Origin of the sequence: Plantibacter flavus (genome assembly GCF_002024505.1) — a bacterium.
GTDB lineage: Bacteria > Actinomycetota > Actinomycetes > Actinomycetales > Microbacteriaceae > Plantibacter > Plantibacter flavus_A.
In genome coordinates, this window is sequence record NZ_CP019402.1 from 282,629 (window position 1) to 504,240 (window position 221,612).

At 69.7% G+C, this 221,612-nt stretch carries 218 protein-coding genes (2 of these 218 running past the window's edge); 112 read left to right on the forward strand and 106 right to left on the reverse strand.

The features are described 5' to 3' along the window. Positions 1-950, forward strand: partial view of a threonine/serine exporter family protein gene (locus BWO91_RS01270; RefSeq protein WP_079000677.1) — the 3' portion only. It extends 325 nt beyond the left edge of the window; only the last 950 of its 1,275 coding nucleotides appear in the window; the start codon falls outside the window, past its left edge; its stop codon occupies positions 948-950. A gap of 51 nt (positions 951-1,001) precedes the next feature. Here the strand turns inward: BWO91_RS01270 and BWO91_RS20490 are convergent, their stop codons facing one another. After that, a complete protein-coding gene (locus BWO91_RS20490) occupies positions 1,002-2,090 on the reverse strand; it encodes a GrpB family protein (RefSeq protein ID WP_079000678.1) in 1,089 nt (362 codons plus the stop codon). A 59-nt stretch (positions 2,091-2,149) separates the two neighbouring features. On the opposite strand from BWO91_RS20490, the gene BWO91_RS01280 reads away from it, so the two are divergent. Continuing rightward, positions 2,150-2,734, forward strand: a complete 585-nt coding sequence (locus tag BWO91_RS01280; protein ID WP_079000679.1) for an NADPH-dependent FMN reductase — start codon at positions 2,150-2,152, stop codon at positions 2,732-2,734. 25 nt (positions 2,735-2,759) lie between these two features. Here the strand turns inward: BWO91_RS01280 and BWO91_RS01285 are convergent, their stop codons facing one another. Further along, positions 2,760-3,929 (reverse strand): zinc-binding alcohol dehydrogenase family protein, encoded by a 1,170-nt coding sequence (locus BWO91_RS01285; protein WP_240555630.1) that lies wholly within the window; start codon positions 3,927-3,929, stop codon positions 2,760-2,762. 46 nt (positions 3,930-3,975) lie between these two features. On the opposite strand from BWO91_RS01285, the gene BWO91_RS01290 reads away from it, so the two are divergent. Then, positions 3,976-4,542, forward strand: coding sequence for a TetR family transcriptional regulator (locus BWO91_RS01290; protein ID WP_167620418.1), 567 nt, complete (start codon positions 3,976-3,978; stop codon positions 4,540-4,542). Between the two features lie 123 nt (positions 4,543-4,665). Here BWO91_RS01290 and BWO91_RS19890 read toward each other — a convergent pair whose 3' ends face one another. Both BWO91_RS19890 and BWO91_RS01300 read right to left on the reverse strand, forming a co-directional pair. Beyond that, positions 4,666-4,935 (reverse strand): hypothetical protein, encoded by a 270-nt coding sequence (locus tag BWO91_RS19890; protein WP_079000684.1) that lies wholly within the window; start codon positions 4,933-4,935, stop codon positions 4,666-4,668. 70 nt (positions 4,936-5,005) lie between these two features. Further along, on the reverse strand, positions 5,006-6,052 hold the full coding sequence (locus tag BWO91_RS01300; RefSeq protein WP_079000686.1) for a LacI family DNA-binding transcriptional regulator: 1,047 nt from the start codon (positions 6,050-6,052) through the stop codon (positions 5,006-5,008). Positions 6,053-6,211: 159 nt separating this feature from the next. On the opposite strand from BWO91_RS01300, the gene BWO91_RS01305 reads away from it, so the two are divergent. The 5 genes from BWO91_RS01305 (at position 6,212) to BWO91_RS01325 (ending at position 12,124) form a co-directional block, all read left to right on the forward strand. Beyond that, the gene (locus BWO91_RS01305) at positions 6,212-7,507 is read left to right on the forward strand and encodes an ABC transporter substrate-binding protein (RefSeq protein WP_079000688.1); all 1,296 of its coding nucleotides are present in this window, start codon (positions 6,212-6,214) and stop codon (positions 7,505-7,507) included. 76 nt (positions 7,508-7,583) lie between these two features. Further along, positions 7,584-8,501 (forward strand): carbohydrate ABC transporter permease, encoded by a 918-nt coding sequence (locus BWO91_RS01310; RefSeq protein WP_064295793.1) that lies wholly within the window; start codon positions 7,584-7,586, stop codon positions 8,499-8,501. Between the two features lie 2 nt (positions 8,502-8,503). Next, on the forward strand, positions 8,504-9,427 hold the full coding sequence (locus BWO91_RS01315) for a carbohydrate ABC transporter permease (protein ID WP_346425816.1): 924 nt from the start codon (positions 8,504-8,506) through the stop codon (positions 9,425-9,427). Positions 9,428-9,429: 2 nt separating this feature from the next. Then, positions 9,430-11,406, forward strand: a complete 1,977-nt coding sequence (locus BWO91_RS01320; protein WP_079000690.1) for a glycoside hydrolase family 127 protein — start codon at positions 9,430-9,432, stop codon at positions 11,404-11,406. Positions 11,407-11,458: 52 nt separating this feature from the next. Continuing rightward, the gene (locus BWO91_RS01325) at positions 11,459-12,124 is read left to right on the forward strand and encodes a DUF805 domain-containing protein (protein ID WP_079000692.1); all 666 of its coding nucleotides are present in this window, start codon (positions 11,459-11,461) and stop codon (positions 12,122-12,124) included. An 18-nt stretch (positions 12,125-12,142) separates the two neighbouring features. Here BWO91_RS01325 and BWO91_RS19515 read toward each other — a convergent pair whose 3' ends face one another. Further along, positions 12,143-12,286 (reverse strand): hypothetical protein, encoded by a 144-nt coding sequence (locus BWO91_RS19515; RefSeq protein ID WP_153303341.1) that lies wholly within the window; start codon positions 12,284-12,286, stop codon positions 12,143-12,145. A gap of 22 nt (positions 12,287-12,308) precedes the next feature. Beyond that, the gene (locus BWO91_RS01330; RefSeq protein WP_079000694.1) at positions 12,309-12,752 is read right to left on the reverse strand and encodes a YciI family protein; all 444 of its coding nucleotides are present in this window, start codon (positions 12,750-12,752) and stop codon (positions 12,309-12,311) included. Between the two features lie 214 nt (positions 12,753-12,966). Between BWO91_RS01330 and BWO91_RS01335 the strand changes: the two genes are divergently transcribed. Next, entirely contained in the window at positions 12,967-13,170 is a 204-nt protein-coding gene (locus BWO91_RS01335) for a three-helix bundle dimerization domain-containing protein (protein WP_064295795.1), read from the forward strand. A 20-nt stretch (positions 13,171-13,190) separates the two neighbouring features. Here the strand turns inward: BWO91_RS01335 and BWO91_RS19520 are convergent, their stop codons facing one another. Continuing rightward, positions 13,191-13,379, reverse strand: coding sequence for a hypothetical protein (locus BWO91_RS19520; protein ID WP_153303342.1), 189 nt, complete (start codon positions 13,377-13,379; stop codon positions 13,191-13,193). Positions 13,380-13,566: 187 nt separating this feature from the next. Here BWO91_RS19520 and BWO91_RS01340 point away from each other — a divergent pair, with 187 nt between their 5' ends. Next, positions 13,567-14,367, forward strand: coding sequence for a sugar phosphate isomerase/epimerase family protein (locus BWO91_RS01340; RefSeq protein WP_079000696.1), 801 nt, complete (start codon positions 13,567-13,569; stop codon positions 14,365-14,367). 170 nt (positions 14,368-14,537) lie between these two features. Here the strand turns inward: BWO91_RS01340 and BWO91_RS01345 are convergent, their stop codons facing one another. The 3 genes from BWO91_RS01345 to BWO91_RS01355 form a co-directional block, all read right to left on the reverse strand. Further along, a complete protein-coding gene (locus BWO91_RS01345; RefSeq protein ID WP_153303343.1) occupies positions 14,538-14,885 on the reverse strand; it encodes an HNH endonuclease signature motif containing protein in 348 nt (115 codons plus the stop codon). After that, positions 14,882-15,826 carry a DUF222 domain-containing protein gene (locus BWO91_RS01350; protein WP_079000700.1) on the reverse strand — a complete coding sequence of 315 codons (945 nt, stop codon included), beginning with the start codon at positions 15,824-15,826 and terminating at the stop codon, positions 14,882-14,884. Before BWO91_RS01350 ends, BWO91_RS01345 begins: the two co-directional genes overlap by 4 nt. A 229-nt stretch (positions 15,827-16,055) precedes the next feature. Next, positions 16,056-18,092 carry a beta-galactosidase gene (locus BWO91_RS01355; protein ID WP_079000702.1) on the reverse strand — a complete coding sequence of 679 codons (2,037 nt, stop codon included), beginning with the start codon at positions 18,090-18,092 and terminating at the stop codon, positions 16,056-16,058. 228 nt (positions 18,093-18,320) lie between these two features. On the opposite strand from BWO91_RS01355, the gene BWO91_RS01360 reads away from it, so the two are divergent. The 5 genes from BWO91_RS01360 (at position 18,321) to BWO91_RS01380 (ending at position 24,184) form a co-directional block, all read left to right on the forward strand. Further along, entirely contained in the window at positions 18,321-19,622 is a 1,302-nt protein-coding gene (locus BWO91_RS01360) for an ABC transporter substrate-binding protein (protein WP_079000703.1), read from the forward strand. 60 nt (positions 19,623-19,682) lie between these two features. Then, positions 19,683-20,669, forward strand: a complete 987-nt coding sequence (locus tag BWO91_RS01365; protein ID WP_079000704.1) for a carbohydrate ABC transporter permease — start codon at positions 19,683-19,685, stop codon at positions 20,667-20,669. Positions 20,670-20,673: 4 nt separating this feature from the next. Next, positions 20,674-21,576: a carbohydrate ABC transporter permease gene (locus tag BWO91_RS01370; RefSeq protein ID WP_079000706.1), complete on the forward strand. Its 903-nt coding sequence runs from the start codon at positions 20,674-20,676 to the stop codon at positions 21,574-21,576. Between the two features lie 73 nt (positions 21,577-21,649). Next, on the forward strand, positions 21,650-22,663 hold the full coding sequence (locus BWO91_RS01375; protein ID WP_071261407.1) for a LacI family DNA-binding transcriptional regulator: 1,014 nt from the start codon (positions 21,650-21,652) through the stop codon (positions 22,661-22,663). Positions 22,664-22,747: 84 nt separating this feature from the next. Then, positions 22,748-24,184, forward strand: a complete 1,437-nt coding sequence (locus tag BWO91_RS01380; protein ID WP_079000708.1) for a glucose-6-phosphate dehydrogenase — start codon at positions 22,748-22,750, stop codon at positions 24,182-24,184. Between the two features lie 84 nt (positions 24,185-24,268). On the opposite strand, the gene BWO91_RS01385 is transcribed toward BWO91_RS01380, so the two are convergent. Together BWO91_RS01385 and BWO91_RS01390 are read right to left on the reverse strand one after the other, a co-directional pair. Then, positions 24,269-25,450, reverse strand: a complete 1,182-nt coding sequence (locus BWO91_RS01385) for an alcohol dehydrogenase catalytic domain-containing protein (protein WP_071261406.1) — start codon at positions 25,448-25,450, stop codon at positions 24,269-24,271. A gap of 90 nt (positions 25,451-25,540) precedes the next feature. Beyond that, positions 25,541-26,464 (reverse strand): LysR family transcriptional regulator, encoded by a 924-nt coding sequence (locus BWO91_RS01390; RefSeq protein WP_079000710.1) that lies wholly within the window; start codon positions 26,462-26,464, stop codon positions 25,541-25,543. A gap of 72 nt (positions 26,465-26,536) precedes the next feature. On the opposite strand from BWO91_RS01390, the gene BWO91_RS01395 reads away from it, so the two are divergent. Continuing rightward, positions 26,537-27,475 carry a DMT family transporter gene (locus BWO91_RS01395; protein WP_079000712.1) on the forward strand — a complete coding sequence of 313 codons (939 nt, stop codon included), beginning with the start codon at positions 26,537-26,539 and terminating at the stop codon, positions 27,473-27,475. 6 nt (positions 27,476-27,481) lie between these two features. Here the strand turns inward: BWO91_RS01395 and BWO91_RS01400 are convergent, their stop codons facing one another. From BWO91_RS01400 to BWO91_RS01415, 4 genes are read right to left on the reverse strand one after another with little or no spacing between them, the layout of a single operon-like run. Beyond that, positions 27,482-27,865, reverse strand: a complete 384-nt coding sequence (locus BWO91_RS01400) for a hypothetical protein (protein WP_079000714.1) — start codon at positions 27,863-27,865, stop codon at positions 27,482-27,484. Further along, positions 27,865-28,482 carry an Asp23/Gls24 family envelope stress response protein gene (locus tag BWO91_RS01405; protein WP_079000716.1) on the reverse strand — a complete coding sequence of 206 codons (618 nt, stop codon included), beginning with the start codon at positions 28,480-28,482 and terminating at the stop codon, positions 27,865-27,867. Before BWO91_RS01405 ends, BWO91_RS01400 begins: the two co-directional genes overlap by 1 nt. Further along, on the reverse strand, positions 28,479-29,030 hold the full coding sequence (locus tag BWO91_RS01410) for an RNA polymerase sigma factor (RefSeq protein WP_079000718.1): 552 nt from the start codon (positions 29,028-29,030) through the stop codon (positions 28,479-28,481). The genes BWO91_RS01405 and BWO91_RS01410 overlap by 4 nt, the downstream gene beginning before the upstream one ends. A gap of 7 nt (positions 29,031-29,037) precedes the next feature. Beyond that, positions 29,038-29,340, reverse strand: coding sequence for a hypothetical protein (locus BWO91_RS01415; RefSeq protein WP_079000719.1), 303 nt, complete (start codon positions 29,338-29,340; stop codon positions 29,038-29,040). A 131-nt stretch (positions 29,341-29,471) separates the two neighbouring features. Here BWO91_RS01415 and BWO91_RS01420 point away from each other — a divergent pair, with 131 nt between their 5' ends. Beyond that, positions 29,472-29,993 (forward strand): MarR family winged helix-turn-helix transcriptional regulator, encoded by a 522-nt coding sequence (locus tag BWO91_RS01420; RefSeq protein WP_064295985.1) that lies wholly within the window; start codon positions 29,472-29,474, stop codon positions 29,991-29,993. A gap of 284 nt (positions 29,994-30,277) precedes the next feature. On the opposite strand, the gene BWO91_RS01425 is transcribed toward BWO91_RS01420, so the two are convergent. Together BWO91_RS01425 and BWO91_RS01430 are read right to left on the reverse strand one after the other, a co-directional pair. Further along, entirely contained in the window at positions 30,278-30,595 is a 318-nt protein-coding gene (locus BWO91_RS01425; RefSeq protein ID WP_079000721.1) for a hypothetical protein, read from the reverse strand. Positions 30,596-30,696: 101 nt separating this feature from the next. Next, positions 30,697-31,011: an ArsR/SmtB family transcription factor gene (locus BWO91_RS01430; protein WP_079000723.1), complete on the reverse strand. Its 315-nt coding sequence runs from the start codon at positions 31,009-31,011 to the stop codon at positions 30,697-30,699. Positions 31,012-31,094: 83 nt separating this feature from the next. On the opposite strand from BWO91_RS01430, the gene BWO91_RS01435 reads away from it, so the two are divergent. Further along, the gene (locus BWO91_RS01435; RefSeq protein WP_205847560.1) at positions 31,095-32,330 is read left to right on the forward strand and encodes an MFS transporter; all 1,236 of its coding nucleotides are present in this window, start codon (positions 31,095-31,097) and stop codon (positions 32,328-32,330) included. A 5-nt stretch (positions 32,331-32,335) separates the two neighbouring features. Here the strand turns inward: BWO91_RS01435 and BWO91_RS01440 are convergent, their stop codons facing one another. Beyond that, positions 32,336-32,827 (reverse strand): Lrp/AsnC family transcriptional regulator, encoded by a 492-nt coding sequence (locus BWO91_RS01440; RefSeq protein WP_079000726.1) that lies wholly within the window; start codon positions 32,825-32,827, stop codon positions 32,336-32,338. A gap of 91 nt (positions 32,828-32,918) precedes the next feature. On the opposite strand from BWO91_RS01440, the gene BWO91_RS01445 reads away from it, so the two are divergent. Then, positions 32,919-33,587 (forward strand): YitT family protein, encoded by a 669-nt coding sequence (locus BWO91_RS01445; RefSeq protein WP_079000727.1) that lies wholly within the window; start codon positions 32,919-32,921, stop codon positions 33,585-33,587. 32 nt (positions 33,588-33,619) lie between these two features. Here BWO91_RS01445 and BWO91_RS01450 read toward each other — a convergent pair whose 3' ends face one another. Then, positions 33,620-34,846 carry a pyridoxal phosphate-dependent aminotransferase gene (locus BWO91_RS01450; RefSeq protein ID WP_064295812.1) on the reverse strand — a complete coding sequence of 409 codons (1,227 nt, stop codon included), beginning with the start codon at positions 34,844-34,846 and terminating at the stop codon, positions 33,620-33,622. Between the two features lie 252 nt (positions 34,847-35,098). Between BWO91_RS01450 and BWO91_RS01455 the strand changes: the two genes are divergently transcribed. The 3 genes from BWO91_RS01455 to BWO91_RS01465 are packed head-to-tail and all read left to right on the forward strand — an operon-like array spanning position 35,099 to position 39,722. Further along, complete coding sequence (locus BWO91_RS01455) at positions 35,099-36,085, forward strand: 3-oxoacyl-ACP synthase III (protein ID WP_064295813.1); 987 nt, start codon at positions 35,099-35,101, stop codon at positions 36,083-36,085. Then, entirely contained in the window at positions 36,079-38,757 is a 2,679-nt protein-coding gene (locus BWO91_RS01460) for an alpha/beta fold hydrolase (RefSeq protein ID WP_346425817.1), read from the forward strand. Before BWO91_RS01455 ends, BWO91_RS01460 begins: the two co-directional genes overlap by 7 nt. Continuing rightward, entirely contained in the window at positions 38,754-39,722 is a 969-nt protein-coding gene (locus BWO91_RS01465) for an NAD-dependent epimerase/dehydratase family protein (RefSeq protein ID WP_079000731.1), read from the forward strand. The genes BWO91_RS01460 and BWO91_RS01465 overlap by 4 nt, the downstream gene beginning before the upstream one ends. A 36-nt stretch (positions 39,723-39,758) precedes the next feature. Here the strand turns inward: BWO91_RS01465 and BWO91_RS01470 are convergent, their stop codons facing one another. Beyond that, complete coding sequence (locus BWO91_RS01470; protein WP_079000733.1) at positions 39,759-40,991, reverse strand: FAD-dependent monooxygenase; 1,233 nt, start codon at positions 40,989-40,991, stop codon at positions 39,759-39,761. 92 nt (positions 40,992-41,083) lie between these two features. Here BWO91_RS01470 and BWO91_RS01475 point away from each other — a divergent pair, with 92 nt between their 5' ends. The 4 genes from BWO91_RS01475 (at position 41,084) to BWO91_RS20135 (ending at position 43,658) form a co-directional block, all read left to right on the forward strand. Next, positions 41,084-41,599, forward strand: a complete 516-nt coding sequence (locus BWO91_RS01475) for a MarR family winged helix-turn-helix transcriptional regulator (RefSeq protein ID WP_079000735.1) — start codon at positions 41,084-41,086, stop codon at positions 41,597-41,599. A 357-nt stretch (positions 41,600-41,956) separates the two neighbouring features. Beyond that, on the forward strand, positions 41,957-43,234 hold the full coding sequence (locus BWO91_RS01480; protein WP_079000737.1) for an alpha/beta fold hydrolase: 1,278 nt from the start codon (positions 41,957-41,959) through the stop codon (positions 43,232-43,234). Positions 43,235-43,260: 26 nt separating this feature from the next. Then, positions 43,261-43,389: a hypothetical protein gene (locus BWO91_RS20385; protein ID WP_276207405.1), complete on the forward strand. Its 129-nt coding sequence runs from the start codon at positions 43,261-43,263 to the stop codon at positions 43,387-43,389. After that, positions 43,389-43,658, forward strand: a complete 270-nt coding sequence (locus BWO91_RS20135; protein ID WP_346425826.1) for a GNAT family N-acetyltransferase — start codon at positions 43,389-43,391, stop codon at positions 43,656-43,658. The genes BWO91_RS20385 and BWO91_RS20135 overlap by 1 nt, the downstream gene beginning before the upstream one ends. 401 nt (positions 43,659-44,059) lie before the next feature. Here BWO91_RS20135 and BWO91_RS01490 read toward each other — a convergent pair whose 3' ends face one another. Beyond that, a complete protein-coding gene (locus BWO91_RS01490; RefSeq protein ID WP_153303344.1) occupies positions 44,060-44,641 on the reverse strand; it encodes a helix-turn-helix domain-containing protein in 582 nt (193 codons plus the stop codon). Between the two features lie 108 nt (positions 44,642-44,749). On the opposite strand from BWO91_RS01490, the gene BWO91_RS01495 reads away from it, so the two are divergent. Then, positions 44,750-45,880, forward strand: a complete 1,131-nt coding sequence (locus BWO91_RS01495) for an epoxide hydrolase family protein (protein WP_079000741.1) — start codon at positions 44,750-44,752, stop codon at positions 45,878-45,880. An 8-nt stretch (positions 45,881-45,888) separates the two neighbouring features. On the opposite strand, the gene BWO91_RS01500 is transcribed toward BWO91_RS01495, so the two are convergent. Further along, complete coding sequence (locus BWO91_RS01500; RefSeq protein WP_079000743.1) at positions 45,889-46,335, reverse strand: MarR family winged helix-turn-helix transcriptional regulator; 447 nt, start codon at positions 46,333-46,335, stop codon at positions 45,889-45,891. Between the two features lie 64 nt (positions 46,336-46,399). Here BWO91_RS01500 and BWO91_RS01505 point away from each other — a divergent pair, with 64 nt between their 5' ends. The 5 genes from BWO91_RS01505 to BWO91_RS01525 all read left to right on the forward strand — a co-directional run bounded on the left by BWO91_RS01505 (position 46,400) and on the right by BWO91_RS01525 (position 51,329). Then, positions 46,400-46,768: a VOC family protein gene (locus BWO91_RS01505; RefSeq protein WP_079003789.1), complete on the forward strand. Its 369-nt coding sequence runs from the start codon at positions 46,400-46,402 to the stop codon at positions 46,766-46,768. Between the two features lie 161 nt (positions 46,769-46,929). Beyond that, complete coding sequence (locus BWO91_RS01510; protein WP_079000745.1) at positions 46,930-47,976, forward strand: NAD(P)-dependent alcohol dehydrogenase; 1,047 nt, start codon at positions 46,930-46,932, stop codon at positions 47,974-47,976. A gap of 191 nt (positions 47,977-48,167) precedes the next feature. Beyond that, entirely contained in the window at positions 48,168-49,529 is a 1,362-nt protein-coding gene (gene glnT, locus BWO91_RS01515) for a type III glutamate--ammonia ligase (RefSeq protein ID WP_079000747.1), read from the forward strand. Between the two features lie 5 nt (positions 49,530-49,534). Beyond that, the gene (locus BWO91_RS01520) at positions 49,535-50,533 is read left to right on the forward strand and encodes an alpha/beta fold hydrolase (protein WP_167620419.1); all 999 of its coding nucleotides are present in this window, start codon (positions 49,535-49,537) and stop codon (positions 50,531-50,533) included. A 58-nt stretch (positions 50,534-50,591) separates the two neighbouring features. Next, complete coding sequence (locus BWO91_RS01525; protein WP_071261395.1) at positions 50,592-51,329, forward strand: TetR/AcrR family transcriptional regulator; 738 nt, start codon at positions 50,592-50,594, stop codon at positions 51,327-51,329. 4 nt (positions 51,330-51,333) lie between these two features. On the opposite strand, the gene BWO91_RS01530 is transcribed toward BWO91_RS01525, so the two are convergent. Next, the gene (locus BWO91_RS01530; RefSeq protein ID WP_079000749.1) at positions 51,334-51,684 is read right to left on the reverse strand and encodes a hypothetical protein; all 351 of its coding nucleotides are present in this window, start codon (positions 51,682-51,684) and stop codon (positions 51,334-51,336) included. A 2-nt stretch (positions 51,685-51,686) separates the two neighbouring features. Then, positions 51,687-52,151 (reverse strand): type II toxin-antitoxin system Phd/YefM family antitoxin, encoded by a 465-nt coding sequence (locus BWO91_RS01535; protein ID WP_064295825.1) that lies wholly within the window; start codon positions 52,149-52,151, stop codon positions 51,687-51,689. A 163-nt stretch (positions 52,152-52,314) separates the two neighbouring features. Here BWO91_RS01535 and BWO91_RS01540 point away from each other — a divergent pair, with 163 nt between their 5' ends. The 6 genes from BWO91_RS01540 (at position 52,315) to BWO91_RS01565 (ending at position 58,063) form a co-directional block, all read left to right on the forward strand. After that, complete coding sequence (locus BWO91_RS01540) at positions 52,315-53,634, forward strand: ammonium transporter (protein WP_079000762.1); 1,320 nt, start codon at positions 52,315-52,317, stop codon at positions 53,632-53,634. A gap of 113 nt (positions 53,635-53,747) precedes the next feature. Next, on the forward strand, positions 53,748-54,428 hold the full coding sequence (locus BWO91_RS01545) for a DedA family protein (RefSeq protein WP_079000764.1): 681 nt from the start codon (positions 53,748-53,750) through the stop codon (positions 54,426-54,428). Between the two features lie 5 nt (positions 54,429-54,433). Continuing rightward, positions 54,434-55,672 (forward strand): sensor histidine kinase, encoded by a 1,239-nt coding sequence (locus tag BWO91_RS01550; protein WP_240555633.1) that lies wholly within the window; start codon positions 54,434-54,436, stop codon positions 55,670-55,672. Continuing rightward, positions 55,669-56,337, forward strand: a complete 669-nt coding sequence (locus BWO91_RS01555; protein WP_064295829.1) for a response regulator — start codon at positions 55,669-55,671, stop codon at positions 56,335-56,337. The genes BWO91_RS01550 and BWO91_RS01555 overlap by 4 nt, the downstream gene beginning before the upstream one ends. Positions 56,338-56,455: 118 nt before the next feature. Then, a complete protein-coding gene (locus BWO91_RS01560; RefSeq protein WP_079000768.1) occupies positions 56,456-57,832 on the forward strand; it encodes an acyltransferase family protein in 1,377 nt (458 codons plus the stop codon). 9 nt (positions 57,833-57,841) lie between these two features. Then, positions 57,842-58,063 carry a hypothetical protein gene (locus tag BWO91_RS01565; protein ID WP_079000769.1) on the forward strand — a complete coding sequence of 74 codons (222 nt, stop codon included), beginning with the start codon at positions 57,842-57,844 and terminating at the stop codon, positions 58,061-58,063. Between the two features lie 16 nt (positions 58,064-58,079). Here the strand turns inward: BWO91_RS01565 and BWO91_RS01570 are convergent, their stop codons facing one another. Then, complete coding sequence (locus tag BWO91_RS01570; protein WP_079000770.1) at positions 58,080-58,652, reverse strand: TetR family transcriptional regulator; 573 nt, start codon at positions 58,650-58,652, stop codon at positions 58,080-58,082. A 46-nt stretch (positions 58,653-58,698) separates the two neighbouring features. Between BWO91_RS01570 and BWO91_RS01575 the strand changes: the two genes are divergently transcribed. Beyond that, positions 58,699-59,745, forward strand: coding sequence for an NAD(P)-dependent alcohol dehydrogenase (locus tag BWO91_RS01575; RefSeq protein WP_079000772.1), 1,047 nt, complete (start codon positions 58,699-58,701; stop codon positions 59,743-59,745). Between the two features lie 3 nt (positions 59,746-59,748). Here BWO91_RS01575 and BWO91_RS01580 read toward each other — a convergent pair whose 3' ends face one another. The 4 genes from BWO91_RS01580 to BWO91_RS01595 all read right to left on the reverse strand — a co-directional run bounded on the left by BWO91_RS01580 (position 59,749) and on the right by BWO91_RS01595 (position 64,293). After that, a complete protein-coding gene (locus BWO91_RS01580) occupies positions 59,749-61,644 on the reverse strand; it encodes an FAD-binding monooxygenase (protein WP_079000774.1) in 1,896 nt (631 codons plus the stop codon). A gap of 133 nt (positions 61,645-61,777) precedes the next feature. Further along, positions 61,778-62,311 carry a hypothetical protein gene (locus BWO91_RS01585; protein WP_079000776.1) on the reverse strand — a complete coding sequence of 178 codons (534 nt, stop codon included), beginning with the start codon at positions 62,309-62,311 and terminating at the stop codon, positions 61,778-61,780. A 1-nt stretch (position 62,312) separates the two neighbouring features. Next, a complete protein-coding gene (locus BWO91_RS01590; RefSeq protein ID WP_079000778.1) occupies positions 62,313-63,236 on the reverse strand; it encodes a pentapeptide repeat-containing protein in 924 nt (307 codons plus the stop codon). Between the two features lie 172 nt (positions 63,237-63,408). After that, a complete protein-coding gene (locus tag BWO91_RS01595) occupies positions 63,409-64,293 on the reverse strand; it encodes a hypothetical protein (protein ID WP_079000780.1) in 885 nt (294 codons plus the stop codon). 108 nt (positions 64,294-64,401) lie between these two features. On the opposite strand from BWO91_RS01595, the gene BWO91_RS01600 reads away from it, so the two are divergent. Continuing rightward, the gene (locus BWO91_RS01600; protein ID WP_205847561.1) at positions 64,402-65,034 is read left to right on the forward strand and encodes a Type 1 glutamine amidotransferase-like domain-containing protein; all 633 of its coding nucleotides are present in this window, start codon (positions 64,402-64,404) and stop codon (positions 65,032-65,034) included. A gap of 13 nt (positions 65,035-65,047) precedes the next feature. After that, entirely contained in the window at positions 65,048-65,206 is a 159-nt protein-coding gene (locus tag BWO91_RS19525) for a hypothetical protein (protein ID WP_153303345.1), read from the forward strand. A gap of 13 nt (positions 65,207-65,219) precedes the next feature. Here BWO91_RS19525 and BWO91_RS01605 read toward each other — a convergent pair whose 3' ends face one another. Continuing rightward, positions 65,220-66,032, reverse strand: a complete 813-nt coding sequence (locus BWO91_RS01605) for an isocitrate lyase/PEP mutase family protein (RefSeq protein WP_079000781.1) — start codon at positions 66,030-66,032, stop codon at positions 65,220-65,222. A gap of 121 nt (positions 66,033-66,153) precedes the next feature. On the opposite strand from BWO91_RS01605, the gene BWO91_RS01610 reads away from it, so the two are divergent. After that, positions 66,154-66,546 carry a hypothetical protein gene (locus BWO91_RS01610; protein ID WP_079000783.1) on the forward strand — a complete coding sequence of 131 codons (393 nt, stop codon included), beginning with the start codon at positions 66,154-66,156 and terminating at the stop codon, positions 66,544-66,546. Between the two features lie 43 nt (positions 66,547-66,589). Next, entirely contained in the window at positions 66,590-67,006 is a 417-nt protein-coding gene (locus tag BWO91_RS01615) for a hypothetical protein (protein ID WP_079000785.1), read from the forward strand. A 21-nt stretch (positions 67,007-67,027) separates the two neighbouring features. On the opposite strand, the gene BWO91_RS01620 is transcribed toward BWO91_RS01615, so the two are convergent. After that, complete coding sequence (locus BWO91_RS01620; protein ID WP_079000787.1) at positions 67,028-67,873, reverse strand: helix-turn-helix transcriptional regulator; 846 nt, start codon at positions 67,871-67,873, stop codon at positions 67,028-67,030. Between the two features lie 100 nt (positions 67,874-67,973). On the opposite strand from BWO91_RS01620, the gene BWO91_RS01625 reads away from it, so the two are divergent. Next, entirely contained in the window at positions 67,974-68,729 is a 756-nt protein-coding gene (locus BWO91_RS01625) for an SDR family oxidoreductase (RefSeq protein WP_079000789.1), read from the forward strand. Positions 68,730-68,789: 60 nt separating this feature from the next. On the opposite strand, the gene BWO91_RS01630 is transcribed toward BWO91_RS01625, so the two are convergent. Continuing rightward, on the reverse strand, positions 68,790-71,228 hold the full coding sequence (locus tag BWO91_RS01630; RefSeq protein ID WP_079000791.1) for a glycoside hydrolase family 2 TIM barrel-domain containing protein: 2,439 nt from the start codon (positions 71,226-71,228) through the stop codon (positions 68,790-68,792). A 167-nt stretch (positions 71,229-71,395) separates the two neighbouring features. On the opposite strand from BWO91_RS01630, the gene BWO91_RS01635 reads away from it, so the two are divergent. After that, positions 71,396-72,454, forward strand: a complete 1,059-nt coding sequence (locus BWO91_RS01635) for a LacI family DNA-binding transcriptional regulator (RefSeq protein ID WP_079000793.1) — start codon at positions 71,396-71,398, stop codon at positions 72,452-72,454. Between the two features lie 51 nt (positions 72,455-72,505). On the opposite strand, the gene BWO91_RS01640 is transcribed toward BWO91_RS01635, so the two are convergent. Further along, entirely contained in the window at positions 72,506-73,405 is a 900-nt protein-coding gene (locus BWO91_RS01640) for an NAD-dependent epimerase/dehydratase family protein (RefSeq protein ID WP_079000795.1), read from the reverse strand. Between the two features lie 65 nt (positions 73,406-73,470). Here BWO91_RS01640 and BWO91_RS01645 point away from each other — a divergent pair, with 65 nt between their 5' ends. Further along, on the forward strand, positions 73,471-73,782 hold the full coding sequence (locus BWO91_RS01645) for a metalloregulator ArsR/SmtB family transcription factor (protein ID WP_064295846.1): 312 nt from the start codon (positions 73,471-73,473) through the stop codon (positions 73,780-73,782). Positions 73,783-73,855: 73 nt separating this feature from the next. Here the strand turns inward: BWO91_RS01645 and BWO91_RS01650 are convergent, their stop codons facing one another. Next, positions 73,856-74,791 carry an alpha/beta hydrolase fold domain-containing protein gene (locus BWO91_RS01650; RefSeq protein ID WP_240555635.1) on the reverse strand — a complete coding sequence of 312 codons (936 nt, stop codon included), beginning with the start codon at positions 74,789-74,791 and terminating at the stop codon, positions 73,856-73,858. Between the two features lie 177 nt (positions 74,792-74,968). Here BWO91_RS01650 and BWO91_RS01655 point away from each other — a divergent pair, with 177 nt between their 5' ends. Beyond that, on the forward strand, positions 74,969-75,463 hold the full coding sequence (locus BWO91_RS01655) for a GNAT family N-acetyltransferase (protein ID WP_079000799.1): 495 nt from the start codon (positions 74,969-74,971) through the stop codon (positions 75,461-75,463). 32 nt (positions 75,464-75,495) lie between these two features. Here the strand turns inward: BWO91_RS01655 and BWO91_RS01660 are convergent, their stop codons facing one another. After that, a complete protein-coding gene (locus BWO91_RS01660; protein WP_079000801.1) occupies positions 75,496-76,389 on the reverse strand; it encodes a DUF808 domain-containing protein in 894 nt (297 codons plus the stop codon). Positions 76,390-76,521: 132 nt separating this feature from the next. Here BWO91_RS01660 and BWO91_RS01665 point away from each other — a divergent pair, with 132 nt between their 5' ends. The 4 genes from BWO91_RS01665 (at position 76,522) to BWO91_RS01680 (ending at position 79,733) form a co-directional block, all read left to right on the forward strand. After that, entirely contained in the window at positions 76,522-76,923 is a 402-nt protein-coding gene (locus tag BWO91_RS01665; RefSeq protein WP_079000803.1) for a (R)-mandelonitrile lyase, read from the forward strand. 132 nt (positions 76,924-77,055) lie between these two features. Continuing rightward, positions 77,056-78,228, forward strand: coding sequence for a hypothetical protein (locus tag BWO91_RS20390; protein WP_079000804.1), 1,173 nt, complete (start codon positions 77,056-77,058; stop codon positions 78,226-78,228). A gap of 209 nt (positions 78,229-78,437) precedes the next feature. Further along, positions 78,438-79,382 (forward strand): alpha/beta fold hydrolase, encoded by a 945-nt coding sequence (locus tag BWO91_RS01675; RefSeq protein WP_079000806.1) that lies wholly within the window; start codon positions 78,438-78,440, stop codon positions 79,380-79,382. Between the two features lie 90 nt (positions 79,383-79,472). Further along, positions 79,473-79,733: a hypothetical protein gene (locus BWO91_RS01680; protein ID WP_064295852.1), complete on the forward strand. Its 261-nt coding sequence runs from the start codon at positions 79,473-79,475 to the stop codon at positions 79,731-79,733. Positions 79,734-79,773: 40 nt separating this feature from the next. Here the strand turns inward: BWO91_RS01680 and BWO91_RS01685 are convergent, their stop codons facing one another. Both BWO91_RS01685 and fdhD read right to left on the reverse strand, forming a co-directional pair. Beyond that, positions 79,774-82,065 carry an FdhF/YdeP family oxidoreductase gene (locus tag BWO91_RS01685; protein WP_079000808.1) on the reverse strand — a complete coding sequence of 764 codons (2,292 nt, stop codon included), beginning with the start codon at positions 82,063-82,065 and terminating at the stop codon, positions 79,774-79,776. Further along, complete coding sequence (fdhD, locus tag BWO91_RS01690; RefSeq protein ID WP_071261361.1) at positions 82,062-82,940, reverse strand: formate dehydrogenase accessory sulfurtransferase FdhD; 879 nt, start codon at positions 82,938-82,940, stop codon at positions 82,062-82,064. Before fdhD ends, BWO91_RS01685 begins: the two co-directional genes overlap by 4 nt. A gap of 93 nt (positions 82,941-83,033) precedes the next feature. Here fdhD and mobA point away from each other — a divergent pair, with 93 nt between their 5' ends. The 3 genes from mobA to BWO91_RS01705 are packed head-to-tail and all read left to right on the forward strand — an operon-like array spanning position 83,034 to position 85,215. Then, positions 83,034-83,711 carry a molybdenum cofactor guanylyltransferase gene (gene mobA / locus BWO91_RS01695; RefSeq protein ID WP_079000810.1) on the forward strand — a complete coding sequence of 226 codons (678 nt, stop codon included), beginning with the start codon at positions 83,034-83,036 and terminating at the stop codon, positions 83,709-83,711. Beyond that, positions 83,708-83,980, forward strand: coding sequence for a DUF6457 domain-containing protein (locus tag BWO91_RS01700; protein WP_071261359.1), 273 nt, complete (start codon positions 83,708-83,710; stop codon positions 83,978-83,980). The genes mobA and BWO91_RS01700 overlap by 4 nt, the downstream gene beginning before the upstream one ends. Continuing rightward, the gene (locus BWO91_RS01705; protein ID WP_079000812.1) at positions 83,977-85,215 is read left to right on the forward strand and encodes a molybdopterin molybdotransferase MoeA; all 1,239 of its coding nucleotides are present in this window, start codon (positions 83,977-83,979) and stop codon (positions 85,213-85,215) included. The genes BWO91_RS01700 and BWO91_RS01705 overlap by 4 nt, the downstream gene beginning before the upstream one ends. A gap of 12 nt (positions 85,216-85,227) precedes the next feature. On the opposite strand, the gene BWO91_RS01710 is transcribed toward BWO91_RS01705, so the two are convergent. The 11 genes from BWO91_RS01710 to BWO91_RS01755 form a co-directional block, all read right to left on the reverse strand. Further along, a complete protein-coding gene (locus BWO91_RS01710; protein ID WP_079000813.1) occupies positions 85,228-86,040 on the reverse strand; it encodes a hypothetical protein in 813 nt (270 codons plus the stop codon). Then, entirely contained in the window at positions 86,037-87,191 is a 1,155-nt protein-coding gene (locus tag BWO91_RS19530) for a cysteine protease StiP family protein (RefSeq protein ID WP_167620420.1), read from the reverse strand. The genes BWO91_RS01710 and BWO91_RS19530 overlap by 4 nt, the downstream gene beginning before the upstream one ends. Continuing rightward, a complete protein-coding gene (locus BWO91_RS19535) occupies positions 87,188-88,582 on the reverse strand; it encodes a phosphoribosyltransferase domain-containing protein (protein ID WP_167620421.1) in 1,395 nt (464 codons plus the stop codon). Before BWO91_RS19535 ends, BWO91_RS19530 begins: the two co-directional genes overlap by 4 nt. An 85-nt stretch (positions 88,583-88,667) precedes the next feature. Then, positions 88,668-89,861, reverse strand: a complete 1,194-nt coding sequence (locus BWO91_RS01720; RefSeq protein ID WP_071261351.1) for an HpcH/HpaI aldolase/citrate lyase family protein — start codon at positions 89,859-89,861, stop codon at positions 88,668-88,670. Between the two features lie 2 nt (positions 89,862-89,863). After that, positions 89,864-90,700, reverse strand: coding sequence for a hypothetical protein (locus BWO91_RS01725; RefSeq protein WP_079000815.1), 837 nt, complete (start codon positions 90,698-90,700; stop codon positions 89,864-89,866). A 3-nt stretch (positions 90,701-90,703) separates the two neighbouring features. After that, positions 90,704-91,255, reverse strand: a complete 552-nt coding sequence (locus BWO91_RS01730) for a TerD family protein (RefSeq protein ID WP_064295863.1) — start codon at positions 91,253-91,255, stop codon at positions 90,704-90,706. Continuing rightward, complete coding sequence (locus BWO91_RS01735) at positions 91,255-91,770, reverse strand: hypothetical protein (RefSeq protein WP_064295864.1); 516 nt, start codon at positions 91,768-91,770, stop codon at positions 91,255-91,257. Before BWO91_RS01735 ends, BWO91_RS01730 begins: the two co-directional genes overlap by 1 nt. A gap of 54 nt (positions 91,771-91,824) precedes the next feature. Continuing rightward, the gene (locus BWO91_RS01740) at positions 91,825-93,036 is read right to left on the reverse strand and encodes a toxic anion resistance protein (protein WP_079000817.1); all 1,212 of its coding nucleotides are present in this window, start codon (positions 93,034-93,036) and stop codon (positions 91,825-91,827) included. 52 nt (positions 93,037-93,088) lie between these two features. Beyond that, positions 93,089-93,667: a TerD family protein gene (locus BWO91_RS01745; RefSeq protein WP_064295866.1), complete on the reverse strand. Its 579-nt coding sequence runs from the start codon at positions 93,665-93,667 to the stop codon at positions 93,089-93,091. A 58-nt stretch (positions 93,668-93,725) separates the two neighbouring features. Then, positions 93,726-94,319 carry a TerD family protein gene (locus BWO91_RS01750; RefSeq protein WP_064295867.1) on the reverse strand — a complete coding sequence of 198 codons (594 nt, stop codon included), beginning with the start codon at positions 94,317-94,319 and terminating at the stop codon, positions 93,726-93,728. A gap of 128 nt (positions 94,320-94,447) precedes the next feature. Next, positions 94,448-95,674, reverse strand: coding sequence for a TerC family protein (locus BWO91_RS01755; RefSeq protein ID WP_064295868.1), 1,227 nt, complete (start codon positions 95,672-95,674; stop codon positions 94,448-94,450). 122 nt (positions 95,675-95,796) lie between these two features. Here BWO91_RS01755 and BWO91_RS20395 point away from each other — a divergent pair, with 122 nt between their 5' ends. After that, a complete protein-coding gene (locus tag BWO91_RS20395) occupies positions 95,797-96,288 on the forward strand; it encodes a MarR family winged helix-turn-helix transcriptional regulator (protein WP_064295869.1) in 492 nt (163 codons plus the stop codon). Positions 96,289-96,298: 10 nt separating this feature from the next. Here the strand turns inward: BWO91_RS20395 and BWO91_RS01765 are convergent, their stop codons facing one another. Further along, positions 96,299-96,793: a GtrA family protein gene (locus BWO91_RS01765; protein ID WP_240555638.1), complete on the reverse strand. Its 495-nt coding sequence runs from the start codon at positions 96,791-96,793 to the stop codon at positions 96,299-96,301. 7 nt (positions 96,794-96,800) lie between these two features. After that, positions 96,801-98,321 (reverse strand): glycosyltransferase family 39 protein, encoded by a 1,521-nt coding sequence (locus tag BWO91_RS20155; protein ID WP_079000821.1) that lies wholly within the window; start codon positions 98,319-98,321, stop codon positions 96,801-96,803. A gap of 207 nt (positions 98,322-98,528) precedes the next feature. Here BWO91_RS20155 and BWO91_RS01775 point away from each other — a divergent pair, with 207 nt between their 5' ends. Continuing rightward, on the forward strand, positions 98,529-99,182 hold the full coding sequence (locus tag BWO91_RS01775) for a hypothetical protein (protein ID WP_079000823.1): 654 nt from the start codon (positions 98,529-98,531) through the stop codon (positions 99,180-99,182). 115 nt (positions 99,183-99,297) lie between these two features. Here the strand turns inward: BWO91_RS01775 and BWO91_RS01780 are convergent, their stop codons facing one another. The 3 genes from BWO91_RS01780 to BWO91_RS01790 form a co-directional block, all read right to left on the reverse strand. Continuing rightward, positions 99,298-100,569 (reverse strand): HNH endonuclease signature motif containing protein, encoded by a 1,272-nt coding sequence (locus BWO91_RS01780; RefSeq protein WP_079000825.1) that lies wholly within the window; start codon positions 100,567-100,569, stop codon positions 99,298-99,300. A 175-nt stretch (positions 100,570-100,744) separates the two neighbouring features. Continuing rightward, a complete protein-coding gene (locus BWO91_RS01785) occupies positions 100,745-100,918 on the reverse strand; it encodes a CsbD family protein (RefSeq protein ID WP_064295874.1) in 174 nt (57 codons plus the stop codon). Positions 100,919-101,119: 201 nt separating this feature from the next. Then, a complete protein-coding gene (locus tag BWO91_RS01790; protein WP_079000827.1) occupies positions 101,120-101,848 on the reverse strand; it encodes a VIT1/CCC1 transporter family protein in 729 nt (242 codons plus the stop codon). Positions 101,849-102,009: 161 nt separating this feature from the next. Between BWO91_RS01790 and nhaA the strand changes: the two genes are divergently transcribed. Continuing rightward, positions 102,010-103,326 (forward strand): Na+/H+ antiporter NhaA, encoded by a 1,317-nt coding sequence (gene nhaA, locus BWO91_RS01795; RefSeq protein WP_079000829.1) that lies wholly within the window; start codon positions 102,010-102,012, stop codon positions 103,324-103,326. Here the strand turns inward: nhaA and BWO91_RS01800 are convergent. The 6 genes from BWO91_RS01800 to BWO91_RS01825 are packed head-to-tail and all read right to left on the reverse strand — an operon-like array spanning position 103,280 to position 107,826. Further along, complete coding sequence (locus tag BWO91_RS01800; protein ID WP_079000831.1) at positions 103,280-103,612, reverse strand: CHY zinc finger protein; 333 nt, start codon at positions 103,610-103,612, stop codon at positions 103,280-103,282. The two genes, nhaA and BWO91_RS01800, sit on opposite strands and share 47 nt — an antisense overlap. Continuing rightward, positions 103,609-104,205 carry an energy-coupling factor transporter transmembrane component T family protein gene (locus tag BWO91_RS01805; protein WP_079000832.1) on the reverse strand — a complete coding sequence of 199 codons (597 nt, stop codon included), beginning with the start codon at positions 104,203-104,205 and terminating at the stop codon, positions 103,609-103,611. Before BWO91_RS01805 ends, BWO91_RS01800 begins: the two co-directional genes overlap by 4 nt. A 4-nt stretch (positions 104,206-104,209) precedes the next feature. Next, positions 104,210-104,920 (reverse strand): energy-coupling factor ABC transporter ATP-binding protein, encoded by a 711-nt coding sequence (locus BWO91_RS01810; protein ID WP_079000834.1) that lies wholly within the window; start codon positions 104,918-104,920, stop codon positions 104,210-104,212. Beyond that, positions 104,917-106,074, reverse strand: a complete 1,158-nt coding sequence (locus tag BWO91_RS01815; RefSeq protein WP_079000836.1) for a thiolase family protein — start codon at positions 106,072-106,074, stop codon at positions 104,917-104,919. Before BWO91_RS01815 ends, BWO91_RS01810 begins: the two co-directional genes overlap by 4 nt. Then, positions 106,067-107,224, reverse strand: a complete 1,158-nt coding sequence (locus tag BWO91_RS01820; RefSeq protein WP_079000838.1) for a class I adenylate-forming enzyme family protein — start codon at positions 107,222-107,224, stop codon at positions 106,067-106,069. Before BWO91_RS01820 ends, BWO91_RS01815 begins: the two co-directional genes overlap by 8 nt. Beyond that, positions 107,221-107,826, reverse strand: coding sequence for a biotin transporter BioY (locus BWO91_RS01825; protein WP_079000840.1), 606 nt, complete (start codon positions 107,824-107,826; stop codon positions 107,221-107,223). The genes BWO91_RS01820 and BWO91_RS01825 overlap by 4 nt, the downstream gene beginning before the upstream one ends. Before the next feature lie 96 nt (positions 107,827-107,922). On the opposite strand from BWO91_RS01825, the gene BWO91_RS01830 reads away from it, so the two are divergent. Beyond that, entirely contained in the window at positions 107,923-108,534 is a 612-nt protein-coding gene (locus tag BWO91_RS01830) for a TetR/AcrR family transcriptional regulator C-terminal domain-containing protein (RefSeq protein ID WP_079003792.1), read from the forward strand. Positions 108,535-108,641: 107 nt separating this feature from the next. Beyond that, positions 108,642-109,142: a MarR family winged helix-turn-helix transcriptional regulator gene (locus BWO91_RS01835; protein WP_071261330.1), complete on the forward strand. Its 501-nt coding sequence runs from the start codon at positions 108,642-108,644 to the stop codon at positions 109,140-109,142. A gap of 45 nt (positions 109,143-109,187) precedes the next feature. Here the strand turns inward: BWO91_RS01835 and BWO91_RS01840 are convergent, their stop codons facing one another. Continuing rightward, complete coding sequence (locus BWO91_RS01840) at positions 109,188-110,036, reverse strand: DNA/RNA non-specific endonuclease (RefSeq protein ID WP_079003793.1); 849 nt, start codon at positions 110,034-110,036, stop codon at positions 109,188-109,190. A 123-nt stretch (positions 110,037-110,159) separates the two neighbouring features. Here BWO91_RS01840 and BWO91_RS01845 point away from each other — a divergent pair, with 123 nt between their 5' ends. Then, positions 110,160-110,402, forward strand: a complete 243-nt coding sequence (locus BWO91_RS01845) for a hypothetical protein (RefSeq protein WP_079000842.1) — start codon at positions 110,160-110,162, stop codon at positions 110,400-110,402. 6 nt (positions 110,403-110,408) lie between these two features. On the opposite strand, the gene BWO91_RS01850 is transcribed toward BWO91_RS01845, so the two are convergent. From BWO91_RS01850 to BWO91_RS01860, 3 genes are all read right to left on the reverse strand, one after another. Then, entirely contained in the window at positions 110,409-111,413 is a 1,005-nt protein-coding gene (locus tag BWO91_RS01850) for a zinc-dependent alcohol dehydrogenase (protein WP_079000844.1), read from the reverse strand. A gap of 61 nt (positions 111,414-111,474) precedes the next feature. Next, positions 111,475-112,947 carry a serine hydrolase domain-containing protein gene (locus BWO91_RS01855; RefSeq protein ID WP_079000846.1) on the reverse strand — a complete coding sequence of 491 codons (1,473 nt, stop codon included), beginning with the start codon at positions 112,945-112,947 and terminating at the stop codon, positions 111,475-111,477. A gap of 43 nt (positions 112,948-112,990) precedes the next feature. Further along, positions 112,991-113,275, reverse strand: a complete 285-nt coding sequence (locus BWO91_RS01860) for a MerR family transcriptional regulator (RefSeq protein WP_079000848.1) — start codon at positions 113,273-113,275, stop codon at positions 112,991-112,993. Between the two features lie 160 nt (positions 113,276-113,435). On the opposite strand from BWO91_RS01860, the gene BWO91_RS01865 reads away from it, so the two are divergent. Together BWO91_RS01865 and BWO91_RS01870 are read left to right on the forward strand one after the other, a co-directional pair. Beyond that, entirely contained in the window at positions 113,436-113,861 is a 426-nt protein-coding gene (locus BWO91_RS01865; RefSeq protein WP_071261327.1) for an Hsp20/alpha crystallin family protein, read from the forward strand. A 98-nt stretch (positions 113,862-113,959) separates the two neighbouring features. Further along, positions 113,960-114,286, forward strand: a complete 327-nt coding sequence (locus tag BWO91_RS01870; protein ID WP_079000850.1) for a hypothetical protein — start codon at positions 113,960-113,962, stop codon at positions 114,284-114,286. A 12-nt stretch (positions 114,287-114,298) separates the two neighbouring features. Here the strand turns inward: BWO91_RS01870 and BWO91_RS01875 are convergent, their stop codons facing one another. The 4 genes from BWO91_RS01875 to BWO91_RS01890 all read right to left on the reverse strand — a co-directional run bounded on the left by BWO91_RS01875 (position 114,299) and on the right by BWO91_RS01890 (position 117,114). Beyond that, positions 114,299-115,174: a hypothetical protein gene (locus BWO91_RS01875; RefSeq protein WP_153303348.1), complete on the reverse strand. Its 876-nt coding sequence runs from the start codon at positions 115,172-115,174 to the stop codon at positions 114,299-114,301. Between the two features lie 107 nt (positions 115,175-115,281). After that, positions 115,282-116,037, reverse strand: a complete 756-nt coding sequence (locus BWO91_RS01880; protein WP_079000854.1) for an enhanced serine sensitivity protein SseB C-terminal domain-containing protein — start codon at positions 116,035-116,037, stop codon at positions 115,282-115,284. A 40-nt stretch (positions 116,038-116,077) separates the two neighbouring features. Continuing rightward, on the reverse strand, positions 116,078-116,770 hold the full coding sequence (locus BWO91_RS01885; RefSeq protein ID WP_079000856.1) for a cation diffusion facilitator family transporter: 693 nt from the start codon (positions 116,768-116,770) through the stop codon (positions 116,078-116,080). Beyond that, the gene (locus BWO91_RS01890) at positions 116,767-117,114 is read right to left on the reverse strand and encodes an ArsR/SmtB family transcription factor (protein WP_079000858.1); all 348 of its coding nucleotides are present in this window, start codon (positions 117,112-117,114) and stop codon (positions 116,767-116,769) included. Before BWO91_RS01890 ends, BWO91_RS01885 begins: the two co-directional genes overlap by 4 nt. 200 nt (positions 117,115-117,314) lie before the next feature. Between BWO91_RS01890 and BWO91_RS01895 the strand changes: the two genes are divergently transcribed. Next, positions 117,315-117,878, forward strand: coding sequence for a manganese efflux pump MntP (locus tag BWO91_RS01895; RefSeq protein ID WP_079000860.1), 564 nt, complete (start codon positions 117,315-117,317; stop codon positions 117,876-117,878). A gap of 7 nt (positions 117,879-117,885) precedes the next feature. On the opposite strand, the gene BWO91_RS01900 is transcribed toward BWO91_RS01895, so the two are convergent. From BWO91_RS01900 to BWO91_RS01910, 3 genes are all read right to left on the reverse strand, one after another. Beyond that, positions 117,886-119,328, reverse strand: coding sequence for a sugar porter family MFS transporter (locus BWO91_RS01900; RefSeq protein ID WP_079000861.1), 1,443 nt, complete (start codon positions 119,326-119,328; stop codon positions 117,886-117,888). Between the two features lie 64 nt (positions 119,329-119,392). Next, positions 119,393-120,070 carry a response regulator gene (locus BWO91_RS01905; protein ID WP_079000862.1) on the reverse strand — a complete coding sequence of 226 codons (678 nt, stop codon included), beginning with the start codon at positions 120,068-120,070 and terminating at the stop codon, positions 119,393-119,395. Continuing rightward, the gene (locus BWO91_RS01910) at positions 120,067-121,302 is read right to left on the reverse strand and encodes a sensor histidine kinase (RefSeq protein ID WP_079000864.1); all 1,236 of its coding nucleotides are present in this window, start codon (positions 121,300-121,302) and stop codon (positions 120,067-120,069) included. The genes BWO91_RS01905 and BWO91_RS01910 overlap by 4 nt, the downstream gene beginning before the upstream one ends. Before the next feature lie 165 nt (positions 121,303-121,467). Between BWO91_RS01910 and BWO91_RS01915 the strand changes: the two genes are divergently transcribed. From BWO91_RS01915 to BWO91_RS01935, 5 genes are all read left to right on the forward strand, one after another. Beyond that, on the forward strand, positions 121,468-122,175 hold the full coding sequence (locus BWO91_RS01915; protein ID WP_079000866.1) for an ABC transporter ATP-binding protein: 708 nt from the start codon (positions 121,468-121,470) through the stop codon (positions 122,173-122,175). Further along, positions 122,172-123,482 (forward strand): ABC transporter permease, encoded by a 1,311-nt coding sequence (locus tag BWO91_RS01920; RefSeq protein ID WP_079000868.1) that lies wholly within the window; start codon positions 122,172-122,174, stop codon positions 123,480-123,482. The genes BWO91_RS01915 and BWO91_RS01920 overlap by 4 nt, the downstream gene beginning before the upstream one ends. Positions 123,483-123,763: 281 nt before the next feature. After that, entirely contained in the window at positions 123,764-124,360 is a 597-nt protein-coding gene (locus BWO91_RS01925) for a hypothetical protein (RefSeq protein ID WP_153303350.1), read from the forward strand. A gap of 428 nt (positions 124,361-124,788) precedes the next feature. Further along, positions 124,789-126,060: an HNH endonuclease signature motif containing protein gene (locus BWO91_RS01930; RefSeq protein WP_079000872.1), complete on the forward strand. Its 1,272-nt coding sequence runs from the start codon at positions 124,789-124,791 to the stop codon at positions 126,058-126,060. Between the two features lie 316 nt (positions 126,061-126,376). Further along, positions 126,377-126,832, forward strand: a complete 456-nt coding sequence (locus tag BWO91_RS01935; protein ID WP_240555640.1) for a BLUF domain-containing protein — start codon at positions 126,377-126,379, stop codon at positions 126,830-126,832. Positions 126,833-126,851: 19 nt separating this feature from the next. On the opposite strand, the gene BWO91_RS01940 is transcribed toward BWO91_RS01935, so the two are convergent. Beyond that, entirely contained in the window at positions 126,852-127,565 is a 714-nt protein-coding gene (locus BWO91_RS01940; protein ID WP_079000876.1) for an HAD family hydrolase, read from the reverse strand. Positions 127,566-127,646: 81 nt separating this feature from the next. Next, on the reverse strand, positions 127,647-128,198 hold the full coding sequence (locus BWO91_RS01945; protein WP_079000878.1) for a hypothetical protein: 552 nt from the start codon (positions 128,196-128,198) through the stop codon (positions 127,647-127,649). Between the two features lie 99 nt (positions 128,199-128,297). On the opposite strand from BWO91_RS01945, the gene BWO91_RS01950 reads away from it, so the two are divergent. The 5 genes from BWO91_RS01950 (at position 128,298) to BWO91_RS01970 (ending at position 133,155) form a co-directional block, all read left to right on the forward strand. Then, complete coding sequence (locus BWO91_RS01950) at positions 128,298-129,047, forward strand: ABC transporter ATP-binding protein (RefSeq protein ID WP_079000880.1); 750 nt, start codon at positions 128,298-128,300, stop codon at positions 129,045-129,047. Continuing rightward, positions 129,047-129,871, forward strand: a complete 825-nt coding sequence (locus BWO91_RS01955; RefSeq protein WP_079000882.1) for a hypothetical protein — start codon at positions 129,047-129,049, stop codon at positions 129,869-129,871. Before BWO91_RS01950 ends, BWO91_RS01955 begins: the two co-directional genes overlap by 1 nt. Positions 129,872-129,890: 19 nt before the next feature. After that, a complete protein-coding gene (locus BWO91_RS01960) occupies positions 129,891-131,138 on the forward strand; it encodes a serine hydrolase domain-containing protein (RefSeq protein WP_079000884.1) in 1,248 nt (415 codons plus the stop codon). A 71-nt stretch (positions 131,139-131,209) separates the two neighbouring features. Next, positions 131,210-132,496, forward strand: coding sequence for a sensor histidine kinase (locus BWO91_RS01965; RefSeq protein WP_167620422.1), 1,287 nt, complete (start codon positions 131,210-131,212; stop codon positions 132,494-132,496). Beyond that, entirely contained in the window at positions 132,493-133,155 is a 663-nt protein-coding gene (locus BWO91_RS01970) for a response regulator (RefSeq protein WP_079000888.1), read from the forward strand. Before BWO91_RS01965 ends, BWO91_RS01970 begins: the two co-directional genes overlap by 4 nt. Positions 133,156-133,369: 214 nt before the next feature. Here the strand turns inward: BWO91_RS01970 and BWO91_RS01975 are convergent, their stop codons facing one another. Beyond that, positions 133,370-135,157 (reverse strand): hypothetical protein, encoded by a 1,788-nt coding sequence (locus BWO91_RS01975; RefSeq protein WP_079000890.1) that lies wholly within the window; start codon positions 135,155-135,157, stop codon positions 133,370-133,372. Between the two features lie 197 nt (positions 135,158-135,354). After that, positions 135,355-136,347 carry a LacI family DNA-binding transcriptional regulator gene (locus tag BWO91_RS01980; protein WP_079000892.1) on the reverse strand — a complete coding sequence of 331 codons (993 nt, stop codon included), beginning with the start codon at positions 136,345-136,347 and terminating at the stop codon, positions 135,355-135,357. 138 nt (positions 136,348-136,485) lie between these two features. Here BWO91_RS01980 and BWO91_RS01985 point away from each other — a divergent pair, with 138 nt between their 5' ends. The 6 genes from BWO91_RS01985 to BWO91_RS19540 all read left to right on the forward strand — a co-directional run bounded on the left by BWO91_RS01985 (position 136,486) and on the right by BWO91_RS19540 (position 142,415). Continuing rightward, positions 136,486-137,796, forward strand: coding sequence for an ABC transporter substrate-binding protein (locus tag BWO91_RS01985; RefSeq protein ID WP_167620423.1), 1,311 nt, complete (start codon positions 136,486-136,488; stop codon positions 137,794-137,796). 79 nt (positions 137,797-137,875) lie between these two features. Beyond that, the gene (locus tag BWO91_RS01990; RefSeq protein WP_079000894.1) at positions 137,876-138,727 is read left to right on the forward strand and encodes a carbohydrate ABC transporter permease; all 852 of its coding nucleotides are present in this window, start codon (positions 137,876-137,878) and stop codon (positions 138,725-138,727) included. Between the two features lie 2 nt (positions 138,728-138,729). Then, a complete protein-coding gene (locus BWO91_RS01995; RefSeq protein ID WP_079000896.1) occupies positions 138,730-139,518 on the forward strand; it encodes a carbohydrate ABC transporter permease in 789 nt (262 codons plus the stop codon). A 21-nt stretch (positions 139,519-139,539) separates the two neighbouring features. Then, entirely contained in the window at positions 139,540-140,703 is a 1,164-nt protein-coding gene (locus tag BWO91_RS02000; protein ID WP_079000898.1) for a glycoside hydrolase family 99-like domain-containing protein, read from the forward strand. Next, positions 140,700-142,298 (forward strand): DUF4038 domain-containing protein, encoded by a 1,599-nt coding sequence (locus BWO91_RS02005; protein WP_167620424.1) that lies wholly within the window; start codon positions 140,700-140,702, stop codon positions 142,296-142,298. Before BWO91_RS02000 ends, BWO91_RS02005 begins: the two co-directional genes overlap by 4 nt. 18 nt (positions 142,299-142,316) lie before the next feature. Continuing rightward, the gene (locus BWO91_RS19540) at positions 142,317-142,415 is read left to right on the forward strand and encodes an amino acid--tRNA ligase-related protein (protein ID WP_153303351.1); all 99 of its coding nucleotides are present in this window, start codon (positions 142,317-142,319) and stop codon (positions 142,413-142,415) included. Positions 142,416-142,604: 189 nt separating this feature from the next. On the opposite strand, the gene BWO91_RS02010 is transcribed toward BWO91_RS19540, so the two are convergent. The 5 genes from BWO91_RS02010 to BWO91_RS02030 all read right to left on the reverse strand — a co-directional run bounded on the left by BWO91_RS02010 (position 142,605) and on the right by BWO91_RS02030 (position 145,981). Continuing rightward, on the reverse strand, positions 142,605-143,099 hold the full coding sequence (locus BWO91_RS02010; RefSeq protein WP_079000902.1) for an RNA polymerase sigma factor: 495 nt from the start codon (positions 143,097-143,099) through the stop codon (positions 142,605-142,607). Next, positions 143,096-143,755 carry a hypothetical protein gene (locus tag BWO91_RS02015; protein WP_079000904.1) on the reverse strand — a complete coding sequence of 220 codons (660 nt, stop codon included), beginning with the start codon at positions 143,753-143,755 and terminating at the stop codon, positions 143,096-143,098. The genes BWO91_RS02010 and BWO91_RS02015 overlap by 4 nt, the downstream gene beginning before the upstream one ends. Before the next feature lie 156 nt (positions 143,756-143,911). Then, positions 143,912-144,487: a leucine-rich repeat domain-containing protein gene (locus tag BWO91_RS02020; protein WP_079000906.1), complete on the reverse strand. Its 576-nt coding sequence runs from the start codon at positions 144,485-144,487 to the stop codon at positions 143,912-143,914. Between the two features lie 54 nt (positions 144,488-144,541). Beyond that, entirely contained in the window at positions 144,542-144,982 is a 441-nt protein-coding gene (locus BWO91_RS02025) for an META domain-containing protein (RefSeq protein WP_079003794.1), read from the reverse strand. A 90-nt stretch (positions 144,983-145,072) separates the two neighbouring features. After that, positions 145,073-145,981, reverse strand: coding sequence for a PhzF family phenazine biosynthesis protein (locus tag BWO91_RS02030; protein ID WP_079000908.1), 909 nt, complete (start codon positions 145,979-145,981; stop codon positions 145,073-145,075). Positions 145,982-146,138: 157 nt separating this feature from the next. Here BWO91_RS02030 and BWO91_RS02035 point away from each other — a divergent pair, with 157 nt between their 5' ends. Then, positions 146,139-147,146 carry a glycosyl hydrolase gene (locus tag BWO91_RS02035; protein WP_205847562.1) on the forward strand — a complete coding sequence of 336 codons (1,008 nt, stop codon included), beginning with the start codon at positions 146,139-146,141 and terminating at the stop codon, positions 147,144-147,146. Here BWO91_RS02035 and BWO91_RS20160 read toward each other — a convergent pair. The 6 genes from BWO91_RS20160 to BWO91_RS02060 form a co-directional block, all read right to left on the reverse strand. Then, the gene (locus BWO91_RS20160) at positions 147,143-148,510 is read right to left on the reverse strand and encodes an alpha-galactosidase (protein WP_240555642.1); all 1,368 of its coding nucleotides are present in this window, start codon (positions 148,508-148,510) and stop codon (positions 147,143-147,145) included. The genes BWO91_RS02035 and BWO91_RS20160 overlap by 4 nt on opposite strands. 12 nt (positions 148,511-148,522) lie before the next feature. After that, positions 148,523-149,314 (reverse strand): glycoside hydrolase family 36 N-terminal domain-containing protein, encoded by a 792-nt coding sequence (locus BWO91_RS20165; protein WP_240555644.1) that lies wholly within the window; start codon positions 149,312-149,314, stop codon positions 148,523-148,525. Positions 149,315-149,339: 25 nt separating this feature from the next. Then, positions 149,340-151,319, reverse strand: coding sequence for a DUF2264 domain-containing protein (locus BWO91_RS02045; RefSeq protein ID WP_079000912.1), 1,980 nt, complete (start codon positions 151,317-151,319; stop codon positions 149,340-149,342). Continuing rightward, positions 151,316-153,247: a heparinase II/III domain-containing protein gene (locus BWO91_RS02050; protein ID WP_079000914.1), complete on the reverse strand. Its 1,932-nt coding sequence runs from the start codon at positions 153,245-153,247 to the stop codon at positions 151,316-151,318. Before BWO91_RS02050 ends, BWO91_RS02045 begins: the two co-directional genes overlap by 4 nt. A gap of 77 nt (positions 153,248-153,324) precedes the next feature. Further along, entirely contained in the window at positions 153,325-154,353 is a 1,029-nt protein-coding gene (locus tag BWO91_RS02055; protein WP_079000916.1) for a hydroxyacid dehydrogenase, read from the reverse strand. Between the two features lie 104 nt (positions 154,354-154,457). Then, positions 154,458-155,549 (reverse strand): substrate-binding domain-containing protein, encoded by a 1,092-nt coding sequence (locus BWO91_RS02060; protein ID WP_071261284.1) that lies wholly within the window; start codon positions 155,547-155,549, stop codon positions 154,458-154,460. 141 nt (positions 155,550-155,690) lie between these two features. Between BWO91_RS02060 and BWO91_RS02065 the strand changes: the two genes are divergently transcribed. The 3 genes from BWO91_RS02065 (at position 155,691) to BWO91_RS02075 (ending at position 159,312) form a co-directional block, all read left to right on the forward strand. Further along, positions 155,691-156,686 carry an ABC transporter permease gene (locus BWO91_RS02065; protein WP_231884373.1) on the forward strand — a complete coding sequence of 332 codons (996 nt, stop codon included), beginning with the start codon at positions 155,691-155,693 and terminating at the stop codon, positions 156,684-156,686. Beyond that, on the forward strand, positions 156,683-157,570 hold the full coding sequence (locus BWO91_RS02070) for a carbohydrate ABC transporter permease (protein ID WP_079000918.1): 888 nt from the start codon (positions 156,683-156,685) through the stop codon (positions 157,568-157,570). The genes BWO91_RS02065 and BWO91_RS02070 overlap by 4 nt, the downstream gene beginning before the upstream one ends. A gap of 83 nt (positions 157,571-157,653) precedes the next feature. Beyond that, positions 157,654-159,312, forward strand: coding sequence for an extracellular solute-binding protein (locus BWO91_RS02075; RefSeq protein ID WP_079000920.1), 1,659 nt, complete (start codon positions 157,654-157,656; stop codon positions 159,310-159,312). A 40-nt stretch (positions 159,313-159,352) separates the two neighbouring features. On the opposite strand, the gene BWO91_RS02080 is transcribed toward BWO91_RS02075, so the two are convergent. From BWO91_RS02080 to BWO91_RS02115, 8 genes are read right to left on the reverse strand one after another with little or no spacing between them, the layout of a single operon-like run. After that, entirely contained in the window at positions 159,353-160,369 is a 1,017-nt protein-coding gene (locus tag BWO91_RS02080) for a LacI family DNA-binding transcriptional regulator (RefSeq protein ID WP_064295998.1), read from the reverse strand. 35 nt (positions 160,370-160,404) lie between these two features. Continuing rightward, positions 160,405-161,211, reverse strand: coding sequence for a hypothetical protein (locus tag BWO91_RS02085; RefSeq protein WP_205847563.1), 807 nt, complete (start codon positions 161,209-161,211; stop codon positions 160,405-160,407). Positions 161,212-161,234: 23 nt separating this feature from the next. Next, a complete protein-coding gene (locus BWO91_RS02090) occupies positions 161,235-162,536 on the reverse strand; it encodes a DUF4038 domain-containing protein (protein WP_079000926.1) in 1,302 nt (433 codons plus the stop codon). 54 nt (positions 162,537-162,590) lie between these two features. Next, a complete protein-coding gene (locus BWO91_RS02095; protein ID WP_079000927.1) occupies positions 162,591-163,853 on the reverse strand; it encodes an enolase C-terminal domain-like protein in 1,263 nt (420 codons plus the stop codon). Continuing rightward, positions 163,850-164,740, reverse strand: coding sequence for an NAD-dependent epimerase/dehydratase family protein (locus BWO91_RS02100; protein WP_071261276.1), 891 nt, complete (start codon positions 164,738-164,740; stop codon positions 163,850-163,852). The genes BWO91_RS02095 and BWO91_RS02100 overlap by 4 nt, the downstream gene beginning before the upstream one ends. Further along, positions 164,737-165,675: a carbohydrate ABC transporter permease gene (locus tag BWO91_RS02105; RefSeq protein ID WP_079000928.1), complete on the reverse strand. Its 939-nt coding sequence runs from the start codon at positions 165,673-165,675 to the stop codon at positions 164,737-164,739. The genes BWO91_RS02100 and BWO91_RS02105 overlap by 4 nt, the downstream gene beginning before the upstream one ends. Next, positions 165,672-166,616 (reverse strand): carbohydrate ABC transporter permease, encoded by a 945-nt coding sequence (locus BWO91_RS02110; RefSeq protein WP_079000930.1) that lies wholly within the window; start codon positions 166,614-166,616, stop codon positions 165,672-165,674. Before BWO91_RS02110 ends, BWO91_RS02105 begins: the two co-directional genes overlap by 4 nt. 49 nt (positions 166,617-166,665) lie before the next feature. Beyond that, a complete protein-coding gene (locus BWO91_RS02115; RefSeq protein ID WP_079000932.1) occupies positions 166,666-168,024 on the reverse strand; it encodes an extracellular solute-binding protein in 1,359 nt (452 codons plus the stop codon). Positions 168,025-168,241: 217 nt separating this feature from the next. On the opposite strand from BWO91_RS02115, the gene BWO91_RS02120 reads away from it, so the two are divergent. Together BWO91_RS02120 and BWO91_RS02125 are read left to right on the forward strand one after the other, a co-directional pair. After that, a complete protein-coding gene (locus tag BWO91_RS02120; protein WP_153303352.1) occupies positions 168,242-171,679 on the forward strand; it encodes a sugar-binding protein in 3,438 nt (1,145 codons plus the stop codon). Further along, positions 171,676-174,480, forward strand: a complete 2,805-nt coding sequence (locus BWO91_RS02125) for an alpha-L-rhamnosidase (RefSeq protein ID WP_153303353.1) — start codon at positions 171,676-171,678, stop codon at positions 174,478-174,480. The genes BWO91_RS02120 and BWO91_RS02125 overlap by 4 nt, the downstream gene beginning before the upstream one ends. Positions 174,481-174,700: 220 nt before the next feature. Here BWO91_RS02125 and BWO91_RS02130 read toward each other — a convergent pair whose 3' ends face one another. The 3 genes from BWO91_RS02130 to BWO91_RS02140 form a co-directional block, all read right to left on the reverse strand. Beyond that, the gene (locus BWO91_RS02130; RefSeq protein WP_079000938.1) at positions 174,701-177,565 is read right to left on the reverse strand and encodes a hypothetical protein; all 2,865 of its coding nucleotides are present in this window, start codon (positions 177,563-177,565) and stop codon (positions 174,701-174,703) included. Positions 177,566-177,615: 50 nt separating this feature from the next. Continuing rightward, a complete protein-coding gene (locus BWO91_RS02135) occupies positions 177,616-178,275 on the reverse strand; it encodes a HEAT repeat domain-containing protein (RefSeq protein ID WP_079000940.1) in 660 nt (219 codons plus the stop codon). A gap of 85 nt (positions 178,276-178,360) precedes the next feature. Further along, positions 178,361-180,898, reverse strand: coding sequence for a glycoside hydrolase family 2 protein (locus BWO91_RS02140; RefSeq protein ID WP_079000942.1), 2,538 nt, complete (start codon positions 180,896-180,898; stop codon positions 178,361-178,363). 169 nt (positions 180,899-181,067) lie between these two features. On the opposite strand from BWO91_RS02140, the gene BWO91_RS02145 reads away from it, so the two are divergent. The 6 genes from BWO91_RS02145 to manD are packed head-to-tail and all read left to right on the forward strand — an operon-like array spanning position 181,068 to position 188,431. After that, on the forward strand, positions 181,068-182,333 hold the full coding sequence (locus BWO91_RS02145; protein WP_167620425.1) for an ABC transporter substrate-binding protein: 1,266 nt from the start codon (positions 181,068-181,070) through the stop codon (positions 182,331-182,333). 8 nt (positions 182,334-182,341) lie between these two features. Next, complete coding sequence (locus tag BWO91_RS02150; RefSeq protein WP_197479073.1) at positions 182,342-183,235, forward strand: carbohydrate ABC transporter permease; 894 nt, start codon at positions 182,342-182,344, stop codon at positions 183,233-183,235. Between the two features lie 28 nt (positions 183,236-183,263). Then, a complete protein-coding gene (locus BWO91_RS02155; protein WP_240555646.1) occupies positions 183,264-184,145 on the forward strand; it encodes a carbohydrate ABC transporter permease in 882 nt (293 codons plus the stop codon). After that, positions 184,142-185,206, forward strand: a complete 1,065-nt coding sequence (locus tag BWO91_RS02160; protein ID WP_064295943.1) for a LacI family DNA-binding transcriptional regulator — start codon at positions 184,142-184,144, stop codon at positions 185,204-185,206. The genes BWO91_RS02155 and BWO91_RS02160 overlap by 4 nt, the downstream gene beginning before the upstream one ends. 37 nt (positions 185,207-185,243) lie before the next feature. Continuing rightward, positions 185,244-187,196: a cellulase family glycosylhydrolase gene (locus BWO91_RS02165; RefSeq protein WP_079000948.1), complete on the forward strand. Its 1,953-nt coding sequence runs from the start codon at positions 185,244-185,246 to the stop codon at positions 187,194-187,196. Next, positions 187,193-188,431: a D-mannonate dehydratase ManD gene (gene manD, locus BWO91_RS02170; protein ID WP_079000950.1), complete on the forward strand. Its 1,239-nt coding sequence runs from the start codon at positions 187,193-187,195 to the stop codon at positions 188,429-188,431. The genes BWO91_RS02165 and manD overlap by 4 nt, the downstream gene beginning before the upstream one ends. Positions 188,432-188,447: 16 nt before the next feature. On the opposite strand, the gene BWO91_RS02175 is transcribed toward manD, so the two are convergent. Next, positions 188,448-189,173 carry a FadR/GntR family transcriptional regulator gene (locus BWO91_RS02175; RefSeq protein WP_064295946.1) on the reverse strand — a complete coding sequence of 242 codons (726 nt, stop codon included), beginning with the start codon at positions 189,171-189,173 and terminating at the stop codon, positions 188,448-188,450. 208 nt (positions 189,174-189,381) lie between these two features. Here BWO91_RS02175 and BWO91_RS02180 point away from each other — a divergent pair, with 208 nt between their 5' ends. The 4 genes from BWO91_RS02180 to BWO91_RS02195 are packed head-to-tail and all read left to right on the forward strand — an operon-like array spanning position 189,382 to position 194,601. Then, a complete protein-coding gene (locus BWO91_RS02180; RefSeq protein WP_167620426.1) occupies positions 189,382-190,893 on the forward strand; it encodes a carboxylesterase/lipase family protein in 1,512 nt (503 codons plus the stop codon). Positions 190,894-190,944: 51 nt separating this feature from the next. Beyond that, positions 190,945-192,645: an extracellular solute-binding protein gene (locus BWO91_RS02185; protein ID WP_079000953.1), complete on the forward strand. Its 1,701-nt coding sequence runs from the start codon at positions 190,945-190,947 to the stop codon at positions 192,643-192,645. Positions 192,646-192,649: 4 nt separating this feature from the next. Next, positions 192,650-193,627 carry an ABC transporter permease gene (locus tag BWO91_RS02190; protein WP_064295949.1) on the forward strand — a complete coding sequence of 326 codons (978 nt, stop codon included), beginning with the start codon at positions 192,650-192,652 and terminating at the stop codon, positions 193,625-193,627. Positions 193,628-193,632: 5 nt separating this feature from the next. Beyond that, positions 193,633-194,601 carry a carbohydrate ABC transporter permease gene (locus BWO91_RS02195; protein WP_079003796.1) on the forward strand — a complete coding sequence of 323 codons (969 nt, stop codon included), beginning with the start codon at positions 193,633-193,635 and terminating at the stop codon, positions 194,599-194,601. 87 nt (positions 194,602-194,688) lie between these two features. Here BWO91_RS02195 and BWO91_RS02200 read toward each other — a convergent pair whose 3' ends face one another. Continuing rightward, a complete protein-coding gene (locus tag BWO91_RS02200) occupies positions 194,689-195,921 on the reverse strand; it encodes a multidrug effflux MFS transporter (protein WP_079000954.1) in 1,233 nt (410 codons plus the stop codon). 40 nt (positions 195,922-195,961) lie between these two features. Next, the gene (locus BWO91_RS02205; RefSeq protein WP_079000955.1) at positions 195,962-197,155 is read right to left on the reverse strand and encodes an ROK family transcriptional regulator; all 1,194 of its coding nucleotides are present in this window, start codon (positions 197,153-197,155) and stop codon (positions 195,962-195,964) included. A gap of 93 nt (positions 197,156-197,248) precedes the next feature. On the opposite strand from BWO91_RS02205, the gene BWO91_RS02210 reads away from it, so the two are divergent. The 5 genes from BWO91_RS02210 (at position 197,249) to BWO91_RS02230 (ending at position 202,167) form a co-directional block, all read left to right on the forward strand. Further along, entirely contained in the window at positions 197,249-197,929 is a 681-nt protein-coding gene (locus BWO91_RS02210) for a ThuA domain-containing protein (protein WP_079000956.1), read from the forward strand. A 98-nt stretch (positions 197,930-198,027) separates the two neighbouring features. After that, positions 198,028-199,335, forward strand: a complete 1,308-nt coding sequence (locus BWO91_RS02215; protein WP_064295953.1) for an extracellular solute-binding protein — start codon at positions 198,028-198,030, stop codon at positions 199,333-199,335. Positions 199,336-199,349: 14 nt separating this feature from the next. Then, positions 199,350-200,306: a carbohydrate ABC transporter permease gene (locus tag BWO91_RS02220; RefSeq protein ID WP_205847564.1), complete on the forward strand. Its 957-nt coding sequence runs from the start codon at positions 199,350-199,352 to the stop codon at positions 200,304-200,306. Beyond that, the gene (locus BWO91_RS02225; RefSeq protein ID WP_079000958.1) at positions 200,303-201,193 is read left to right on the forward strand and encodes a carbohydrate ABC transporter permease; all 891 of its coding nucleotides are present in this window, start codon (positions 200,303-200,305) and stop codon (positions 201,191-201,193) included. The genes BWO91_RS02220 and BWO91_RS02225 overlap by 4 nt, the downstream gene beginning before the upstream one ends. A gap of 2 nt (positions 201,194-201,195) precedes the next feature. Beyond that, positions 201,196-202,167: an aldo/keto reductase gene (locus BWO91_RS02230; RefSeq protein WP_167620427.1), complete on the forward strand. Its 972-nt coding sequence runs from the start codon at positions 201,196-201,198 to the stop codon at positions 202,165-202,167. Positions 202,168-202,209: 42 nt separating this feature from the next. Here BWO91_RS02230 and BWO91_RS02235 read toward each other — a convergent pair whose 3' ends face one another. Continuing rightward, positions 202,210-203,478 carry an ROK family transcriptional regulator gene (locus BWO91_RS02235; RefSeq protein WP_240555648.1) on the reverse strand — a complete coding sequence of 423 codons (1,269 nt, stop codon included), beginning with the start codon at positions 203,476-203,478 and terminating at the stop codon, positions 202,210-202,212. Between the two features lie 29 nt (positions 203,479-203,507). Here BWO91_RS02235 and BWO91_RS02240 point away from each other — a divergent pair, with 29 nt between their 5' ends. The 9 genes from BWO91_RS02240 to BWO91_RS02280 all read left to right on the forward strand — a co-directional run bounded on the left by BWO91_RS02240 (position 203,508) and on the right by BWO91_RS02280 (position 215,585). After that, positions 203,508-204,377, forward strand: a complete 870-nt coding sequence (locus BWO91_RS02240) for a LacI family DNA-binding transcriptional regulator (RefSeq protein ID WP_079000961.1) — start codon at positions 203,508-203,510, stop codon at positions 204,375-204,377. A gap of 155 nt (positions 204,378-204,532) precedes the next feature. Beyond that, positions 204,533-205,831, forward strand: coding sequence for an ABC transporter substrate-binding protein (locus BWO91_RS02245; RefSeq protein ID WP_071261557.1), 1,299 nt, complete (start codon positions 204,533-204,535; stop codon positions 205,829-205,831). A 100-nt stretch (positions 205,832-205,931) separates the two neighbouring features. Next, positions 205,932-206,891, forward strand: coding sequence for a carbohydrate ABC transporter permease (locus BWO91_RS02250; protein ID WP_079000963.1), 960 nt, complete (start codon positions 205,932-205,934; stop codon positions 206,889-206,891). Continuing rightward, on the forward strand, positions 206,888-207,808 hold the full coding sequence (locus BWO91_RS02255) for a carbohydrate ABC transporter permease (RefSeq protein ID WP_064295958.1): 921 nt from the start codon (positions 206,888-206,890) through the stop codon (positions 207,806-207,808). Before BWO91_RS02250 ends, BWO91_RS02255 begins: the two co-directional genes overlap by 4 nt. Further along, positions 207,805-210,291 carry a glycoside hydrolase family 2 protein gene (locus BWO91_RS02260; RefSeq protein WP_240555650.1) on the forward strand — a complete coding sequence of 829 codons (2,487 nt, stop codon included), beginning with the start codon at positions 207,805-207,807 and terminating at the stop codon, positions 210,289-210,291. Before BWO91_RS02255 ends, BWO91_RS02260 begins: the two co-directional genes overlap by 4 nt. Before the next feature lie 11 nt (positions 210,292-210,302). Next, the gene (locus tag BWO91_RS02265) at positions 210,303-211,301 is read left to right on the forward strand and encodes an ROK family protein (RefSeq protein WP_079003799.1); all 999 of its coding nucleotides are present in this window, start codon (positions 210,303-210,305) and stop codon (positions 211,299-211,301) included. After that, entirely contained in the window at positions 211,298-214,066 is a 2,769-nt protein-coding gene (locus BWO91_RS02270; protein ID WP_079000965.1) for a CIA30 family protein, read from the forward strand. Before BWO91_RS02265 ends, BWO91_RS02270 begins: the two co-directional genes overlap by 4 nt. Then, on the forward strand, positions 214,063-215,241 hold the full coding sequence (manA, locus tag BWO91_RS02275; protein WP_205847565.1) for a mannose-6-phosphate isomerase, class I: 1,179 nt from the start codon (positions 214,063-214,065) through the stop codon (positions 215,239-215,241). Before BWO91_RS02270 ends, manA begins: the two co-directional genes overlap by 4 nt. A gap of 17 nt (positions 215,242-215,258) precedes the next feature. Further along, complete coding sequence (locus BWO91_RS02280; RefSeq protein ID WP_079000967.1) at positions 215,259-215,585, forward strand: NIPSNAP family protein; 327 nt, start codon at positions 215,259-215,261, stop codon at positions 215,583-215,585. 35 nt (positions 215,586-215,620) lie between these two features. Here the strand turns inward: BWO91_RS02280 and BWO91_RS02285 are convergent, their stop codons facing one another. Continuing rightward, positions 215,621-216,703, reverse strand: coding sequence for a sensor histidine kinase (locus tag BWO91_RS02285; protein WP_079000968.1), 1,083 nt, complete (start codon positions 216,701-216,703; stop codon positions 215,621-215,623). Continuing rightward, positions 216,700-217,356, reverse strand: coding sequence for a response regulator (locus BWO91_RS02290; protein WP_079000969.1), 657 nt, complete (start codon positions 217,354-217,356; stop codon positions 216,700-216,702). The genes BWO91_RS02285 and BWO91_RS02290 overlap by 4 nt, the downstream gene beginning before the upstream one ends. A 227-nt stretch (positions 217,357-217,583) precedes the next feature. Between BWO91_RS02290 and BWO91_RS19545 the strand changes: the two genes are divergently transcribed. The 3 genes from BWO91_RS19545 to BWO91_RS02300 are packed head-to-tail and all read left to right on the forward strand — an operon-like array spanning position 217,584 to position 220,173. Beyond that, complete coding sequence (locus tag BWO91_RS19545) at positions 217,584-217,736, forward strand: hypothetical protein (protein WP_153303354.1); 153 nt, start codon at positions 217,584-217,586, stop codon at positions 217,734-217,736. Then, positions 217,736-218,950, forward strand: coding sequence for a dTDP-4-amino-4,6-dideoxygalactose transaminase (gene rffA, locus BWO91_RS02295; RefSeq protein WP_079000971.1), 1,215 nt, complete (start codon positions 217,736-217,738; stop codon positions 218,948-218,950). The genes BWO91_RS19545 and rffA overlap by 1 nt, the downstream gene beginning before the upstream one ends. Next, positions 218,941-220,173 carry a hypothetical protein gene (locus tag BWO91_RS02300; protein ID WP_079000973.1) on the forward strand — a complete coding sequence of 411 codons (1,233 nt, stop codon included), beginning with the start codon at positions 218,941-218,943 and terminating at the stop codon, positions 220,171-220,173. The genes rffA and BWO91_RS02300 overlap by 10 nt, the downstream gene beginning before the upstream one ends. Positions 220,174-220,188: 15 nt before the next feature. Here BWO91_RS02300 and BWO91_RS02305 read toward each other — a convergent pair whose 3' ends face one another. From BWO91_RS02305 to BWO91_RS02315, 3 genes are all read right to left on the reverse strand, one after another. Further along, positions 220,189-220,695 (reverse strand): hypothetical protein, encoded by a 507-nt coding sequence (locus BWO91_RS02305; protein WP_079000975.1) that lies wholly within the window; start codon positions 220,693-220,695, stop codon positions 220,189-220,191. A gap of 178 nt (positions 220,696-220,873) precedes the next feature. Further along, complete coding sequence (locus BWO91_RS02310; protein ID WP_079000977.1) at positions 220,874-221,389, reverse strand: hypothetical protein; 516 nt, start codon at positions 221,387-221,389, stop codon at positions 220,874-220,876. 10 nt (positions 221,390-221,399) lie between these two features. Beyond that, positions 221,400-221,612: the 3' portion of a hypothetical protein gene (locus tag BWO91_RS02315; RefSeq protein WP_064295970.1), read on the reverse strand. The gene runs 84 nt beyond the window's last position; the window shows 213 of its 297 coding nt (coding positions 85-297); its start codon lies beyond the right edge, outside the window; it ends in the stop codon at positions 221,400-221,402.

A 221,612-nucleotide genomic window follows, 5' to 3' on the forward strand; every position in this document is an offset into this window, starting at 1 on the left:
TCCAGTCGATTCGGGAGACGCCGCGCCCGCATGCGTCGATGCACTGGGTGGTCGGGAACCTGCTGCTCGCGGGAGGGCTCGCGCTGCTGTTCCGCTGCCCATGGTGGGCGATCGTCGCATCGATGCTCGTCGGCGCCTTCGTCGGCCTGGTCATCACCCTGCTGGCGCGGTGGCGGGGAGCCGTCGCGATCGCCCCGTTCGTGACGGCGTTCGTGTCGACGACGCTCGTCGGGACGCTCGCATCGGCGATGGATCTCGGCCCCGTGCCGCTGTTCGCCGTCTGCGCGCCGATCGCGATCCTCGTACCCGGTGCGCTCATCACCAACGCCCTGCTGGAGTTGACGGCGACGGACATCGTGACGGGCTCGGCGCGCCTGATGTACGGGCTCATCGTGCTGGCATTCATGGCGGCCGGGATCTCGGCCGGGGCGCTGCTCACCGGCCTGTCGATCGACCCCGAATCGACGGCGCTCGTCGGTCAGGTCGTCCGTGGGAGCTCGGACCTGGTCGGGTGGGAGTCGGTCCCGCCGCTGTGGTTCACGTGGATCGGCGTCGTGATGCTCGCGGCCGGGATCGGGATCGCGTTCGGCTCGGGCCGCTCCCTGACGCTGCTGACCATCTGCGTGATGGCGCTGACCTACGCGGGCATCGTCCTGTTCGCCCCGCTCGTGGGGAACGCGGTCGCGACGGGGCTGACCGCCGGGCTCGTGTTCGTCGTCGCTCGCATCGTCGAGCGGTACTCGGCGGCGGTGCCGTCCAACGTCACGTTCCAGCCGGCCCTCCTCATGCTCGTGCCGGGCACCGTGGGACTCGTGTCGCTCGCGACGCTCGAGGGCTCAGCGGTCACGGCGGCGCTGACGGTCTTCATCAGCCTCTGCGTCGGCGTCAAGACGGCGGCGGTCCTGACGGGGGTCGTCATCCCGCCGGTGCGTGCGACCGCCCGTCCCTGAGTCGCCCGGAATGGTCCGAAACGGTGCCGAATTCGTGCAGATTCGGGCGAGTCAGCGGCTCCGCGCTGCCCTCGCCCGCGCCTTGATCGCGAGGATGACCTCGGTCTTCGCATCGGCGTAGTCGTTCATGTCGTCCCAGGGCCTCCCGAGCAGCTCCCGCTTGGTGCGCTCGTACAGCGCGCGGTCGTCGGCGTCGGACCGCAGATGGTCGCGGAGGAGGAGGTACTCGTCGATCTCCGGCGCGCCCTGCTCGTAGAGGTGCACGTGGACGTCGCGCTCCGGCGTCCGCACCATCCGATGGCGGGGCTCACGGACGCGCAGCACGTAGCCGGCGGCCAGCAGGGGGTCGAGGTAGTCCTCCTCGGCCGCGATGTCCTCCACGGCGACCACGATGTCCACGATCGGCTTCGCCGCGAGTCCGGGCACCGAGGTCGAGCCGATGTGCTCGATCACGACGGCACTGGTCCCGCCCGCGCTCGTTCCAAGGGCCTCGATGATCCGCTGCTGGTGCTCACGGTACCGTTCGGGCCACCCCGGGTCGGCGTCGTGCAGCTCGACCCGGACCGGCTCGGGGCCTCCGACCAGCTCGAGCGTCGTGACATCCGGGCGGCGGGGGCGTCGGCGCAAGCCGCTCTGGATGGCACGGATGTTGTCGCCGAGCACCCCCGAGGCCAGCAGCCCGGTGCCGAGTGGACCCGAGGAGTCCGTGCCGAGTGCCGGCAGGAGGCGGAGCGCCGACCGGACCGGGGCACTCACGTGGTCGAGCTGCCAGGCGATCTCGGCGGCGCCGGCTCCGGCCTGATGCAGCTCGGCGGCCTTCACCGCGTAGGCGGCGGCGCCGAGCGCGTGGGCTCCCATGTGCGCGACACCCGCGGCCTGCCCGGCCGACCACGCGGCGGCCTTGGCGGCGGGTGAGGACACCGCCTGCGAGGCCCGGTTGGCGACGAAGCGTCGGCGGATCTCCCCGGCGGTGTCGAGGTCGCCGGCTGCGAACGCGCGGGCGCGGGCGATCGCGTCACGTGGGCGATCGTCGTCCGGTGCCTCCGCTTCGAACAGCGGCAGGACCCGCTCGGCGCAATCGGCGGCCCACGAGGCGACGAGACGGCGGTCGGCTTCACTGAGTGACTGCGGCGAGAGCATGTTCCACCCTCGCACACCCGCCACGTTCGCCGTGTGGGCTGCCGGGCTAGCGTAGAGGGATGGCCTCCTTGAACCTGCCTGTGATCTCCTGCAGCCTCGATCCGGCGAGTCGGAGCCGGACCCTCGCTTCGGCGAGCAGCGAGCTCCTGCGCGAGCAAGGTCATGACTCGTCCGTCATCGATCTGGCCGAGATGGAACTGCCGCCGTTCGACAACGACCGGGTCTTCGAGAGCCCTGCGTTCCGTCGGCTGCATGCGTTGATCACGGCTGCCGACGGCGTCGTCCTCGCCTTCCCGGTCTACAACTGGGCACCGGCCGCGACGGTGAAATCGCTCATCGAGGCGACCGGCGCGACCGGCGAGGACGGCAGGGTCGCCGCCTGGTTCGACAAGGTCGTGACCTTCGTCTGCGCCGCCGGCCTGCCGCACAGCTACATGGCGACAGCCACGCTCGGGCAGTCGCTCATGCTGGACTTCAAGTGCGTCATCAACCCCTACACGGCCTACCTGTCGGAGCGGGACTGGGAGGCGGCCGGCGTGCTGACAACGGATCGTGCCGAGCGGCTCGCCAAGACGATGACCGTGCACGCGGAGCTGTCGGGGCTCCTCGCCGAGCGGAGCTACCGCTCGGTCTGGGAGGTGTGAGGGCCGAGCGGCACGGTCCCGCGTCTCACAACCGCACGACGAGCTTGCGGGCTGAGACGCCGCCGTGGAGGCGGTCGAGGGCCGGCTGGATCGCCTCGAGGCCTTCGCCGACCACCTCGGGAGCGGGCGCGCAGAGGTGTCGTCCGGCGGCGAGCGCACCAGGCAGGTAGTCCTCCCACAGCATCGGCCCGACCTCGTTGGTCATGAGCGAGCTGCCCCACACGTACCGTGCCGAGATCCCCGCCCGACGGGCACGCACCTGGAGGGCGACGTTGGCCGCCACGAGTCGGGTCATGGTGCGGATGAACGTCAGACTCGGGCCGGCCCGACGAGGCAGGGACCCGAACGACACCGACGGGCTCGCGAGCGCGACGCGGCGTGCCCCGGTGGCGGTGGCGACGGCGAGGGCTGGTTCTGCGGAGCCGGTCCCGACGGCGAGGACCCCGACGACCGAGGAGCCATGGAGGGCGCTGACGAGATCCGCCACGACGGTCGGGCTGCGGTAGTCGAACACGAGGTCGGCACCGAGCTCGCGCATCCGGTCGTGGTTGTGCGGCGAGGCCGTGGTCGCGACCCGGTGGCCGGAGGCGACCGCGAGCTGGATGGCGTTGCTCCCCACGCTCGTCGCGCCGCCCCAGACGACGACGGTGGTCCCGGTGGGGGTGGGGTGCTCCGAGGGGTGGGGGAGCGCGAGGTGGTCTCGTTGGAAGAGGGCGGTCGCGGCCGTGGAGATCCCGAGCGGCAGGACGACGGCCTCCTCGTCTCGGAGACCGTCCGGGATCGGGGCGGCGAGGTCCGCCCGCACGACGGTGAACTGCTGGAACCCGCCCTCGGCGTCATGGCGCCGACCGCGCTCCATGCCGACCGCGTACGCCACGACGCGGTCGCCGACCGCGAAGCGACGGACATTCGACCCGACGGCGACGACCTCGCCCGCGACGTCCTCACCGAGCACGGCGGGTACCGGCAGCCACCGGTACATGAGGTTCCCGGTCTGCTGCTTGACGTCGTCGAGCGGGTTCACCGCGACCGCACGGTTCCGGATGAGGAGTTCGCCCGGGCCGGGTTCGTGCATCGCAGCGGGACCGACGACGAGGTCTGCGCGGGGTGCTGGCAGCCAGGCTGCGGTGTTCGTCGGCATGAGATCTCCAAGGGTGTTGCGGATTGGCGTGGCGATGATGACACGGTGTGCCATCACTCTACACCTGACGACACGACGTGTCATCGGCTATCCTGATCGCATGGCACGCTGGGCACCCGACGCCGCTCTCCGACTCGAGAGCGCTGCGATGGCGCGGTTCGCCGAGCGGGGCTTCACGGCGACGACCGTCCCGGAGATCGCCGAAGCCGCCGGGCTCACCACCCGCACGTTCTTCCGTCACTTCGCCGACAAGCGCGACGTGCTCTTCCTCCGCGAGCGCGAGCTCCCGACCGTGGTCGGACGGCTGGTCGCTGCGGCGCCACCAGGACTCGACGCGCTCGCGCTCGTGATGTCCGGCCTCGAGACCGTGGCTGCCGGCGAGCTGCAGCGCTGGCGGGACGACATCGCCGCCCGCCGCGCCGTCGTCCGGTCGGAACCGCAGCTGCGCGAGCGGGAACGGCTGAAGTCGGCGGTCCTCACCGACGCGATGCGCGACGCCCTCGTGGAGAGTGGTGTCACGTCAGCCGACGCGGCGCTCGCCGCGTCCATCGGTTCGGCACTCTTCGACGCCTCCCTCGAGCAGTGGCTCGCCGGACCCGACGACGTGCTCCTCGTCGACGTGCTCCGCGCGATGCGCGTCCGCCTCGGTGACCTCGCGGGTAGCTAGGGCCGGTCCCGGCTCCGCGTCTGCTTCTCCGGGAGCCTGACCTGCCACGGGATGGACGCCACCGCGCTGCAGACCGCGATCGCAGCGACCCGAGCAGAGAGGCTGCCGCGGGTGAACGGGTCCTCAGTCGCCGCCGCCCCCACCGCCCCCGTCTCCTCCGCCGCCGGAGTCGCCACCACCGCCGCCGTCCCAACCGCCGGAGTCGGAGCCGCCGTGGTGGCCACCGCCGTGGTGACCGTCGCCGCCGACGATGAACGGCATGCCGGAGTCCGACGGCGTACCACCGCGATGCTTCGACCCGCCGGCACGTCGTCCGGCCTGCACGGTGATCGTGACGACGATGACCGCGACGACGGCGAGGACCGCGATCATGACGACGGTTGAGGTGTCCATGGCTCGACCGTAGCGATGTCCGACGGCTGTCGCATCACCCGCGCGGCGAGTATCGGGGTCAGGCCGGACCTCAGCGCCTCGGGATCGTGGAACCGCGGAGGACGAGGCGGCCCGGCAGGTACTCGACACCCTGCGCGACGTCCGTGCCCTCGATCGCCTCGAAGATGCGGGTGGCGGCGAGTCGGCCGAGCTGTTGCAGGTTCGCGTCGATCGACGACAGCTCCGGCCGCGAGTTGGTGGCCAGGATCTCCCAGTTGTCGAAACTGACGACGGCTACGTCGTTCGGGACGTCCCGCCCGAGGTCGCGGACGGTGTCGAGCACGCCGCGGGCGATCTGGTCGGATCCGGCCACGATGCCGTCGATCTCGGGGTGCTGGGCGAGGAGCATGGCCGCCGCATCCCGACCCCAGTGCTCGGTCCACTCCGAGAACATCGGGGTGCCGACGAGGTCCAGACCCGCCGCGGCGAGGGCGTTCTGCACGCCCGTCACGCGGTCCCTGGCCGCCGCGTACTGCGGTTCACCCGTGATCATCGCGATGCGGGAACGCCCGCACGCGATCAGGTGCTCGACGGCGAGGCGCCCGCCGTCGCGGTTGTCGGGGGTGATCGACACGTCGGTCGGGTCGTCGGACGGCGCGTAGGCGTAGACGACCGGGACGGGCAGTTTGTGGCCGAGTGAGGGGCGTGGGTCCGTCGTGCGACCCACGACGATGATGCCGTCGACGCGCCGGGTGAGGAGGGCGTTCAGATGGTGCTGCTCGCGGATGGCGTCCCCGCGGGCGTCGCACAGGAACACGTTCACCTGCCCGGCGCCGAACGCGTCCTCGGCGCCCATGAGGATGGGGATGACGAAGCGGCCCTCGAGGTCGCTCGTCAGGAGGCCGACGGTGCCGGTGCGCCCGTTGATCAGGCTCCGGGCGAGTTCGTTGGGGGTGAAGGCGACCTCCTTCGCGGCGTCGAGCACCCGCTGCCGGGTCTTCGGGGCGACCTCGCTCCGTCCGTTGATGGCCTTTGAAGCGGTGGCCATCGAGACGCCTGCGATCCGGGCGACGTCGCCCAAGGTCGCCGCTCGGCCGGGGGTACCGGTTGCCGAAGCACCGACATCACTGTCTGGCATTGCTCCCCCTCTTCGTTTCCGAAACGTTACCGGACTTCGCTCTTGACGCTACACCGATCCCAGGCTAGCTTTACCGAAAGGCGTTTCGACAGTTTCGAAAACCTCCCATGTACCGCCGGGCCCGACCGGTCCGCTCAACGATGAGTCAGAGGAGTCACCATGCGCAGCACGCACACCAGACGGATGCAGCGGGTCGGAGGGGTGTTGGCCGCCAGCGCCCTCCTCGTCGGCCTCGCCGCCTGTTCCTCCGGGGGCGGTGGCAGTTCCCCACTCGCCAGCGCCGGGCCCGAGGGCGTCGACGACGGCTCCGAGCTCACGCTCTGGACCCGCGCCCCACTCGAGAAGCAGGCGAAGCTCCTCGTCGAGGCCTACAACGCCTCGCACGAGAACCAGGTGAAGCTCACCGTGGTCCCGAACGACGACTACGTCGCGAAGGTCGGTGCGGCGGCCGGCTCCGACAGCCTCCCCGACCTGTTCGCCGCCGACATCGTGTACGTCCCGAACTGGGTCGAACAGGGCCTCTTCCAGGACCTCACCGCGAACATCGACGGGCTCGACTTCAAGGACGAGATCAACCAGGGCCACCTCGCCGCCGGCACCGCGGACGGCAAGGAGCACGTCCTGCCGTTCGTCCTCGACCTCTCGATGCTGTTCTGGAACAAGGAGCTCTACAAGGAAGCCGGGCTCGACCCCGAGCAGGGCCCGACCACACTGGCCGAGTTCGCCGAGGACGCGAAGGCCGTCCAAGCTCTGAACAAGCCCGACACCTACGGCACCGCGACCGGCCTCAACTGCGGCGGTTGCCTCGTCTTCACCTGGTTCCCCAGTGTGTGGGCCGACGGCGAGCAGGTCATGAACGAGGAGGGCACCGAGTCCCTCCTCGCCGAGGACGGCGCCAAGGAGGTCTACAGCACGTGGGCCGACCTCTGGAAGTCGGGCGCCGTGCTCCCGTCCTCGAAGGACGAGGCCGGACCCACCTGGACCGCCGGCTTCACCGAGGGCAAGGTCGGCGTCATGCCGTACCCGGCGACGCTGCTCTCATCCACCCCGTTCGACGTGGGCGTGTCCGGCATCCCGGGCCCGAAGGGCGGCGACTCGACCTTCGTCGGCGGTGACGGGATCGGCGTCTCGAAGGACAGCAAGAAGGCCGCACAGTCGTGGAACTTCCTCAGCTGGCTGATGTCCGAGGACGCGCAGGTCGGTGTCCTCGCGAAGGACAACGACGTCGTCTCCCGCTCCGACCTCGCCGAGAACGAGTACTCGAGCAAGGACCCGCGCCTCGTCACGATCAACGAGGTCGCCTCGAAGGGCGACACCCCGTACTCGCTGAACTTCCAGGAGGCCTTCAACTCGCCGACCAGCCCGTGGCTGACGCTCGTGCGGAACGCGGTCCTCGAGGGCTCCGACACGGTCGACGCCGACAACGACGCGATCACGGACGTGCTCTCGCAGTAGTCCGATCCGCCGGTGCGCCGCCGCATCCATCACCGCGACGGCGCACCGGCATCCACTCGTCTTGAAAGGTCCACCCATGAGTACCACCCTCGCCAGACGAGGCCCGACGGACTCGGTCGGTGCCAGGAAGCGTCGCGCCGTGCACGCCCGCACCGGCTGGTTGTTCGCGCTCCCCACCGCCGTGTTCGTCATCCTCCTGTTCCTCGTCCCGCTCGGTCTCGTGTTCCAGATGGCCGCCTCCGACTGGCCGCTCCTCGGTGGCAACCAGGGGTGGAACCTCCCCGAGAACTTCCCCAAGGCGATCGACAACCGGTTCTTCCTCGACTCGGTGGTCTTCACACTCAAGTACACGGCCATCGCGACGGTCCTGCTCATCGGCCTCGGCCTCGGCCTCGCGCTCCTCGTGCAGGAGTCCAGCCGGTGGAAGGGCTTCCTCCGCACCGCGTTCCTCATCCCGAGCGCCCTCGGCCTCGCCTCGGCGTCGCTCCTCTTCTACGTGCTGTATTCGCCGATCGCGGGGCCCTTCGCCGACCTCACGAAGGCCATGGGCTTCACCTTCCTCGGGACCCCGGACGCGGCGCTCTGGTCGACGGTGTTCCTCATCGTCTGGCGCTTCGCCGGGTTCTACATGCTGCTCATGCTCGTGGGCCTGCAAGGCATCCCGGAGGAGGTCTACGAGGCGGCGCGCATCGACGGCGCGTCACGCTGGCAGACCTTCCGCGACATCACCGTCCCGCTGCTGAAGCCGACGCTCGCACTCACGACGGTGATGTGCGTCACCGGTTCGCTGCTCGCGTTCGAGCAGTTCTACATCCTCACCAAGGGCGGGCCCGACAACAGCACGATCACCATCGTCCAGCTCATCTACAACGTGGCGTTCCAGGGCCCGAACAACCTCGGCGTCGCCGGCGCGCTGTCGGTCATCGTGCTCGCCGCGCTCATCGTCATCAACATCGTGCAGATCCGCGCGTTCAGCAAGAAGGTCGAGGACTGAGCATGACCATCACCCGAAAGGAACCGGCCACCGTCACCTCGACGATGCCCGACGTCCGTGGTCACGGGCGCACGCGCGGCCGCGGACGCGACGGGAAGCCGACGAACGTCTTCGGTATCGCCATCCGGATGCCGTTCTGGATCTTCACCGCGGCGCTCGCCGTGATCTTCCTCTACCCGCTCGTCTGGACGGCCATCCGTTCGGTGTCGCCGCTCGCCGGTACGAACCAGACCGAGGGGTGGGGGCTCGGCAACTACATCACCCTCGCCGGGTACCAGGACGGCATCCTGCAGTACATCGGCAACTCGGTGTTCGTCTCGTTGCTGACCGTGATCCTCACGCTCGTCATCTCGCTGTTCGGCGGGTACGCGTTCGCGAGGTTCCAGTTCCGAGGCAAGAACGCCCTGTTCCTCGCCACCATCGCGATCCTGATGGTCCCGTACGCGACGCTGCTCATCCCGCTCTACGTGCTGCTCAACCTGGTCGGGCTCTCCAACTCGCTCGTCGGCGTGGCGCTCGTGCTCACCATGTTCCAGCTGCCGTTCTCGACCTTCATGATGCGGATCGCGTTCGAGTCGATCCCGAAGGAGCTCGACGAGGCCGCGATGGTCGACGGCTGCACGTCCTGGAGCGTGCTGTGGAAGGTCCTCGTGCCGGCCGTGAAGCCAGGGCTGATCACGGTCGGCCTGTTCGCGTTCCTCGCGGCGTGGAACGACTTCATGGCGCCACTCATCCTCATCAACGACTCGGCGAAGATGACCCTGCCGCTCGCGGTCTCGAACCTGCGCGGCCAGGTCCAGGGCGTCGTCGACTACGGCGCGACCGAAGCCGGCGTCGTGGTCCTCGCGCTGCCGTGCATCCTCCTCTTCCTCATCCTCCAACGTCACTACGTGCGCGGCTTCATGTCCGGCGCCTTCAAGGGGTAACCATGAGCACCACCACCAGCACCACGCCCACGACGCCAACGACGTCGGTGACCGTCGCAGCCCCGGTCGTCCCCACCACCGGCGCGCTCACGCCGCTCGGCCTCGACGAGGTGCGCATCACCGACGGCTTCTGGGCCGACCGCCAGCAGGTCAACGGCACGGCGACGCTGCCGCACGTCGAGCACTGGCTCGAGCGGGAGGGGTGGCTCCGCAACTTCGACCTCGCCGCCGCCGGGACCCTTCCGGAGGGGCGCCGCGGACGCGAGTTCGCCGACTCCGAGGTCTACAAGTACCTCGAGGCCGTCGCGTGGGAGCTCGGACGGCTCGGCGGTGATGAAGCGCTCGAGTCGCGGTTCCGCGCGATCGTCGACCGGGTCGCCGCCGCGCAGGAGGCCGACGGGTACGTGAACACCCGCTTCGGTCGCCCGGGTCAGGGTGAGCGCTGGTCGGATCTCGAGTGGGGGCACGAGCTGTACTGCCTCGGCCACCTCTTCCAGGCGGCCGTCGCCCGGGAGCGGACGAGCCCGGGCTCCGACGACGGGCTCCTCGGGATCGCGACGCGGGCTGCGGACCTCATCTGCGAGGTCTTCGGCACCGACGGCATCCAGTCCGTGTGCGGGCACGCCGAGGTCGAGGTGGGGCTCGCAGAGCTGTCACGGGTGACGGGCGAGCCGCGCTACCTCGAACTCGCGTCGCTGTTCGTCGAGCGTCGCGGCACCGGCGTGCTCCAGGACATCGAGTGGGGCCGCGCGTACTTCCAGGACGACGTGCCGATCCGCGAGGCGGAGGCGTTGCGGGGCCATGCGGTCCGCGCGAACTACCTCGCGGCCGGTGCCACCGACATCGCGGTCGAGCACGGCGACGACGGCCTGCTCGACGCGCTCCGCGGCCAGTGGGGCCGGACGATCGCGCGCCGCACCTACCTGACCGGCGGCCAAGGATCGCACCACCAGGACGAGGCGTTCGGCGAGGACTTCGAGCTGCCGTCCGACCGCGCGTACTCCGAGACCTGTGCGGGCATCGCATCGATCATGTTCAGTTGGCGGCTGCTGCTCGAAGACCGCGACGTCCGCTACGCCGACCACATCGAGCGCGTCCTGTACAACGTCGTCGCGACCTCGCCGTCGGCCGCCGGCACCGCGTTCTTCTACGCCAACACCCTGCACCAGCGCACGCCGGGGGAGTCGAGTCCGGACGACGAGGTTTCGCCGCGGGCGTCGTCCTCCGAGCGTGCGCCGTGGTTCGACGTGTCGTGCTGTCCACCGAATGTGGCTCGGACGCTCGCGAGCCTGGCGGCGTTCGTCGCCACGAGCGACGACCACGGCGTGCAGATCCACCAGTTCGCGTCGGCGACGATCGACACGGTCATCGACGGCGAGCACGGAGGGCGCTTCCGTGCGGAACTCGCGACGGACTATCCGCGATCCGGCGTCGTCACCGTGCGCATCGTGGAGGCGCCGAGCGGACCGGTGACCGTCTCGCTGCGCGTGCCGTCGTGGGCTGATGACGCGGTGGTGACCGTCCGACCCTTCGACGGTGCCTCCGTGGATCGTGCCGTCACCCCTGGTTACGCCGACGTCGAGCGGTCCTTCGTCCCCGGTGACGTCGTGGAGCTGACGTTCAGCGTCCGTCCGAGGGTCACCCTGCCGGATCCTCGCGTGGACGCCATCCGTGGCAGCGTCGCGATCGAGCGCGGACCCGAGGTCTACTGCGTCGAGTCGGTGGACCTCCCGGGCGGTGACGAGACGATCGCCCGCATCGAGGTGGGGGAGGGTGTCGTCCCCGTCGAGGACGCGGACGGTCGGCTGTCGATCGAGCTGCGCACCCGGAGTCTCGCCGACACCGCCTGGCCGTACGGCGACGCCTTCGTCGCGACGGGAGCCGACGAGACGTTCACCGCGAGCATCGCGCCGTACCATTCCTGGGCCGAGCGCGGGCCGTCCACGATGCGTGTCTGGATCCCGATCGCCCGGGCGTGAGGGCGAAGCGCGTCATACTGGTGTCTCGTCGACCAGCGATCCGGAAGCAGCCATGACGTATCCTCCGAACCCTCAGGTCCCTTCTGGCCAGCCGCCGTATGGCCAGGCACCCTACGGCCAGGCGCCGTACGGCCAGGCGCCGTACGGCCAGGCGCCGTACGGCCAGCCGCAGTGGGTCGCGCCCCCGCCCCGGGGCGCCAGCTCGCCGGACGACCTGACGCTGCCGCTCTACGGGGCGACGTTCCGTCAGGCGACCAAGCGGTTCTTCAAGCAGTACGCGAACTTCTCGGGTCGTGCATCGCTCAGTGAGTACTGGTGGAGTTCGCTGCTGACGACGCTCCTGATGCTCGTCCCGACGCTGCTGATCACCGTCGGCGCGATCATGACCGCTGTCTCCGCGGCAGCGGCCGCTGCAGAGGAGCGAGACCTGTCGGGGAGCGGATACGACTTCGCGGACCCTGGGCCCATGGGGTTCGGCGTGCGCGTCCTGCTCATCGCCGGCGTCGTGCTGCTGCTCGTCGCCTGGGTGGCGCTCATCGTGCCGAGTCTGGCGATCGCCTGGCGGCGCCTGCACGATGCAGGGTTCCCCGGCCCCTACTACTTCCTCACCCTCGTGCCGTCGGTCGGGAGCATCATCGTCCTCGTCCTCATGCTGCTGCCGTCGAAGCCCGAGGGGCAGCGCTTCGATCGTCCGGCGCAGGTGCCGTCCGCGCACTGACGCCGCAGCAGACGAGCCTCACTGCGGTAGTGCGGCGACCTTCCGCAGCAGGACCTCACGCTCGCGGTCGTTCGCTGCGAGGTGCGCGGCGGTCAGGAGGTCCGAGCGCGCCTCCTCGTCGTCGTCCTCCGCGCCGGTGCCGGTCCTGCCGGCGCCGGTCATGTCCGTCTCGCGCCGGTCGTGCTCAGGCCGGGTCGACCGCCGGCTTCGCCGCACCTTCCTGCGCCCGCCACTCCTTCTCCTTCTGGAGGTACTCGTTGTCTGCGTGGTCGGCGAAGTCCGTCTCGTCGGTCACGCGGCGCACCTCGATCTTGTTACCGGGGCCGAGCGGAGCGCGGCTCGCCCATTCGATGGCCTCCTCGCGCGTGGCGACGTCGATGGTCCAGAACCCGTTGAAGAGCTCGTGGAGTTCGCCGTAGGGGCCGTCGGTGACGATCGGCGCCTCGGTCGTGAACTCGACGACGGCACCCTGCGCGGCATCGGTGAGTCCGTCGCCGCCGACCATCACGCCGGCGTTGATCATCGACTCGTTGTAGGCGCCCATCGCGTTGATGACCGCTTCGAAGTCCATGTCCTCGGGTTTCTCGACGGACCCGCTGTTGCGCATGATGAGCATGTATCTCGACATCGTCTTCTCCAGTCGTCAGGGGCGCCGATCGCCCGCCTCACTCTGACGTCGAACGGCGAACACGGAGATCGACATCACGGTCAGAATATCCTCGGCGGGTACCCGACGGGGAGGGTGAACGGAGCGCGGCGGTCAGGTGTCCGGCCGGAGAACAGCGGCGGACGGACGTCGAAGTTCACAGCCCAGGCAACAACTGTGGGTCGATACTGGGTCCATGGCAACTGAGATCGACCACGAAGAGATCATCCGTCAGCTCACCGCGAAGTTGAGCGAGAAGTACTCGGGGGTCGATTCCGCTCGGATCGGTGAGCTCGTGCGCGAAGAGGTCAGCGCGCTCGCCGAGCGTCCGGTCCAGGATTACGTGACCGTCCTCGCCGAGCGTGCGGTCAAGAAGTCGCTCAAGCGCTCCGAGAAGTAGCGGTCCCGGCTCGAGTCGGACTACGGCCGGTCGGGTCTGCTCGTCAGCGCCTCGATCGCGACCACGATGACGATGCAGACGACGAGCAGGGTGAACACGTTCGGGTTCAGGGTCAGCGCGTAGAGGACGACGGCGATCAGAACGAGGACACCCATGATGACGATCGCGCGGCGTGGTGATCTCCGCCTCGTCCGGTCCAGGTCTGCCATGGTGCCCCCTCGCTGATGGTCGGTCGAATCTCCAGACGATGAGTGCCCGGCCACTCGCGCGTCCAGTCTCAGTCGGTAGACTCACCTCGGGTACTTTTGTCGACGAGTCGACAGAAGCGGTTCCGTGCCGTGTAGACAGGTGGGGAAGCGCCCGTCGGTGCCCGCCCGAAGCTACGAAGGAGTACCCATGAGCGCACCGTCCGTGCAGCTGTACACCGTCCGCGACGCCATCGCCGAGGACCTGCAGGGCGCCGTCGCCCGCATCGCCGAGATCGGTTTCACGAAGGTCGAACCCTATGCGTTCGTCGAGCGCGCGGCCGAGTTCGAGGCCGCCTTCGCCGCCGCCGGTGTCACGGCCCCGTCCGGCCACGCGCCCGTCATCGACGCCGCCGACCCGGCGGTCGCGTTCGACGCGGCGTCGCGGCTCGGGATCGGGACGGTCATCGACCCGTTCATCCCCACCGACCGCTGGCAGACCGCCGACGACGCCGCACGTCTCGCCGAGCGCGTCAACGAGCTCGCCGTCCAGGCGGCGGCGTCCGGCCTGAAGTTCGGTTACCACAACCACAACTGGGAGTTCTCGACCCACGTCGACGGGCGCCCGATCTTCGAGCTCTTCGTCGAGCAGCTGTCGCCCGAGGTCGTTCTCGAGATCGACACCTTCTGGTCGACGGTCGGCGGAGCGGACACCCCGGCGTTCCTCCGTTCGCTCGGGGACCGCGTGCAGTTCCTGCACATCAAGGACGGCATCATCTCCGGTGACATCGCCACCGCGCTGCCGAGCAGCGAGAGCGCGCTCGTCGTGCCTGACGCGCTCGCCCAGGCGTTCGCGAACCAGCAGCCCGCGGGTCAGGGCCAGGTCGACATCCCGGCGATCCTCGCCGCCGCACCGCACGCGACGCGTGTCGTGGAGTTCGACGGCTACAGCAAGGAGATCTTCGGCGGCGTCGCCGAGTCCTACGCCTGGCTCGCCGAGAACGACAAGTAGGCGCGCGGCACCTCGACAGGCTCGGTGACCGGGGGCCCGTTCCCTGAGCTGCGCCGCACTGAGCCTGTCGAGGTGTCGAAGGGCCCGCGGGGATGCGTGTTCTAGGCGTGGACGAGTGTTCGGGGCACTTCGACAAGCTCAGTGACCGGGGTCGGTTCGGCGGCCGGCACTCAGAACGGCGGAACTGATTCCGGTTCCGTGCGGTGTCGCTTGCCGTCGGGTGTGGTCCACTCGAGGACGCCATCGGGTCGATGGTCGAGCGACCACCCGGGCAGATGCTTCAGTCGGTGGTGATGCCGGCAGACGCACGCCAGATTGCCGACACTCGTGGTGCCGCCGTCGGCCCAGGCGACGGAGTGATCGAGATCGCACGCCCGAGACCGTCTCCCGCAACCCGGTGCGCGACAGGTGACGTCGCGCAGGCGGACCGCTCGCTGCAGATCTGCCGGCACGCGGTACTGCTGCCGCCCGACCGAGACCACCGCACTCGTCTCCGGGTGCGTGAGCACCCTCGTCATCGAGGGGCGTTGACCGCGAGCCGCGCCGCGGTCTCGGGGTCGATCGGGCCGTAGCCGTCGAGGGTCGCCGGGGCCTCGCTCAGCCCCAGGAGGCTGAGCACGGGCACGGTGAGGTTCACCGTGGGCTGGATGTCGTCGAGCACCTCCACCGGCCGGGCGATCGGTGAGCGCCGGCCCTCGGGGTCGGTCTGGTCGGCCGAGGTGGTGCCGCTGATGCAGAGCGAGCCGAGCGCGTCGGCGCGCAGCTGTTGACAGGTGCGGTCGTCGTCCGTCAGGTGGGCGGCACCGACGAGCGCGTCGAGGCGTTCTCCGATCGCGACGGCGACGGGCGCCGTGGTGAACAGATGAACCCACGCCATGCCGTCTGCTGCAGGCTCGATCTCCACCCGACGGTCGGCCTCCGACCTGGCCGCCCGCACGGTGATGGACTCCGGGTGCAGGCGCTCGCGGAGGGTGCGGGCCTGGTGTTGCAGTCGTGCGACGGTGGACTGCTCCGCGATGGAGAGGACCGTTTCGAGGAACGCGGCTCGCCCGTGCACCGGGATGTCTTGGAGTTGGTCGGTGATGGTCCGCGCGTGCCGGCTCGAGATGCGACCGTCCTCCAGCGCACGGAGGACGGCCGGGGCATCGGCGACGAGCCGCTCGGCATCGCCGGTGGCTCGATGCAGGGTCTGCTCGGAGGCACGCGTCGCCATGGCGAGCGTTGCACAGGTGGAACGACGGATGAGCGCCTTCCGCTGTGCGGGCGTCTCGTCGTGCGACACGAGGCTGTCCGCCATGGCGTCGGCCAGGGCTGCCGACCTCGCGAGGAGACGAGCCTCCCGGGCGTCGAGTGCTGCACGCTCGCGCGCGATGCCGGCGAACTCGTCGGACAATTGCGCGAGGCGCTCTTCGAAGACGTCCACCGCGCGCAGCGGGAGCGTGGTGGAGGTCTCGGTCATGACTCCAGTCCACCACGGACCACTGACATTCGAGATGGTCAGTGACGAGGGCCCGACGGATTCGACGAGCGGTCTGGATGTGGAGCGGGGTCGCACTTCGACAGGCTCAGTGACCGGTTGTGTGGCTCAGTGAGCGGGACCCCGGTCCCTGAGCTTGTCGACGGGCGCGATTGGTGACCGGGAATCCGGTCCCCGAGCCTGTCGACGGGCGCCCGAGCCCGCTCCTCGCTCAGCCGCCGAGCGGGGTCCGGATCACGCGGAACGCACCCGCCGGGATGACCACCGCACCCGAGACCACCGGCTCGCCCGTCAGGAGCTCGACCGCACCGGTCGTCGTGAGCTGCGCATCCTCGTCGCCATGGTTGATCGCGATCGTGAACGAAGCCTCCTCGCCCCAGCGGGTCACGATCTCCAGCCCGAGCGGCGGTACCGGCGGCGCGTCGACGGCTGCCTGCTCCAAGGCTTCGGACAGCAGCTCCGACAGTCCGGCCTCATCGAGCTTCGTGGAGACGTACCAGGCGGTGCCGGCGCCGAACCGGTTGCGGGTCACCGCGGGCTGACCGGCGGCTGGGCCGGTGATGTAGCCCGACACGACCTCGGCTCCCTCGAGCACGATGTCGTCGCTCCAGCTCGAGCCGGTCCGTCCGTCGTCCAGCTGGACGGTCTCGCCCTCGTGCAACGGCAGGAACTCCGGGACCGAGAGGCCCAGCACGCGACGGAACGCTCCCGGCGCGCCACCCTCCCAGACGGCGTCGTGCTCGTCGACGACGCCCGAGAAGTACGACACGACGAAGGCGCCGCCGCCCTCGACGTACGCGGTGAGGTTCTCGGAGGTCTCGCGGTCCGCCAGGTACAACGACGGGGCGAGGACGAGGCGGTAGCCGCTCAGGTCGTCGTGCGGGTGCACGAAGTCGACGGTGACGCCAGCCCGCCAGAGGGCGGCGTAATAGGCCTCGACGCGCTCGCGATGGTCGAGCTCGACCGACGGGCGCCACTCGAGGTCCTGGGCCCAGAACGACTGCACGTCCCAGAGGATCGCGACCTCGCTGCGCACCCGGGAGCCCACCAGCTCGTCCAGTTTGCCGAGGTCGTGACCGAGCGCCATGACCTCACGCCAGATGCGACTCTCCGTGCCGGCATGGGGGAGCATCGCCGAGTGGAACTTCTCCGCGCCGTATCGCGAGGCGCGGAACTGGAAGTAGAGGATCGCGTCGGCCCCGCGGGCCAGGTGGCTGGCGCTGTTGCGGGCGAGTTCGCCTGCGCGTTTCGCGATGTTGCGCGGCTGCCAGTTCACCGCCGAGGTGGAGTGCTCCATGAGGATCCACGGGTCGCCGCCGGCGAGCGAGCGGGTGAGGTCCGAGTCGAGCGCGAGCAGGATGTGGTTGTCCTCCCGCTCCGCGACGAGGTAGTAGTCGTTGGCGACGATGTCGACCTCGCGGCTCCAGGCCCAGTAGTCGATCGAGCGGCAGTTCGTGGCCATGAAGTTCGTCGTCACCGGGGTCTCCGGTGCGTACCGCCTGATGATGTCGCGCTCGGCGACGTAGCACTCGAGCAGGATGTCCGAGGTGTAGCGGGCGAAGTCGAGTCGCTGCGTCTGGTTGACGACGGAGGCCGAGACGCGCGGTGCGTCGATCTCGTCCCACTCGCCGTAGTCCTGGCCCCAGAAGCGGGTGCCCCAGGCGGCGTTGAGTGCCTCGAGCGAGCCGTAACGCCGCTGCAACCACGTCCGGAAGGCGAGCACCGAGCCGTCGGAGTAGTCCTCGCTGATCGGTGCGCCGTACTCGTTGTGCACGTGCCAGAGGACGACAGCCGGGTGCGATCCGTAGCGGGCGGCGAGCTGCTCGGTGATCGCGGCTGCAGCGCGACGGTAGGCGGGGGAGCTGGGGCTCGCGATGCCGCGTGAGCCGTGGCCGAGCCGCAGTCCCTCGCGGGTGACCGGGTGAGCCTCGGGGTGGCGCTTCCAGAACCAGGCCGGTGGCACCGTCGTCGGCGTCGCGAGGTCGACCGAGATGCCGGCCTCGTGCAGCAGACCGATGATGTCGTCGAGGAAGCTGAAGTCGTATTCGCCCTCGCGCGGTTCGAGGACCGCCCAGGAGAAGATCCCGACGCTCACGAGGTCGACACCGGCCGCCTGCATGAGGGCGATGTCCTCGAGCCAGGTCTCCCGCGGCCATTGCTCGGGGTTGTAGTCGCCGCCGTAGCGGAGGCCGGTGGTGCCGGGGATCCAGGTGGCCCGTGCGGTGAGCGGGTCGAGCTCGATGGTCATGCTGCGTCTCCTGTGACTCAGTGGGCCGAGAGCGGATCCATTCGATCGCCTGGCTGTGTGCGCTCCCAGTTCTATCACAGACTCGGACAACAGGTTTCGCAGGATTTTCGATGTTGACAACGTGAAACGGTTGTGAATAACTGTAACCGCTCACAGGTACAACGGCGTTCTCCATCGAAACGTCGCTGCCCCGCACCAGAGCGCCCCAGCTTTCGACAAGGAGGACGAATGCGCAGCACGCTTCGCCACATCGGCATCGCCACGGTCGCCACGACGGCTCTACTGCTCTCCGGATGCTCGGCATCCTCGGGCGGCACGGAGTCCGGCCCCGTCAAACTCACCTACTGGGCCTGGGCGCCCAACCTCGAGCAGGTCGTGGAGCTGTGGAACGAGGACCACCCCGACATCCAGGTGGTCGTGCAGAAGCAGGACGGCGGCGACCCCGCCATCACCAAGCTGCTCACGGCCATCAAGGCCGGCAGTGGCGCTCCCGACCTCATCCAGGCCGAGTACCAGAAGATCCCGACGCTCGTGGCGTCCGACGCGCTCGCCGACATCTCGAAGCAGGGCGCAGCCGATCTCAAGGACGACTTCTCCGACGGCGTGTGGAACTCGGTCACGCTCGGTGGCGATGCGGTCTACGCCGTCCCGCAGGACTCCGGCCCCATGATGGCCTACTACCGCACCGACATCCTCGACAGCCTCGGCCTCAGCGTGCCGACGACGTGGGACGAGTACGCACAGGTCGCCCGGGCCGTCCACCAGGCCGACCCGACGAAGTACCTCGGCACCTTCTCCGCGAACGACGCCGGCTGGTTCGCCGGACTCGCGCAGCAGGCGGGTGCTTCGTGGTGGTCGATCGACGGCGACAGCTGGGGAGTCGACATCGACGCCGGCCCGACCGAGCAGGTCGCCTCGTACTGGGGCGGACTCGTCGAGGAGGGTGCGATCGACAACAGACCGATGTACACGCCCGAGTGGAACGCCGGGCTGAACGACGGTTCGCAGGTCGGTTGGATCTCCTCCGTCTGGGCACCCGGCGTCCTCGGCGGCAACGCCCCCGACACGGCCGGCAAGTGGACCGCGGCCGAGCTGCCGCAGTGGGACGCCTCGAAGCCCTCCAACGGCAACTGGGGTGGGTCGTCCACCGCGGTGACGACTCAGTCGAAGCACGCCGAAGCCGCGGTCGAATTCGCCACCTGGTTGAACACCGACCCGAAGGCCGTCGCCGCGCTCGCCGACGTGTCCGGGGTCTACCCGGCCGCGACGAAGGTCGCCGCCGACGCCCTGAAGACGTCGCCCGAGTTCTTCAGCCAGCAGAGCGACTTCTACGACATCGCGTCGAAGGCCTCCGAGACCGTCGCGCCGTTCACCTACGGCCCGAACGTCAACGTCGCCTTCAGCGCGTACAACGACGAGTTCGCGAAGGCGGCCGAGGCGAAGACCGCACAGGCGTTCTCCGACGCCGTCGCCGCGATGCAGTCCATCACCATCGACGACCTGAAGAAGAGCGGCTTCTCGGTCAAGTAGTCCCACGGGGCCGGCTCATCGAGCCGGCCCCGCTCCCCGCCCTCGACCCAAGGAATCGGCATGGCTGCACCATCCGCGCTGGACACGATCCGGCCCACCCAGGATCCACCGACGGGCTCGCGCCCGCCGGCCCGATCGCGCAAGAACCTGAAGAGTCGGGTCCTCATCCCGTACGCGATGCTCGCCCCCGGCATCATCCTGTTCCTGGTGTTCATGGCGGCGCCCATCGTCTACACGCTGTTCCTGAGCTTCCAGAAGAAGCAGGTCACGGGGCTCGGCCTCGGCTCCGGGGCGCGCACGACCGCCTTCGCGGGCTTCGAGAACTACCTCGGCGCATTCAACGACCCGGAGTTCGCGGCGAGTGTCGGACGCGTGCTGCTGTACGGCCTCATCCTCATCCCGTGCATGCTCGGACTCGCCCTGCTCTTCGCCCTGCTGCTCGACTCCCGTCGCACCCGGGCGGTCTCGTTCTCGCGCATCTCGATCTTCCTGCCGTACGCGGTGCCCGCGGTGATCAGCTCGCTGCTCTGGGGCTTCCTCTACCTCCCGGCTGTGAGCCCCTTCTACGCGATCTTCGACAGCCTCGGCTGGGACGCCCCGGAGATCCTGTCCTCGGGGACCATCATCTTCGGCATCGCGAACATCGCCCTCTGGGGTGGCGTCGGCTTCAACATGATCGTCATCTACACCTCGCTGAAGGCCGTGCCGAGTGAGATCTACGAGGCCGCCCGCATCGACGGCGCGAGCGAGATCCAGATCGCACTGCGGATCAAGATCCCGATCGTCGCCCCAGCGCTCGTCATGACGGCCCTGTTCTCGATGGTCGCCACCCTGCAGGTGTTCGCCGAGCCGACGACGTTGCGGCCGCTCACGAACAGCCTCTCCACGAGCTGGTCGCCGCTCATGCTCGTCTACCGCGACGCGTTCACCCGTGACGACATCTACTCGGCCGCCGCGACCTCGATCATCATCGCCGTCGCCACCTTCATCGTCTCCTTCCTCTTCCTCCGGGTCGTGCAGAAGCGAGCCTTCGGTCAGGAGGACTGACACCATGACCACGCTTCGACTCGACCGACCCGCCGGTGCGCGACGCCGCGAACGCGCCGGCAGCACGACCATGCGCTCCGACCGTCCCAGCGGCATCTCGACGGGCATCCTCATCCTCGGCGCGATCTACTGCCTCTTCCCCGTCTTCTGGGTGCTCATGGCCTCCACGAAGAGCAGCGGCGAACTGTTCTCCACCTTCACGCTCGTGCCGAGCACCCATCTGTTCGACAACATCGTCGAGCTGACCCAGTACCGCGACGGACTCTTCTGGCGCTGGATGGTGAACACCGCGCTCTACGCGGGCATCGGTGCGATCGCCTCCACCTGGGTCTCCGCGATCTCGGGCTACGTGCTCGCCAAGTTCGACTTCCCTGGCAAGCGCACCGTCTTCAGCATCCTGCTCATGGGCGTGCTCGTGCCGGGCGTCATCCTCGCGATCCCGCAGTACTTCCTGCTGGCGAACGTCGGGCTGACGAACACCTTCTGGGGTGTGCTCCTGCCGCAGATCATCAGCCCGTACGGCATCTACCTCGCCCGCATCTACGCGGCCGCAGCGGTGCCGACCGACGTCATCGAGGCGGCCCGGACGGAGGGCGCGGGCGAGTTCCGCATCTTCGGACGCATCGCGATGCCGATGATGCTGCCCGGACTCGTGACGATCTTCCTGTTCCAGTTCGTCGCCATCTGGAACAACTTCATGCTGCCGTACATCATGCTCGGCGACGACTCGCTGTTCCCGATCACCGTCGGCCTCAACGGGCTGCTCAACCAGGGCGCCTCCGCCCCCGCGCTGTACACCCTCGTGATCACGGGTGCCCTGCTCGCCATCGTGCCGCTCATCCTGATCTTCCTCATCCTGCAGCGCTTCTGGCGGGTGGACCTCGCGGCCGGTGCCGTGAAGGCATGAGCCGCCGTGGCCCGCACGGTGGCAGCAGAAGGTGCCGCCGTCGTGCGCGAAGCCTCAGCACTAGGCTGACGGGATGACCACCGTCCCGTCCCGTCGGCGCCCGACGATCGACGACGTCGCGGAGGCCGCGGGTGTCTCCCGCGGCACGGTGTCGCGGGTGCTGAACGGCGGGCGTTGGGTCAGCCAGGACGCGAAGGCGGCGGTGGACGCGGCGATCCGGAAGACCGGCTACCGCGTGAACCCGCACGCGCGGAGCCTCGCGACGAACCGCACCGGATCGGTCGCGTTCCTCCTCACCGAGGACCACCAGCTGCTCTTCGAGGACCCGAACTTCTCGATGCTGCTGACGGGGGCCGCGCAGGCGCTCGCCGAACGGCAGCTGTCGCTCGTGCTCATCATGGCGGGCAGCGCTGCCGAGCAGGAGCGCGCGCTCGCCTACATCGAGGCGGGTCACGTCGACGGCGTGCTGCTCGTCTCGGCGCACAGCGGACAGCGGCTCATCAGCGACATCGTGGACTCGAAGGTCCCGGCCATCGCGTGCGGCATCCCGCTCGGGTTCCAGAAGCGCCTCGGGTACGTGGCCGCGGACGACCTCGAGGGCGCCCGCGAGATGGTGGCGCACCTGCGTGGGCTCGGCCGGACGCGGATCGCGACGATCGCCGGACCCGAGGACACCCCGGGCGGTGTCACGCGGCTCGAGGGCTACCGGCTCGAACTCGGCGAGGCGTACGACGACCGGCTCGTCCGGCACGGCGACTACGGCCGCGCGAGTGGTGAAGCGGCGATGCGCGAGCTGCTCGAGGCCGACCCGACGATCGACGCCGTCTTCGTGGCCAACGACCGCATGGCCGCCGGCGCCATCGACGCTCTGCGAACCGCCGGCCGACGCGTGCCGGAGGACGTCGCCGTCGGCGGCTTCGACGACTCGAGCATCGCGGTCGGCACCGATCCCGCCCTCACGACGATGCGTCAGCCGTTCGAGCGGATCAGCGCCGAGATGGTGCGCCTGCTCCTCCAGGTCATCGAGGGCGAGCGGCCCGCGGCGATCACGCTCCCGACGGAACTCGTGGTCCGCGACTCGGCCTGAGCGGATCTGTCCGGGAGCTTGTCGAGGGGCGCCCGCCTGCGCAACCCCGAGCGTCTCGCGGCTCCGTCCATGAGGATTGAGTGCATGAGCGACCAGTCCGACACCACCACCCAGCCCGATCCCGACACCGTACCCGGCATCCCGGACGCGGAGTCGCTGGAACCGACGAAGCGCACCATCGCGATCCTGGGTGCCAACGGCGACCTGGCCAAGCGGCTCCTGATCCCCGGCCTCGGCGAGGTCGTCGACGCCGCACGCGACATCTCGCTACAGATCATCGGTGCCGCCCGCACGCCGCAGCCGAACGAGGAGTGGCGTGCGACCGTCCGCGCCAGCCTCGAGGACGCCGGGATCGGGGCCCGGACCGTCGACGCGCTGGTGTCGACGACGGAGTTCATCCCGACCGACGCCTCCGACCCCGACGAACTGCGTGCACTGCTCGACGCCTGCACCGGCTCACCGATCCTCTACATCGCGCTCCCGCCGTCCGCCGGGCGCAAGGTCGCCGAGGCGCTCGCGCAGATCGACCTGCCCGACGACCTCCTCATCGCCATCGAGAAGCCCTTCGGCGACGACCTCGCCGACGCCCAGGCGCTCAACGCGGCGCTCGCCGACGTCGTGCCGGAGGAGCGTCTGTGGCGCATCGACCACTTCCTCGGCAACGCGACCGTCCTCGGGATGCTCGGCCTCCGCTTCGGCAACCGACTCCTCGAGGCGGGCTGGAACGCGGAACAGATCGAGAAGGTGGAGATCCTCTACGACGAGGAGCTGGGGCTCGAGGGTCGTGCGGCGTTCTACGACCAGACCGGCGCGCTCCGCGACATGCTGCAGAGCCACCTGCTGATGGTCCTCGCGCTCACCGCGATGGAGCGGCCGGACGCGGTGACGCCGACCGACGTCCACGACCGCATCGCCGAGGTCCTCGGCGCCGTCCGGTTGTGGAAGGACGACCCGTCGACCGCCCGTCGCGCCCGGTACACCGAGGGTCGGGTCGGCGACCGGCTCTTCCCCTCCTATGTGGACGAGCCCGACGTCGACGCCTCCCGTGAGACGGAGACGCTCGCACAGCTCCTGCTCCAGGTCGACACCCCGCGCTGGCAGGGGGTGCCGTTCGTCCTGCGCTCCGGCAAGGGGATCGGCGACCCGCGCCGCGAGGTCGCCGTCCACTTCCGCCGCTCGGCCGCGCCGACGGGGCTCGACGCTCCCGACGGACACGCCGACACCGTCCTCCGGATGTCACTCAAGGGCGGTGCGGTGCACCTCGACCTCATCGTGACCGGGGCCGATGACGTCGACGGCCTGCGCCGGGTCGAGCTCGAGGCGGACCCTGGTGCCGCGACCCTGAGTGCCTACGCGCAGGTGCTCGCCGGCCTCCTGCAGGAGAACACGCTGCTGTCGGTGCGCGGCGACATCGCCGAGCAGTGCTGGCGCATCGTCACCCCGGTCGTCACCGCCTGGGCCGCCGGCGAGACGCCGCTCGAGGAGTACGAGGCGGGGAGCGCCGGTCCGACGGACTGGTGACCGGGCTCTGACGCACTGCTGACCGCCTGACATGAGACGACCCGCGCCGAATGATCGGCGCGGGTCGTTTCGTACAGTGGGCGGTTACGCCGACGGCTTCAGGACGACCTTGATGCAGCCGTCCTCCTTCTTCTGGAAGGTCTCGTACATCGCCGGAGCCTCGGCGAGCGGCACGCGGTGGGTCGCGAGGTCGAGCACGCCGAGCGGGTCGGTGCTGTCCTCGACGAGGGGGAGCAGCGTCGGGATCCAGCGGGCGACGTTGCACTGACCCATCCGGAGCGACACCTGCTTGTCGAACATCGACTTCATCGGCATGATGTCGGCCTCACCGGCGTAGACGCCGCTCAGGGACACGACGCCGCCACGGCGGACGAGCTCGAGCGCGGTGTGCAGGGCGGCGAGCCGGTCGATGCCGGCGTGCTCCATGGCCGGTCGCGCGAGCGCGTCGGGCAGCACGCCGACGGCCGTCTGTGCCGCAGCCGCGATCGGTGACCCATGGGCCTCCATGCCGACGGCGTCGACGACCCCGTCCGGGCCGCGTCCACCGGTGGCGTCGCGGAGCTCCGCGACCAGGTCGTCCGAGAGGTCGAGGGCACGGATGCCGTGGCGCTCGGCGAGGGCACGGCGCTCCGGCACCGGGTCCACGGCGAAGACCTCGAGACCGCGGTGCTTGGCGATGCGAGCCGCGAGCTGGCCGACCGGGCCCAGGCCGAGCACGGTGATCGAGCCGCCGTCCGGCACCCCGGCGTATTCGACGCCCTGCCAGGCGGTCGGGAGGATGTCACTCAGGTAGAGGTAGGACTCGTCGGGCAGGTCGCGACCGACGACGATGCAGTTCGCGTCTGCGAGCCGGACCTGCAGGAACTCGGCCTGTCCGCCCGGCACCTGGCCGTAGAGCTTCGTGTAGCCGTACAGGGAGGCGCCGCTGCCGTGCTCCTTCACCTGGGTCGTCTCGCACTGCGACTGCAGCCCGTTGCGACACATGAAGCACTCGCCGCACGCGATGGTGAAGGGGATGACGACCCGGTCGCCGACCGCGACGCGGGTGACCTCGGAGCCGACGGCCTCGACGACACCCATCGTCTCGTGGCCGAGGACGTCACCGCGGTCGAGGAACGGGCCGAACAGTTCGTAGAGGTGGAGGTCGGAGCCGCAGATGGCTGCCGAGGTGACACGGATGATCGCATCGGTGGGGGCGGTGATCGCGGGGTCCGGGACGGTCTCGACCGACACCGACCGGCGACCCTGGTACGTGAGTGCGCGCATGGATGCTCCTTCGTCGTTGTCCGTCCACCCTGCGCCTCCCTGGCGTCGGGCGACTGGGGGTGGACGTCTCGTCGGAGGGCTGATACGAGCTCAGCGTGCCGCGTCGGCGGCCACGCGCTGGAGACTGGCGAGCACCGACCGGACCGCGGACCGCGCCATCGCCTCCGGTCTGGCCAGGACGTCGACGTGCCGGACGAGGACCGCGCCGGCGACCGGTCGGAGGATCATGCCGTCGACGGCCAACGGCGCCGCCGTGGTGCGCGGCATGACGGCGATCGCAGCTCCGGTGCGGACGACCTGGGCGGCGACCGAGAACTCGTTGATGCGGTGGTCGATCCGCGGCGCCCGTCCGCTCAGTGCGCCCAGCTGGTGGAGGACGCCGGCGAGCGGGAACCCTTCGTGCGTCGAGATCCAGCGTTCGTCCCGCAGATCCTCCGGCCGTACCTCCGATTGTGCGGCCAGCGGATGCGTCTCGTGCATCGCGATGTCCAGGGGCTCGACGAGCAGCGGCGTCACGACGAGGCGGTCGAGCGGCCACGCCGGCTCGTGCGGGAGGCGGTGGGCGATGACGAGGTCGTAGTCGGCGGTGAGACCGGCGAAGCGGTCCTGCGCGACGTCGGCGTCGGCGAGGAGGAGCCGCGGAACCGGGCCGGTCGCATCGACTCCGGGGACGGGACCGCCCGCGAGCAGCGGTCCGAAGAACGCCAGCCCAGCGCTGTGGAACGCGGAGACGCTCACGGGGCGCTGCTCGTGCTGGAGGAAGGAGTCCACGGCGTCCCTCGCCTCGGCGAGTGCCTCCTCCACGCGCGCGGCGGCGATGGCGAGGGCTTCGCCGGCCTCGGTGAGGACGAGGCGACGCCCGTGCTTCTCGGTGAGGGGCACCGGCATGGTGGCCTGCAGCGCGGCGAGCTGTTGCGACACGGCCGAGGCGCTGACGTGCATGGCCGCGGCGACCGCAGCGACGCTCCCGCGGTCGCCGAGTTCGCGGAGGAGCCGGAGGCGGGCAGGATCCATAAGTGATTCCTTCATCGTCGATCCAGACACTGGCCGTTGTTCTATCGTGTCCGTCTCCTGGAGAGTAGCGGCATGGCCCGCCGCGCACCCTCCGAACGCATCGTCGACGTGTTGCTCGTCGGGGTCGCAGCGGTCTGGGGCGCCAGCTTCCTCGCGGCGAAGGACCTCGCGGCCGTCACCGGTGTGCCGGCCGCGGTCGCCCTGCGCTTCCTGGTGGCGGTGATCGCCATCGGGCTCATCTGCCTCGTGCGGAGGGAGCGCCTCCCGCGCGGACGGGGCCTGCTGATCGCGGCGGCACTCGGCTGCTCGCAGGCCGCGATCATCGGCCTCGAGACGTGGGGCGTGCACCTGACCTCGGCGACGAACGCCGGGCTGCTCATCAGCCTCGCGCTCGTCATGACGCCGGTGCTCGACGGTGTCGCCTCGCGGTCCTGGCTCCCGAGGTCCTACTTCGTCGCCGCGGTCGCGGCCGTGGTCGGTGTCGCGCTGCTCGTGTCGGACGGCGGCCTCCGCGCACCCACCGCGGGCGACGCGCTCGTGATCGCCGCCGCCGTCGTCCGCGCGGTGCACGTGACGTCGAGCGCGCACCTGACCCGAGGCCGCACCGACAGCACGCTCGGCGTGGTCTTCGTCCAGATGCTCGTGTGCGCCGGCGCGTTCAGCCTCATCGCCGGTGACGGGCTCGCCGTGGCCGTCACCCGGCTCGACGTGCGCGCATGGCTGGACGTGCTGTTCCTCGGTCTCCTGTGTTCGGTGTTCGCCTTCGTCGTGCAGCTGTGGGCGGTGCGGCGGACCTCGGCGTCGCGCGCCAGCATCCTCATGGGGACGGAACCCGTCTGGGCGCTCCTCGTCGGCGTGCTCATCGCGGGGGAGGTGATCGGCCCGCTGGGTGCGCTCGGTGCGGCGCTGATCATCGTGGCGAGCTATGTCGGCCAGGCGATCGAACGCCGCCACCGCGCGCGGACGACCGGCAACGCGCCGACCGTGCAGCAGGAGCCGGCGCCCGTCTGACGGGGTCTACAGCGTTGTCGCCGCGCCGGTGAGCGGCGTTCCCGGCGGTGCTGCGTCCTCGATCCGGCACACGCGGACGTCGATCTCATGGATCGCCGTCCCCTCCATCGACGTCGCGAGCACTCCGCGGATCGCATCGCCGACGAGACGGAGGGTCGCCGGGACCGGAGCCCCATCGGTCACGCCGATCGTCGCGCCGATCGTCAGCGCGCCGTCGGCTCCACGACCGACGGCCACCTTCGCGGATGTCTCGTCGTCAGGGCCGATCGCATCGGCGACGGTCCGCAGGACCACACGGATCGGCGACCCGGTCGCGTAGACCGTCGTGACCCCCGGTGTCGATGCGACGACCGCGGTGAGCTGCTGCGAGAGTGCGGCATCGGTGTCCATCAGGAGTCCTCCGGCCGGGCGACGCGCTGCGTGTGGATGTCGATGATCGTGACGTCGACGGCGACCACGTTGAGTTCGGTGTGCGTGGAGAGTTCCGCGACGACGCGATCCCGGATGAGCTGCGACAGTCGCTCGAGGTTGTTGCCGAACGCGGCCGAGGCGGTGATCGACACCGTGATGGGCGCGTCCAGGGTCGTCACATCGCCGTCGAGGCGGACCCGACCGACGATGACCCCGCCGACGCTGTCGCCCACCCCACGGATCAGGGTGCGGACGGAGCCTTCCGTGATGCGCAGGTGCACCTCGGGGTCCGGATGCCTGAGCGGGATGTCCCGACCGGCGTGCGCCTCGAGCGAGATGTTCTGGAGCACCGCGTGCATCCAGGAGCGGTCCTGCTCGGAGTGCGTCGCGGCCTCCGACTTGAGCAGCGCCCAGGTCTGGGTGCGCAGCCGGAGGAGGGCGTCGAGGGCGAGTTGGCAGCCGGGGGAGGCTTCGATGTCGGGGTCGAGGGGCTCGCGGCCGCTGTCGAGGTAGTCGGAGAGCTCGTCGATGGTGTGCCCGTCGAGGTCGGCACCTGCCAGACCGTCGAGCATGGACTCGTGGTCGTCGTCGTTCATCGCCAGACCTCCATCTCCCGCAGGACGGTCTGTCTGGCCCGCGCGAGCTGCCCGCGCACCGTCGACGCCGGGACCCCGAGCGACTCGGCGATCTCGACGTACGACAGCCCGCCCGTCTCCTTCAGCATCCAGCACTCACGCTGCATGGCGGGGAGTCGGTCCAGGACCGAAGCGAGTGCGCTCATCTGCATGCGCACCTCGACGACCCGTTCCGGGGATTGATGGGACGGGGCGGGTGCATTCCAATCCTCGATCTCGCTGTGTTCGCGGCGGCGCCTGATGCGGTCGATCGCCCGGTTCGAGACCATGCGCATCAGCCAGGACTTCACCGCGTTCGGGTCGTTCAGTCGGTCCAGCTGACCCCAAGCCTGGATGAGGACGTCCTGTACGACGTCCTCCGCCTCCGACTGGTTGCCCAGCACGCGGACGGCGTAGGCGCGCATGAGGGAACCGTGCCGGAAGACGAGGACTTCGAAGGCGGTGGCGTCTCCGTCGGCCGCGCGCTCGGCGAGGATGCCGTCCGAGAGGACCTCGAGCGAGCGCTTCACGGTGTGGCTAGAGGACGGCGAACGCGGTGAAGGCGACGGCGGTCGCGGACACGATCGCGGACGCGGCGACCGTGGCGACGTACGGAAACTGGAGCGTCCTCGCCGGGCCGTTCTCCACCGCCTCCTTGGCACGGAGCAGGGAGACGAAGACCCCGAGGTCCTTACCAGTGCTCGAGGCGGCGACGAAGCGGCCGTCCCGGAACTCGACCATGCCGGCGTACTCGCCGTCGATCGAGGCGACCCAGAGGGTCGCGTCCGGCTCAGCCCAGGCGACCGTGGTCGTCGTGCCTCGCTCCAACACCGTGCTCATGACTTCTCCTTGCTCAACCGTCGTGTTGTTAGAGAATCTAGCGATTCATGCGTCTGCATGTACCCCACTTGACATTGCGATTCAGACTCCGCTAGACAAACTCGTTACGAGAACCACTACTGTTGAACTTCATGACCGCCCAAGCCGTTGAAGCGCAGCATTACTGGTACGAGCAGGACGAGCACGAGCGCGGCCGCCACATCCTCGAAGCCATGCGGCTGTACCGCGCGGCGGAGGCCGCCATGCGTCGTCGCACGCGCGACGAGATGCACATGGGCGAGAACGATCTGCTGGCCCTGCGCTTCATGTTGCGGGCCAAGCAGGAGCACCGGTTGGTCAGTCCGACCGATCTGGGTGCCTACCTCGGCATCAAGACCTCGTCGGTCACGGTCATGCTCGACCGCCTGGAAGCGGCGGGTCACGTCGTCCGGCAGCCGAGTGAGACCGACCGCCGTCGCGTCACGGTCTCGACCACTGACTTCGCCGACGCCGAGGTCCGCAAGACGCTCAGTCACATGCACCACCGCATGATGGAGGCCACCACCGGGATCGACCCCGAGATGGCGGCCGGCATCGTCGACTTCCTCGACCGCATGCGCGAGGCCGTCGACTCGATCGATCGCACCGAGCCCGAGGGGCAGCCGCAGCACTGAACGGTGGCGCCGAGCCGTCGATGAGCCGGCAGGCCACTCGGCCGGCTCCACCTGGCCTCATGTGAAACAGCGAGGCGGGCCGCACGGTCTGATCCGTGTGACCCGCCTCCGAATGTCTTCGACGATTTCGACCGCGCGCTGCGGGCCCTCCAGGCACCGCTCGAGCCGACTCTCAGAAGTCCCCGACCTTCGATGATCCGATGGTAATCGAGCACGTGTCGGACGGCCGATGCTTGAACGGTCGGATCGCTTGTGCTACTCGGGACCGCACCGGTGGCTGTGCCTCAGTTGTCGGCGGAAAGCTCCGGGTAGTCGGTCTCCGGCATGAGTTCGAGCCCCGCCGGCGTGTAGGTGCGGTCGAGCATGGCCTGCAACCAGGCGCGGTTGAGCAAGACCGGGCGGGAGCCGGTGAACCGGAAGACGATGGGGACGCCGGTCTCGATCCAGATCGCGTAGCGGCCCGAGCCGTGTGCGGGGTCGATCGTCCACGAGAGGAGGAACGCCTCACCCTTGCGGAGCTTCGAGACGACGACCATCTGCACGTGGGCGAGGGTCCGGTCCTCGAGCTCGAGTGCTTCGTTCCCGTACCGCAGCGTTCCCATGTTCCCCAGCCCCCTGTCGTCGTGTGCGCGGTGGATCACCGCGCCGACAATTCTGGCAGCTCCCGTCCATGGGCTGCGAACCCGAGGGGTGGGGGTGCCGGTCAGTCGGCGTCGAGGACGGCGTCGAGGAGGCCCGGGAACCGGGTGTCGAGGTCGTCACGCCGCAGGGTGAGTGTGCGGTGGCGACCGTTCGGCTCGTTCCGGATGACGCCGGCCTCGCGGAGCACCTTCATGAGGTGGGACTTCGTCGACTTCGGGATCGCGGGGTCGAGGGCCGTGCAGTTCGCGGCGTCCATCGGGCCGTCTCGCAGTTGCCGGACCATCTCGAGCCGGTCGGGATCGCTGAGCGCGAAGAGCACGGCCGGCAGCTCGATCGCCTCGCGGTCGGGGTGCGTGAGATCGGCGGGTGCGGGCATGGTTCGATAATAGTTGAACAATCGGTGGAAAGCGCGTATCGTCCAATCGTTCGATATTTTTGGAACCAAAGGATGCCCGCCCCGTGCAGACGACGACCCCGTCACCCTCGACCCGACCCATGCCCACCGCGGCCGCCGCCGTGCCGGCGACTCCGCGTCGCCGCTTCGGCTTCGTCCTCGCGGGACTCGGCAGCACGCTCATGCTCGCCGGCGCCAGCGCTCCATCACCGTTCTACCCGGAGCTCCAGGAGCGCCTCGGCATCGGACCGATCGGCGTCACCATCGCCTTCTCGGCCTACGCGCTCGCCCTGCTCGTCGCGCTCCTCACGATCGGCTCGATCTCGGACCACCTCGGACGCCGCCCGGTGATCGCCGCCGGGTTCGTCGTGCTCGCCGCGAGCATGCTGCTGCTGTGGCACGTCGACTCCGGCGCGCTGCTGTACCTCGCCCGCGTGCTCCAAGGTCTTGCCAGCGGGGCGCTGCTCTCCACGCTGTCGGCGACCATCATCGACCTGGCCCCGCCCGAGCGGCCACGGGCGGCGACCCTGCTGAACGCCATCGCACCGATGATCGGTCTCGCCTCCGGCACGATCCTCGCGGGTGTCCTGCTGCAGACGGTCGCCGATCCGTCGAGCTGGACGTTCCTGCCGCTGGCGGTCGCCTACCTGCTCATCGCGGTGTCCATCTGGATCGTGCCGGAGACCTCCGCCCGCGCTCCCGGATGGGCCCGTGCCATCCGACCTCGCGCAGCCGTCCCCGTCGACGCTCGACGGTTGTTCGTCGTGAGCATCCCGATCGTCCTCGGCGGGTGGGCGACCGGCGGCCTGTTCCTCTCCCTCGGGCCGAGCATCATGCACACGGAGCTCGGCGTGGACGGCCAGCTCGGCGGGGCACTGCTCATCGGGCTGCTGCCGGCCGCGGGGGCCGTCGCCGCCGCGGTGCTGCACCGTCGCCGACCCGTCGTCGCGGCCGTCTACGGCGCCTCCGCACTGTCCGCCGGGACCGTGCTCCTGCTCGTCGCCCTGATCCTCGGGTCGCTCCCGATCGCGGTGGTCGCCGTCGTGATCGCCGGAACCGGGTTCGGCACGGCGTTCATGGGCACGATCGCCTCGCTCGTCCCGCTCGCGCCGGCGGACGAACGCGCTGAGCTGTTCGCCGCGCTGTACATCGTCGCCTACCTGTCCTTCGGGGTCCCGGCCGTCATCGCGGGTCTCCTCGCCTCGGCGATCGGGCTCCACGCCACGGTCCTCGGCTACGGCACGGTCGTCGCGATCGCCGCGGGCACGGCCGCCGTGGTGCGTGCCCGTTCAGCCCGCTGAGGGCTTCAGTGCGCTGACGACCCCTCGGCGAGGCGATCGAGGAGGGTCGACGCTCGGTAGGGGATGACCTCGATGAGCGAGACCTTCGTGTTCGTCCGGACCACGCCCGGAGCCGCGAGCAGCACACCGGCGATGCGGTGCAGGTCCTCCGTGTCGTGCGCGACGACCTTCGCGAAGAGGTCGGCATCGCCAGTGGTCGCGTGCACTTCGACGATCTCCGGGATCGACTCGAGGGCCGCGTAGGCCTCCGTCGCGAGGTCCTGCCGGATGGAGATCTCGATGAACGCGGTGAGCGGGTAGCCCAGCGCCGACAGTCGCACCCGGCGACTCGGAGCGCCAAGTGCGCCGCTCGTCTCGAGTCGGCGCAGGCGGGCGTGGACGGTGTTCCTCGCGACGCCGAGGGTGCGTGAGAGGGCGAGCGCCGTCATGGACGGGTCGTCGTCGAGCGCGGTCAGGATGCGCGCGTCGAGGTGGTCGATGGTCGCGGGATGAGGCATGTTGCTCACTCTCGGGCTGGGAATCGAGCACGATGACCACTGCACTCTACTCGTGTTGCGCAACACGATGAGCTGACGCATCGTTGTCGGAATGAGCACCCAGCAGCCGAGCACCGCGACGTCGAGCGCGCAGCAGGCTCCCTCCACACCTGCCCCGGCGCCCTCTCCGGTCCGACACGGGGTGGTCGAGGACATCCTCGGGCTGCTCGTCGGCGTCACCGTGGTGTCGTTCGGGCTGTTCATCCTGAAGGCGGGATCGGCCGTGACCGGCGGGACGGCCGGCCTGTCGCTCCTCGTCAGCTACCTCGCACCCGTGCCGTTCCCGGTGCTCTTCATCGCGATCAACCTGCCGTTCTTCCTGCTCGCGATCCGCGGCAAGGGCTGGGTGTTCACGCTGCGGAGCGGCGGTGCAATCGTGCTCGTGTCCGTCCTGTCCGGGGTGCACCCGCTGTTCCTGCCGGTCGGGCACATCGACCCGTTCTACGCGGCCGTGGTCGGCAACGTGCTCTGCGGCGTCGGCATCCTCATCCTGTTCCGACACCGAGCCAGTCTCGGTGGGTTCAACATCGTCGCGCTGATCCTCCAGGACCGGTTCGGCATCCGCGCGGGCTACGTGCTCATGGCCGTCGACACCGTGGTGGTGCTCGTGTCACTCGTGGCCGTGCCGCCGCTCAACGTGCTCGTCTCGGCGCTGGGCGCCGTCCTGCTGAACCTCATCCTCGCGCTCAACCATCGGCCGGGCCGGTACCTGGGGGTGTAGCAGGCCGGACGCCGAGTGCGTGCCCGCTGCGCCTACTGCTTGTAGGACGACAGGAAGTTGCCGAGCCGCTCGATCGCGTCGGTGAGGACGCGCTCCTCCGGCAGGGTGACGACCCGCAGGTGGTCGGGGTCCGGCCAGTTGAAGCCCGTGCCCTGGACGAGCAGGATGTGCTCCGCCACGAGCAGATCGTGGACGAGCAGCTCGTCGTCGTGGATCTCGTGGACCTCCGGGTCGAGGCGCGGGAAGGCGTAGAGCGCACCCATCGGCTTCGTGCAGGAGACGCCCGGGATCGAGTTGAGGCCGGCCCAGGTGGCGTCGCGCTGCTCGAGCAGACGGCCGCTGGGTGCGATGAGGGCGTCGATCGACTGCACGCCGGAGAGCGCCGCCTGCACCGCGTGCTGCGCGGGCACGTTCGGGCACAGGCGCGTGGACGCCAGGAGGGTGATGCCCTCGAGGAAGCCGCGCGCATGGTCACGCGGCCCCGTGATGACGAGCCAGCCGGACCGGTAGCCGGCGACCCGGTAGGTCTTCGACAGGCCGTTGAACGTGAGGCAGAGGAGGTCGGGGGCGACGGTCGCCATCGGGATGTGGACCGCGTCGTCGTACAGGATGCGGTCGTAGATCTCGTCGGCGAGTAGGAGGAGCCCGTGTTCACGCGCGACGCCGGCGATCTGCTCCAGCACCTCGCGGGAGTACACCGCACCCGTGGGGTTGTTCGGGTTGATGACGACGATCGCTTTGGTGTTCGGCGTGATCTTGGAGCGGATGTCCTCGATGTCCGGTGCCCAGTCCGCCTCTTCGTCGCAGCGGTAGTGCACCGGGGTGCCACCCGCGAGGCTCGTCATCGCGGTCCACAGCGGGTAGTCGGGCGCGGGGATGAGGACCTCGTCGCCGTCGTCGAGCAGGGCCTGCATCGTCATCGTGATGAGCTCGGAGACGCCGTTGCCGAGGAACACCCACTCCGGGTCGACGCGGGGGAACCCCTCCATCTCCTCGTAGCGGTAGGAGACGGCCTGGCGCGCGGAGAGGATGCCGCGGCTGTCGCTGTACCCGTGCGAGTGGGGGAGCGCGGCGATCATGTCGCGGACGATCTGGTGCGGTGCCTCGAAGTCGAAGATGGCGGGGTTGCCGGTGTTGAGCTTGAGGATGCGGTGCCCGTCGGCCTCGAGACGCACGGCCTCGACGAGGGCCTTCCCCCGGATCTCATAGAGGACGCTTTTCAGCTTGGAGGACTGGTCGAGGGTGCGGCGGGTGGTCATCCCCACAGGCTACTGCGGCGACCTGCGCGCGTGGCAGTGCCGATTGCAGGATCGCGGCTCCTGGCTGCACCGGCGCTTCGGCGAGCCCGAGTCACGCTGTCGGGCTGGGTACCCGCTGTCAACAACGGGGACACGATTCGTCCACGTTCAGGGTAGAGGAGTACCGTCAGACGCTGGCGGTCAAGACTGCCTGGTCAGAGGCACGGAGGAATCGTGACCGGAAACGCAACTACCCGATTCGACAATGTGGCCATGTTGTCGGTGGCGAGCACGCTGCCGTCCGCAGTGGTGACCTCGGTCGAGATCGAAGAAGGTCTCGCGGGTGCGATGAAACGCGCCCGCCTCCCGAAGGGCATCCTGCGACGCGTCGCTGGTGTGGTCGAGCGACGCCACTGGGGACCCGGCGAGAACTCGGACGACGCCACGGTGTCGGCCGGTCGCCGAGCGCTCGCCGAGGCTGGCATCTCGCCCTCCCAGATCGGGCTCATGATCAACACCTCGGTGACGAGGCAGCACCTCGAGCCCTCCGTCGCCGTCCGCATCCACGACGGCCTCGGCCTGCCGAGCTCGGCCATCAACTTCGACATCGCCAACGCCTGTCTCGGCTTCGTGACCGGCATGACCATGGCGGCCGCGATGATCGAGTCCGGCCAGATCGAGTACGCACTCATCGTCAACGGCGAGGACGCGAGCGAGGTGCACGCCAACACCATCGAGCGCCTCAGTGGCAGCACCATCGACCGCGACGACTTCATGAGCGAGTTCGCCTCCCTCACCCTCGGCTCCGGGGCGGCCGCCGCCGTCATCGGGCCGGCCGACCGCCACCCCGAGGGGCACCGCATCCTCGGCGGCGTCACCCGCGCGGCGACGGAGTTCAACCACCTCTGCGTCGGCAGCGTCGACGGCATGTTCACCGATGCCCGAGCACTCCTCAAGGGCGGGCTCGACCTCGTCGTCTCCGCGTGGAAGGAAGCCGCCGGCGACTCGTGGCGGTGGTCGAAGATGGACCGCTACATCACCCACCAGGTGTCGTCCATCCACACGGACTCCATGGTGAAGGCCGCCTCGCTCGACCGCAGTCGCGTACCGGTCACCTATCCCTACCTCGGCAACGTCGGACCGGCCTCCATCCCGATCACCCTCGCCGACCAGCAGTCGACCCTGAACAAGGGCGACCGCGTCCTCCTCATGGGCGTCGGCTCGGGGTTGAACACCGGCCTCATGGAACTCGCGTGGTAGCGGGTACGGTCGCCGCGAACGTCGGCCTGCGGACCATGGGTGTGCGCGCCGCCGGTCTGCCCGGCCTCCCCGCGCGGTACTCGCGCCGCATCGACGTCCCCGGTCGGCTGGCGGACGACGGCGTGACGAGGAACTGGCACTACCTCGACACCGCCGAGGCGCTCAGCGAAGCCGGTGTCGAGCCGGTCGGCACCGTCCTCGCCGTCCACGGCAACCCGACCTGGTCGTACCTCTGGCGCTCGCTCATCACCCGGTCCGTCGAGCAGGCCGACGCCGGCGGTACCGCCTGGCGCGTCGTCGCCGTCGACCAGCTCGAGATGGGCTGGTCCGAGCGGACCGAAATCACCCGCACCCTCGAACAGCGGATCGCCGACCTCGCAGCCTTCTCCGACGCACTCGGCCTCACCGGTCCCGTCGTCACCCTCGGTCACGACTGGGGCGGCGTCATCTCCCTCGGCTGGGCCACCGAGCATCCTGAGCTCCTCGTCGGGTCGATGCTGCTCAACACGGCCGTGCACCACCCGGAGGGCACCCCGATCCCCGCGCCACTGCGGCTCGCCGGCGCTCGCGGCATGCTCGGTGCAGGTTCGGTGCAGACGACCGCCTTCCTCGACACGACGCTGTCGCTCGCGTCCCCGCCGCTCGATCGCGACGTCCGCGACGCGTACCGCAGCCCCTACTCCGCTCCGGCGCGACGCCGCGGCATCGGCGCGTTCGTCGCCGACATCCCGGCGACTCCGGAGCATGTCAGCTTCCCGCGCCTCGAGCGCCTCGCCGACGACGTCGCCCAGCTCCGCGTCCCTGCGCTCATGCTGTGGGGTCCGCGAGACCCGATCTTCAGCGACCGCTACCTCGACGACCTCGCCGACCGCCTCCCGCACGCCGAGGTCCACCGCTTCGCCGGCGCGGGTCACCTCGTCATCGAGGACGCCCCGGTCGCCGAGTCGTTGCTCACGTGGCTCGACGACAGCCTGCCGCAGGGCGTGCCGGTCGAAGCGACGCCTGTGGAGTCCGCTGCCGCTGCGACCGAGCAGCCCGACTTCGAACCGCTCTGGCGGCGGTTGGACGAGCGACGCACCGACGACAGCGATGCGATCGTCGAACAGCGCGGTTCGGGTGCGGCCCGTCGCGTCAGCTGGAAGCAGCTCGACGACCGCGTGACGCGATTGGCCGCCGGCTTGCACCGCATCGGCGTCCGGCGCGGCGACCGCGTGTCCCTGCTCGTCACGCCCGGCGCGACGCTCACCGCCGTGATCTACGCCTGCCTGCGCATCGGCGCGGTCGTGGTCGTCGCCGACGCCGGTCTCGGCGTCAAGGGCCTCCACCGTGCGGTCCGAGGCGCGTGGCCCGCCTACGTCATCGGCGAGACCAAGGGCCTCGCCGCCGCTCGTGCGCTCGGCTGGCCGGGTGTGAAGATCTCCGCGGCCCGCCTCCCCGGCGCGACCGCGACGGCTCTCGGCGTCTCGCACAGCCTCAAGGACCTGCTCGACGCCCGTGCAACGCCTGAGCTGCCCGGCGAACCCGGCCCGACCGACCTCGCGGCGATCCTCTACACCTCGGGATCGACCGGTCCGGCGAAGGGCGTGAAGTACACCCACGCTCAGCTGTCGTCGTTGCGCGACGTCCTCTCGGAGCACTTCTCGATCACCGCCGACTCGGGGCTCGTCACCGGGTTCGCGCCGTTCGCACTGCTCGGCCCGGCGCTCGGAGCCCGTTCCTCGACGCCGGAGATGGACATCTCGGCGCCCCGGACACTCACCGCTCGAGCGGTCGCTGCGGCCGTGGCCGAGACGGACGCCGACATCGTCTTCCTCTCGCCGGCCGCCATCCTGAACGTGGTCGCGACCGCCGATGCGCTCGACGCAGGGGACCGACAGGCGCTCCAGGGTGTCAGGACCGTGCTCTCGACGGGCGCACCCGTCAGCCGCCAGCTCCTCACGGCACTCGTGGGTGTCCTGCCCAATGCGTCCGCACACGCGGTGTACGGCATGACCGAGTGTCTGCTCGTCTCGGACATCACCCTCGACACGCTGCCCGACGAGGACACCGAGCACACGGGGGTGTGCGTCGGGACGCCCATCGGCGGAGTCGACGTGCGCATCAGCCCGCTCGACGAGGCCGGACGCGCCACCGGTGCGCCGACGCAGGACGCGGACCGCCTCGGCGAGGTCATCATCTCGGCCGAGCACCTCAAGTCGCAGTACGACCGGCTCTGGCTGACCGACCGGGCCGCCGTCCGCGACGTCGCCGAGGACGGACGCTGGCACCGCACCGGCGACGTCGGGCATCTCGACGCCGATGGCCGCCTCTGGATCGAGGGCCGTCTGCCGCACGTGATCGCGACCCAGGACGGACCGATCGCTCCGGTCGGACCTGAGCAGGCGATCGAGACGGTGCCGCTCGTCCGCCGCGCCGCCGTCGTGGGCGTCGGTCCCGAGGGTCTCCGCCAGTGCGTCGCGATCGTCGAGACCACCACGGGTACGAAGCGGGTCCAGCTCGCCGAGGCCCAGCTCGCAGGGCAGGTGCGCGACGCCTCACCGCAGCCGCTCGTCGCCGTCTTCGTGGTCCCCGAGCTGCCGACCGACATCCGCCACAACTCCAAGATCGACCGCACCCGCCTGTCGGTGTGGGCGGAAGGCATCCTGGCCGGTGAACGGCTGAGCACCCCGTGACCGTCCTCGTCACCGGTGCGAGCGGCATGCTCGGCCGCGAGGTCGCCCTCGAGCTGCTCCGTGGCGGACATCGCGTCCGGGTGTTGCAGCGTGGACCGTCGGCGCTCACCGGCGTCGAAGAGGTGCGCGGATCCATCACCGACGCAGCCGTCGTCGAGTCGGCGATGGACGGTGTCGACGCGGTCGTGCATCTGGCCGCGAAGGTCTCGTTGGCGGGTGACCCGGCGGAGTTCGAACGCGTCAACGTCGCCGGGGCCGAGGTCGTCCTCGACGCGGCCGAGACCGCAGGCGTCTCGCGGTTCGTCCACATCTCCTCGCCGTCCGTCGCGCACGGTGGCTCGGCGCTCGTGGGTGTGGGTGCGGAACCGGCCGATCCGGGCGCGGCTCGCGGTGAGTACGCGCGCACGAAGGCGCAGGGCGAGCTGCTCGCCCTCGCGCGGGACCGCCGCGGCTTCGCGGTCGTCGTCGTGCGGCCGCACCTCGTCTGGGGTCCGGGCGATCCACAGCTCGTCGAGCGCATCGTGGATCGCGCGCGCCGCGGCCGCCTGCCCCTGCTCGACGACGGCACCGCCCTCATCGACAGCACGTACGTCGCGAACGCGGCGTCGGCCATCGCCGCGGCACTCGAACACGCGGAGACGGCACACGGTCGGGCGTTCGTGGTGACGAACGGGGAGCCGCGTCCGGTCGGCGAGCTGCTCGCGGGCATCTGCCGTGCTGCCGGCGTGAAGCCGCCCGCCTTCAGTGTCCCCGCCGGCGTCGCGCGAGCTGCCGGTGGGCTCGTCGAGCGCCTGTGGAGCATCCGCCCCGGTGCCGATGAGCCGCCGATGACGCGCTTCCTCGCGGAGCAGCTGTCGACCGCGCACTGGTTCGACCAGCGACAGACCCGCGCGGCTTTGCGCTGGACGCCGGCGGTCTCGATCGATGAGGGTCTCGAGCGCCTGGCGGCCCACTACCGCGGCTGACCCCGTCTCGTCATCGGGGGCCCGCGTTCCGGCCGCTCATCGTTCGGCGATCGCCGGCAACGCCCGGTCGCTGTCGGCGATGCGCGTGAGCTTGGCCGTGAGTGGCCTCAGCAAGGCGGACGTCAGGACACGGTCGGCGACACGCCGCACTGTCAGTCCCAGACGGGTCTGCGGGTAGGCGAAGTTGACGATGCCTTTGGGGATGTTCTGGATCTGGTCGACCAAGGGGCGCATCCACTCGTCGAACGCGGCGAGTGCCGTGTTCAGGTCGCGGCGATCGAGCGGGTCAGTCGGCCCGCCGACCTTCGACAGCGACGCCGCGAGGACGTATCCGCTCGTCACCGCCAGGGAGGCGCCACCACCGCCCATCGGAGTGACGCACCAGGCGGCGTCTCCGATGACGCAGACGCGACCTCGGTGCCAGCTGGGCATCCGGATCTGCGTCAGCTCGTCGACGTAGACGTCCTCGGACGAGGCGAACCCGTCCAGGACGCGTTCGGACTGCCAGCCTGCGTCCGCGTATCGCTCGCGGAGACGCGCCTGCACGGCGCCCCGCTCGAGGCCGGCCAGATCGTCTCGGCCGGCGTACGCGAGGATCGCGCGAGTCGTGCCGTACGGGTCGGGTCGCAGGTGCACCTGACGGCCGCCGATCGCGTTGTACCAGCGCCATCGGTCGTCGTCGGAAGGGGTGCGCGGGATCGTGCCGAATGCCATCGTCACGCCGAGGTCCCGGGCGTCCACTTCCCCCGGCTTGGAGAAGAGACGGTCGCGAGTGCGCGATCGGACCCCTTCGGCGATGACGAGCAGGTCTGCGTCCAGCACTCGTCCCGTGGTGGTGGTCGCCGTGAGCCGGCCTAGCACCGTGTCCGCGTCGACACCGTCCAGATGCTCGATGGACTCGCCGAAGCAGAACTCCACTCCGGTCGGCAAGGAGTCGAGGATGGTGCGCGCAAGGTCGCCGCGCAGCACCTCGAGTTCGGCTGTCGCGCCGTCGACCCCGTCGGAGGGCAGCTCTGCGGTGACTTTCCCGTTCCGGTCGACGAGCACTGCTCCCGTCTCGGTGGTGTTGGCGGCCTTCACCGCGTCCATGAGGCCCATACGGTCCAGGACGTCCCGAGCGACACCGCGGACATCCACGTTCTGCCCGCCGTCGCGGAAGGAGGGCGCGCGCTCGACGACGGTCACGGCCCAGCCGGTCCGGTGGAGCCACCAGGCGGCCGAGAGCCCCGCGATGCTGGCCCCCGAGATGATTGCATGCGGTACGGTCATCGCTGATCTCTCTGTCGTGTGTGACCGATCGCTGTTCGACCGGTCGACGTGATTGCTTTACAGTCAAGATACTACACAGTAAAGGTAAATGTATGGATGACATCGACCCCGTGGACGGGGCGTGGGCCGACCGCGAGGTGGCCATGATGCAGGGGTTGCGGGATTGGGCCGTCGCCTTCGACGAGCTCAATCGCCATCTGTCGACGTGGATGCATCTGCCTGTGTCGGATGCGAACGCGCTCGGACGGATCGTCTGGGCGGAGCAGGCTGGGGAGCCGATGTCACCGGCGGTGTTGTCGCGCCACCTCGGCCTCACGTCGGGGGCCACTTCCGTGCTGATCGACAGGCTGGAGGCCGCCGGGCATGTGACCCGTCATCGTGACACGGTCGATCGGCGCCGGGTCGGTCTGCGTCCGACGGAGGGGGCGCGTCGCGCGAGCGATCGGTTCCTCGCGTTCTCCGGCGCGGAGATCGCGCGCACCCTGCACGAGACCGCGCCTGAGGAGGCGAGAGTCGTCATCGCCTTCCTGACGCGCATGACCTCGGCTGCGACGGCCGCGAACGGCCGCTTGGCGGAGCGCTCGAAAGCTGCCGCTGCATCTGCTTGACCGCAGACCCAGCCCCGCCGCCGCGGTCCAGGCACCCGAGTGCCGGCTCAAGCGGCGGCGGGGTCTGGGCCACACCCGGGCGAGGGAGCCCGGTAGTGACGATGTTACGCGCTTCACCCCGCTCTCCCGACGGAATGCGCGGCTTGTTCGGAAGATGGCTATGAGAGCTCCGATGCATGGTCCCAGCCCCGCCGCGGCGATCCAGACATTCGGGTGCCGGCTCAAGCGGCGGCGGGGTCTGGGCCACGACCGGGGAGGGAAGACCCGGTGTGGACGATGGTACGCGCCAGGCCGGGCGGTGTCATCAGTCCACTTTCGGTGTAGCGGCCAAGCGATCCGCGGTCTACCGTGTCGATCATGGCGGCGCGACGTGACTCCGGGATCGGCACTGCGTACGACGGCGCACCGGCTGAGCACGTGCCCACCTCCCGTCGTCGGGTGGTCGGACGGATCATCGGCGTCGCCGCGTTGGTGGCGTTCATCGTGGCGGCACCTGCCGTCGCGCGGCTGCTCGACTTCGGCGTCCGCGTGGGGGAGGGGGCGGCGGTCGAGTCCTCGGTGGAGGGCTTCTACGGGTCGGCTACGCCCACACCGGCGTCGACCTCCGCGACGCCGGGGACGATCGTGCGGAGTGAGCCCGTCGTCGGCGCGCCGGACGGTGCCACGGCGCTGCGGGTCGTCTACCACTCGACCGATGTCGACGGCGCCGACATCCTCGTCTCCGGCCTGATCGTCGCACCGAGCGGACCGTCGGCGGCCGGGAGCCGAACGGTCGTGTCCTGGGCGCACCCGACGACCGGCACCGCACCGCACTGTGCGCCGTCGAGCGGTATCGCGCCGTTCGCGCTCATCGAGGGGCTCACCGACCTCCTCGCGGACGGCAACGTCGTCGTCGCCACCGACTACGCGGGTATGGGGATCCCCGGCCCGGCGTCGTTCCTCATCGGCGCGACCGAGGCGGCGAACGTCCTCGACATCGCCCGTGCCGCGCAGCACGTCGAGGGCATCGACGCGAGCGACCGCGTCGTGCTGTGGGGGCACTCGCAGGGTGGACACGCCGCCCTGTTCGCGGCGCAGCGTGCCGCCACCTATGCGCCGGACCTCGACGTGCGGGGCGTCGCGGTCGCGGCTCCGGCGAGCGACCTGGCGGCGCTCCTCGAGGACGACATCCGCGACGTCTCCGGTGTCACGATCGGGGCTTACGCCTTCAACGCCTACGCCGAGGCCTATGCAGACCGACTCCCTGCGGAGCCGCTCAGCACCATCCTCTCTCCGGCCGGAGTGGCGGCCGTGCCCGCTATGGCGAAGCTGTGTCTCCACGGCGAGAACCAGCAGCTGCACGACATCGCCGACCCGATGATCGGCTCGTTCCTGACCGAGGACCCGGCGACGGCCCCCGTGTGGAGTGACCTCCTGCGGGAGAACACGCCCACCGAGCGGATCACCGTGCCGCTGTTCGTCGCGCAGGGATCGAAGGACACGCTCATCCGGCCCGCCGTGACCGCCGCCTACGTCGCTGCGCAGGAACAGGCCGGCGCCTCGGTGACCTCACGCGTCTACCCCGACGCCGATCACGCCACTGTCGCCCTCACGGCCCTCGCCGACCTCCGGGTCTGGATGCGCACACTGGGTTGAAGCGCAGCGGCTGCCAGACTGGACGCATGGTCGACACGTTCTTGCGTCTGTGGGACGCCGACGACGCGCAGTCCCTCCAAGTCGCCTCCGTCGAGAACGTCGACCTGGCTCCGCAATTCGGCGGCACGCCACCGGGTGGCTGTCCTACTGGCTGATCACGAGCGCGCGCGGCGGCGGTCTCGCGACGCGAGCGGTCAGGACGGTCGCCGATCACGCATTCCGCGAGGGGCTGTTCCGCTTGGAACTGGGTCATCGGGTGAACAACCCTGCGTCCTGTGGGGTCGCGACGCGGGCCGGCTTCCTCCCTGAGGGCATCGAACGGCAGAAGCTCGCGTACGGCGCCGATCGTTTCGATGTCGAGCTGCACGCCCGCCTGGCGACGGACCCGGTGCCTGACGGCGATCTGCTTCTTCCGATTCGTTAGGAGGTCCGGTCTGGCGGCGTCGATCTGCCTGCCGCACGTGTTGCCGCGGTCATGAGCTTCATCGAGACGAGCACCTTCGGATCTGCAAGAGCGACGACGAAGCCTTCAGCGTGTGCTCTGACGACTCCTCGGCCGTCGGGGATGAACGGCCTCGCATTCGAGTTCAACCATGTCGGCGAAAGCGAATAACGCTCCGCCAGCCTCGCTGCTTCTTCCCGTACTTCAGTGTCCGGCCAGAAGACCGCGTCGACATCGGTCGTCACACGTATGTCGTGATCGTCCGGGTACTGCAAAGCCAGTGCCGCCCCTCCGACCACGTACATACGTCCGCTCGGTCAAAGCGCCCTCGAGCTCCCGCATCAGCTGGCGGATGAAACCTGGATCCAACTGCCGTTCATGGCTCACGCGCGGCTCAGGCTCTGTTCGTCGATGAAGATGTTGAGGCGCCGCAAGTGCTCCGGCGAGCGGGTGCGCGCACGCTCCCGCAGGCTGTCGAACTGGGAGACGAACCATGGCTCGGGCAGCGGCGTCGGCTCGGGCCATCGTGAAGTGAGCGCATCAGGCAGTGCTCGGCCGTAATGGGCTCTGAACAGGGTGTCCCATCCGGTGTCCGGGAGTTCCTGTGGAGGCCTGCCGAACAGCGGGTCAGCCGCAAGGCCTGGCTCGACCGTGACCTTCTGCACCGCTTGCGTCAGCAGACGGAGGGCAAACGTGCGATCTCCCTCGATGAGTGCGTCGCTCATGGCCTTCGCGACGCCGGCGGGCGAGAACCGAGCGGCGGGTGATGACGAGTCGACCGCATCGATGACGATGTCCTTGCCCAGGGCGCGCAGTGCCCGCTCGAGCGACGCGAGCTTGATCGTCGCGTCCTCCTCAGACCTCAGGAGCTGTGAGATCGCCCCAGGGGTGACGTGCAGGCGCCGAGCCAGTTCGGCCCCGCTCGTCCCCGCAGCGCTCATCGTGTCCCGAATCAGCGTACTCACCGACTCCCCTATCGTTAGCTACAGCTAAATCCTATCAGGGCATGCTGATCAATCGCCTGCGCTGCGAATGGTTCCTCCCTGTCGGACCTCTGCTCTAGCGTCGAGCGCATGCGTTCGTTCCGGATCCAGGTGCCCGATGCCGACCTCGAGGACCTGCGGCGGCGACTCGACACGGTTCGCCTCCCCGCCGCGATCGGTGATGCGGCCGAGGAGAGCGCCCTCTCGCTCGACCGGTTGCGGGCACTCGTCGCCCACTGGCGGGACGGCTTCGACTGGCGGCGCGTAGAACGCGAGCTCCAGGAGGTGCCGCAGTTCGAGGTGGAGGTCGACGGGCAGCGGCTGCATGTCGCGCGGCTACCGGCACCGGGCGGCGTCACGGTGACGGTCACGGTGATCGCGTTCCACGGTTGGCCGTACTCCTTCGTCGAGATGCTGCCGCTGGCGAGGGAACTCGCAGGACGCACGGTCGACCTCGGGGGCGGCCGGACACTCGGCTTCGAGGTCGTCGTCCCCTCCCTGCCCGGGTACGGGTTCTCGGCGCCGCTCTTGGACCGGCCGTTCACCGGTCCGGTGGTCGCCGAACTGATGCACGCGCTCATGACCGAGGTCTTGGGGCACGTGAGCTACCTCACCTACGGCGAGGACGTCGGTTCGACGACGAGCGACTGGCTCGCGGCGCTGTATCCCGAATCGGTGATCGGCCAGTTCGCGACCCACGCCGCCTTCCCGGCGGCGTCCCGAGCCCGCGACCTCACCGCCGAGGAGCAGGGCTGGCTCGATCGACACGACCAGGAGTGGGCTCGTGGTCTCGCCTACGCCCGGGTGCAGGCCACCAGGCCCGAGATCCTCGCGACGGCCCTGAATGACTCACCGGTGGGCCTCGCCGCATGGATCGCGGAGAAGCTGCTCGCGTGGGCGGGCGACGGCACCTGGTGGACCGACGACGAGCTGCTGACCACGGTCTCGCTGTACTGGTTCACGCAGAGCATCGGATCCTCGTTCCGGCCGTATCGCGACCACCCGAAGCAGCCCGAACTCCCGCTGATCGAGGTGCCCGTGGCCGTCGCCGTGCAGACGGGCGAACGCGGACTCCCGCGCTCCTACGCGGCGCGGGCGTACAGCGACATCCGGAGCTGGACGGAACTGGATCGCGGGGCGCACTTCACGGCCTGGCAGGTGCCGGTCGCTGTGGCGGACCGGATCCAGGCCTTCGTCGAGACGCTTCCCGTCACCGACTGATCGGCTCCTCAGTCCTCGTCGTCGCGAAGTGATCGGATCATGGTGCGCAGGACGACGAGCGCCTCCCGCTGCTGATCGGGGGTCATGCCACTCAGCATCCGGACTTCGACCGATCGCACGGCGGCGGACGCCTGCGCGAGCTGCTCGCGGCCGAGCGGGGTGAGTCGCGTCGGTAGCGCCTTGCCGACGGGGGCCTGTTCGGGGCGGCTGACGAAGCCGTCGCGCTCGAGGGCCTGCAAGAGGACGTTCATCGACTGGCGGGTCACGAAGGCCCCGCGGGCGAGCTCGGAGTTCGACAGCCCAGGTCGCTGGGCGAGGAGTTCGAGGCAGGAGTAGTGCGTGATCGTCATGCCGAGTGGCCGCAAGACCGCCTCCATCGCCGAGCGGAGCGCGCTCGCCGCCTCCTTCAGGAGGTAGCCGAGCGACGTGTCCAGTTCGATCCGATCTTGACCCATGTCAGTATTCTGACATAGAGTGATGCGTGTCAGATAACTGACACAATACGATTGGATGCACATCATGCCCGTTACCGGACCGGACTTCATCTCCCTCCAAGTCGCCGACCTCGACGCCTCGCAGGCCTTCTACGAGCAGTACCTCGGCCTCGTCCGCTCGCAGGCCGGCCCGCCGCACGCGGTCGTCTTCGAGACGACGCCGACCGCCTTCGCCCTGCGCGACATCGTCCCCGGAACCGATCTCGCCTCCGCGCCCCAGCCTGGGATCGGCGCGGCGATCTGGCTGCACGCCACGGACGTCCAGGAGATCCACGACGCCCTCGTCGCCGACGGGCACACGATCGTCTCGGCGCCGATCGACGGCCCGTTCGGTCGCACCTTCACCTTCGCCGACCCGGACGGCTACCAGCTGACCCTCCATGACCGCGCCTGAGCTCGCTCGGGGGCCTGCCGTCGGCTCGTCATTCGGCGCTGTCAACGGGGTGCCGGCCGACGGATCGAGGCGCATACTGGAACGGTCAGACTTATCTGACACACGTCGCTTAGTGAGCGACTGCGGCGTGCGGTTCCGACGCTCGAGGAGGATGTCTCACCATGAAGGCACTGCGGTACACGAAGATCGGCTCGGCCCCCGAGGTCGTCGAGATCGAGAAGCCGACACCGGGGCCGGGTGAGATCCTGCTGAAGGTCACCGCCGCCGGTGTCTGCCACTCCGACGACTACGTCATGAGCCTCCCCGAGGAGGACTACCTCGCGCAGCAGTACCCGCTGCCGCTCACGCTCGGACACGAGGGTGCCGGTGTCATCGAGTCGTTCGGTGAGGGTGTCGAGACGGGCCTGCAGATCGGTGACGCGGTCGCCGTCTACGGGCCGTGGGGCTGCGGCCACTGCCTGAACTGTTCGCAGGGCAAGGAGAACTACTGCACGAACGCCGTCGCCGAGGGGATCCGTCCTCCCGGGCTCGGCAGCCAGGGCTCGATGGCCGAGTACATGATCGTCGACGACGTGCGTCACCTGGTGCCGATCGGCGACCTCGACCCCGTGAAGAACGTGTCGCTCACCGACGCGGGCCTCACGCCGTACCACGCGATCAAGCGCAGCCTGCCGAAGCTCGGTGCCGGCACTTTCGCCGTCGTCATCGGATCCGGTGGCCTCGGTCACGTCGGCATCCAGATGCTCAAGGCGCTCTCCGGTGCGACGGTCATCGTCCTCGACGTGAGCGACGAGAAGCTCGAGCTGGCCAAGCACGTCGGTGCCGACGTCACGCTCATCAGCGACGAATCGGCTGCAGGCAAGATCCGCGAGCTGACCGGCGGCATCGGGGTCGACGCCGTGTTCGACTTCGTCGGCGCAGGCCCGACCATCGCCACGGCCACCGCGGTCGCCGCCATGGAGGCCGACGTGACGATCGTGGGCATCGGCGGCGGTTCGGCGACCGTCGGCTTCGGGTCGATCGCCTACGACGCCGCCGTGCGCGTGCCGTACTGGGGTTCGCGGAGCGAGCTCATCGAAGTCTTCGAGCTCGCGAAGGCGGGCAAGGTCGACGTCGAGGTGCAGCCGTACTCGCTCGCCGACGCCCCGAAGGCCTACGAGGACCTGCACGCGGGAACGATCCGCGGGCGTGCGGTCATCGTCCCGTAATCACGACGCTCGGAACCGGCGTCCGTCGCACTCGCGGCGGGCGCCGGTTCTGTGTTCCAGTGCACCTCGGCACAGCGTTCACACCCTCGAAACACTTTCGACACTGCATCGAAACTCCATCCGCGCATACTTTCAATACAGTATCGAAATGAGTCGCTGCGAGGGTGGCGACGCAACCGGAGGAGCATCCCATGACCGTCGTCGAGACCGTTACCACCGTGGAGTCCGTCCGCGCCCGCCTGCAGGAGGCCGGCGTCAAGTACGCGATGGCGAGCTTCGTGGACATGCACGGCAGCATCAAGACCAAGTTCGTCCCGCTGTCCCACCTCGAGCGCATGGCCGGGGGATCGGAGCTCTTCACGGGGGCCGCGCTCGACGGCCTCCCGCAGGCGATCAGTGACGAGGAGCTCTCCGCCCGTCCCGACCTCGACAGCGCCGTGCAGTTGCCGTGGCGGAAGGACGTCGCCTTCTTCGCGAGCGACCTCTACACGAAGGGCGAGCCGTTCGAGGCGGCGTCGCGCAACATCCTCAAGCGCCAGCTCGATGCGGCTGCCGAGATGGGCTACACCTTCAACCTCGGGATCGAGACCGAGTTCTTCGTCCTCAAGGACACCCCGGAGGGTGTGACCGAGGTCAGCGACCGCGACGACCTCGCGAAGCCCTGCTACACGGCGACCGCGGCGCTCGACAACCTCGATTGGCTCACCGAGCTGGTCGAGGCGATGACCGAGATGGGCTGGGGCGTGTACTCGTTCGACCACGAGGACGCCCCGGGGCAGTTCGAGATCGACTTCAACTACTCCGACGCCCTCACCATGGCCGACCGCGCCGTCTTCTTCCGGCTCATGGCCAACGAGATCGTCCGCAAGCACGGTTACTTCGCGACCTTCATGCCGAAGCCCTTCGCCGACCGAAGCGGGTCGGGTGCGCACTTCAACATGTCGCTCGCCGACATCGAGACCGGCGAGAACCTGTTCGAGACCGACGACGACCCACGTGGTTGCGGCATCTCGGAGCTCGGCTACAAGTTCATCGCCGGTGTCCTCAAGCACGCGCCCGCGCTCTCGGCGGTCATCGCGCCGACGGTCAACAGTTACAAGCGGCTCGTGCGTCAGGGGAGCATGTCGGGTTCCACCTGGGCTCCGGTCTTCGTGAGCTACGGCAACAACAACCGGACGAACATGCTGCGCGTGCCGCTCCAGGGCGGGCGCGTGGAGTGCCGGGCTGCGGACATCAGCTGTAACCCGTACCTCGGGGCGGCGCTCATCCTCGCCGCAGGCCTCGAAGGTATCCGCGAGGACCTCGACCCGGGAGCCCCGCACACCGAGAACATGTACGACTACACCGAGGCGCAGGTCGCGCAGCTCGGCATCGGCATGCTGCCACGGAGCCTCGGTGAGGCGGTCGACGAGTTCGCCACCGACTCGCTGTCGCGTGCCGTCTTCGGCGAGGCCATGTACGACGCGTTCATCGACTACAAGCGCCAGGAGTGGAACGAGTACCAGGCACACGTCTCGGACTGGGAGACCGCCCGCTACCTGAAGTTCTTCTGATCACGATGCACCAAGTCCTCGACCTCGGGAGGTTCGCGCTGGAGTCCGGCGCGGACCTCCCGGAGGCGCGGCTCGCGTACACGACGCAGGGCGCGCTGAACGCCGACGGTGACAACGCCGTCCTGCTCCCGAGCTACTACACCGGGACGCACGAGAGCTACGAGCCGTGGATCGGGCCGGGCCGCGCGCTCGACCCGGCCCGCTGGTTCATCGTCTCGGTGAACCTGTTCGGCAACGGCGTCTCGACGTCGCCGTCGAACGCGGCTGAGGAGGTGCGCGGTGCCGCGTTCCCCGAGGTCTCGATCGGTGACGACGTCCGTGCGCAACGGCAGCTCGCCGACCACCTCGGTGTCCGCCGCTGGCGGTTGATCGCCGGCTGGTCGATGAGCGCGCTGCAGGCCTACGAGTGGGCGGTGCGGTATCCGGAGTTCGTCGACGCGTTCCTCCCGGTCGCCGGTGCCGCGCGGTGTTCGCCCCACAACGCCGTCTTCCTGGCGGGCGTCGAGGCGGCGCTCCGGGCGGATCCGGCCTTCGACGGCGGCCGCTACACGACACCGCCACGGGCCGGACTCCGCGCATTCGGGACGGTCTATGCGGGGTGGGCCTACTCGCAGGCGTTCTTCCGGGATGGCACCTACCGCGAGCTCGGGTACACCGACGTCGCAGACCTCCTCGAGGACTGGGCGGCCGACCACGAGCGGTGGGACGCGAACGACCTGCTCGCGATGCTGCGCACCTGGCAGCGGGCGGATCCCGGGCAGGGGGTCGAGGGCGGGTTGGCTGCGGCGCTCGGGCGAGTGCGCGCGCGGAGCATCGTCATGCCGTCGTCGACCGACCTCTACTTCACCGTCGAGGACAACGTCCTGGAGTCGGCGATGATGCGTCGGAGCGAGGTGCGGGTGATCGAGTCCGACCTCGGACACGTGGCTGGGCGGCCTGGCGTGCGTGCCGCCGAGACGGCCGTGATCGAGGCGGCCATGCGGGAGCTGCTGGCCGAGGGCTGAGGCGCTGTGCCCGCCCGTAGGATTGGCGGAGGTGTCCGCGAGCAGGGAGTGGTGATCGATGGCCGGCCGCACAGGAGCATCGCCCGGTCGTCCCCGCGCCAGCGGGGTCGCCGCCGAGGATCCTCGTGAGGAGATCATCCAGGTCGCGACCAGACTGTTCGCGGAGCGCGGGTACGAGCGCACGAGCATGACGATGCTGGCCGAGGCGTGCGGGATGAAGCAGTCCTCGCTCTACTACTGGTTCGCGAACAAGCGCGAGGTGCTGCGGGCGACCGCCGCCTCGAACCGCCAGTCGGTCGGCGCCGCGGAGGCCCTCGGTCCGATCGAGGCCGACGTCCCCGCGAAGCTCTACCGCGTCCTCTACGAGGACGGTGTCGCGATCTGCGAGGCGCCCTTCGACTACAACGAGATCGAGCGGCTCGCGGCGGAGCATCCCGACGACCTCGCGTCGTTCTGGGACGACTACCGCACGCTGTTCACGTTCATCGCCGGACTCATCCGAGACGGCGTCGAGCAGGGTACCCTCGTGCTCGGAGGAAGCGAGACGCCGGAGTGGGCTGCGGCCGCCGCGCTCCACGCCAACGAGGGCATGCAGAAGGCCTTCCGCTATGGCTCCGGCGACATCGCCGCCCAGTACCCGCCGGTCGAGGCCGCCGAGGGTGCGAGCGAGGCGGACCGCATCAGGGCCTTCGCGCGGCGCACCGCCTCCGCCACCCTCCACAGCCTGTTGGTCGACCGCGCAGCGCTCGCCGACGTCGAGCGGGCTGCGCTCCACCTCGACCTCGCCGGGGAGTGAGCTGCTACTTCGTCTCGTTCGGGTGGCTCGTGTGCACCTGCTCCAGATAGACGGTGCATCCGTCGACGTAGTACCAGATACGCGCCGTCCCCTTCGCGGTCGGCTTGTGCTGCCAGCGTTCGTGCGTCTGCCCAGCTCGGGTGATGACGCCGAGATCGCCCATGAGTCGGTAATTCGTGAGCGTGGTGTCCAACGGTGTCGAGGTGAGGAAGTCCCAGGTGTCGGCCATGGAGTTCCGAATGGTGGCGACGAGGTCTTGCCACCCGCGGCTGGCCTCGGCGGTCGCGAAGCGTATCTCGTACTGGATCTTCTTCGGCGGGCGCGGAACCAGCGCTCCTCTCTTGGATGCCGCCACGGTCAGGGGCGCTCCACCGGCCCGACCTCGTCAGTCTCGAGCCACACGAGATCGACCGCGCCGAGGCCCGCAGCCAAGGCCGTGGCCGTCTCCTTCCAGGAGGTCAGCCGGGTGATCGCCAGGTGCGGCTGATCGGTCGCGATCGACGCGCGGGCTGCGTCGACCAGGTCTTGCGCGCACGTAGCCCGGTCCGCGTTCGAGAGCGCGAGCATCCAGGGGAACGCCCGGGACATCCGCTCAGCGAGTGTGCCGGTGTCGTCGAGGGTCACGGTGATGAGCTGTGCAGCGAAGTCCAGGAGGTGCGCGCGGGCTTCGGCCTCACGCTGTGACATGAGGACCAGTGGCTCGCCGTCACGTCGGGTCACCGTGACTGGGTGATCGTCGGCCTCGGCGAAGACCTCGGCCGAGTGCTTGCTCAGATCGGAAGAACGGCGGCTGAGTGTCGGGAGGTAGGTCGAAGCGCTCATCCACTCATGGTATTCGGAATGTGTTCGGAAGTCTATGGAGACGCGACGTAACGAACACGAAACGGATTCGATACTGCATTGAAACCGACCGTCACGACAATTGGATGACCTATTGAAAATGCGGTCGTCCGTTTTGGATCCCGCGCGAACCCTGGAGGTCCGGATGGACACGGCTGCAATCGCGGGCAACACGGCATGGCTCCTGACGGCGGTGGTGGCCGTGGCGCTCATGCTGCCCGGCCTGGCGATGTTCTATGGCGGCATGGTCAGTCGTCGCATCACCATGAACATGATGATGATGATCTTCGCGTCGTTCTGTCTCGTCGGGATCCTCTGGGTCGCGTTCGGCTACTCGATGGTCTTCGGCGACAGCCTCGGCGGCCTCGGGCTCGTCGGCGACCCCACCGAGTACCCGGGCCTCGGTCAGTTGCTCGTCGCCCCTGAGGGGAGCGCGCTGCCGCCGCTGGCGCTCGCCGCACTCCACCTGATGTTCGCCGGTCTCACGATCGGCATCGTCGCCGGAGCGGCCGCCGGGCGGATGAAGTTCAGCGCGTGGATGGTCTTCGCCGGTGTCTGGTCGACGCTCGTCTACTTCCCGGTCGCGCACTGGGTCTTCGCCTTCGACTCCGCTGACGGCAGCGTGCAGGGCGGGTGGCTGGCCAACACGATCGGCTCGATCGACTACGCCGGCAGCACCGCGATCCACGTCAACTCCGGGGTCGCCGCGCTCGCCCTCGCCATCGTCCTGGGCAAGCGGAACGGCTTCCCGTCGCAGCCCAAGGCGCACAGCCTCCCGCTCACGCTCCTCGGCGCCGGCCTGCTCTTCGTCGGCTGGATCGGCTTCGACGGCAGCGCCCTCGGTGCCGCCGACAACAACGCCGCCGTCGCCGTGTTCAACACCGTCGCCGCGACCTGCGCGGGCGTCATCGTCTGGCTCGTCGTCGAGAAGCTGCGCGACGGTCACCCCACCACCCTCGGTGCCTGCTCGGGCGCGATCGCCGCACTCGTCGCCATCACGCCCTCCTGCGGTGCGGTCACCCCGCTCGGCTCCCTCGCGATCGGTGCCGCCGCGGCGGTCGTCTGCTACTTCGCGGTCAGTCTCAAGGTCCGCCTCGGCTTCGACGACGCCCTCGACGTCACCGCGCTGCACTTCGTCGGCGGTGTCGTCGGCGGCCTCCTCATCGGTGTCCTCGCCGTGCCGCTCGCGCCGAGCGGTGGAGAGGGGCTCCTCGCGGGCGGTGGCTTCCTGCTCCTGGGCAAGCAGGCGCTCGCGATCGTCGCCGTCTTCGTCTACACCTTCTCCATCACCTGGGTGCTCGCGAAGGTGCTCGACAAGACGATGGGCATCCGTGTCCCGGCCGAGACGGAGGCGCAGGGCCTCGACGTCGTCCTCCACGCCGAGAACGCCTACGAGATCAGCACGCACGAAGCGCTCGCCCCGCGTGGGCACGCCGAACCGACGGTCCCGGCCGTCGTCGACTAGGACCGGCACCGAGGGGGAACGGCACTGACGGCGCCGCAGAACACCACCGGGGTAGGGGGTCCGCGATACCCCAGGGTGATGCTGCGGCGCCGTCCGCTTCGTAGCGTCGGAGCATGGACGTCATCAACGAGCTCATCCTCAACGCAGTGACCTCACCGTGGCTGTACGTGGTGATGTTCGCGACCGCCGTCATCGACGGGTTCTTCCCGCCGATCCCGAGCGAGACGGTGCTCGTCGCCGCGGCGGCCGTCGCGGTCTCGACCGGCGGATCGAACCTCCTGCTCCTCTGCGCCGTCGCGGCCGTGGGCGCGGCGATCGGCGACAACATCGCCTACCTCATCGGCCGCGGGGTCGGCACGACGCGCTTCGCGTGGATGCGGCGTGCCCGGATCGCGGCGGCTTTCGATCGGGCAGGGCGGACGCTCGGGCGTCGAGGCGCCCCGCTGATCCTCGGCGCGCGGTACATCCCGGTCGGCCGCGTCGTCGTCAACATGTCCGCCGGTGCCCTCCGATACCCGTGGCGACGGTTCCTGCCGCTCAGTGTCATCGGGGGAGTGACCTGGGCCGCCTACAGCGCGATCATCGGCGTCGTCGCCGGCAAGCTCTTCGAGGACCAGCCGTTCCTCAGTTCCGTGCTCGGTGTGGGCGTCGCGCTCGTCCTCGGTCTGGTCGTCGACCGGGTCGCAGCCGTCCGTCGTCGTCGCCGCGAGCGGTCCGAGGCGGCCAGCGACGGGACGCCAGCGCGGTCGGACACCGAGGAACACCCGCCGGCCCTGGCGCTGATGGGACAATGACCCTCATGGATCGGACGGCGCGCGGCACCTCCCGCCGCACCGTCGGACGCTTCGTCCTCGCGGGCGTCGGCGTCGTCCTGCTGAGCGTCCTCGTTCCGATCCAGAGCCTCCTCTACGGCACCGTGCTCCCGGCGTCGTTCCTCCTCGGAGCCGCGGTCTGCGGCGCGCCGCTCCTGTCCGTCGTGCTCCCGCGCGTCGCGATCGTGCTGTTCTCCGCTGCTGCCTTCGTGCTCCCGCTGGTCGCTTCGCCCGACCACGACCCGGTCTGGCCCTGGCCGTGGTCGGTGCCCGCGCTCATCGCCTTCGCCGTGTTCGTCGGCGTCGTCACCTTCCTCCACGGCTGGCTGCTGGGACTCATCCCGTTGCTCGTCGGCATCGCGGGCTCGCTCGTCGCGGCACTCCTCGTCCCGTCCGCCGCCGACGCGACCGCCATGGCCGCGGACCTCATCGTCGCGTCCTCCGTCGCGGGGGTGGCGTACCTCGTGGCTCTGCTCATCTCCGGGCGGGTGCGGTTGGGTGAGGAGCTGACTCGTGAGCGCGAGACCTCCGCCGCCGAGCAGTCCCGGCGCGTGCTCGTCGAGGAGCGCACCCGCATCGCCCGCGAGCTCCACGACGTGGTCGCGCACAGCATGTCCGTGATCCAGGTGCAGGCCTCGACGGCGAAGTACCGCGTGCCCGGCCTCGCCGAGGACGCCGCAGCGGAGTTCGACGACATCGCCGCCACCGCTCGGGGCTCGCTCGTCGAGATGCGGCGTCTGCTCGGCGTCCTGCGCACCGAGGACCAGGTCGCGGAACTCGCTCCGCAACAGGGCTTGGACGACCTCCCGGCGCTCGCCGACGGGCTGCGTCGCGTCGGCGCCGACATCACCCTCTCGATGGACCGCGGCGACGAGGGCGCCCTGCCCGCCCCGCCGACCGTGCAGATCGCGGCGTTCCGCATCGTGCAGGAGGCGATGAGCAACGCCGTCCGACACGCACCGGGCGCGCCCATCGTCGTCGACGTCCGGGTCGACGCGACCGCAGTGCAGCTGCGCATCCACAACGGCCCTGCGCAGAGCCCCGGGGAGCACGGCGCCGGACACGGCCTCCGCGGCATGCTCGAACGCGCCGCCCTCCTCGACGGCACTCTCGACGCCGGCCCCGACGGTGTCGGCGGTTGGCTCGTGACGGCCGTGCTACCCACCGGGGAACCGACCTCGATGCCATCCCGCCCCCGACCCAGCTCGACGAAGGAACGCCAGTGACCATCGACGTCCTCATCGCCGACGACCAGGCCATGGTCCGAGCCGGGTTCGCCGCGCTCCTCGACGCCCACGACGGGATCCGGGTGACAGGGCAGGCCGCGAACGGTGCCGAAGCGGTCACGCTGTCGGCGCGACTCGACCCCGACGTCATCCTCATGGATGTCCGCATGCCCGAGCTCGACGGCATCGAGGCGGCGAAGCGCATCCTCGGCCCGGGCTACCCGGCGGCGAAGGTGCCTCGCATCATCATGCTCACCACCTTCGACATCGACGACTACGTCTACGATGCGCTGCAGGCCGGGGCGAGCGGCTTCCTCCTCAAGGACGCGCTGCCCGAGGACCTCGTGCACGCCGTCCGGGTGGTGGCGGCCGGCGACGCACTGCTGGCACCCAGCGTCACCCGGCGGATGATCGCCCAGTTCGCCGCGCAGAAGCCCCGTGCCTCGCATGGTGCCGCGCGGCTGGCGGAGCTCACCGAGCGCGAGCGCGAGGTGCTCGTCCTCATCGGCCAGGGGCGGTCGAACAGCGAGATCGCCGCGACCCTGTTCATCGCGGAGCAGACCGTGAAGACCCACGTCGGCAAAGTGCTCGCCAAGGTCGGCGCGCGCGACCGCGTGCAGGCCGTGATCTTCGCCTACGACACCGGACTCGTCGCCCCGTCCTGACCCGGACGCCGCGCGTCGACACCTCACCCCTGGGTACGGGGCGCGACGACACCGCCGGGTGATGTGCCCTCGGGTACCGCGTTCGTAACCTCCTCGGACACCACCGAGGAGGACCGACATGGCCATCACCCACGCAGTACGGATCGACGCCGGAACGGATCGCGCCAGACCGGTCCGCACCGGGCTCGATCGCACCCGGGGCGAACGCGACCGCGGCATCGACCTCGTGCGTGCCTGCTGCATCGTCGGGGTCGTCGTCCTGCACGCGATGATGGTCGGCGTGACGGTGACCGCCACCGGTCCCGTGTTCGAGAACGCGAGTGACGGCACCGCCTGGATCGCCCCGATCAGTTGGGCTCTGCAGGTCATGCCGCTCTTCTTCGTCATCGGCGGATTCGCCGGCCTGCTCGCGTACCGACGCCGCCGGTCACACGGTGCGCCGGCCACGGCGTTCGTCGCCACGCGACTCCATCGCCTGCTGCTCCCCGCGGTCGTCACCATCGGCTGCGTGGGAGTAGCCCTCGCGATGCTGACCCTGGCCGGTGTCCCCGCCGACCTCGTCGCCATGGCCGGCTTCCGGTTCGGCCAGCCACTCTGGTTCCTCGGCGTCTTCCTGCTCTGCCAGGCACTGCTGCCTGCGCTCGCCGCCGCTCACGAGCGCGCACCGCTCCGGTCGATCGCGTCGCTCACCTCTGCGGCCGTGCTGGTCGACGTCCTGCGTGCGGCCACTGGTGTCGACGCCCTCGGATTCATCAACCTCGTCCTCGTCTGGACCGCGCTCCAACAACTCGGGTTCTTCCTGGCGGACGGCTCGATCGGTGCGCTCAGCCGACGTGTCCGGTCGCTCGCCGGTGTCGGGGCGGTCGTCGTCCTCGTCGTCACCTGGTGGACCGGCGTCTACTCCAGTGACCTCATCGCGAACATCAACCCGCCCACCGCGGCGCTCCTTCTCGTCGGCGTCGCCCACACGGCACTGCTGTCGCTCGTCCGCGAGCGACTCACTCGGCTGAGCGCGCATCGCCGGGTCGCGTTCGTCACCGACTTCGTCACCCGTCGCGCCATGACGATCTACCTCTGGCACATGCCGGTGCTCCTCACCATGGCCGGTGCGTCCGCCGTGTTCGCGCTGACGACCGGCGTCGCCCTCCCCGCGCCGGACAGCCTCGGGTGGTGGCTCGGGCGACCCCTCTGGCTGGGGGCGGCACTGACACTGACCGCGCTGGTCGCGACGGTGTTCGCCCGCATTGAGGCGGTACCGACGCCGATGGCGACGCACTCGCGCGGCCGGATCACGGTCGCCGTCCTCCTCGGGCTGGCTGCTGTGGTGCTCCTCCTCGTGGCCGGCACCTCGGTGACCAGCGCGACGCTCGCCGTACTGTCGATCCTCGCCGCGCTGCGCGTATCGCGGTCGTCCTCGCGATCGGAGCGACCGACGATCCGTCTGCTGCGCTCCGATGCGACAGGTGCAGAGGTCGTCGGAGCGTCCGGCGCATAGGGTGGGCCCATGGAGTTCTGGACCGTGGCGCTCGTCATCGGTGTCGCATTCGTGGTGCTGTCCGTGCTCGCGCTCGTGCTGAACCATCTTCGGCAGCGACGTGACGCCCGTCGCCGACAGGAACAGTACGGCGACGCGGCTGCGCGGCACGCCGGCGGACGTCGGTCGCAGCGCGATCGCGTCTCGAAGCCGGGCGCGACGAACCACCAGCAGACGCCCGACAGCTGGTGACGGCGGCGGCGTCGCCTCACTGACCGCAGAGGCCGGCGCGGATCGTCGCAGCCAGCGCCGAGCGCCGACGGTCGTGGACATCGGGTGCGTCTGTGGACGTGGCGACGACCGTCATGGACGCCTGCGCCCATGTCGCCGCGGTCGAGATGAGCAGCGCCCAGACGTCGGCGGCGTCGAGGTCGGCGCGGATCGATCCCGCTCGCTGCTCGGCCTCGATGTCCCGGAGGTGGCGGAGGTCGTGGTCCTCGAGGCCGCTGTAGAGGTATCCGGTGCTCTCGCGCTCGAGCCGCTTCCACATGACGAGGCGGGCGAGCGCGGGATCGGCGAGGTAGTCGTCGTACAGTCGCGCCGCGTACTCCGGGAGCTCGGCCGCCGTGAACGGCACGCGATCGCCGTTGGCGATGACGTGCGCGTCGAAGACGGCGTCGAACAGTCGGTCCTTGGCGCCGTAATAGGCGTAGATCATCGGCTTGCTCATGCCTGAGCGCTGGGCGATTCGATCCACCCGTGCACCGGCGATGCCGTGGGTGGCGAACTCCTCGGTCGCGGCGTCGAGGATGCGTTGACGAGTCTGTTCTGCGGTGTTCATCGATCGAGTGTACCGGTGCTACCAACTAGTAGGTAGTATCGACCGCATGCGCACAACCGCCCTCATGTCCACCGCCTCCCCTCGATCGCTCCAGCAGACCGTCATCGAACGCCGGGAACTCCGATCGGACGACGTCGATGTCCGTGTCACGCACTGCGGCGTCTGTCACAGCGACCTCCACGCGCTGGCTTCCGCGGGCCCGGAGGCGGGACTCGTGCCCGGTCACGAGTTCGTCGGTGAGGTCGTCGCGGTCGGTTCGGACGTGACGTCCTTCGCGCCCGGTGACGCCGTCGCCGTCGGCAACATCGTGGACTCCTGCGGAACCTGCACGATGTGTCTGCGCGACCAGGAGAACTTCTGCGTGGAGTTCCCGACGCTCACGTACGCCGGCCGTGACCGCGTCGACGGCAGTACGACGCTCGGCGGGTACTCCGGGCGCTACGTCGTGCGCGACAGCTTCGTCTACCACCGCCCGACCTCCCTCGACCCGGCCGGCGTCGCACCCCTGATGTGCGCCGGCATCACCGTCTGGGAGCCACTCCGCACCAACGACGTCGGGGAGGGGACGCGACTCGGCGTCGTCGGCCTCGGCGGTCTCGGACACCTCGCCGTCCGGCTCGGTTATGCGCTCGGTGCCGAAGTCACCGTCTTCACCACCTCCGAGGGCAAGGCGACCGACGCGCTGCGGCTCGGGGTGTCCCGAGTGGTGGTCTCGACCGATGCCGACGCCATGGCTGCGGCAGCTGGCAGCCTCGACCTCGTCATCGACACGGTCTCGGTGGAGCACGATCTCGCGCCGTACCTCCATGTCCTCGACCTCGACGGGACGCTCTGCTCGCTCGGCTACCTCGGCCCGATCGACATCGAGACCATGGACCTGCTCCTCGGCCGGAAGCGTCTGACGTCGGCCGGGAGCGGTGGTCGCCGGTGGACGCAGGACCTCCTCGACTTCTGCGGCACCCACGGCGTGACGGCGGACGTCGAGGTGGTCCCGGCAGCCGACGTGGACGTCGCGCTCGATCGCCTGGCCCGCAACGACGTCCGGTACCGTTTCGTGCTGGACCTCGCCGACATCGACGCCGCGCTCGCCTGACGATCAGGAGTGCGTCGTCTGCCGTCCCATCACGCCGTCGAAGAACGCCGCGAGCTCCGCGGTGGCCGTGAGCGGGAGCACATGGGCGACGTACTGGTCCGGCCGCACGACGACGACGGCACCCGCTCGGTCGACGCCACGCTCGGCGAAGATGTCGACGTCGGGATGGCGGGCGTAGACCTTCTCGTAGTCGACGAGGCCGAAGGGGCCGACGCGCGGTAGGAACACCGGCGGAACGGTGCCGAGGTCGATGTCGGTGTGGCGCTGTTGGTAGACAATCTTCACGTCGAACCAGTCGTCGGCCCGCACGCCGTCGGGCACCGCGCGGAGCGGTGACTCCGGTGCGTCCTGCAGCCAGGCGGCGAGCTCCGCCGATCGGCCCGACGCTGGCGAGGCGGCATCCGCGAAGACGTAGATCCGCCAGCGTCCGTCGGCCGTCGCGTGGTGTCCGAGATGGACGTGGTTCGCGTCCGCGACACGTGAGGTGAGGGCGGACTTGAACCGCTTGCCGATCGGGAAGCCGCCCGCGAGGTGCTGGTGGGTCGCCTCGCCGACGATCGCCGACGGGCTGTACTCCGTCATGAAGCCGGCCGGGAACTCCGCCGTCCGCACGTAGAAGTCGGCGAGCTCGGAGGGGTCCTCGAACTCCTCCGGCCGCTTGGCCATGAGGCTCGACCACTCGCGGTCGAAGTCGATGAGCTCCCGGGCCACGACCTGACGCTCGGCCGAATACGTCGCCAGCAGGCTCTCCGGGCTCCGACCCTCGAGCACGTGGCCGAGCTTCCACGCCAGGTTGAAGCCGTCCTGCATCGACACGTTCATCCCCTGCCCGGCCTTCGCGCTGTGGGTGTGGCAGGCGTCGCCGGTGATGAAGACACGCGGTGTGCGCGAGCCGAGTTCGTCGATCGGGACGTCGTCGAAGCGGTCCGTCAGGCGATGGCCGACCTCGTAGACGCTGTGCCAGGCGACGTGTTTCACGTCGAGCCGGTAGGGGCTCAGGATGGTGTTCGCGTGGTCGATGATTTGCTCGATCGAGGTCGACCGCACGGCTTCGCTTCCGCCGGACGGCACCTCGCCGAGATCGACGTACATGCGGAACAGGTGCCCGCCTTCGCGGGGGATGAGCAGGATGCTGCCGCCGGAACCCGACTGGATGGCGCACTTCGTCCGGATGTCGGGGAAATCGGTGACGGCGAGGGCGTCCATGACGCCCCACGCGTGGTTCGCCTGGTCACCGGCCAAGGTGCACCCGATCGCCTGGCGGACGGCACTCCGGGCGCCGTCGGCTCCGATGACGTACTTCGTGCGGACGGTCCTGGTCGCGCCGGAGGACTCGTCGCTCGTGTCCAGCAGCGTGACCGCGACGGGGTACTCCGCATCGTCGTCGATCTCGAGTCCCTGGAACGCCCACCCGTAGTCGGGGCGCATCCGGGTCGGGGCGTTCGCCATGTACTCGGCGAAGTAGTCGAGCACGCGGGCCTGGTTCACGATGAGGTGCGGGTACTCGCTGACGCCGGTGGTGTCGTCGAGTGGTCGGGCGCCGCGGACGATCCGACCCGGGTCCTCGGCGTCGGGCTGCCAGAACGCCATCTCGGTGATGCGATAGGCCTCGGCGGTGATGCGCTCGGCGAAGCCGAAGGCGTCGAAGGTCTCGACGCTGCGCGCCTGGATGCCGTCCGCCTGGCCGATGGCGAGGCGTCCCGGTCGGCGCTCGACGATACGCGTGATGATGGAGGGGAATCGGGACAGTTGCGCGGCCGCGATCATGCCCGCCGGCCCGCTGCCCACGATGAGGACGTCGACCTCGTCCGGGAGCTCGTCGGGTCGATCGACCCCGACGCCCGCTGCAGGCAGGACCCGCGGATCACCGGAGACATAGCCGTGGTGGTGGAACTGCATCGATTCCTCACTTCATCGTCAAGAATTCGATAATGGAACAGGCTGTTCGCTTATCGCACGGCAGACACTACCCTGCACCGGCGCACGGTGGAAGACCGTTCGCCGGTGCAGGTGCAGCTCGAGTCGCGGGAGCTCAGTCCTTCGTCGTCCAGGTGCCGAGGTCCTTGACCTCGATGACCGTGGGCAGGGCGTCCTCGTCGCCGAGGAAGGCTTGGCAGGCGACGAGCGGGGCGTCGGGGGACACCCCCGCCGTGGCATTACCGTCCGGGGTGCAGTCGAACTGGCCCACGACCTGGATCGGCTGGTAGGTGCCCGTGCCCCTGAGCTTCCACTCGTCCGTCGTCGGCACCGGGAGGGCGGATCGGTCGGCGTCCTTGATGTCGCCGTCCGTCAGCGTGACCGAATAGGTGACGAAGTACGGAGTCTTCCCCTCGTCCGACGGGCTCGACTGGACACCCATGTCGGCGAGGTCGCTGAGCTTCCCCTCCCGGACGTCGTCGATGGCGAACGACATCTCGACGCCGGTCCCGACCTCGACCGCCACGCCCGTGCCGAGCGCCAGGGCGTCGTCGGGTGCCTGCTGCGGACTCGAGCAGCCCGTCAGGGCGATCCCGACGGTTGCGGAGACGAGTGCGGCGAGTGCGAGGGTGCGGTTCTTCCGGATCATGTCATCGACGGTATCGGGGATGGGTGCTCGAGGCCCACGGGGACAACTCCCCATCCGTCGGGAAGGCGGGCAAGGGGCCAGTCCAGTGACCCGGTCGGTCGAGGGTGGTGGGGAGCAGAGCCACTTCGTCACCTCGGGCCGCGTTGAGCTGCATCTGGGTGAGGAACAGGGCGTCCGAGAGGTCGGCCCCGTCGAGTCGTGCACCGCGGAGATCGGCACCGAGCAGGTCCACGCCCGCCAGGTCCGCTCCGCGGAGGTCTGCGCCGATCAGGACCGCACCGCGCAGGTCGGCTCCGCACAGTCGACGAGCGCGCAGGTCGCGGCCGGCGAGGTCCGCCGAGGAGCGGAGGTCGTCGTCCGGTGCGGTGTCGGCCAGGTACCCTCCCCGCGCCTCCTCGCTGACGTCGATCAGCAGGTGCCGGACCTCGGCGCGGAGGGAATCGACGTCGCAGGCGAGCACCTCGGAGGTGCCACCGTCGAGCGTCCGCTGGATCCCGGTACGGAGCCGGCTGATGTGCGCCATCAGGTCTGACGCGGTCGTCCGCTCGGCGGCTCCGACGAGGTACCAGCGCATCTCCTGCAGCTGGCGCACCACGGAGAACGTGGCGAACATCTCGGCGCTCGTGTCGGGGCGTTCCCGCCAGCTCGTGCCGCCGAAGAGCTCCTGCGAGACGAGTTGGCCCGCGCCGAAGCAGTCGAAGACGGTGCACCCGCGGAATCCTCTCGGACGCAGGGATTCGTGGATGGTGCAGGAGAAGTCGTCCGCCAGATTGAGGCAGGGCGTTTCCGCTGGTTTGTCGATCGGGAAGTCGGTCGATCGTTGGAACCCGAAGGCGGTGCAGCAGAGCGCGAAGCAGTCAGCGCAGTTCGCGCGAAGCGCCGAGCGGCCGTCGGAGGGGGTGGAGGAAGCGTCGATGGACGTCATGCGTGGGTGTTCTTTCCGGAGTGGTTTCGAGTGGAGGCCGGGGTGCAGGGGAACTCCGCAGGGAGCTCCCGTTCCGGGCGCACGAAATCACCGCCCCTCGTGGGAGGAGCGAACGGGTGTCGCTGAAAGGCCTCTGGGTCACAGAGCGGAAGAACGGTTCACTGTGTTCAGGCTACCCCGCCCGGTTGTGCACGTGCCAGGCTGCGACGCAGTCCTGCATCGGCAGGCCGACGGCGAGGTAGACGGTGCGATCGTGCGCGGACCGGGCGATCCGCTCACCCCGGAGCACCAGGCTGATCGGCGTGGTCGGTCGCTGCAGGATCGGCTCGACGAGCGCTGGGTCGTCGGCGTAGCGGGTCGCACCCGCCAGGGTCTCCTCGGGAAGCTCGCGTTTGCCGGGTTCGTCCATGCCGAGCACCGTGATGTGCTCGCAAGCCGCGAGCGCCGCGGCTTCGGCGACCGGCCGGCGTCCCCAGGTCGCGGTCATCGCCGAGGTAGCCGTCGTCAACGCCTGCTCGACCGTCGCCGTGACCGTCGAGCCCTCGCCCAGCTCGGCCCGCAGTGACTCGGCTCGGGCGGCATCCGGGTCGTGGATCCGGAATCCGACCGAGGGGCGTCGACGCTGCAGGGCTCGCGCGAAGGTCGCCCCTTGGACGCCGGCTCCGATGATCGCCACCGGTCCCGGTGTCGCGGCTGCGGTCAGGTGGTCGTGGACGTACGCGGCACTGAGCGCGGTTCGTTGTGCCGTGAGCCAGCCGCTGTCCATGATCGACAACAGGGCGCCGTCGGGCAGGCGGTGGAGCAGGATGGTCCCGTGCACGGCCTCGCGTGCGGTCGGGTTCTTCGCATGGACCTTCACCGTGTAGGCCGGGATGCCCTCGTGGCGACCGGGCACGAGGACCATGGCCGTGAGGTTGTCGTTGATCGGGACGCGGATGCGTTGCGGCGCACCCTCGCCCGTGTACGAGCGGAGTGCTGCACCGAGTTCCTCGGTGAGCTGCTCGACGTCCACGGCGGCGCGGACCTGTTCCCGGTCCAGGACCTGCGGTGATGTCATACGTCCACTCCAGCACAGCCACGGGAGCCGGTCCAATCCCGCGCATTCGCGGTGATGGTGGTACAGGCCCGGAGCGGCCGTGTCGGCGGTATCTTCTAGCGTGTCTCCGTGAAGATCCTCCTGCTGTCCCGCCAACCGGGCGCCATGGCGCCGTTCCTCGCCGAGTCGACCGATGCGGCGGGTCGTCGGCTGCGACTCGGGTACGTCGACGACGCACAGGTGGCGTTCGCCGAGGCTCCCTTCGTCCGCGCCGAGCGCGAGTCGGTGGAGGCCCTCGGCCACGAGGTCGTCCGGGTCACCGTCCGCGAGACCGCGCCTGCCGACCTCGACCGCACGCTGGCGGACCTGGACGCGGTCTACGTCGCGAGTGGAAGCACCTTCGCCCTGCTCGAGGCGTTGCGGAGCTCCGGGAACGACACGGTGATCACGAGGCACGTGCGGGCGGGCCTGCCGTACATCGGTTCCAGCGCCGGATCGATCATCGCCGGACCGGACGCCACCCCAGCCTCGCTCCTGGACGACCCTGCCGACGGCCCGACACTCACCGGCCTCGCCGGGCTCGCGCTGATCGACCGAACGGTGATCCCGCACGCCGACGGCCAGTTGCCGCCGTACCCGCCGGAGCTCATCAGCCGGACGCTGGAGCAGTACGCCGACGACTACCCGCTGGTCCCGCTCCGCGACGATCAGGCCCTGCTGATCGACGGCGCGACGGCGACGGTGATCCCGTCGAGTCCGTGAGGCCGGCGAGCACGTGCTGCGACGCCCCGCGTATCTGACTGACGCCGAGTTCGAGCCGTTGCACGACCTGCTCGCGTCGCCGCCGGAGGTCGACGTCGTCCTGGACGTCTCCGGCTTCACGATCGACCGACAGCTCGAGGCGATCCGTGGCGTGTGGTCGGTGTCCCGCTGATCCCGCCGGGGGTTCAGTCCCGGATGAGCTGGTTCAGTGCGGCCCAGCCGAGCGTGGGCGGTGATGCGGGAGCCGCATCGGGCGTCTCGAGCATCGCCGTCGCCCACTGCTGCGCGAGGCTGTAGGCGGCTTCCGCGATCGACGAACCCGCGCTGATACGACTCGCTCCGGCTCTCGCGAGCTCGCTGATCGACAGTGTGCCCGGGCCGAAGGCGACGTTGAGCGGCAGGGTCGTCGCATCGGCGAGCCGCTCGATCGTGTCGGCTCGGAGGGCGCCGAGCACGAAGATCCCGCTCGCGCCGGCCCGTGCATACGAGGCGGCTCGCGTGACCGTCTCGTCGAACCAGCGGTCGCTTCCGATGTCGCCGAGTCGATGCGTGTCGATGCGGGCGTTGATGAAGAGCGGGACCCCCGCGTCGTCAGCGGCGGACCGCGCTGCCGCGATCCGTCGTTCCTGTTCCTCGATCGGGCGCAGCGAGTCCTCGAGGTTCACCCCGGAGACGCCCGCGTCGATGCAGGAGGCGATCGTGCTGGCGACCTCGTCCGGTGTCTCCCCGTAGCCGCCCTCGATGTCCGCGGTGAGCGGGACGGACACAGACGATGCGATCCGTCGCACGGTGTCGAGTGCGACGTCGCGGGTCAGCTCGTTCCCGTCGCGGTGCCCGAGTGACCAGGCGACCCCGGCACTCGTCGTCGCGATGGCGCGGGCGCCGGACGCCAGGACGGCGCGGGCGGAGGCGACGTCCCAGGCGTTCGGCAGGATCAGCGGGTCTCCGGGGACGTGCATCGCCTGCAGGGCGAGCGCGCGTTCGAGCGGTGTGGTCATCAGGCAAGTCCAGCACATCTCGCCTGGCCGTTCGACTGCGGCCGCCTGACAGACCGCGCCTCCCCGTCTGGTGCCGTTTCCCGCCGGCGACGCGGTGATATGCGTCGCGGTACCGTAGGGCATGTCCCGGATCTTCGTGGTGTTCGGCTACGTGTACGCGGCGATCGCCGTCGTCACGGCGGTACTGATCGCGGCAGCGACCTGGTTTCTGGTGAAGGTGGACGCGTACCCAGGCGACAGCGGGCTGTGTCAGAACGCTCCGGCAGGTGCTCTGGTCGCGGAGAACCCGGCGCCGGCGTTGGAACTCTCCTGGTTTCCGTTCGGGTATCAGTGTGTGTACCCGATGGTCGGAGGCGGCACGGTCGCGACGCCTCCGACGGACTGGTCGGCGACCCAGGGAATGGCTGTGGCGATCGCCTTCCTGGTGACGGGGCTGGTCGCAGCGATCGTTGCCGGGTCGATTCAGCGCCGGGGCGTTCGACCCGTTGGCATGGCACCCTGCCCGTATGGTTGACCCGTCCGCAGGTGCGCGGTCCGTCGTCCCCTAGGAGGTAGCCGTGCGTGTCTTCGGAGTCTTTGCCCTCGTGCTCGCCGCCGTCGGCCTCGTGGTCGCCTCGCTGGTCGTGATCGGCAACCCGGATCTGGCCGCTCCCGGTCCGCAACTCCTGCCGTACCAGGCGTACGACTCCTGGCGCTTCGTCCTCGGCCTCCTGCTCTGGGGTGCGGGTGTCTGGCTTGCGGTCGGCATCCTCGCGGTGTCGCGTCAGCCCGGTCTCGCCTGGCTCGTCCTGCTGGCGTTCATCCCACTGCTCGTGGTCGACCTGATCGGCGGCGGCCTGATGCCGAGCTTCGTCCTGGCGCTCCTCGCGGTCGTCGTCCTCGGGCTCGTCGTCCCGGTGATCGTCGGGGTCGTCGGCGTCGCGATCGGCGGGGCTGTCCGGCGTCGGAAGCTGCGGACAGCACCGACGGCCTGAACCGCTCGGCCGGCGCCTCCGCTACCGCGCACCCTCGAAGGTCTGGGTGCCGAGGACGGCGAGGAGCTTGAGCTTGCCTGCGGCCTCGGTATGCGGCGCGGCTGTGAGGACGAGCAGCGCCTGCGACTGGTCCTCGGTGAACAGGGCCTGACAGTCCAGCTCGATGGGGCCGATCTCTGGGTGGATGAGCACCTTGTGGTCCTCGAAGCGCCGCCCGACCTCGTGCGTCGCCCACAGTCGCCGGAACTCCTCACTGTGCCCGGAGAGTGCCTCGACGATCTCGCCCGCCGGTGACTGCGCCCCCAGGGAGCCGTAGGCCGCACGCAGCGACGCGACCTGCGCTCGGCTCTGCCTGTCCCGGTCCTCGGCGGGGTATCGCTCGCGCTCCTCGTGGTGCAGGAACCAGCGGTAGATCGCGCTGCGTTCCAGACCCCGGTACCGGCTCGCATCACCGAACAGCGCCCGGGCAGGATCGTTCTGGACGAGCGTCTCGCCGAGCGCCGACAGGATGAGCGCGGGTGCGTCGGTGAGTCGGTCGAGGACGCGCAGGAGTGCCGGCGCGACGTAGTCGGTCGCTGCGAGACGGGTCGGAGCGTTGTGCCCGGCGATCCGGTACAGGTAGTCGCGTTCCTCGGCACTCAGCCGGAGGGCGCGGGCGAGTGAACCCAGCATCTGGGTGCTCGGCTGTGGACCCCGCTGCTGCTCGAGCCGCGCGTAGTAGTCGGTCGACATCGCTGCGAGCTGCGCGACCTCCTCGCGTCGGAGCCCCGCCGTCCGTCGCCGGGATCCGCTGCTCAGACCGACGTCCGCGGGCTGCAACGTCGATCGGTGTCGGAGGAGGAAGTCGGCGAGCGCTTGGCGATCCATCCCGCCAGTATCCGCCTCCGCGGCCAGGCGATCCAGGGATCGCGGATCCATGGATGGCCGGACCCTGGTGCGGCCGTCGTCGCCGACGGAGACTCGATGCATGCAGATCACCGGAAACACCGTCTTCATCCCCGGCGCGACGAGCGGCATCGGCCTCGCTCTCGCACGACGCCTCCACGCAGCCGGCAACACCGTCATCATCGGCGGGCGACGCACCGAACTCCTCGAGTCGATCGCAGCCGACGAGCCCGGCCTCCACGCCGTGCGGATCGACACGGCCGACCCCGCGAGCATCGAAGCCGCGGCGACGCAGGTCATCGCGGAGCACCCGGAGCTGAACGTGCTCATCACGATGGCCGGCGTCATGCGCGGGGAGGACTGGACCGGTTCCGACTTCGTCGCGACCGCTGAGGAGATCATCACGACGAACGTCCTCGGGCCCATCCGGCTCATCGGTGCGTTCATCGAGCAGCTCCGCAGTCGACCGGACGCGACGATCATGACCGTCTCGTCAGGGCTCGCCTTCACCCCGTTGCGGGTGACGCCGTCCTACAACGCGAGCAAGGCGGCCATCCACATGCTGAGCGAGTCCATCCGCCTCCAGCTGGCGGACACGGGCGTCCGCGTCGTCGAGCTCGTCCCGCCGGCCGTCCGCACCTCGCTCATGCCCGGCCAGGAGGAGAGTGACTTCGCGATGCCCCGCGATGCGTTCGCCGACGAGGTCATGGGCCTCATCGAGTCGCAGCCCGACGCCACGGAGATCCAGGTCGAGAACGTCAAGTTCCTCCGCTACGCCGAGGTGCGCGGCGAGTACGACCAGACGGTCGCGATGCTCAACCGCCTCGACCCGCACTAGGCGGACTCAGTCGCCCGGATCTGCACGAAATCAGGCCGAGATCGTGCAGATCCGGGCGACTCAGTAAGCCGCCGCCTCCAGATCCAGGACGACGTCGTCGAGGTCGGCACCGCTCACCGTCACGGTGATGGCGCCGGCCCGGCTCGGCCGGACGATCGCCAGCGCCCGTCCGTCGAACGTGGTGCGCGTGGTCGCGTCGAAGCGCTCGGTCGTCTTCGGGGCACCGGTTCCGAAGCCCGCGAGCCGACCCGCGCCCGTGACGCTGACCGAGACCTCGCGGTCGGCGCCGGTCACCAGGACGCCGGCCGCGTCACGCAGCTCGATCGCGATGAAGGCGAGATCGGTGTCGTCGGCGCGGAGTGTCGTCCGGTCTGCGGTCGCCACGAGTCTGGTCGGGCCGGTGGCGGAGACGAGCGCAGTGCGGCCGACCTCCGCGCCCGAGCGGAACGCGACCGCCTCGAGCATGCCCGGCCGGTAGACGGTCTCGAACTCGGCGAGCTTCGGCCGGCGTCCACCCACCGGGCCTCGCGCCACCTCGACACCGTCGAGCAGCAGGGCCACCTCGTCGGCGTCGGCGGCGACCTCGACCGTCACCGGCGCGCCCTCGAAACCGGGCCACGTCCACGAGTCGACCGAGTCGCTCCACGCCCACGGGGACTGCATCGTGATCGTCTGCCCGTGCCGTTCCGGTCGGAGCACCGCGATGGCCGGCTCGGACCGCAGACCGAAGACGATCTCCCGGTAGTACGACACCGGCCGCCGCCAGCCGGTGATGTCGAAGTCGCCGCACCATGCGGTGAGGTAGGGGAACTCGCGCTCGAGTGCGCCGTTCGCCTCGGGGTCCTCGGCGTAGGAGGTCGCACCGATACCGACCTCGCCGAGGTAGTCCCAGCCGGTCCAGGTGAAGTCGCCGATCACGTTCGGGTTCGCCTCGACGAGCGGCCAGAGGTCGCCGATCTGGGTCGGGAAGGTCTCCGAGCCGACGATCACGCGATGCGGGAACCGCTCGGCATCGCTCGCGTAGCGGCCGTCCGCGTAGTTGAGGCCGAGGACGTCGAGGGCTGCACTGGACTCCTCGGTGCGCGTCGTGACGGCGTCGGAGGAACCGATGAGGCTCATCATGTTCGCGCCCGCTTCGCCCATCAGCTCGTTCAATCCCTGGTCCGACGCCATGATGCCGTCCAGATCGTCGAGCACGGCCAGGGTCGCGTTCACGCCGTTCGTCACGAGTCGTGTCGGATCCAACGAGCGCACGTGCTCGGCGAGTTCCCGCGCCTGGATCGCGCCGTGCGGGGTGCCGACCTCGACGATCTCGTTGCCGATCGAGTACATGATCACGCTCGGATGGTTCATGTCCTTCGCCACCATCGACTCCAGGTCGGCCCGCCACCACTGCGCGAAGTCGAGGGAGTAGTCGTGGTCCGTCTTGCCCCGGCCCCACATGTCGAAGGCCTCGTCCATGACGAGCATGCCGATGCGGTCGCAGGCGTCGAGCATGGCTGGTGACGCCGGATTGTGGGCCGCCCGGATTGCGTTGAAGCCGGCGTCCTTGAGGAGCTGGACACGCCGTTCCTCGGCGCGCGCGATCGACGCTGCACCGAGCGGACCGTTGTCGCTGTGGATACAGGCGCCGCGGAGGAGCACCGGCTCGCCGTTGATGCGGAGACCTTTCCGCGGGTCGACCGTGACCGTGCGGATGCCGTGGACCGTGCGGACGACGGCCGCCTCGTCGGCGGGCCGGTCGTCGACCTCGAGCGATGTCCGCGCCGAGTACAGCGCCGGTGAGTCGACGCTCCACAGGGCCGGGTCCGGCACGTACAGCCGCTGGCGGATGAGCGCGCTACCGCCTGGCGCGACGGTGACCGGCGTGCGCTCGCCCTCGACCACGCTTCCGTCGGGGCCGGCCAGTTCCGTCGCGAGGACGCGCGCACTCCTGGTGAGACCCCGGTTGACGACGGTCGTCGCCACCTCGAGCACCGCCTGGTCGTCCTCGATCCGGACCGTCGTGATGCGGACGCCGTCGGGCTCGACGTGCGTGGGTTCGTCGACATGGAGGAGGACCGGGCGGTGGAGGCCGGCGCCCGCGTACCAGCGGGAGTCCTGTCCTGCGCGGGTCTCGATGCGCAGCGTGTTCGTCTCGCCGAAGCGGAGAAACGGGGTGAGCTCGACGAAGAAGCGCGCGAAGCCGTCGGCACGATTGCCGGCGAACTCGTCGTTGAGATACACCATCGCGTGTCGGAACGCGCCCTGGACCTCGAGCCGGACGATGCGACCGGACCACTCGGCGGGGACCTCGAAGGTCTTGACCTGGCTGAAGGCGCCGGCGGGGAAGTAGGCGGCCCCTCCCTTGGCGGGTACTTCCGGCGAGCGCTCGGCGTCGCGCAGGGCGTCGTGCGGGAGGGTCACGGTCAGCGAGTCGTCCGCACCGCCCTGGACGGCGGCGAACGGGCCTCGGGGTGCGCGGACGATCCAGTCGGCGGTGAACGGGATGGTGGTCATGACGTGCTCCAGTGCAGATCGGGGTGACGAAAGTCTTTCGGCGTCGCGCGCCGTGATTTCGACGGTAAGTGAGGCCGAGTGACATCGTCAACGCGTCGACTCGAAACAGTTTCGCTAGGCTGGGCGCGACCGACGGCTGCCCGCTGCGGGACGAGGGAGGGGACTCCATGGCACGAACGCCGATGACGGGTCCGACGCTGGCATCGATCGCGGAGCACGCCGGAGTCTCGATCGCGACCGTCTCGAAGGTGATCAACGGTCGGTCGGGCATGTCCGAGGCGACCCGTGCCCGGGTCGAGGTGGCCGTGCGCGAGCTCGGGTACCGCCCGACACCCCGGTCGATCCCCGGTGCTCCACGAAGCATCCACGTCGTGTTCGACACCCTGCACAGCGTCTACTCCCTCCGTGTCCTCGACGGCATGGTCGCCGCGGCACAGCGGTCGGACATCGACCTCGTGACGCGGGTGCTGTCGCCCGGTTCCGGATTCGGTTCCACGGATGCGACCGGAGACGAGGTGGCGCTCGACCGCGGCTTCGTCGACGGCGTCGCGGCGCGAGGTGCGATCGGCATGATCGTCGTCACGACCCCCATCGCCGCCGACGTCGTCGACGCGTGCCTCGACGCGGGCATCGCGCTCGTCGCGGTCGACTCGCCTGATCCGCTCGACCGCTCGGTCGCGAGTATCGGCTCGAGCCACGCCGCCGGCGGGCAGCAGGCGGTCGAGCACCTGCTCGATCTCGGCCACCGGCGGATCGCCTTCGTCGGAGGGAACCCGGCGAATCCGGGCCTGAGGGCGCGCGCCGTCGGGTACCGCGAAGCACTTCGCGGGGCCGGCATCCCGCTCGATCCGGACCTCGTCTCCGAGGAGGGGATGGGGACCGCCGGGGACGCCGTCGCGCGCATGCTGGCCAGCTCGGATCCGCCGACCGCCGTGTTCGCGTCCAACGACGCCGACGCCTTCGCGGTCGTGCGCACCGTCTTGCGGGCCGGACTTCGGGTGCCGGAGGACGTGAGCGTGGTCGGTTACGACGACACCTACTCGGCGATGCTGACCGTTCCGCTCCTGACGACCGTCCACACCTCGATGCGCGACATCGGCCGGGCGGCGGTCGACACCGCCCTCCGCCTGCATGCCGGCGAGCGGCCGTTCTCCCATCACCTCGAGCTCGCGACGACGCTCATCGCGCGGGAGTCGACGGGGCCGGTCCCGCCCTCGACGCCCTGAGTTGCCCGAATCTGTGCGTTTCGGCCCGAATTTCGAGCAGTTTCGGGCGACTCAGCGGGACGAGCGCGACAGGCGGAGGTCGTGGAGCGTGAAGCGGCCGACGGGGAGCGCGGCACGGATCCGGGACTCGTCGAAGCGGCGTGAGGGACGGAGGTCCGCAGGGAGTTCCGGTGCCGGTGGAGCCGCCTCGCTCACCCCTTCGGCCAGCATCTGCGCCTGCGCCTTCGCCACGAGCGGCGTCTTCATGAGGCGTTCCGCCGCGCGTGCGAGCAAGCGGATCGTCCAGACGGGGACCGGGACGTACAGCGGGCGGCGTCCGGCCACGTGCGCGATCCGGCGCACGGCCGCACCCAGCTCGAGTTCCTCGGCGCCCATGACCGCGACGGTCGGCTCCGGCACCCGGCCCTCGAGCGCTGCGACGAGGACGTCGACGGCGTCCGCGACCGGCACCGGACGCACGCGGCGTTCGCGGTAGCCGACGGTCGCGAACACCGGGAAGGTGCGGACGGCCTTGGTGACGTGATCGACCATGTGGTCGCCTGCGCCGTAGATCATGCCGAACTTGAGGACGGTGTGCGCGATACCCGAGCCCCGCACGATCTCCTCGGCAGCCCACTTCGTCTCGTGGTACCCGGAGCCGCAGTCGGGGCGCGCGCGGAGGAAGCTCACCAGGACGATCCGACCGACGCCGACGCGACGGGCCGCGTCCACGACCGCCCGGGTGCCGTCGACATGCACGCGCTGGAAGGTCTGATCACCGAGCTCGCGGTTGATCCCGGCGCAGTGCGCGACCGCGTCGCAGTCGGCGAACGCGGCGGTCAACGCCTCGACGTCGTCGATCTCCACGCCGGTGCGTCGGGAGACGACGACGATCTCGTGTCCGTCGTGCCGCAGCCGCTCGACGAGGTGCCGTCCGACGAACCCGGTCCCACCGGTAATGGCCACTCGCATGCTGTCTCCTTCGCTTGTTAGCAATATAGCGAAACTGTATATCGCAATTGTGCTAGATTGCAAACATGGCAGATACGGCGTCGGACATCTTCGCCGCGCTCGCTCACCCGACGCGACGGCAGATCCTGCAGGACCTCAAAGACGGTGAGCTCGCCGCGGGGGAGATCGCCGCACGCTTCGACGCCACCGGTCCGACCATCTCCAGGCACCTGAGCGTCCTGCGCCAGGCCGGCCTCGTCTCGGAGCGCCGCGACGCGAACCGCATCCTCTACTCACTCGTCGGTGAGCGCCTCGCTCTCTCGGTTGGCGACTTCCTGTCCACCGTGTGCCCGGAGCAGATGGTCCTGCGTGAGGTCCGAAAGCGCCGGACCGCGTAGCCTGGTCTCGATCCGGCCCTGAGTCGCCCGAACGTGTTCGATTCCGCCGCGATCTCGAGCCGTTTCGGGCGACTCAGCGCAGCCCGCGCGTGACGCTGTGGACGATCGTCTGCGTGGCGGCCTGTCCGGCACGGGTCGGCAGCAGTGCCCAGACGTGGAACTGTCCGGCGCCCTCGTGGTAGTCGACCATGACGCCGGCCGCTTCGGCTCGTTCGACGAGCACCTCGGCATCGGGGTTGAGGACGTCGCGGGTCCCGCTCAAGACCGTGAGCGGCCCGAGCCCGGCGAGGTCGCCGAAGAGCGGACTCACGGTCGGATCGGTGATGTCCAGATCGCCGCGCCAGTGCTCCGCGAACACGCGTCCGCCGGGCGTCGCCAGCCAGGGGTCACTCGGCTGCACGAGGGGGATCCGCGGGTTGCTCCAGGTGAGGTCGAGCGCCGGTGACAACAGGGTGGTCATCGGTAGGACGACGCCCTCGTCCCGGAGTCGGAGCGCAGCCGACAGTGCGATCTGACCGCCGGCCGAGTCGCCCGCGAGGACGGTCGGCCCGTGCCGCTCGATGCTGCGCCGGACCAGCTCGACGACGCCGGTCTGTGCCTCGGCCGCCGTGCCGTAGGGCACGAGCGGGTAGATCGGAAGTGTGACCACGGCGCCGGTCTCCGCGGCGATGGTGGCGGCCAGCGTCCAGTGCTGCGGTGCTATCTCGCCGACCCAGCCGCCGCCGTGCGCGTACACGACCCCGCCGATCGTCGGTCGCCGCGTGGGGGACACGGTGTACACCGGCCAGTCTCCGACACGTTCGACGTCGACCCGGACATCGCTTCGGAGGGTGCCGGGTGGACCGTAGGACACCGGCCTGAGGGTGCGCTCCCGGATCCGGCGGCGCGCTCCGGCCTCGCTGACGAAGGCCCGGTTCGCCCGGATGAGTCGGAGGGCGGGGCCGACGACGACGCCTGGGATGGTGAGCACGGTGCCTCCGCGGTTGACGGGTTCTCTGGGGATCGCCACGCTAGCAGCGCAGGCTGGGCAGGAGTCCCCATCGCCGCTCTGCTCTGTCGCTGCGGGGCCGGATCCTTGGCGGGGCCGGATCGCCCTTGGCGGGGCCGGTGCGGATTTCGCGTGGGACACTGGCAGACGGCGTCGACGTGCCGATCGCGCCGCAGCAGCCCGTCCCGAAGGAACCGCATGCCCGAGCTGAACCCCGTCGTCATCGAGCGAGTCGCCTGGGACGACGAGCGGGCCGTGCGGCTCCGCGCCGCGATGGACGAGGAGATGGACGCCCGGTACGCGTCGGCCTGGGAGGACTGGGACCCGGCGGCCGCCGAGCGAGCGCTGACCGCGTTCACCGTCGATCCTGCCGACATCAGCGCGACCTTCCTGGCCCTCATCGACGGCGAGCCGGTCGGCCACGCCGCCCTGCGCCGACTGCACGGCGAATGGGAGCTCAAGCGCGTCGTCACCCTCCCGGCTCACCGCGGCCGGGGTGTCTCGAAGCGCCTGATCACCGCCGTCGAGGACACCGCCCGTGCCGAGGGGGCGTCCCGACTCATCCTGCAGACCGGCGACCGCCAGCCCGAGGCCGTGCGGCTCTACGAGTGGCTCGGCTACGAACCCATCCCGATCTACTCGCCGTACGAGGTCATCCCGATGTCGCTCTGCTACGCCCGCCCGCTCCGCTGACGCTCAGCAGCTCAGCAGCTCGGCTGTCGCCGCTAGTGAGCTGCCTTCGCGGGCTGGTTCCGTGACCGCAGGCGCGAGATCCCGGTCACGATCGCGACGACGATCAGGCCGAGGACGACACCGAACACAGCGGACATCGCGGTGTCGGCGACCCAGACGACGACCGGTCCGGCGGCCTCGATCGCGTGGGTGACGACGTGCAGGAGGTCGTACGGTCCGTGCCAGAACGTCTCGGCGAGGTTCGCGATCACGAGGTGGCCGCCGACCCAGAGCATCGCGACCGTGCCGACGATGCTGATGACGCGGAAGACCGCGGGCATCGACGCGACGATCCGTGCACCGGTGCGGCGGACGCCGCGTGACGGGTTCTTCATGAGCCGGAGTCCGATGTCGTCGATCTTCACGAGCAGGGCGACCGCGCCGTAGACGACCGCCGTCATGACGAGGCCGATGACGAGGAGGGCGCCCAGCGTCATCCAGATGCCGAGCCCCGAGTCGAGGCTGGCGAGGGAGATGAGCATGATCTCCGTGCTGAGGATGAGGTCGGTGCGGACGGCCCCGGAGACGAGCTTCTTCTCGTCGCGGACGTCCTCCTCCGCCTCGGCGTGGTGCATGCCGAACCACTCCATGACCTTCTCCGCACCCTCGAAGCAGAGGTAGGTGCCTCCGACGATGAGGAGGAACGGCAGCACCCAGGGGGCGAACGCCGTGAGCAGCAGGGCGATCGGGATGATGATGACGAACTTGTTGATGAGGCTGCCGCGGGCGATCCGCCACACGACCGGCAGCTCCCGAGCGGGGGTGAGCCCCTGCACGTACTGCGGGGTGACGGCCGCATCGTCGATGACGACGCCGGCGGTCTTCGCACTCGCCTTGAGGGCTGCGCTGAGGATGTCATCGACAACGGCGAGCAGGCCGACCGACATGTGCTTCTCCTTGGCTCGGGGTCACACCGCTGCGGGCTCTGCGGGGACGGAGTCCACAGTACTGTCGTGATCGCCGAAGGGTGTACTGCTGGACACTCCCTCGCCGACGTGCACGGCCGTAGCGTCGTCCGTATGCAGATCCAACCGAAACCCGCGACGATCAAGAACCCCGCCGAGCAGTTCACCGGCGATGTCTACCTCGACCTGCTGGCCGCGCCGCAGCAGGACGGCCAGCACATGGTGGTCGCGAAGGTGCGGTTCCTCCCCGGCGCCCGCACCGCATGGCACTCCCATGCCAACGGGCAGACCCTCCACGTCACCGAGGGAGTCGCCCTCATGGGCACGCGCGACGGTGCCGTTCTCGTCGTCCGGCCGGGCCAGACGGTCTACACCCCACCCGGCGAGGAGCACTGGCACGGAGCCACGCCCGACGACTACATGGAGCACCTCGCGATGTTCGAACAGGCGGACGACCCGGCAATGAGCACGACCTGGCTCGAGCACGTCGCCGAAGCCGACTACCACCGCCCCTGACCGACTGCCCGACCGCGGCCCCGCTTCTCCGTTGTGGAGAAGCGGGCGTCCTCCCCGGAGGTAGGGAGGCCTCCCTTCCATGCGGATGCCACCCCGGTACTGTTGGCACTCACGACAGATTGGGGATTTCGAATGGTCGAGACCACACCGCGCCGCTCACGGTCGGCCGTGCTCGCGCTGACCTTGACGATCGGAACGCTCGTCGCAGCGGCGATCATCGGCGGATACTTCATCATCGTCGGCGATCAGGCCGACATCGCCGGGCGGGTCTGGCTCACGCTGCTGCTGCTCGCGGCCTTCGTCGGTGCCGTGTCACTCGACGCCGCAGCAGGGCACGGGCCCAACAAGTGGTATCTCGCGGCGTCGACGTTGGTGAACATCTTCCTCGTCACCGTCGGCCTCCTGAAGCTGTGGAACGGGTGGCTCCAGCCGCCGAACACCTCCGACGGGTTCGTCTGGTCCACGCAGATCATGCTGTTCCTCGGCATCCTCATCATCGTGCGTCTGGCGCTCATCATCATTCAGGTGTACTTCCTCCACTTCGTCACCCGCGCCACGTCCACCGTGGTCAGGGCCACCGGCATCGTGACGATCGCGCTGATCATCGCCACGGTCCTCGTGCTCGTGCTGCCCATGGCGTTCCCCGAGGGCACTTGGGCGGATTGGTGGTGGCGCATCGCCGCGGCCACAACGCTCGCTGCGGCGATCTCCGCCGTGATCCCCGTCATCGTCCGGGCGTTCTCGCCGAAGCCGGAGGGCGAGCGGGTGACCTACGGGCAGCGGCCGTACCGCCCGGAGGTGTACCAGCAGGCCGCACCCGGCTACCCGGTTCAGAGCTATCCGGGGCAGCAGGGATACCAGGGCCAGCAGTTCTACCCGGGACAGCAGCCGCAGCAGTCGTATCAGGCCCAGCCGTACCCGCAGCCGCCGCGCCAGGGGCAGCAGCAGCCGTACGGCGGCCAGCCGAACCCCGGCCAGTACGGGCAGGGGCACCCCGGGCAGGGCTACCAGGGGCAGCCGTACCAGGGGCAGCCCGCACCGCAGCAGCCCACCCCGCCGCAGCCGGGCCAGCAGTGGCCCACGCCGTCCTGGCAGGGCTCCGCGCCCGGCCAGCCTGCTCCGGCACAGCCCGCGCCGCAACAGTGGGGCCCTCCGCAGCCGCAGGTTCCGTCGTCGCCGGTTCCGCCCGCGCCTCCGCAGCAGGACCAGGAGCGTCCGCAGGAGTCCCGCCCTCCGCAGGAGCCGAAGCAGCCGGCGGAGTCACAGCAGCCGGCGCAGCCGCAGAGCCCGCCGCCCGCCGAGTAGGCGAACCGACCACGAGCCGGCTGGCAGCCGACCGCTTCCAGCCGGCTCCGTCGTCGGTCGCATTCGGAGTCGGGTTCTGCTTGCGCACAACTGCGTAGCCACACCTGGCACGTCTTCGCCCAGCGGCGGATGTGGTGATGCGCTCGCCCCATGAGTATGGAATCGGCGCGGTGCGACCGCCCGCCGCTGGCTCCACACGATGGGTGACGATGCGCAAGCTCCTGAAGGTTCCACTGATCTCGATCGCCACGATCGCCGGCCTCGTCGCGGCGGGCCTCGCGACGACGAGCATCGTGAACGCCGTGGCGAGTTCGTCGGAAGCGGGCGAACTGCAGCCCTACGGGCAGACGGTCGACGTCGACGGCAAGGACATGAACGTCGTCATCAGTGGTTCCGGCGCCGAGACGATCGTCCTGCTGCCCGGGCAGGGCACCGCGGCTCCCGGCCTCGACTTCGAGCCGCTCGTCGACGAGCTCCGCGACCAGTACCGGGTGGTGGTCGTCGAGCCGTTCGGCTACGGCCTCAGTGATCAGACGGACGTGCCCCGGACCTCGGCCAACATCGCCGGCGAGGTGCACGCCGCCCTGCAGCACCTCGGCATCGACCGCTACGTCCTCGCAGGACACTCGATCGCCGGTGTCTACGCCCTCGAGTATCTGGAGCGGTTCCGCGCCGAGGTGACGGCGTTCATCGGGATCGATACGAGCGTCCCGACCCAGCCCGGAAGCGACGAGCCGACGCCGACGGACGGGGTCGAGGCGCTGCAGGCACTCGGCATCCTCCGCCTCCTCACCGCCATCGCGCCCGACCCGTACGAGGGCCTCCCGTACGACGCCGACACGAAGCGCCAACTCGCGATCCTGACGAACCGCAATGCGATGTCGCCGACGCTGCTCGACGAGATCGCCCACACGCCCGGCAACTTCCAGGCGGCCCGATCCCAAGCGTTCCCGGCCGACCTGCCGATCCTCATGTTCGTCGTCGGCGACGACCCGGAACTCTCCGACTGGGTGCCCCTCCACGAGGAGCAGCTCGCCGGAGTCGAGCGGGGTGAGCTCGTCCGACTCGACGGCGGCCACTACCTGCACCACACCGAGGCGACGGTGATGGGCGAGGACATCGAGCGGTTCCTCGCCGACACGCCGGGAGACTGAATCCCCGGCCGATCCGGGCTGGCGTGTCGTCGGATGTCGGGTTAGGCTCACTCTCTATCGAACGTATGTTCGAACGACGGGAGGCCACGCATGTTGATCACGAGCACCGAGATCGCGGTCTGGACGACGCCGGCAGGCGTGCCGGAGCGACTGTTCTGGGATGGAGCCCGGTACCTCGTCACCGACACCCCGACCCCGCTCGAGCCGAACGTCTCGTTCGTCACCCATCCGCCCGCGGCGACCCCCGCCTGGCGGTTCCAGGCGACCGCTGCAGACGGCCGGTCCTTCGTCTTCGACATCCGACTCGATGCCGCGCGCGGACGCTGGCAACTCCTCCGAGCGTACGAATGAACCGCTCAGACCGTCGCCCGGGTCGACGTCGCTCCGGCTGTCAGGCCGCCGGCTGCAACCGCACCACGATCGCCTTCGAGACCGGGGTGTTGCTGCGGTCGGCCGTCGAGTCGAGCGGGACGAGGACGTTCGCCTCGGGGAAGTACGCCGCGGCGCATCCGCGAGCGGTCGGGTAGGAGACGACGCGGAAGCCGCGGAGCTCCCGATCCGGCTGCCCGGCCCACTCGCTGAAGACGTCCACCGTCTGCCCGTCCTCCAGGCCGAGGTCGCGGAGGTCGTCCGGGTTGACGAAGACGACGTTCCGGCCCTTCTTGATGCCGCGGTACCGATCGTTCAGGCTGTAGATCGTCGTGTTGAACTGGTCGTGTGAACGCAGGGTCTGCAGGAGCAGCCGACCGGGCGGGCAGTGGATCGGTTCGAGCTCGTTGACCGTCAGCAGGGCGCGACCCTCGGGGTTCGTGAACGTGCGGGAGTCCCGCGGCCCGTTCGGCAGGACGAAGCCGTCCTCGCGGCGGATCTGCTCGTTGTACCCCTCGCAGCCCGGCACGACCCGTCCGATGTGATCGCGGATCGTGTCGTAGTCGTCCTCGAACGCCTGCCAGGCGATGCCCGAGTCCTCGCCGAGCGTCGCTCGCGCGAGGCGCGTGATGATCGCGACCTCGGAGAGCAGACCGGGCGCTGCCGGCGGGATGCGGCCGTGCGAGGCATGGACAGCGCACACCGAGTCCTCCACGCTGACCATCTGCGGCCCGCTCGCCTGCAGGTCGATCTCGGTGCGCCCGAGGGTCGGCAGGATGATCGCCGCCTCGCCCGTGACCGCGTGCGAGCGGTTGAGCTTCGTGGAGATCTGCACGGACAGCTGCGTTCCACGGATCGCGGCCTCGGCGGCGGCGGTGTCGGAGATCGCCGCGACGAAGTTGCCGCCGAGCGAGATCCAGGTGCGGACCTCGCCCCGCTGCATCGCTCGGATCGCGTTCACCGCGTCGACCCCGTGCTCCCGCGGCATCGGGACCGCGAACTCACGCTCCATGGCGGCGAGGAAGGACTCGGGCATCTGCTCCCAGATACCCATCGTCCGGTCGCCCTGCACGTTGCTGTGCCCGCGGATCGGCGACGCACCGGCGCCGGGCTTGCCGATGTTCCCGCGGAGGAGGAGCAGGTTGATGATCTCCTTGATCCCGTTGACCGCCGCCTTGTGCTGGGTCAGACCCATGGCCCAGGTGACGATCGTCGCGTTCGACGCGATGTAGCGCTCGGCGAGTTCGTCGATCTGCTCGCTCGTGAGGCCGGTCGCCTCGAGCACCGCAGCCTCGTCGAGGTCGGCCAGGTGGGCCGTCAGCTCCTCGAGTCCGAGGCAGTGCTCGGCGAGGAACGCGTGGTCGAGGATCGTCCCCGGAGCCGCCGCCTCGGCCTCCAGGACCCGCTTCGAGACCGCCTGCAGCAGCGCCATGTCGCCGCCGAGCCGGATCTGCAGGAACTGGTCGGAGATGACCGTGCCGCGCCCGACCATGCCGCGGACCGTCTGCGGGTTCTTGTACCGCTCGAGCGCCGCCTCTGGCAGCGGGTTCACCGAGACGATCGTCGCGCCCGCCTGCTTCGCGTCCTCGAGCGCCGTGAGCATGCGGGGATGGTTCGTGCCCGGGTTCTGGCCCATCACGATGATGAGGTCGGCCTGCTCGAAGTCCTCGTACCGGATGGTCGACTTCCCGACACCGATGACCTCGCCGAGCGCCGTGCCGGTGGACTCGTGGCACATGTTCGAACAGTCGGGGAGGTTGTTGGTCCCGAAGGCGCGAACGAAGAGCTGATAGACGAACGCCGCCTCGTTCGACGCCCGGCCGCTCGTGTAGAACACGGCTTCGTCGGGGGACTCCTGACCGCGCAGCTGCTCGCCGACGATGGCGAACGCCTCGTCCCAACTCACCGGCCGGTAGTGGTCCGAACCGGCCGGCTTGTAGACGGGCTCCGACAGTCGCCCCTGCATGCCGAGCCAGTACTCCGATTTGTCGGCGAGATCGGTGAGCGAGTGTTCGGCCCAGAAGGCGCTCGGGATGACGACCGGCGTCGCCTCCCAGATGACGGCCTTTGCGCCGTTCTCGCAGAACTCGAGCTTCTTGCGGTCGTCCGGGTCGGGCCAGGCGCAGCTCATGCAGTCGAAGCCGCCGCGCTGGTTGATCGAGGTGAACAGCTCCGCGGTCCGCTTCGGCCCGAGTTGCCGGAGGGCGGGCTCCATCGAGTGCAGGATGCCGGGCAGGCCGACGGCGACGTGCTTCGGTTGGCTGACCTCGATGTCGGCGTCCGTGACGTCCTCGACGGGCGGTTCGGCGCTCATGCGTTCGCTCCGGTCTGGAGTGCTGCTGGTGCCGAGCCTTCGGCCGGGTCGGCGAGTCGACGTGCTCCGCTGTAGACGACCATCGAGTCGCCACGGAGGAAGCCGACGAGCGTCATCCCGAGTTCGGTGGCCAGTTCGGCGGCGAGCGACGACGGAGCGGAGACTGCTGCGAGCATCGGGATGCCGGCCATCGAGGCCTTCTGCGTGAGCTCGAAACTCGCGCGACCCGACACCATCAGGACCATGGAGCGGAGCGGGAGCAACCCCTCCTTCGCCGCCCATCCGACGACCTTGTCGACGGCGTTGTGTCGGCCGACGTCCTCGCGGAGGACGAGCATCTCGCCGGTCCGGGCGTCGAACAGGCCTGCGGCGTGCAGACCGCCGGTGCGCTCGAAGACCGCCTGCTGTGCCCGGAGGCGGTCGGGGAAGGTCACCAGGAGCGCCGGATCGAGGCGAAAGTCGTCGTCCGCGACGGAGTACCGCGAACTCGTCCGGACGGCGTCGATGCTCGCCTTGCCGCAGAGGCCGCACGAGCTGGTGGTGAAGAAGTTCCGTTCCAGGCTCGGATCCGGAGCGGGAACGCCGGGCGAGAGGGCGACGTCGAGCACGTTGTACGTGTTGACACCTTCGTCCGTCGCGCCGGCGCAGTACCGCGCGGTCCGGACGTCGTCACCCCGACCGATGACGCCCTCAGAGACGAGGAAGCCGATCGCGAGGTCGACGTCGTGGCCGGGCGTCCGCATCGTGATGGCGAGCGAACGACCACCGACGCGGATCTCGAGCGGCTCCTCGACGGCGAGGACGTCCTCGCGGGTGCGTGCGGGCTGTCCCACCGTGATGCGGGTGACGCGTCTGCGCGCCGTGATGCGAGTCATGGCTCATGGCTATCACCACCATCGGACGAGGGCAAGGTGCCTCACCGGATCCGCAGCCGCCTCGGGGGCTGGATCGCGGCTTAGGCTGGTGCCATGTCCGTCGATGCGATCATCCTCGCGGGAGGGCGGTCCTCCCGCCTCGGCGGCGTCGCGAAGGCGTCGTTGCTCCGCGACGGGCGGACGCTCCTCCAGCTCGCGATCGATGCTGCGCGGGCGGCCGGCGGCCGTGTCGTCGTGGTCGGCCCCGAGCTCGAGACGACCGCTCCGGTCCGCTTCGTCCGCGAGCGCCCCGCCTTCGGCGGCCCCGCTGCGGCCATCGCGGCGGGCCTGGACGCCCTGCGTGACGGCGTCGCGACCGAGGGCCCCGCACAGGTCGCCGTCCTCGCCTGCGACATGCCGGATGCCGCGCCGGCGCTCGCCGTGGTGCTCGAGGCAGCCGCCGCCACGGCCGGGACCGATGCCGACGGCTGGGTCGCGGTCGACGACTCCGGTCGTGAGCAGTCGCTGCTCGCCGTCTACCACCGGGAGGCCCTGGAACGCCGGGTCGCCGAACTCCGGGCGTCACAACCCGGCGGTGGCCTCGCGGGTGTCTCCGTCCGCCAGCTGCTCGCCGGACTCGTCCTCCGCCAGGTGTCCGTTCCCGACGGCGGCTCGGCCGACGTCGACACCTGGGCCGACGCCGCCGAACTCGGGGTCGACACCGCCGGCGAGTCGCCGGTGCCGGACATGTCCACCACTCCGACCGCCGACCCTGAGGAGCGTCTCCCATGACCGATGACCTGCACGCCGTCCTCGCGGACTGGACCGAACGAGTGTCCGCCGAGCTGGAGCTCGGCGACGTCGGGGTCGACATCGACGCGGTCCTCGGACTCGCGGGCACGGCCGCGCACGCCGTGCGGCGTCCCGCCGCCCCGCTCACCACCTACCTCGTCGGTATCGCGGTCGGGAAGGCGCTCGCGAGCGGTGCGGATCCGGTCGCCGCCGCCGAGGCTGCGACCGCGGCCGTCGAACGGCTGGTCGCCTCGGACACGACCGCATGACGAGGGCCTCCTGGTGGGACGCTCGCAGCATCGCGCATGCGACGGGTGCGGCGCATCGGTCCGACGTCGTCGACACCCTGACGCTCGCCGAGGCCCTCGGACACGTGCTCGCGGCGCCGCTCGTCTCGCCCATCGCGATCCCGCACTATGCCTCCTCGGCGATGGACGGCTGGGTGGTGGCCGGGAGCGGCCCGTGGACCCTGCTGACCGGTGAGGACGCCGAGCGCGCGCGGTCGGTCGGACTCGGCGACGGTGTCGCGGTCGACGTCCTGACCGGTGGGCTGATCCCGTCGGGCGCCGATGCGGTCCTCCAACTGGAGCACGGCGTGATCGGGCATGGCTCGGGATCAGCGCGCCTTCACCCCGCACCGTCCGCCCCGAGCGGGGAACCGCGGCCGGGGCGGCACATCCGACCCGCCGGAACCGAGTCACCCGCGGGGTCGACCGTCCTCGACGCCGGCACGCGTCTCAGTCCCGTCCACCTCGCTGTCGCCGTCGGCGCCGGCTTCGACCGCGTGCCCGTCGTGCCGACACCGCGGGTCCGCCTGGTCCTCACGGGTGACGAGGTCGTCACGAGCGGTGTTCCCGGCCCGGGGTTCGTCCGCGACAGTTTCGGCCCATCGCTCCCGGGAGTGATCGCCTCGCTCGGAGGCGTCGTCACATCCAGCGTCCGTGTCGGCGATGACGCGCCCACCACGGCCGACGCCCTCGGGCTGACGAGTGCGGTCACCGCTTCCGCCCGCCACCAGCGGGACCTCGTCGTGACCACGGGTGGTACCGGCGACTCCCGAGCCGATCACGTCCGAGCGTTGCTCCGTGACGCGGGTGCCGAGTTCCTCGTGGACGGCGTCGACGTCCGCCCGGGTGGCCCTGCGCTGCTCGCGCGGCTGCCGGACGGTCGCCTGTTCGTCGGCCTGCCCGGCAACCCGCTCGCCGCCCTGCTCAGCGTCCTCACGCTCGTGCACCCGGTGCTCGCCGGCCTCCAGGGACTCGAGCTCCCGGCCCTGCGACCGGCGGTGCTCGCCTCGCCCGTCGACGGGGCCCGCTCAGGGACGGTGCTGCGCCCCTACCGCTCGGTGCACGATCCCGATTCGGCGACGCCGCATGCGGAGCCGACGCCATGGCAGGGAGCAGCCATGCTCCGCGGGCTCGCCGACGCCGATGGCGTGCTCGTGTGCCCGGGCTCCGGCGCGGCCGCGGGCGGCCTGGTACCGAGTCTCGACCTGCCCTGGTGATCGGGCCTCGGGTCAGCGGCCCCGGACGGCCGCAGCCGTCATCAGCTGCAGCAGTTCCTCGCCGGCGAGGATGCCGCGCCGCTCGGTGACCGTCAGCGTGTCGATCGTGAAGCCCTCGTCGTCGAGCTCGCCGTGCGCCGGCCGGAACGCGAGGTCGGCGGTCTCCAGCATCGACTGGTCGAGGAGCGAGTCACCGGCCGCGAGGACGAGTGGTCCGTCGAGGCGGCGGGCGACCTCACTGACCGCATCGTGCTTCGTGAGCGTCCGCGGCACGCAGTAGAGCTTCCGTCCCTGCAGGGACACGGTCCACCCGAGCCGTTCGCACTCCTGCTCGACCTGCTCGAGCCAGCCCGCCGGGATCGCGTCGCGCTCGACGATCGAGTAGAAGAACAGCGCGTCGGCGACGTTCGTCTTGAGGATCCAGGTCGGCGAAGCCAGCTCCTCGAAGCGCGCGAGCGCCACGTCGAGCGGAGCGGTGTGGTCGGTGAGGTGCGCTCGCACTCGGTCGCGCCAATCGGCGTCCGGGACGCCGTCGACGAGGATCTCGCCGCCGTTGCTCGTGATCGCGTAGGCGGGCGCGCCGCCCGGCAGCTGCACCCGCTGATACTGCGCCACCGTCCGCGTCGTGACCGGCATGAACACGGCCTGCGAGCGCAGCTCGATCAGCAGGCGCTCCGACTCGCGCGTCATGAACGAGATCGGCACGCCGTTCCAGAGCTCCGAGACGATGATCGACGGCGCCTCGGGGTCCGGCGTCTCGAGCCAGAACGCCTTCGGCGAGTAGATGAGGGTGCGATCCAGGTCGCAGGCGACGAGGGCGCTCACTGGGCGTCTCCCGCCGCGGCGTCGCTCAACGGGTTGATGAGGCCGACACAGCTGTAGGGCAACCCGGGCACGACCTCGACCGGCACACCGCGCTGCTCGGCGAGCAGGAGCACGTGCGCGACGTCGTCGAGGGCGTCCGGCGACACGAGCACCTTCCACGGAACTCGGCGGAGCAGGACGCGGGTGGTCTCGCCGACACCCGGCTTCACGAGGTTCACGGTCGGGATGTCGTACTGTTCCCGGATCCGTTCGACGGCCTCCCAGCCGATCCAGCTCGGTTCACGGTCGGCCGTCGAGGCCTCCTCAACACCCGCGGCGACGTCGTCGACCACCTCGGCGAAGCGGCCCGAGACCGCGTCGAGGAAGGCGCCGGAGACATCGTGACTGCTCAGCTCGCGGTAGAACTTGGCACCGTGGAACTGGTCGTCGGAGAGCAGCTCGCGGTTGTACACCGTGCGGGACACGAGGCCGGAGACGGTGGAGTTGAGGCACGCCGAGGGGATGAGGTAGTCGTCGCGGGTGCCGTACACGGGCACGCAGTGGCCGGGGTCGGCGAGGACAGCCAGCTCGTCGGAGAAGCGGATGCCGTCGGTCTCGGCGAAGAGTTCCAGCGCCGCCGTCAGCTCGCGCGCGATGGCGCCCTTGCCGGTCCAGCCGTCGACGAACGCGATCTGCTCCGGGTCGTGATGCGCCGCGAGGTAGCGCAGCGCGGTCCCGTCGACGCCGACCCCGCGCACGATGCTCATCGTGTAGTGCGGCACGTCGATCCCTCGGACCTCCATCGCCCAGCGACGCATGAGGATCCCGATGGGCGTTCCGGCGCGGGCGAGGGAGACCAGCACGGGTCGGTTCGCACGGGAGGCCAGGACCAGGTCGGTGACGACGCCGACGGCCACCGCGAGGCGACGGCTCGACCGCGCGAGAGCGTCGCGATAGAGCTCCTCGTACTCGGGGGAGGGCAGGTACTCGATGGGCAGCGACTCGGCGTAATGTGCGCGACCGCTCTGGATCGCGGCCTCACGTTCGGAGGCGTCGGCCTCGAGGCGGGTGTCGCCGAGGTCGGTCAGCAGCCAGCGCACCTCCGAGGCGTCGTAGGACCCGAAGTCCGGTCCGGTGAGCGGCTCGGGGAGGGCGGCGGCGTCGATGGTCACGGTGCGGGGTTCCATTCGGCTGGGGTCGGGACGGATTCGGTGAGGAGGACGACGATGACGCGGTCGGTGACGGTCCGGAGCGCGTCGACGACGCCATCGGGCCGGAGCAGGAGCTCTCGGTCGGCCCCCGGTTCCGGGAACAGGACCACCGCCGCGAACCGTGAACCGCCGCGGGAGAGGTTGTAGGCGAAGCGGGGCCCGAGGCCGTCGATGGTGCGGTCATGACTGGTGAAGGACACCGCGCTCGCGATGGCGTAGTCGTCACGGTCGATCACGGCGATGGGGGACCGAGTGGTGGTGGAGAAGCGCGTCGCTCCGCGGGTGCGGTCGAGGTGGGCGGCGACGGCCAGCGGTACCGCGATGAACTCCTCGGAGCCGAGCACCACCACCTCGCCGTCCGGCAGCTCCGGAAGGACCCGGTCGGCGATCGCGGCCGTCATCGCGTCGTCCAGGCGTCCAGGCGCACCGAAGCGTGCGCTCCGCACGGGCGACAGGTCGGATGCGTCCACGACGACGACGTCGCCGGCCGTGGTCGATCCGGCGGACGACGCGGCGGGTGCGGCGTCGATGACCGCTCGCGCGCGGGCGAGGACGTCCTCCGGAAGGTCGACGGCACCCACGCCGAGCGCCACGACGGTGATCCGGGTGCCGAGCCGGTCGGCGAGGTCGTCGAAGCGCTGTCGGTCCGCATCCGAACGGAGGTCGATGAGTCCCGCGACCACCCAGTGCGCCTGCGGTGTGGTGGCGTGCAGCGCGGTGATCGTGTTGCGGACGGTGCGGCCGGTGCTCAACTCGTCGTCGACGAGCACCGTGGTCCCGCCGGCCGTGGCCCACGCGGGGTCGCTCGGATACAGGCGATGGTCGCTCGCGTGCGAGTGCTCTTCCTCGAACGGCGTGAAGGGCACGTCCGCCTCGTGCCTCGTGGAGTGGAGGTAGGGCGAGCCGAGCGCGTCGGCGACGATGTGGCCGAGCCCGGTCGCCGTCTCGGCATAACCGACGGTGACGAGCTCCGGGCCGGCCGCTGGGGCTGCATCGCGGAGCTCGGCGAGGTGCTCACGGACGGCGGTGAGGGCGGCGAGACCGTCAGCATCCGGCCGTTCCCGTCGGGCCAGGAGGTGCGCCACGGTGTCGAACGGAGCCGTCTCCGGATCGCTGCCGTCGAGCGCGCTCCGCACCAGCAGTCCGAGCAGTTCTCCGGCGGCGAGTGCCAGGCCGGGCACGGTCGGCACGTGTTTGGCGAGGACCGTCGACACGAGCAGCTGAGCGCGTTTGGGGTTGTCGCGGAGCGCCAGACCGACGAGGTCCTCCACCGGGATCAGGCTCCGGGACGCGTCCGAGCGCAGGCCGATGCCGACGGCGTCGCGCACGAAACCGCCTGTCCATGCGCCCATCGATACCGTCACCGCATGCTCGTCTCGAGGAGGTCGACGAAGGTCGTGTTCTCTGCCACGGCCCAGTAGCGGCCCGTCCATACCGTCACCGCATGCTCGTCTCGAGGAGGTCGACGAAGGTCGTCTCCTCCGCAGCCACCCCGAAGGCCTCCGCGCGGAGCAGGGTCTTGCGCGCCCACGCCTGGTGCGGCTTCATCTCGTTCATCTTGTTCCGGTACGGAGAGGCGTTGGCGCCGCCGCCCACGTCGCCGACGACCGAGAGGGCGTCGACGTACTCCTCGTGGCTCACGACCGACATCGCGTGGACGACCGGCACATGGCTCGGGTGGATGACCGTCTTGCCGAGCAAACCGTTCGCCTGGTCGAGCGCGATCTCGCGGATGAGGCCGTCGAGTCCTTTGAGGAGGAGCTTCTGACGCAGCTGCGCCTCGTTCGCGTCCTGGAACGGCGTCATGCGCAGCTGCGGGCGCATGAGCCGCTCCGCGTTGTGGAAGTGCTCCCAGACCGTGCCGGTGATGACGAAGTCGTCGCCCGGTCGACCGAAGACGTTGACGACGTCGGCGATGACCGAGGAGACGAGTTTCACGTCGTACACGGTGAGGTCGCGGGAGCGCCGGAGCGAGAAGGCGCTCGAGAGGTCGGTGGCGCCGATCCGGACCGCCAGGACGTCCTCGCGGTGGGCCTTGGTGACGTCGACGATCCCGGAGAGGGTGTCGTCGCGGGTCTCGCGGTGGATCATCCGCGGCGACTCGAGGATCGGCATGACCCGGAGCCGACGCGCGCCGTTCGACCCGTCCTGCCCGTAGTCGCGCTGCACGCGACCGAGTGCTTCGAAGAAGCGGTCCGCCACCCCGTCGCTGTTCTCGTACTTGGGGATGACGAAGCCGCTCAGGAGGTCGAGTCCCGGACCGAGGAGCCCGGCGACCCGCTCGAGCTGCTCGGGCGTGCGGACGCGGATGAAGAGCAGCGGCAGCACCGGGCGCTTGGACCCTGAGCTCTTGGCGGCGAGCTGCTGCATGGCCTCCGCGACGTTCGTCTCGGCGAACTCGACCGCGTCGTCGGGGACCGAGTCCTCGAGGCACAGCACCATGCTCAGGCAGCCGTGCTTCGCCTGCTTCACGACGTCCTTCGCGAGCGTCGGGCGCGTGCCCGGGCTGTAGAGGGTGGCGCCGAGTGCCGCCGCCACGTGTTCCGGTGGGGAGTCGATGCTGATGGGGCTCGGGAGCTTGTGGAACAACCGCGACGCGCGCTTGTCGTCGACGTAACTGAAGTGGCGCATGGTCATCGTCTCCGGGGTTCGCGGGCGACGACGTACGGCGTCGGCTCGAAGCCGAACTGCTGCAAGAGCGTCTGGAGGGGGATCTCGGCGGGAAGGGGTTCGAGGCGGAGTTCGAGTCTCGACCCGATGCGCAGCAGCGAGACGACCGGCGGTGCGGCGGTGTCGTCAGCGGCGGCGAAGCTTTCGCCGTCGAAGAGCTGCACCGTCAGTGGGTGACCGGCTGTGCCGACGAACAACGCCCGCCGGATGAGGTGCACGTGCCGGAGCGCGAGGATCGCGTCGCCGCCGTCGAAGCCGAGCAGCGGCCGGTTGCCGGGCGTCGTCACCGGCGTGCCGTCGATGCCGTCGGCGGTCGCGACCCCCGTCACGAGTTCGACGGTCTCCCACACGATCGCCGTCGCTCCGCCGACGATGAGGCTGCCGATCGCCGACTGACGAGGGTCGAGCCGGACCAGCGGGGTCTCGTCGTCGAGGACGCGGATCTCCTCGGCCGTCGGGGCGGGGAAGGGCTGTGGGGTCGTCGGAGCTGCGGCGGGCGTGGTGGCCGGGCGTGCCGACGGCGCAGCGGGAGCGGTCGACGAGGATCCGCCGAGCGAGAGTCCCGTCGACGGTGCAGACGCTGCCGATGCCACCGGGGCAGGGGGTGCGGCGGCGGACGTGGACGGCCCACCGAGCGTGAGTCCGGTCGACGGTGCTGCCGATGCGGCCGGCGCTGCAGGAGGAGGTGCCGCCGGGGCGCTCGCCACGGGTTCCTCCTGCGCGACCGGCGCGGGCCTCGGCTTCACCCGACGACGGAGGTAGTCGATGTCCCGTCGCACCGGGGAGGTGTTGAGCGGCACGGCTCAGAGGTCGATTCTGAAGTCGCGTGCCACGCCCGCGAGACCGCCGGCGTACCCCTGTCCGAGGGCGCGGAACTTCCAGTCCGAGCGGTGCCGGTACAGCTCCGCCAGGAGCAGCGCCTGGCTGCTGCGGACCTCGGCGATCGGCACGTCGAAGCGCACGAGCTCCCGACCGTCGGGCGTTGCGACGCGGACGAACGCCGAGCGCACGGGCGAGAAGTCGCCGGGGCCGCGGACGTCGGGGTCGATGTAGAGCAGGAAGGCGATCTTCGACACGGCGTCCGGCACGCGCGACAGCTCGACGTCGATCTCCTCATCGTCGGCCTCGGACGAGAAGGTGACCGCGCCGTCCTGGCTCTCGACCTGGTTGAAGAACACGAGGTGGTCGTCGGACAGCGCCTTGCCGTCGTCGCCGCACATGATCGCCAGCGGCACGGGTTCGCTCTGCGGCCCACGGCTCGCGATGACGTCCCAGCCGAACCCGATGAGCACCGCGTCGAGACCGGGGTTCTCTGCGGTGAGCGCGGCGTTCGCGCCCGCGATCAGTGACGCCATCAGTGCGCACCCAGCACGAGACCGGCGTCGGGCTCCTGGAACTTGTCGGAGAGGAACCGACCGTGCGTCGAGAGTTCGGCGATCGCGCCGATGCGGATCTGGTTGAGGAGGTCGCGGATGGTCTCCTCGATGAGCTCCAGCTGACGGGCGAAGACGATCGTGCTGCGGGAGTCGTCGGTGCGGTCCGCGGCCGGCAGCGCGAGGAAGGAACGCAGCGGGCTCGGGAGGTAGTCCGTCACCATCGCGGCGAGGAGCACGCGCTGTTCGGTCGACGCACCCTGGTCGGCGATCGTCGCGACGACGAGGCGCAACTGGTCGTCGATCTGTCGGAGCTGCGAGGTGATCAGCGTGGGGAGGTCGCGCCCCACGGAGCGCACCGAGTCGCGGAGTTCGTCGAGGTGGCGAGCGGTCTGCTCGTCCTCCGTCTCACCGACGGGCGCCGGCGTGGCGTCGACGACGCCGAGCGGCTCGGCCCCGCCGGTCCGCAGTGCGTTCAGCAGTCGTCCGAATGCCATCCCTCGTCCCCTTCGTCCTCAGCGACCCGTGCGCCCGGTCACCCGAGCGTGAGGCTACCGCAGTTCGCGCTGCTCGGCCTGACGGCTGCGCTCGAGGTACGGCTTCGCCTTCTCGAGGCCCGACTCGAGCGCGTTGACGGTGCCCTCCATGTTCTTGGCGGCTTCGGCGCGGAAGGTGTCGATCGCGTCCATGGTCTGGAAGACGTTGTCGAACGCGCGCTGCAGGGTCTCGACGCTGACGCCCGAGGTGGACGCCTGCTGGTGGATGCGCGTCGTCTGGTCCTTCAGCATCTCGCTGGTCTGCAGGATCATGTTGTTCGTCGTGGTGTTGATCGCGTCGATCTGGTCGAGCACCATCTTCTGGTTCGCGAGGGCCTGCGCGACGACGACGGCGGTCCGAAGAGCGGCGATCGTCGTGGTGCGCGCGCGGTCGACACCCTTGATGAGCTCGAGGTTGTTCTTGCGGATGAGGTCCATCGCCAGGTAGCCCTGCACCGAGACGGCGAGCTGCGTGAGGATGTCCTGATGGCGCTGACGGACGGGGAAGAGGACGTCGGCCTCGAGCTTCTGCGCCTCTTCGATGCGCCCGGCGGAGCGGGCTTCGTCGATCTTGGCGACGCACGCGGCGTCGAGCGCCTTGGCGAAGACGGCGTACTCGCTGAGCGCCTGCATGGTCTCCCAGAGCTGGACCTTCTCGCCCGCGAGCGAGGCGTTGTCCTTCAGGAGTTCGTCCTGTCCGGCCATGAGCGACTTGATGATCTTGTCGAGCTGGGTCTGCGCGGACTCGTACTTCTGGAAGTACTTGGCGAGCTTGTTGCCGCCTGGGATGAACCCGAGGATCTTGCGGCCGACGCCGAGGTCCGCCTGGTTGGGCGTGAGGTCCTCGACGGTGCTGCGGAGGTCGCCGAGCGTGGTCGCGACCTTGATCTGCGCGCTGTCACCCGAACGCTTCGCCCCGGCGACCGAGGTCGACGAGCGGTCGAGCATGCGCGAGGAGTACCCGCTCGACTGCACCATCTCCTTGCCGCCGATCTGGGAGATGCCCTCGATCTTCTGCGTGAACTCGGGGGAGCGCGGGTCGAGCGTCGCGACCTCGGACACGAACGAGCGTGCCTGCTGCTGGATCTCCGTCTGGCGCTCCGCCGGGACCGGGACCATGCCCGGCGCCTCTTCGGCCTGCACGACGTCCGGTGCGTCCGGAGCGTGCAGCACGAGGGAGGCTGCGGCCTGTTCGTTGGCGTCTGGCGGAGTGAGTGGCGTGCTCATGCGGTCGACCTTGCTCTCGTGTGTGGCTTGCTCGTGGTGGAGGCGTCGGTGCTCAGCCGAGCGGGACGCCGAAGTCGCCGGCGATGCCGGCGAGACCGGTGGTGTAGCCCTGGCCGACGGCCTTGAACTTCCACTCGGATCCGTTGCGGTAGAGCTCCGAGAACAGCATGGCGGTCTCGGGAGCGGCGTCCTCGCTGAGGTCGAAGCGGACGATCTCGGTGCCGTCCTGGTCGACGATGCGGCAGTACGCGCCGCGGACCTGGCCGAAGTTCTGGCGACGCTCGTCGGCCTTGTCGATCGACACGGCGATGACCACGCGCTCGACGTCGGCGCCGACCGCGTTCAGGTCGACCGAGATCTGCTCGTCGTCGCCCTCGCCGTCGCCGGTGCGGTTGTCACCGAGGTGCTTGACCGAACCGTCCGCCGAGGCGGGCTGGTTGTAGAAGATGAAGTCGGCGGAGGAGCGCACCTTGCCGTTCGCGCCGATCAGCAGCGCCGAGGCGTCGAGGTCGAAGGCCTCACCGCTCGTGGTGCGCGGGTCCCACCCGAGGCCGACCGTCGCGACCGTCAGGCCGGGGCTGGTCTTGGTGAGCGAGAGGTTGTTGCCCTTTTCGAGGGTGAGTCCTGCCATGGTGATCGCTTCTCCTTCGGAACTGCGCTGACGCGCGGGGGACTACTGCGGGTGGTGCTCAGAGGGCCTGGGCGGCCGGACCGAGCAGATCCATGACGGAGCGCCCGTTGGCGCGCTCGCCGATCGCCTTGAAGGTCCAACCGTTGCCCTCGCGCGAGACCTTCGACATGATCATCGCCGTGTGCGGCCCGGAGTCGGTGAGCTGGTAGCGGGCGACCTCGGGCGAGCCGGGGGTCGAGTCGTCGATGATGCGACTGAAGGCGTTCTGCACCGTGTCGAAGGTCTGCCGGCTGTAGCTGCTGATCACGAACACGATCTGCTGGACCGACGGCGCCACCTTCGAGAGGTCGACCAGGATGGTCTCGTCGTCACCGTCGCCCGCGCCGGTGAGGTTGTCGCCGGTGTGGGTGGCCGAGCCGTCCTTGCTCGCGAGCTGCTGGAACCAGATGGTGTCGAGGACCTTGCCGGTGGCGTCGAAGAAGATCGCCGAGGCGTCCAGGTCGATGTCGGGCGCGGAGGCTGCGCGACCGAAGAAGCCGCGCTTCACCGGTGCGACGCCGTCCCAGCCGAGGCCGAGACGGATCCGCGTGAGCGAGCCACCGTCCTGCTTCGTCAGTGAGAGCGACTGGCCCTTTTCCAGACTCAGACCCATGGTTCCGTCTCCTTGATGCTTCATCGTGTAGCTGGTGGTGAGGTGTGGGACGTGCGCCCCGGCCGAAGCCGGGAGCGCACGTCCACGTTATCGGTTCAGCCGGGCGAGCGCCCGGATTCCCGGTCCGTTCAGAGCAGGCCGCGTGAGTCGGAGCCCTTGGCCTGCAGCTCGTGGGCTCGGGCGAGCAGCCGCTGGAGCTCCTCGTCGTCGGCCGCCTTCGCCTGGTGCTTGGGCTTCAGGTTGGCGAAGGACTTCTGGCGCTCGACCATGCGGGTGTAGCTCGTCTCGAGCTCGACCTCGTCCACGTGGTGGCCGACCGGGATGTCCTCGGGGGAGTCCGCGTGGAGCACGATCTTCTTGGCCTGGCTGCGGGCGTCGCTGATGATCGTGTGGGCACGGCCCGCCGGGCTGAGGAGCGACAGCAGGACCGTCACGAGGAGGATGCCGACGATGACCGCGAGCGAGAGGCCCGTCTCGATCTCGAAGACCGGGACGTGCTCACCGCCGTTGATGAACGGCAGCGTGTTCTCGTGCAGTGCGTGCAGGACGAGCTTCACACCGATGAAACCGAGGATCGCCGCCAGGCCGTAGCTGAGGAAGATGAGGCGGTCGAGCAGGCCGTCGATGAGGAAGTAGAGCTGACGGAGGCCGAGGAGCGAGAACGCGGTCGCCGTGAAGACGATGTACGCGTTCTGCGTGAGGCCGAAGATCGCGGGGATCGAGTCGAGCGCGAAGAGCAGGTCGGTGCCGCCGATGGCGACCATGACGAGCAGCATCGGGGTGAGGACCTTCTTGCCGTTCTCGATGGTGACGAGCTTGTCGCCGTCGTAGCGGTCGGTCGTCTTGAAGAGGCGCTTGGCGAGTCGGATGACGAAGTTGTTCGCCTCGTCCTCGTTCTCCTCCTCCGGACGGAGCAGCTTGACGGCGGTGAAGATGAGGAACGCGCCGAAGATGTAGAACAGCCAGGACCACGCGTTGACCGCGGCGGCGCCGAGGAAGATGAACCCGGTGCGGGCGATGAGCGCGAAGACGATGCCGAAGAGCAGCACCTTCTGCTGGTCGGCACGCGGCACGCGGAAGCTCGACATGATGATGAGGAAGACGAAGAGGTTGTCGACCGACAGGGCCTTCTCCGTGATGTAGCCGGCGAAGTACTCGGACCCGAGCGTCCCGCCGCCGAAGATGAGGACGCCGACACCGAAGATGAGGGCGAAACCGACGTAGAGGGCCGACCACTTCGCGGCTTCCGGCAGCGTCGGCTCGTGGGCCTTGCGTACGTGGAAGATGAAGTCGAAGGCGAGGAGGGCCAGGATGCCGACGATCGTCAGCAGCCAGACGTATCCGGGGATTTCCATGGGCTGTATTCTCCGCAGCGCTCGAGGTGGGGGACGGGTGACGTTTAGTTGGTGCCGTCCCACTATATAGTTGGTATGGTCGAACCAACACCCGAACGCAGGTATTCAGGAAGAATTCAGCTATGAGCGATGAGGTCGACCCAGCCGACGCCGGCGCCGTCATCCAGGCGTCGCTCGCGTCCGTGCTCCGGTGGTCCACCCGGGCCGACAACCGGCGTTCCCTCCACGACGCCGAAGGCGCAGCCCTGACCGGCACGGACGCGTGGCTCCTCGAGTACGTGATCACCGCCGGCCCGATCCGCATGTCGACGGTCGCGGGCTGGATGGACGTCGACAAGTCGACCGCGACGGCCGAGGTCCGTCGCCTCGAGGAGGGTGGTCTCGTCGTCCGGGAGACGGATCCGAGCGACCGTCGAGCGGTGCTCGTCAGCGCCACGGAGGAGGGACGCACGGCTCTCGAGCGGCATCGGCAGGCGGCCCAGCAGGTCTACAACACGCTCGTCGGCAAGTGGAGCGAACACGATCGCGTGGAGCTCGCCCGACTCCTCTCGCGGTTCGTCGACGAGTTCTCCTGGGTCAGCGACGCGGTCTCCCGGCACAACGCGAGTCGCTGACCGGACGACCTCACGGGTCCACGCGCACCGGGATCGACCCGGTCCGCTCCGCCCGTGGCCCGTACACCCAGAAGCGATACAGCACGAAGCGGAACGCGGAGCCGAGGGCCAGGCCGACGATGTTCGCCGACACGTTGTCCGCCAACGGTGTCGTCAGGTGCAGTGCGTCGTGGGAGACCCAGAGGCAGCCCAGGGCGATCGCGCCTCCCGCGAGGCTCACAATGCCGAACTCGAGCGCTTCGCGGGCGACGTCCGAGCGCCGATGGGCGCGGAAGGTGAGGAGCCGGTTGCCCACCCAGTTGGCCACGATGGCGAGCGTCGTGGAGACACCCTTCGCCACGAGCAGCCCGGAGGTGCCGGTGTGGAGGAACACGGTGTACGCGAGGAGGTTGAAGACCCCGACGTCGACGAGGAAGCCGACGCCGCCGACGAGGCCGAAGGCGGCGACCTCGCGGACGATCGGGCGCCGGAGCAGCGCGCGCGGTTTCGGGAAGGGCCGGATCACCACTGCATCACGACCTGACCAGCTCGAAGACGATGCTGCGGTTGACGGGGATGCGCTGCTCGACGCGGTAGCCGAGGGCCTCCAGATCCGCCACGTCCGGAGAGGTGCTCGACCCTTCGACGACCCAGACGGTGTCGTGGCCGATGAGCCGGTCGTGGATCTCCGACAGCGGCGCGGCCAGGTCCCAGAGCTCGGGGCGGTCGCGGTAGCTCGTCTCGAGCGCCACATCGTCGAGGCCGGCGAAGGCCTGCGGGTAGAGGTCGATCGCGAGCCGCGACTTGCGAGAGGGCTTCACGGACTGGTCGAAGACGACCGCGTCGCCCGGCGAGGCGTGGGCCTGGACGACCTCCGCGGTCTGCCGGAGGTCGCTGCCGTCGTCCTTCGCGAACGGGCCGCGCTGTTCCACGAGGACCGGGGTCGCGAGCGCCAGCACGAGCGCGACACCGGCCGCGGTCGCCGCCATGCGGTCGACTCGCTTCGGCAGGAGGTCGACGATCGTCCGGAGTCCGAGCGCCATCATGATCGCGACGGCCGGGACGCAGAAGGTGACGTAGCGCAGGTTGTACATCGGCGTCACGAGGGTGTTGCCGATGATGAGCAGCGCCGTCGGTGCGAGGGCCCAGACGGCGATCATCGCCAGTGCGCGACGCTGTCGGGAGGATCGGCGGACCACGAGGACTCCGATGGGAGCGAGCACGATCAGCAGCCACGCGAGCACGGCGAAGGCCGGCGTCTGGAACCACTGGCCGACGAGCACCGATTCCGGCGTCGCGTAGTCCCGTCTGCCCAGGAACGCGATCTGCTCGCGCTGCGCGATGCCCGCGATCACGATCGGAGCGCCGAGGACCAGTGCACCGACGAGGGACCAGCCCCAGGCTCGCATCACCCGCCGCCCGGGGCGCTGGAGCACCATCCAGGTGGCGTGCACGAGGAGGAGCATCGCGAGGTACAGGAACAGGTACATCGAGGCGGCGCTCCCGACGGCGAAGAGGGCCCAGCTGCGGCGTGATGTGGACCGGCGACGCACGAGCGACACGAACCACACCGTCAGCCACACGACCGCGGCCATGCCCAACGCGTAGGAACGTGTTTCGGCGCCCATCCTCGTGACCTGGGGGATCACGGCGAACACGAGGCCCGCCGTGATGCCGATCGCCGGGGTGAAGAGCGCCCTCGCGAGCACGACCGTGCCGGCCGCGGCCAGGCCGACCCCGACCGCACTCGGGAACCGCGTCACGGCCTCGGCGGTACCGAAGGCTCCGGTCCAGACGTGCAGGAACGCGTAGTACAGGCCGTGGACGGCGTCGATGTGGCCGATCATCCCGAACATGACAGGGAGCGGACGTTCGGCGGCGAGGACGCTCGCCGCCTCGTCACCCCAGTACGACGGCGTCCCGATGCCGATGAGCGAGACGAGGGTGGCGAACAGGCCGACCACCCAGGGCACGGCGCGGCCGCCGAGGAGGGTGCGGAGGGCGTCCCACCGACGGCGCGAGGGCGCGGTCGGGACGGTGATCGTCGCAGTCATGGGTTCCCCTCGGACGCGACAACCTGGCGCGTCGTCTCATCGTCCGCCGCTCGGATGAACGCGAGCAGAGAGATTCCTGAGAGGGCGCGGGGGATCCTGCTGGAGCCTGACGGCCGGAGGCGGGCCGTCCCGGTGGGGAGTTGTCCCCATCGCGCGGCGTCGGTGCGCAGGACAGACTGCAGGGGTCCGCCGCCGAAAGGAATCCCGATGCAGCTCTCCAGAGTCGCCGCCCTGATCACGCTCCCTGTCGCAGCCATGCTCGTGCTGGCGGGATGCTCCACGCCGTCGGCCCCCGACGCGAAGCCGACGGAGAAGGCTTCGTCGTCCGCGACGTCGAAGCCGACCTCGACCGGATCGGCCGATGGTGAGGTCACCGAGCCTGGAGCGCAGGTCGGGATCGATGAGCCGATCGTCTACGAGTCGCAGGGCACCGACGGCGTCACCGCGCTCATCAGCGCGAAGCTGACCGAGGTCACCCCCGCGACCGCCGACCAGGTCGCGTTCCTCAAGACGCAGTTCGACGGCGGAGAACTCGACGGCTACGACATCACACTTATCCGCCTCGAGATGACCAAGGTGTCGGGCGACCCGGTGGCGTTCAACAGCGACGCGACCTCCTTCGCACCCGTCGACGCCGATGGTGAGAAGGTCCAGGAGGCCACGCTCATCGGGTGGGACGAGTGCGGATCCGAGTCGTTCACCGAGGAGTTCGATGGCGGCGAGCCGATCACGCAGTGCTACGTCGCGGCGGCTCCCGCCGGTGGCAAGGCTCCGGCCGGCCTCATGTACGACGGCGGTTTCACCGATCCGAACCCCTACGACTCCTTCGACGGCGACCCGATCCTGCTCATCAAGGACTAGCTGTCCTGCGGGCCTGAGTGCCTGCGACAGGCTCAGGGACCGCGTCGTTCTGGGGTCACGTCTCCCGGTCACTGAGCCTGTCGAAGTGCCCACGAGAATCCCGTCGTCGGCGGGGTCAGAACGGCGCGGGGTCCGGTTCCGTTCGGTGGTGTTTCCCGTCGGGTGTCGTCCAGTCGAGCACACCACCTGGCCCGTGGTCGAGGTTCCAACCCGGCAGGTGCTTCATCCGGTGATGATGTCGACACAGGCAGGCGAGGTTTCCGACATCCGTTGTGCCGCCGTCTTCCCACGCGACGGAGTGATCGAGATCGCAGGCTCTGGCGCGTCTGCCGCAGCCTGGCGCCCGACAGGTGCCGTCCCGGAGGCGGACCGCGCGTTGCAGGTCGGCCGGAACGCGGTACTGATTCCGCCCTTCCGAGAGGACCGCACCGGTTTCAGGCTGGACGAGGATCCGGGTGAAGCTCGGTGCGTTCACCGCGATGCGTGCGGCGGTCTCGGGGTCGATTGGCCCGTAGCCGTCCAGGGTTGCCGGGGCGTCCGAGACACCGGCCATGCTGAGCGCCGGGACCGTGATCTGGACGGTGGGGACGATGTGCTCCTGCACTTCGATCGGGTGCGGGAGCATCGGGCTCGACATGACATCTTCCGGCGTGACACCGGTGAGGGCGAGCGCCGCGAGTGCGTCCGCTTGCAGTTGTGCGCAGGTGCGGGTGTCGCCCGCAGCGCGCGAGGCCGCGGCGGCCGCCTCGACGCGCTCGACGATGCCCTGCGCGATCGGCGCCGTGGTGAACAGGTGCACCCACGCCATGCCGTCGGCTGCGGGCTCGAACTCAACCCGGCGGTCTGCCTCGGAGCGGACCGCTCGGGCGGTGATGGACTCGGGGTGGAGGCGCTCGCGCAGGACGCGGGCGCGCCTGCGGAGGTTCGCGTTGGTGGACTCCTCCGCGACTGGCAGGACTTCTGCGAGGAACGCAGCCCGCCCGGCTACCGGGACGTCACAGAGTTGGTCGATGATCGTCTGCGCGTGCCGCGCCGAGATGCGACCGGTTTCGAGGGATTCGAGGACGGCCGGCGCTTCGTTCACCAGGCGCTCGGCGTCGTTGATCGCTCGCTGGACGGTCTGCTCGGGCGTGCGCGTCGCCATCGCGAGGGCTGCACACGTGGAGCGGCGCGAGAGCGCCAGGCGCTCGGCCGGCGGGAACACGGCCGGAACGACCGAGTCGGCGTAGGCGTCCGCGTAGGCCGCTGAGCGGGCGAGGAGGCGGGCCTCTTCAGCGTCCAGGTTGGCGCGACGCCGCTGGATGTCCGCGTACTGGTCCGAGAACTCCGCGAGCTGCGCGGCGTACTCGTCGCCGGCTCGAACTGCGGAGGCGGTGGTCTCGGTCATGGGACAAGTCCAGCATGGACCACTGACATTCCAGATGGTGAGCCGTCCCAGTTGTGGAAGTTGCTCGTGGGCCCTTCGACAGGCTCAGGGACCGGGGAGGGGAGTCAGGGACCGGGGGAGGACAGACGAACGCCGGTGACCCGAGCGGGTCACCGGCGTCCGTGTGATCAGGAGGTCAGTTCTTGAACGCGTCCTTCACGTTCTCACCGGCCTGCTTCACGTCGGACTTGGCCTGGTCGGCCTTGCCCTCCGCGATGAGCTTGTCGTTGTCTGTCGCCTTGCCGACGGCCTCTTTGGCCTTGCCCGCGAGGTCTTCGGCGGCGTTCTTGATCTTGTCTCCTGCGCTCATATGGTGCTCCTCACATGTTCTTCGGGCTGTCGATCCGCACTGATCGAATCCGACAGGGCGACCGGGTGGACGCCCTTCACTTCTACACCCGGGAGCCCCAGGCCCGGGCGGGGCTCCAGCAGACTCCCAGAGAACTCCCCGGACCGCGCTGTGCCAGCGCGCCCGTCGTCGGATCGTCGTCGACGACCGGGACCCTGGCCATCAGACCACGCCGCTCGTGCCGAGCAGGGTGCCGATCGCGAAGGTGACGGCGAGGGCGAGCGCTCCACCGACCACGACACGGATGGTCGGGCGGAGCGCGGGGTTGCCGCCGATCCTCGCGCTCGTGAACCCGGTGAGCGCCAGCGCGATGAGCACGACGATGAAGGTGATCGGGACGCGCACCTCGGGCGGCGGCAGCAGGATCGCGAGCAGGGGGAGCAGTGCCCCGATCGTGAAGGCGAGCGCCGATGCGCCGGCGGCCGCCCACGGGCTCACGACGGCGTCCTCGGTGATGCCGAGTTCGGCCTCGAGGTGCGCCGTGAGCGGATCGTGTGCGGTCAGCTCCTCGGCGACCCGCCTCGCGGTCGTCGGCTGGAGCCCCTTCGCCTCGTAGATCCCGGCGAGTTCCGCGAGCTCGGCCTCGGGGTCGTCGGAGAGCTCCCGCCGCTCCTTCGCGATGAGGGCGCGCTGACTGTCCCGCTGGCTGCTCACCGACACGTACTCGCCGAGCGCCATGGAGATCGCACCACCGACGAGCCCGGCGACACCCGCGGCGAGGAGCGGGGTGCTGTCGGTCGTGGCACCGGCGACACCGACGACGAGGGACGCGACGGAGACGATGCCGTCGTTCGCGCCGAGCACACCCGCACGGAGCCAGTTCAAGCGGCCCGCGAGGTCACCGCGGTGCGGTTCGTCCGGGTGGCCGCCGGTCGGTGGTGAGGAGCTCATGGATGCATCCAAGCACTCCGCGGGCCGCCCGCGCACGGGTTCCCGCCCGATCGCGTGCCCGGTCGCCTAGACTGGAGGCTGGTGCGCCGGGAAGTCTGGTCGGCGGGCGGTCGATCGGGATCGCTCTGCTGCTCGACCGAACCCTCCCCCGAAGGATCCGTATGCCCGACGCTCACCGCTCACACGACCTGCCGGCCGACCAGGCCCCGCACTCGATCTGGCGTGGCATCCACCAGACGCTCCAACAGGACACCGTCGGTGGTGCCCTCCTCGTCGTCGCAACCGCACTCGCGCTCGTGCTCGCCAACACCGGTGCCTCCGACTTCTACCTGAGCGTCCGCGACTTCACCTTCGGTCCGGAGGCGCTCCATCTGAACCTCTCCATCGGTGCCTGGGCGGCCGACGGGCTCCTCGCGATCTTCTTCTTCGTCGTCGGCCTGGAACTCAAGGAGGAGTTCGTCGCCGGAAAGCTCCGGAACCCCAAGACCGCGGCGCTCCCCATCGCCGCAGCCGTCGGCGGCGTGGTCGTGCCCGCCGTCATCTACGTCCTCGTGAACCTGAGCGCTGGGCCCGACGCGCTGCAGGGCTGGGCGATCCCGGCCGCCACGGACATCGCGTTCGCCGTCGCCGTGATCGCGGTGGTCGGCAAGTTCCTACCGCCGGCACTGCGGACCTTCCTGCTCACGCTCGCCGTGGTGGACGACCTCATCGCCATCAGCATCATCGCGATCTTCTACACCGACCACATCGAGTTCCTGCCCCTCGCGATCGCGGCCGTGCCGCTCGCGATCTTCGCCGTGCTCGTCCAGCGCGGCGTCCGGGCCTGGTGGGTGCTCATCCCGCTCGGTCTGTGCACCTGGGCGCTCATCCACGCCTCCGGTATCCACGCGACCGTCGCCGGCGTGCTGCTCGGCTTCATGGTGCCCGTCTTCGCGACGAAGCGCGCCCGCGTCCAGGTGGGGACCACCGCCGAGGGGCGCCCGGTCTACGACGGGCTCGCCGCGCACTTCGCCGACCGCTGGAGTGTCGTGTCCACGGCGGTCGCCGTCCCGATCTTCGCCTTCTTCTCCGCGGGCGTGGTCATCGGCGGGATCTCCGGGCTCGTCGAGTCCTTCCAGGACACCATCGCACTCGGGATCATCGCCGGACTCGTCCTCGGCAAGCCGATCGGCATCACGGTGACGACGTTCCTCGTCACGCGCCTGCCCGGGCTCAGGCTCGACCCCTCGATCCGTTGGGTCGACCTCGTCGGCATGGCGTTCGTCGCGGGCATCGGATTCACGGTGTCGCTGCTCGTCGGTGAACTGTCCTTCGGTGTCGGCAGCGAGTCCGACGACCACGTCAAGGTCGGTGTGCTCGCCGGCTCGCTCATCGCCGCCGCCATCGGTGCCGCGATCCTCGCCGCCCGCAACCGCGTCTACCGGCGTGGGGTCACGGCTGGAAGTAGTACGCCGAATGCAGGCGGCAGCCCGGATTGAACCGGGCGCCACAGTTCGGGCAGGCGTCGACTTCCAGGTAGCGCTCGATCGTCAACTCCGTCGAGCACACGCCGCACAGGATCGCCTCGCGGTCGCGCTGCTCGCGCGGCCACTGCTCGGCCGGGTGGTCGGCGCACTCCGCGTGGCACAGGTGGCACGGGTAGTACTCGCCGCAGCAGGCGAAGCGGATCGCGATGACGTCGAGCGTGGTCGCGTAGTGGACGCAGCGCGTCTCGTCGTCGACCGTCTTCCCGAGGACGTGCACGGTGTCGCCGCCGCCGCTCATCGGACGCCCCGGGCGGTGAGGGCCTCACCGAGTTCGTCGGCGTGCTTCAGCGACACCACGAGGAACGGCACGACGAAGGTCACCAGGTTCGACCCCGCCCCGCGCGCCCGCTGCGCCTCCCGGACGCTCGTGGCCAGGCGGGCGAGGACCGGCACCGTGTTGATCGCGACGGCGAGCATCAGGGCGATGCGCGAGGGGTCGACACCGAAGCGACCCAGGGGCTGGAGGACGCGCTCGAAGGCGTCGAGCAGGTCGGCGACGCGCGTGCTCAGCACGAGGAGGCCCGCGAGCAGGATGGCGGCGACGATGCGGGACGTGTTCGACACGGCGGACTCGACGTCGAGGAACAGCAGTTGGCCGGCCACCGTGATCGTGATGATCCAGCGGATGAGCAGGAGCTGCCGTCCGAGCTCGCCGAGGCCGAGACCCGAGACGAGGTAGGCGATGACGGTCACGGTGGTGGCGATGCCCGCGGTCCACCAGCTCGTCGGTAGGAGCGAGATCGCGAGCACCACGACGAGGATGCCGAGCGCCTTCGGGCCGGCCGGCGCGCGATGGAGCCAGCCGGAGCCGGGGCGGTAGAGGGTGATCACGCCGTCACGACCGCAGACTCGCGCGGTAGGCCGCGATCACGTCGTCCGGTGCGCCCTGCGCGACGACCCGCCCGCCGTCGAAGAGCAGCGCGGTGTCGCAGCGGGCGGCGAGTTCCAGGTCGTGGGTGACGAGGAGGAGCTGATGGCCCGCCTCGGGACGCAGGAGGTGGTCGGCGACGGCGGCGCTGTTGCGGGCGTCGAGGTAGGCGGTGGGTTCGTCGGCGATGAGCAGCGCCGGCCGGCGGATCACGGCCCCGCAGAGCGCCAACAGCTGCTTCTGGCCACCGGAGAGTTCGTAGGCGGACCGGTCGGCGAGCGCCGTCAGGCCGAACTCGTCGAGCGCATCGGCGACCTGCGTGGCGATGTCGGCCTTCGACGCCTTCGTGCCGCGGAGGGAGAACGCGACGTCCTCCGCCACCGTCGGCATGACGATCTGCGCGTCCGGGTTGCTGAACACGATGCTGACGAGTCGTCGAAGGGTCGCCGTGTCCTTCGCGGCGTCGACCCCGTGGACCTGCACGCTGCCGGCGGTCGCGCGGGTCAGGCCGCCGACGAGCCGGGCGAAGGTGGACTTGCCCGAGCCGTTCGCGCCGATGACCGCGATGCGCGCGTCGTCGAGGTGGAGCGTCACGTCGTCGAGTGCGACGGTGTCGCCGAGACGCGCGGTGACGCGGTCGAGACGGATGGCGGATGACTGGTCGATGTCCCCGATCATCGCACGACCTCGAACACCGCGGCGACGCCGAGACCGCCGCCGACCGACGCTGCCGCCACCCCGATCGTGCCCGCTGGAGCCCCGCCGCGGACGAGCCGCGAGAACAGGCGGACCACGGCGACCGCACCGCTCGCGCCCCACGGGTGACCGAGCGCGAGGGCTCCACCGTCGGCGCAGAGTCGCTCATCGTCCTCGGCGACACCGAGCCGGTCGAGCACGGCGAGGGTCTGGGCCGCGAACGCCTCCACGATCTCGAACGCGGCGACCTGCGCGAGGTCCACGTCGGCCCGTTCGAGGGCGTCGAGGATCGCCGGCGCGGCCCCGATCCCTGGGAGTGCCGGGTCGCAGCCGACGACGGCGTGCGCCCGGACGGCGAGACCGGGCGTCGCGCTCCCGTGGGCGGGCCCGCCGGGTCCGCCGGGCACGACGAGCACCGCGGCAGCACCGTCGCTCACCCGGCAGGTGTTGCCTGCGGTGAGGGAGCCGTCGCTGAAGAGCGGCGTGAACCGGGGGAGGAGCCGCTCGATCCCGCTGCTCGGCGCCTCATCGTGCTCCGCCGCCCCGACCAGCGGGACGAGCTCGTCCGTGAACCGCCCGGCGGCGACGGCGCTCGCCGCACGGTGCGTGCTGCGCGCCGCGTAGGCGTCCTGGCGTTCGCGCGAGATCCCGTCGTGCTCCGCGAGATCCTCAGCGGCCCTGGTCATGTCGGGGTCGTGCCAACCCGACGGCGCGAACGGTGCACGCGTGTATGCGACGCCGTCGACGGAGCGGGTCGGCGCGGTCGACGCGCTCTCGACACCGCCGGCGATCCGAGGCCGACCGTCACCGGCGCTGATCGCCGTGGACGCCTCGATGATCGCCGCGAGGCCGCTGCCGCACTGCCGGTCGACGGTGAGCCCTGGCACGGCGAAGCCGAGGCCCGCTCCGAGTGCGGCGACGCGGGCAGGGTTGCCGCCAGGCCCCATGCAGTTGCCGAGGACGACGTCCGCCACCACCGGCGGCAGACCCAGCATGTGCGTCGCGTCGTCGTGCACGGCCCGGACGGCGGGGACCGCCAGCTGCTCGACCGTGAGCGCGGCGAGGGCGCGCCCGCGCGTCGCCATCGGCGTCCGTCGGGCGGCGACGATGCGCGGGAGGGTGTGCGACTCAGTCAAGGGACGCCACCGTCCCGGCCGCGAGTCGGTCGGCGAGCTCCGCGCGGGCGGCCTTGCCGGTGACGGTCCGGGGGAGCTCGTCGACGACGAACCAGCGTCGGGGCCGGTGCGTCGGCGGCAACAGCGGTTCGAGGGCGTCGCGGAGCGTCGCGCGGCTCGGCTGCGAGCCCGGGTGCAGTTCCAACACGGCCGTCACGAGCGATCCGACCCTCGCGTTCGGCAGAGCGAGCACGACGGCGTCGTCCACCTCGTCGAGTCGGCGCAGGGCCTCCTCGACGTCGGCGGGGATGACGGTCGCCGCGGCCGTGAGGATCGCGTCGTCGGCTCGGCCGAGGAGCGTGACGATTCCGTCGTCGATCCGCGCCCGGTCGCCGACGGTGGACCAGTCGCCGTCGCGTCGGAGCGGGCCGTCGCCCTCGAGGTACCCGGTCGCGACGAACGGCGATCGGACCCACAGGACATCGTCGTCCCGGACCTCGAGCTCGACACCGGGGAACGCGCGGAGGCCGGGTCGATCCGGATCGACACCGTCGTCGACGGCTGCGAAGGAGAGTTCGGCGGCACCGTAGTAGGAGACGACGCGGATGCCGAGGCCCTCCGCGGTGGCGCGGAGTCCGGGGTCGAGTGAGGCGCCTCCGATCAACGCCACCCGCAGGCGGGGCGGCACCTCGCCGTCGAGGAGCGCCCGGAGGCCGTTCGGGGTCCCGTGGAACCGGGTCGCGTCACGGGCGTCGTCGGGGGTGAGCGCGTGGGTCGTCGGGAGGGCGAGCGAGCAACCGACGGCGGCCGCATGCGCGATCGAGAACAGCGAGAGTGACGACGCAGGCGGCGACGACAGTGCCAGGACGTCGTCCGAACCGAGATCCAGCAGTGTTCCCACGGCCGGGAAGGAGTCCGCCCACGACGCGGCGGTCCGGAGCACGATCCGCGGCTCGCCCGTCGTGCCGGAGGTCAGCGTCGCCCAGCCCTGGTCCGGCTGTGGACCGGCCGCGGTGCTGCGGTCGCGGACGGAACGCCAGTACGACTCGCTCCATCGATCGTCGCCGAGCAACGGCACGCCGCCGGACGCCCGCACCTCGAGTGCCCGACGGACGAGGTCGGTCGGCGCCCCGCCGCGCAGCGGGACGAGGTGCCCTGGACGCACGGTCATCCGATCCGGGCGGGCTCGCCGGGACGCGTGGAGCCGGCGCCGGCCGCGTTGCGGAACGCGCGCGGGTAGGCGCGGGCGAGCGTCATCGTGATCACCGTCGCGAGCACGACCTTGACGAGGTCGCCGGGTACGAACACGAGGCTCTGCAGGGCGGTCTCGCCGAGTGGCAGGCGGGTGACGAGCGACTGCACCGGGATGCCGAACGCGTAGATGACGCCGATGCCGCCGACGAACACCCCGAGCGCGGTGCGCCACCAGCGCAGCCGATGCCCACCGGCGTGCACAATGAGCCCGATCACGAAGACGCCGACGATCCAGCCGAGGAGGTATCCGGCGCTCGGTCCGACGAAGACGCCGACCCCGCCGCGACCGCCGGACAGGAGCGGGAGGCCGATGGCGACGAGGGCCAGCAGCACGACCATGGAGAGCATGCCGCGCCACGGGCCGAGGATCGCGCCGGCGAGCATGACGCCGAGGGTCTGCGCCGTGATGGGCACCGCGCCGAGCACCGAGAACGCGCCGGGCAGGCCGAGGGCGGCCACGATGGCGGCGAACACGGCGATGCGTGCGATGTCGGTCGCGTCGATCCGGAGTCTGCTCATGCTGGGTCCTTCGTCGGGATGGTCGGTTCGCTTTGGGGGCGGATGGATCGCACCTGAACGGTGTTCACCTGAACAGCGTTCACTATAGTGGTGCTCATGTCCGGTCCCGAAACAGTGCGTCGCCATCGGCGCGACGACGTGGCTCAGGTGGCGCTGCGGATCCTCGACGATCACGGCCTGGCCGACCTCACGATGCGCCGCCTCGCCGCGTCGCTCGACGTCCAGCCGAGCGCGCTGTACTGGCACTTCGAGAACAAGCAGACCCTCATCGCCGAGCTCGCCGATCGGATCGTCGACGCCCACCCGGCACCGGTCGACGCCGTGTCCGAGGCCGGCTCCGACTGGCGCGAGCGGACGCGCGTGGAGGCGGAGGCGCTGCGTGACGCCCTCCTCGCCTATCGCGACGGCGCCGAGGTGGTCTCGAGCACCTACGCGCTCGGGCTCGGTTCCGGACGGGCGCTCACCCGGCTGACGGACGCGGTGTCGGTGGCCGGCTTCGACGAGGCCACGAGTCGACGTGCGGGCACGGTGCTGCTCCACTTCATCCTCGGGCACGTGTCGCACGAGCAGCAACGGATGCAGTACGACAGCGTCGGTGTGCTGGCCGACGGTGCGACGGATCCGCTCGGCCAGGAGGACCAGGCCCAGGCGTTCGCCTTCGGGGTCGGTCTGCTGGTCGACGGCCTGGCGGCGCTCTCCGTCCGCTGACGGCTCTCGGTACGCCGATAGCACAGCGTGGATGGAACCGCCCACCGTCTGGATCGGCGGCGGCCCACGGTAGCGTTGGAGCAGGCAGGACGTGAGGGAGGCCGGTGATGGCGAAGGGTGATGACGACGACGTCGACATCGTCATCGACGCCTGGGCGAACGCGCTGCCCGATGTGGACTTCGCACCGCTCGACGTGGTGTCCCGCCTTCGCCGGCTCGTGCCGCACCTGCAGGAGGTCCGACGCCTGTCGTTCGCCGCGAGCAACCTGCGGCCGTGGGAGTTCGAGTTCCTCTCCATCCTCCGCCAGCACGGAGCGGACGGGCTGACGCCGTCCATGCTCGCAACGCGGTTGGGCATCACGAGCGGCAACCTCGCGAGTCAGCTCGACCGCCTGGCAGCACGCTCACTCGTCGCCCGTCAGAAGAACGAGGCCGACGGCCGGAGCAAGATCGTCGTGCTGACGACCCTCGGTCAGCAGCGGGTCGACGAGGCGATGCGTCGGCTGGTGGACGACGAGAACGCGATGCTCGCCGACCTCAGCCATGAGCAGGTGGCCGTGCTCATCGAGAGCCTGCGGGTCATCGGCGCGGCGCTCGAGCGTCGGTAGAGGTCTGCTCGACGCCCTTCGACAAGCTCAGGGACCGGACCCGCCTCAGAACCGCAGGTCGGACGGGTCGCTCAGCTTGATCCAGGTGTCGGTGTCGGGACGCACCGTCGCCGGAGCCGGTTCGAGGACATCGGCGGAGGCGAGGGCCCCGAAATCGAGACCGGTGAGGCTCGCGAGGTCGAGGATCGGCAGCTGGAAGGTCCGGAACGGGCCGAGTGGGGGGACGGCGGTGGCGTCTTGCGTGTCGTCGATCGCACTGGACCGGCCGAGGTCGATATCGTCGAGCTGCGCCGACTGGTCGAGGAGGTAGCCGCTCGCCGCGAGCGCTCCGCCGTTCGACCACGCCGCCACCTTCCAGAACCGGCGCGGGATCTGCACGCCCCGGTAGAGCGGGTCCGCGTCGCCGAACACCGGCCCGGTGAAGACCGACAGCCGCCGGCGTCCGGCCGAGGCGTACTCGAGGACGAGGTCCTCCAGGCCGTTCCAGAGCTCGAGTGACTGGTTGAAGTCCGCAGCCTGCGGTGCGGCGTTCGTGTAGCAGAAGGTGTCGACGTTGGCCTGCCGGGCGATCTCGACGGGCCCCCAGACCGGGTCCCTCCGGCGCACGAGGTGGCCGCGGTCGAGGTCGTTGCGGGCGTACAGCTCCGGGCCGGCCTGTTCCTCGACCGGCACGCGGTCGTCGAGGTGCCAGTCGTCCCCGCGCCCGAGGTCGAGGAGGGCGGCGCCGTCGATGTCGACGGCGGTGGCGGCCGCCAGCCGACGATCGGGGTCGAGCAGCACGGAGAAGTGCGTGTAGTCGAGGGGTCGGAGTCGCGCCTTGGCCGTGGGGTCGGCTGGAGCGGGGATGGTGAGTGGTTCGGAGAGGTCGAGGAAGCCTGAATCGAAGCCAGTCATGAACATGAGTCGATCATGATTTCGGGTGGAAAGGAAGCGCGGAGCGGTGGCGCTGTTGTCACCGGCACAAACGCTGCAATACTCATACTTTTGTTTCAGTATGAAGTTTGATATATTTAACTCATGACCACGATCTATCAGAACCCGCACCGAGCCGGCGACGCCCGCATCCTCGCGGCGCTCGTGTCGGCGACCTTCCTCGTCGACGCCCTGATCGTGTTCGGAATCGGATTCCTCCCCGGCGTCTCAGGGATGGACGGTGGCGTCACCGTGGCGACGGCGACGATCCTGACCGCGGTCCTCTTCGCGGTGCAGTTCGTGGTCGTCGTCGTCCTCGCTCGCCTCGCCCGAGCGTCGATCGCCTGAGCCGACTCAGAAGCGGATCTGCGTCTTCGGTCCGGAGCCGACCGCGCGGGGGAGGCCGTCGGTCAACACCCGTGGCACGTCGTCCAGGCCGATGACCGTGCCGATCAATCGCCGGACCGTGTCGCCCATGGAGGCGAACCGTCGCGCCGCCTCATCGATGCAGTCGGATCCGCCGAGCACGGCGTGCAGTGTGGCGTCGAGGGCGATGAGTCTGCCTGAGGGCAGCCCCACGTCGCCGCCGGGCACGCCGAGGAGTGCGATGCGGACGCCGGCGGTCGCGTTGTCGAGGAGACGGCGGGTGACCTCGGCCGAACCCGTCGCCTCGATGATCACGTCGAAGCGCTCGTCTCCGAGGTCGGCTGGATCGCGCGTGGCCAGGCCGAAGTCCGCGGCGAACCGCCGATCGGACTCGCGACGGGCCACGACGGTGACGGATGCCCCGGAATCCGCGGCGAAGAGCGCGGCGAACATGCCGAGGGTGCCGGCGCCCCAGACGAGCACGCGGTCGCCCGGCCCCACCGCCGTGAGTCGGACGCCACGGAGTGAGCAGGAGGCGGGCTCGACCATCGCACCGAGGTCCGCGTCGACGCCGGCCGGGAGGCGATGGACCGCGCGTTCGGGGACGACGAGGAGTTCCGCGAGGGCTCCCTCCAGTTGTCCGAGGACGCCGAGTTCGAGGTGGTCGGGGCAGAGGTGGTGTCGCCCCGTGGCGCAGAGCGTGCAGGCACCGCACCCGATGAAGGTGTCACCGGTGACGAGGTCGCCCGGTGCGATCGCGGTGACACCCTCGCCCACCGAGACCACCCGGCCGGCCCACTCGTGGCCTGGTTGGAGGGGCAGGGTGGTGCGGCCGTCGGCGAGGTACGGCATGGTGCCGCGCAGCAGCGCGACGTCGGTGCCGCAGAGCCCGGCGCGTTCGATGCGGATGAGGACCTCACCCGGTCCGGCCTGTGGATCCGGTCGGTCGAGGACGGTGGCCTCGTTCTGTGCGGTGATCCGTACGGCTCTCATGCGGTCTCCTCGTCGTGACGGCGCTGGTCAGAGCGTCGTGGGGGTATGCCGCCGTCTCAGCTCACCAGGACGACTTGCCCCCGCCTGCGACGACCGCGCTCGGCCGCTGCACCTCGGTGAGGCGGGAGGTGCGGAGCGGCGTCGTCTCCCACCAGGCGTCGAAGGTGCCGGCCGCCGGGTCGATCTCGACGTGCATGCGGTGGGGGGTCTCGATGAAGATCGCGTCGACGCGGAGGACCCGCGCTCCGTCCTCGCCGCCGGTGCCCCAGGCGGCACTGGCGACGATCGGACCGTGCGTCCGCCATGCGCCGACGCCGGCGACGAGCTCCACCCGGTCGTCGCCCTCGTGCACGACCAGCACGATGTCGTCGCCCTCGCCCGCCGTCACCTCGAGCGCCGTCAGCTGCGCCAGGCCGGTATCGGCGGCCGCCGCGAACGTCCGTCCGGCGAGTTCGCGCAGTGCCGCAGCCGAGCCGGTCTCATCCGAGGCGTCGAGCGGCGGCAGGGCGAGCCCTGCCAGGCGTTCGAGCAACGCCTGGTCGGCGGTTGCGCTCGCACCGCGCTCCGCGTCGGAGGCCTCGCCTGTCCCGAACGATGGCAGCAGGTGCTCCCACGCGGCGTTCAGCACGGCCTGCATGTCGAGACTCTGCCCGGTGATCGCCAGGACGACGTCGTGCTCCGGCAGGACGACGCAGTATTGGCCGTAGGCGCCGTCGCCACGGAACCCGTGCCGGGCCATCCAGAACTGGAACCCGTACCCCTGCGCCCAGTCCGACTCCGGGTCGTCGCCGTTCACGATGTGCGATCGCGTCGCCTCGGCGACCCATGCGGCCGGCAGGAGCTGCCGCCCCTCCCACTCGCCACCCTGCAGGTAGAGCTGACCGAGCGCGGCGATCGCCTCCGTCGTCGCGTGCAGGCCGCTGTACCCGAGCTCGAAGCCCTCGTCGTCCCGCTGCCAGTCGAACTCGCCGATACCCAACGGCTCGAGCAGCCGCGGTCGCAGGTAGTCGGTGAGCGTCCCGCCCGTGACGCGCTGGACGATCGCCGCGGCCGTGTACGTGCAGGGCTGGTTGTACGCGAAGACGGTTCCCGGGTCCTCATCGGGAGGGAGGAGCAGGAAGCCGCGGACGAGGTTCGTCGGGTCGATCGCAGCGGCCCGCATGATCGTCTCCTCGCGGTGACCGCTCGCCATCGCGAGCACGTGGCGCACGCGCATGGCGCGGCTGCGGGGGTCGGTGATCTCGGCGTCGAGCTCCGGGAAGTGACTGATGATCGTGTCGTCGAGTCCGAGCAGACCCTCGTCGACGGCGAGGCCGACGGCGGTCGAGGTGAAGCTCTTGCTCAGCGAGTACAGCAGGTGCACCCGATCAGCCGAGTACGGCGCCCACCAGCCCTCGGCGGCGACGTTCCCACCGCGCAAGAGCATCAGGCTGTGCGGTTCGACGTTCGGCGTGTGCTCGAGGGCGGTGATGAACGCCTCGATCCCGGAGGCGTCGATGTGCTGGGCGGACGGAGTGCTTCGCTGCAGGCTCATCCCTCCATGCTGCCACCTGCCGGCGGTGGGATCGACCGGATGCTCAGTCCTGGTCGGCGTCGAGCTGGTCGCGGAGGCCCTGGTTGATGTCCTCGAGGTCGAGCACGCGAGCGATGCCGGCGAGGTTGACGCCGTCGTCACGGAGATCCGTGACGCGCTTGAGTCGCTCGATGTCGTCCTCGCTGTAGCGCCGGGTGCCACCCTCGGTCCGCGACGGGGTGAGGAGGCCTTTGCTCTCGAAGAGCCGCAGCGACGCCTCCGGGACGCCGACGAGCTGGGCCGCGACGGCGATGCCGTACACGGGTGTCGTGCCGTCACGATCGGCCATGCTTGAGATTTCCTTTGAACGGGTTGCAACGGATCGGGTCTCGGATGTATAAAAAATCTACACCACGAAGTGTAGATCTGAACCCTCAGATCTGACACTTCCGGGCACTGACAATCGATGAGCCCGATCCGTCATCGGGCGACAGGGAAGGAGAACACCCATGGCAATGACCCTCGATCCCATCAGCCAGCTCGACCGCTTCGCGGCCTCCGTACTGGACTCCGTGCGCGCACCCCGGCCCATGCCGGTGGACCTCTTCCGCGACGGCGACCGGTACATGATGGTCGCCGACCTCCCCGGCATCGACCCCGGATCCATCGACGTCGACGTCGACGGTGGTCAGCTCACCATCCGTGCCCAGCGCACGGCCGACAGCCGCGAGGGTGTCCGCTGGCTCGCACGCGAGCGCGGTGGTGGCCACTTCCTGCGGCAGTTCACGCTCGGCGAGGGCGTCGACCTCGACGGCATCACCGCGTCCTACGACAGCGGTGTGCTCTCCGTGATCATCCCGGTGAGCGAGCGCGCGAAGCCGCGGAAGATCACCGTCGACTCCACGACCGACCACCCGCAGTCGATCAACGCCTGACCGGAGCTCGACGCCTGACCGGAGCACGAACGCCCCGCCCACGATCCGTGGGCGGGGCGTTCGCCCGTGTGCGACCCGGCGGTCGGCATACTGGTGCCATGTCCCGCGTCCAACGCATCCTCGGAGCGTCCGCCCTGCTCGTGATCGCCGCGTTCGGGCTGTCGATCGCGGCGACGCAGACCACGATGACCTGGTACCAGGCGCCGGGCGCCGACGGCCTGGCGACGAAACAGACCGCCGTGTTCGAGCCGGCGGTGGTCGGCACCGTGATCGCCGCCGTGGCGGTGCTGGCACTCCTGGCCCACCTGATCCTCGTGATCCGTCGTGCCGTGCCTCGGGTGCAGTGGGTCGTCGCCATCGCGCTCACCGTCGTCGCGGTGATCGCCGCGGTCCTCGTGTCCATCGCGGACCGGCCGGTGTTCTAGCGCACGTCGACCTCAGCTGAGCAGTTCGGCCAGGAGGGCCCGAATGGTCTCTTCGCTCGCCCCGGGTGCCTGCAGCCGCACCCAGTCGTCGCCACGTCGAGCCTGTGCCGAGTGCTCGCTCCCGGCCGAGTCCACGGGGCTGACCGGACTGTCCTGGCGAAGCACCCAGGCGCCTCCGGGGAGCACTGTGAACCGGATGAGCTCGCGGGAGTCCGCGGACAGCAGCCGGCAGTCGAGCCCACCGACGCGCTGGAGCGAGTCCTGCGCGAGGTGGTAGCTCGGTGTCGCGGTGCTCACGTAGCTCGCGCCGGTGGCGGCTGCACCGAGTCGGGCCACCGCGGTGTCCACCGGCAGCGTCGTGGCGCACGAGCGCGAGGTGGGTGCCGACGACGACGGGGACTCGGCGGGAGCCGGAACCGGGGCTGCCGCGAGCACCGCCCGGGCGAGCTCCTCCGTGCGGGTTCCGGCCGGGTCGTCGAGCCCTGCCGCATCGACCTCGATGAACCGCTCGCCGTCGAGGGCGTGGACGGAGCAGGCGCCGTCCGAGCACATCGTCCCGTTGATCTCGCCGACGCTGTCACGCCAGTCGGTGTGCTCGTACCAGTGGTTGAAGGTGGCCCAGTGGTCGACGCCGTCTCCGACGAGTCGGACGGTCAGTGAGGTGCCGGCCGCTTCGTCGGCCCAGGCGCAAATGCTGCCGCCGTCCTGCAGGACCGGGGCGTCGTCGATGGTGAGCGGTCGCGGCGCGGCTGTGTTGCCCAGGAGGGATGCGACCTCCGCGTCGGGGACGAGCGCGTCGCAGGCGAGCCCCGGGAAGGCGGACGTCGGCGGGGGTGGGAGCGCCGCCGATGAAGTCGGTGCGGATCCGGGCGGGGTCTCGGTGGGCACCCCCGACCGTGGCGCGCTACACGCTGTGAGGACGCCCAGCAGCGCGGCGATCGTGAGGACGCGTGCGCCACGTGCGACCGCGTGCGCCGTTCGACTCAGCCCACTGCTCATCGTCGCCGGAACAGCCCTCGCTTGCGGCGGTGGAACGGCGGGACACCACTCAGGAGATGCTTCGCACCCGGCGCGACGTACATGACGTCGATCGGCACGCTGGCCGAGTACGTCGCGAGGGCCCGTGCGAGGGGACCGCTGATCGTCTCACGGGCGGTCGGGGCGCCGACGATGACGAGGAGGTAGCACTCGTCGAACGTCCCGCCCTCCTGCGGGGTGACTTTCCAGCCCAGCACCGCTTCGTCGACCTCGCTGTGCTCGGCGAGGACCGCGGTCAGCGTCTCGGTCATCCCTGGTGGGATGCGAGCCGGCTGTCCCACCATGACCTCGGTCTCGCGCTCGACGACGCGCGGTGTGAGCACCGCCTCGCCGTCGAGCAGCTGGGCGATCTCGCCCGGGAGGAACTCCTTGCCATGCGTGGAATGCGGGTTCAGGACCAGCCTCGCGCCTCGGGTCATCTGCCACAGGACGCGGCAGGGGAGGGCGAGGAGGTGCTGTTCGAACGACGGGACGACCTGGAGTGTCTCCTGGAAGCGCGCCTTCGAGGTGTAGAACGGCTGCACCGAGCTGCCGTCCGAGTCGAGGAGGTCCGCCAGGGTCGCCATGCCGTCGTCGGTCACGGTCCCCGCCACGATCACGGTGCTCTCGAGGAGCGCCGTCAGGAACGCAGGGGCGTTCGAGCGGTCGTTCGCGGCTGCGGCGAGGAGGGCTTCGATCTCGGGAGCGTCTGATGCGTCGTCGGCGGCAGGCATGCCAGCAGCGTATCCCGGCCGCGCGGGAGGGTGCGCGTGCTCAGCAGCAGTCGCAGGTGTCCGTGTTCTCCGAGGTGAGCGATGAGACCGGCCGCTTGCACGCGTCTCCACGCCAGGCTTCGACGCCCTCACGGACCGCGAAGCCGGCGATGACGAGGCCGGCGACGCCGTCCGCCCAGGCCCAGCCGAGGGTGCTGTTGAGGACCAGCCCGATGAGGACCGCGGCCGACAGGTAGGAGCAGATGAGCGTCTGCTTCGAGTCGGCGATGGCGGAGGCGGAGCCGAGTTCCTTGCCGGTCCGGCGCTCGAACAGCGAGAACGCCGGCATGATCACGACGCTGACCGCCGCGAGGACGATGCCGACGGTCGAGTGCTGGACCTCGGCGAACCCGAGCAGCGAGCGGGCGGCGTCGACGCTCACGAACGCGGCGAGGCCGAAGAACGACAGGGCGATCACCCGGAGGGCGACCCGTTCCCGACGATGGGGATCGGGGCTCGAGAACTGCCAGGCGACCGCGGCGGCGGACAGGACCTCGACGATCGAGTCGAGACCGAAGCCGACGAGGGCTGCCGATGAGGCGACGGTCCCGGCCGACAGGGCGACGATGGCCTCGACGACGTTGTAGGCGATGGTCGCCGCGACGATCCAGCGGATCCGGCGCTGCAGCGTCGCGCGTCTGGCGGGGCTCAGCTGGGCGCGGAGACGGGGGCTCGGCAGGCCGACGGTGCTCACGCGCAGGTGCAGCTCTCACCCGAGCAGCAGGCGGGATCGACGACCAGGACGAGCCGGAGGAGGTCGTCGAGCGCCGGCGCCAGGTGGCTGTCCGCCAGGCGGTACCAGGTGTTGCGTCCTTCCTTGACGCCTTCGACGAGGCCGCAGCCGCGGAGACAGGCGAGCTGGTTCGACATGACCTGTCGGGAGACGCCGAGTGCGTCCGCGAGGTCGGAGGGGAAGGCCGGTGCCTCGCGCAGGGTCAGGAGGATGCGTGCCCGGGTCTCGTCGGACAGAGCGTGCCCCAGCCTCGCGAGTGCGGCGGTGTGCGTCAGGGTCGCGGTCGGCGTGATGGTGTCGGTCACGCGAACGATAGTACACGAAATGCTGTATCAATCGAGCGTCGCGGTCGCCCGAACAGCCGCGTTAGGCGAGGCGAAACGCTGGCAATCGGGCGTCTCGGCTTGCCGCCGCCGCATCGCGCTGGCAACGTTGACGGGTCCTCGCGGCATGGCGCCCGAACGCATCTCCGCGTCCAGGACGCATCACAGGAAGACCCCGCGACATGACGTTCTGGCCGCTGCTCCTCATCGCGCTCGGCGTCTCCGCCGACGCCTTCGCCGTCGCCCTCACCAAGGGCCTGCACATGCGGCGGTTCAACGTGCGTCACGCCCTCGTGATCGCGGGCACCTTCGGGCTGTTCCAAGCGGTCATGCCGCTCGTCGGCTGGTTCCTCGGCACGCAGTTCGCGCGGTACATCACGGAGGTCGACCACTGGGTCGCCTTCGGCCTGCTCGCCGTCGTCGGCGGCAAGATGCTCTGGGAGGCGTTCTCGAGCCACGAGGACACCGAGGTCGACTCCGACCGCATCGACGTCCGCCGGCTCCTCGTCCTCGCGCTCGCCACGAGCATCGACGCGCTCGCCATCGGCATCACGCTCGCGTTCCTGCCCGGCTCGATCCTCGAAGCCGTCGTCCTCATCGGACTGACGACCTTCGTGCTCGCCTTCCTGGGCGTCTTCATCGGCCGTCGCGTCGGTCAGCGCTTCGGCAAGCCGGCGGAGATCGCCGGTGGTGTCATCCTGATCCTCATCGGCACCAAGATCCTCATCGACCACCTCACCGCGTAGTCGGAGGTCACCGCTTCCGGGTGAAGATCGCGCCGGTCGACACGTCCTCACCGAGCGCCTCGAGGCTCCGCCCACGCGTCTCGGGCACCTGGGTGGCGACGAACAGGAGCGCGAGCGCGCCGACACCCGCGAAGAGGAAGAAGGTCCCGGTGATGCCGAGGCCGTCGACGAGCGACGGGAAGTACAGCGCCAGGAACCCGTTGGCGACCCAGAGCATGAAGATCGAGACGCCCATGCCGAGGCCGCGCATCCGGAGCGGGAAGACCTCGGCGAGGTAGACCCAGACAGCCACGTTGAGGAACGTCTGCATGGAGCCGACGAACACGACCACGAGGAACAGGATGACCCATGGACGCATCGGGTCGCCCGGCTCGAGCACCATCGACGAGAAGCCGATGAGCAGATGGCACGCGGTCGTGAGTGAGAAGCCGATGACGAACGTCTTCCGTCGGTCGAGACGGTCCATGTAGGTGAGGGCGATGAAGCCGCCGACGACGGCGATGATGCCGGGCGCGATGTTGGCGATAAGCGCGGCGCTCTCGTCGAAACCCGACTCCACGAGCACGGTCTGCCCGTAGTACATGATCGAGTTGATCCCGGTGAGCTGCTGGGCGATCCCGACGCCGACACCGACGAGCAGGATGCGCACGAGCCACGGGTTGCGGAGGACGGCCCAGAGCCCGATCCGGTGTTCGTCGCGCTGCGCGGTGATGGACGCCTCCACCTCCGCGAGTTCGGCGACGGCGCGGTCGTCGGAGCGGACGGTCCGCAGTACGTCCAGCGCGTCCTCGCGGCGACCGTGGTCGACGAGCCAGCGTGGTGACTCGGGCATCCGCAGCATGCCGACGAACAGGGCGACCGCGGGCAGGGCGCAGACGGCGAACATGATGCGCCACACGCTCGTGTGCTCGCTGAACACGGTGCCGATGACGGCGTTGATCACGAACGCCGACAGCTGTCCGAGGACGATCGCGACCTCGTTCCGGCCGGTGATCGACCCTCGGATCTCGTACGGAGCGAGCTCCGCCAGGTAGACCGGGACGACGGCGGAGGCACCGCCGACGGCCAGTCCGAGGAGCACGCGACCGGCGACGAGCAACTCGACGTTCGGCGAGCAGACGACCACGAGCGTCCCGACGAAGAAGAGCACCGCCAGCACGATGATGCTCCGCCGCCGGCCCCACGCGTCCGACACCCGGCCGCCGAGCAGCGCACCGACGGCGGCCGCGAAGACGAGCGAGCTCGTGACGATGCCCTCCGTGAACGGGGTGAGCCCGAGCTCGGCGGTCATCGGACGCAGCGCCCCGTTGATCACGCCGGTGTCGTAGCCGAAGAGCAACCCGCCGAAACAAGCGACGATCGAGATCAGGCCGAGGTGGCGGCGGTGCGGCCCGGGCGTGAGGGCAGGCAGCGCGCTCGCCGTCTGTCGGGCTGTGGGGGATCCGGCCATCGCACTTCCTCGTCTGCTGGGCCCGCGAGCCGGACGGCGTCGTGGACAGGACGACAGTACCGGTTCAGTCGTCGGCGCCCGGCCGCAGCAGGCCGCTCTCGTACGCGAGGATGACGAGCTGGGCGCGGTCATGAGCGGCGACCTTGGTCATGATGCGGTTCACGTGGGTCTTCGAGGTGTGCGGTGAGATGACGAGGTCGTCGGCGATCTGCTGGTTCGACCGTCCGCGGGCCACGAGGAGCAGCACCTCGAGTTCCCGCTCGGTGAGCAGCGCCAGCTCGGTGGGGACCGCGCGTGGGCTCGTCGGTTCCCCCGCAGCGACGACGTACTTCGTGATGAGACTCCGGGTCGCCGCGGGGGACAGGAGAGCGTCGCCGGCGTGCACCGCGCGCACGGCGCGGACGATCTCCTCGGGCTCCGAGCCCTTGCCGATGAAGCCGCTCGCGCCGGCCCGCAGGGTCGCGACGAGGTTCTCGTCCTCCTCGAACGTGGTGAGGATGAGGACCCGCGTGTCCGAGAGGTCGGGGTCGGTGCAGATCGCCGAGGTCGCGTCGATGCCGTCGAGCACGGGCATGCGGATGTCCATGAGCACGACGTCCGGTCGCATCTCCTGCGCAAGTGACACCGCCTGCGCGCCGTCGACGGCTTCGCCCACGACCTCGAGGTCGGCCTCGGACGAGAGGATGTCGGCGACGGCCTGACGGATGAGCGACTGGTCGTCGACGACGAGCACGGTGGTCATGCGGGGGACTCCTCGGGGTGCGTCGGGTGCGCGAGAGTCGGCTCGCCGGTCGGGAGGCTCGCGGACAGCCGCCAGCCGCCCGGAGTCGCGCCGACGTCGACGGACCCGCGGACGGCGGCGACGCGCTCACGGATGCCGAGGAGTCCGTGTCCGGTGGTCGGCGCCGCGTCGGCCTGCTCACGCGGGACCCCGGGTGCCGTCGGGTTGCTCACGCTGACGACGATCCTCCCGTTCTCGCCCTCCACGAGCACGTGCGCACGACGCTCAGGACCGTGCTTCAGCGCGTTCGTCAGCCCCTCCTGGATGACGCGGTACGCGACCATGTCCGTGGCGGTCGACAGCTCCAGTGGGTCTGGGTCGATCCGTGTCGTGATGTCGAGACCCGCGGCCGTGAACTCGGCGATCAATGCGTCGAGTCGGTCGAGTCCCGGCTGCGGCAGCGTTCCCCGGGAGCCTGCGCCAGCGCCGTCGCTGTCGCTGCGCAGGACCTCGAGCAGATCACCGATCTCGCCGAGCACCGTCCGCGACGCCCGGCGGATCGAGACGAGCGCCTCCTTCGCCTTCTCCGGCCGCGTCTCCAGGGAGCTCGACGCCACCCCGGCGTTCAGGCTGATCACCGAGATCTGGTGGGCGACGGTGTCGTGGAGGTCCCGCGCGATCCGGAGCCGCTCCTCGGTCACCCGACGCCTCGCCTCTGCCTCGCGGGTCTGTTCGGCCCGCTCCGCGCGTTCGGTGATCGCCAGGATGTACGCGCGGCGGGACCGCGTCCCGTCTCCGGCCGCGGCGGCGAACGCGATCAGCACCGCGAACTGCACCGTCCGCGGATCGAAGCTCCCGATCGACGCGAGCAGGCTGAGGAGGGCGACGGCGACCATCGTCGCGACGGCCGTGATGAGGGTCGTCCGACGCGCAGAGCGAACGGCCACCCCGAACATCGCGATGGCGGCCGCGACCACGACACCGGGAGCGAGGGTCCCCGTGATCGCCGCTGCCCCGTAACAGGCGACGACGGCCGCGAGCACCGGGATGGGCCAGTGTCGACGGAGCGGGAGCAGGAGCGCGGGCGCGACGACGAGCGCGACGACGAGTGGGCTGCCCGGACGGAACTCCGCGTTGGGGAACGGGATGAACGCCGAGGCGATGATGAGGACCGCGGCCACCACATCGCCCACCCACGCCGGAGGTCTCGGATGCGGATCGCGCACCCGGTGATCCTGCGTCACGGAGGTCATGGGCCCAGTCTGCCGGGAACCGGCGTCCGGCGACTCCTCCGCACGTGGCATTCCGCGGTACCACGGACGCGGTACACGGGTGTCCGCCGGAGGGGGACGCGTCGGACGGGCGTCGCCGCGAGTCTGGACTGGTGCCGGAGTACCGGCCCCAGACGAGGAGACACCATGCAGAACACCACAGCGCCGCCGATCATCTCGGTCCGGGACGTCCGGCGTTCCTACGGTCGCGGTCAGAACCGGTTCGACGCGCTGAAGGGGGTGAGCTTCGACATCCACGCCGGCGAGAGTGTCGCGATCGTCGGGAAGAGCGGCTCCGGCAAGTCCACGCTCATGCACGTGCTCGCGCTCCTCGACGCACCGAGTTCCGGCACCGTCGAGCTCGAAGGGGTCGACACGAGCACCCTCCGCGGTCGCCGCCTCAACACGACCAGGAACAAGACCTTCGGGTTCGTGTTCCAGCAGTTCTTCCTCACCGCCAATGCGACGGTGCTCGAGAACGTCCTGCTCCCCATGAAGATCGCCGGCGTCCGCCGCCGTGACCGACGTCGCCGGGCGCTCGCCGCACTCGCGCAGCTCCAGCTCGAGGACAAGGCGCGCAACCGTGCGGTGAACCTCTCGGGCGGGCAGAAGCAGCGGACGGTGATCGCCCGCGCGCTCGTCAACAACCCGCGGATCATCTTCGCCGACGAGCCGACCGGCAACCTCGACACGGCGACCGGCGCCGTCGTGGAGGACATCCTGTTCTCCCTCAACCGGGAGAGCGGCATCACCCTCATCGTCGTCACGCACGACGAGGAGCTGGCGGCACGCTGTGATCGGCGGATCCTCATCCGAGACGGACTGCTCGTCGAGGACGAGGCGGTGGCCGCATGAGAACCGTCGACCTCATCGGGACCGCCGTCGCGAACACGTTCCGGTCCAAGACCCGGACCATCCTGACCATCCTGGCGATCTTCGTCGGGGCGTTCACCCTCACCCTCACGAACGGGCTCGGCACCGGCATCAACGCCTACATCGACGACACGGTGTCGAGCGTCGGCGCGTCCGACACGATGACCGTCACCAAGACGTCCGACACCGGCGGCGGGCTGGGTGGGGCCACGAGCGGGCCGAAGGAGTACGATCCGGACGCGGTCGCCTCCACCGGTGCCGGTGCGCCGGGATCGACCGTCGTCGCCCTCACGCCGACCGATCTCGACGAGCTCGGCGGGATCGACGGCGTCCTGGACGTGCAGGCCGTGAAGTCGATCTCGACCGACTACATCGAGGCGGGCGGCGGCACGAAGTACGTCGTCGGTGTCGGTGGGCTCATCTCCGGGCAGAGCGTCACACTGCTGGACGGTGCACAGCCCGACGACGACACCGACACGCTTCAGCTCGTGCTCCCCACCTCCTATGTGGAACCGCTCGGCTTCGGAAGCGACGCCGACGCGGTCGGGCAGACGGTCACGGTCGCCATCACGGATGCGCAGCGCACGCAGCACACCGTGGACGCGACGGTCGTCGGAGTCGCCGAGGAGAGTCTCACCTCGCCCACGGGCGCCTCGATCGTGCCGAACGCCGCGCTCACCGACCTTCTCTACGAGACACAGAACATCGGCGTCCCGTCCGACCAGGTCGAGCGGTACGCGCAGGCGTCCATCCGGTTCAGCGCGGACGCCACCGACGAGCAGGTCACGGCGTTGAAGGACCGACTCGCCGACGCGGGCTACACCGGCACGACCGTCGCGGACCAGCTCGGCACCATCAAGACGGTGATCGACGGGATCGTCCTCGTCCTCAACGCCTTCGCGATCATCGCCCTTCTCGCGGCCAGCTTCGGGATCGTGAACACCCTGCTCATGTCCGTGCAGGAGCGCACCCGCGAGATCGGGCTGATGAAGGCCATGGGGATGGGCAGCGGGAAGGTCTTCGGGTTGTTCAGCCTCGAGGCGGCGTTCATCGGTTTCCTCGGCAGTGCGATCGGCGTCGGTATCGCGGTGCTGGCCGGCACCGGCATCAGTGCCGCGCTGTCCGGATCGCTCCTCGCCGACCTGCCGGGCCTCGACCTCATCGCGTTCGACCCGGTGTCGCTCGGGATCATCGTCCTGGTCGTCATGGTGATCGCGTTCCTCGCCGGGACCCTGCCCGCCGCCCGGGCCGCCAAGGCCGATCCGGTGGAGTCGCTCCGCTACGAGTGAGATGCGGCGGAAGGTCCGTGGTGACGGCTGTGGGGCGTGGCGGAAGCGGCGCCCCACAGCCGCGCCGGCGCCAGGTTGAGGAGCAGCACCGGCGCAGACGCTCAGGTCACGTCTGCAGCGTCCACGTTACGACCAGCGACCGCCCTGTCGTCGGAGGTTGAGGCTCGGCGCCTGCTCTCTTACGCTTCGCGCTGTGGCTGTCCATGCGGGTCGTCGGTTTCATCGCGCTGCTCCCGTCGGTCTCTTCCGGACACTACTCCGGAACCAATATCGTCGACATCATGCGTGTGTTGCAGCGGGTGGGAGTGCCGCTTCTCGTGTCCGGAACGATCGTGCTCGCGCTGTCGGCGTGCTCTGGTGGGAGTGGGCCCGGTGGTGACTCCGCCGGTGGTGCATCGCCCGCTGCGACGGTGCCGGCGGAGACGTCGAGCGGGGGCTCGGGAGACGGATCGCCCCTGCAGGTCGACTGCGCGGCGGTGCAGGCGGCCGTCGCGCCGTACATCGAGGGACTCGTCGCGCGGGAGGACAACGGGGCGGACGAGTACGGGACCCTCTGCGGCTGGGAGGCGCCGGAAGGGACGATCGACGCGGCGGACATCCGGTCGGTGGAGGTCGTCGTCTCGCCGGAACCGAGTGAGGCGCTGTCGGCCGATGAGCTCGCCGCCGCTGGGCTCACGCCGATCCCGGATACGACCATCGAGGCTGCCGGCGGGATCGCGTACAGCGCGACGGTCGAGACCGGAGTCGCCGCGGTGATCGTCACGACGGTGGTGCTGCCGGACGCCGAAGTGTCCGTCACCGGCGGGCAGTGGGCGGGTCATCCGTCGCTCGACGGGCCTGCCGCGGTCGAGGTCGTGAAGGTGCTCATGGGCCGGTGAGCGGACTGGGAGCATGTCGCCTTTCGGCACGCTCGGCGACCGAGACCGTTCCCTGAGCACCCCGGTCCGCGAGCAACCCTTCCCCGTTCCCTGAGCAACCCTTCCCCGTTCCCTGAGCAACCCTTCCCCGTTCCCTGAGCAACCCTTTCCCGGTCCACGAGCGACCCTTCCCCGGTCCCTGAGCTTGTCGAAGGGCGCACGTAGGCACTTCGACAAGCTCAGTGACCGGAGGAGGTCCACCCGAATCCCCTCCGCTCCTTGAGCAACCCTTCCCCGGTCCCTGAGCCTGTCGAAGGGCGCACGGAGAACCCGGCGAATCCGGCATGCCTCTCCCGGTCCCTGAGCCTGTCGAAGGGCACACGAGGAGACTTACACAACCGGCTCGACTCAGCATCTGAAATGTCAGTGGTCCATGGTGGACTTGTCCCATGACCGAGACCACCATCACCGCGATCCGCGCGAGCGACGAATACGCCGCACGCCTCGCGGAGTTCTCGGACCAGTACGCGGAGATCCAGCGTCGGCGTGCTGCTCTGGACGCCGAGGAGGCCCGCCTCCTCGCCCGCTCCGCCGCCTACGCGGACGCCTTCGCCGACGCCACGGTCCCGGCGATCTTCCCGCCCGCGGAACGCCAGGCGCTCTCGCGCCGCTCGACGTGTGCGGCGCTCGCGATGGCGACGCGGATCCCGGAACGGACGGTTCAGCGTGCGACCAACGATGCCGAACTGCTCGTGAACGAAGCGCCGGCTGTGCTCGAGTCCCTCGAAGCCGGTCGTATCTCGGCGCGGCACGCGCAGACGATCGTCGATCAACTCAGTGACGTCCCGACCGCAGGGCGGACGGTGTTCCTCGCTGAGGTGCTGCCGGTTGCGGAGGAGTCGACCAACGCGTACCTCCGGAAGCGCGCCCAAGTCCTGCGCGAGCGCCTCCACCCGGAATCGATCACCGCACGCGCAACCCGTTCCGAGGCTGACCGTCGCATCGAGTTCGAACCCGCCGCCGACGGCATGGCCTGGGTGCACCTGTTCACCACCGCGCCGATCGCGCAAGGCATCATCGAGCGGGTCGAGACGGCAGCGGCGGAATCGCGCAAGGCCGGCGACACCCGCACCTGCGGACAGCTGCAGGCGGACGCGCTCGCGGCGCTTGCGCTCACCGGTGTCACGCCGGACGACGTGATGTCGAGCCCGGTGCTCCCGCACCCGATCGAGGTGCAGGAGCACATCGAGCCGACCGTGCAGATCACGGTCCCGGCGCTCACGATGGCCGGCGTCTCCGATGCACCCGGCATGCTCGATGGGTACGGCCCCATCGACCCTGAGACCGCAGCACGTATCGCCGTGAACGCACCGAGCTTCACTCGGATCCTGGTCCAGCCCGAGACCGGCGCGGTCCTTTCCGTCGGCCGGAATCAGTACCGCGTTCCGGCCGACCTCCAACGCGCTGTACGCCTGCGGGACGGCACCTGTCGGGCACCCGGTTGCGGCAGACGGGCCCGGGCTTGCGACCTCGATCATTCGGCCGCGTGGGAGGACGGCGGCACGACGGATGTCGGGAACCTCGCCTGTCTCTGTCGACATCACCATCGGATGAAGCACCTTCCGGGATGGAATCTCGACCATGGTCCCGGTGGGGTGCTCGAGTGGACGACACCCGACGGGAAGCATCACCGGACCGAACCGGACCCCGCCCCGTTCTGACCCGTTTTCGGTCCCTGAGCCTGTCGAAGGGTTCTTCGTGGGCACTTCGACAGGCTCAGTGACCGGGAGAGGTCCGCCCGGAGTGGTGAGGCATGCTCGTGGGCACTTCGACAGGCTCAGTGACCGGGGAGAACAGGCTCAGTGACCGGGGAGGACGCGCTCAGTGACCGGGGAGGACGCGCTCAGTGACCGGGAGAGGTGCGCCCGGATGGACCCGGTCCCTGAGCCTGTCGAAGGGCAGTCGGGTTGCACACGCTCCGTGGACGGGGAGCCGCTTCCGGGACCACCTCCGCACCCCGCCGGGTAGGCTCCAAAGGTGGGCACCGACGAAGACCAGATGCTGTCACTCGTATACGCGAGCACGGCGACACAGCCGTTCAGCGACGACGACCTCACCGCCCTGCTCGCCACCTGCCGCGAGAACAACGCCCGCGCACAGCTCACCGGCATGCTCGTCCACCGCGACGGCCGGTTCCTGCAGGTCCTCGAAGGACCGGAGCCCGCCGTTCGCGAGCTCATGGAGACCCTCGCCGCCGATCCCCGCCACACCGGCATCCGTGTGATGTTCGAGGAGCCCATCCGCGAACGCCAGTTCGCCGCCTGGACGATGGGCTTCGAACGCGCTGACACCGCCACCGGCACCGATTCGGAGACCGAGCTCGACGGCTACCGCGACACCTTCGACGACCTCGACCGCGACGACCCGACCGCCACCATGCGCGCGCTGCAGGAACTCGCCCGCTGGTTCCGCAGCCGCGCCACGCGGAGCTGAGCCGCGCTCACACCCGCAGTCAGCCTGCGAGGTTGCCGATCGGGCTGTCGTCGAGGTTCGCGAGCAGGTCCGCGACGTCGCCGTAGACCGCGACCGCGCCGGCGTCACGGAGCTCCTGCTCACCGAAGCCACCGCTGCGCACCCCGATGCACTCCACGCCGGCCCGCGCAGCCGCCTCGATGTCCCAGACGGCATCGCCGACCATGACCGCCCGCGACGCCGGCACGCCCGCACGATCGAGCGCGACCTCGACGATGTCGGGCTCCGGCTTGGCGGTCTCCACGTCACCGGACGAGGTCGCGGCGAAGATCGCGTCGTCGACGTCGAGCAGCTCCCGCAGGATCTCGAGCTCGTTCTCCGGAGCCGACGTCGCCAGCACGACTGCGATCCCGCGGCCCGCCAACTCGCCAAGCAGCTCGCGCGCACCGCCGATCACCCGCAGCCGGGAGGTGTTCTGGAGGTAGTACTCGCTGTGCAGCTCCTTCGCCCGCTCGCCGTACTGCTCGACCTCGTCGGAACCGTCCAGCAGCGATTCGAGCAGCTCGCCGCCGTCCTTGCCGATCGAGCGGTGGATCCGCCATGCGTCGACCGGTCTGCCGGCATCGGCGAACGCACGATCCCAGGCGTCGACGTGCAGGTAGTTCGAGTCGACGAGCGTCCCGTCGATGTCGAAGAGCACCGCGATGCGGTCATCGGAGTTCTCGGGGACGGTGGTGTCAGCTGGTTCGGACATGCGTCCAGTCAATCCCGCGAGCCCGCGATTGTGAAGCGGTGGTGATTCGCCGCAGAACGTGCGAGCCCGCCGTGCCGCCCGCTACTGGAACCGACTCGTGAGGACCACCGAGCTGGTCGCATCGTCGAGGAACACCTGCGTCACCCGGCCGTCCTGCGAGAAGGCGTCGTCGAGCGCAGACGAACGCACGAACGGTCCCGGCGGCAGTGCGTCGTCGAGTCCGGGGTCGAGGTCCGGAAGCTCCGCGCCCACGTCCGAGCCCGCCTCATCGGGTGCGAGCGCCCGCAGTTCCGGGTATCCGGCCTCGTCCAGGACGACGACCGCATCGATCCAGTACGTGCTCGGGCCCGGAACCCGCGCGTCGCCCATGGTTCCCGACATCCAGGTCGCCGAGAGCGCGCTGGCGAGTTGTGGGAAGCGCTCGGTGAGGGGGTCGAACTCGTGCCGGATCTCACCGGTGCCCGAGCGGGTCGCGGCGTCCGATGCGGATACGGATGCCGCCGTCGTCCGGTCCGGCGAGGGCGACGACGCGCAGCCTGCGAGCAGACCGGCGACGACGACCGCCGTGGCCACGAGGGTCGCGCGCGGCGCGAGACGGCGACGTCGATCGTGCAGCCGAGCAGTCGTGTCCATGCCTGCAGCCTAGGGGTCGTCGATGACTGTCCGTTCGGCCAGCCCGGGACTGTGCGGCGGGCTGGGGCGCCCTGGGCCACCCGCTACGAGGCTGAAGACATGAACGTACCAACCTCTCATCCCATCGAGGCCCGCGGGCTCCGGAAGACCTTCCACGGTCGCCCGCGCGTCGACGACGTGTCCTTCACCGTCGACCCCGGCCGGGTCGTCGGACTCCTCGGCCCCAACGGTGCCGGGAAGACCACCACCATCCGTCTGCTCCTCGGTCTGGTCCGTCCTGACGCGGGCGACGGTCTCATCCTCGGCCGCCCGTACCGCCAGCTCGAGCACCCCGCTCGTTCCATCGGCGCCGTCCTCGACGCCGGTGGACTCCACCCGGCCCGCACCGGGCGGCAGCACCTCCGCATCGCCGCCGCACGGATCGGGGTCGACGCGGCCCGGATCGACGCGGTCCTCACCGAGGTGGGGATGACTCGCGACGCCGACCGTCCTGCGGCCGGGTATTCGCTCGGCATGCGTCAGCGGATCGCGATCGCCGCAGCCCTCCTCGGCGAGCCGGCCGTGCTCATCCTCGACGAGCCGTCGAACGGTCTGGACCCGGCCGGCATGCAGTGGCTGCGACGCCGGCTGCGTGCGTTCGCCGACGCGGGTGGGACGGTGCTGCTCTCGTCCCACCTTCTGTCCGATGTCCAGGACATCGCGGACGACGTGGTCGTCATCACCGACGGTCGCGTGCTGGCCCAGTCGTCGATGGTCGACATCCTCGCCGCATCGGGCGGTGACCTCGAGGCGTACTACCTCCAGGTCACCGGAACCGCCCAGCTCACCGAGAACAGGGAGGTGCGCTGATGTTCCGCGCTGAACTCATCGGGCTCGTCACCACGACCGCGACGAAGGTCACCGCGGCGGTCGCCGTCGCGGGACTCATCGTCACGCAACTCGCCTTCGTCACCCTCATGCCCGCCCTCGCCGACGGCGACATCGGTCCTGGCCTCGATGCCCTCGGGAGCGACTTCCCCGTCCTGGACCTCGCCTCCCGCGCCGTCCAACTCGACGCGCTCAACCCCCTCGGTGCGTCGATGGGCAGCGGCTCCATCGGCGTCGCACTCCTGGCGATCACTTTGCTCGGTGTGCTCGCCGGCACGAGTGACGACCGCTACGGCGGCATCGTCGGTGCTGTCCTCGCTTCACCCAAGCGGTTCCGCATCGTCGCAGCCAAGGCGGGCGCGGTCGCACTCGCCGGCGTCGCCCTCGGTGTCGTGCTCGCCCTCGTCAGTCTGGTCACGCTCGTGATCACCCTTGCAGCGACTGGAACGCCCTTCGTCCTCGGTCTCCCTGACCTTGCAGCACGGTTCGGGCTCGGTGTCCTCGCGGTGACCGCACTGTCGGTCATCGGCCTCGCGGTCGGACTCATCGTCCGCACCCAGCTCGCCGGCGTGCTGACGATGATCGCGGTCCTCATCCTCGAACCGATCGTCGTCTCGTCGATCCAGTTGGTCGGCGGCGGTACTCCGCCGGTCTGGACCCAGTACCTGCCGGTCGCCCTGGCGCAGGGCGTCATCCACGCCGGGACGGGCGGGGTCGGCCTGCCCGTCGTCACCATCGCCCTCGTCGCCCTCACCGCGGCGCTGAGCGTGGCCGCATCCGCAACGCTCGCACGCCGCGACCTCTGAACGGAAAGGAACCACCAGCATGGACACCCAGCTCCAGAACCCGAACCAGCCGCAGCCCCCGAACCGGTCGGAGACACCGACGCCGAGGCGTCGCCGGACCCGCACGGTGATCGCCGTCTCGGTGGTGGCCGCCCTCCTCGCCGGAACCGTCTCCCTCGGGGCCTGGTACCGCAGCACCGACCGGGCCGCGGCCGCTGCGTCCGCATCCGCGCCGCTGCAGGATCGCATGCAGTCCCTCGTCGACGCCGGCTACCCCGCTGCGCTCGCCTCGGCGATCGGACCGGACGGTGAGGCGATCGACGTCGCGGCCGGTATCGGCGACCTCGCGACCGACGAGCCGGCCCCGGTCGACGGCGAGGTGCGGATCGCGAGCAACACGAAGATGTTCGTCTCGACCGTCGTCCTGCAGCTCGTCCAGGAGGGGAAGGTCGCGCTCGACGCCCCGATCGACACCTACCTCCCCGGGCTCATCACCGGCGACGGCATCGACGGCACCCGCATCTCGGTCCGTCAGCTGCTGCAGCACACGGCGGGGCTCCCCGAGTACGCCGACCAGATCGCCGCCGACGCGTTCGCGGCCCAGGAGCGCTACATCTCGCCTCGCGACATGCTCGATGTCGCCCTCGCGAAGCCCGCCGTGTTCGCGCCGGGTGAGCGCTGGGAGTACAGCAACACGAACTACCTCCTACTGGGCCTGCTGGTCGAGGCCGTCACCGATCGAGCGTTGCCGCAGCAGATCGACGAGCGCATCGTCAAACCGCTCGACCTCGAGCACACCTACTTCCCGGCGCCGGGCGAACGCGAGCTGCGCGGTGAGCACCCGCACGGGTACCACGCGAAGACCGTCGGCGACCTCCTTGACATCACGGCCCTCGACTCCTCCTTCGCCTGGTCCGCCGGGGCCATGGTGTCCACACCGCACGAGCTCAACGTCTTCATGCAGGCCCTGCTCGACGGTGAACTGCTGGACGAGGAGAGCCTCGCCGAGATGCAGACCACGGTTCCGGCCGGCGATGAGCTGTGGCCGGAAGCGAGCTACGGACTTGGCCTGCAGCGGTACCCGCTCAGCTGCGGTGGCGCCGCGTGGGGACACGGTGGCGACATCCCGGGGACCCAGACGCGTAACGCGGTCGGTCCCGACGGGACGGCCGTCACCATCGCGGTCACCTCGCTGCCGTGGGCGGTTGTGTCCCCCGACGACCACGAGCGGTTGATGGAGCAGTACCGGATCGTCGTCGACGCGCTCGACGCGACGCTCTGCGAGTGATGACCGGTCTCCACCGCACGTCGAGCGTCGGCTCCCTCCGGGGCCGGCGTTCGACGTGGTTGACTCGACGCATGACCTCTCCCGCACGGCGCGCACCGCTCGCGGACCGCCTGCGCTCGGCTCTCCCGCCGCTCCTGGTGCTCGCCGGTGCGGTGGGCTACCTCGGTGTCGACCCGTGGGTGGGTGGGCTGCATCCGGTGCCAGGCCAGATCCCGGCCTGGGTGCATGCCGGGCTGGTCGTCCTCCAGGCCGTCGCGATGCTGCAGCGCGTCAGGTATCCGGTCGCAGTGTTCGCGGTGGTCGTCGCCCTGGACCTCGTCATCCTCGGCACCACCAGTGGTGAACTCGGCATCGGCTCGCTCGGCGTGATCCTGGCGACGTACGCGCTCGCGCGACGGCGGGAACGGCGGACCGTCGTGACCGCGCTGGTCGTGGGTGCGGCCGCCACGACGATGGTCGGCGGGATCGCGATGGTCCTCGGCTCATCGGAGCAGCCGCTCGTCCTCGTGTTCGCGGTCGTCGCGCGCATCGCGCTGCAGTACGTCCTCCCAGCGGGTGTCGCCGAGTACGCCAGGGGGCGTGAGCGCTTGTTGTCGGCAATCGAGGACCAGGCGCGCATGGCCGAGAACGAGCGTCGGATCAGTGCGCAGAACGACCTCCGGGCCGAACGCACGGCGCTCGCCCGCGAACTGCACGACATCGCCGGGCACCACCTGTCGGGGATCATCGTCAGTGCCCAGGCGGCCAGCGCGCTGGTCGAGCGCGACCCGGAACGCGCTCGGGCGATGCTCCAGACGGTGCAGTCGGACGCACGGACGACGCTCGTGGATCTGCGGCGGACGGTCGGCCTGCTGCGCAGCGATGATGCGGACGTCCAGCGCGGCGGAGACGGATCGACGCTCGGTCCGGCGACAACCCCGACCATTTCGGCGATCCCGGAACTCGTCGAGGCGGCGCGGTCGCGTGGGCAGCACGTCGCGTACACCGTGACCGGTGAGCCTCGGGTGCTGGGTCCGCTCGCGGAGACGGCCGCGTACCGGACCGTCCAGGAGTCGCTCGCAAACGCCGCTCGCCATGCGCCCGGAGCCGTCTGCCGCGTCGCGGTGCGGTTCGAGGTGGACGCGATCGAACTCACCGTGACGAACGCCGCGTCGTCGCAGCGGCCTGCTTCACCGTCGCGCGACGGCTACGGCCTCTGGGGCATGCGCGAGCGCGCCGAACTCATCGGAGCGCGTTTGACCTCGGCACCGACGGACGAGGGCGGGTGGCGCAACCGCCTGACCATCCCTGACGAGCACCGTCCCGACGAGCACCGCCCCGAGGAGCACCGTCCCGACCAGCATCGGAGTGATTCATGATCCGCCTCCTCATCGCCGACGACCAGGCGGTCGTCCGCGCCGGCCTCTCGGTGATCCTCGGCGCCGAGCCCGACATCGAGGTCGTCGGTGAGGCGATCGACGGTGCCGACGCGGTGCGCTTGGCGAAGGAACTGCGGCCCGACCTGATCTGCATGGACATCCGGATGCCGGGCACGGACGGGATCGCGGCGACCCGCACGATCACGGCGGACCCTGAGCTCGACGCCGACGTCCTCATCCTCACGACCTTCGACGTCGACGCGGACGTGTTCGCCGCCCTCGAGGCCGGTGCGGCAGGCTTCCTCCTCAAGGGCGCCGATGAGGCGACGCTGCTCGCCGCGATCCGGTCCGTCGCAGCGGGGGAGGGGACGCTCGACCAACGCCTCACCCGTCGCATCCTCCGCGAGTTCTCAGAGCGCCGACGGGAGACGCCCGCGGCCGCGATGGCACCGGCGGAGTCGCCGCTCACCGATCGCGAATTCGAGGTCCTCGACCTCCTGTCGCAGGGCTTGTCCAACGCCGAGATCGCCGAGCGACTCTTCGTCGAGCCCACCACGGTGAAGTACCACCTCGCCGGTCTGCTGCAGAAGACCGGAGCGCGCGACCGCCTCCAGGCCGTGTTGTGGGGGATCCGCGCGGGGCTCATCGACCCGCGGTGAGCGCTGGGTGGCGATGGTGCGGGCGCTATGCGTCGCCTGGTGCGCTGAGCCCCGAGGACGCGAGACGACCGGGAACGGCAAGGGAGGACCGGCAGGCGTTCACGGCTGTACGTCGCACTGCTCATCACAGCGCCGGACACGGTGGTCTCTCCAACACCTATAGCGGTCGCAGTTCCCGCGCCGAAGCCGTGCCATCGGCGCGGGAACTGTTGCGTTACTTGAGCCCGACGGGCCCGTAACCCCTCGACCCGGTCTCCCAGACGTTGAAGGCTCCTGATCCTGCACTCCCTGCACCCACGACCGTGATCCCGGTACTGCTGGCAGTGATCGGGGTGGGGTCGCGGAAGGTGTCGCCACCGTTCTCCTCAGTACTGAGGAGCCAGTAAGTGCCGGGGGCGAGGTTCACTCCTGAAGAGAGGGTGCAGTATTTCAGACCGTCAGAATCGGTTGTCAGCGTGGGGTAGACCACACAGCGAGCGACGACGGACTTGTCGGAGTCTCGATAGAGGTTGATCGAGTGGGGACGGTAGTCGCCGGCTGTGGCGTATCGTCCCAGCCCCGTCACCGTGCGGCTGCCTGAGAGCGTGAGCTTGATTCCCGCCTGGACCGTCACATCGTTGCGGCTGGCACCGATCGGTGCGCCATAAGACAGGGCGGCGGGGGCGGTGGTGGGTGTCTTCGACGTCGGAGCGGCAGCGACTGTGGTGGAGGTGACGGTGGCCTGCGCGATGTCCTTCATGCTGTAGGCGGACGTCGTTCCGCCGAGGGTGGGCTGGTTGTAGCTGTTTCTGAGCAAGAGTCCGGCGAGTTGGCCTGAGCCTCCCGTCTGGTCTGCTCGGATGCCCGCGGCGTTGATGGGGTTGCTTCCAGGGCTGCGACCCCAGCGGGAGATCGTGGTGTTCTCGACGTTGATGTCGGTCATGGCGCCGTTGCCGGAGTTGTCGAAGAGCATCAGCCCGGCGCCGTCGGTGAGGTCGATCGTGGAATTCGTGAGGCTGATGTTGTCGCCGACGCCTTCGAAGTCGAATCCTGCTCCGTCGTAGTCGTTTGCCGCGTTCCGGCTGACGTTGCGAATGTGTATGAGGTTGAAGGAAACATCTCGGCTGTAGGCGACGACGAGGCCCGCAGTGCCGTAGTTGTTGACTGCTCCGCCTGAGTCGAAGGCGCGCAGGTTGGAGAATGAGCCACCGTTGACGAACAACACGTTGAACCCCCAGAGTGCCCCGTTGATGACTTGGAGGTTGTCCATCGTGACGTTGCGGATCCATTGGTGGCTGCCCTGTTCGGACATCTGGAATCCATCTGAGTTCGTGACCAGCCCCCCGAACCAGGTTGCCGCGCCCACATCGCTGAAGGTGGAGTTGGTGACGCTGAAGCCGGTCAGAGCGGTCTTGCGGCTGGGCGGGTTCGCCTTGTTCGTCTTCGAACCATCCGCGGCCGAGTCGTAGGTCTTCACCACGATCGCTGCCGACGTGTGGTTGTACAACGAATAGTTGCTGTTGAAGGTCGGGGTCAGGCTACTGACCTGCACGGAATCGATGGCGACATCCTGGCGGTTCGAGACGTTGCTGTACGAGAGTGCAATGCCCTCGTAGGCGTTGGATACGGCAATGTTGTTGATTCGCCAGTATCCGACTCCGTCGAGTTTCACGCCCTGGCTGTCGAGGACACCTGGTGAGATCAGCGGGAGACTGCCAGAACCATAGGCGGACAGTGTGATGGGCGCACCGGCCATTCCGCTTTCCGTGAAGACGAGTCCTCCGCCTGTCCAGGTGTCTCCGCGCTTGAGCAGTAGCTGATCGCCTGGTTGGAAGGTCCTGGAGTTGAGCGAGTCGAGCGTCTTCCAGGGTGACGACGAGGAGGTGCCTGTGTTGGTGTCCGAGCCTGAGGACGAGCTGACGTAGTAGACGGTGCCCGCCGCTTGAGCCGGACTCGCGACGATGACGACGCCCAGCGCCGAGATGATGGCCGCCGCGGCTATGACGGCGACGGATCGAAGCATTCTTTTCACCGATGTCCTCTTCCTTGAGGTCTTCGAGGCCTGTCTCGTTGACCGGTCTCAACATCAAGGTGTACAGCAGTAGGTGAAATTGTTCAATAGATCATGATGGCAAGCAAGACATTGCCTAGCGGTTCCATCCAGGTCCGCCGGCCGAAGACGACCGTCTGCACCCGAAGGCGCTGACGATCGTTCTCGGTTCAGGTCGAGGATCGCGAAACCACGTGGGGCGTGAAGAGCTCACCACTCACAACGGGGTAGTCCTTGGAGAGTGCCAGCTCGGCCGCGAGATGGCCGAGCTCGTACCGCGGCTGGTGGACTGTCGTCAGTGAAACGGGGGCAATCTCCGCGCCCTCGATATCGTCGTAGCCGATGATCGCCACCTCGCCCGGGATGCGGAGGCCCGAACGAAGCGCCTCGGTCTCCAGTGCGAGAGCGATGACGTCGTTGGCGCAGACGACTGCGATCGGACGGGGTGTCCGGTCGAGGATCGCGCGCGCCGCAGCGGACCGCGCTCGGGGGGAATTGGAGGCGGCGTCCACGCGCAGGATCCCGTCAGGATCGAGACCGGCGGCTTTGTAGGCTGCACAGCAACCTGCGAAGCGCTCGTGGATTTGTGTCTCGGCCTCGGGTGCCCCCAGGAAAGCAACCTGCCGATGGCCGCGCTCGAGCAGATGCTCCATGGCGAGGACTCCGCCGCGGTAGTCGTCGACGTCGATCGCTGGATATGGATGATCGGGCAGGTGGCTTCCGAGTGTGACAACCCGAACCCCGGATTGCTGGAGGGTGTGTAGCAGGTTCTCATTCGTCGTGGACGCAACAGCGATCACGGCGCTGACGCGCATTTCAGAAAGAGCCTTCGCGTAGTGTCGCTCTCGCTCGAGGTCGCCCTCGGTGTTGCATGAGACGACGACGTGACCGTGCGCGATCGCAACATCCTCGATGCCACGCGCCACCTCGAGGAAGAACGGATTGCCGCTGTCGGGCACGATGAACGCGATCACGTGGCTTCGCCCGCCCCGCATGACCCTGACGGCGACATTGGGAACGAACTGCAGCTCTTCGATAGCTGCATCAATGCGTTTGCGTGTCGATTCGGCGAGAGGCTTGGTGCCGTTGAGGTAGTTCGACATCGTGCCGATGGAAACGCCGGCTACGCGTGCCACATCGCGAATCGTGCTCTGCGCTGCCATCGCGGCCTCCTCATGTGAACAGTTTCAACCTAGTACACGCCCCGACTTGACACGTTGCGGGTCGAGACCATAGCGTCGCGTGCAGCAGGTGAACCATTTCACCAACCACAGCAAGGGAGCATGACAATGACGTTACGCATGACCAGGCGTTTGGCTGCCGCCATCGCCGCGGCTACAGGCTCGGCCCTTCTCCTCGCCGGTTGCGTGGGCGGGTCAGGCGGAGCAGACGCCACGACCGCTGACGGACCCCAAACCGTCACATGGTGGACTTGGAACGCCATCAGCCCTGATGACACGATCAAGCAGTTCGAAGACGCCAACCCGAACATCACCGTCGACTACAAGCTCTACAGCTACAGCGACTATGTCACCGCGATCCGCACGGGGCTGACGTCCTCGGACGGCCCAGACGTATTCCAGCTCCAGCCTGGTGACCTCGTCACCAATCTGGGTCCCCTGGCCCTCCCGCTCGACGACGACCTCGCCGCGAACGGCGGCACCGACAACATCAACGCCGCAGGTCTCGCGCAACTGCAGCTCGACGGCAAGCAGGTGGCCCTGCCGTCCTACATGAGTGGTGCCGGCCTGATCTACTACAACGCTTCGATCCTCGATCAGCTCGGTGTGTCTGTACCGAAGAACTTCGACGAGTGGAAGGCCGCATGCGCCACGATCGAAGCCGCCGGCTACGACTGCCTGGCGCACGGCGCCAAAGACGCCTGGGCGAATACTGACGTTTACCTGTCACTCATCAACAGCATCGACCCCGGCATCGTCTACGACGCGATCGAGGGCAAAGCCGACTGGACCGGAGACAGCTTCATTCAAGCCATGCAGGCTTGGAGTGATCTGTTCACCTCAGGCATCATTCCCAGCGGCTCGACTGCCGCGGCAGAATACCCCGACGCGTTCGGCGACCTCCTGACCAAGAAGGCGGCGTTCATCGCACTGGGCACCTGGAACACGCCTGGCACGATGACGAAGGAGGGTATCGAGGTCTCTCAGGGCACCGTGACCGAGCCGATCGACAGCGTGTACCTCTCCGCGCCGTTCCCCGCCCCCGTGACAGGGGATGAACCGACAGGTCTCTTCGGCGGTCCAGACAACGGTTGGGCTGTCTCGGCCAAGAGTGACGCGCAGACCGCCGCCCTGAAGTTCCTGAACTTCCTCTCACTCGGCGGCGGTCAGAACATCCAAGCCGCGAACGGCAACTTCCCGGCCGTCCTCGATGTGCCCGTCGCCACCGATGACGTCATCGACCAGCGCCAGGTAGCCGACATCGAAAAACAACAGTCGGACTTGCAGAACCTCGTCGGAGCCCGACAGCTCCCGTACGCGGACCTCTCGACCGCGTTGGGGGACGCGCTCTCCGCGGTCGCTGCGGGAACCGCATCGCCCGCAGATGCCATGGCGCAGGTCCAAGCGGTATCCGCGTCGCTGAGCCGCTAGTCCCGACTGAGGGTGCCTCGGTGCCGAGGCACCCTCAGTCCCTTTCGAAAGTAGCCCAGTGAATTCACGACGCGTAGCGTTGAGCTCGTATCTCTACCTGCTCCCCGCTCTCATCCTTGTCGTCGGCGTCGTCCACGTCGGCATCGTCGCCAATGCGTACTACTCCACGTTGGACTGGAACGGGGTGTCTCCCGACGCCTCGCAGGTCGGCGTCGGCAACTACGTCAAGCTCCTTCAAGATCCGGTTTTCTGGACTGCGCTTCGCAACACCTTCGCCTTCGCGGTAGCCACCATCGCGCTCCAGATGCTCTTCGGGTTCGTGCTCGCGACCTTGGTGCGCACCCGCACCGTGCTGCGGGGGCTGCTGCGGACGCTCGCCTTCGTTCCGGTGGTTCTCGCGCCCGCTGTCGTTGCGACGTCCTTTCGGTTTCTCCTCACCCCTGACGGGTCGATCAACGACCTACTGTCGATCGTGACCGGGCAGAACATCGAGCAGGCTTGGCTGGCCGACCCCAATACCGCACTCACTGCGATCATCCTCATCAACGTGTGGCAGTACACCGGATACAGCTTCCTCATCTACGACGCGGCGATGGGGCAGATCGACACGTCAATCATCGAAGCCGCGCGGATCGATGGCGCCTCGAGTCTCCAGCTTCTCCGCCTTATCGTGGCGCCGCTGCTGTCGGGCTCGCACCTTGTTCTCGTGGTACTCGGTGTTATCAGCGCGCTGAAGACCTTCGACCTCGTCTACCTCACCACAGCGGGCGGCCCGGGAACGAGCACGCAGGTGCTCACGGGCTACATCTACCGACAAGTGATCGAGCAGTTCCATGCCGGTTACGGCGCGGCGCTGTCGATGGCACTCGTGGTGCTCGCCCTCATCTTCGCTGTCCTGCAGGTGCGCCTCACGTCCAGGAAGGTCAACTGATCATGTTCTCCCATCAACGAATCGCGGGCCGGATCATCAGCCAAGGACTGGTCATCATCGCGTTGGCGCTGCTCATCGCGCCGCTCGTGATGATCGTAGTCACGTCAGTTCAGGGCCAGGGGCTGGACAACTATTTGGTCGTCGTCTCCACGACACCATTCCTGAGATTCCTGCTCAACAGCGTCATCGTGAGCGTGAGCACTGTCGTTCTCGTACTCGTGTGCTCCATCGCGACCGCCTATGCTGTCGCCACACTCCGGCCACGTGGTTCGAGTGTTGCGATGGTGCTCATCCTCGGCGGCATGACACTCCCCGGAATCGCACTCGTGGTGCCGTTGTTTTACGCGGCCCAGTTACTCGGGTTCTTGAACACCTACTGGGCCGTGATCGTACCGCTGACCGCGATCTCGATTCCGTTTGGGGCGCTGGTCGCCACCAATTACGTGCGCGGACTACCCGTAGAACTGTATGAGGCAGCTCGTGTCGACGGAGCCAGTAACTGGACCTACTTCGTGCGCATCCTGATCCCGCTGGCCCGTCCCATTCTCGCTGTGGTGGCGATCTTCACGTTTCTGAGCGCCTGGAACGAGTACCTCCTCCCGCTCATCCTCGTGCAGAACACCGACCTGCAGGTTCTCACGCAGGTGCCCACCTATTTCCAGAGTCAGCGGCTCGTGGACACTCCCAAGATCTTTGCCGCGAGCGTGCTCATCAGCCTGCCCGTTGTACTCGCCTACGTCCTCATGCAGCGGCTGTTCCGGCAAGGCATGTCCGCCGGCGCCCTGAAATAAGCCCTCGACCAGGAGAATCCCTTGACACGTCCGAAAGTTCTCGCTTACTACTTCCCCAATTGGCATGCGGACCCGCGTAACATCGCATGGTTCGGAGACGGTTGGGACGAATGGAAGCTGCTGGACGCCGCCCAGCCGCGCTTCCCTGGGCACCGCCAGCCGCGCATTCCTCTGGCGGGGAGGACGGACGGGGCCAATCCCGCCGTCGCGGAGGCGGAGATAGACATCGCTGCCGACCACGGCGTCGATGGGTTCCTTGTCGACTACTACTGGTACGACGACGGCCCCTATCTCTCTGGCGAGCTGGACAACGGCCTCCTCCAGGCCCGTAATCGAGACCGCGTCGACTTCGCACTGATGTGGGCCAATCACGAACTGGTCGACATCTTCCCGTACTCCTCGACCGACCGGAGCCGGGCGCCTCAGTTGAAGAACGGCGCCGTCGACCGAGCCGCCTTCGAACGCATGGTGGACCACATCATCGAGAAGTACTTCGTACAGTCGAACTACCTCACTGTCGACGGCCGGCCCTGGTTCTCTCTCTACGAGATCGGCAACTTCATCGCTGGATTGGGCGGCGTCTCGGACGCCGCCGACGCGCTCGGATGGTTCCGTGATCGCGTCGTCGCCGCCGGGTTCCCCGGTCTCCATCTCGACGCCGTGGTCTGGGGGTTCGGCGTTCTCCCCACCGCGATCACCGTGCAGGACCCCGCAACGCTCATCAGCCAACTCGGATTCGACAGCGCGACCTCTTACGTCTGGGTGCACCATGCGGACATGGCCGCTCAAGGTTTCCCGGAGGGTGACCCCGCAGAACTCGCCGAGCTTGCGTTCGACGACTACGAACGGCTCGCGGCAGAACTGCCGGTGCCGTTTCACCCCAACGTCACCGTCGGCTGGGACTCCACCCCACGCATCTCGGCCGATGTCGAATTTCGCGGCGGCACATACCCCTTCTTCCCGGTCTTCGACCAGGATCCCACCCAGTTCGCCGCAGCCCTCAAACGAGCCCACGAGTTCATCGCGCGACACCCTAACGATCATCCAATGATCACCATCAACGCCTGGAACGAATGGACGGAAGGCTCCGCTCTCCTCCCCGACACCACACACGGGATGGCCTTCCTCTCGGCCGTACGCACGGAATTCGGCATCGATGCCGGTCAAGAAAGCCGCGTGCGATGAACCGAGTCGAGCAATGGACCCGTCACGAGGTGCAACTGACGAGCACGCAGGAGTACGCCCACCCCGACACAGATGTCAGCATCACGGCCCATTTTCGGGGACCGAGCGGCCAAGTCATCGAGCTTCCCGGCTTCTGGGATGGAGGAGACGCCTTCGCCGTTCGCTTCGCTCCCACCGAGACAGGCCGCTGGACCTACACGGTTACGGCGAGCGATGAGACCAACGCCGGTCTGCACCGCGTGACGGGCGAACTCGACGCTGTTCCCTACACGGGCGACCACGCCATCTACCGCCATGGGTTCATCCGCGAATCCGACGACCGTCGAGCATTCGTCTACGCCGACGGAACCCCGTTCTTCTGGCTCGGTAACACCCACTGGCAAGCGGCCAACTACGAACGCCTTGACACCAGCAACAATCCTTACGCGGCGGGCACCAGTCAGTTTCATTCCGTAGTGGACAGTGATCAGGCGCGCGGCTTTACCGTCTATCAGACCTATCCGGACGCCGCCGTCAACGACGGTGGCGGAAACGTTCCGGTCGTCAACTGGTGGGCTGCGGAGTACACCCATCTCGACCCGGACGCATTCCGCGATCAATTCGACGTCATGATGGACTACATCGCGGACCAAGGCATCGTCATCGCCCTGGGCCTCGGTGTCCACACTCAGAGCGGCCAGATCGGCCCCGTGGCGATGACCCATTTCACCCGCTACGTCCTCGCTCGGTACGCAGCCCACCCCATTATCTGGATCACTGGGCAAGAGGTCGATATCGAAGATGAAACGGCAAAACTGTCGACATGGCAGGCCGTTGCCGAGACGATCGCAGCCAACGACGGCTACCACCGCCCGCTCGGAGCGCACATGTGGGCGATCGGAGAGCCCAAGGTGTTCGGTGACCAGCCCTGGCACACCTGGTACCCCACGCAGGGTGGCCACGACTCCATACGCACGCAAGAGCACTACCGCTCGTACTGGGACGAGAGACCCACGAAGCCCTTCCTCGAGACAGAAGCGAACTATGAGGACATCTGGGCAGTCACGGTCGACGACACCCGTCACTCCGCCTGGAAGGCTCTCCAATGTGGAAGTTATGGCTACACCTACGGGGTCGCCGGGGTGTGGGCCATCAAGTGGGACTATGACGTTCCTGGGTGGGACGACTTCCAGAACGGAATCCCGTGGTTCGACGGGATCCGCAAACCAGGCGGGGACCAGATGGGCATACTCCGCCGCTTCTACGAGACGCTAGGGGATTGGCAGCGCCTCCTGCCCCGGTATGGGGACCACACCTTCGGGACCTTCGCACATCCTGAGGAATCCGTCCTCTCCAGCGACGGGAACTCGCGCTACGTCGTCTACTTCTACCAAGACGACCTCGCCACGGGCAGCCTTCATGGACTCGGCGAAGTACCCTACCTCGCCCGGTGGTTCGACCCCGCAACCGGCGAATGGACAACCATACCCGGCGATGTCGACGCACCCGCTGGTACATGGGCGATCCCCGACAAGCCCGATCGTCACGATTGGGTCTTAGTCGTGGAGGCCGCAGATATGAGTAGAAGACGACTCCCGGAGCGGAGGAACAGCTAGGAGACCTCGTCCAACAAGATGTTCGAGATCGGCCGGAACTTCCGCGATGGAGGCATCGACGCGACCCGCAATCCCGAGTTCACGGCGGTGCAGGACTATCGCGCCTACGCCGACTAAACCGAGATGGGACATCTCGCGCAGCGATTCATCACGCGCATATCGGTGTGCATAGAAGATCAGCACTGGCCGTCCTCGCAGTCCACCGGCTTCGACGAGCCGGTGCGCCTCGGCGACGTCCTCGAGCGGCGGCACACGCGTTCTGTGATCGCGGTCGGGTGCACGCTGACGACGCTTTCAGCGACAGGTTCAGCTCGCGGGCACTCCGAGCGCCGCGCGGAGCTGCGCTTTCGCTCTCGCGTATCGGGTGCGCGCAGTCGAGTCGGCGATGCCGAGCAGTCCAGCGGCCTGCACGATCGTCAAACGCTCCCAGTGGATCAGCCGCACCAGTTCACCCAGGTCAGGGTCCAAACGGCCGATCGCATCTCGGATCTCCGCACCGTCATCGGCGGCCGGCGCGACGACGGGCATCAGCGCATCACCGCGGATGCGGTCGGCCAACGCCCATCGGCGGCGCTGCCCGCGAGAGTGGTTCAGCAGTGCGGTGCGGGCGATGCCGAAGAGCCACATACGTGCCTGCTCCGCGTCGAGGGGAAGGTCGTCGACGCGGCGCCATGCGACGACCATCGTCTCTCCGATGAGGTCAGAGGCCTCATCGAACCCGACGCGTCGTTGCAGATAAGCGAGCAGGTCCGCCGACGACTCGCTCAGCGCGGTGGTGATGCGGACGTGCGCTCGCTTCACGAACCGGACCCGAAGGAGTAGGGCGCGTTGTCCTCGTCGAAGCAGTTGATCTGACCGTTCCGCTCACTCCCGTTCATGCGGGGATCGCCGCCGGAGATACCGTGTGCGTTCAGCTCATCCCACTCCGCGTCGTTCACGGCCGCATCCCATGCGGTCCACTGACGCGCCCATTCCCGGTTCGTCGCTTCCCCCGGAGGCAACGTCTCGAGCGTCTCACCCGGCTGCAACTCAAGCCCGTCGACCTCGTCCAGCTTCTCAGGGACGATCGCCTCCACGGCGGTACGCACATCCGCCGAGCGATACCAATCCCGCAGGATCCGGTTCACTTCGGCCACGTAGCCAGGATCCGCGCCCCCCGTGTACTCGGAGAACCGTAGCTCGCACGAAAACCCGACATCCATGGTGAAGGTCACGGCACCGATCGGTTCCTGCGCCCACGGCGCCCAGGAGAACTGGCCGGTGGCAGCTGCGAGACTCGCTCCGCTCGTCGCGAGGACCGCCGCAAGTCCCGCTGTGATCAGGACCTTCGGACGGAATACGCGGGGAGTGTGGCGGCGGGCATCCGCAGCCATCGCGTCAAGGTCCGCTTGCGCAGCCGGGCGAGCCGGTAGCGCGGACCGATCAAGGAGTTCATCGAACGCTTCCCTGGTCATCATGCCTCCATCGTCAGGGTCATCTCACCCCTACATGTCCAGCACCGGACCATCCGTCCGCCCCGAGTCGAATCTGTGCGGCGCAGCATCCCGGACGAGGAGGCTGCGCCGATGCTCGAACCCAGCAGTCGAGCCCACTCTCCTCTGCCCCCAGCGACGTCACTCGTCGAGGTAAAGGATGTCCAGGTCACCACGATGCGACAGCGCCCCGAGGTGCGCGGATGCCGACCGTGAGACCACCAGGGTCTGCAGCTCCGCCAGTGCCTCCAGTGGCCGGTAGTCCTCGATCGGGGCGCCGGCCACCCCGACGGTGACCAGGCCCGTGAGGACACGGATCGGGTCGAGATCGGCGACGTTCGTCCCGTTCAACCACAGCTTCTCGAGTCGGCGGAGCGGTCGGAGTGGCTCGATGTCGACGACCGGCGTATCGCCGAGCTCGAGCACCGTGAGTGCCTGCAGCCCCGACAGTGGGCGGAGATCGGTCACGCGCGTCTCGCTCAGCCACAGCTCTTCGAGGTCCCGAAGGCCTGCGAGTGGACGGAGATCGACGACATCCGTGCCTTCCAGCCCGAGTCGTCGGAGTCCGTGGAAGCGCTCGATGCCATCCAGCACCGTCACCTCATCGACGACGATCTCGCTCAAGCCCTCCGAGCCCGCGCCGTGCGGCAACCCGCGCAGATGCTCCCGCACGGCAGCCCGCAGCCCCACGTCCCGCAACGATTCGACCGCATCCACCCGATGATCCTCTCGCACCCACCGGCGAACACCAGGCAAGCCCGGAAGGCCGGTTCACTCCGAGCGCTCGAGCGTGCCGATCTCCGTGCCGCTCCCGTCGAGGACGACGAGTTCCGTGTCAGTCCAGGTGCCGGACGCTCCGCCCGACAACCAGGTGTCGACTCCCTCGCAGGCCATCCGCGTGGACACCAGCGGCGCGAACTCGACCGTTCCGCCGTCGGCCGTCCACGAGCCCATCAGTCGGTTGCACCCGTCGGTCCCCGTCACCGTGCCGTCCTCCGCGAACACCAGCGACGGGGTGTTCTGTGCGTCGGCGTCTCCCCAGACGCCGACCACGCCGACCGCGTCGCCGGACTCGCCGGACGCAGTGGTCGAGGGGTCGGCGCCGCTTTCGGCCCCGGAGGCGCATCCCGCGAGGGCGAGCGCGAGCACTGCTGCACCGATGACGCCGAGGCCCGCGGTGCGCCCCCGCTTCGATCCACCAGCTGTGAACATGTCCATCCCCTCCGGAGGCCGCCCGGCCGCGACTGGCTCGATGCTAGCGCGAGTCCGAGCCACGGCTCATCGGTCTATGGTGGCCGCTGCTCAAGGAGCTGCGATCGCCTGCGCGGTCCCCGTCACGGTGATGCCGCCCGTGGTGGGGACGTCGACCGTCAGCAGACTGGGTGCGCCGACGTGATGGCCCTGCCGGATGACGACCTGCGCAGGCGGGGTGACCAGGCCGAGTGCGCGCAGATAACCGCCGAGTGAGGCCGCGGCGGAGCCGGTCGCCGGGTCCTCGGTGATGTCTCCGACGGGGAAGAGGTTGCGGGCTTCGACGAGTAGGCGCCCGGCGTCGTCGAGACCGTGGCCGTGCACCACGGTCACCGTTCCGGCCCAGCCCTGCTCGTCCATCAGTCGGCGCAGCGCGGCCGGATCGAAGGTGAAGGCGTCGAAGGCGTCCTGGTCTCTGACGGCGACGACCGGGTGCCGGTTGCCGGCGAACGATTCACGCAGCGGCCACCGCTCGTCGAGGTCGGAACGCTCGAGCCCGAGGAGCGACAGCAGCCGATCGGTGATCTCGGCGTCGAGCTCACGCAGGGTGGGCTCGACACTCGTGAACGACGCGGTGATCGAGCCGGTGCCGCCGGTCGTGTCGGCGTCTGCGTCGGAGGCCGTCTCGATGACGAGCGGCCCGACGTTCGTCTCCAGAGTGAACCGCCCGACGCCACGCCGTTCCGCGAGGGCGACCGCGGTCGCGATGGTCGCGTGACCGCAGAACGGCACCTCGGCGCCGGGGGAGAAGTAGCGCATCCGCACGTGCCGGTCGTCACCGTCGACACCGGGATCGACGACGAAGGCCGTCTCCGGGTAGGCGACCTCGGTGGCGATCGCCTGCATCTCGGCCTCGGTGAGCGTCGAGGCGTCGAGCACGACCCCCGCGGGATTGCCGCCGCCGGCCTCGGCGGCAAAGGCCGTGAGGCGGAGGATCTCGGGCGGTCCGGCGTTCGACATCCGTCGATGCTACCGCTCCTCGCCAGGCCCCGCCCGGAGCCGCCGCCATCGCGATGAGTTTAAGCAGTAATTTATGAAAGTCCTTGACGGCACCCCACCCCTACCGCGATCCTGGGGTCGCCGCCCTCCGACGACGCAGGGCGGAAAGGAGATGGACATGACATCGCACACCCGGAGGACGCGCATCGCACTGGGCGCCGCGCTCGTCCTCGGCCTCGTCGGCTCCGCCGTCGCGCAACCGGTGGACGCCGAGGCGTTCCCCGCGAAGAACAAGGCCACGGTGATCCAGCACCTCAAAACGATCGCCGGGACGAACATCGTGTCGGGCCAGCACAACAAGGAACCGGCGAGCCTGCCGGGCCAGTACACCCAGCAGGTGAAGGACATCACCGGGCAGTATCCCGGGCTCTGGGGCGGTGACCTCATGTTCCGCGGGCAGGACGCCGCGAACCGACAGCGGGTGATCGACCAGGCGAAGACGGAGTGGGCGAACGGCTCGCTCGTCGCCCTCACCTGGCACGCCTGCTCACCGACCGGACCCTCCACCTGCGAGTTCGACGGCGGGGTGAAGACCCAGATCTCGAACGCCCAGTTCACGCAGATCGTGACGGGAGGCACCGCGCTCAACACGACCTGGCGACAGCGGATGGCCGAGGTGGTGCCGTACCTGCGGCAGCTCAAGGACGCCGGGATACCCGTCCTCTTCCGACCGTTCCACGAGATGAACGAGACCTGGAACTGGTGGGGTGGCCGCTCCGGCGCGAACGGTGGCGCGAAGATCTTCCAGCAGATGCGCGACTACTTCGACGCCCAGGGCCTCGACAACCTCATCTGGGTCTGGAACGTCCAGGACAACCCGCAGGGCGGGTGGTCGGGCTACTACCCCGGGAACTCCTACGTCGACGTCGTCTCGCTCGACGTCTGGTACAAGAACTACCCGAGCACCGCCGACTACCAGCAGCTGCAGTCGATCGCCGGGACGAAGCCGATCGCCATCGCGGAGATGGGCAAGGTGCCCGACGCCAACCTCCTGCAGTCCCAGACGCGCTGGTCGTACTTCATGATCTGGTCCGAGCAGCTGCGCGGCAACAACTCGAACACCGAGATCCAGAACACCTACTTCCACCCGAGGGTGCTCAACCAGGATGAGGTGGTGCTGCCCTAGTCGTCGACCGCGGCGACCTCGACGATCCACGCCCGTTCGGGCGGGGTCGCCGGGGTCTGCAGGCCGGCGTGGAGGAGGGTCGTCCCGGACATCACCACGCCGGTCCAACCGGCGTGCGGACCGTCCACGCCGTCCGGTTCACCGAACCAGGCGGGGACGGTGCGCCCTCCTGAGGGCTCGCCGATGCGCAGCGGCCGGACCCGGTAGCGACGCTCCGGGTCCAGGCCGCGGAGCGTGAACCGCCCGATCCTCGCGACGTCGGAACGCCCGAGGAATGCGAGGGAGAACAACGCCTCCGACCGGTCCGCGGCCACCACCCCCGTGATCTGGAGCGCGTCGTCGACCACGTCCTCACGGACGAGCCGCCCCGTGTGCAGCAGGGCCCTGGTCGAGCGGTAGAGCGCGAACCAGTCGGCCAACTCCGCGAGTTCCGCCAGGGAGGCCTGCCGCAGATCCCACTCGACCCCGAGATGACCGAACAGCGCCGTCGCGGCCCGGAACGACAGCTCGTGCGATCTGCCCGTCGTGTGCGACCGACCGGACGCGATGTGCGCACCGAGGCGCTCGAGCGGGACCAGCTGAGCGGTCCAACGGTTGATCTGCTGCCGCTCGAGCGGGTCGCTGCAATCGGAGGCCCAGACCCGGTGGGTCCGTTCGAGGACGCCGAGGTCGACCCGCGAACCGCCGGAGGAGCAGGACTCGATCTCCAGCTCAGGGAAGCGGTCCGCGAGTCCGTCCATCAACCGGTAGACGGCCGTCGTCTGACGGTGCACACCGGCCCCGCCGTCGGGTGCGGACCCGGCGTCGACCAGGTCGCGGTTCTGATCCCACTTCACGTACGCGATGTCGACCTCGGTGAGGATCGCGGTCATCCGTTCCAGGACGTACGCGAAGGCCTCCGGACGGCCGAGGTCGAGGACCTGCTGATTCCTCGCCGGGATCGGCAGTCGACCGCCCGTCTGCATGATCCAGTCCGGGTGTTCGCGGGCGAGGTCGGAGTCGAGGTTCACCATTTCCGGTTCGAACCACAGACCGAACTCCATCCCGAGCGCGCGGACCCGATCGACGAGCGGTCGCAGTCCGTCCGGCCACACCTCCTCGTCGACGTACCAGTCACCGAGACCGGCCCGGTCGTGCCGCCGACCCCGGAACCAGCCGTCGTCGAGGACGAAGCGTTCGATCCCGAGCGACGCGGCGACCTCCGCCAGCTCCACGAGGGCGTCGACGTCGTGATCGAAGTAGACCGCCTCCCACACGTTGAGCGTGAGCGGCCGGTCGCGGACCGGATGACTCGGCGCGTCACGCAGGTGCTCGTGGAACAGTGCGGCCTGCTCATCGAGCCCGTCACCGTAGGCCCCGTACACCCACGGGCTCGTTCAGGCCTCGCCGGAGCCGAGGCGGACCTCGTCCGGCAGGAGCAGCTCGCCACCGCCGATCACCTGGTCACCGGTCGAGAGCCGTTCCGCGACGTGTCGCTGATTGCCGCTCCACCCCACGTGCACGCCCCACACCTCACCGGCGGCGAAACCGAAGCCCGGGACGCCGACGTTCAGCACGAGCGGGGTGTCGGGGCCGGTCCGTCCGCGGCGGTCCTCGCGGACCCAGGCGCCCACGCGGAGTGGGCCGCGCTGCGGCGTCCGCTCCTTGCCCCACCGGCCCGCGAGGTCGAGCACCTCGCGCGCCCTGGCCGGGATTGGCAAAGCCAGATGCAGATCGTCGAGTCGGTAGACATCGTCGGAGGTGTTGCGCAGCGTGGCGCGGACGCGCAGCAGGCCGGCCTCGCTCAGCTCGAACTCGACCCGGACGGCCAGCCCCGCCTCGGCGTCCTCGCCGTCGACGGTGACCGTGCGGGAGGTGACCAGCGCCGGCCTCATTGTGAACAGCGGCGACCAGTCGCGGCCGTCCCGGCTGCCGGTGATGCCCGGCCGGCCGAGCCAGGCCTCGCTCTGTTCTGGAAGCACCGCGAGGCGGGTCGGTCGATCGGGTGCGTTCTCCGTGACGAACCGCTCCGCACCGCGCACGACATCGGCGAGCTCCCGATCGTCGAGCGGACCGAGGTCGGCTCCCCAGTGCGCGATCGACGGCAGGCGACCGTCGCGCAGGTCGATAACGACGCTCACGGCGCGCGATCGCAGGTGGACGACGGGCTGTCGGGTGTCGATGGACATGGGGGCCTTTCGGATGGGTGCGTGGTCAGTCCACGGACGGGCGTGCGAGCTGGCCGTCCCAGGGGACGAAGGTGGCGAGGTCGACGTCGTGCACGGCTCCGTCGGTCCACCGTGTGACCAGTCGGGTCCCGGTCACGTCCACCGCGACCGGGAGGTCGGGTGTCTCGCCGTCGTCGAAGCGGAGGGTGTGGAGTGCGGCCAGGACGGTGTGCCCCGGAGTGCTGGCGGCGTACAGCGCCGGGACCGCTGAGTGGGGACCGAACGCGTTCGCGTCACGGTAGGCGACGGCCTCCGCGCGGTCCCAACCGTGCAGCCCGACGATGGTCGCTGCGAGCCCGTCGCGACCGACCACCGTGGCCCGAGGCGCGGCCACAGCGGGATCGACCTCGGTGCGCAGGATGGCGTCGTCGGCGACGGCCGCACCGCCCTCGCGGACGGTCCAGGCGCGCGTCGATTCGACCAGGTGCGCGCGGAGCTCCTGATCGCCGCGGACGATGCTGACCGTGGTGACGGCGCAGCCCGGCCACACCCGGCCGTCGAGCTGTGGGAGGTGCACCGAGCCGGAGATCTCGCCGACGGTCCGCATCCCGCGGATCGCGGCGCGACGACTCGCCCGCCCGTCCTCGTCGAGCAACGCGAGATGGCCGTCGACGTTCTCCTCCCACGCCGCGCTCGTCCCCGGAGCCGTGTGCGAGGAGTACCCGAACTTGGCGTAGTGCGGATCGTCCGCGTCGGCGCGGGAGGGCTCCACGGGGATCTCGCAGTGGTCGCTGCCATGGTTGGCGAGCGTTACGACACCGTCCCGCTGGGAGCGCAGGATCCATCCGACCGCCGGCAGCACGGTGGTCTCCGGCGGCCCGTCGGTCGGCTGCGAGCGTTCCGGAGCCGTCCACACCGGGTCGTCGCGGTCGATGGCGAGCCCGAGGAACCCGATGCCCGCGAGGTAGGGCGAACCGAAGCCACTGTAGCTCTGCGCGGTGGGCTCCCACGGTCCGTACCAACCGAGACTCAGCGGGCCGTCGACGCCGACGCCGTGCCGGACGAACCCCGAGACCACCCCGGAGGCCAGGCGTCGCGTCGCGCCGGGACTCAACGGGTTCACCCCCGAGAGCTCGGCGCACCAGAGCGCGGCGAGGGCGGCCGTCCGATAGCTCAGCGAGCGACCGATGTGCACCATCGACCCGTCCGGCGCGACCATGCGCGCGAAGGATCCGGTGAAGTCGTGCAGCCGTTCCAGATGCCGCGAGCCGTCGGCCGTGCCCGTGCGGTCGGTCATGCGGTACCAGGCCCAGAGGTAGGGATGGATCGCCCAAGCGTTGTAGTAGTCGATCGCGTGTTCCGGACCGTCGGTGTACCAGCCCTGCTCCAGGTGCCACGACTCGACCCGGGCGACGTTCCGCGTGCCGTTCAGCCCGGTGACGTCCTCGTCGACGGAGCGGAGGAATGCCTCCGCCATCGCCGGGAAGAGCTGCCAGTTGTTGTGCCAGACCTCGAGGCGCGCATGGTGGCGCAGCCAGTCGGCGATCTGCACCTGCTCCTTCCGAGTGAGCCCCGCCCACAGCCGGTCGCGACTGACGTACAGGCCGAACGCGATGTTCGCCGCCTCGACGATCGAGTTGGTGACGCCCGTGCCAGGGGCCCGACACGTCACGCCCAGCGGCCAGGACTCCGGACCGTCCGGGGCCGTACCGGCGAGGAGCGCCCAGCTGTACCAGGCGACGAGGTCCTCGACCCCGTCACCATCGCCGTCTCCACCGCCGGCCATCCGCGGTGCGGCGAGGAGGAAGGAGCGACCGACCGCCTCCATGCCCTCACGGGCGACGCCGTCGCGGGTGACCCGACCGGGCAGCCGAGGGATGCCGCCGAGCGGGCTCTCGAACCGGCGGACCTCCGCCAGCCACCGGTCGGCCGTGGCCTCCCAGTGCGCCCGCGTCCACCCGGTGAAGGGTGCGGCGACGGGGTCCGCGGCCGGTAAACGGAACGGCGGGAGCGGGTCGGGCGTCATCGTGGGGCCTCCATCGGTGCTCCCGGTTCCGGGTACTGTTCCGCGCGGCGCACCCGCAGCGCGTGCGCTCCTGCCATCGCCGGGTCCCGCTGCACGAGGCACAGCCGGAAGACGGCCGACCCCCAGACCTCGTGGAGCTTCGGGTCGTCGATGTCGATCCGGTCCACCGCAGTCTCGAACGCGGGGTCGGTCTCCAGGCGCGCATCGCCGACCTGGATCCCGGAGCCCGTGACGATCGGCTCGACGGCGGTGAGGAAGGTGAGCGTCATCCGCATCGGTTCCGAGAACGCCCAGTCGTCCTCGATCAGGACGGTGCCGGCCGAGCGGTCGAGCGACACCGTGCGGTCGAGCGCCGTCAGCCGAGCCTCGGCCGGATAGGAGCCCAGGAGCGACATGGCGAGGACCGCGCGTCCGTCACCGTCGGAGAACCGCGTCCCACTCGCCGCGAACCCCCGGCCATACGGCTGTTCGACACCTGCGGGGAGCGGCACGTTGTGGAACGCACTCCGCATGGTCCAGATGCCGTAGCGGGTGTCGGGCATGAAGGTGTCGCGGTGGTACACGCCCACGCCGACGTCGATGAGGACGGGTGCGCCGTCCAACGAGACGATCACGCCGCCGGCGTCGTTGTGGTTGTGACTGACGTCGTTGTGACCGCCCTTCGCGGCGACCGCCCACCCGTCCATGCGACCGGCGTGCTCGCGGAACACCGCCACCTCCGTTCCCGGTGCGTACCAAGAGGAGGGCATCCCCGGCGTGGCGTCGCCGGCCGTGGTCCACGCCGGGTCGAGCAGCTCCGCGAGTGTGCGGCGGAACAACGGAGCCAACTGCCCCGAGAAGCCGAGCGGATGCGAGCGCCCCATCCAGCGGGCGTGGGCCGCCACCTCGTCGTCGCCTACGCGCTCGCCGAAGCGGGCGAGCAGGTTCCAGGTCGCATTCGTCGGCAGGCTCGCGGACCCGTCCGAGAAGTTGACCTGTGACTCGCCGGAGAGCTGCATCACCATCGGGAAGCGGGCCATCGCGGCCACCGGCGCGACCGCGAACCCGTCGAACGCGCCCTCGGTGACCTCGCCGAGGAGGTCGAGCGCCTCGAACAGCGTCGCCCCCGCCCACCACCAGTAGGTCGCCCCCTCGTCGCAGCTGCCGTCATCGGCGTAGCCCGCTCGGAACCGGTCCAGGATGACGAGTGCGCGGTCGATCGACGACGCCAGCTCGTCCGGGTCCGTCTCGACCACCGCCGAGCACACGAGGACGTTCGAGACGATCCACGGCGCCCAGTTGTTCGGCGGGCCGTCGAGCCCGTGCCAGAAGTCCACCTCGTTCCGCCACGGGTCCAGCACGCGACGCCGGATCTCCGTGTGCACCCGCGAGCGCAGCCCGGGGAAGGCCACCTCCAGGCGGTCACCGGCGATCGTGTCCACCGCGGCGAGCATGCCGCCCACGTAGGCGTCGGACAGGTCGAGGATGTCGCGGCCAGGGATCGGGAGGAACGGGCGCTCGCCGGACTCCGGCAGGGCGTAGTGGGAGGGCAGACACCACGCGGTCAGCTCGCAGAGCCGCCAGACGCGGTCGCCGAGCTCGCGGACCCAGGCCTCGTCGTCGGTCGAACCGAGGGCGAGCGCGGACGAGGCGACCGCACCGAGGAGCGCCTGCTGCGCCGTCTCGTAGGGGGTCCGGTCGCCGTCGGAGCTGTACCGCGCCCAGAGGGACAGCGTGGGCGGGTTGCGGTCGGCCTCGACGCACCAGTGCCGCGCGGCGGCGAGCAACGCCGTCCGGTCCCGCTCCGAGACCCGGTCCCAGGCGGTGCGGTCTCCGACCGGCGGCCCTGCGCGCCAGCTCCCGACGCGCAGGGCTCGGCGCGCCCGCGGCGTGAACTGCTCGGCGAAGCTCGTGGTGGTCGGCGCGCTGGTGGCTGCTGGGAGGGGCATGGTCTGGCCTCTGCTGCGGTTCGGTGGTCTGCGGTTCGGTGGTCTGCGGTTCAGTGGTGTGCGGTTCGGTGGCCCGCTCACGCCTGGAGCGCGAGCGCGGCGATGGTGATCGGTCGTCGGAAGGCACCGGTCCTGACGAGGTGCAGGACCTCGTCCACGGTGTTGGTGGCGAGCCGGCCGAGTTCGTTCCCGGCCGAGCCGGCGATGTGGGGCGTGATGACCGTGTTCGGCGTCGACCACAGCCGTGAGGTCGACGGCAGGATTTCGGGGGAGGTCACGTCGAGGATCGCGACGAGGTCGCCGCGTTCGAGGCGATCGGCGAGGGCCTCGTGGTCGACGAGGTCGCCACGGGCGGTGTTGATGACGGTGGTGCCGGGACGCATCAGCCGGAGGAGTCCGCGGTCGACGAGGTGCCGAGTCGAGGGCAGCGCCGGCGCGTGGAGGGTGACGATGTCGCTGCGTGCGGCCAGCTCCTCGAGGGGCACGCAGGGTACGCCGATGGCGAGCTGCTGCTCGTGGTCGAGCGTCGGGTCGGCGACGAGCACCCGTACGTCGAGGGAGGCGAGCCGTTCGATGACGAGCCGACCGATGCGCGAGGCCCCCACGACCCCCACGGTGATGCCGTGGCTGCCGACGGTCGGCCAGGCCCGCTCGGCGTCGACGGGGGCGTTCGAGGACCGCAGCGTCTCCGCCGCCCAGAACGTCCGCTTGGCGGCGAGCACGATCATCGCGACGGTGAACTCGGCCACCGGTACCGCGTTGGCCGCGGCGCTCGACGTCAGCGACACGTGACGGTCGAGCAGGGCGTCCGTGACGATGCCGCGGACGCTGCCGGCCGAGTGGGCCACCGCGCGCAGGGACGGGAGCATCCGCAGGAGCGGCTCGTCCAGCGCCGGGGACCCCCAGCCGGTCACGAGCACCTCGGCCTCGGCCAACAGCGCGCGGTCGTCGACGCGCTCCGGGCGGAGCGGGCGGTCGGACAGGAGATGGAGGCGCGACTCGGACCGCAGGCGTGCGAGGTCGAGCTCGGAGAACACCCGCTCGAAGGTGCCCTCCGGCATGAGGAAGCCGACCGTGCCTCGGAGGGCGCTCTCGCTCTGCAGCATCGTCGCCTCCTGGTCGTCTCGACAGCAGGCTCAATCCCAGTGCGCGACGCCTGAGCCTGTCAAGCACTCGCGTTCAAACGAACAGCAAACGAACAACCCGTACCTCAGCGAGGCGGTGCCGTCGACTCCCGGAGGCTGAGGCTCGGCCGCAGGCTCGTGTGGCGCGCGGCGAACCCCGTCTGGGCTGCGGCCGAGATGCGTTCGAAGCACATCGTGGCCGCGAACCTGCCGATGTCGCGTTTGGGCGGTGCGACGGCCGTGAGCGGCACCCTGGCCAGGCCGGCGACCTCGTCGTCGTAGGCCACGATCGACAGGTCCCCGGGGATGGACAGGCCGAGGTCGAGCGCGGCATCCGCGAACTCGACGGCGTAGTGGTCCGAGTGCAGGAACACCGCCGTCGTCCCGGACGCCACGCACGCCTCCAGGTATCGCCGCGTCTGCTCGCCGACGCCCTGCTGGTCGTCGATGATGGCCGTGCTGGCGTCCTCGCGCAGTCCGAGCTGGCGCACGGCCCGCTCGAAGCCGAGACGCAGCGAGGGCGTCGTGGGGGTGTCGAAGGCGGCCATCCCGATGCGTTCGTGGCCGAGTCCGGCCAGGTGACGCAGGGCCATGACCGCCCCGGCGGCGTGGTCGGTGCGCACGAACTCCAGGCCGTCGCCGATCGCGGACTCGGCGACGGAGCGCTCGACGAGGACGACCGGCACCGGCGACCGCTCCAGCAGCTCGAGCGTCGGGTGGGCGTCGAGGATCGACGTCGTCACGAGCAGGCCGTCCACCCCGCCGACGAGGAGGCGCTCGATCTGATCACGCTCGCGGTCGGGGTCGTAGCGGGAGACGCCGAGGACGATCCGTCCACCGAGCGACTGGGCGCGCTCGACCGCACCGGCGACGATCGTCGGGAAGTAGTAGCTCGGGTCTGGGACGACGAACCCGAAGGTGAACAGGGTGTCGGCCGCCCCCGGAGCCGGGGTCGGCCGAGCACCGGGCCGGTGAGGCATCCCGGTCGTCGGCTGCGTGTCGACGGACACCGCGCCACCGTGCACGCGGCGGAGCCGACCCTGTTCACCGAGCTCGCGGAGGTCGCGCCGGACGGTCATCGTCGAGATGCCCATCCGTTCGGCGAAGTCCGCTGCCGAGAGACTGCCGTGGATGCGCAGCTCGGCGAGGATGCGCTCGTGTCGTTGCGACAGCTCCATGATGAACTCCGATGTTCGATTCCTGTTCGGATGATTGAATGATGTTGACTTTACACAGCGGCCCCGCGAATGATGTCCAACGTTCGAGAGAACGGCGCGGAGGCCCGAAACCTGGCATCCGCCGTGAGCAAGGGAGCTGCTGTGAGCGCGACGACGACCGATCGGCCGGAGACCATCCGACCACCGATCGCCCCCGCCGGGTCCGGTGATCGGCCGACGAGACGCCGCGTGCCGTTCCGGATGCAGTTCCGTCGCGACGCACCGTTGCTCGTCATGGTGACCCCGGCGGTCGTGCTGCTGTTGCTGTTCGTGTACATCCCGCTGCTGGGGAACGTCATCGCGTTCATGGACTACCAGCCCTACATCCCGATCCCGGACAGCCCGTGGGTGGGCTTCGCCAACTTCACGGCGCTGTTCACCGACCAGGCGTTCTGGAACGCGGTCTCCAACACCCTCCAGATCACCTTCATCCAACTGGTGCTGTTCTTCCCCGTACCGATCGCGCTGGCCATCTTCATCCACTCGCTGACCTGGCCGTGGCTGCGCTCCATCGTGCAGTCGGTGCTGTACCTGCCGCACTTCCTGTCCTGGGTCATCGTCGTCGGCTTCTTCCAGCAGAGCCTCGGCTCCGGTGGTGTCCTCAACACCTGGCTGCGGCAGCTGGACCTCGGCACCGTCTCGGTGATGTCGGATCCGGCGACGTTCAAGCTGCTGCTCTCCTCACAGGTGATCTGGAAGGACGCGGGCTGGGGCACGATCATCTTCCTCGCGGCACTCGCGGCGATCGACGACTCCCTCTACGAGGCCGCCGCCATCGACGGCGCGGGCGCCTGGAGCCGGTTCTGGCACATCACGTTGCCCGGCATCCGACCCATCATCGTGCTCCTGCTCATCCTGCGACTGGGCGAGGCGCTGTCCGTCGGGTTCGAGCAGATCATCCTGCAACGCAACGCCGTCGGGCCGGGGGCCGCCGAAGTGCTCGACACCTACGTCTACTACCACGGCGTCATCGACGGGAACTGGAGCACCGGCATCGCCGCCGGCCTCATCAAGGGCCTCGTCGGTCTCATCCTCATCCTCGTCGCCAACAAAGCGGCGCACATGCTCGGCGAGCAGGGAGTGTATTCCAAATCATGAGCACCATCGTCCGACCGGTCTGGGCGGGGAAGCCGAAGCCCGTCGTCCTCGCGCTCAAGGCGCTCGCGATCGTCGTGATCCTCGCCGTCATCCTCTTCCCGTTCCTCATCGTGGTCTCCACGAGCGTCTCGACCGCCGAGGACGTCACGGCCGCCGGCGGCTACGTCGTGTGGCCCAAGTCGTTCACGCTCGACGCCTACCAGCAGATCCTCGCCGGCGGGGTGGTGACCAGGGCGATCCTGGTGACGCTGTTCGTCACCGTCGTCGGCACGCTCATCAGCCTGGTCTGCACGGTCTCGGCGGCGTGGGCCCTCAGTCGACGGTCGTTCTTCCAGCGCCCGGTGCTCATGATCGTGCTCGCCACCTTCCTCTTCACGCCGGGCCTCATCCCGCTGTACCTGATGGTCAAGCAGCTCGGACTGCTCGACAACGTCTGGGCGCTCATCCTGCCCGGTGCGTTCAGCGTGTTCAACATGGTGGTCGTCCGCGGCTTCATGATGGGCATCCCGCAGGAGCTCATCGACAGCGCGAAGATCGATGGCGCCGGGGAGTTCCGTATCCTCGGCACGATCGTCCTGCCGCTGTCCCGCGCGGTGATCGCCGTCGTCGCCCTCTTCTACGCGGTCGGGTACTGGAACGCGTTCTTCAACGCCCTCCTCTACATCAACGACACCTCGAAGTGGACGCTGCAGCTCGTCCTCCGGACGTACGTGCTGCAGGGGTCCTCGCTCGTCGGGGGAGCCTCGGACGCCTCCGTGCTGCCGCCCGCCGAGTCCCTGCAGATGGCCGTGGTGCTCATCGCCATCGTCCCGATCCTGATCGCCTACCCGCTCGTGCAACGCCACCTCACGAAGGGCGTGCTGACCGGCGCCGTCAAGGGCTGACCGATCCGCACCCACCGACCCGGCATCGTCGCCGGGATCCGACCAGCGCCCCAGGCGCTCGCCTCACCTCGAAGGAGACCACGATGAACGACACCACCCCAGGCCTGTCCCGCCGCACCTTCCTCACCGCGGCCGGCGTCGGCCTCGCGGTCCTCGGCCTCGGGTCCGCGCTCACCGGCTGCACCCCCGGTGGTGCGACCTCGGGAGCCGCCGGATCCGGAGCCCTCGTCCCGCTGCCCACCTACGTGCCGATCACGAAGGGACCGACCCCCGATCTCGCCGGCTCGGCGACGGTCCAGCCGGTGTACTACTCCGCGCCGAAGGAGTCGGAGCTGTTCACCTCGGTGTCGGGGAAGACGGCGATCAGCGGCACGGTGTCGGGCTTCGTCATCTCGTACAGCCCGCCGGCGCCGGCCTCGAACAGCTACCTCCAGGCGGCCGAGAAGCAACTCGGGTGCAAACTCGACCTCCAGGTGGTCCCCGCCGACTCCTTCGCACCCAAGTTCGCCACGGTCATGGCCGGTGGAAGCGTGCCGGACCTCGTCGAGTTCCTCGCGTTCCAGCTGCCGCCGTCCTACCCGCAGCTGCTCAAAGCGCAGTTCGCCGACCTCTCCGACCACCTCTCGGGCGACAACGTGAAGACGTACCCGAACCTCGCGAACCTGCCCACGCCGTCGTGGGAGGGCTGCCGGATCAACGGCCGGATCTACGGTGTCCCGGTGAACCGGCCACCCTTCGGCAACATGCTCATCTCGCGTCCGGACGTCATCAAGGACCTCACCGGGGCGGAGCCCGCCCCCAAGACGAAGGACGACTTCACCGAGCTGTGCAAGGCGGTCACCGACGCCAAGCGCAACCGCTACGCGATCAGCGGGCAGAGCAACGGCGACAGCGTCGACTGGGGGTACGACTTCATCGGTGCGATGTTCGGGGTCCCGAACGGGTGGGAGCTGAAGGGGTCGAAGCTCGTCCACAAGTGGGAGTCGGACCGGTGGCTCGAGACGCTCTCGTACATCAAGGAGCTGAAGGACGCCGGGTACTACCACCCGGACACCCCGAGCATCTCCGGCTCGCAGGCGAAGACCTACATGGCCAATGGCACCGTCCTCATGCACCAGGACGGCATCTCGGCCATCATCGACCCCGGTGCGCCGGAGGGTGTGGTCTACGACGCGATCCTGCCGTTCGCGGCGGACGGCGGCGACGGCATCGTCTACCAGGGCTCGTCGATGTTCTCGTTCACGGCGATCAAACAGGCGGACGAGGCGCGCGTGAAGGAGCTGCTGACTCTGCTCAACCACCTCGCGGCCCCCTACGGCAGCACCGAAGGGTTCTTCCTGCAGTACGGCGTCGAGGGCGAGCACCACACCCGGGAGGCGGACGGTCGCGTCGTCCTCACCGAGGCGGGGTCGGCGCAGATCGGCCCGACCTCGCTCAACCGACTCGCGGCGGCACCGCAGATCCTCGCGACGGCCGTGCCGATGGAGGAGCGGCTGCGGCGCTCGCACGAGTGGCAGCAGAAAGCCGCTCCCATGCTCCAGAAGAGTCCGATCACCGGCCTCTACTCGGAGACCGCCGGCAAGACCGCATCGGCGACGAACAACCTGTCGTCGACGATGAACGAGTACATCCTGGGCCGCACGAGCTTCGACGCCGTGAAGTCGGGGATCGCCTCGTGGAAGCAGTCGACGAACGACAAGGTGCGGGCCGAGTACCAGGAGCAGCTCGAGAAGCTGTCCTGACGGCGGCCGGGCGGGTCGTCGAGACCCGCCCGGACCGACCTCAGGCCGGGGACCCGGTCGACTCGCCCTCGATGAGCTCGCCGTCCACGAAGTGCACCCCCGGGACGTAGGTGCCACCGGCGATCGCATCGGCGAGATAGCCGGCCGCAGCACGGCCGACGTCGTGGAGGAGCGGGTCGATCGTCGTGAGGGTCCGGTCCCGTTGACCCATGAGGCCGGCGAGGTTGTCCATCCCGACCACGGCGATGTCCTCGGGCACCCGGCGACCGGCCTCCCGGAAGACCTCGATGGCGGCGAGTGCGATGGTGTCGTTCGCGCAGAACACCGCGTCGACGTCGTGTCCGGCCTCGATGAGTCGCTGTGCCGCCTGACGCCCCCAGGCCCGGGACCAGTCGCCGTGGAGCCCCGTCCCGCCGACCAGCTCGACCCCGGCCTCGTCCAGCGCGCGGTGCAGTCCCTCCGCCCGGTCGTGGGCGGAGCGGTCGTCGAGCGAGGCACCGATGTGCGCGATGCGACGGCGACCGAGGCCCAGCAGATGTCGTCCCGCGAGCTCGCCGGCCAGGCGGCCGTTGTGCAGGAACGAGGCGTCCCCGGGATCGTCCGAGGCACCGTAGGCGTAGACGACGGGCACCGCGAACCCGTCGGTGACCGAACGCATCTCGGTCCCGCTGCCGTCGCCGATGACGAGGAGGCCGTCGACGTTGCGGGCGCGCAGCTTCCGGACGGTCGCGGCCATGAGGGAGCGGTCGAGACGGGAGTCGGACACGAGGACCGAGAGGTCGCGGGCGCCGAGGGTCGTCGTCGCGGCGGTGAGGACCGGCATCGTGAACGCGCCGGGGGCGTTGAGCGTCAGCACACCGATCGTCGCGCTGCGTCCCTGCGCGAGGAACTGGCCGAGGGCGTTCGGCTGGTAGTCCAGTCGCGCCGCGGCCTCGAGGATGCGCTCGCGCGTGGCGTCCGAGGCCTTGCCCTGACCACGCAACACCTTCGATGCGGTCGAGACGGAGACCCCGGCGATGGCGGCCACATCCTGCAGGGAAATCGCTTTTCTAGACATCGCGGATCGATTGTACCGGGCGGCGATCCCGAGGCTCATCCGAGGCGGTCGACGTCGAGCTCGAACCGGGTCGAGCGCTCCTCGCCGACCGCGAGGCGCACCGAACCGACGCCGTCGGCCGGATCGCCGTACGGGTCGGATGCCGGCTCCAAACCGACGGCATCACCGGCACCCCACCAGGGGAATCCGCGCTCGCCGCGACGCTCCTGCCAGACGAACACCCGGGGATGGACGGTGACGTCGAAACCGAGTCGCAGCCCGACGCCGCTGGAACGTGACCGGAGTTCGACCGTCCCGGTCGTGACCGGCAGGTCCGCGAACACAGAGCCCGGTGCCGACACGAGACCGACCGCGCCGCCGTCGACGAGGAGCTCCGCGTCGTCGAACAGCTCGCCCGCGAACGCGGGGTGTTCGACCCACATCAGGCGGGTCGCGTCCATCCCGACGTTGCGCAGCACGGTGTCGACCGTGACCCGGCCCTCGGTCACTGACACCGTCCTGACGACCCGGACGGGCACGGTGCGCAGCAGCACTTCGGCGACCACCGTGTCACCGTCCTGCCGCAGTGACCAGGTCCGCCAGGCGGCCTCACCGTGGAACGGCTGCTCGACGGGAGCCCGCGGATCGGGATCGCCCGCCGACGGCAGCAGCATGTGCCAGCCACCGGCGTAATCACGGTGCCAGAGGGCGCTCGAGGAGGACATGCCCCACTCGGATCCTCCGGCGTCTGCCCATGGCGTCCGGTACAGCAGCTCCAGACCGGCCTCCTCGAGCAGGATCGAGTCGATCCGCGCGCCGAGGGCGACGACCCGGACCCGGAGGCCGTGGGTTCGGATCGTCACCGACGCGGGCTCGGTGGGGGACGTCACGCCGCGGCCGTCCCGTGCTCGACGCGGATCACGAACAACGCGTCGCCCGGGAACTCGGGCTGCTCGAGGCGGATACGCCCGGTGCCGTCCTCGCCAGCGACCGCGGTCCATTCCGCGGCGTCCTGCCGGCGCTCGTCGAGGTCGTAGACGGTGACCGACGCCACCGAAGCGGGATCGAGTCGACACGTCAGCGCGAACGCCGACGGCGCGTACACGGCGACGAGGTGCTCGTCCACCCGACCAGCCACGGCGCCCGAGGGTTCGGACTCGAGGAGCGCGCGGTCCTCGCGGAGTTCTGACAGCCCCTCGGCCTCGACGACCCGTCGGAGGAAGCCGACGTCGTCCGCTCCCGGGAAGCCGAGTGCGACGGCGGCGGGGAACGGGACGCCGTGGACCGCCTCGGCCGTGAACGCGCTCCCGCGACGATGCCATGACCACACCCCGTGCGCGCCGTAGCCGAGTCCGGCCGCAGCACCTGCCACGACGCCCGTCCAGCTCGCCCGCCGGATGTCCGCGCGCGAGTGCCTCGCGCGGCCGGCGAATCGACCGAGCCCTTCGTAACAGGGTTCCAGATCGATGATCGGCCGCGTGACCGCGAGGCCGTCCACGTATCGGGTGAGGGTCTGCGGCAGCGTGTCCCAGTCCTCGTTGTGCCCGGACTGCAGGCCGTGCAGGTCGAGCAGCGGACCGTTCGCGAGGTCTTCCGGCATGCGCGCGGTCGGGGTGCTGTGCCAAGTGACGAGCGCCTCCGGTACCAGTCGGCGCACCTCGGACGCGGCGAGGCTGTAGCGGGCGATGGCCTCATCGGCATCGAGGTCGTCGTCGCCCGACACGATCCAGATCGGTTCGAACCGTGCGAACCGCTCGACCGAATCGCGCACGTGGTCGAGTGTCTGCTGTTCGTCGAGCACCAGCTGGGGCGTGAGGCCCGCTCCCCAGGTCGCCGGGACGAAGTTGTTCCACAACAGGACCAGCATCGGCGTGAAGCCGTGCTCGACCGCCTGCTCGAGGAGCCGGACCGCGCGCGGCCAGTAGCCGGGATCGCCCGCGGACAGGTCCAGACGCCCGTCGACGACGGCGTAGGGCGAACGGCCACCCTCGGACCGGTCGTGCTCGATCGGCAACACGCTGATGAGCAGGGCGGTGAAGCCCTGCCGACGCCGCAGGACGAGGTAGTCGGACCACTCCTCGTCCGTCGGACCGCTGAACGCGGCCCAGACGGTGTCTGCGAGGAGGAACGACGGCAGGCCGTCGCGCAGCAGGGCGCGACGGGAGGGGGAGACGGACCAACGGGGCATGGGGTGCGCTTTCGGAGGGTGACGGGCAGGCGGAGGAGGACGGGGCGTGGGCGGTCAGGGGGCGATGAGCCCGCCGTCCGGGGCGCGCACACCGGCCGCCCAGGCGTCGTGGCCGGAGACGCCCGCGGGATACCTGGCGGCTTCGCGCTCGTCCAGGTCCACGCCCCAGCCAGGTGCGTCGCTCGGGGTGAGCCAGCCGTCGACGATGTCGAGCATGCCCGGGAACACCTCGTGACAGGCCTCGGAATACCGGTGGCCCTCCTGGACGCCGAAGGCGGGGCTCGAGACGTCGAGGGCTACTGCGGCCGCCACGGCGAACGGCGACGCATCACCGGGGGAGTGCCAGGCGGTCCGGATGCCCTCGACGTCCGCGAGCGTGGCCAGTCGCCGACCGGCGCTGAGGCCGCCGATGTCGGAGAGGTGACAGCGGATGAAGTCGACGGAGTGGGTGCGGACGAGGCGAGCCGCGTCGGTGAACGACGTCGCCAGCTCGCCGACCGCGAGGGGCACGGGCGATGCGGCGGCCACCTCGGGCAGTCGGTCCCAGTGCTCCGGCGCCAGGACGTCCTCCACGAAGAACGGGCGGTACGGTTCCAGCGCACGGGTGAGGGCGATCGCCTGGCGCGGCGTCAGCCGGGAGTGCACGTCGTGCAGGAGTTCGACCTCGTCTCCCAGGAGCTCCCGCATGCGCTGGAAGAGGCGCGGGGTCCGCCGGAGGTACTCCTCCACGCGCCACCCCTGCGGGTGCTTCGCCCAGGTGTAGGGGTCGGCGGCCGGCGGTGCTCCGTAGTGGCCGATCCCGGCCTGGCCCGTCTGCACCCGGATGTGCCGGAGGCCCTCGTCCCGCAGCTGTTCGGCGTGGGCCGCCGTGGCCTCGGGGTCGGCACCCTCGGCGTGCAGGTACACATCGGCCGCAGCCCGGACCCTGCCACCGAGGAGCTCGTACACGGGCGTCCCGGCCCGCTTGCCGGCGATGTCCCACAGGGCCATGTCGATCCCCGAGAGTGCGTTGTTGCCGACGGGCCCTTCGCGCCAGTACGCGGAGAAGCGGATCAACCGCCCGAGGTCCTCGATGTCTCCGGGGTACCGCCCGACGAGGAGCGGCCGGAGGTGGTCGAGGTAGGCGACGACGGCACGCCAACGCTGGGTGAAGGTCGCACAGCCGAGACCGTACAGCCCGTCGTCGCTCGTGAGCACCTTCACCACGACGAGCGGGATGCCCTCGGGAGCGGTGACCACCGCGCGGACGTCGGTGATGCGCACGTCGTCCCGCGGGATCCACGGCTGGGCGAAGGTGGTCGGGGCGGCATCGGTCATCGGAGGTTCCTCACCGGGGTCTCGGGGTCGGGCTGCGCGACGGCGGTCCCGTCGTGCAGGGATTCGGTCGGGTGGAAGCCGAGGGCCCGCTCCGCGGTCGTCGTGTCGATCAGGGCTGCGGTGTCGGACACCGGCCGGATGATCGGGACACCGGGCGTGTAGCGATCGGCCAGCAGATGCGTCATGCCGCCGAGCAGCGTGTCCGCGGCGCTCAGGCCGGCGACGAGCACGCCCTCGGTCGACACCTCGAGGCCGCGCAGCACCGCGCGGGTGGCGTCACCCATCGTGAGGTAGGCCCAGCCCTCGCGCGCCATGGCCGCGGGGTCGCGCGCGACCTCCTCGGCGACGTCGCGCAGGACGGACGGCCATTTCACGAGCGGGAAGCGCAGGGCGACCACGTCGATGCCGTGGCGGCGGTGGGCGTATGCGGCGGTCTGCTCGTCGACCGACTTGGAGAGCGAGTACGCGTCGGCGATGTCCGCGGGGGTGTGCTCGTCCAGCGGGAAGGACGGCGGCCACGTCCCGTGCGGGTTGTTGGGGTACCCGAGCGCGTTGATGCTGCTGGCGATGACCGCTCGCCGCACGCCGCGTCGACCGGCCTGTTCGAGCACGTTGAACGTGGAGTCGGTGTTCACCCGGAACACCTCGTACGGCGTCCCGAGCGAGGGGTGCGGGATGGCGGCGAAGTGGGCGACCGCGTCGACGCCGTCCAGTGCGGCGGCGACGTCGGCCACCGAGGTCGTGTCGCCGACGAACAGCCGGTCGGCGGGGTGTTCCGCGCCGAAGGCGAGCGACAGCGCGGAGACCTCGTAGCCTGCGCGGACCAGCGCGTGGCTGACGGCGCGGCCGATCTCGCCGTCGGCGCCGGTGACCAGGACGCGAGTCATCCCTTCACCCCGCCGGCCATGCTCGCACCGCGGAGGAACTGCCGCTGGAAGACCAGGAACAGCACCACCGGGATGATGAGCGACAGGAACAGTGCCGCCATCTGGACGCTGAGTTCCGTCTGGGCCGCGAGTCGCGGCAGTGCCACCGACACCGGTTGCAGGTCGGGGTCCGGCAGCACGAGGAGCGGCCACAGGTAGTCCTTCCACGAGGCGACCACGGCGAGCAGTCCGACGACGCCCAGGATCGGACGCGACAGCGGCAACACGATGCTCCACAGGATCCGCAGCGCGCCGGCTCCGTCGATCCGAGCCGCGTCGTAGAGGTCCGCGGGGATCGATTCGAGGAAGCGGGCGATGATCAGGACGTTGAACGCCGTGGCCGCAGCCGGCAGCCAGACCGCCCATGGCGTGTTCAGCAGGGAGATGCCGACGACCGGCAGCTCGCGGACCGTGAGGTACAGCGGAACGAGCGCGACGATGCCCGGGACGAACAGCGTGGCGAGGATGGCTGCCGAGAACAAGCGGCCCCATCGGGGCCGGAGTACCGTGATGACGAAGGCGGCGCTGGTGGAGACCACGAGGGTCGCGACGGTCGCTCCGAGGGCGAGCACCGCGGTGTTCCAGAGGTAGTGGCCGATCCGCCCGCGTTCCCAGGCGATGCCGATGTTCTCCCACTGCACGACGCCGCTGCTGAAGAACGCGAACGGCTCTCGGATGAGGTCCTGGGTCGGCGACACGGCGGCGAGGGCGAGCCACACGAGCGGGCCGAGTCCCGCGACGACGAGGCCGAGGAGGACGACGACCTGTCCCAGGAGCAGTGAGACGCGGACGACGGGTCGACGGCGGTCGGTGTCGGAGATGTTCGACCGTCCGACGGCGTCGCGCTCGGGTCGGTCGGCGCGCTTGGCGCTGCGGGCTAGTGCGGGCGCACTCATGAGGCACTCCAACGGCGGGTGAGACGGGCGTAGACGAGGGCGAAGACCGCGAGGACGGCTGCGAGCAGGACGCTCAGGGCGGTCGCTGCGCCGTAGTCCACGCGCACGAAGGCGTAGTCGTAGATGGTCATCAGCAGGGTCCTGGTGGCACCGAGTGGTCCGCCGCCGGTGAAGAGGAAGGGCTCGGTGAAGATCTGCATCGTGCCGATCACCTGGAGGAGCAGCATCGTGCCGATGATGCCGCGCATCTGCGGCAGGGCGACGTGCCAGACGCGACGCCAGATGCCCGCGCCGTCGAGTTCGGCCGCCTCGTACAGCTCGGCCGGGATGCTCGAGAGGGCGGCGATGTAGATGATGACGGCGGTCCCGGCGCCGGCCCAGGTGGTCTCCAGGACGATCGACGGCATCGCGAGGGTCGGTGCGGTGAGCCATGGTACCGGCCCGATGCCGACGACGCCGAGGACCGCGTTGAAGACGCCGTCCTCGCTCGGTTCGTAGAAGAACTTCCAGAGCAGGATGGCGACGACCGGCGGCACCATGACGGGGAGGTAGGCCAGGGCGCTGAAGTACCAACGGTGGCCGCGCAACTCGGAGATGAACACGGCCAGGGCCAGCGGGACCGGGAAGCCGAAGAGGATCGCGAGACCGGTGTAGAGGAGGGTGTTGAGGGTCGCCTGCGGCAGGTTCGGATCGCTCAGCACATAGCTGAAGTTCTCCATCCCGACCCAGGTGGACGTCTGCCCGGGCGTGATGTCCTGGACGCTCATCACGAGCGAGGAGAGGATCGGACCCCACGAGAAGTACAGGTAGACGAGGATCGCCGGCAGCGCGATGCCGAGGGCGACGAGACCTGGACGGGCGCGTCGCCATCGTCGTGTCGCCGCGGGCGTGCGCGTGGCCGATGACGGACCCGGCTGCGGTCGCTTGATGGTCTGGAACATGGGGTCCTCCTGGGACCGGGGCGGGCGCGTGGCCCGCCCCGGAGGGTCGTCAGCGCGTCAGTCGGCCCTGGACGTCGGTGCTCGCCTGCGAGAGCAGGCTGTCGATGTCTGCGTTCCGGTCCGTCAGCACGGTCTGGATGACGGTGTCGAGCGCGCCGTAGACCTCTTGCGCGTTGTTGACGGGCTCGGCGACGACCGGGATCTCCGCCGAGGCGTCGAGGTAGGGCGTGAAGTTGGCCGACGGCACGTTGATGTAGTCGGCGATCCAGTCGAAGTAGGTGTCGTACGCGTCCTCGTTCACCACCGCGAGGCCGGGGAGGCCGGTGACGGACCCTGCCTCGTTCGAGGCTTTGGCGTCGGCGACGGCGGTGTCCTGGTCGAAGTAGCGCTGCAGATAGAGGAAGCTGATCCACTTCACCGCGGCGGTACGCTCGGCGTCGGTCGCGTTCGGGTTGACGATCTGGACACTGCCGCCGGAGAGGGTGCCGTTCGACCCGCCGTCCTGCGGCATCCCACCGATGCCGAAGTCCTCGGCGGGGAGCTTGAGGTTCTGCACGACGCCGTAGTAGCGGTCGCTGGCACCGATCATCATGCCGATCTTGCCCGCGGCGAAGTCCTGGCCCTGCGAGTCGGCGTCGTACAGGGTGTTCGCGGGCAGGGTGCCGTCCTCGAACTGCATGGTCTGCAGGAGGGCGAGCGCATCGGCCGAGGGCGTGTCGTCGAAGGTGGCCTTCGTGCCGTCCGCGTTCTCGACGGTCCCGCCGAAGGAGTAGGTCATCCCGGTGAACTGCCACCCGCCCGTGTTGGCGGTGGTGAGGACCGAGAAGCCGGCAGCGCCGGTCTTCGCGGTGATCTGCTGCGCGGCCGTGCGGACCTCGTCCCAGGTGGTCGGCGGTGCGTCGGGGTCGAGTCCGGCCGCGGTGAACAGGGCGCGGTTGTACACGAGGCCGAAGGAGTAGGCGTTCGTGGGGACGCCGTAGGCCTTGCCGTCGGCATCGGAGGCGAGTTTCAGGATCGCCGGGTTCAGCGAGTCGAGCAGGCCCTCGGACTTCAGGGTGTCGGTGAGGTCGGCAGCCTGGCCGCGCTTGATGAGCCCCTGGGGTTCGGTGAGGGGGACACTCAGGACGTCCGGGAGGCTGCCGCCGGCCGCGAGGGCCTGGAAGGTCGTCGGGTCGTAAGCGGTCTCGACCGCCTTCACGTCGATGTCGGGGTTGGCCTCCTCGAACGCCGAGACGCGTTCGTCGAAGTACTTGCGATCCTCGGGGCGGTCCGCCGACGGGCGGTCGCCGACCTCGATGGTGGTCTTGCCGTCGGCCGATTCCGACGATTGCGGCGAACAGCCCGCCGCTGCGACGGCGATGCCGCCGATCACCAGCACAGCCGCTGCTGCGCGGATGCGTCCAGTCATGTGAACTCCTTCGTTCGATGCTCGGGTGAGAGGAAAAGCGATTGCTCTACGGATGTCTAGCAGGTTCGACGGTGGTTCGTCAAAGCGGACTTCCACCACGATCGTGCTCAATCGCTACTGCGAAGAGGTGCTTGACAGTGGGCCCGATGGTTCGGCAGGCTTCGTCAGAAAAACCGCTTTCCCCGTCGGACGGGGCACGCTCAACGAGGAGACAGTGATGACCGAACGAACACGACGCCCGTCGCACCCGCGGCGGCTCGCGGCAGCAACGCTGGGGGTCCTCCTCGCGGTCGGCGCCCTGGCGCAACCGACCGCGGCGGTGGCGCAGGAGACGACGATCCCCGTCGAGGATCTCGTGGGCTGGTCGGGTGTCGCGTTCGACGGGACGTCGGTCGCGCCGAGTGCTCCGCGCATCGCCGCCGACGGCCACACGGGTGCGGGCGCCGTCGAGGTCCTCCTGGACACCGGAGCGCGCACGGTGGACGGCTGGGAGATGGCCGTCCGGTCCCTGGACGACGCCCCGCTGGATTCGGTGTCGTTCTGGGTCCGCGCGGAGAACGTGACCACCGTCGGTGTCCAGCTCGTGGACGCGACCGGGCAGACGCACCAGAGCTTCCTCCCGGTCCCCGCGTCCGACGGGTGGCAGGAGCTCACCCTGCAATCGCCCGTGACCGACCCGAGTCACAGCGCCTGGGGCGGCGCTGGTGACGGGATCTGGCACGGCCCGGCGCGGCAGGTCGGCTTCGTCGTCAACGGGTGGGCTCGGGCGGACACAGCCCAGCCGTCCGCCCGCCTGCTCGTCGACGACCTCACCGTCCGGGCCGCGGACGCCCCCTCCGGGTTCGCCCTGACCCCGGGGACGCTCGGCAACCTGTTCACCGAGGGCGATCCGCTCGCCTTCCCCTACACGACCGGTGCCGACACGGTGCGCTGGACCGTCACGGACGGGGACGGACGCGTGGTCGACGAAGGCGAGGAGGACGCCGACGGTGCGCTGGACCTCACCGCACCCGGTCGCGGATGGTTCTCGCTGTCCGTCGAAGGCCTCGCCGCCGGCGAGTCGGTGGGTTCCGCCACCACGACGTTCGCGGTCCTCGCCGAGACCGACGTCGCCGCCACGGCGACCGGGCGGTACGGTGCAGCCACCCACTATGGCCAGGGCTGGGACCCGGCCTCGATGGGCGCTCTCGCGGTCGGCGGTGTCGCGCAGTTCCGCGACGAGGTGTACTGGAGCGAGGTCGAGACGACCCCAGGCGTCTACGACTGGTCGCGCCCGCGAGCCGAGTTCCTCGATGCTGCACGCGATTCCGGCGTCAAACCGCTCCTCCTCGCCGGCTACGGCAACCCGCTCTACGACGGTGGCAACGGACCGGTGAGTGACGAAGCCGTGTCCGCGTACGCCGCGTACGCGGCGGCGATGGCCGACGAGTTCGGCGACATGTCGACGGGCCTCGAGATCTGGAACGAGTGGGACCTCGGGCTCGGTGGCAACACCAACGTCGCCCCGGAGCACTACGTCGACCTCCTCGCCGCGGCGTCCCCCGCCGTGAAGGCGGTCGCCCCCGAGCTGCCGGTCATCGGTCCCGCGGTCGCGAACCTCAACACCGACTGGCTCGAGCAGACGTTCCGTCTCGGAGCGCTGCAATACCTGGACGGCATCGTCCTGCACCCCTACAGCTACCCGGTCGGGGCCGAGGCGCTCGACGAGACCCTCAGCCGTGTCGACGCGCTGGTCCGGCGGTACAACGGCGGCGAGTCCATCCCCCTGTGGGTGACCGAGCTCGGCTGGCCGACCGGCACGAACGCCCGAGCCGTCTCCGAGTCGTCGCAGGCGGCCGACATCGCCAAGTCGGCGGTCATCACGGCTATGCACGACGTGCAGCGGACCTTCATCTACGACCTCGTCAACGACGGTGTGGACGCGCAGGAGACCGAGGAGAACTTCGGCCTGCTGCACCACCCGCAGGACCCGCTGGGCGCGTTCACCCCGAAGCCGGCGTTCGTCTCCTACTCCACGGCGGCCGGGCTGCTGCTGGACGCGACGGCCACGGGACGGGACACCTCCGTCGCCGATCTCTGGAACGTCTCCTTCGACACGCCCGACGGGCCACTGCATGCGCTCTGGTCGACCTCGGACCGGGCGGTCACCCTCGGGTTGCGCGGGGAGGTCGTGATCACGGACCTGTACGGCGCGTCGCGCACCGTCGCGGCCGGCGACGGCACGAGTATCCTGCTCGAACTGGGGGAGGGCCCGGTGTACGTCCAGGGCGAGGTGGCCGGTGTGACCGCTTCGGAGACCGGGCTGACGCTCGACCCCGCCTACCTGGGGCAGACGGTCACCGCGAGGTGGACCATGGACAACCGGGCGGGTACCACCGACCGTACCGTCGTGCTCCGCTTCGACGACGGCCAGGAGGCGTCGCAGACGGTCGCCGCCGGAACCACCGGAAGCGTCGTCGTCGAGCTGCCACCGGCGAGCGCGCTCGGAGAGCTGCTCGTCGAGGCCACCCTTCTCGAGGACGACGTCGTGCTCGGGCGCCTCACAGCACGCACCACCGTCGGGGAACCCGTCACGCTCGTCGGCGATCAGGTCGCCCTGGCCGACGGCAGCGCACTCCGCCTGACCGTGGACAACGCCTCGGGCGAGCCGGTCACGATCGACCGACTGACCGTCGACCTCGGCGGTTCCACGCAGACGTTCCTCGACGGGGTGACGGTCGCGGCACACGAGTCGGCGACCGCCGATCTCCCGCTCGCCGGTCTCGCCGGTCGCACGGACTGGAGCGCCGTGGCGCTCGTGGGCGGGCGCGAACTGACGGCGTCGGGTGTCGTCGTGCCCCTCGACCTCGGAACCGCGGTCGACGCCGCGCATCGGACGATCGAGGTGGACGGCGTGCTCGACGACCTCGACGACCTCACGCCGATCGTCCCGGCGGCCACCGGACGTGCCGCTGACGACCAGTCCGCGCGGGCCTGGTACACCTGGGACGAGGACGACCTCTTCCTGTCGGTCGAGGTGACCGACGACGTCCACGACCAGCCGGCGGCCGGCGCGAACATCTGGCAGGGCGACTCGGTGCAGTTCACCGTCGCAGCGGGTGCCCCGGGATCGGCCACCGGATGGCATGAACTCGGGATGGCGCTGACCCCGGCCGGGCCCCAGCTGTACCGGTGGCTCGCGGTGGGCGAGGGTCCCGGGACGGTCGCGGGAGCGCGGGTCGCCGTCGAACGGGACGACGCCGCCGCGACGACCGTGTACGAGGTGGCGGTGCCCTGGGTGCGGCTCACCGGTGTCCGTCCGGACGCGGCACTGCTGAGCAGTGCCTTCATCGTGAACGAGGCCGACGGAGAGGGGCGCGACGGGTACCTCGCTTGGGGCGGTGGCATCGCGGCCGAGAAGGACTCCGCGCAGTTCCTGCCCGTGCGGCTCATGCCGGCGGCCGGTACCGGTGGTGGCACGGATCCGGGCACGGGTACCGGCACCTCGGGTGGCTTGGACGGAGAAGCCGCGTCGACGGCCCAGTCCGGGACGCGCGGTCTCGCCGGCACCGGAGTCGACGGCACGGCGACGCTCGCGATGCTCGGACTCGGGGCACTCGCCGCCGGGGCGCTCGTCGTCGCGCGTGGCCGACGCGCGAGTGGCCACCGACCGTGACCGACGGCACGCCTCGCCGTCCCGTCGTCACCGGCCTGCGGGTCGGTCGAAGGCGGGACGTCGCCGTCGCCGCGGTCCCCGATCCGTCTGTCTCGTGGACGGTGGAGGCCGAGCCCGGTTGGGTCGGCGCCCGCGCCGTCGTACGCCTCGACGGTGTCGAGGAGCGCGAGCTCGGCCCCCACGGGGTGCTCGAGCGCTGGCCGTTCGCACCGCTGGCGCCCGGTTCGGAGCATCGGCTCGAGGTCCGTGTCGACGGTGTCGACGGCACCGCGTCGGAGTGGAGTCCGCCGCTCCGCTTCGTCACCCGTTTCCTCGACGCGCCCTGGTCCGAGCCGTTCCTCGCCCACCCCGCCCCGACGCGGGAGGCCGAGCCGTTCGTCCTGCGGCGGGTCGTGACCGTCCCCGCCGGCGTCGTGTCGGCGACGCTGTGGAGCACCTCGCACGGCGTCCACCAGGTCTCCATCAACGGCGTCGACGTCGACGACCATGTCCTCAAGCCCGGTTGGACGAGCTACCGGGATCGGCTCACGGTCACGGGAACCGAGGTCGGCGCGCTGCTCACCCCGGGGGCGGAGGACGTCGTGACCGTCCGGGTCGCCGGCGGCTGGTTCACCGAGCGCTACGGCTTCGGCGAGACCGCTCGCCGACACTACGGGGAGCAGCCGACGGTCTCCCTCCGACTCGAGCTGCGATGCGCGGACGGTCGGATGGTCCGGGTGGGAGGTGACGGCGCGTGGCTCGTCGACCCTGCGGCCGCCCTCGTCGAGAGCGGCCTCTACGCCGGGGAGACCTGGGACCTCCGTCTGGAGGTCGACGGTCGGGGTGACGGGTCCGAGCCGTGGCTCGCCGCGGCGGTGCACCCGTTCCCCGCCGACGTCCAGGTGCAGGCCGCCGACGTCGAGCCGGTGCGCGTCGTCGACGAACGAGCTCCCGTGGCCGTGTGGCCGAACCCCGACGGCACGGGGACGATCATCGACTTCGGTCAGAACCTGGTCGGTCGGCTCCGGCTCCGCCTGGACGCACCGGCGGGGACCGAGGTGATCCTCCGGCACGCCGAACTGCTCCAGGACGGTGAGCTGTACACCCGGTCGTTGCGTGCCGCGTCGGCGACCGACCGGTTCGTCGCCGACGGCCGGGGCCCGCGCTGGGTCGAGCCGGAGTTCACCTTCCACGGCTTCCGCTATGCGGAGGTGCGTGGCGTGCCTGAGTCGGTCGGAGCCGACGACGTCCGCGCCGTCGTCCTGCAGTCCGCGCTGCGCCGCACCGGGTGGTTCTCGTCCTCCGACCCGACGCTCGACCGCCTCCACGAGAACGTCGTGTGGAGCGTCCGCGGCAACACGCTCGCGATCCCGACCGATTGCCCGCAGCGGGACGAGCGGCTCGGCTGGACGGGCGACGCGCAGGTCTTCTCGGCAGCCGCGGCGTCGCTGTTCGACGTCGACGCCTGCTTCGCGTCCTGGCTCGACGATCTCGCCCTGGAACAGCGTGCGGCCGGCGGGGTCGTCCCGACCGTCGTGCCGAACCCGCTCGGCTCGTTCAGCGAGGTCGCCGCAGCGGGCTGGGGTGACGCGGTGACCATGGTGCCGGACGTGCTCCGCGACCGGTACGGCGATCTGGCGATGGAGCGCCGCCACGCCGCATCCATGCTCGCCTGGGTCGAGGCGTGCGCCGAGCGCGCCGACCCCTCCGGGCTGTGGGAACGGGGCTTCCAGTACGGCGACTGGCTGGACCCGACGGTGAGCCGACCGGACAAGGCGCGTACCGATCCCGGCCTCGTCGCCACCGCGTTCCACGTCCATTCCGCGTGCCTCGCGGGAGCCGCGCTCGAGGCGGCCGGGGACCACCGTGGCGCGGAACGGGCGCGGGCACTCGCCGAGCAAGCGAGCCGGGCCTTCCGCGACGCCTATCTCACCCCCGCCGGCCGGCTGATGTCCGACACCCCGACCGCCTACGCCCTCGTCCTGGCGTTCGACCTGGCCCCGGTAGGGCGCCGGACCGTCCTCGCCGAACGACTCGCCGCCCTGCTCCGTGCCGGCGGACACCACCTCGCCACCGGGTTCCTCGGGACGCCGTTCGTGCTCGACGCGCTCCTCGACCACGGCCAGGAACGGGCCGCCGAGCGCCTGCTGTTCCAGACCGCCTGCCCGTCGTGGCTGTATCCGGTGACCCAGGGCGCGACGACGGTGTGGGAACGGCCCGACGCCATCCGGCCGGACGGTTCGGTGCATCCCTCCGGGATGGTGTCCCTCAACCACTGCGCGTTCGGTGCCGTGGCCGACGTGCTGCACCGCCGCATCGGGGGCCTCGCGCCCGCCGCGCCCGGGTACCGGCGGATCCTCGTGCGACCGTGGTTCCCGGAAGCCCTCCGGCACGCGTCCGTCGTGCACGAGACCCCGTTCGGCCGCGCGGCGGTCGCCTGGGAACGCGTGCCGGACGGTGTGACGGTGTGCGCGACGGTCCCGACCGGGAGCAGCGCCGAGGTCCGCCTTCCCGACCGGCCCGTGTTCGAGGTCGCCTCAGGGACGCATCGATGGACCGTCCTCCTCCCGCCCGCCGAACGGCCCGTCGCCCTGGGGGTCGACGACGACCTGGCGCGACTCATCGACCACCGTGGCGTGGGTGCGCTCGTCTCGGCGGTCCTGCGGGAGGCCGAACCGGCGCTCGCCGAGGAGTTCGACGCCTACATCCGCTGGGTGCCGGGACGGACGCTGCGTGCCGAGCTCGCGGCGGTCGCGGCGCCCCCGGAGGTGGTCGCGCGCATCGACGAGGGACTCTCCTCCCTCGCCGTGCCCCCGCGCTGAGTCCCCGGTGCCTTCGGCCAGCGCGGTGCGCTGGCGTGGGCGCGGGTGTGTGGGCGTGGGCGCGGGTCGTACGCGTGAGCGCGGGTCTCCGGAGGGGCGCGCTCGCGCGTGTGGGGCGCGGTGGCGCCGGTTGGGGTGTGCTCGCGTCAGCGCGGCGCGCTGACGTGAAGGCGAGTGTGTGGGCGTCAGCGCACCGCGCTGGCGTCAGGGGGAGAGGGGGTCAGCGGCGGCTTCGGAATCGTCGGGCGACGAACCACCAGACGAGCATCGACAGGACACCTGCGCCGAGCGCAGCGAGGAGGAGCCCACCGAACGGATCGTCGGCGGGGATGCCGTTCAGCATCCGGACGCCCACCACCAGGGCGGCGATCATGGCGGACGGGGCCAGCCAGCGCACAGCGTCACGCGCCGTGCCAGGCGTGCCCTCGATGCCTCGACTGCGGCGTCGCACCGCGCCGGCGACGCCCAGCACCGCGCCGAGGACCGCGAGCACCGACAGCGTGATCGCCACGAGCCCCGGCCACAGCACCGCCAGCCGAGCGGTCATCGGTGCTCCAGCATCGACGCCCGCAACCGTCCCGGCCGGGAGGTCGAGGACGACACCGAGGTCGTCACCCCGGACGTCGAGCGGCCATCGACCGTCGCTGTCAGGCTCGAGCTCGACGGTCGCCGTCGCCCGGCCGGTGTCGCCCGGGTCAGCCGACGGCAGCCACCTCCCGGCATCCGCGGGGGTCCACCCGGCGTCGACGGCGTCGTCGAGGAGCTCGCGGTCGGCGCTGAAGGACAGTCGGAACGGGCCTTGCCGCACGTCCTCGTCCCAGGCGACGCCGCTCGTCCAGCCGTCGAGGAGCGCGACCCAGTTGACCCGGTCGACGTCCAGGCCGTCGACGGTCGCGGCGACGGCCGGCCTCGTGGACGTCGTCTCGATCACGACGTCGTGCAGACCGGTGCGCACGTCCTCGAAGGTCGTCCGGAGCAGCAGCCGACCGTCCTCGAGTTCCGTCGTGAACGGCGCGTCCTCGCCGTCGATCGTCACGCCGTCGACCGTGAGGCCCAGGTCCTGACCGTCGACGACCGCGGGCCACTCGCGCACCACCTGACCGGGCACCGCACCCTCGTCGGAGAAGTCCACGCCGAGGCGTTCGGTGACGCGCAGTCGCGCACCGTCGCCGTCGGTCCTCGTGAGCTCCGCGTCGAGGTCGGCCGTCGCGATCGTCGTGAGGGTCGATCCGGGGATGTCACCCGTGTAGGAACGGGGTGTCTCGGGCTCCAGCGACGGCGCCGGGAGGACGCTCACCGCGACGATCGCGCCGACGACGAGGAGCACGGCGAGCACCCGAACGGCGATCCGTGGCGCGGTCAGGAAGCCCGTTCTCGACCCGTCGGCGCGCGAGGCGAGATCGGCAGCGGCCGCCGGCATCGTGATCTCCGGGGCGATCAGGGCCGCAACCCGCCTGCCGGTCGTCCGAGGTGGAGCGCCGAGCACGGCGTAGGGCAGGAGCCTGTCGCGCAGGCTGGCGCGATCGAGCAGCTGCGTCCGCTGGGCGAACACGCGAATGCCGAGCAGGTGCTGCTTGAGGAGCGCCCCCTTGCGGGTGAGCGGCCGGGCGGTCAGGGCGATCGCGAGCACGACGACGGCGAAGACGGTCGAGAGGACGACGAAGGCGAGCGGCCACCACACCACTGCGAGCACGGCCTGGTGTGAGAGCTGCCGGACGATGCCCCACTGGAGGAGGGTCAGCGCGAGCGGCGCGGCGATGAACCAGTCGCGGACGAAGCCCGTCGGCACGCGACGCAGGCCGTCGCGCACCTGCCCGGCGCGTTCCGGCCCGGTCAGGTACCGACGCAGGGCCCGGGGTCGGTCGCCCAGACGGCCGGCCCGCTTGGCGGCGCCCGCCGCCGCGACGAGACGCGCCTGTCGCTTCGCCTGCTGCTTCGTGCCGCTGATCGCGGCGTCCTTGAGGCGTTCGGCGAGCTCCATCGTCGCGGGTGACCGGAGGAGATGCGCCGCGGTGCGGGGCGAGACGCCGTCCGGCGGTTCCGACTGCGCGAGGTACCACGGACGTCCGCGGGCATCACCCCACGCGACCGCACGGGCCGCGAACGACAGCAGAAGCGTCGCCGCGAGGACGAGCATCGGCAGGACAGGCCCGAAGGTCTGGACCCAGAAGATCCAGGACTGCGGTGGCATCGTGATCGAGCCCGCCTCGAACGGCATGGTGAAGCGCGCCTGCGCATGCGGCGGGGCCGCGTCGTCGCTCGTGAAGGCGTAGGCCACCTCGCCGGGTGGGGCGTCCGGCTCCGGGGTCAGCCACTGCCCGGCGCCCACGAGGGTCCACGCGAGCGAGCCTCGGGGCTGCCGGACGAGACGGTCGTCGAGGTCCTGCGGGATGGTCACCCGGACGTCGAGCTTCGCCACGGCCTGCTGCAGATCGGGGCCGAACACGTCCCACCGGAGCAGGTCGACTGGCTGCCCGGTGGCGGGGTCCGGAGCGACGTATGCGAGATCGGAGAGCTGGTACCGGATGACGAGTTCGTGGTCGCCCGTGAGCTGCTCGCCGGGGTCGACGACGAGGCGGAGGAAGACCGCGGCGCGTTCCCTGCGAACGTCCTGCTCCACGCCGTCCAGCGTCACCGAGATCATGGACGGGTCGAGGGCGTGCCCTTGGTACTCGGCGGCGAGCACCCGCTCGATGGTGCGGTCGTCGAGGTCCGTCGGGAAGAACGCATCGATGCGCTCCTCGACCTCCGTGACGAGCCGACCGTCGTCGTCCATCGTGACGCGGTAGTCGGCGTCGAAGGAACGAGCGATCCAGGTGTCGGTGACGTCGGACGCCTCGTCGGTGAGGTCGTCGAGGGTGAGGGGAGGGTTGATGACCGGGCCGACCAGGAGGATGAGCCCGCCGACGGCGACGAGGCCCCAGAACTGCCACAGCACCCTGCGGAGGCGGGAGCCGCCACGTGACTGCAACCACCGCTCGACGCGCAACAGCCAGGCGGACAGGACGGTCCACAGTGGCGTGTGCCGTGGTGCGGGGTCCGGGATGCGGAGGTCGGGTTCGCCCGTCCCGCCCGATCCACTCACGTCGTCGAGTGTAATCGGGTGGTGGGAGATGGCTGTCCGTCGATCGCGTGTCAGTCCCGCGAGCGCAGGGCGTGCTGGGCCTCCTGCATCGCCTCGTCGAAGTCGACTTCGGGGTCGCGGAGGATCCGGGCGGTCGCGCGAGCGTGTGCACGGGCCTCCCGGCCGAATGCCTCGGACACGGCCGTGTGTTCGACGGGTTCGAGCGAGGGCTCACCGATCGTGGTGAACGCACGCGTGAGGCTGAGCTGCACCTCGCGGTCGCCGCGGCCGAACTGCCTCGTCAGCAGCTCGGCGAGCGCCGACGCCTCCCGCTCCGGGACGACCCCTGCGGCGGTGCGCCACGCGGCTCGGGCGACCTGATCCTCCTCGTCCTCGAGCAGCGCCAGGGTGATGGCCGACCAGGTGCGTGGGTCTCCGGTCTTGGAGAGGGTGTGCAGCGCCTGGCTGCGTGCCTGTGGGAAGACCGACCCGAGTTCCTCCATCAGGCGAGGGACGGTCACCTCGGGGTCGTGTCGCACGAGCGCCCAGGTGAGCATGTCGCGCACGAAGAAGTCGGGCTCGACGGCGCAGCGGTCGACGAGGACCTCGGTGTAGGCGGTCCTCGGGGTGGTGCCCGCGGCGAGTGCGGCCTGCAGTCGGTCCGAGGGAACGGGTGCACTGAGGGCGATCGCCAGACCGTTCGCTGCAGCGGCGTCGTACTCCTGGCTCATTGAGCGACCTCCCAGAGCTGTGTCGGTTCGATTCCAGCCTAGGTGCGGGAGCCCGCCCGAGGTCCCTCAAGTGGGCTCCCGCACGTCAGCTCGCAGCCGGTCCAGAGGTCGCGATCTCGTCGGGCCGCACGGCCGCCACACCGGCGACCTGCGCACCGGGACCGCTGCGCGAGCGGGCGAGGACGTCGTTGAGGTTGGCCACCACCCAGGGGTCGCCGTCCGCGTCAGGGAGCCGCAACGCTGCACTCCCCGAGGCGAACAGCCGCACGATCTTCACATCGCCGGGCAGCATGGTGAAGAACCCTTCGGCGTCGCAGGACACGGCCCCGGCGCGGTCTGGCTGGATGAGGACGTCCTTGACGAGCGAGGTTGCGGTGAGTCGGTACTCGTCGTGGTCGTCGAAGCGGGTCACGGCCACGTCCAGGGCCCCCGGGATGAGCTCGAAGTCCCGATCCTCCACGCCGTACCACCAGGCGCGCTGACCGGAGCTCGCCGCCTCGACCACCGCGAACTCCCGTTTCGGATGGGTCCAGCTCGTGAGCCTCGCCGGCAGGTCGACGATCGCGACGCTGTTCGCCTCGACGGTGACGGGGAGCGTGTGACGGTCCAGGGCGGTGCCGGACAGGCTCATCCGCCGGACGACGAACTCGTCCGACCACGGCTCGAGCGTCTGGTTCGCGACGACGAGCACCGGGCGTCCGTCCCGTGGCTGTACGCTGATCGTCCGGGGCGCGAAGGACTGCTGGAGCGCTGTGTACATCGGCTTCGGTCGCCCCGCCGAATCGATCACCGACCAGGACACCGCGGGCCAGCAGTCGTTCAACTGCCACAGCACGGCTCCCGCGGTGTCGGGCCACCTCGAGCGCCAGTGGTCGATCGCCGTCTGGTTCGCGCGGCACTGGTTGAGGCTCGCGAGGAAGTGCCAGCTCGCCAGATCCGCCGCACCGCCGAAGTGGCGCTCGATCGATTCGCCGATGAGCGCGTTCCCATTGACCATCCGCTGACGGTGCGTGAACTCCGGGGCCTCGGGTGACGCGGGAACGCCGCCGATCGCGTCGACCAGGGTGGTCCAGGTGGCCGGCCCCTGGTTGCCGAACTCGGACACGTAGCGCGGCGCGGTGTTCCGGTAGGCGAGGTAGTCGTCCTTCGTCCACGCGTGGACGCTGCCGTACCGCGGGTCGTTGGGATGCCGTTCCTCGGAACCGGACCACGGGCTGCCCGCCGTGTACGGCCGGAACGGGTCGAGCTCGGCCACGAGCCGGGGCAGGAGGTCGAGGTAGTACCCGCGGCCCCACGTCCGATCGCCGATGAGCGGCTTCCAGTTCCAGTTCTCGTGCCCGAGGAAGTTCTCGTTGTTGCCGTTCCAGACCACGATCGACGGGTGCGGCGACAACCGGTCCAGGTTGTCCCTGACCTCGGCCTCGACCTCACCGGCGAGGGGATCCTCCTCGGGGTACGCGGCGCAGGCGAAGAGGAAGTCCTGCCAGACGAGGAGCCCCAGCTCGTCGCAGCGCTCGTAGAAGTGCCGGTCCTCGAAGACGCCGCCACCCCACACCCGGACGAGGTCGACGTTGGCCGCGCGGGCCTGCCCGAGGCGCTCGTCGAGCTGCTCGGGGGTGACGCGCGCCAGGAGGAGGTCGTCGGGGATCCAGTTCACCCCGCGCGCGAACAGCGGTACGTCGTTCACGACGAGGGTGAACGCGCGCCCGTGATCGTCCTCGGTCTCGTCGATGCGGACCGAGCGGAACCCGATCCGGTGGTGCCGCTCGTCGAGCAGACGGTCACCTTCCCACAGCCGGAAGGTCAGCTCGGACAGACGCGGTTCGCCGTAGCCGTGTGGCCACCAGACGGCCGGCTCGTCGATGCGGATCGTCTCGCGCAGCTCGTCGACGTCGATCCGCAGCGTGCGGGTGGTGCGTCGTCCGTCGGACGTCACCGTGATCTCCGCGTCCAGTGGCCGGCCGGCGCCGGTCGAGGTCCGTTCGAGCTCAACGGCGAGTTCCACGACACCGACGCCGTGCGTCAGCGTCGTCTGCGGGCGGAACCCCGCGATGCGGGCGGTGGACCAGGCCTCGAGCCGGGGTTCTCGCCAGATGCCCGCCGTCGCCAGGACCGGTCCCCAGTCCCAGCCGTAACTGCAGGCCATCTTGCGGACGTACTGGAAGGTCGTTCCGGTCGCGTTCGGCAGTGCCGGCGCCAGCTCCCGCGCGGCCGCGTCCGAGAACTCCTGCGCCGACGCGAAGTCCACCGTGAGCTCGCGGTCGTCGGGACCGATGAGGTCGGTCACGTCGAATCGGTACCGCCGATGCATGTTGCGGGTCCTGCCGACGACCGTGTCGCCCACGGTGATCGTGGCGAGGGTGTCGAGCCCGTCGAACACGAGGTCGACCCGCTCGGCGTCGGTTGTCAGCGCCAACGGGCGACGGTAACGCCACGATCGCCGTCCGACCCAGAGGGCGTCGATCTCGTGCAGGCCGAGCAGCGGGTCGTCGATCAGCCCGTTGGCGAGAAGGTCCTGGTGGACGCTTCCCGGGACGACCGCGGGGACCGGAGCGACCTCGTTCCGTCGCGGGTGCTTCCCGACCTCGAGCAGCCAGTGATCTCGCAGCGGGACGGTGTCCACGGATGCCTCCAGATTGCTTAAGAATTAAGTAAACAGGTCTATTGCCCCTTCATAACTGGAGACAACGAGCTTAAACGTATCATTGACTTCGCCGATCCGGCACGGTAGCGTCTCGTTCCCGAGAGGCGTCTCGACCCGCGACGCCCCGACCCCCATGGCAAGGAAGCACATGAAGAGCACACGCAGCGTTGCTGTCGCCCTCACCACAGCGGCGATCCTCGGCGCCTCACTCACCGCGTGCAGCGGCGGCGGAGCCGAGATCGACCCCAAGACGGTGACCGTTCTGTCCAACGTGTCCAAGAACACCGCGAGCGGTAGGGCGTTCTTCGCCCTCTTCGACCAGTTCAAGCAGGACACCGGGATCTCCGTCGAGGTCATCGAGCAGGGCGACGACACGAACCAGGTGTACGAGACCACGCTCGCCGGTGGCCGCGAGGCACAACTCGTCCTCACCAACCGCTACCAGAATCTCGACTGGTTGCAGAACGGGAGCGTCGTCGACGCCAAGCCGTACGCCGACGAGTGGGGCATCACCGACAGGCTCAAGCCGGACGCGGTCGACGCCTGGTCCGACGCCGACGGCGGGCTCATGGGCATCCCGCTGAACGGCTACACGTGGCCGGTCATGTACAACACCGAGCTGCTCCAGCAAGCGGGCTTCGACGCACCACCCACGACGACGGACGAGCTCCTGCAGCTCGCGAGCGCCCTGCGGGTGAAGGGAATCACGCCCTGGGCGATCGGTGGCTCCGACTGGAGCGGCGAGAAACTCTTCGCGCAGATCGCGCAGACGCACGTCAGTGCCGACGAGGCCGCCCAGCTCTTCACGAAGGGCGGCTGGTGTGACTCCGACGCGGCCAAGCAGGGCATCGACGACTTCGTCGCACTCCGCGACGGCGGCGTCTTCGTCGACAAGGCGGAGGGGTACACCGTGGACCTCGCCCAGACCGACTTCTACACCGGCAAGGCGGCGATCTACTCCGACGCGTCATGGGGCTTCGGCAACGTCCCCGAGGAGATCAAGCCGAACGTCGTCATCGGCGGAGTACCGGTGCCGGCCGACTCCGATTTCACCGGCCCCTCCTACTACTCGGAGTTCGGGAGCGGGCTCTGGATCAGCCCGAACGGTGAGAAGAACCTCGACGCCGTCGGCAAGCTCGTCACCTTCCTGCTCTCCGACGAGGCACAGGAGCGGCTCGTCGCAGAGGCCTCGCTCGTCTCACCCCTGACGACCGACTTCTCCGCGGCCGCGACCGACCCGCTCCTGCAGCAGGCGCTCGGGCTGAGCGACACCGGCCAGCGTGCCGTCCTGCCGGACGACTACGTCGCCGACACCGCCACCACCACCTGGGCGAAGGCGACCGCAGGAGCCTACGCGGAGTCGGCGAGCACCTCGGACATCTGCGCGGCCCTCGACGCCGCGCTCGCCGAATGACCCGCGTGATGCCTGGCACCACCCCCTCGGTCCGGCCTTCCCGGCCGGACCGAGGGCTCACCATCCTCGGGATGCCGGCCCTCGTCTGGTACCTCTTCTTCATGATCGCGCCGATCATCGCGATGTTCGGCATCAGCTTCCTGCGCTGGCCGAAGATCATCGCGCCGAGCGAGGTCATCGGCTTCGACAACTACGCGGCGCTCGTGCAGGATCCGACGTTCTGGGCGGCAGCCGGCAACACCGCCGTGCAGCTGATCGTCGTGATCCCGGTGATGATCCCGCTGGCGTTCATGCTCGCCTATTATCTGCAGCAGAGTCCCCGCGGGCACCAGTTCCTGTCGATCATCTTCTTCACGCCCGGGCTCATCTCCCTGTCGGTGAAGGCCATGATGTTCTTCGCCATCCTGGCCCCCAACGGCGCACTCAACGGGTTCCTCAGCGGCATCGGAGCGGACGCCGCCACCACGGCGTGGCTCGCCGACCCGAAGACGGCACTCGCGTGCATCATCGCCATCGACCTGTGGAACGGGATCGGGTACACGGCCATCCTGATGAACGCGCGACTCGCGGGCGTCCCCCGGGAGGTCTACGAAGCGGCGGCCCTCGACGGTGCCGGGCACTGGAAGATGATGTGGCGCATCGCGTACCCGATCACGAAGGACTACGTCGGCACGATGGTGATGCTTCAGTTCATCTGGACGCTCTTCAACTCGGCCCCCGTGGTGTTGCTCTTGACGCAGGGCGGGCCGGGAACCGCCTCGACCACGCTGTCCTACTTCGTCTACGACCTCGCCTTCCAGTCGAGCCAGGTGGGATACAGCCAGGCCGCCTCGGTCGTGCTCTTCCTCGTCGGGCTCGTCGGGATGCTCGTCATCCGTCGCACCATCCGAGCAAACTACTGAACGGACCCCGACTGTGACCTCTTCTACTGTGACCGCTTCGACACAGGCCATCGTGCAGGCATCCCGTCCGAGTCGACGCCGCCAGCCCCACGGGCGGTCGAGCCTCTGGGTGGGCGGCATCTTCGCCTGGGTGTACGCCGCGCTCCTGATCATCCCCATCTACTACCTGCTCATCAGCTCGGTCAAGGACAACACCGAGATCTTCGGCGACCCGTTCGGAATCCCGCAGCAGTGGCTCTTCGAGAACTACCTCGGCGCCTGGACGAGCGTCGACCTCGGTCAGGCGCTCGTGAACTCCGTGCTCATCACCGCCGTCTCGCTCGTCCTCACCCTCGTGCTCGCGATCCCGGCTGCGTATTCCATCGCCAGGAGTCGCGGTCGGATCGGCGTCATCGTGGAACGGGTGTTCGCCGCAGGGTTCCTCATCCCGCAGTTCGCCGCGCTCGTCCCGACGGTCATCCTCTCCTTCTGGTTGTCGCTCTACGGTACGAAGGAGTTCCTGATGCTCTTCTTCCCGGCCACCGCCCTCCCGATCTCGGTGGTCCTCCTCACGCAGTTCATCCGGGCCATCCCGTACGAACTGGAGGAGAGCGCCCAGATGGACGGGGCGAACCGGTTCTCGATCATCCTGCGACTCATCATCCCGATGGCCGCGCCGGGCATCGTCACGGTGACCATCCTCAACTTCCTCGCGGTCTGGAACGAGTACCTCTTCTCCCTGCTCATCCTCGCGCCGGCTCCCGAGAACCGCACGATCCAGGTCGCGCTGCCGCTGCTCACGAGCCAGCAGAGCCCGCAGTACGGCCAGCTCGCCGCCGGCATCGTGATTACGCTGCTACCGGTTTACTTGGTCTACGCGGTCCTGTATCGACGGATGCAGGACGCCCTCGTGGATGGAGCGCTCAAATGACCGGTGGACCCGACGAACCGACCAAGGCCAGGGTGCGATCCCGGGCACCTCGACCGACGATGCACGACGTGGCGACCGCGGCGGGGGTGTCCGTCGGGGCCGTCTCCTACGCCTTGAACGGACGACCCGGGGTGTCGGAGACGACCCGCGCGAGAGTCCTCGCGATCGCGGCCGAACTCGGATGGGCCGCGAACCAGGCCGCGCGCAGTCTGCGGGGTGGCGGCACCAACACGGTCGGCCTCGTCATCGCGAGACCGGCTGAGACCCTCGGCGTCGAGACCTACTACATGCAGCTCATCGCCGGTCTCGAGGAGACCCTCGCGGCCAACGACTTCGACCTGCTGCTCCGAGTGGTCGCCGACGTCGACGCGGAGGCGCGCATCTACCGGGGATGGGGTGCATCGGAACGCGTCGACGGGATCATCGTCGTCGATCCGCGGACCGAGGACCCCCGCCTCGAGGTCGTCGTCGAGACGGGCCTGCGAGCGGTCGTCCTCGGTGACGCTCCGGACCGACCGGAGGTGTCCTCCGTCGTGGTCGACCACGGAGGGGCCACCGCGGACGCCGTCCGCTACCTGCAGGCCATCGGCCACCGGCGCATCACCCGGGTCGCGGGTCCCGAGCACCTCCGCCACGTCTCGGCACGCGACCGGGCGTTCGAGGACACCGCACACGAACTCGGCGTGGAGTCGTCGATCATCCGGACGGACTTCACCGCCGAGAGCGGTGCGTCGGCGACGCGGAGGATCCTCGCGCGGGCGGACCGCCCGACTGCGGTCATCTACGACAACGACGTGATGGCCGCTGCGGCGCTGCCGGTCGCCGCCGAGTTCTCACTCGCCGTTCCGCACGACCTCAGCATCCTGTCCTGGGAGGACTCGATGCTCTGCCAGCTGGCGACACCGCCGATCACCGCGATCCGGCGAGACGTCCGGGCATTCGGGGCGCTCGTCGCCGAAGCGCTCCTCGACCAGATCCGCACCGGTCGCCCGGTGCGCCTCGACGCCGCCCGCCCCGAACTCCTCCCGCGGGCGTCCACCGCCCCGCGAACCCTTCCGTGACCACGACGTCACGGAAGACGATCCAGAAGGAACCCTCATGAAACGACACTCCGCGAAACTCCCGACCCCGGACGGCGTCGACGCCCTGATCGGCGTCAACTACTGGTCACGCACCGGTGGTCCGCTCATGTGGCGGGACTACGACGGCGAGGTCGTCGCGCAGGAGCTCGAGCAGCTCCGCGCCCACGGCATCACGCACACGCGGAGCTTCCTGTACTGGCCGGACTTCCACCCGGAGCCCGATCGCCTGTCCGAGGAGATGCTCGCCCACTTCGCCGACTTCCTGCAGCGGCACACCGACGCGGGGATGTGGACGATCCCCACCTTCCTCGTCGGGCACATGTCCGCGCAGAACTGGGATCCGGCGTGGCGCGACGGGCGCGACGTCTTCTCCGACGTCTGGTTCGTCGGGCGCCAGGCCTGGTACATCCGCGAGGTGGTCTCCCGCTTCACCGAGCACCCCGCGATCGACGGGTGGCTGCTGACGAACGAGGTGCCGATCTACGCGGACTGGCGTTCACGCGGCATCGACACCATCGACGCCGAGGCGGTCACCGCCTGGGCACAGCTGCTGATCGACGCGGTGCGGGCCGGCGGCGGGACCCAGCCGGTGTCCGTCGGCGAGGGCGCCTGGGGCGTCGAGATCACCGGGAACGACAACGGCTTCCGGGTCCGTGAGCTCGAGCCGCTGATCGACTTCTTCGGTCCGCACGTCTACCGCATGGAGGACGACCCGGTCCGGCAGCACCTCGGAGCCGCCTTCATCTGCGAACTGCTGGACCTCGGCGGCAAGCCCGTCGTCATGGAGGAGTTCGGCGTCACGTCCGACTACGTGGACGACGAGAACGCGGCGCACTACTACCGCCAGGTCCTCCACGCGACCCTGCTCGGCGGCGCCACCGCCTGGATCCCGTGGAACAACGTCGACTACGACGCGTTCTCGGATCGCGAGCCCTACTCACACCACCCGTTCGAGATGCACTTCGGTCTCGTCACCGACCAGGGGGTCCCGAAGGCGCAGCTCCTCGAGGTCCGCGACTTCGCGGCCACCCTCTCGGAGCTCGACTTCCGGGGGCTCGAACGACCTGACACCCGCATCGGCCTGCTCGTGTCCTCTTTCCTCGAGTCGCCCTACGCCTTCACCGCCCGCGAGGACGGCCCGACCGTGTTCCAGGTGTCACGGCAGGCCTACGTCTCCGCCCGCACCGCCGACCTGCCCGTCGGCGTCGTCCGAGAACTGGACGGGCTCCCGGCGGACCTCGACCTCATCATCGTCCCGTCGACGAAGGCGCTCCTCGCACCCACCTGGGCGGAGCTCGAGCGCCGGGCGGCCGCCGGTGCCACCGTGTACGCCTCCTACTTCAACGGTATGCACGCGAATCAGCGCGGATCGTGGTGGCCGAAGCTCGACGACCTGTTCGGTGTCCGCAAACGCCTGCGCTACGGACTCATCGAACCCGTCCTCGACGAGACCGTCGCGCTCGAGTTCCAGACGGACTTCGGCGGCATCGCCCGCGGCACCTCCCTCGCCTTCCACGTCGGAGGCACGGTCGACGGCCGCTCGCACCTGCCCGTCGAACCGGTCGACGCCGAGGTCATCGCGACCGATCGGGACGGTCGGCCGGCGCTGCTCCGACGACGGGTCGGCAGCGGGTCGATGATCCTGTCCACCTACCCGGTCGAGTACTTCGCCTCGGCCGTGCCGCGGGTCAACCCCGAGCCGACCTGGGAGCTCTACGCGGCGCTCGCCGCGGAAGCCGGCGTAACACCGTCGGTCCGGGTCGACGACGCGCTCGTGATGACCGGTGAGATGACCCACCGCGACGGTCGTCGATTCGTCTGGTTCATCAGTCAGAGCGACGAGACCCGCACGGTCGAGCCGGTCTCCGACGGCGGACTGGTGGACCGCGTCGACGGATCCTCCGTCACCACCGTGACCCTGCCACCGTTCGGGGTGGAGATCGTCGAGTACCGGGAGCAGCGCGCATGATCATCGACAAGGCTGAGGTCATCGTCACGAGTCCGGATCGGAACTTCGTGACGTTGAAGCTGACGACGGATGACGGTCTGACGGGCTTGGGGGACGCGACGTTGAACGGGCGCGAGTTGGCGGTGGTGGCGTATCTGTCCGAGCACGTGGTGCCGTTGTTGCTGGGGCGTGATGCGTCGCGGATCGAGGACACGTGGCAGTTCCTGTATCGGTCGGCGTATTGGCGTCGGGGTCCGGTGACGATGGCTGCGGTCGCGGCGGTCGATATGGCGTTGTGGGACATCAAGGGCAAGGCTGCGGGCATGCCGGTGTATCAGTTGCTGGGCGGTGCGTCGCGGACGGGGCTGCTCGCCTATGGGCATGCGTCGGGGAAGAGCAACGAGGAGTTGTTCGACAGTGTGCGCGAGCATCAGGCGCAGGGGTATAAGGCCATCCGGATCCAGACGGCGGTGCCGGGGCTGCAGTCGATCTACGGCATCGCCTCGAACGCCACCTTCGAGGGCAACACGGGTGTCCGCTACGACCACGAGCCGGCGCAGCGTGGCGGCCTGCCGAACGAGGAGGACTGGGACACGAGGTCGTATCTGCGGCATCTGCCGACGGTGTTCGAGGCGGTGCGGAACGAGTTCGGTCCGGAGTTGCCGTTGCTGCATGACGGGCATCACCGGATGACGCCGATCCAGGCCGCGAAGCTCGGCAAGAGCCTGGAACCCTACGACCTGTTCTGGTTGGAGGACTGCACGCCGGCGGAGAACCCGGAGGCGTTGCGGCTGGTGCGGCAGCACACGACGACGCCGTTGGCGATCGGGGAGATCTTCAACACGGTGTGGGACTACCAGCAGATCATCCGCGAGCAGCTGATCGACTATGTGCGTGGTGCGGTGACGCACATGGGTGGGATCTCGCATCTGAAGAAGACGTTGGACTATGCGGCGCAGTACCAGATCAAGTCGGGCATGCACGGGCCGACGGACATCTCGCCGGTCGGCATGGCGGCCGCGATGCACCTGGGGTTGGCGATCCACAACTTCGGCATCCAGGAGTACATGAAGCACGGAGCGAAGACCGACGCCGTGTTCGAGCAGTCGTACACATGGGAGGACGGCATGCTGCACCCGGGGGACCAGCCCGGCCTGGGTGTCGAGTTGAACGTGGACGAGGCGGGCAAGTACCCGTATCAGCGGGCGTACCTGCCCTACAACCGTCTCGCCGACGGAACCGTCCACGACTGGTAACCCCGGCGACGCCCCGTCAGCGGAGGCCGAGGAGCGCAGCGACGCGGTGGCGCAGTCCGGCCCGGACGAGCCGGGCGTGCTCCCGCGCCGCCGTCCGGGCCTCGTCGACCTGACCGGTGGCGATCGCCTCGAACAGTTGCTCGTGGACGGCGAGCGAGTCCTGGGCCGCTTCGTCGCGGACCAACCTGCCGCCGTATGCGGAGCGCTGCGTCGAGACCAGGGCGCTCTCGATGCCGTCGAGCAGGAAGGAGAGCACCTCGCTGCCGGCCGCGTCGACGAGCGCCGCGTGGAATTCGCCGTTGGCGACGCCGAGGGCGTCGCCGGATTCGGCACTCCGCATCCGATCGAGGGCGGATCGGGCCGAGTCGACCGCGTGCGAGGCCGACGGGGAGGATTGCTCGGCCGCCCGCTGCGCGACGAACTCGTCGAGGAAGTCCCTGATCTGCGCGAGCTCGATCAGACGCTGGGGATCGCGGCGGACCAGGGCGCCGAGCTGGATGCCGAGCACCTCGCTGGTCGGCCGGGTCACCGTGCCGCGGCGCCCACGGCCCAACTCGATGAGCCCTCGGCCGCTCAGGACCTTCAACACCTCTCGGACCGTGGCGCGGCTGATCCCGTAGCGCTCGGAGAGTTCGGATTCGCTCGGGAGCTTCGCGCCGAACTCGAACTCGTCGGCGAGTTCCCGCTGCAAGTCGTCGGCGATGTCCTCGACCCGAGACTCGGTCCCTCCGGTGTGATCCATGCCGTGAAGGTATCAGACAACTTTTGGCCCGAGTGAGTAGCTGGACAAAGGTGTCAGACATCTTTTGGCGTGTTTGGGGCGTCATTCGGCGATTTTTCGGCCAAGCACCTTGATTTAGTCGGGCTACTTGGAGAATCTTCCCGAGGAGTTGCTTGACAACTTTGACCGCTGGGCGGAGGATCGATCCATCAACGACGATGGGAGTCAGGTGTTCGAGTACGTCACATCACTGGGCCGGGTGCGCGGCGAGCGGATCGACACCCCGGACGGCGCGGCGGTCGCGGTCCTCGGGCTCCCGACCGCTCGGGTCGCAGCCCGGTTCCAGCCGGCGGTACGGCCGGACGGTTGGCGCGGTGTCCGCGCAAGCGCTCAAGGCCCGATCGCCTGGCAGGACGCGGGGCGGGCCGGAGGGGCACCGATGAGCGAGGCCGACAGCCTCACAGCGAACGTCTGGCTCCCCGGTGAACGCGTCGACACCCCTCGACCGGTCCTCGTCTGGGTCCACGGCGGCGCGCACCTCTACGGCTCGAACGCGCACCCGCTGTGCGACGGTGCCCGCCTCGCCGCGGCGCACGGGATCATCGTGGTGTCGATCGCGTACCGGCTCGGCGCACTCGGCTCGCTCCGCCTCGACCACCTGCTCGGCCCGGAGTATGTGGACGCCGGCAACCTGGCGCTCCGCGACACGCTCGCCGGCGTCCAGTGGGTGCATGACGAGATCGCGGCCTTCGGGGGCGATCCCGCACGCATCACCGTCATGGGGCAGTCCGCCGGCGGCGTGGCCGTCGCCACGTTGCTCGCCGAGAGCTCCGGCGACTCTCCCTTCCGTCGGGTGATCATCGAGAGCGCGACGGCCGAGCGGGTGCACACGCTCGACGAAGCGGCCGAGGTGACCGATGAACTGCTGGTGGAGCTGGCCGGCTCGGACGCCGACCCTGGCGAGCTGCTGCGCACCGGTCCGGCCGAGCTCGTCGCCGCCCAGGAACGGATGGTCGATCGGTGGCGTGCGACCCGGCGGGGGCCCGGCATCCCCTTCCGGCCCGTCATCGACGGGCGCTTCGTCCACGATGTACCGCTGCGGTCGATCGCAGCCGGCGCCGGCGCCCACATCGACGCGATCATCGGAACGAACCGGAACGAGGCGAGCGGATACGTCGACCTGCTCCGCCTCGCGCCTGCGGAGGCCCTGGCCACGCTCGACCGCGAACTCCAGGCCGACGGCCGAGGCGGAACCGCCGACGCCTATCTGGCTGCCTGCGCTGCGGACGACGGGCGGGTGCTCGATCCGGTCGAGGCACTGGAATCGTACGTCTCCGACCGGCTCTACCGACGGCCGGTGAGCCGTCTGCTCGACGCGCGTTCCGGTGCGGAAGGGAACACCTTCGGCTACCTCTTCGCCTGGAGCCGACCGGACACGCCCACGTGGGCCCGCCGCTCCGGTCACTCGCTCGAGCTGCCGTTCGTGTTCCGACACCTCGACGACAGCGCCGCGGCCAGGGAGGAGCTCGGCGCCGAACCGCCGTTCGAGCTCAGCGAGCGGATGAGCGCGGGATGGGCGGCGTTCGTCGCCGCGGGGGACCCGTCCTCCCCGGATGCCGCGTGGCCGGCGTACGGTCCCGAGCGCTCCACCCGCGTCCTCGACCGTCGGAGCCGGACCGTCCATGACCCCTTCGCCGCCCGTCGGCGCTTCACCGAAGCCTCCCCAGTGCTCGCCGCCTGATACCTCGACACAACCGTTCCAGCGACACATCAGCTTCAGAGGAGAAGACAGATGTCACACACGAACCCCCTGCACGACGTCCAGCTCACCCGCCGCACCGCGCTCGGCCTCGGTATCGGCGGTCTCGCCGCCATGGCCCTCGCGGCGTGCTCGCCGGGTGGCGCGAGCACCCAGGCCGCGCGATCCGAGCTCCTGCTGCCCACGTTCCGAGCGCAGCGCGCCGCGGACGCCACCGCCATCGTGAGCCAGGTTGCCGGGGTGCAACCGGTCTACACCTCGTACCCCGCGAGCTACTGGACCAGTGTCGCCGCGGCGCCGGGCCGGGGCGGCGAGTTGAAGACGTTCCAGATGCTGTACTTCTCGCCACCCGCACCACTCGAGTCGAACCCGTTCTGGCAGGAGCTCAACAAGCGGATCAACGCCGACTTCAAGCCGAGCTACGCCTCCGGCGACAACTACGACGCGAAGGTCGCGACGACGCTCGCGGGCGGCACGCTGCCGGACATCATGTACCTCCGAGACGAGGTCCCGGCGGTGCAGCAGGCGATCCAGGCCGGTGCATTCGCCGACCTGTCCGACGCGCTGGGCGGCGACGCCGTCCTCGAGTACCCGAACCTGGCGAACCTCGAGACCCATGCGTGGCGGAACTCGGCGAAGGGCAACCGCATCATGGGCGTCCCGCGCACGAGCCCCCGCGTGACGGCCTGCCCGGTCATCCGCACCGACCTCATGGAGGCGGTCGGTGTGACCGGTCAGCCGGCCGACGCGGCGGCGTTCGCGGACGTCCTGGCGGAGATCGCGAAGCTCGGCGAACACGCCGGCCGTCGCGTGTGGGCGGTCGGTGGCCTCGGCACGGGTCAGATCCAACTGCTGTCGCGCTGGATGTTCGGCGCGGGCGCGGACTGGACGCTCGGCTCCGGCGGCTCGCTCGTCAACACGATCGAGACCGACGAATTCGAGGCAACCATGGAGTACCTGGCCGATCTGTGGAAGCGGAACGTGTTCCACCCCGACGCGATCGCGCTCGGATCCGACTCCCAGCGCAGCAAGGAGAAGCAGCTCTGGCTCGAGGGCCAGATCGCCTTCGAACTCGACGACCCGGCCTGGCTCTCCTCGCAAGGCATGCTGCAGGTCGAGGAGTCGACGAGTGGCGCCCGCGTCGGGTACCTGACCCCGCCCGGCCACGACGGCGGGGACATCGTCGTACAGGCGGGACCGGGCTACGGTGGCTTCGACGGGATCTCCGCCTCCGCGGCCAAGGACCCGAAGCGCCTGGCGGAGCTGTTGCGGTTCCTCGACTGGTGGGCTGCGCCGTTCGGCACCGAGGAGAACCTGTTCATCGGCGGTTCCGGTCTGGAGGGCTACAACTACACCTTCGGGCCGGGCAAGCAGATCGTCTCGACGGGAGACGCGACCGCCCTCGCCAACCTCCAGGGCCTCAAATGGCTGGGCGTCACCGCACCGCCGTACATCATGCTGAACAACGAGAACGCCGGGCGCGCCGAAGGGCTCGTCGCGCAGATGGAGTACCTCACGAAGGCCGCCGTCGACAGCCCGGTCGTCGGCCTGACGTCCACCACTCAGACGAGCCGTGGGGCCCAGCTGACCCAGATCAACGACGACTACCGCAAAAAGATCGTCTCGGGCAAGCTCTCGGTCTCCGCGATCAAGGACTGGCGGTCCGACTGGCGGAAAGCCGGTGGCGACCAGGTCAAGGCCGATTACCGCAAGCTCCTCGACGAACGGAAGTGACGTCATGACGCAGCTGCAGACCAGGTCGGCGCGCTCCGCCGCCCGCGATCGTCGTCGAGAGGACGCGGCCCGCCGGCACCGCACCCCGCTCGGGACCCGGATGCGTCGCGAGTGGCGGATGTACGCGCTCATCCTGCCCGGGCTCCTGTTCTTCGTGCTCTTCGCCTACGTCCCGATCCTCGGCAACGTCGTCGCCTTCCAGGCGTTCTCGCCGTTCCTGGGGATCGAGGGCTCACCGTGGGTGGGCTTCGACAACTTCGTCCGCATCGTCAGCGACCCGGAGGTCGTTCGGGCAGTGGTCAACACGATCCAGATCGCCGTCCTCCAGATCGTCTTCTCCTTCCCTGCACCGATCCTGCTCGCCCTCCTCCTCAACAGCCTGTTGTCGTCCCGCGTGAAGCGGGTCGTGCAGTCGATCGTCTACCTGCCGCACTTCATCTCCTGGGTGATCGTGATCTCCATCTGGCAGCAGATCCTCGGCGGCGCCGGACCGGTCGCCGGGCTGTTCGAGTCCCTCGGCGTCGACGGCGTGAACATCATGTCGAATCCGGACACCTTCAAGCTCCTCGTGACCTCGCAGGTCATCTGGAAGGACATCGGCTGGGGGACCATCATCTTCTTCGCGGCGATCGCGGCGATCCCGCAGGAACTCTACGAGGCCGCGGCGGTGGACGGCGCGAAGCCGTGGCGGCAGACGTGGCACGTGACCCTACCGGGGCTCGTCCCGGTGATCTCGCTGCTGCTGGTCCTGACCGTCGGCAACGTGCTGACCGTCGGGTTCGAGCAGCTGCTCCTGCAACAACCGATCGTCGGCGCGGATGCTGCGCAGGTCATCGACACCTTCGTGTACTTCCGAGGCGTGGTCGGAGGCGACTGGGGGATCTCCGCAGCCGCAGGACTCATCAAGGGCGTCATCGGCACGCTCCTCGTGCTGGGCGCGAACCGTCTGGCGAAACGAATGGGAACGGAGGGGGTCCTGTGACCACCATGACAGCACCGGAGACGCCGACGTCGCCGATGGCATCGGAAGCCGCGGGCAGCGCTCGCCCACCGCGGACCAAACGTCGGCGACGCGGTCCCGCGAGCGACCGACCGGCGTGGATGGGGCGCCCCTCCGTCCCCGTTCAGGCGCTCAAAGCCCTCGTCATCGGCTTCATCGTCCTGGTGATGCTGTACCCGTTCGTCTACATCATCGCGATGAGCTTCGCCTCGAAGGACGCGCAGACGAGCGGCTTCCTGCCGACCTCGTTCTCGCTGGACGCGTACCAGGCGATCCTCGCCGGCGACATCGTCACGCGTTCGCTGCTCATCTCGGCCTTCGTGACGATCGTCGGGACGGCGCTCTCGCTCACCTGCACCGTGATGTTGGCCTACGGGCTCAGCCGCACCAGGCAGGTCCCCGGCTCGCGTGCGATTCTGCTCCTCGTCGTGTTCACCATGTTCTTCGGTGCCGGGATCATCCCCAACTACCTGCTGATGAAGAACCTCGGCCTGTTGAACACCCTGTGGTCGCTCATCCTCCCTGGCCTGATCTCGGCGTTCAACATGGTGGTCGTGCGCAACTTCTTCATGAGCATCCCGGCGAGTCTCATCGAGTCCGCGCGCATCGACGGCGCGAGCGACTTCCGGATCCTCTGGAAGATCGTCCTGCCACTGTCGCGCCCCGTGCTCGCGGTCGTCGGGCTCTTCGCCGCCGTCGGGTACTGGAACAGCTACTTCAGTGCGCTGCTCTACATCAACGACTCGAGCCTGTGGCCGGTGCAGGTCGTGCTGAACCAGTACGTCATCCAGGGGTCCGTCCTCACCGACATCATCGGTTCGGACGTCCCGACACCACCGTCCCAGTCGGTGCAGATGGCGGTCGTGGTCCTCGCGACCCTGCCGATCCTGATCGTCTACCCGTTCATCCAGCGCCACTTCACGAAGGGCATGCTGACCGGCGCGATCAAGGGGTGATTCCCTGATCCGATTCCGAACGGACCGCGACACCCCGGACCCTCCTGGTCCGGGGTGTCGTTTCGTGGTGTGCTGTAGCCGTGCGCCTCAGTCGATGGGGTCGAGTCGTCCCGGCCGGACGACGACCCACAGGATGACGATCGCGGCGAGCTGGCCGACCACCATGACCGCGGCCACGGGTGCGGCGCTCGTCACCCCGATGAACCCGGCGATCGGGGTGGCGAGCGCGCCGAAGCCCTGCCGGGTGGCGTTCAGGAGACTCGCCGCGGTGCCGGCGTCGCCGCCGTGGCGGGCGAGCGCGAGGGTCTGGATGCAGGGGGTGTTCACACCGAGGAAGAAGGTGAACGCCCAGAGGAACACCATGATGCTCACGAGCGGCCCGACGGGCAGGAGCCCGATCAGGAGCAGCCCGATGGCGGAGAGCCCGAGACCGGCGGTGGACAGCATGACGATGCGGCGAGGTTCGATGCGATGGGCGATGCGGACCCCGAGTTGCGTGCCGAGGAGCATCATGAGCGCGTGCGAGGCGAAGACGAGACCGTACTGCAGTTCGCTGAGCCCGTAGACCCGTTGGAACAGGAACGAGGAGGCCGCGAGATAGCTGTACATGCCGGCCCACGCCAGTGAGGTCACGAGCACGAGCCCGACGAAGGGTCGGTCGGAGCCCACCCGCCGCATCGCCGAGGCGCGAGCGCGCAGTCCTCCGGGGTGCCGGCGTTCCGGAGGGAGCGTCTCGCCGATGAGGACGAGCACGAGCAGCCCGATGGCGAGTCCGTATCCGGCGAGGGAGGCGAAGACGCCCCGCCACTCCATGACCTCCAGCAACAGCGACCCGAACAGTGGCCCGACGGCGATGGCCATCCCCGAAATGAGCGACATCGACGCCAGCATGCGCATCATCGACAACCCGGAGTAGAGGTCGCGCACGATGGCGAGCGCGATGACGCCCGTCGCGGCCGACGCCGCGCCCTGGAGCACGCGAGCGGCCACCAACATCTCGACCGAGGGCGCGAGGGCGCAGGCGATCGAGGCGGCGACGTGGACGACGGTGGCGATGAGCATCGGCTGGCGCCGACCGACTGCGTCGCTCCAGGGGCCGGCGAAGAACTGTCCGAAGACCATGCCGATCATCGCGCCCGTGAAGGTGAACTGGATCGACGGCTCCGAGACGCCGAACGTGCCCGCGATCTGCGGGAAGGCCGGCAGGTAGATGTCGATCGTGAAGGTGCTGAGTGTCTGCAGCAGTCCCAGCGCGATGACGTACGCGATCCGTCGGCGTGCGAAGTCGTCGGCCGCCGGTGCCGCGTCGCCCGCGCTCATCGCCGGTGTCCCGTCGAGGACACCGGTCGGATCGCGCGGCTCATGCGGTCGCTTCGCGGGCGGTGAACCCGAGTGGGTCCCGGAGGAGCGCGGCGAACGCGACGTCGCTCGCCCCCGCGAGGAGCTGGCTCTCGCCGAGCCGCGGTTCGACGAGGCGGGCCGGGCTGCGCAGCGCGGAGATGGTCTCGTCCGAGAGTCGCCGTCGGATCGCGCCGTCGCCCTGGGCGAGCAGCAGACTGAAGAAGCCGCCCATGACGACGATCTCGGGGTCGTAGATGTTGGTGATGACCCGGATCGCGGTCGCGACGTACTCCAGCTGCCGGTCGAGGGCGCCGGCGGTCCGGGCGGCGGATCCCTCGGCGAGCGCGGCACGGAGGTCCGCGAGCGCGACCGAGGCGGCACCGGTGGCCGCGGCGATGGCGTGCGAGGAGACGACGGTCGTGAGACAGCCGACGTTGCCGCAACTGCACACCGGTCCGTCGGGGGCGACGAGCAGATGGCCGAGGCGGGCGACGCCACCGTTCGCGCCTTGCAGGATCCGGCCGTCGACGAGAGCCGCCGCCCCGATCCCGCCGGGGCCGCCGTAGAGGTAGACGGCGTCGTCGGTGTCACGGGCCGCGCCCCAGTGTCGTTCAGCGGCGAGCCCGACGGCGGCGTCGAAGGCGACCCGGGAGGGGATACCGGTCGCGTCCTGCAACAGCGAGCCGAACGGCACGTTCCGCCACCGCAGGTGCGGCGCGTAGACCACGTCTTCGCCGGTCTTGTCGACGCGGCCCGGGGTGGCAGCGCAGAGCGCGACCAGGCGGGAGTCCGGTAGGGCCGCATGCAGCTCGCCGACGGCTTCGGCGGTCATCACGGCTGCCTCGTTCGGGGTGACCACCCGCTCGCTCGGACGGAAGGTCTGCGCGACGATCCGCCCGCCGAGGGCGCAGAGGGCCACTCGGACCCCGTCGACGTCGGGGTTCACGGACACCGCGAGGAACCGATCCGTGGGGACGACGACGGGGGAGGGGCGCCCGACCCGGGTCGCCGGGGGAGCGGCCTCCTGGCGGACGACGCCGGCGAGTTCGAGGTCGGAGATGACGGTCGCCACCGACGAGCGGGAGAGACCGGTGCGCCTGGTGATCTCCGCTCTGGAGAGGCCACCGTCGCCGTGGACGAGTGCGAGGACGGCGGACACGTTCCGCCGTCGGATGTCCTCGAGGGTGTGCCCGGAGGGGGTTCCGATGCTCATTGGGTCCTCTCGACGGGGTTCCTCCGCGACCGATGCGGAGCGAGCTGATAAGTTCTAGTCTTGCACAAATGCAACGCGATCGAGGAGACCGGCATGCACAACGTACTCATTCTTCGTGGCGAGGGGCGCTACGCCGATCCCTGGCACGACTTCGCGGCGACGTCGGGCCGCGTGGCCGATCTCGCCCGAGAGGAGGGGCTCGGTGTCCGGGTGAGTGGTGCGGTGGAGGAGGAGCTGGCATCACTCGAAGATGTCGACCTCCTCGTCCTCATGGTCGGCAATCCCACACGGCACGGACTGGAGTCGTCAACCTTCGCGGCGGCGCAGGAGGGGTTCGAGGCCTACGCGCGCGGCGGAGGGTCGATCTGGTCGCACCACGTCTCAGCCACGTCGTTCCCCCACATGCCGGCGTGGGAGCGGGTGATCGGCGGTCGGTGGGTCGGTGGTGTCTCGATGCATCCCGAGATCGGCCAGGCTGCCATCGAGGTGCCCGACACCGGGCATTCGATCACGCGGGGTCTCGGCGACTTCACCGTCTGGGATGAGCGCTACACGCACCTCCGGATCTCCGACGCCGTCCGGCCGCTCGCCTTCCACGAGCACGAGGGCGTCCGTCATCCGGTGTTGTGGACGCACCGCCCGGGTCCCGCCCGCGTCGTCTACGACGCACTGGGTCACGACATCCGTTCGTTCGACTCGCCCGAACGACAGATCCTCCTGCAGCGCAGCCTCGGCTGGCTGCTCGACGGCGATGCCACGGGAATGACGGCCTAAGTTTGTCCAAGCCTTGAACATAAGCTACTGTTCCTGACAACAGCACCGGCTGTAGCGACGACCGGTGCACCACCGAAGGATTACGAGGAGGTAATTCCATGAAGCGATCAGCCGTCTGGATCACCGCAGCCGTCGTCGGGGCCCTGGCCCTCGGCGGATGCTCCGCCGGGAGCGACAGCGAGGCCCCCGCCGAGAGCGGCCCGGTGACGCTCACCTGGTGGACCTGGTGGGCCGGCGCCCCCGGCATCGCGGACGCCTGGAACGCGGAACACCCGGACATCCAGGTCAAGGTCACCAACGTCGGGGGTGGCACCGATCAGTTCACCAAACTCAACGCCGCCGTGCGGGCCGGGGAGGGCCCGGACCTCGCGCTCGCCGAGTACCAGTGGCTCCCCTCGTACATCTCGAGCGGCGTCGCCGCAGACATCAGCGAGTACGTGGACGGCATCGAGGACCAGTACAGTCCTGCCGTCTGGAACCTCGTCCATCTCGGTGACGACGGGGTCTACGGGGTCCCGCTCGACCAGGCGCCGATGCTGCTCATGTACCGCGCCGACCTCTTCGAGCAGTACGGGCTCTCCGTGCCCACTACCTGGGACGAGTTCGCCGACACCGCCAGGGCGTCGAAACAGGCCGCTCCGGATGCGGTCCTCGCGAACTTCCCGACCAGTGATGCCGGCTGGCTCGCCGGGCTCACCGCCCAAGCCGGCGGCGACTGGTGGTCACTCGACGACGGCTCCTGGTCCGTCGACATCGACGGCGCGGCACCGACGAAGGTGGCCGACTACTGGGACGGACTCGTCGGCGAGGGCGTCGTCTCGGCCGGCGCGAGCGGGACGCCGGAGTTCAACGCGCAACTGAACTCTGGCAAGATCCTCACCCAGGTCATCGGGTCCTGGGGCGCGACCGGATCCTCGGTGAAGACCGGCGCGCCGGACACCATTGGGAAGTGGCGGATCGCTCCGCTGCCGTCATGGACCGACGACGACCCGGGCGTCGGGTTCCAGGGCGGCTCGTCGAGCCTCGTCACGACGACGTCGAAGCACCCGAAGCAGGCGGCCGAGTTCCTCGCCTGGTTGGGTTCCACCGCGGAGGGGCAGGGTGTCATGATCGAGCAGGGCGGCAACTTCCCGGCCTCCGCACCCGGCCTCGACGTCTACGCGAGCATTCCGCAGCCGGCCGACAAGGCGGCCGCCGGACAGGAGGACTTCCACGACATCCTGCTCGACGTCGCCGCCGACACCACGGACGTGACCTGGGGGCCGAACACGACGGTCGCCTTCAGCGCCTACACGGATCAGGTCGGGAAGGCCATCCAGGCCGGTCGCCCCCTCGCCGATGCACTCGCAGCCGTGCAGCAGACGGTCCGCGCGGACCTCGAGAAGTCGGGATTCGACGTCGAATGAACACCACACCGCTCATGAGAGCCACGAGCGCGTCACCTCCGGTTCCGGACCATGGCCGGATCAGGACGCCTCGTCATCGGGTCCCGGCACCGATCGCCCCGTACCTGTTCCTCCTCCCGGCCATCGTGCTCTTCCTCCTGTTCCTCGTCGCGCCCATCGGCTACGCCGTCGTGCTGAGCCTGTTCGGGCAACGGGTCCCGGCCGGATCCGGGGGCTACGGGGCTCGCGAGCAGACCTTCGTCGGCCTCGACAACTACGTCACCTCACTCACGGACCCCGAGTTCGTCGCCAGTGTGGGTCGCCTCGGTCTCTACGCGGTCATCGTCATCCCGTGCACCCTCGGCATCGCTCTGCTGTTCGCGCTCCTCCTCGACCTCCCCGGCATCCGTGGCGCGCGGATCTGGCGGACCGGCATCCTGCTGCCCTACGCCATCCCCGGCGTCATCGCGGCGATGATGTGGGGCTTCCTCTACCTGCCGTCGACCAGCCCGGTGAACGCGGTGCTCACCGGCGTCGGACTACCCGCGGTCGAACCGCTCGCCTCCGGTTCGGTCATCGCCGCCCTTGCGAACATCAGCGTCTGGGGGTCGCTCGGCTTCAACATGGTCATCATGTTCACCGCGCTGCGAGCCGTCCCCGCCGAGGTCTACGAGGCCGCCCGCATCGACGGCTGTTCCGAGTTCGACATCGCGGTGCGGATCAAGATCCCGCTCATCGCGCCGTCACTCGTCCTCACCTCGCTGTTCGCCCTCATCGGGACGCTCCAGGCCTACGCCGAACCGACCGCGCTCCGCCCACTCACCGACACCATCAGCTCCACCTTCTTCCCGCTGATGAAGGTCAACACGGATGCCTTCACCAACGACAACATCAACGGCGCAGCGGCGACCGCGGTCATCATCGCCGGGTTCACCCTCGCGGCCTCGGCCATCCTGCTGCGTGTGACCCGGGATCGGAGCGACGCCTCATGACCACCGCCACCCTCCGCGCCGGGGCGACGGCTCCTGGCGCCGCCGTGCCGAGACGACCCCGCCGCGGATCGCCCATCCCGACCGTCATCCTGGTCGTGGGTGCCGCGTACTGCCTCTCCCCGCTCGTCTGGGTCGTCATGGCCTCGACGAAGTCGCCACAGGAGCTCTTCTCCACCTTCACCCTGGCGCCCGGGACCGGCTTCCTCTCCAACCTCGAGAAGCTGTTCACCATGCAGAACGGCGTCTTCCTCTCGTGGATCGGCAACACGATGGTGTACTCGCTCGGCGGTTCCGTGCTGTGCGTGCTCGTGTCTGCGCTCGCCGGGTACGCGCTGGCGAAGTTCCGATTCCCAGGGCGCGACACGATGTTCCGGATCCTCCTCGGTGGGGTGCTCATCCCCGGGATCGCGTTGGCGATCCCGCAGTACTTCGTGATGGCTGGCCTCGGTCTCACGAACACCTACTGGGCAGTGCTCCTGCCGATGGTGATCAGCCCGTTCAGCATCTTCCTCTGTCGGGTCTACGCCACCTCCTCGCTGTCGTCCGACCTTCTCGAGGCGGCCAGGATCGACGGGGCGGGGGAGTTCTCGATCTTCCGGCGGATCGCGCTCCCGATCATGGTGCCCGGGCTCGTGACCGTCTTCCTCCTGCACTTCATCGGCACCTGGAACAACTTCCTCCTGCCGTACCTGATGCTGTCCAACGAACGGCTCTACCCGCTGACCCTGGGGCTCTTCACCCTGCTGAGCACCGGGGACGGGAAGGAGCTGTTGTACACGACGGCCATCGTCGGCGCGTTCGTGTCGCTCATCCCGCTCGTCGCACTCATGCTGTTCCTGCAGCGGTTCTGGAAGCTCGACCTCATCAGCGGTGGATTGAAAGGATGACCATGACGGAGCGGATCTCGGCCCTCGTCGAGCAACGGCCCCTCGGAGACACGGGTGTGACGGTGAGCCCGATCATCGCGGGTGCCGCAGGCTGGCGTCGTCGGGAGGACGGCTCGGGCTCGTCACCGGAGGAGAGCCTCGAGCTCGCCGCCGCGATGGCGGGCGACGGCGTCGTGACCACGATCGACACGGCCAACAACTACGGCTTCGGCGACAGCGAGCGGCGCATCGCCCAGGTGCTCGCCCGGCTCGGTGACGAGGCCGGACGGCTCCGGGTGCAGACGAAGGCGGACCGCGAGCCGGGGACCGACGACTTCTCCGCACCGCAGATGCGTCGGTCGCTCGAACAGAGCATGGAACGGCTCGGCGTCGACCACCTCCCGATGGTGTACCTGCACGATCCCGAGAACACCACCTGGGAGCTCGCGATGGCCGACGACGGCCCGGTCGCCGCGCTCGTGGCGGCGCGCGAGGAAGGCCTGATCGGCGCGCTCGGGATATCCGGCGGTCCGGCCGAGCTGCTCGCGCGGTTCGTCGGCACCGGCCACTTCCAGTCCGTGATCACACACAACCGGTTCACGCTCGTCGACCGGTCGGCGGATGCGCTGCTCACGTTGGCCGCCGAGGCGGGGCTCGGTGTCCTGAACGCCGCGCCCTACGGCGGAGGCCTGCTCACCAGTTGGCCCGTACGGACCACGCGGTACGCCTACGGCACCGCCCCCGAGGCGATGCTCCGAGCCGTCGATCGGATCGGCAGCGTGTGCGACGAGGCAGGAGTGCCACTCGCCGCCGCCGCGCTGCAGTGGTCGCTCCGCGACCCGCGTATCACCGGGACGATCGTCGGCATGGAACGGCTCGAGGATTACACGCGCACGCTCGACCTCGCCGCCGTGCCCATCGACGACAGCCTGTGGGCGGCCATCGAGGCGGTCGAGCTCGACGTCTACACCTGGCAGGACACCCCGCGCGGCTGACGGGCCGGACGCTCAGCGCCGCTGTGCCTGTGTCACCGCGCCTCAGCGGGTGAGCGCCGGACCGTGACCCGGGGCGATCGTGCCCTGCAGGACGAGTGACGCGGCACCGATGGCGGCCGCGTCGCGCGGGTTGGCGGAGAGCTCGACCACGATCGGGTGGGCCCGGCGGGCGAAGAACCGTTCCTCGAGCCGTTCCCTGATGGCGCGGGCGTAGAGCGAACCGGCGACCGCCATGCCGGGGCCGGCGAGGACGAGTCGGTCGAGATCGAGCAGATTCGCGAGCGTCACCGTGGCTGCGGCGACCCGGTCGGCCGAGAACCGGATGAGGCCGAGCGCCACCTCGTGACCGCTGACGGCCGCCCGGGCGAGCTGGTCGAAGTCACGGCTGAGGGTCTCCGGTGCGAAGCCGAGCCCCAGGCCGTCGAGACGGTCCCGCACCGCTTCGGCGGCGGCCATCACGGCCGCCGGTGCCGCGTACCGTTCCAGACAACCGCGGTTGCCGCAGTGGCAGGGGACACCGTCGACCTCGATGCTGATGTGACCGAGTTCACCCGCGTTCGAACTCGAACCGCGGTAGAGCGCACCGCCCAGCACCATACCGGCGCCGATGCCGGTGCCCATGTAGACGCAGGCGAACGACTCCGTCCGCGAGACCTGGCGGCTCCAGAACTCGCCGACGGCCGCGGCGGCGGCGTCGTTGTCGACGACCACCGGCACGTCGAGGCTCTCCTGCAACGCCTGCTGCAGGGGGAAGTCGTCCCAGCGGACGAGCGTCGGTGGCCCGAGCAGCACCCCGCCGAGCTGGGCGATCGGCCCGGGTGCGACGACCGCGACCCCGGCTATCGACGGCGCCACGAGCCCCACCCCGGCGACGAAGTCGCGGTAGAGCGTCACGAGGCGATCGGTCACCTGCTCCGGCGTGGCCGATCCCGCGCCGTCGACGAGCTGCCGGCCGACCACGCCACCACGGACGTCGGTGGCGACGAGCGTGATCGACTCGAACCCGAGCTGCACGCCGATCCCGTACTTCGCACTCGCGTTGATCTCGAGGAGGGTCCGCGGTTTCCCGCCTCGGGGTGCTGCGCGGCCGGTCTCGCGGACGAGCCCGTCCTCGATGAGTCGACGCACGATGTTGGAGATCGACGGTTGGGTCAGGCCGGTCGCCTCGGTGAGCTCCGTGCGGCTGATCGTGCCGGCCGAGCGGATGAGGTCGACGATGAGCGCCTGGCTACCGGGGCCCGACTGCACGGACTCGCGTCTGGCCATCTGTCCCTCCCGGCGATCGTCGAGCGCGTAATGTGAGGGCCACACGACCACTCCTCACGAAAGGCCGCGTCCCGATGGGTCTCGACGCCGAACAGACTATCGCGCAGCCCCGGCCGATCGGCCTCACGCTGTTCCGTGCCTCGGAGATCTACGGGGCTGAGCCGTTCTACCACGAGCTCATCGCGGGCATCGATCGCGTGGTCCGCCCGCACGGCCTGTCGGTGCTGCTGCGCGTCCTGCCGACGCGCGAGGAGGAGCTGCTGCAGCTCGGACGCTGGCAGCGGGACGGCACGGTGAGCGCCGTCATCCTCGTGGACCTCATCGACGACGACGAGCGGGTCGCCTTCGTCGAGCGCTCGGGCATCCCCGCGATCGTGATCGGCGCACCGACGACGGCGCAGGGGCTGCCGGCCGTCTGGACCAACGACGCGGTCACGATGCACGAGGCCGTCGACCACCTCGTCTCCCTCGGGCACCGGCGGCTCGCGCACGTCACCGGTCCGCGCGAACTCACCCACACGCTCTCGCGCATGGAGGCGTTCACCCTCGCCTCCGACCTGCCCGAGGTGGACACCGTCTCGATCGGCGGCGACTACTCCCGGGCGTCCGGTGTCCAGGCCATGCAGGCGCTGCTCGCACAGGACCCGCGACCGACGGCGGTCGTCTTCGACAGCGACGTCATGGCGCTCGGCGGCTTGCAGGCCGTACAGGAGGCCGGATTGCGCGTCCCCGACGACCTGTCGATCGTCGCGTGGGACGACTCGTCGCAGTGCCAGCTGTCCGACCCGCCGATGTCGGCGCTCAGTCACGACGTCCAGCGCATCGGTGAGATGGCGGGCGAGGAGCTCTTGGAGCTGCTCGCCGGTCGTGTGGGCACCACTCGCGAGGCCCCACATGCCGTGGTCATCGAGCGCTCCACCTCGGGGATCGCCCCGGCCGTCTGAGTCGCGCCGAGCGGCCGGTGGCCCTGGCTTCCTGTGACCGAGTTGTTATATAAATTAATAATGTTTAGTCTTGACGTACGCGGGACGGCAGACGATGCTGGACAACGAGCGAGGAGGCGACCCGGCCCTTCGCCCCCACGAACGAAGGAGTTCCCATGTCCCGGAGACCGATCATCGGCCTCGCCGCGACGGCTGCCGCCGCGGCACTCGTCCTCAGCGGCTGCTCCGGCGGTGCCGCCAACGACGACGGTAAGCCGAACGGTGAGATCACCGTCCTCACCAACCGCACCGACCTCGTCGACACCACCTTCAAGGACTACGCGAAGGAGTTCGAGAAGCAGTACCCCGGCACCACGGTCAAGTTCGAAGCCCTGACCGACTACGAGGGCGACGCCAAGATCCGCCTCAACTCGAAGGACTACGGCGACGTGCTCCTCATCCCGTCCTCGAACGTCACGAAGGACCAGTACGCCAACTTCTTCGAGCCGCTCGGCAGCACCGAGGAGCAGTCCAAGACCTACCGCTTCGCGAACGAGGCCTCCTTCGACGGGACGGCCTACGGCGTCTCGACCTTCGGGTCCGCCATGGGCTACGTCTTCAACCGCGACGTCTGGACGAAGGCCGGCATCACCGAGCCCCCGGCAACCGAGGAGGAGTACCTGGCCGCGCTCGAGAAGATCAAGGCCACCGGTTCGATCCCGTACTACACGAACTACAAGGACGGCTGGCCGCTCGCGACGCTCGAGGGCAACCTCGGAGCGGTGCAGGGCCCGAAGGTCCGCACCGAGATGATCGCGACCGACAGCCCGTGGACCGAGGGCAACGACCAGTACAACATCGACGGTCTCCTCTTCGACACCGTCGCCGCCGGTCTGAGCGAACCCGACCCCACGACGACCAACTGGGAGGAGTCGAAGAACCTGCTCGCCTCCGGTGAGATCAGTTCGATGGTCCTCGGCTCGTGGGCCGTCTCGCAGATGCAGGACGCCGCAGAGAAGGCCGGCGAGTCCCGCGACGTCATCGGCTTCTGGCCGATGCCGTGGAAGACCGACGAGGGCTTCACCTCCGTCACCGCCTCCGACAAGTTCCTGGCGGTCAGCAAGTACTCCAAGAACAAGGCGACCGCGAAGGCGTGGATCGACTGGTTCACGAACGAGTCCGGCTTCGCCGCCAGCCAGGGTGCGATCAGCCCGGTCATCAGCGACCCGGCACCCGACACGCTGTCCGACTTCGCCGACCTCGGTGTCACCTACCTGGAGCTCGCTCCCGACCCGGTCGGCAAAGAGGCCGTGATCAACGACATCGCGAACGCCGCCGAGATCGACCTCTTCGGCAACACCTACCGCCAGAAGCTCATCGACATCGCCCGCGGCGCCGCCGACGGCGACAAGGAGAGCGCCTTCGCCGACCTGAACGAGCGCTGGGCGGCAGCCCGCGCCGACGTCGCCGAGTAGCACCCGACCGGCGCCCGGGCCCACGAACCCCCTCAGCGGACCTCCGGTCCGGCGGGCCCGGGCGCCACCCACCCACTCCAGCGAATCGAAGGCAACGAACATGGTCACAGTCCAGGGAGCGTCACCCGCCACCCGAGCGGTGGTGACGAACCATCCACGCCGCGCGCGCACACTGCGGCCGGGCAGACCGCCGAAGGCCACCGGCTCGCGCGTCACCCCTTGGCTCTTCCTGCTGGTGCCGCTCGCCTTCCTGATCGTGCTCACCTACGTGCCGGTCGCGAACATGTTCTGGTACAGCCTCACCTCGTGGGACGGCCTGGAGCCCGAGCAGGAGTTCGTCGGCATCGACAACTTCGTGCAGATCTTCACGAAGCCGGAGATCTTCCAGGTCTTCTTCGTCAGCCTGTACTACCTCGTCGGTGCCGTCGCCCAGCTCGTCCTGGCCCTCTACCTGGCCACGCTGCTGAGCTTCCGCACCCGCTTCAAGAACCTCTTCAAGGGCGTCATCTTCTTCCCGTACCTCATCAACGGGGTCGCGATCGGTCTGGTCTTCCTCTACTTCCTCCGACCCGGCGGCACCCTCGACGCCCTGCTCGCGGCGGTCGGCGTGCAGGACACCCCGCAATGGTTGGGCGACCCGTCCTTCGTGAACGCGTCCCTCGCGGCGACCTCGGTCTGGCGGTACATGGGCCTCAACTTCGTGCTCTTCCTCGGCGCCATCCAGTCGGTGCCGTCGGAGCAGTACGAGGCCGCCGACCTCGACGGTGCCAACTCGTGGCACAAGTTCCGCTTCATCATCCTGCCGAGCATCCGGCGCATCCTCGGCCTGTCGTTCATCCTGGCGATCGCCGGCGCTCTGTCCGCCTTCGAGATGCCGTACATCATGACCGGCGGTGCCAACGGCTCCGAGACCTTCGTGATCCAGACCGTGAACACGGCCTTCAAGTTCTCCAAGGTGGGGCTGGCGTCGGCGATGGCCGTCGTGCTGCTGCTGATCGTCCTCATCATCACCTTCGTCCAACGCCGGGTGTTCCCCGACGAGAAGGGAGGCGAGTCGTGACCGCCACCACCGACCGACCGGTCTCCGCGTCCGCTCCCGAGCCCCGCACCCCGCTGCGGCGGACGAGGCGCGGGCCGAAGCGTCCGCAGGGCGCCGGAGCCCTCACCGCGACGACGATCAAGTACGCCTCGCTCATCATCGCGAGCCTCTTCGCCGTCGTCCCCCTCGCCACGATCTTCATGCTCGCGTTCAAGACCGACCGCGAGCAGCGGACGACCGGCCCGCTCACCCCGCCGTCGAACTGGTTCAACTTCGACAACTTCGTCGTCGCGTTCGATCAGGGCGGCATGGTCACGGGCTTCCTCAACACCGCGATCATCCTGCTCGTCTCCGTCGCCGGGACGATCCTGATCGGCACCATGTCGGCGTACGCGCTCGACCGGTTCCGGTTCCGCGGCCGGAAGCTCGTCATGGGGCTGTTCCTGCTCGCGACGCTCGTCCCGTCGGTGACCACGCAGGTGGCCACGTTCCAGGTCGTTTCGGCGCTCGAACTGTTCAACACCCGCGGCGCCGCGATCCTGCTGTTCATGGGGACCGACATCGTCGCGATCTACATCTTCCTGCAGTTCATGCAGTCGATCCCGGTGTCCCTCGACGAGGCCGCGATGCTCGACGGTGCGAACCGCTTCACGATCTACTGGCGCATCATCCTCCCGCTGCTGAAACCCGCCGTCGCGACGGTCGTGATCATCAAGGGCATCGCCATCTACAACGAGTTCTACATCCCCTTCCTGTACATGCCGTCGCAGGACCTGGGGGTGATCTCCACCTCGCTGTTCCGGTTCATGGGACCGTTCGGCGCCCAGTGGCAGATCATCGCGGCCGGGACGATCCTCGTGATCATCCCGACGCTCGTCGCCTTCCTCTTCCTGCAGCGATACATCTACAACGGCCTGACCTCTGGAGCAACCAAGTGAGCATCATCGACACCGCCACCGTCCGTCCCCTGACCACCCGCCTCCTGCACGAGGGGTGGAGTCTGCGTGCGGTCGGCGGTGCGGTCCCCGAGGCCTTCGTCGGGACGAGCGTCCCCGCGACGGTGCCCGGCCTCGTGCACACGGACCTCCTGGACGCAGGGCTCATCCCCGACCCCTTCCTCGACCGCAACGAGCACCTCGTGACGTGGATCGGATCGACGGACTGGGAGTACCGCACCACCTTCGCCTGGGAGCCGGACGGCCACGAGCGGCACGACCTCGTGTTCGAGGGACTCGACACCGTCGCCACGGTCACGGTGAACGGCTCGGTCGTCGCGACCACGCGGAACCAGCACCGCACCTACCGCATCGACGTCGGCGCCGTCCTCCGCGAGGGCGAGAACGACCTCGTCGTGCACTTCGCGTCGCCCGTCGCAGCCGCCGACGTCGCGAGCCTCGAGATCGGCTACCGCCCGCACACCTACTCCCACCCGTTCAACGCCATCCGCAAAGCCGCCTGCAACTTCGGCTGGGACTGGGGGCTCGACGCCGCGTCCTCCGGCCTCTGGAAGCCCGTGAGTCTGCAGTCCTGGTCGACGGCCCGGCTCGCCTCGGTGCGTCCGGTCGTGACCGTCGACGGCGGCCAGGGCCGGGTGGCCGTGCACGTCGACGTGGAACGCGCCGGCGACGGTGATGTCGCCCTGGCGCTCTCGGCCACGGTCGCCGGCGTGGACGCCGAGGTCGTGCTCCCGGCCGGTGCCGGTTCCGCCGTCGTCGAGCTCACTGTCCCTGACGCCGAGCTGTGGTGGCCACGCGGCTACGGCGAGCAGCCGCTGTACGACCTCGACGTCGCGCTCGGGCAGGACGAGGCACGCCTCGGCGAGTGGTCGAAGCGGATCGGCTTCCGGACCGTCGCCGTCGAACTCGAACCCGACGCCGAGGGCACCTCGTTCCGCTTCGTCGTGAACGGTGAGGCCGTGTGGGTGCGCGGCGCCAACTGGATCCCCGACGACGCCTTCGTGACCCGCGTCGACCGCGCCCGGCTCGCGCGCCGGATGGACCAGGCCGAGTTCGCGAACCTCAACCTGCTCCGCATCTGGGGTGGCGGCTACTACGAGTCCGACGACTTCTACGAACTCTGCGACGAGCGCGGGATCATGGTGTGGCAGGACTTCCTCTTCGCCTGTGCGGCCTACGCCGAGGAGGAACCGCTGTGGAGTGAGGTCGAGGCGGAGGCGCGCGACAACATCACGCGCATCATGCCGCACGCGAGCCTCGTGCTCTGGAACGGCAACAACGAGAACATCTGGGGCTTCGAGGAGTGGGGCTGGGAGAAGCGCGTCCAGGGCCGCACCTGGGGCATGGGCTACTACCTCGACCTGCTGCCGCGGCTCGTCGCCGAGCTCGACCCGGCCGGCAACTACACCGCGGGCAGCCCCTGGTCGGGGACGCCGGACATCCCGGCCAACGACCCGGACCACGGATCCGTGCACCTGTGGGAGCTGTGGAACCGCGTCGACTACCCCGCCTACCGCGACGTCTCGCCGCGCTTCGTGGCCGAGTTCGGTTGGCAGGGGCCGGCGACGTGGTCGACGATCGGGCGGGCCATCTCGGACTCGCCGCTCACGCCGGAGTCGCCCGGCATGATCCACCACCAGAAGGCGATCGACGGCAACGACAAGCTGACCGACGGACTCGTCGCCCACCTGCCGCTCCCGGACGACACCGAGGACTGGCACTGGGCGATGTCGCTCAACCAGGCGAACGCGGTGACGGTGGCGATCGAGCACTTCCGGTCCTGGAGCCCGCGCTGCATGGGATCGATCGTCTGGCAGTTGAACGACTGCTGGCCCGTGACCTCCTGGGCCGCCGTCGACGGCGACGAGCGCGCCAAGCCACTGCTCTATGCGCTCAAGCACGTCTACGCCGATCGCCTCGTGACCGTCCAACCGCGTGGCGAAGGCCTCGTGGTCGCCGTCCTCAACGACGGACCGGACGCCTGGGCGGACGAGCTCGTCATCCGACGCCTCCGGTTCGACGGGACGGAACTGGCCTCCGTGCGGGTCCCGGTCGACCTGGACCGACGCTCCTCGACGCTCGTCGAGATCCCCGAAGCGGTCGCGGTCGCGGGATCGACGACCGACGAGGTGCTCGTCGCCACCCTCGGTGCCGAACGCGGCTTCTGGTTCTTCGCCGAGGCTCGCGTGTCTGCGCTCCCCGCTCCACGCCTCAGCATCGAGATCGCTCGCGAGGAGGGCGGGTACGCCGTGACCGTCGCGGCGGAGTCCTTCCTGCGCGACCTCACCCTGCTCGTGGACAAGGTCGACCCGGCCGCCGTCGTCGACGACCAGCTCGTGACGCTCCTGCCGGGTGAGCGCGTGACGTTCCGCGTGCGGACCGAAGCCGAACTCGGCGAGGACGAGCTCCGGTCGAGGCGGGTCGTCCGCACGGCGAACCAGCTGGTCGAGGACTGGGCGCGGTGACCCTGGCGGACATGACCGGGAGGCAGGACCCGTCGGGATCGATCGCGCTCGCGGTCGACCTCGGCGGTACCAAAGTGGAGGCGGCACTCGTCACGGCCGAAGGCGTCGTGGTCGAGGGCAGCGCGCATCGGGCGCCGACCGGGCCCGATGCCGGGCGCCGGGCGCTTGAGGACGCCGTCGACCGGGTCGTCCTCGCCTCGGTCGCACACCTGCCGGACGGGTCGGCGCTCGTCGGCGTCGGCATCGGTTCCGCCGGCCCGGTCGATTTGGAGCGCGGGACGGTCAGCCCCAAGAACCTGCCGCAGCTGCGCGGCTTCGATCTGCGCGGGCACGTCGGCCGGCTCCTGCCCGACGCCCCCGTGGTGGTCCGGCTCGACGGCACCTGCATCGCCCTCGCCGAGCACTGGCTCGGAGCGACGCGTGGCACCGAGAACTCGATGGCGATGATCGTCTCGACCGGGGTCGGCGGTGGGATCATCCTGCACGGCCGCCTGATCGCGGGCCGCAGCGGCAACGCCGGCCACATCGGTCAGGTGCAGATCGCCTCGCGGGACGCGCGGACGTCCGCCGACGACGCGACCCTGGAACGCATCGCCTCCGGTCCGCGGAGCGTCGCCTGGGCCCGGTCCATGGGCTGGGACGGGCGCACCGGGGAGGAACTCGCCGTCGCGGCGGCCACCGGCGACCCGATCGCCCGTGCGGCCGTCGTGCGCTCGGCCACGGCGGTCGGCCAGGCCATCGCCAGCGCCGCGACCCTCCTCGACCTCGAAGCGGTCGCCGTGGGCGGCGGGTTCACCGCCGTCAGCCCCGACTACCTCGACCTCGTCCGCGCCGCGGTGCAGGAGGCCATCGTGCTCGACTACGCCGCCGACGTGGTCGTCACGGGTTCCGCCCTCGACGGCGGCGGACCGATCCTCGGCGCCGCAGCACTCATCCACCGACCGGAGGCTCTCGGCCTCCCGGCGAACGACCTGATGCACCATCCCAGACGAAGGAGCCTGGCACGATGAACCGCACCACCGATCCGCACCACCCCCGTCGCAGCGCCCGAGGACGTCTCGCGGCGGGCGTACTCGCCGCGGCCGTCACCGCCGCGCTGCTCCCGGCGCTCGCGACCCCCGCCGCCGCTGCGCCCACCGACTGGACGTCGCTCAACACCTCGTTCGTCGAGCGTGACGGCTCCCGGCTCGTGCTCGACGGCGAGACCTTCCGCTTCAGCGGACCGAACATCTACTGGCTCGGTCTCGACGAGAACGTGGGCGGGGTCGACTACCCCACCGCCTTCCGTATCGCCGACACCCTCGACGCGGCGGCACGGATGGGCTCGACCGTCGTCCGGACGCACATGATGACCTCGACCGGTCAGGACGGCGCGAACCCGCTCGCCATCATGCCGGCCCTCGGGCAGATGAACGAGGAGGCGTTCGCCACGATCGACTTCGCCATCGCCTACGCGGGCAAACTCGGGATCCGGCTCGTCCTCCCGCTCACCGACGAGTGGGAGTACTACCACGGCGGGCATCGCGACTTCACGACGCCCTACGGCCTGTCGTCCGCCGACTTCTACACCGACGAGCGTCCGATCGCCGCCTACCAGGCGTACGTCGACGCGATCCTCCAGCGGACGAACGCGCTCACCGGCGTCCGGTACACCGAGGACCCGACGATCATGGCGTGGGAACTCGGGAACGAGTTGGAGGGGATGACCGCGCCCTGGATCGACCGGCAGGTCGCATTCATCAAGGAACGCGCCCCGCAGCAGCTCGTGGCGGCCGGACGTCGGTTCGACATCGATCCGGACACGCTCGCCGCGCCGGGGCTCGACATCGTCGACGTGCACTATTACCCGCCCACCGCCGCACGCGTCTCCGCGGACGCGGCGACGGTCACCGCCGCCGGCAAGGTCTACCTGGCCGGCGAGTACGCCTCGACGGCTGCGAGCCCGGCGCTCCTCGAACCGCTCGTCGCCGACCCGAACGTGACCGGCATGCTGTTCTGGTCGCTGTTCGGCAACAACGACCGTGGCGGGCTTGTGCCGCACGACGACGGCTTCACGATCCACGCTCCCGGTGCGACCGACGCCGAGCGCGCCCGGGTCTCCGCGATCACCGCCTACGCCGCCGGGATCGGTGCCGTTCCGGCCGCTCCCGCCGTCGGGACGCCGCTCATCACGGCGATCGACCGGGCGAACGGCATCAACACCGTCCGGTGGCGTGGTGCCGGCGGTGCGGTCTCGTACCGTGTCGAACGCTCGCTCGACGGAACGGCTTGGACGCCGGTCGACACGGGTGTCCTCGCCGCCGACGCGGGATCGGCGACGGACTTCGGATCACCTGCGGGCGCCGTCTACCGGGTGGTCGCCCTCGACGCGGCCGGCGCGGTCGCCGATCTGTCGGACCCGGTTGCGACCGAGACCGACACCCGCGTGTTCGTCGACCCGCTCGAGTCCTGGCTGCTGACCGAAGCGCACGACGACCTGGCGATCACGCCCCGTGCCGACGGGACGAGCGTGACGGCGGTCGCCGACGGTGCGAGCGTCACCTGGAAGCAGGACCGACTGTCGGCGGCGGCGTTCGCGGTCTCCGGGTCGGTCGTCGTCGAGTCCAGCGCCGACGGTTCGACCTGGCAGACCGCGGCGACCGAGGCCGGCGTCGGCGGCGCGGTGGTCGCACGCGACCTCGTCGGCCCGTACCTGCGGGTGACCCTCGCCGCGGGCGCGACGCTGTCGCGGGCCACCATCTGGTCGGCGGTGGACGCCCCGAGCGGACCGCCCGCGGCGTTCGGTTCGACGTCGCCCGTACCGGGCACCGTCGACGTGACGGCGACGCCGACCTTCAGCTGGGAGCCGTCGGCCGGCGCGGCGTACTACCGCTTCACGCTCTCCCCGCAGGCCGATCTCGAGAACCCGGTCGTCGTCGTCGACGGCGTCGCGACCACCTCCGTCACCCCGTCGGTGTCCCTCGCCCCGGGGGAGCGGTACTGGTGGTCGGTGTCCGCGGTCAACGGGGCCGGGACGACCGCCACGAGCACGGGAGCCTCCGACTTCCTCATGAAGGCCCTCCCGAGCGAGCCGCTCGTCGTGGAGGACTTCGAGTCCTACCCCGACGACGCCGCACTCCAAGCCGCCTATGTGCGCAACACGGGCGGCGGAGCGATCACGCCGACGCTCACGAGCAACCCCGACTCGGGGTCGCAGGCGATGTCGGCCGCCTACGACCTCGCCGGTCCCGGCTACGCCGGTGTCGTCCGGACCTTCCAGACGCCGCAGGACTGGTGGGGGTACAGCGGGCTCGAGCTCTGGGTGCAGGGGACGCCGGGCGACGACGTCACCGTCCAGTTCGTGACGCGTGGGACGTACTGGGAGACGATCGCGCCCATCGTGGGCGAAGGCTGGCAGCTGGTCGAGATCCCGTTCTCGGACTTCGCCCCGCCGGCGTGGGCGGGTGAGGCGGCGTTCGACCCCACCTCCGTCACCCAGATCGGGTTCTACCTCGGTGGCGAGGGGACCGGCACGCTGCTGGTCGACGACGTCACCACGATCGTCGCTGCGGTGGACCCGGGACCGGGCACGGGCGAGCCGGGTACGGGACAACCGGGCACCGGGCAGCCTGGCACCGGCGAGGTCGGCGGATCGGGCACCGGCGTCACCGACGCTCCCGCGGGCGACCTCGCCCGCACCGGCCTGGAGGCCGCACCCTGGATCATCGGTGCGCTCGCCCTGCTGGCGTTCGGCGGTCTGCTGCTGTTCCGCGGTCGTCGGCGGGTGCACGGATGACCCTGCACCGCATCACGAGCGACCCCCGACGGTACGCGTGGGGTTCGACGACGGCCATCCCGGAGCTATTCGGTGTGCCGGCCGACGGTTCGCCCCAGGCCGAGCTCTGGCTCGGGGCGCACCCCGACAGCGTGACCACCCTCGTCGACGCGGAGGAGGGCGGCCCCGCGAGCCTCAACGACTGGATCGCTTCGGACCCCGACGCGGCCCTGGGTGGACGGGACCGATTGCCCTTCCTGCTCAAGCTCCTGGCCGCGGCTGGTCCTTTGTCCCTCCAGGTCCACCCCACCCCCGACCGCGCCAGGGCCGGGTTCGCGGATGAGGAGCGCCGGGGCGTGCCCCGGGACGCACCGCACCGGAACTACAAGGACGCCTCGCACAAGCCGGAGATCATCGTCGCCCTCCAGGACGGCTTCCGTGCACTGTGCGGATTCCGTGCGACCGACCGGTCGCAGGCGTTGCTCGTCCACCTCGCCGGCCTCGTCGAGGGGACCGACCGGCGGGTGCTCGAGACACTGGCGGGGCAGCTGCTCGACGCCGGTCTGGAACACACTGTGCGGGCGGTGCTCGAACGGCGGACGCCCGGCGTGGTCGCCGCCGTCGTGTCGGCCGCGCGTGCCGACACCGGTCACCGGCCCTGGGCGGCCGAGCGCGAGCTCGTCCGGCAACTCGCCGAGGAGTATCCGGGTGACCCGGGAATCGTCGTCGCGGTGCTCCTCAACCTCGTCTCATTGCAGGAGGGCGAGGCGTTGTTCCTGCCCGCGGGCAACATCCACGCCTACCTCTCCGGTTTCGGGGTCGAGGTCATGGCCTCAAGCGACAACGTGCTCCGTGGCGGGCTGACGCCGAAACACGTCGACGTCCCGGAACTGCTCGCCGTCCTCGAGTTCGAACCGGTGCCGGTCCCGTTCGTCGAGCCGGTCGTCCGGCCGGAGGGCGGGCTCGTCTACCCGGTGCCGGTCGACGACTTCGAACTCGTCAAGGTCGACCGGGGGACGGCGGGCGACCTCGCTCGCGGCAGGGCGGCCGTGATCGTCGTGACCGCCGGTACCGCGCGCGTCGAGCAGGGTCCGGACGCGTTGGTGCTCGAACGCGGTGCGGCGGTGTTCGTCTCGCCGGGCCCGGAGCCGGTGACCGTGTCCGCGGACGGGACGGTGTTCGTCGCCACCGGCTGACCGGCCAGACTGGACCCATGATCACCATCCACCTCCGCTACCAGATCGACCCCGAGCAGCTCGACACCTTCACCGAGTACGGGCGGCGCTGGATCCGCCTCGTGAACCGGCTCGGTGGCGACCACCACGGCTACTTCCTCCCCGCGGAGGGCGACAACGACGAGGCGTTCGCGCTGTTCAGCTTCCCGTCGCTCGCCGCGTACGAGCAGTACCGCATCGCCGCGACGACGGATCCGGAGTGCATCGAGGCCTACGAGCTCGTGCGGGGCACCGGCTGCATCGTGCGCTTCGAGCGTCGGTTCCAGACGCCGCTCTTCGGCGATGAAGCGGACCTCCGACCCTGAGCCTCAGTGACCCTGAGCCTCAGTGACCCTGAGCCTCAGTAGGGCGCGCGGAACGTCAGGGTGAACCGGGTCGGCGCGTCCTCGGTGAGGAGGGACCCGTTCAGGAGTTCGGCGCGTTCGCTCAAGCCGACGAGGCCGTGGCCCGCGGACGACCACGAGCTGTCCGACGCGCGTGCGGGGCGGGCGTTCCGGATGACCACGGTGACCTCGTCGGCGGAGGCTTCCGCGCGCACGTCGACCGCGGCGCCCGGCGCATGCTTGCGCGCGTTCGTCAGCCCCTCCTGCACCGTCCGGTAGATCGCACGCTGCAACGGTGCGGGGAGGCCGTCCGGCAACTCGATGGCGGAGGTGACGGCGATGCCGCTCTCCGCGATCAACCGGGCGAGGTCGTCGACCGTCGGTTGCGGGGCCAGCGGCGCGTGTCCGGTCTCCGCGCGCAGCAGTGTCACCATGTCCCGCAGCTCGTCGAGCGTGCGCGACGCGAGCGAACGGATCGTCACCGCCATCCGCTTCGTCCCGGGTTCCTCGGTCTGCACCTGGATCGCGCCGGCCTGGACGGCGATCAGACTGACCTGGTGGGAGACGACGTCGTGCATCTCCCGGGCGATGCGCGTGCGCTCCTCGACGAGGACATCGGAGGCGATGCGCGCCCGCTCGCTGCGTCGGACCTGTTCGAGGTCGCGGATGCGGTCGAACAGCTCGCGGCGGGTGCGCACGAGCAGGCCGAAGGCGATCGGTGCCGCAGCGTAGAGCGCGGCGTACACCATGGAGAGGATCGTGTAGTTGGGCGACGTCCACCCCCACCACGGCACCGCGGCGAGGACGAAGACCACGGCGCCCGTCGTGACGAGCCGCCAGCGTCGCCGTTCCCGCACCGCGACGGAGAAGAGCGATGCCAAGCCGGCGAGGGTGGCGAGGTTGAGGGTGAAGGCCGGCACAGCCAGGAGGAGCGACAGCCACGGCCAGCGTCGCCGGAAGACCAGGCCGACGGCAGCGGCGATCGCCAGGCCGGACTCCCAGGGGGTCGCCCACTCGAGCGTCGTCAGGCTCTCGACGGCCGCCGCCGCGATGAGGGCGAGTTCGAGGAGGACCGACCAGAGCCGGGAGCGCGGCTTCACCGCGGGGCCGCCTCGTCGCCGCGGACCCCGGCACGCTCGGCGATGATGGCGGCTTCGAGTCGGGTCGTCACCTCGAGTTTGCCGAGGATCGCACTCACGTGGTCCTTCACGGTGGCGCGGCTGAGGTGCAGTACCTCGCCGATCTCAGAGTTGGACGCACCGGTCCGGAGCGCCGCGAGCACCTCCTGTTCGCGGCCCGTCAGCCCGGACAGTCGCTTCGCCGCCTCGCGGTCGGCGGCGCGGGCGAATCCGCCGACGAGCGTCCGGGACACCTGCGGGGACAGCACGATGCCGCCCGCGGAGAGGGATCGGAGCAGCATGGGGAGCTGCTCCGGGTCCGTGTCCTTCACGAGGAACCCCGCGGCGCCACTGCGGAGGGCGCGTGCGATGTAGTCGTCGGAGTCGAAGGTGGTCAGGATCGCGACGACGGGTGGGTCGTCCCAGGTCTGCAGTTCGTCGAGGATGTCGAGCCCGTTGCGCCCTGGCATGCGGACGTCCAGGAGCACGACGTCGGGACGGCTCGAGCGGATCGCCTCCACGGCGTCGACCCCGTCGACCGAGGCGACGACCTCGATGTCCTCGACGGCACCCAGGATGAGTTCGAATCCGGACCGTACCAACGCCTCGTCGTCGACGATGGCCACTCCGATCACGGTGTCCTCCTCAGCTCGACTCTCACCCTACGAGTCCGGGGAACCGGGCGGCGACGGTGGGGAGGCTGAACCCGCCAGGTGGCGGGGGTGGAATAGCCCGCAGCAGGATGTGGACCGCGCCCGCCGAGGCGGAGACTGAATCGCTTGGTCCCGTGGAGCGGTACCTGGCGCGTCCGGCATCGACGATGTCGGACGGACGATGGGGGAGTACGCATGGGGGACGTCACGTGAGGTCACGACAGGGGAGCGGCACGCGCCGCCGGACCGGCGTTGACGACGCTCCGACCGTCGGCATCGGGATCCTCGCGACCGTCGGCGTCATCCTGTTGGTGGTCCTCGCCGGCGCGTTCGTCACGGCCCTGGCCCTCGGTGGCCGTTGATGGTCGAGGTCTCCCTCGCGCAGCGGATCCCGCTGTCGAAGCCCTTCCGCGCGGCCGGTGAGCTCGAACAGCTCGAACACGTCCTCGCCGGAGACCACGTCCATGGCGACGGAGTCTTCACCGCGTCGGCCTCCGAGCGCCTCCGGAACGTCACGGGCGCGCCGCACGTGCTCCTGACCACCTCGGGGACCCATGCGCTCGAGATGATGACCCGCCTGATCGGCGTCGGTCCCGGCGACGAGGTCATCCTGCCGACCTTCACCTTCCCGTCGGCGGCGAACGCGGTGGTCCTCGCCGGTGCGACGCCCGTCTTCGTCGACAGCGACCCGGTGACGGGCAACCTTGATCCCCAGCACGTCGCCGACGCCATCGGACCACGCACGCGGGCGATCTCCGTCATGCACTACGGCGGCGTCCCCGTGGACGTGCCGGCGTTCCAGCAGCTCACGGCCGAGCACGGGCTGCACCTGCTCGAGGACAACGCGCACGGCCTCGGGGTCGCGGGCGACGGTGTCCGCCTCGGCACGGTCGGAGCGATGGCGGCCCAGAGCTTCCACGACACGAAGAACGTGCACTGCGGCGAGGGCGGTGCCCTGCTCATCTCCGACGAGACCGTCCTGCTGCACGCGGAGATCATGCGCGAGAAAGGGACCGATCGCGCACAGTTCCTCCGCGGGCAGGTCGACAAGTACAGCTGGGCGGACCTCGGGTCGAGCTACCTGCCGAGCGAGCTCAACGCCGCCGTCCTCGACGCCCAGCTCCGCGAGTTCGACGTCATCCAGGGGCATCGGCACCGCATCTGGGACCGCTACGCGGCCGAACTCGCCGAGTGGGCGCACGATCGCGGCGCGACACTCATGGACCCACCCGGTGGCGTGCACGCCGCGCACCTGTTCTTCCTCCTGCTCCCGGATGCGCAGGTGCAGCAGGAGCTCCTGCTGCACCTCCAAGCGCACGGTGTCGGTGCCGCCTTCCACTACGTGCCGCTGCACTCGAGCGCTGCGGGTCGGCGCTACGGCAGAGTGGTCACCGAGCCGCAGCACGCGGTCCGGTTCGCCGAGCGTCTCGTCCGGCTCCCGTTGTGGCCCGCCATGACGGACGACGAGGTGGACCGGGTCATCACGGCGGTCCGCGCATTCGGACCAGTGACACCAGCAGCACCCGCCGCACCTGCGGTGACGGCATCGACGGGACGGGACTCCAGATGGGCATGATCGGGCAGGGGCTCCGTGCCATCCGTGGCGAAGGCGTCAGGTCGACGCTCTGGCGCGCCGTGCACTTCGCCGACGGACGGTTCAATCCGATGCGGCGCAAGCCGACGGACCTGTACCCGAGCGACGCCATCGCCGCGGACTGGACGGTGCCGCGGAACTTCAACGCCGCCGAGTTCCCGGAGCGCCCGTACGACGTGGCGTGGTTGATCTCACCGCCGAGCCGGACCTCGGGCGGCCACCAGAACGCCTTCCGGTTCATGGAGTTCCTCGAGCGCGCCGGGCATCGGCTCACGATCTACCTGTACCAGGCCTCGGCTCAGCCCGCGGTCGACATCCCCGGGATCCGGGCGATGATGGCCGCGAGCAGCGCGTACCCGGAGCTGCAGGCCGACATCGTCCGGTACGACCCCTCGACCGGGATCGCGCCGGGCGTGGACGTCGTCGTCTCCTCCGACTGGCAGACGGCCTACCCCGCCTTCCGCTACGAGGGTCCGGCCAAGCGGTTCTCCTTCGTGCAGGACTTCGAACCGTGGTTCTACCCGGCCAGCAGCGAGTACGTCCTCGCGGAGAACACCTACCGGTTCGGGTTCCACGGCTTCTCCGCAGGGCCGTGGCTCGCGCAGAAGGTCGCGGACGAGTACGGGATGAGCTGCGACCACTTCGACTACTCGGTCGACAAGCAGCACTACTCGCATGTGAACGACGCGCCCCGCACCGAGATCCTGTTCTACGCCCGCCCGCCGACACCTCGACGCGGCTGGGAGATCGGCGAGCTCGCCCTGACCGAGTTCCACCGACTGCGCCCCGACATCACGATCAACCTCGTCGGCTGGGACATGTCGGGATACGAGACCGGCTTCCCGTTCGTCAACCGGTCGGCGATGGACATCTCGGAGCTCAACGCGGTCTACAACCGGTGTGCCGCGGGCCTCGTCCTCTCGCTGACCGACATGTCGTTGCTGCCGCTCGAGATCATGTCCTCCGGGGTCGTGCCCGTCGTCAACGACAGCCCGAACACGACCGGGGTCCTCGACAGCCGGCACATCGAGTACGTCCCGCTGTCGCCCGCGGCCATCGCGCGTCGCCTCGTCGACATCATCGAGCGGCCCGACGCGGTCGAGCACGCCAAACGCATCTCGGCGTCGATCACCGCCGCGGACTGGTCCGACCCGGGCACACAGTTCGTGGCGCAGTTCGAGCGCGCGATGCGAACGTCGATCTGACAAGTCTCCGCCGCGTCAGCCCGCCCGCACCTGTCGGCCACGCGAGTCGATGTCGGGCACCGTGGGGGTGGTCGCCGCTTCGCGCGAGCCGAGGACGGTGAGCGCATGCTCGACCGCCTCACGCACGCTCAAGCCGGTCGCCGTGAGGGTGTTCAGCTGCGCGAGGGCCTCGGGGTCCACGATGACGACCGAGACGGGCGATTCGGGCCCCGCCTCGCCCACGGCGGACCCGGCGCGAGCCCGACGGGTGGCGAGCCCGCGAGCGATCCACGCCCGGTTCCGCTCGACGTCGATCTTCAACAACCGTTTGTTGTTCCGGACCCGTTCGGCGACGAGTCTGCCCTCGTGGATGTCGGAGTACACCTGCCAGCGCGGGTAGAGGAGTCGGGTCGCGAGGTCGGTCGGTCGCAGGGGCTCGGGGAGGTCGTCGATGAAGTCCTGCAGCACGGCGTCCGCGAGCGCGGCGCGGAGCGGTCGCCGCTGCAGCACGTCATCGGGCGAGGTTGGGAACGGCAGGGTCATGGGGATCCGGTGGTCAAGGGTCGGGTGTGATCCAGTGTCGCTCCGGGTCCTGGGTCCGAGATGGATCCCGCCTGGAAACCACCCCGGAACCAACCCCTGCAAGCCGTTGACCATGCAGGTGCCGGTTTCATCGCACGGACCTGATCGGCAGCACGGCGAGTCCGCCCAGGACGAGAGCTCAGGCCCGTGAGCGTTGCTTCCAGCCGGTGAGCCGCTGGAAGCGCCGGCCGTCGATCGGGACGGTGCGGTCGATCATCGAGAGCGTGGCCCGGTGGGTCCCGCCGATGACCCGGGTGGCCTGCTCGGTGGCGGCCGCGACGCGTTTGGCGACCATACCGACCGTGCTGGCTTCACCCTTGAACCCCCACACCGTCGTCGTGTGGAGGACGGAGCCGTGCTCGGTCGGCCGTACGGCGACGGGCACCGCGCACCGGGCGAACGGCCGGCGCACGCCGAGTAGCGAGAGGAGCGGCACGACCTCCAGAGCGAACCCGCTCCAGTTCGAGGCGGCGTCGTCGCCGATGACGGCGTAGCGGATGGTCCAGGGGTCGGCGGTGAACTCCTCTGGAGCCACGGCGAAGCCGTCCGCCTGCAGCGTCGACAGCATGGCCGTCAGGGTGTCGTTCGGTGGAAGCGGTGAGACGACCTCATGGAAGCGCACCATCGATCCCACGGAGAATGCGTGGCCGCTCACGCCGGTGTCCCTACTGGTCCACCGCGTGGACGGAGAGCACGACCTGCTCCTCCGGCACGAGTGCCTCGAGTGCCTTGCGAGCGCTCGGGTAGTCGCGACCCTCGGCCTCGATGGTGCGGGTGGCGGTCGGACGGAAGACCGCGGTGCCGACGAGGTCGCCGTTCACCCGGCCACCGCCGTGCAGTCCGGCGAGGGCGTGCCCGGGAGGGGTGGAGGCGATGAC

Bases quoted from the DNA above. Each gene is read 5' to 3' on its own strand.
- BWO91_RS01290 (WP_167620418.1), top strand. From the start codon at position 3,976: ATGGCACGCTGGGCACCCGACGCCGCTCTCCGACTCGAGAGCGCTGCG.
- BWO91_RS19540 (WP_153303351.1), top strand. From the start codon at position 142,317: ATGTTCGAGATCGGCCGGAACTTCCGCGATGGAGGCATCGACGCGACC.
- BWO91_RS02250 (WP_079000963.1), top strand. From the start codon at position 205,932: ATGGTCACAGTCCAGGGAGCGTCACCCGCCACCCGAGCGGTGGTGACG.
- BWO91_RS02115 (WP_079000932.1), bottom strand. From the start codon at position 168,024: ATGACTGGACGCATCCGCGCAGCAGCGGCTGTGCTGGTGATCGGCGGC.
- BWO91_RS01745 (WP_064295866.1), bottom strand. From the start codon at position 93,667: ATGGCAGGACTCACCCTCGAAAAGGGCAACAACCTCTCGCTCACCAAG.
- fdhD (WP_071261361.1), bottom strand. From the start codon at position 82,940: ATGACTCGCATCACGGCGCGCAGACGCGTCACCCGCATCACGGTGGGA.
- BWO91_RS01995 (WP_079000896.1), top strand. From the start codon at position 138,730: ATGTTCTCCCATCAACGAATCGCGGGCCGGATCATCAGCCAAGGACTG.
- BWO91_RS02225 (WP_079000958.1), top strand. From the start codon at position 200,303: ATGACCACCGCCACCCTCCGCGCCGGGGCGACGGCTCCTGGCGCCGCC.
- BWO91_RS01645 (WP_064295846.1), top strand. From the start codon at position 73,471: ATGGCAGATACGGCGTCGGACATCTTCGCCGCGCTCGCTCACCCGACG.
- BWO91_RS01835 (WP_071261330.1), top strand. From the start codon at position 108,642: ATGGCGAAGGGTGATGACGACGACGTCGACATCGTCATCGACGCCTGG.
- BWO91_RS01820 (WP_079000838.1), bottom strand. From the start codon at position 107,224: ATGACCGTGCGTCCAGGGCACCTCGTCCCGCTGCGCGGCGGGGCGCCG.
- BWO91_RS02165 (WP_079000948.1), top strand. From the start codon at position 185,244: ATGAAACGACACTCCGCGAAACTCCCGACCCCGGACGGCGTCGACGCC.
- rffA (WP_079000971.1), top strand. From the start codon at position 217,736: ATGGTCGAGGTCTCCCTCGCGCAGCGGATCCCGCTGTCGAAGCCCTTC.
- BWO91_RS01755 (WP_064295868.1), bottom strand. From the start codon at position 95,674: ATGGAAATCCCCGGATACGTCTGGCTGCTGACGATCGTCGGCATCCTG.
- BWO91_RS01865 (WP_071261327.1), top strand. From the start codon at position 113,436: ATGGCAATGACCCTCGATCCCATCAGCCAGCTCGACCGCTTCGCGGCC.
- BWO91_RS02215 (WP_064295953.1), top strand. From the start codon at position 198,028: ATGAAGCGATCAGCCGTCTGGATCACCGCAGCCGTCGTCGGGGCCCTG.
- BWO91_RS01505 (WP_079003789.1), top strand. From the start codon at position 46,400: ATGCCCGTTACCGGACCGGACTTCATCTCCCTCCAAGTCGCCGACCTC.
- BWO91_RS01740 (WP_079000817.1), bottom strand. From the start codon at position 93,036: ATGAGCACGCCACTCACTCCGCCAGACGCCAACGAACAGGCCGCAGCC.
- BWO91_RS01630 (WP_079000791.1), bottom strand. From the start codon at position 71,228: ATGACCACCATCCCGTTCACCGCCGACTGGATCGTCCGCGCACCCCGA.
- BWO91_RS20390 (WP_079000804.1), top strand. From the start codon at position 77,056: ATGGTCGAGACCACACCGCGCCGCTCACGGTCGGCCGTGCTCGCGCTG.
- BWO91_RS01360 (WP_079000703.1), top strand. From the start codon at position 18,321: ATGCGCAGCACGCTTCGCCACATCGGCATCGCCACGGTCGCCACGACG.
- BWO91_RS01880 (WP_079000854.1), bottom strand. From the start codon at position 116,037: ATGCCTGCCGCCGACGACGCATCAGACGCTCCCGAGATCGAAGCCCTC.
- BWO91_RS01545 (WP_079000764.1), top strand. From the start codon at position 53,748: ATGGACGTCATCAACGAGCTCATCCTCAACGCAGTGACCTCACCGTGG.
- BWO91_RS01735 (WP_064295864.1), bottom strand. From the start codon at position 91,770: ATGGCATTCGGACGACTGCTGAACGCACTGCGGACCGGCGGGGCCGAG.
- BWO91_RS02005 (WP_167620424.1), top strand. From the start codon at position 140,700: ATGAACCGAGTCGAGCAATGGACCCGTCACGAGGTGCAACTGACGAGC.
- BWO91_RS02135 (WP_079000940.1), bottom strand. From the start codon at position 178,275: ATGAGCCAGGAGTACGACGCCGCTGCAGCGAACGGTCTGGCGATCGCC.
- BWO91_RS19890 (WP_079000684.1), bottom strand. From the start codon at position 4,935: ATGGACACCTCAACCGTCGTCATGATCGCGGTCCTCGCCGTCGTCGCG.
- BWO91_RS02300 (WP_079000973.1), top strand. From the start codon at position 218,941: ATGGGCATGATCGGGCAGGGGCTCCGTGCCATCCGTGGCGAAGGCGTC.
- BWO91_RS19520 (WP_153303342.1), bottom strand. From the start codon at position 13,379: ATGGCAGACCTGGACCGGACGAGGCGGAGATCACCACGCCGCGCGATC.
- BWO91_RS02160 (WP_064295943.1), top strand. From the start codon at position 184,142: ATGACCGGTGGACCCGACGAACCGACCAAGGCCAGGGTGCGATCCCGG.
- BWO91_RS02305 (WP_079000975.1), bottom strand. From the start codon at position 220,695: ATGACCCTGCCGTTCCCAACCTCGCCCGATGACGTGCTGCAGCGGCGA.
- BWO91_RS02105 (WP_079000928.1), bottom strand. From the start codon at position 165,675: ATGAGTGCGCCCGCACTAGCCCGCAGCGCCAAGCGCGCCGACCGACCC.
- BWO91_RS01945 (WP_079000878.1), bottom strand. From the start codon at position 128,198: ATGGACACGACTGCTCGGCTGCACGATCGACGTCGCCGTCTCGCGCCG.
- BWO91_RS01550 (WP_240555633.1), top strand. From the start codon at position 54,434: ATGGATCGGACGGCGCGCGGCACCTCCCGCCGCACCGTCGGACGCTTC.
- BWO91_RS01940 (WP_079000876.1), bottom strand. From the start codon at position 127,565: ATGTCCGAACCAGCTGACACCACCGTCCCCGAGAACTCCGATGACCGC.
- BWO91_RS02205 (WP_079000955.1), bottom strand. From the start codon at position 197,155: ATGAGCATCGGAACCCCCTCCGGGCACACCCTCGAGGACATCCGACGG.
- BWO91_RS02015 (WP_079000904.1), bottom strand. From the start codon at position 143,755: ATGATGACCAGGGAAGCGTTCGATGAACTCCTTGATCGGTCCGCGCTA.
- BWO91_RS02270 (WP_079000965.1), top strand. From the start codon at position 211,298: ATGAACCGCACCACCGATCCGCACCACCCCCGTCGCAGCGCCCGAGGA.
- BWO91_RS01595 (WP_079000780.1), bottom strand. From the start codon at position 64,293: ATGACATCACCGCAGGTCCTGGACCGGGAACAGGTCCGCGCCGCCGTG.
- BWO91_RS02220 (WP_205847564.1), top strand. From the start codon at position 199,350: ATGAGAGCCACGAGCGCGTCACCTCCGGTTCCGGACCATGGCCGGATC.
- BWO91_RS02265 (WP_079003799.1), top strand. From the start codon at position 210,303: ATGACCGGGAGGCAGGACCCGTCGGGATCGATCGCGCTCGCGGTCGAC.
- BWO91_RS01785 (WP_064295874.1), bottom strand. From the start codon at position 100,918: ATGAGCGCAGGAGACAAGATCAAGAACGCCGCCGAAGACCTCGCGGGC.
- BWO91_RS01965 (WP_167620422.1), top strand. From the start codon at position 131,210: ATGACCTCTCCCGCACGGCGCGCACCGCTCGCGGACCGCCTGCGCTCG.
- BWO91_RS01385 (WP_071261406.1), bottom strand. From the start codon at position 25,450: ATGCGCGCACTCACGTACCAGGGTCGCCGGTCGGTGTCGGTCGAGACC.
- BWO91_RS01790 (WP_079000827.1), bottom strand. From the start codon at position 101,848: ATGAGCTCCTCACCACCGACCGGCGGCCACCCGGACGAACCGCACCGC.
- manA (WP_205847565.1), top strand. From the start codon at position 214,063: ATGACCCTGCACCGCATCACGAGCGACCCCCGACGGTACGCGTGGGGT.
- BWO91_RS01895 (WP_079000860.1), top strand. From the start codon at position 117,315: ATGACGTTCTGGCCGCTGCTCCTCATCGCGCTCGGCGTCTCCGCCGAC.
- BWO91_RS01655 (WP_079000799.1), top strand. From the start codon at position 74,969: ATGCCCGAGCTGAACCCCGTCGTCATCGAGCGAGTCGCCTGGGACGAC.
- BWO91_RS20490 (WP_079000678.1), bottom strand. From the start codon at position 2,090: ATGCTCTCGCCGCAGTCACTCAGTGAAGCCGACCGCCGTCTCGTCGCC.
- BWO91_RS01425 (WP_079000721.1), bottom strand. From the start codon at position 30,595: ATGGGAACGCTGCGGTACGGGAACGAAGCACTCGAGCTCGAGGACCGG.
- BWO91_RS01620 (WP_079000787.1), bottom strand. From the start codon at position 67,873: ATGGATCGCCAAGCGCTCGCCGACTTCCTCCTCCGACACCGATCGACG.
- BWO91_RS01720 (WP_071261351.1), bottom strand. From the start codon at position 89,861: ATGCGCCACTTCAGTTACGTCGACGACAAGCGCGCGTCGCGGTTGTTC.
- BWO91_RS01390 (WP_079000710.1), bottom strand. From the start codon at position 26,464: ATGGATCCTGCCCGCCTCCGGCTCCTCCGCGAACTCGGCGACCGCGGG.
- BWO91_RS01535 (WP_064295825.1), bottom strand. From the start codon at position 52,151: ATGAGCGCTTCGACCTACCTCCCGACACTCAGCCGCCGTTCTTCCGAT.
- BWO91_RS02050 (WP_079000914.1), bottom strand. From the start codon at position 153,247: ATGCCCCTCCCAGCAGCCACCAGCGCGCCGACCACCACGAGCTTCGCC.
- BWO91_RS02025 (WP_079003794.1), bottom strand. From the start codon at position 144,982: ATGTTCACAGCTGGTGGATCGAAGCGGGGGCGCACCGCGGGCCTCGGC.
- BWO91_RS01665 (WP_079000803.1), top strand. From the start codon at position 76,522: ATGCAGATCCAACCGAAACCCGCGACGATCAAGAACCCCGCCGAGCAG.
- BWO91_RS02035 (WP_205847562.1), top strand. From the start codon at position 146,139: ATGACATCGCACACCCGGAGGACGCGCATCGCACTGGGCGCCGCGCTC.
- BWO91_RS01675 (WP_079000806.1), top strand. From the start codon at position 78,438: ATGCGCAAGCTCCTGAAGGTTCCACTGATCTCGATCGCCACGATCGCC.
- BWO91_RS01660 (WP_079000801.1), bottom strand. From the start codon at position 76,389: ATGTCGGTCGGCCTGCTCGCCGTTGTCGATGACATCCTCAGCGCAGCC.
- BWO91_RS01440 (WP_079000726.1), bottom strand. From the start codon at position 32,827: ATGCCTCATCCCGCGACCATCGACCACCTCGACGCGCGCATCCTGACC.
- BWO91_RS01625 (WP_079000789.1), top strand. From the start codon at position 67,974: ATGCAGATCACCGGAAACACCGTCTTCATCCCCGGCGCGACGAGCGGC.
- glnT (WP_079000747.1), top strand. From the start codon at position 48,168: ATGACCGTCGTCGAGACCGTTACCACCGTGGAGTCCGTCCGCGCCCGC.
- BWO91_RS01680 (WP_064295852.1), top strand. From the start codon at position 79,473: ATGTTGATCACGAGCACCGAGATCGCGGTCTGGACGACGCCGGCAGGC.
- BWO91_RS01380 (WP_079000708.1), top strand. From the start codon at position 22,748: ATGAGCGACCAGTCCGACACCACCACCCAGCCCGATCCCGACACCGTA.
- BWO91_RS01520 (WP_167620419.1), top strand. From the start codon at position 49,535: ATGCACCAAGTCCTCGACCTCGGGAGGTTCGCGCTGGAGTCCGGCGCG.
- mobA (WP_079000810.1), top strand. From the start codon at position 83,034: ATGTCCGTCGATGCGATCATCCTCGCGGGAGGGCGGTCCTCCCGCCTC.
- BWO91_RS01370 (WP_079000706.1), top strand. From the start codon at position 20,674: ATGACCACGCTTCGACTCGACCGACCCGCCGGTGCGCGACGCCGCGAA.
- BWO91_RS01850 (WP_079000844.1), bottom strand. From the start codon at position 111,413: ATGAGAGCCGTACGGATCACCGCACAGAACGAGGCCACCGTCCTCGAC.
- BWO91_RS01280 (WP_079000679.1), top strand. From the start codon at position 2,150: ATGGCCTCCTTGAACCTGCCTGTGATCTCCTGCAGCCTCGATCCGGCG.
- BWO91_RS01335 (WP_064295795.1), top strand. From the start codon at position 12,967: ATGGCAACTGAGATCGACCACGAAGAGATCATCCGTCAGCTCACCGCG.
- BWO91_RS01430 (WP_079000723.1), bottom strand. From the start codon at position 31,011: ATGCCCGCACCCGCCGATCTCACGCACCCCGACCGCGAGGCGATCGAG.
- BWO91_RS01855 (WP_079000846.1), bottom strand. From the start codon at position 112,947: ATGAGCCTGCAGCGAAGCACTCCGTCCGCCCAGCACATCGACGCCTCC.
- BWO91_RS02045 (WP_079000912.1), bottom strand. From the start codon at position 151,319: ATGACGCCCGACCCGCTCCCGCCGTTCCGTTTACCGGCCGCGGACCCC.
- BWO91_RS01950 (WP_079000880.1), top strand. From the start codon at position 128,298: ATGAACGTACCAACCTCTCATCCCATCGAGGCCCGCGGGCTCCGGAAG.
- BWO91_RS20385 (WP_276207405.1), top strand. From the start codon at position 43,261: ATGGTCGACACGTTCTTGCGTCTGTGGGACGCCGACGACGCGCAGTCC.
- BWO91_RS01685 (WP_079000808.1), bottom strand. From the start codon at position 82,065: ATGAGCGCCGAACCGCCCGTCGAGGACGTCACGGACGCCGACATCGAG.
- BWO91_RS01560 (WP_079000768.1), top strand. From the start codon at position 56,456: ATGGCCATCACCCACGCAGTACGGATCGACGCCGGAACGGATCGCGCC.
- BWO91_RS01400 (WP_079000714.1), bottom strand. From the start codon at position 27,865: ATGGACACCGATGCCGCACTCTCGCAGCAGCTCACCGCGGTCGTCGCA.
- BWO91_RS01470 (WP_079000733.1), bottom strand. From the start codon at position 40,991: ATGACCGTACCGCATGCAATCATCTCGGGGGCCAGCATCGCGGGGCTC.
- BWO91_RS01405 (WP_079000716.1), bottom strand. From the start codon at position 28,482: ATGAACGACGACGACCACGAGTCCATGCTCGACGGTCTGGCAGGTGCC.
- BWO91_RS02055 (WP_079000916.1), bottom strand. From the start codon at position 154,353: ATGCTGCAGAGCGAGAGCGCCCTCCGAGGCACGGTCGGCTTCCTCATG.
- BWO91_RS01285 (WP_240555630.1), bottom strand. From the start codon at position 3,929: ATGGCACACCGTGTCATCATCGCCACGCCAATCCGCAACACCCTTGGA.
- BWO91_RS01775 (WP_079000823.1), top strand. From the start codon at position 98,529: ATGCAGCTCTCCAGAGTCGCCGCCCTGATCACGCTCCCTGTCGCAGCC.
- BWO91_RS01580 (WP_079000774.1), bottom strand. From the start codon at position 61,644: ATGCAGTTCCACCACCACGGCTATGTCTCCGGTGATCCGCGGGTCCTG.
- BWO91_RS01570 (WP_079000770.1), bottom strand. From the start codon at position 58,652: ATGAACACCGCAGAACAGACTCGTCAACGCATCCTCGACGCCGCGACC.
- BWO91_RS01325 (WP_079000692.1), top strand. From the start codon at position 11,459: ATGACGTATCCTCCGAACCCTCAGGTCCCTTCTGGCCAGCCGCCGTAT.
- BWO91_RS01960 (WP_079000884.1), top strand. From the start codon at position 129,891: ATGGACACCCAGCTCCAGAACCCGAACCAGCCGCAGCCCCCGAACCGG.
- BWO91_RS19515 (WP_153303341.1), bottom strand. From the start codon at position 12,286: ATGACCGGCGCCGGCAGGACCGGCACCGGCGCGGAGGACGACGACGAG.
- BWO91_RS02245 (WP_071261557.1), top strand. From the start codon at position 204,533: ATGTCCCGGAGACCGATCATCGGCCTCGCCGCGACGGCTGCCGCCGCG.
- BWO91_RS02110 (WP_079000930.1), bottom strand. From the start codon at position 166,616: ATGTTCCAGACCATCAAGCGACCGCAGCCGGGTCCGTCATCGGCCACG.
- BWO91_RS01585 (WP_079000776.1), bottom strand. From the start codon at position 62,311: ATGATCCGGAAGAACCGCACCCTCGCACTCGCCGCACTCGTCTCCGCA.
- BWO91_RS02120 (WP_153303352.1), top strand. From the start codon at position 168,242: ATGACCGAACGAACACGACGCCCGTCGCACCCGCGGCGGCTCGCGGCA.
- BWO91_RS02060 (WP_071261284.1), bottom strand. From the start codon at position 155,549: ATGGAGCTGTCGCAACGACACGAGCGCATCCTCGCCGAGCTGCGCATC.
- BWO91_RS01980 (WP_079000892.1), bottom strand. From the start codon at position 136,347: ATGGCAGCGCAGAGCACGATTCGCGATGTGGCACGCGTAGCCGGCGTT.
- BWO91_RS01330 (WP_079000694.1), bottom strand. From the start codon at position 12,752: ATGTCGAGATACATGCTCATCATGCGCAACAGCGGGTCCGTCGAGAAA.
- BWO91_RS02240 (WP_079000961.1), top strand. From the start codon at position 203,508: ATGGGTCTCGACGCCGAACAGACTATCGCGCAGCCCCGGCCGATCGGC.
- BWO91_RS01800 (WP_079000831.1), bottom strand. From the start codon at position 103,612: ATGAGCGGCGGCGGCGACACCGTGCACGTCCTCGGGAAGACGGTCGAC.
- BWO91_RS01475 (WP_079000735.1), top strand. From the start codon at position 41,084: ATGGATGACATCGACCCCGTGGACGGGGCGTGGGCCGACCGCGAGGTG.
- BWO91_RS01500 (WP_079000743.1), bottom strand. From the start codon at position 46,335: ATGGGTCAAGATCGGATCGAACTGGACACGTCGCTCGGCTACCTCCTG.
- BWO91_RS02230 (WP_167620427.1), top strand. From the start codon at position 201,196: ATGACGGAGCGGATCTCGGCCCTCGTCGAGCAACGGCCCCTCGGAGAC.
- BWO91_RS01540 (WP_079000762.1), top strand. From the start codon at position 52,315: ATGGACACGGCTGCAATCGCGGGCAACACGGCATGGCTCCTGACGGCG.
- BWO91_RS02175 (WP_064295946.1), bottom strand. From the start codon at position 189,173: ATGGATCACACCGGAGGGACCGAGTCTCGGGTCGAGGACATCGCCGAC.
- BWO91_RS01925 (WP_153303350.1), top strand. From the start codon at position 123,764: ATGCGTGTGTTGCAGCGGGTGGGAGTGCCGCTTCTCGTGTCCGGAACG.
- BWO91_RS01845 (WP_079000842.1), top strand. From the start codon at position 110,160: ATGACCACGATCTATCAGAACCCGCACCGAGCCGGCGACGCCCGCATC.
- BWO91_RS01705 (WP_079000812.1), top strand. From the start codon at position 83,977: ATGACGAGGGCCTCCTGGTGGGACGCTCGCAGCATCGCGCATGCGACG.
- BWO91_RS01905 (WP_079000862.1), bottom strand. From the start codon at position 120,070: ATGACCACCGTGCTCGTCGTCGACGACCAGTCGCTCATCCGTCAGGCC.
- BWO91_RS01525 (WP_071261395.1), top strand. From the start codon at position 50,592: ATGGCCGGCCGCACAGGAGCATCGCCCGGTCGTCCCCGCGCCAGCGGG.
- BWO91_RS01415 (WP_079000719.1), bottom strand. From the start codon at position 29,340: ATGAGCACGGTGTTGGAGCGAGGCACGACGACCACGGTCGCCTGGGCT.
- BWO91_RS01375 (WP_071261407.1), top strand. From the start codon at position 21,650: ATGACCACCGTCCCGTCCCGTCGGCGCCCGACGATCGACGACGTCGCG.
- BWO91_RS01900 (WP_079000861.1), bottom strand. From the start codon at position 119,328: ATGGCCGGATCCCCCACAGCCCGACAGACGGCGAGCGCGCTGCCTGCC.
- BWO91_RS02075 (WP_079000920.1), top strand. From the start codon at position 157,654: ATGAACGACACCACCCCAGGCCTGTCCCGCCGCACCTTCCTCACCGCG.
- BWO91_RS01445 (WP_079000727.1), top strand. From the start codon at position 32,919: ATGAGCACCCAGCAGCCGAGCACCGCGACGTCGAGCGCGCAGCAGGCT.
- BWO91_RS01495 (WP_079000741.1), top strand. From the start codon at position 44,750: ATGCGTTCGTTCCGGATCCAGGTGCCCGATGCCGACCTCGAGGACCTG.
- BWO91_RS02100 (WP_071261276.1), bottom strand. From the start codon at position 164,740: ATGACTCGCGTCCTGGTCACCGGCGCCGACGGCGAGATCGGCCGCGCC.
- BWO91_RS01830 (WP_079003792.1), top strand. From the start codon at position 107,923: ATGTCCGGTCCCGAAACAGTGCGTCGCCATCGGCGCGACGACGTGGCT.
- BWO91_RS20155 (WP_079000821.1), bottom strand. From the start codon at position 98,321: ATGACTGCGACGATCACCGTCCCGACCGCGCCCTCGCGCCGTCGGTGG.
- BWO91_RS01930 (WP_079000872.1), top strand. From the start codon at position 124,789: ATGACCGAGACCACCATCACCGCGATCCGCGCGAGCGACGAATACGCC.
- BWO91_RS02090 (WP_079000926.1), bottom strand. From the start codon at position 162,536: ATGCCCCGTTGGTCCGTCTCCCCCTCCCGTCGCGCCCTGCTGCGCGAC.
- BWO91_RS02185 (WP_079000953.1), top strand. From the start codon at position 190,945: ATGTCACACACGAACCCCCTGCACGACGTCCAGCTCACCCGCCGCACC.
- BWO91_RS01510 (WP_079000745.1), top strand. From the start codon at position 46,930: ATGAAGGCACTGCGGTACACGAAGATCGGCTCGGCCCCCGAGGTCGTC.
- BWO91_RS01310 (WP_064295793.1), top strand. From the start codon at position 7,584: ATGAGTACCACCCTCGCCAGACGAGGCCCGACGGACTCGGTCGGTGCC.
- BWO91_RS01955 (WP_079000882.1), top strand. From the start codon at position 129,047: ATGTTCCGCGCTGAACTCATCGGGCTCGTCACCACGACCGCGACGAAG.
- BWO91_RS01825 (WP_079000840.1), bottom strand. From the start codon at position 107,826: ATGAGCAGACTCCGGATCGACGCGACCGACATCGCACGCATCGCCGTG.
- BWO91_RS01340 (WP_079000696.1), top strand. From the start codon at position 13,567: ATGAGCGCACCGTCCGTGCAGCTGTACACCGTCCGCGACGCCATCGCC.
- BWO91_RS19535 (WP_167620421.1), bottom strand. From the start codon at position 88,582: ATGGGCGCATGGACAGGCGGTTTCGTGCGCGACGCCGTCGGCATCGGC.
- BWO91_RS02080 (WP_064295998.1), bottom strand. From the start codon at position 160,369: ATGTCTAGAAAAGCGATTTCCCTGCAGGATGTGGCCGCCATCGCCGGG.
- BWO91_RS01970 (WP_079000888.1), top strand. From the start codon at position 132,493: ATGATCCGCCTCCTCATCGCCGACGACCAGGCGGTCGTCCGCGCCGGC.
- BWO91_RS01355 (WP_079000702.1), bottom strand. From the start codon at position 18,092: ATGACCATCGAGCTCGACCCGCTCACCGCACGGGCCACCTGGATCCCC.
- manD (WP_079000950.1), top strand. From the start codon at position 187,193: ATGATCATCGACAAGGCTGAGGTCATCGTCACGAGTCCGGATCGGAAC.
- BWO91_RS01480 (WP_079000737.1), top strand. From the start codon at position 41,957: ATGGCGGCGCGACGTGACTCCGGGATCGGCACTGCGTACGACGGCGCA.
- BWO91_RS01860 (WP_079000848.1), bottom strand. From the start codon at position 113,275: ATGGCCGATCGTGACGGCACGACACCCGTGTACGGCATCGCCGTCGCG.
- BWO91_RS01870 (WP_079000850.1), top strand. From the start codon at position 113,960: ATGTCCCGCGTCCAACGCATCCTCGGAGCGTCCGCCCTGCTCGTGATC.
- BWO91_RS01985 (WP_167620423.1), top strand. From the start codon at position 136,486: ATGACCAGGCGTTTGGCTGCCGCCATCGCCGCGGCTACAGGCTCGGCC.
- BWO91_RS01840 (WP_079003793.1), bottom strand. From the start codon at position 110,036: ATGACTGGCTTCGATTCAGGCTTCCTCGACCTCTCCGAACCACTCACC.
- BWO91_RS02200 (WP_079000954.1), bottom strand. From the start codon at position 195,921: ATGAGCGCGGGCGACGCGGCACCGGCGGCCGACGACTTCGCACGCCGA.
- BWO91_RS01420 (WP_064295985.1), top strand. From the start codon at position 29,472: ATGACCGCCCAAGCCGTTGAAGCGCAGCATTACTGGTACGAGCAGGAC.
- BWO91_RS02280 (WP_079000967.1), top strand. From the start codon at position 215,259: ATGATCACCATCCACCTCCGCTACCAGATCGACCCCGAGCAGCTCGAC.
- BWO91_RS01395 (WP_079000712.1), top strand. From the start codon at position 26,537: ATGGCCCGCCGCGCACCCTCCGAACGCATCGTCGACGTGTTGCTCGTC.
- BWO91_RS01320 (WP_079000690.1), top strand. From the start codon at position 9,430: ATGAGCACCACCACCAGCACCACGCCCACGACGCCAACGACGTCGGTG.
- BWO91_RS01590 (WP_079000778.1), bottom strand. From the start codon at position 63,236: ATGACGTCCATCGACGCTTCCTCCACCCCCTCCGACGGCCGCTCGGCG.
- BWO91_RS01345 (WP_153303343.1), bottom strand. From the start codon at position 14,885: ATGACGAGGGTGCTCACGCACCCGGAGACGAGTGCGGTGGTCTCGGTC.
- BWO91_RS02210 (WP_079000956.1), top strand. From the start codon at position 197,249: ATGCACAACGTACTCATTCTTCGTGGCGAGGGGCGCTACGCCGATCCC.
- nhaA (WP_079000829.1), top strand. From the start codon at position 102,010: ATGCCCGACGCTCACCGCTCACACGACCTGCCGGCCGACCAGGCCCCG.
- BWO91_RS01300 (WP_079000686.1), bottom strand. From the start codon at position 6,052: ATGCCAGACAGTGATGTCGGTGCTTCGGCAACCGGTACCCCCGGCCGA.
- BWO91_RS02095 (WP_079000927.1), bottom strand. From the start codon at position 163,853: ATGACCGATGCCGCCCCGACCACCTTCGCCCAGCCGTGGATCCCGCGG.
- BWO91_RS01910 (WP_079000864.1), bottom strand. From the start codon at position 121,302: ATGACCTCCGTGACGCAGGATCACCGGGTGCGCGATCCGCATCCGAGA.
- BWO91_RS01810 (WP_079000834.1), bottom strand. From the start codon at position 104,920: ATGATCGGGGACATCGACCAGTCATCCGCCATCCGTCTCGACCGCGTC.
- BWO91_RS01730 (WP_064295863.1), bottom strand. From the start codon at position 91,255: ATGGCGTCACTGATCGCGGGCGCGAACGCCGCGCTCACCGCAGAGAAC.
- BWO91_RS02150 (WP_197479073.1), top strand. From the start codon at position 182,342: ATGCCTGGCACCACCCCCTCGGTCCGGCCTTCCCGGCCGGACCGAGGG.
- BWO91_RS01610 (WP_079000783.1), top strand. From the start codon at position 66,154: ATGTCCCGGATCTTCGTGGTGTTCGGCTACGTGTACGCGGCGATCGCC.
- BWO91_RS01450 (WP_064295812.1), bottom strand. From the start codon at position 34,846: ATGACCACCCGCCGCACCCTCGACCAGTCCTCCAAGCTGAAAAGCGTC.
- BWO91_RS02190 (WP_064295949.1), top strand. From the start codon at position 192,650: ATGACGCAGCTGCAGACCAGGTCGGCGCGCTCCGCCGCCCGCGATCGT.
- BWO91_RS01305 (WP_079000688.1), top strand. From the start codon at position 6,212: ATGCGCAGCACGCACACCAGACGGATGCAGCGGGTCGGAGGGGTGTTG.
- BWO91_RS01635 (WP_079000793.1), top strand. From the start codon at position 71,396: ATGGCACGAACGCCGATGACGGGTCCGACGCTGGCATCGATCGCGGAG.
- BWO91_RS01780 (WP_079000825.1), bottom strand. From the start codon at position 100,569: ATGACCGAGACCACCGCCTCCGCAGTTCGAGCCGGCGACGAGTACGCC.
- BWO91_RS02070 (WP_079000918.1), top strand. From the start codon at position 156,683: ATGAGCACCATCGTCCGACCGGTCTGGGCGGGGAAGCCGAAGCCCGTC.
- BWO91_RS20395 (WP_064295869.1), top strand. From the start codon at position 95,797: ATGAGCGATGAGGTCGACCCAGCCGACGCCGGCGCCGTCATCCAGGCG.
- BWO91_RS01605 (WP_079000781.1), bottom strand. From the start codon at position 66,032: ATGACCACACCGCTCGAACGCGCGCTCGCCCTGCAGGCGATGCACGTC.
- BWO91_RS01975 (WP_079000890.1), bottom strand. From the start codon at position 135,157: ATGCTTCGATCCGTCGCCGTCATAGCCGCGGCGGCCATCATCTCGGCG.
- BWO91_RS20165 (WP_240555644.1), bottom strand. From the start codon at position 149,314: ATGTCCATCGACACCCGACAGCCCGTCGTCCACCTGCGATCGCGCGCC.
- BWO91_RS01365 (WP_079000704.1), top strand. From the start codon at position 19,683: ATGGCTGCACCATCCGCGCTGGACACGATCCGGCCCACCCAGGATCCA.
- BWO91_RS01700 (WP_071261359.1), top strand. From the start codon at position 83,708: ATGACCGATGACCTGCACGCCGTCCTCGCGGACTGGACCGAACGAGTG.
- BWO91_RS02195 (WP_079003796.1), top strand. From the start codon at position 193,633: ATGACAGCACCGGAGACGCCGACGTCGCCGATGGCATCGGAAGCCGCG.
- BWO91_RS01750 (WP_064295867.1), bottom strand. From the start codon at position 94,319: ATGGGTCTGAGTCTGGAAAAGGGCCAGTCGCTCTCACTGACGAAGCAG.
- BWO91_RS01915 (WP_079000866.1), top strand. From the start codon at position 121,468: ATGCAGAACACCACAGCGCCGCCGATCATCTCGGTCCGGGACGTCCGG.
- BWO91_RS01575 (WP_079000772.1), top strand. From the start codon at position 58,699: ATGCGCACAACCGCCCTCATGTCCACCGCCTCCCCTCGATCGCTCCAG.
- BWO91_RS02030 (WP_079000908.1), bottom strand. From the start codon at position 145,981: ATGTCGAACGCCGGACCGCCCGAGATCCTCCGCCTCACGGCCTTTGCC.
- BWO91_RS01350 (WP_079000700.1), bottom strand. From the start codon at position 15,826: ATGACCGAGACCTCCACCACGCTCCCGCTGCGCGCGGTGGACGTCTTC.
- BWO91_RS01920 (WP_079000868.1), top strand. From the start codon at position 122,172: ATGAGAACCGTCGACCTCATCGGGACCGCCGTCGCGAACACGTTCCGG.
- BWO91_RS01455 (WP_064295813.1), top strand. From the start codon at position 35,099: ATGTTGTCGGTGGCGAGCACGCTGCCGTCCGCAGTGGTGACCTCGGTC.
- BWO91_RS01565 (WP_079000769.1), top strand. From the start codon at position 57,842: ATGGAGTTCTGGACCGTGGCGCTCGTCATCGGTGTCGCATTCGTGGTG.
- BWO91_RS01315 (WP_346425816.1), top strand. From the start codon at position 8,504: ATGACCATCACCCGAAAGGAACCGGCCACCGTCACCTCGACGATGCCC.
- BWO91_RS02145 (WP_167620425.1), top strand. From the start codon at position 181,068: ATGAAGAGCACACGCAGCGTTGCTGTCGCCCTCACCACAGCGGCGATC.
- BWO91_RS01640 (WP_079000795.1), bottom strand. From the start codon at position 73,405: ATGCGAGTGGCCATTACCGGTGGGACCGGGTTCGTCGGACGGCACCTC.